Origin of the sequence: Curvibacter sp. APW13 (genome assembly GCF_032337135.1) — a bacterium.
Lineage (GTDB): Bacteria > Pseudomonadota > Gammaproteobacteria > Burkholderiales > Burkholderiaceae_C > Allorhodoferax.
In genome coordinates this window covers 456921-687009 of the sequence record NZ_JAVXZZ010000002.1, presented here as the reverse complement: position 1 = coordinate 687009, position 230089 = coordinate 456921, and the positions used below count along the sequence as shown (strand labels likewise).

The window sequence follows — 230089 nt, the reverse complement described above, 5'->3', positions numbered from 1 at the left end:
TGCTGGCCCTGCGACAGGAGGAAGCCAAACTGCTCGGTTACCCCGACTTTGGCACCGTTTCCCTGGTGCCCAAGATGGCCGACTCCACTGCCACGGTGGTGAGCTTCCTGCGTGACCTGGCCCGCAAGGCCCGCCCCTATGCCGAAAAAGACGTGGCCGACCTGCGCACGTTTGCCAAGGAGCAGTTGGACTTGGCCGACCCGCAGGCCTGGGACTGGCCGTACGTGTCCGAAAAGCTCAAGGAAGCGCGCTACGCCTTCAGCGAGCAGGAACTCAAGGAATACTTCACCGCCCCGCGCGTACTCGACGGCCTGTTTGCGCTGGCGCAAAACCTGTTTGGCATTGCCATCGTGCCCGACACGGCGCCGGTGTGGCATCAAGGCGTGCGTTTCTTCCGCATCGAACGCGTGCTGGACGACGGTGCCCGCCGCCTGGTCGGGCACTTCTACCTCGACCCCGCAGCCCGCAACGGCAAACGCGGTGGCGCCTGGATGGACGGCGTGCGCTCACGCTGGCTGCGCCCCGACACCCGTAGCCTGCAAACCCCGGTGGCGCACCTGGTGTGCAACTTTGCCGAAGGGCAGGACGGAAAACCTGCCTTGCTGACGCACGACGACGTCATCACCCTGTTCCACGAGTTCGGGCACGGTGTGCACCACCTGCTCACGCAAGTGGACGAGCAGGACGTGGCCGGCATCAACGGCGTGGAGTGGGACGCGGTGGAACTGCCCAGCCAGTTCATGGAGAACTTCTGCTGGGAATGGAGCGTGCTGCAAACGTTGACATCCCACGTGAACACGGGTGCCCCGCTGCCGCGTGCGCTGTTCGACAAGATGATCGCCGCAAAGAACTTCCAGAGCGGCATGCAGACCCTGCGCCAGGTGGAGTTCGCGCTGTTCGACATGCTGCTGCACACCGAGCACCAGCCCAGCGCGGACTTCATGGCGCTGCTGCAGTCGGTGCGGTCTGAAGTGGCCGTACTTCCTACACCCGCATTCAGCCGCACACCGCACACCTTCAGTCACATTTTTGCCGGGGGCTACGCGGCGGGCTACTACAGCTACAAGTGGGCCGAGGTGCTTTCGGCCGATGCCTACGCCGCCTTTGAGGAAAGTGTGCTGCCCGACGGTTCCCCGAATCCGCAGACTGGTAGAAAATACTGCCAGGAAATCCTGGAAGCGGGCGGCAGCCGCCCGGCGATGGAGTCGTTCAAGGCCTTCCGGGGCCGTGAACCCAGCATCGATGCGCTGCTGCGCCACCAGGGCATGGCCCCGTAAACCACACCGAACCGCAGCATATGAAACCAGCTTCGCACTTGTTGAGCGCCTTGGCCCTAACCGCCCTGGCCAGCCTGGGCACGCAGGCCCAAACGGTGTACCGCATCGTTGGTCCGGACGGCAAGGTCACCTTCTCGGACAAGCCCCCCGTGGCGGACCAGGGCAAAGTCACATCCACCGGCACCGGTGCCCGCGCCAGCGCAGCCAACGCAAACCTGCCCTTCGAGCTCAAGCAAGCGGTCAGCAAGTACCCAGTTAGTTTGTACACCTCGGCCAAGTGTGCCCCGTGCGATGCCGGACGCAACTTGCTCAATGGACGAGGCATCCCGTTCACCGAGCGAACCATCAGCACCGCCGAGGACACCGAATACCTGCAACGTCTGGCGGGTGAGGCCAACCTGCCGCTGCTCACCGTGGGCGGCCAGAAGGTCAAGGGCTTCAGCGACGCCGAATGGAACCGCTACCTGGACGCCGCCGGCTACCCCGCCACGTCGCTGTTGCCCAGTGGCTACAAGAATCCAGCCCCCGCGCCCGCGGTTGCGGTGAAGCCCAAGGAAGATCCCAAACCGGTCGAAAAGGCTCCGGTGGAACCGCCTCCGCCCCCTCTGGCACCCACAGGGCCTACGCCCACCAATCCCGCAGGCATCACGTTCTGAACCAGCCGTTGGGCTGCAGCCTGATCAGGCGGTGAACAGGTAGCCGCCCAGACCCAGTGCGCCCAACAAGCCCGCCAGCACCACCGCCCCCCACTGGTGCTGACGATGGTCTACGGCGGCAAAGCCGTCCCAATCGCCGGCCTCCGCCAACGCCAAGCGCGCCCAGACCAGGCGCACGCAGTACAGGTTCGCGCCAATGGCGATCAGTCCGAACACGATCTTCCACTGCAACACCGCAGTCATGGGGACTTGCGCAGCCATCAGGGCGCCCGTAAGCAAGACACCCAAGAAGGCCGGAATCTCCACCACCACGTCCACCTTCTTGTGCAGCCGCGCCAGCAGCAGCTCCTGCGCCCGACCCTGCCCCAGCAAGGCGCGCTCGAACAGCGCCTCGGTCAGCACACAGCCCAGCCAGACGCCCACCAGGCAAAGGTGAATGAAAAGTACAACGGATTTCACAAAAACACTCCTGAATTTCACTGAGCGCAACTGCGGCTCGGACACATTGTGCGTCGCGTGGATTCGCATCGATAGAACGATAGCGACACCCAACTGCGCGAGCACAAGCGTTGCACTTCCGAGAAGCACCATTTCGCTGTTCTCCGTAGCCTCAAGGCCAGGCATCGGAAGTAGGCCCGATGCAAAGGAATGGGTGCTTCAATGCACCGTGGCGGTGCCGTCAGTGCGTCGGCTGAAGCGATAACTGTGCGACTGGTAGCGCCTGCCTTTTACCTCGTACATCATGCGATCGGCAGCCGCCAGAACCGCATCCGGGCTGGAGTGGCCGGAAGCGATCGCCCAGCCGACGCTCGCACCCACCACCCCGGTTCCGACCGGAATTCCAGCCATCACCTCGCACACATGGCTCGCGCCGGCCTGCATCTGCTGGATATCCATTCCTGGACAGATGATTGCAAACTCGTCCCCACCCAGCCTCCCGCACGTCCAGCCCTTGGCGGCCAGTCCCTGCAATCGGCGCGCAGCTTCCCGCAACGCGTCGTCCCCCGCGGCATGGCCATAGGTATCGTTGATCCCCTTGAATCCATCGATATCCAGAAGCATCACACCCAGATTGGTGGAATCATCGCGCTGATCGAAGGCTTGCCGGAGGGCGGCATAGAAACCACCCCGGTTCAATAGCCCCGTTAATGAATCCGTGACGGCCTCGCGCTCGGCCCGCACGCGCCCCTGGTGCATTCCCCACAGGATGAACAGGAAATTCAGCAGGGACAAGGAAAAAACAACGGTCTGGGCAATCCGCAGGGATGACACCGCAGCGACGGACTGGCTTTCCAGAGACGTGGTCAATTGGTTCATGGCCTCCAGAATGGCGCCGTTGCGCTCCACCATGAACTGACTGAACTGCGCCATCTGCGGGGCAGTGCTGGGAACTTCTGACCAGGGCTCCAGCAAACCCCGCACCTCGCCCACCAACAAGGCTGCCGATCCCCTCACCGCCTGCAACTGCACCGTACGTCCGTCTCCACCAACGGTCTCGCCACCCTGAGCGAATGCCAACAGCGTTCGGCGAAACACCTTGTAGGCGGCATCGGCTTCCTTCGCCGACGCTTGGCGCAATGCGGCATCCTGGGTTGGCGAAATGGCGAGAAGGCTGGCCTTGGTGATTCGTTGGGACAGCATGCGCTGACGCCCCGCCAAATTGATCGCAACGGCATCCAGCTCCACCTGCCGAGCGATGCTGTAACTGAAAGCCAGTGCACCAAGGTCAAGTACAACGAAGGTGGCGATAGCCAAAGCCAGACGGAACTTCATGGTCGGGTGAGGAATACCGGTCAAGTGGACACCCTGGACATGGCGGTGTCAATCGTCCGTGTGATTTACTCGGAATAGTACGCCGAATGCGTGCCCTACCCTAAGGCTTGGGGTGCCACCCCAGCAATCCGAATTTTTTCGACAGCACCCGGTCCAGCATCCGCGTGGGCAGCGTGCGCACCAGCAGCGGCAGGGCAAAGCTGCCCTTTCCACCACGCACCCGCAGCGGTGGGATTTCCTGTAGCAGGGCATCCACCACGGGTCTGACAAATGCCTCTGCCGGTGTGGCTTTCACCTGCCCCGCCTGGGCACGGGCGCGGATGCCGGCCGCCACGCCTTGGAACGGTGAATCGTCCGGCAGGCGGATGGCCGCTTCGGCGTGGTTGCCGAAGGAGGACTGCACGCCGCCGGGCTGGATGGTGACCACGGCAATGCCGAAAGGCGCAATTTCCATGCGCATGGCGTCGGTCAGGGCATGGATGGCGGACTTGCTGGAGCAATAGGCCCCGGCAAACGGTGTGGTGAACAGGCCCACGATGCTGCCCACGTTGGCAATGGTGGCTGCCTGCCCCCGGGCCTTGGCGGCCCGCAGCAACGGCAAGGCTGCGCGCGCCACGGCAAAGGGCGAGATGACGTTGGTCTCGTACTGGCGGCGCAGGTCTTCGCGGGTTAGGTCCAGCACCGCGCCCACCTGGGAAAAGCCAGCGTTGTTCACCAACAGGTTCAGCTGCCCCTGCTCGGCCTGCACCGTGGCAAAGGCCTGGGCGATGCTGGCGTCGTCGTTCACGTCCAGCACCAGGGTCTTGAGGCCCTTGGCAGCCAGCGGCTGCAGCGCCTCCGCCTTGCGGGCCGTGGCGTAGACCACATGGCCCCGGGCATGCAGCTCCAGGGCCAGGGCCTGGCCGATGCCGCTGGAGCAGCCGGTAATGAGTACGGTCCACGCCATCACAACTCCTTCATGCAAGCAACTGGCCGGATGGCGGTGGAAAGCCGCCCCTGGGCGCTATCAGAATTCGAGCGTCTTCACGCCCTGCGCCGTGCCCAGCAGGCACACCTGGGCCTTCTGGTAGGCAAACACGCCCACGGTGACCACGCCCGGCCACTGGCTCACTTCGGCCTCAAAAGCGCGGGGGTCGGTGATCTGTAGACCCGTGACGTCCACGATGTGCTGGCCGTTGTCGGTGACCAGCGGGGCACCGTCCTTCATGCGTACCTTGCCGCTGCCACCCATGGCTGCGAACTGGGCGATGACACGGTTGGCCGCCATGGGGATCACCTCCACCGGCAAGGGGAACTTGCCCAGCACCTGTACCAGCTTGGACTCGTCGGCGATGCAGACGAACTTGTCGCTCTGGGCGGCAACGATCTTCTCGCGCGTCAGCGCGGCGCCACCACCCTTGACCATGTTGCCCGCGCCGTCGATCTCGTCGGCACCGTCGATATAGACCGACAGACGCGGCACGTCATTGGAGTCGAACACGGGAATGCCCAGGGCCTTCAGGCGGGCAGTGCTGGCTTCGGAGCTGGAGACCGCGCCCTTGATCTGGTCCTTCATGGAAGCCAGCGCGTCGATGAACTTGTTGACGGTGGAACCGGTACCCACGCCAACGATGTCGCCCGGCACCACGTAGCGCAGCGCAGCTTCGCCGACGAGGGTTTTGAGTTGGTCTTGGGTCAGTGCGGTAGCGGGGGCGGAAGCGGAGGTGTTCATCGGGGAAAATAGCGGGTTGGTCACACAAGAATTACTGCAGGAATTATCCAATGTCTCTCATCCCCTACGGTCTGGCACGCAAAGTTTTGTTCCAGATGGACGCCGAAGCCGCCCACGAGCTCACCATGGCGGGCCTGGCCATGACCCAGGGCACCCCATTGCAGAACGCCTACGGCGCCAATCGGGTGGACGACCCCATCACGCTGGCCGGTCTGCGCTTCCCCAACCGGGTGGGCATGGCGGCCGGGCTGGACAAGAACGCACGCTGCATCGACGCCTTGGGCGCCATGGGCTTTGGCTTCGTCGAAGTCGGCACGGTGACGCCGAAGGCGCAGCCGGGCAACCCCAAGCCGCGCATGTTCCGCATTCCCGAGAAGAATGCACTCATCAACCGCCTGGGCTTCAACAACGAAGGGCTGGACGCCTTCATTGCCAACGTGAAGCGTTCGCACCTGCGTTCCAGCGGCAGCAAGGAGCTGCTGCTGGGCCTGAACATCGGCAAGAACGCCGCCACCCCGATCGAGAACGCCACCGACGACTACCTGATCTGCCTGGACGGTGTCTTCCCGCATGCCGACTACGTGACGGTGAACATCTCCAGCCCGAACACCAAGAACCTGCGCGCCTTGCAAAGCGACGAGGCCCTGGACGGCTTGTTGGGTGCCATCGCCCAGCGCCGCGCCGAGTTGGCGGACCGATACGCCACTACGGGCGCCGACGGCAAGCGCACACCGCGCCACGTGCCCATCTTCCTGAAGATCGCCCCCGATCTGGACGAGACCCAGGTGGGTGTGATCGCCGCGACGCTGCGCAAACATGGCATGGATGGCGTGGTGGCCACCAACACCACCCTGTCGCGCGACGCGGTGAAGGGCCTGCGCCACGCCGAGGAAGCTGGCGGCCTGTCAGGGGCACCGGTACTGGAAGCCAGCAACCGCGTGATCCGCCAGCTGCGCGCGGCCCTGGGCAAGGACTTCCCGATCATTGGGGTGGGCGGCGTCATGAGTGCCTCGGACGCTGTGAGCAAGATCCAGGCGGGGGCGGACGTGGTGCAGATCTACACCGGGCTGATCTACCGCGGCCCGGAGTTGGTACGCGACGCCGCACTCGCCATCAAGGGTATGAAATAAGGCTATAGCCCGCAAAAATACTGCGTGGTTAGCTACTTTTTTCGTAGCAACCAAGAAGCCTCTCGGTCACAGCTATGGCTTGCCTGCAGCTTCCGCGGGCGGCAGCGGCTTGCCCATCGGGTCAGCCAGGGCGATCTGGTAGCGCCCCTCCTGCAAGTACAGGCGCCATTGCGCCGGCCACTTCAGCAGGGCCAGCACCTCGGGTGGCTCCAGCCCAAAGGCCAGTCCCACCGGTGTGTCGGCATCGGCGCCAAAGCCAAAGCCACGCAGCTCGGTACGCAGGCTCAAAGCCACCCGGGCCTGCACCCCGTTGTTGCAGCGCAAGTAGATGTCGCGCCCCATGAACCCGGCCACAGGCATGCTGCCGGAGCAGCGCAGTGCCCCCGCTTGGCGCACGTCGCCTTCCAGCGCGACGAAGCCGGTGGCGTCGTTGTAGACATGGAGGGTGCCGGTCAGTACCTGGTCACCCACGGTGGCCACCGCCGGCGTGACACTGACAAACATGTTTTGCGCAGCGTCTGACAGGCGCGCGCAGCCACCGAGCAGGACCACGCCCGCGGCGCACACGGCGCCCATGCGCAGGTGGCGAAGGTACTTGGGGGAATCCAGCATGGCAATACGGTGGGCGTACGGTACGATGCCTGCGAGCTTAACCACGGAGACCGTCTTTGAACGCGCCAAGTAGCACTGCTTCCCCCGCCAATTCGGCCATACCGCGCGCCAGCCGCTGGCGCACCGCATTGAAAGTTCTGGCCGGCATTGCCGTCCTCCTGCTTGTCGTGGTGCTGGCGGGCCCACGCAATCAGTTCGGGTCGGAAACACCCACACCGCGCACCGCGCCACCAGCCGACCCGGCGCAACTCGACGCCTGGCTGCAGCAAGGGGAGAAGGCATTCGCCGACATGAAGCCGAGCAACGCAAAGGGCATCACCTGGGCCACCAAACCTGGGGAGCGCACACCCTGGGCCATCGTTTACCTGCATGGCTTTTCTGCCAGCCGGCTCGAAACCGCACCGTTGGCCGACGTGCTGGCCCAGGCATTGGGGGCCAACGTATTCCATGCCCGGCTCACCGGCCACGGTCTGGCCTCGGTAGAGGCCATGGGTCAGGCCAGCGTGCAGGATTGGCTGGCTGACACGGTGGAGGCCATCCAGATCGGCAAGACCCTGGGCGACAAGGTGCTGGTTCTGGGCGTTTCTACTGGCGCCACCTTGGCCACCTGGGCGGCCACCACGCCACTAGCCAAGGACATTGCGGCCATGGCCTTTGTCTCGCCCAATTTTGGCCCGAAGGACAAGCGGGCCGACATGGTGAACGGCCCCTGGGGCATGCAGATCGCCTTGGCCATGGAGGGCCCGGTGCGTGGCTGGACGCCCGAGAACGCGGCCGAAGCCAATGCCTGGAGCACGAAGCACGCCACCCGCGCGGTGTTCCCCATGATGGCCTTGGTGAAGCACGTGCGCGAGAGCAAGCTCGAAACCGTGAAGACTCCCGTGCTGATGCTCTACAGCGAAAAAGACGAGGTGGTGGACCCGCAGGAAACCAAGACCGCCTTCGCGCGTATTGGCAGCCCGGTCAAGTCGCTGCAGGCCGTGGACTACAGCACCAGTGCCAGCCAGCATGTGCTGGCCAGTGGCATCAAGGCACCAACCGCCGTAGCGCCCATGGCCGACACCATGGCCCGGTGGGTGAAATCATTGCCCTGAAGTCCGGGCACGGAAGCGCTGCTCGAATCCGGCCAGCAGCACCTCCATGGCCGTAGCAGCGTTGGCCGACGGGTCGATGTGCGGTGCCCAGGGGTCCGTCGGCCCCATGACGATGTTCAGCGACACCAGCCCATGCAGGGACTGCCAGTACATCTGTGTCATCAGGTGCACGGTCTGCACCTGATGCGCCGTTAATTCGGCGCCCTGCCCCCCGAACCCGAGGCGTTTGCGTGCAAAGGCCTCGACCAGCCCGAAGGCAAAGGCATAAGGGTCCTGTTCGGCATTGCCATGCTCCACCTGGGCCGCATCCACGGGGGCATGCGGGCGCGGCTCCATGAAGACCAGCTGGTATTCGTCGGTATGGGCCAGGCCGTAGGCTACGTAGGCCAACCCGGCGCGCTGCAATCGCTCGGCGGTGTCATCCACCCCCTGGACCGCGGTCCGCATCGCAGCGACCAGGGCCAGCAGGTCGGCGTCAAGGGCACGGGTGATCAGCGTGGCCTTGTCCTTGAAATGGGCATAGACCACCGTGGTGGAAAAGCCGGCCTGCTCGGCCACGCGGCGGATGCTCACCTCCGCAGCCCCGCCCTGGCGGATCAGGGACTTGACCACGGCCAGGATGTGCTCCTCGCGCAAACGTGCCTCGCGCGCACGCCGCTCCACCACCGTTGCCGCCATGACCTTGGGCATTGAAACCTTTGCTGCTCAGGCCGTTGCGGCCATGGGTTGCCAAAAACCGGTGATTTTCCCATGGTCCAGCACGGCAATGTCACCGAACTGCTGCAGCACGGCCTCGCTCTGGCGCGGGCGGAAGAACACCCAGTCGTCCACCGCCAGGCCCTGCAGGCCCGAGCCGACCAGCATCTGCTGGTTCGACGAGGTACCGTACAGGCCGCTGCCCGCCAGACCTGCGGGCGACACGGGTTCGGCCAGCCAGTTGCCACCGTAGATGAAGTAGGCCTGTTGCTGGTTGCGGTCCCACAGGCGCACGATGTCGCCCAGGGGCTCCACCCCCTTGGGCATGCGGAAGTGTTCGGGCGTCTTGAGCACGGGCGTCGCGATGAACACCGCCGGGCTCAGGTCATCGAGCAGCGGCGTGTCGAAGTCGGTTCCCTTGACCATCGCCGAACCGACCGACAGTTCGTTCTCGATGCCCGAGCCGTCGTACAGCCGGTAGGTGGGCGAGCCGGCCGCGTTGAACAGCGCAGCGCGTGCACCCTCCCCCAAGGCCTCCTTGGCCTGCTGGGCATAGGCAGCATAGGTGCTGCGGGCGTGGTCGATGGCGCGTTGGCGGCTTCCCGCAATGTCGGGAATCTTGCTGACATGGGCGTCGTAGCCCATCAGGCCGCGCCACTGCAGCAGCGGCTCCTCACGCAACAGCGTCAGCATCTCGGCCATGGTCTGGGCGCTGTCGATGCCGCCCCGGTGCAGTCCAACGTCGATCTCGAAGCTGACCGCCATCGGGCGTTTGATCTGGCGCGCCAGATCACGGTACTGGGCCAGGCGCTGGGGCGTATCGACCAGCCACTGCAGCTTGTCGGGAGCGGGGGGGGTTCGCACCTCGCGGTAGTAGCGCGCGGCCGCGGCCACCGGCATGGGCTTGCCCAGCAGGAAGTCGGAATCCGCGCGACTGAGCTGCAACAGCTGCGGCAGGCTGAACACCATGAGACGGTCGGTACCGGCCCCACGGCGCACCTCGTCGAGCAAGGCCAGGCTGGGAAGCGACTTGGCGACAATGCGCAAGCCCATGCGCCCACCGATGTTCTTCGTCACCTGGGCCACATTGGCCTGCAGGCGCTGCCGGTCGATCACCAGGGTGGGAGTGCCCAGCCCGGCAGCGTTCAGGGCCTGGGAAAGATCGGCAAAGTACGGTGCATGCGGTGCGCCATGCACGCCGGGGCGCAGCAAGGCAGCCCCGGCCCCCACGGCCATCAGGCCCAGGGCACTGCGACGGTTCAGAAGTTTCATTCGTGGTACTCCAGTCAAACGGGGTGGGGATTCAGGCACCCACCCCGAACACCTGGCGCAGGTGCGGGTTGAGGAAGCGGCCTTTGGGGTCCAGTTCGGCACGTAGCGCCAGGAAGTCCTTCCAGCGCGGGTACAGGGCAGCAAAGTCCACTCCGGTGTGGGCATGGAGCTTGCCCCAATGCGGGCGCCCCTGGTACTTGCGGAACACCGGGCCGATCTCGCGCACCAGGTAGTCGTACGGCTCGCCCACGGCGGCGTGGACGGCGATGGAACAGCTGTCGCGCTGGTAAAAGGGGCTCAGCCAGGCATCGTCGCCCTTGACGAAGCGAAACTCCATGGGAAAGAACACATCATTGCGCTTTTCCAGCGTCGCAATCACCTCGCGCACACAGGCCACACCGGCTTCTCGTGGCACGTGGCATTCGCTCTCGTTGAACTTGGTCGGCCGTTGGGTGGAGAGCAGCTTGAACGAGCGGTCCTGCGCTTCTTCCGTCAGGCTCGGGTCGATCATCTTCTTCGCCACCCAGCGGCGCAGATCGGGGAAGCGGCCAAACCAGTCGCGCAGCTTGCGCAGGTCGGCCAGCATCTCTTCATCAGCCGCCGGGGGGTGTACGGCCTCCGTCGCCGTGGTCCGCTCGTGCGTGATGGCTGCCGCGTAGCCGGTGAACGGCAGGTAGTAGAACTCGAAATGCGCATGGCGCTGGGCCAGATCGTAGGCCTGGTCCAGCAAGTCGTTCACGGGCAGCAGCCACACCTTGCGGCGCAGGTTGAAGGCCGGTACCACGCGCGCCTGTACTTGCGTGAGCACCCCCAGCGCTCCCAGTGAAACGCGCGCCGCCGCCAGGTACTGCGCGTTCTTGCCCGGGCCGCATTCCAGCAGCGTACCGTCGGCCAGTGCCAGTTCAGCCGACAGCACATCGGCATGCAGGGCCGGCAGCTGCGCACCCGTGCCATGGGTGGCGGTGCTGATGGCACCGGCGTAGGACTGTGCGTCGATGTCGGGCAAATTGCGCAGGGCCAGGTTCTTGGCGTCCAGCGCCCGCGAAAGTGCAGCCAGCCGGGTACCGGCCCAGAAGCGCGCGCTGGACTGCGCAGCGTCGGTCTGAATGAGGCCCGAAAGACGGTCCAGCGACACGATCACCCCCTCGGTGGGCACCAGCGCGGTGAACGAATGCCCGGCGCCAACACAGCGCACTGGCGCCTTGCTGTCGCGCAGCAACTGTTGCAGGGCGCCGAGGTCGGCCGGCACCGCCAGTTGGCTCGCCTGCGCCGTGCTGGAACCTGACCAGTTGCTCCAGGCAACCCGCGTGGCTGTAGCTGCGGCTGGGCTGGTCTGCGCGCGCACGGCTTGTGGCGCCAGGCTAGCCGCCAAGGGCGCCAAGCCCAGGGCGGCCGTCTTGAGCGCCTCGCGTCGGTTGAGGTTGTGCATGGTGTGTCTCCTGTCGGTTTACTGGCCTGCCATGAAATGGATCAGGGCCTCATAGTCGGAATCGCTGCAGTCGTTGCAGTAGCCACGGGCAGGCATGCCCTGGAAGCCGTCACGCACATGCGCCAGCAAGACGGGCATGCCCTGCTGCAAGCGCGGTTTCCAGTGCGGCGCATAGCCCGCCAGCGGCGCCTTGGCCTCCACGTGCGAGTGGCAGGTACGGCACGAGCGCTCGTAGATCGCAGCCAGCGCCGGGTCGGACGGCTGCAGCTCGGATGCCTTGGCAATCGCAGTCGCATCGGGGGGCGGTGGAGCCTTGTCGCCGCAAGCAGGCAGCAGCCCCACCATCAGCAGGCACAGGGTGCTCACCACCCCAAGGCGTAAAGATTGGCGCATCGCATGACCATAAAAATAACAGTGTTTTTTATTACAACATTGTTATTTCAATTCAGGAAGTGCTAAAGGCCTGGGGTTTTCCCTGAAACCATGGCGTCGATCAAGCCACAAAAAAACAAGGCGCTAGCAAATTGCTAGCGCCTTGCGCAGATTTTTCGCGGGCTAGAGGCCTTTTTTGGCGTGCAGCCAGCAGTATCAGAAAGTCTCCCAGCCCTCGTCTTCCCCGGCAGCCGCCTTGTGTGTGGGCTTGGCTGCAGCGATCTGGGTCGGCTTCGCTGCCGGCTTGGGCACGGACTTCGGTGCTGGCTTCGGGGGCGGGGTGTGGGCACGGGCAGCAGCCCCCTTGGGGATGGCGCTTTCGCGTCGCTCGGGGCCGGCGAAGGGCTTGGCACTGGAGTTCGGTGCACGCACCTGCATCTTGCTCGGGGCCTGGTGGCCGTCAGCCAGCTTGAACACCGCCACGGTCTGCACCAGTTCCTGCGCCTGGGATTTGAGGCTCGACGCCGCAGCAGCCATCTCTTCGACCAAGGCCGCGTTCTGCTGCGTGGTCTGGTCCATGGAGCCAATGGCCTCGCTGATCTGGCTCACGCCCAGGCTCTGTTCGTTGCTCGCCGCGCTGATCTCGCCCATGATGTCGGTGACGCGCTGGATCGAGGCCACGACTTCGGTCATGGTGCTGCCGGCCTGGTCCACCAGGGTGGTGCCGTGTTCGACCTTTTCCACACTGGCAGTGATCAGGGCCTTGATTTCCTTGGCGGCTTCGGCCGAGCGTCCGGCCAGGGCACGTACTTCGGAGGCCACCACCGCAAAGCCACGGCCCTGTTCTCCGGCACGGGCGGCTTCGACCGCAGCGTTCAGCGCCAGGATGTTGGTCTGGAAGGCGATGCCGTCAATCACCGAGATGATGTCGGCGATCTTGCGGCTGGAGTCGTTGATGTCCTTCATGGTGTCGACGACCCGGCCGACGACTTCACCGCCCTGGACGGCGACGCTCGATGCGTTGGTGGCGAGCTGGTTGGCCTGGCGGGCGGCGTCGGCGTTCTGGTTGACGGTGCCGCCAAGTTCGCTCATGGAGGCGTTGGTTTCCTCAATAGCGGCGGCCTGCTGTTCGGTGCGGGCAGAGAGGTCGTTGTTGCCTTGGGCGATTTCGGCGGAGGCCGAAGCCACACTGTTGGCACTGCTCTTGATCGATTCAACGATGTGCGCAAAACTCGTCTGCATCCTGCCCATGGTTTCCAGCAGACGAACGGACTCCTGATTGCCCTGGACCTCGATCTGTGCCGTCAGATCACCCGATGCGATCTGGTCCGACACCCGCACGGCCAATTCGATTGGGCGGGAAACATGCCCGGCAAGCCACCATCCCGCCGCCAGGAGTGCTACCGCCCCCCCCAATATACCGATGGCTACCACGATCACCGCCCGCTCCACACGTGTGCGGGTGTCCTGCGACAGGGCCTCAACCTCCTTGCTGATCGTATCGCTCAGGACCTCCATCGCGTCCTCGAGCTCCTTGAACGCATTGTTGAACGCGCCCATCTTCATTTCGGCGGACGCCACATCGGTACGGGCGGTCTGCTGGACCTTGACTGCCGCCTCCATATAGGCTTGGATCAATGGTTTTGTCTTTACCAATGCAGCGCGAACCGCGTCGGAAATCGCCATGCTCTCGATCTCGGCAATGTTGCCCTGGAATTCCTTGGAGTGCTCAGCAAGCGCCTTCTCCGCCTCAGCCATCCCTGCGTCATAGCTTTTCTGGGCATGGAGGATAGAAAGCATCACATCACCACGGATCGCATCGTGCATCATGTCTGCGCTCTGGCTCTTGCTCAGAATGAGACTGGTGTTGACCGACTCCTCGAACGCACTGCCGATACGCTTGGCATTGATCAGCCCGACACCACCGACCAACAGGCTGACCAGCACGCCGACCAACCCCAACCCTAGAATCTGCGTTCTCAATTTCATCGTCGTCCCCTATTCCAAGCATCGAAAAGAAAGCATCAGCAGCTTTTCCCAGACAGGCATGGTAGCCATAATCGCGCAGTGCCAACCCCATTGTTTCCCTAATGTCTGACACTACCCATCCCTCAACCGCCCCACAGAACCTGCGCATCCCTCTCAAGCAGCTGGGCCTGCGCGCCGGCATGGCCTTGCAGACACGCCGCCTGGTGGAAGGCACCAGCAAGAAGGAATCGCAGTACATCGGCGCGATCGAAAGCAAGGGAGTCATGGTGGGGCCGATCGGGGCCGATGCCGAGCAGACTGGCCTGACCGAAGGCGAGGTCTGTGTGGTGCGCGGCTTTACCGGCCAGTACGAGTTCTCATTTGTGAGCAAGGTGCTGCAGACGTTCGAAAAGCCATTCGTCTATACCCTGCTCGCCTACCCGACCTCCGTCGACGCCCAGCTGGTACGCCAATCGATGCGGGTGAAGATGAATTGGCCAACCCAGGTGAAACTGGCCCAGGGTGCCGTGCTTGGCGCCATGCTGGTAGACCTGAGTACCGCCGGCGCCATGCTGAACACACCAGCCCCTATCGGTGCGGTAGGAGAAGACATCGGCATAGACATGCTGCTCGACGTCGAGGGCACGGAGGTCAGCGTGCACCTGAAAGGCAGGATCTGCCATACCAACCGCATCGCTGCAGACAACACCGTGTGCTCCGGTGTGGCTTTCGTCGGCGCCACTGCGCAGGACAAGATGGCGCTGGGCTACGTGACCCAGACCCAACGCGGCGCCAACGCATAAAACACAGTCGCCAAAAACAAAAAAGGACTTGCTGTTGCAAGTCCTTTTCAAGTCACCAAACTGATCGGTTCAATTTGGTGGGCGGTGCAGGCTTCGAACCTGCGACCCCCACAGTGTGAATGTGGTGCTCTACCCCTGAGCTAACCGCCCTGAATTCGTATCAGGTAAGCCTCGCATTATATACAGATTTCGGGCCACTTTTCCGTACGGATCAGCAATTTTATGGCGCAGCGGGCAAGGGTTCGTGCTTGCGCCACACGGTTTTGCCACCCGATCCCTTGTCGATCTGCGCCAGCACGTCGTCGTGCGCGGCCAGCTCCTGCGCGTTGGCCTGCAGCACCGGCAGGTCGAAAGCGGACAGGTCGATCGCCTGCCCTCCGCCGAGCCCCGCCTCGGTGCCGCTGGCACTGGAAGGTCCGGCATCCATGAGCAGCGCGTCCTGCCCACGGGTCATGTTCACATAGACATCGGCCAGCAGCTCGGCGTCGAGCAAGGCGCCGTGGAACTTGCGCCCGGAGTTGTCCACTTCCAGGCGGGAACACAAGGCGTCCAGGCTGTTGCGCTTGCCCGGGAACATCTCCTTGGCCATGGCCAAGGAGTCCACGATACCGCTCACATGGGTGGGAAACGGGGTGCGCCCCAGACGCTTCAGCTCCGCGTTGAGAAAGCCGACGTCGAAGTCGGCGTTGTGGATGATGATCTCGGCCCCGTCCACATAGTCGAGAAACTGGTCGACCACCTCGGCAAACTTGGGCTTGTCGGCCAGGAACTCGCTCGAGAGCCCGTGGATGCGCTCGGCCTCCTCGGGCATGTCGCGCTCGGGGTTGAGGTAGATGTGCAGGTTGTTGCCGGTGAGCTTGCGCTTGACCAGCTCCACGCAACCGATTTCGACGATGCGGTCACCCGTGTTCGGGTCCAGTCCGGTGGTTTCGGTGTCGAGAAATACCTGACGCATGGGAAACCCCTTTAGTGGTTCTCTTTGGCGTGGTTGATCGAGTACTTGGGAATCTCCACCACCAGGTCGGTATTGGCGATGATGGCCTGGCAGCTCAGGCGCGAATTCGGCTCCAGGCCCCAGGCGCGGTCCAGCAGGTCTTCCTCCACCTCTTCCTGCTCGGACAGGGAATTGAAGCCCTCGCGCACCACCACGTGGCAGGTGGTGCAGGCACAGCTCATGTCACAGGCGTGCTCGATCTTGATCCCGTTTTCCAACAGGGCTTCACAGATGGTGCTGCCCACCGGCGCGCTGATGCTCGCGCCTTGTGGGCAGTATTCGGGATGGGGGAGGACGCGGATGGTGGTCATGCCAATAGGTTCGTAAAGAGAGTATTACAACGCAGCCACGTTCTTGCCGGCCAGGGCCTGGGCAATGCCGCGGTTCATGCGCAAGGCGGCAAAACCCTCAGTGGCGGCAGCCAAGGCCTTGCTGGCAGCCTCAATGGCTGCGGCATCCGAGCCCGCTTCTTGTACCTGCAGTTGGGACATGGCGGCACGGATGCGCTCCAGATCGTCGGCGTCCAGCAGGTCGCCATCGGCCGCCAGGGCGCTGTCGGTGGCCATGCGCAGGCGCTCGGCATCCACCCGGGCCTCCACCAGTGCCCGTGCCTGCATGTCGGCCTGGGCCGTGGTGAAACTCTCCTGCAGCATGCGGGCAATCTGCTCGTCGCCTAGGCCGTAGCTGGGCTTGACCGCAATGCTGGCCTCCACACCACTGCCCTGCTCCTTCGCGCTCACCTGCAGCAGCCCATCGGCATCCACCGCGAATGTGACACGGATGCGCGCCGCACCGGCTGCCATGGGCGGAATGCCGCGCAACTCGAAGCGGGCCAGGCTGCGGCAGTCGGCCACCAGGTCGCGTTCGCCCTGCACCACGTGCAAGGCCAGCGCGGTCTGGCCGTCCTTGTAGGTGGTGAAGTCCTGCGCCATGGAAATCGGGATGGTCTGGTTGCGCGGCACGATGCGCTCCACCAGCCCGCCCATGGTCTCCACGCCCAGCGACAGCGGAATCACGTCCAGCAGCAGCAAGTCGCCCGCAGCGTTGTTGCCTGCGAGCTGGTTGGCCTGGATGGCTGCGCCCAGGGCCACCACCTCGTCGGGGTTGAGGTTGACCAACGGTGGCTTGCCAAAGAACGCGCCCACGGCGGACTGCACCTGCGGCATGCGGGTGGAGCCGCCCACCATGACCACGCCCTGCACTTCGTCCTTGGACAGCTTGGCGTCACGCAAGGCGCGGCGCACCGCGGTCATGGTGCGGTCCGTGAGCGCACGGGTGGCCTCTTCAAACTGGCTGCGTTGCACCTCAAAATGCACTTCAGCCCCCGTCAGTACTGCGTGAAACGCTACTTTTTCCGTAGCAGAAAGTGCTTCCTTGGCCGCGCGGGCGGCGCGCTTGAGCGCGGCCTTGTCGGCGGGCCCCTGTACCTGGGCACCGGTCTGCTGCACCACCCAGTCGGCCAGCGCTTCGTCATAGTCATCTCCACCGAGCGCGGAGTCCCCGCCGGTGGCCAGCACCTGGAACACGCCCTGGCTCAGGCGCAGGATGGAGATGTCGAAGGTGCCACCGCCGAGGTCGTAGACGGCGTAAACGCCCTCACTGGCGTTGTCCAGCCCGTAGGCGATGGCAGCCGCGGTGGGTTCGTTGATGAGGCGCAGCACCTTGAGCCCGGCCAGTTCGGCCGCGTCCTTGGTGGCCTGGCGCTGGGCGTCGTCGAAATAGGCTGGCACGGTGATCACCGCGCCGAACAGGTCGTCGTTGAAGGTGTCTTCGGCCTGGTAGCGCAGCGTGGCCAGGATGTCCGCACTGACCTCCACCGGCGACTTTTCGCCCGCCACGGTATCGATACCCAACATGCCCGGGTGGTCCACGAAACGGTAAGGCAGTTTGTCGGCGTGCGCGACGTCGCGCAGCGAGCGCCCCATGAAACGCTTGACCGAAGCAATGGTGTTCTGCGGGTCCAGTACCTGCTGCTCCTGCGCCTTGCGCCCAATCACCCTTCCACCGCCTTCAAGGTAGCGCACCACGGAAGGAACGATGACATGGCCTTCGGCATCGGGCAGGCATTCGGCCACGCCGTGGCGCACCGAAGCGACCAGCGAATGGGTGGTGCCCAGGTCAATGCCCACGGCAATGCGCCGCTGGTGCGGGTTGGGCGACTGGCCGGGTTCGGAAATCTGCAGTAGAGCCATGGAACTTGTTACTCGTAGCGCTCGAACACGGCATCCATGTCCAGCAAAAACTTCTCGACAAACATCAGACCACGCACGACTTGCGCAGCACTTGCATAGTCCTGGCGCTCATCGATCAGTGTCTGCAGCTGCGCGATTTGGGATTGGTGAAACGCCCGCACCTCGTCGTGCAACGCTTCCACCGCCTCCAGCGAATCCGCCTCTTCCAAGGCCTCGCGCCACTCCATCTGCTGCATCAGGAAGGCGGCCGGCATGGCCGTATTGGTATGGGCAGCGATGGGGTGCCCACCCAGTTCGCACAGCAAGGCGGCCCGCTTGACCGGGTCCTTCAGGCGCTGATGGGCCTCGTTGATGCGTACCGACCACTGCATGGCCAGGCGTTGGGCACTGGCACCTTCGGAAACAAAGCGGTCGGGGTGGGCCTGGCGCTGCAGGTCTTTCCAACTGGCGTCAATGCGCGCCGCATCCTGCTGGAAGCTGCGTTGCAGGCCAAACAGCGTGAAATCGTCAGACTGCAGGTTCACACGCGGAAAGACTCACCGCAACCGCACTTGTCGCGCTCGTTGGGGTTGTTGAAGCGAAAGCCTTCGTTGAGCCCTTCGCGCACGAAGTCGAGCTGGGTGCCATCCAGGTAGGCCAAGCTCTTCGGGTCCACCAGCACCTTGACGCCATGCCCCTCGAACACCAGGTCTTCGGCCGCAATCTCGTCCACGTATTCCAATTGGTAGGCCAAGCCCGAGCAGCCGGTGGTCTTGACGCCCAGGCGCACGCCCACGCCCTTGCCACGCTTGGTGAGGTAGCGGTTGACATGCCGTGCGGCAGCTTCGGTCAGGGTGATAGCCATAAGGGTTCAGGAATCCAGGGAAAGAGACGCGGCCCCGTGGGGCCGTGCTGGCGCAATCAGGCGGTGACGTGCTTCTTCTTGTAGTCGTCCACGGCGGCCTTGATGGCGTCTTCGGCCAGGATGGAGCAATGGATTTTGACAGGGGGCAGCGCCAATTCCTCGGCGATCTGGCTGTTTTTGAGAGCCGCCGCCTCATCGAGCGTCTTGCCCTTGACCCATTCGGTCACCAGCGAGCTCGACGCAATGGCGGAGCCGCAGCCATAGGTCTTGAAGCGTGCGTCTTCAATCACGCCGGTCTGCGGATTCACCTTGATCTGCAGCTTCATCACGTCGCCGCAGGCGGGTGCACCGACCATGCCGGTGCCTACCGACTCGTCGCCCTTGTCAAAGGAGCCGACGTTGCGGGGGTTTTCATAGTGGTCAACGACTTTTTCAGAATAGGCCATGGTGATTACCTCTTCAATGCAATTTCAAACCGGGTGCGTCAGTGCGCAGCCCACTGGATGGTCGACAGGTCGATACCTTCCTTGTACATGTCCCACAAGGGGCTCAGCTCACGCAGACGCGCCACGTTCTTGGTGATGGTCTCGATGGCGTAGTCGATATCAGCTTCGGTGGTCCAGCGGCCGATGGTGATGCGCAGGCTGCTGTGGGCAAGTTCGTCACTGCGACCCAGGGCGCGCAACACGTAGCTGGGTTCCAGGCTGGCGGAGGTACAGGCGGAGCCGCTCGACACCGCGAGGCCCTTAATGCCCATGATCAGCGACTCGCCTTCCACGTAGTTGAAGCTGATGTTCAGGTTGTGCGGCACGCGCTTTTCCAGGTGGCCGTTGATGAACACCTGCTCGATGCCCTGCAGGCCCTTGAGCAGGCGATCGTGCAGTTTCTGGATGCGGGCGTTCTCCACCGCCATCTCTTCCTTGGCGATGCGGTAGGCCTCGCCCATGCCCACGATCTGGTGCGTGGGCAGGGTGCCGCTGCGCATGCCGCGCTCGTGGCCACCGCCGTGCATCTGGGCTTCCAGGCGCACGCGCGGCTTGCGGCGCACAAACAGCGCGCCGATGCCCTTGGGGCCATAGGTCTTGTGCGAAGTCAGGCTCATCAGGTCCACGGGCAGTTTGCTCACGTCGAACGCGACCCGGCCCGTAGCCTGGGCAGCGTCCACATGGAACAGCACACCCTTTTCGCGGCAGATGGCACCAATGGCTGCGATGTCCTGGATGACACCGATCTCGTTGTTCACGAACATCACGCTGGCCAGGATGGTGTCGGGGCGAATGGCGGCCTTGAAGGCATCCAGGTTCACCAGACCGTCTTCCTGCACGTCCAGGTAGGTCACCTCGAAGCCCTGGCGCTCCAGTTCGCGGCAGGTGTCGAGCACCGCCTTGTGCTCGGTCTTGACGGTAATGAGGTGCTTGCCCTTGCTCTGGTAGAAGTGCGCCGCACCCTTGAGCGCGAGGTTGTTCGACTCCGTCGCACCCGAGGTCCAGACGATTTCGCGCGGGTCGGCACCAATGAGGGCTGCCACCTGCTCGCGCGCCTTCTCCACGGCCGCCTCGGCTTCCCAGCCCCAGGCATGGCTGCGGGACGCCGGGTTGCCGAAATGGTTGCGCAGCCACGGCACCATGGCGTCCACCACGCGCTCGTCGCACGGGTTGGTGGCGCTGTAGTCCATGTAGATGGGGAAATGTGGCGTTTCGCTCATAGAAAACCTGACTATCGAATCAATGAAACTGGAGCCGGTCGCTCAAGACTTGACCAACGTGCCGCCTAACGCAAACACCGAGTTGGGTGTGTTGGCACGCACAATCTTGTTGACCGGCATGGCGGTAATGGCGCGCTTGAGGCTGGGCTTGTCTTCCACTTCCAACCCCTTGGCCAGCTGGTCTTCCACCAGCTTCTGCAGGGTGACGGAGTCAAGGAACTCGACCATGCGGGCATTGAGCGAAGTCCACAGATCGTGCGTCATGCAGCGCTCGCCCACGCCCTGGCAGTTTTCCTTGCCGCCGCAGTGGGTAGCGTCCAGCGGCTCGTCGACCGAGGTGATGATCTGCGCAACTGTGATGTCCTTGGCAGCACGGGCCAGCGTATACCCGCCGCCGGGACCACGGGTGGACTCCACCAGTTCGTTGCGGCGCAGCTTGCCGAACAGCTGTTCCAGGTAGGACAGGGAGATTTGCTGGCGCTGGCTGATGGCCGCGAGCGTGACGGGGCCGCTCTCTTGGCGCAGCCCCAGATCGATCATGGCGGTAACGGCAAAACGGCCTTTGGTGGTGAGTCGCATACAATGTACTCCTTGACGGCAAGTCGTTAGTTGACTAACGCAGTCAAGTATAGCACAAACCCGAGGAATTTACTCGGGTTTATTTTTGCCCGCGTTTTTGGCCGCTAGCCCGCGCAGCCATTGCGCAAGCAGCTACCAATTCGCTAGCAAGCTCAGGGCTTTCCTGGCACCAGCGCCACCACGTTGTCGTGGCCCGGCCCACCAAAAGCCTGCTCCTTCAGGATCGCCAGCTGGTCGCGCACCCGAGCCGCCTGCTCGAATTCGAGGTTGCGGGCATGCTCCATCATGAGCTTTTCCAGGCGCTTGATCTCGCGTGCCACATCCTTCTCGCTGAGCTCCTGCGCTGCGGCCCGCTGCTGCGCCGCGCGCTCCAGCTTCTCGATCTCCTTGCCCGCGGCTTCGCTGTAGACGCCGTCAATCAGGTCACGCACCTGCTTCACCACGCCACGCGGGGTAATGCCATGGGCCAGGTTGTGCGCCACCTGCTTGGTGCGGCGGCGCTCGGTCTCCTTCATGGCGCGGTCCATGGAGTCGGTCACGCGGTCGGCATACAAGATGGCCTTGCCGTTCAGGTTGCGCGCAGCGCGGCCAATGGTCTGAATCAGTGAACGCTCGGAACGCAGGAAACCTTCCTTGTCCGCGTCCAGAATCGCCACCAGCGACACCTCAGGTATGTCCAGGCCTTCGCGCAGCAGGTTGATGCCCACCAGCACGTCAAAGGCGCCCAGGCGCAGGTCGCGGATGATTTCCACCCGTTCCACCGTATCCACGTCGCTGTGCAGGTAGCGCACCTTCACGCCGTTCTCGGTCAGGTACTCGGTCAGCTGCTCGGCCATCTTCTTGGTCAGCGTGGTGATGAGCACGCGCTCGCCCGCTTCCACCCGCAGGCGGATTTCCTGCAGCACATCGTCCACCTGACTCGATGCCGGGCGCACCTCCACCACCGGGTCCACCAGGCCGGTGGGGCGCACCACCTGCTCCACCACCTTGCCCGCATGGTCCAGCTCCCACTGGGCCGGTGTGGCCGAGACGAAGATGGCTTGACGCATCTTCTTCTCGAACTCCTCGAACTTGAGCGGGCGGTTGTCCAGCGCGCTGGGCAGGCGAAAGCCGTACTCCACCAGCGTGGTCTTGCGCGAGCGATCGCCGTTGTACATGCCGCCAAACTGGCCGATGAGCACGTGGCTCTCGTCCATGAACATGACCGAGTCCTTGGGCAGGTAGTCGGTCAGTGTGGCCGGTGGTTCACCCGGTGCCGCACCCGACAAATGGCGCGTGTAGTTCTCAATGCCCTTGCAGTGCCCCACTTCGCTGAGCATTTCCAGGTCAAACCGCGTACGCTGCTCCAGCCGCTGCGCCTCCACCAGCTTGCCATTCGCCACGAGCTCCTTGAGGCGATCCGCCAGCTCGACCTTGATGGTTTCCACCGCCGCCAGCACCTGCTCGCGCGGGGTCACGTAGTGGCTGCTGGGGTACACGGTAAAGCGCGGAATCTTCTGCCGCACCCGACCGGTGAGCGGGTCGAACAGCTGCAGGGTCTCGATCTCGTCGTCGAACAGCTCGATGCGCACCGCCATTTCGCTGTGCTCGGCCGGAAAGATGTCGATGGTGTCGCCGCGCACGCGGAAGGCGCCGCGCGAAAAGTCCATGTCGTTGCGCTGGTACTGCATGCGCACCAGCTGGGCGATCACGTCGCGCTGCCCCATCTTGTCCCCAACGCGCAGCGTCATCACCATCTGGTGGTAACTCTCGGGCTGGCCGATGCCGTAGATGGCCGACACCGTGGCCACGATGACCACGTCGCGCCGCTCCAGGATGCTCTTGGTGCAGCTCAAGCGCATCTGCTCGATGTGCTCGTTGATGGCGCTGTCCTTCTCGATGAACAGGTCGCGCTGCGGCACGTAGGCCTCGGGCTGGTAGTAGTCGTAGTAGCTCACAAAGTACTCGACTGCGTTCTTGGGGAAGAACTCGCGAAACTCGCTATAGAGCTGCGCAGCCAGCGTCTTGTTGGGCGCGTAGACGATGGCCGGTCGCCCCAGACGGGCGATCACGTTGGCCATGGTGAAGGTCTTGCCCGAGCCCGTCACTCCAAGCAATATCTGGTAGACCTCGCCATCATTCACCCCTTCCACCAATTGGTCGATGGCCTCCGGTTGGTCACCCGCCGGGGGATAGGGCTGGTACAGCTCGAAGGGGGAGCCTTCGAAGCGGACAAAGGTTCCACCCGCAGGTGCTGGAGACTCTTCAAGAACAGGCGCGGGAATGGACGACATGGATGGACGCGTGGGCAAAGGAGTGATTTTCATACAGTTCCCCGCCGCGCCTCGGCGAACACCTTGCCCGCGTGTCGGGTTTGGCCACCGGCACTATGCTGCGCCCTGCAACCACTGCCAGGAGCCCTGCCATGTCTGACCGCACCATCCGCCTGCACCGCGTGCTGCGCACCACCCCCGACAAGCTGTACCGCGCCTTTGTGGAACCCATGGCCATGGCCAAGTGGTTGCCGCCCCACGGGTTCACCTGCCGGGTCGAGCACATGGAAGCCAAGGTGGGCGGCACCTTCCGCATGTCCTTCCACAACTTCGGTACCGGCCACAGCCATTCGTTTGGCGGTGAGTACCACGAGCTGGTACCTGGCCAGCGCATCCGCTACACCGACCACTTTGACGACCCGGCCCTGCCCGGTGTCATGGAAGTCACGGTCGACCTGAAGGCGGTGGTCTGCGGCACCGAAATCAGCATCGCGCAAAGCGGCGTTCCCGACGCCATACCGCTTGAAAGCTGCTATCTGGGCTGGCAGGAATCGCTACAGCAATTGGCGGCACTGGTCGAGCCCGACATACCAGGCTAAACAATGCATGACCTGGATCAAGAACTGAATTTCAGTGCATTGAAATCCATTCGAATGCACCAAATGCGCACCAAACACCCTACAAGCACCCCATAACGCCCACCGCGTGCATGCCGCGGGCCGAATAATCGGCTGCATCCCCACCACACCGGATGCACCGCATGACCCCCACGCCCTACGAACAGAATTTCGGTACCGCCTACCAGCAATCCCTGGTGACCCTGGGCGAGGCCATGCGCGGCATCATCCGCCACTTCGGGGCCGACACGGTCTATGGCGTGGGCGGCGACTTTGCCGCCAACCTGATTGCTGCGCTGGACCAGGGTGGCCTGACCGTTTCCCCGTCCAGCAATGAAATGCACGCGGGCTTTTGCGCCTGTGCGCAGGCCGAAGTGCAAGGCATGGGCTTTTGCCTGACCACCTACACCGTGGGCTCGCTGCCCTGCTCCACCGCCGCCGCGCTGGCCAAGACCGAGGGCCTGCCGGTGGTGTTCATCTCGGGCGCACCGGGTGAAGACGAGGTGCACCAGACCAGCATCCACCACATGGTGCAACCCGGTGACAGCTGGCGCACCGAATACGACGCCGCGCTGCGCTCGTTTGCCGCCCTGGGGCTCCGCGCCGAGCGGCTGCAGGGGGACCGTTCCCGCGGCCAGCCCAACATCTCGGCCTACCGCTTCTTCGAACTGGTCAAGCACGCCTGGCTGCACCGTGAGCCGGTGTTCATCGAGGTGCCGCGCAACCTGGTCTTCGCCCTCACCCAGCCGCTGAGCCTGCCGCCCATGGACCAGCTGCAGAGCGACGAGATTCCCTTTGCCGGGCTGCAGGCCGTGCTCGACAACATCGTGGCCAAGTTCAAGGCAGCCAAGCACCCGCTGGTGTATTTCGGTGTGCAGGTGCGCCGCAACCCGCAGCTGACCCAGCTGATGGTGGATTTCTGCCGCCGCTTTCGCATCCCCTACGCCAGCCATTGGTTTGCCAAGGGCGCCGTGGACGAGACCGACCCGCTGTGCCTGGGCGGCTACAACGGTGCCTTCAGCGCGCCCGAGCTGCGCGCCTATATCGAAACCCGGGTGGACTACGTGCTGGACCTGGGCACCAGCATCATCCCGCAGGACACGGCCAGCGCGTTCCAGACCGGCACCCATTTCATTGCCGACTTCCCGAACAAGACCGTGCTCAAGTCCACCGTGCCGCGCGAGAAGGAGCTGGTGCGCATCCTGCAAGGCCTGCTCCAGGCCGACCTGCCGCAGTACGCCTACACCGCCCCGCAGCGCAGCACGCCCCCGCTGGCACCGGACGCCAAGATGGACTTCCATGTGCTCACCGATGTGATCAACCGGCTGCAGTCCGCACAGGACTTCGGCACCGTGTTCGTGCCCGAGGTGGGCAACTCCTTCTTCGCCAGCTTCGGCCTGGCACCGAAGGCCACGCAACTGGGCGTGAACTGGCTGGCCAACCCCTGGTACGCCGCCATGGGCACCGCCCTGCCCTACGCCCGCATTGCGACCGAGACCGTGCGTGACGCAGGCCACAGCGACCGCGTGGTGCTCATCACGGGCGACGGCGGCTTCCACTTCCAGCTCAACGAACTCATCCACGTGCAAAAGCAAGGCTTGCCACTGACCATCGTCTACATGCGCAACGACGTGTTCCACCTGGGCAAGAGCGGCAACGGCCCGATCTACCACTGCTCCACCAGCGGCTTCGACGTGCACAAGCTGGTGCAGGCCTACGGCGGCGAGGCGCGGCGCTGCGAGACCATTGGCGATTTCAGCACCTATTACCGCGAATGCCTGGCCGCGAACAGCGGCATCCGCCTCATCGAAGTGCCGTGCTCGCTGGAGCCCGAATACCAGTGCCGCGAGATCGCGCTGCTCAACCTCTACATCCAGTCCCGCAACGGCAATGCCGAGGCGCGGCAGCGCTGGGAAGCGGTCAAGCAGGGCCAAACCAAGGGTTAAATCAGGCTCAAGCCCTCGTAATTACTGCGTAGGTCGCTACTACATCAGTAGCAACCGATAACAGGCATTCTGACAGACTAGTGATCCTGGGACGCCCCAGTACTGCAGCTTCGGTTGTTGCTGCTCTTATCACTTGCCCATTGCACCCACAGTGAGTCGGCGATAGGAATACGCGGCTCAATCTCCCGAATTTTGTCCGAAAACGCTGTCACGAGAGCTTGAGGAATTCGCCTTTCCGGCACCGCATTTTCATCATGGCGCCACGCCGCTTCAGCCATTTCGGCAAAGGCAAAAATGGCCTTTGCCAGACAATCGACATTACTGTTTAGCATGCGGTAATCAGTTCCACTTTCGGAAAACAGATACACACCTGAATCATTCGGAATCAGTACGATGGCCTCCTCGTGTTGCGCCGCCCCCAGCACATATGCCTGCGGCGCACACAAAACGGAGGCTTGCCAGCCCTTCCAGTCGGCTGCCCAAGGCCACTCCGGTAGAGGTGGCAAATAGATGCCCCCAAAAGGACCGAAATACAAATGCGGTGCGCAAAAGTCCGGAAGCCCCTCTTGCTGCAGATAGTCGCGATTAACCTGAGTCAGCGCCTTTTGCCCGAGCGAGTCAACGGGAAACGCTTCCGCTACCAAGTCGAACCGACTCCAATTCAAGATGCGCCGCCTTTCAAAATCGATCAGGGAAACACCTGAACTGGTTTCTTGAAGTAGTACTTGCTATTGGGGTCGTCGTCAACACGCCAAACACCAAGCTGCTCAGCTTCAAAAACAAGATTCCATTTGGCCAGCCGTTCTCCGTCTGCCGTTTTTCCCACCAATGACACTTCCACGCTCTTGCGTACACCATGCACCGTCCAATGAACGGTCATGCTGTCGGGTATCCGCATCGGTGCATTCCACAAAGATCCACTTCCAACTGCTGTCTTATCAGCAAACTTGATTTCACGCTCACCATAGCTCACTGCTATGTCGTACACAGGTTCTGTGCCTTTGACTTCGATGTGAATGCCGTGCTCCACGACTGCAGTGCTTGCGCACCCCGCCAGTAACCCCAAAGCGCAAACGAACGCAACACCCCAGCGAAACCAGCGGTGTGAAAAATCGGTACTTAGCACTGCAAGCAGCATGGTGGGGGCGGCAAAGACAAAACGCGATGGTAGTGCCTTGCCCCACTGCGCGGGCGCGTTACTGCCACAGAGGCCGCACTACCCGTGCTTTTTTCTGCTTTTTTTGTGCCGCAGCCCTCGCAGTTAAAGCGCAGGCAGCTACTAATTCAGTAGCAACTGCAAACCCCTCACGGTCCGCTGGGCTCGGCGGCTTCGCAGCGCGCCAGGAAGTCGCCCACGCACAGCAGCTGCGAGGGCACGTTCAGGGCGGGGGCGTGGCCGCAGTCGGGCACTTCCACCACCGTCAGCCGCCCGGCGGTGCCGGGGCCGCGGGTGCGCATGTGGGCCACGGTTTCCGGCAGCACCAGGTCAGAGTCGGCACCGCGCAGGCACAGCACCGGCACCTGCACCTGGTCGTAGTGGTCCCAGATCAGGTAGTCGTTCGGGTGGGCGATGAACTGCTGCACCATGGCCGGGTCGTAGTGCGGGGTCACGCGGCCGTCGGGCAGGCGGCGCACCGAGGTTTCGGTCAGTCGACGCCACTGGGCGTCGCTCAACCAGCCGTACGGGGCGTAGACCTGGCGGAAGAATGCTTCCAGCTCGCGCACGGTGGCAAAGGCCGGCGGCTGGCCCGCATAGGCGCGGATGCGCGCGATGGCGGCATCCGCCAGCTGCGGCGCGTTGTCGTTGAGCACCAGGCTGCGGATGCGGCCCTTCAGGCTGGGCTCGAACAATCCGGCGGCCGCCACGGTACCGATGGCCCCGCCCATGGAGGTGCCGACCCAATGCGCCTGGGTGATGCCCAGCTGGTCGAACAGCTCGCGCGCCAGGCAGGCATAGAAACGCAGGCAGTATTCCTCCTGCGGGCTTACGCTCCACTGGCTCAGGCCCCGGCCCAGCGTGTCGGGGCAGATGACGCGGTAACCGCGCCCGGCCAGGTAATCGGCCAGCTCGTCCATGTCGCGCCCCGTGCGGGCCAGCCCGTGCCAGGCAATGACGACGGGGGCTTCCGGGTGCCCCCACTCGGTGTAGTGCAGCTCATAGCCCACACAAGTAGCGTAGGCCGAGCGGTACGGGGCCAGGTTGGTGGTGACAGCGATCATGCTCAAGCTCCCTTCGCCGCGGTACGCAGCCGCCCCACCACCCCGGTGGGAAAGTAATACACCGACAACACAAACAGCAGGCCCAGCCAGAGCAGCCAGCGGTCGGGCGACAGCAAGGCCGCCAGCCACGGCAGGCCCGCGGTGGCTTCGCTGGCAATGCGCAGCAGGTCCTGCAGGTAGCTCTGGGCAATGAGGAAGAGCACCGCGCCGACGATGGCGCCGTAGAGCGTGCCCATGCCGCCAATGACGACGATGAGCAGCACGTCCATCATGATCTCGAACGAGAGCGAGGTATCGGGCCCGTTGTAGCGCAGCCAGAGCGCCAGCATGGCCCCGGCCAGCGTGGCAAACAGGGCCGAGAGGATGCTGGACACGGTGCGGTACACCACTACGCGGTAGCCAATGGCCTCGGCGCGGAACTCGTTTTCGCGAATGGCCTGCAGCACCCGGCCGAAGGGCGAGTTCACGATGCGTAAGAGCGCCAGAAACAGCACCGTCGCCAGGACGAACAGCACGTAATACGACAGCAGACGGCCATCGAGCGTGACGCCAAGGAATGGCTCCTCGCTGAATTCGTAGCTGGGCGACAGGATGGCGGGCACCTTGAAGCTCAGGCCATCCTCCCCGCCCGTGAACTCGTGCAGCTGCGAGGCCAGCGTAAGGAAGGCCGAGGCCACCGCCAGCGTGATCATGGCGAAGAAGATGGCGCGCACCCGCAGTGAAAACAGGCCGATGAGCCAGGCCAGCAGCAGCGAGAGCACCAGCGACGCGCCTACCCCCACAGCCAGCGCCTCCCAGGTGGCGCCCAGGCGCGTGGTGGCAATGGCAATGCCATAGGCCCCGATGCCGAAGAACATGGTGTGCGCAAAGCTCACGATGCCGGTGTAGCCCAAGAGCAGGTCGAACGAGGCCACCAGCACGATAAACACCAGCACCTTGGCCGCCACGTTGAGCGCCTTGACGCCGGGGAACACAAAGGGCGTAAACGCCAGGCCCAGCACCAGCACGGCCAGCAAAATGGCGAGCCAGCGGCTGCGCGGCAGGTCATTGGAAAGAATGCGGTTCAGCATAACGTTTGATCCATCAAAATGCAGCGCCACACAGGCAGGCGCAACGGTCCGGAGTGCCGTGGAACCGGCTTTGCCGGGCCACTGGCATTGCCCCCTGCAAGGGGGGTGGCGCAGCACACGCAGTGCGCGAAGCCTGGGGGTGTTTCATCGGTTAGTCACCGGATAAACGCCCTGCGGCCGCCACAGCAGGATGGCGACCATGAGCGCAATGTTGGAAAAAAGCGCCACTTTGGGCACCAGAAAACCGGTGTAGTTGGCCATCAGCCCCACTAGCAGTGCGCCGATGAGCGCCCCGCCCGTGGAACCGAGCCCGCCGATGATGATGACAATGAAGATCAGCACATTGACCTGCGCGCCCATCTGCGGCGTCACGTTCTGCTGGTACAGGCCCCACATCACACCCCCCAGCCCGGCCAGGGCGCTGCCGGCCACGAACACGCCGACGAACAGGCGGTTGATGCGGTAACCAAGGCTTTCCACCATCTCGCGGTCCTGCACCCCGGCACGAATGAGCAGGCCGACCTTGGTGCGCGTCAGCACCCACACCAGCACGCCGAATACGGCCAGACCCACCACCACAGCCATCAGGCGGTACTTCTCCACGGCCGCGTCACCCAGGTAGAGCGCGCCACGCATGGCTTCGGGCAGCGGCAGCGGCACCTGCAGCGGGCCCCAGATGACCTTGATGAGCTCCTCGCCAATGATCATGCCGCCCATGGTGATGAGGATCTGCTTGAGGTGCTGGCCGTACACCGGCCGCACGATGAAGCGCTCGAACGCCAGCCCCAGCGCTCCGGCCACGGCCATGGCCACGAACATGGCCGGGAACACCGCCACCAGGTTGCGCCAGAGTTCGGCCGAGCCGGTCCAGTCGCCCATGGCGCCCATGACCGAGGTGGCGACAAAGGCGCCCAGCGCAATGAACACGCCGTGGCCGAAGTTCAGCACGTCCATCAGGCCGAACACCAGCGTCAGGCCCGAGGCGATGATGAACACGATCATGCCCATGGCCAGCCCGGCCACCGTGAGCGTGACCCAGGTGCTGCCCGAGCCGATGAGCGGCAGCGCCAGCAGGGCTAGCAGCGGCACCAACGCCAGCGGCTTCCAATCCAATGTCTTGCCGGTCATGGTTTTCCCCCAGGCAGTTCAGTCGCTATGCTTTTGCTAGCTGCTTGCGCAATAACTGTGCGGGCTGGAGCCCGATTTTTCATGTAATTTGTCATAGCGCCAGCCCCAGGAGTTGTTGCTGCAAGGCAGCGTCTTCGCTCAGTGCCTGCATGCTGCCCGCGTGCACCACGCGGCCGTTATCCATGACCGCCACCTGGTCGCCCAGGCGCTGGGCGAAGCTGATGTTCTGTTCCACCAGCAGGATGGTGGTGCCGGTCTTCTTGAGCTCGGCAAAGGCGTCGATCATGTTGTTGATGATGGCCGGGGCCAGTCCCTTGCTGGGCTCGTCCACGATCAGGAGCTTGCGCGGCTCCACGATGGCACGGGCCACCGCCAGCATCTGCTTTTGCCCGCCCGACAGCTTGCCGGCCGGGTGGTTCCAGAACTTCTCCACCGCGGGGAACAGGCGGTAAATCCATTGCAGCCGCTGGGCGTCCATCTGCGCGGCGGTGCTGGCCTGGCGGGCCGCCAGCAGCATGTTCTCGGCCACGGTCAGGTCGGCAAAGATGCCCATGTTCTCGGGCACGTAAGCAATGTCGCGCTGGGCAATGTCGGGGGTGGCGGCCGCAGTAATGTCCTGGCCGTCAAACACCACCGTGCCTTGGCTGGCCTTCCACAGGCCCATGATGGTGCGCAGCGTGGTCGTCTTGCCGGCACCATTGCGCCCCAGCAGCATGGTGAGCTGGCCCTTGGGTACCGCCAGGTCCACGCCGTGCAGGATGTGATACGCCCCGATGTGCGTGTGCACACCCTTCAGTTCGAGCAGCATGTCGCTCATGCGGCCTCCTTCTGCGGTGCCACGCCCAGGTAAGCCTCCTGCACCACGCTCGATGCGATCACCGTGGCCGGTTCGCCGTCGGCCACCAGGGTGCCGTTGTGCAGCACGATGATGCGGTCGGCCAGTTCGCGCACCACGTCCATCTTGTGCTCCACCAGCAGAATCGTCTTGGTCTTGTCGGCCTTCAGCCTGCGGATCAGGTTCAGGATGACTGGCGCCTCGTCGTGGCTCATGCCGGCCGTGGGTTCGTCAAACATGTAGACCTGCGCGTCCAGCGCCATGAGCAGCGCCACTTCGAGCTTGCGCTGGTCGCCATGCGGCAGGCTGGACACCACCACCTCCTGCTGGTGGCGCATGGCCACCACGTCCAGTATTTCGAGGGCGCGGTTGGTCAGCCCCACGTGGTCACTCCAGATGCTCCACAGGTTCAGGCCGCGCAGGTGCGCGCCGCTGTGCGCAGCCTGCACCGCCAGGCGCACGTTTTCCAGCACGCTCAGGGAAGGAAACAAGTTGGTAAGCTGGAACGCTCGCCCCAGGCCCGCGCGGGTGCGGGCCGAGGGGCTTGCGTGCGTAAGCTCTTCGCCATCCAGGAACACCCTGCCCTGCGTGGCCGGTATCTGGCCCGAGATCAGGTTGAAGTACGTGGTCTTGCCCGCCCCGTTGGGGCCAACGATGGCCGTGAGCGTGCCCGGTGCAAACGTGGTGGATACCGCGTTCACCGCCACATGCCCACCGAAGCGGACTGTCAGATCTTGTGTTTCCAGCATGGCTTTCGTTCAAAAAACCGGTGCACCCGCGTGCACCGGCGGTTCAGTGGCTCCTACGGGTTCGGATTCAAGCGTAGAGCAAGGCGCGAAGTCGAAGACAGTGCTGAGGCACGGCGAGACAAAGCAACACAGCTATACGCATGAAGGCGAATCCGCATCAGGGGCAGGTGCCCACCACATAGTAGTTCGGGCCGGTCTGCTTGAGCGTGGTCGTCGTGAAGGTATTCCACAGGCCCATGCTCTGGTTCGACCCGTTGGCGTAGGCAATGCCCAGCGACTGGTAGGCCCGACCTGCGGTGGTGTGTGCGTAGTTGCTGGCCGTGGTGCAGGTGGCAACCGTGCCCGTGGTAGTGGCAGACACGGCGCTGGACGCGGTGCCTTCAACCCCGCTGCTGTCTACCGCCTTCACCGTCCACGAATACGTGGTGGCCGCAGTGAGGCCGCTGTCGGTGTAGCTGGTGCCCGCGATGGCACTGGCGTTGGCCTTGGTGCCGTTGCGGTACACGTTGTAGCTGGCAGCACCGCTCACGCTGCCCCAGGCGATCACCATGCTGGTGTTGGTGGCACCGCTGGCAGTGACATTCGCCGGTGCGGGCAGCGTGGTACCGCCGCCGCCACCACCACCGCCACCACCGGTCGAGCCGCTGGAAACCTTGTCCACCATGGCCTTCACGGCCTTCATCTGCACGCCGGTGTTCTGGGCAAAGTTGGAGCCATACCAGCCAATCCAGTCCCAGCAGGCGTTGGGGTTGGCCAGCGAACCACTCGCCGCGGTTTGGCGGCTGGTGTTGTCGATCTTGGTCTGCGGGAACAGCACCACGATGTTGTTGGTGTCGGCCCAGCGCGTGTAGCCAGTGTTCTTCACGAACTTGTCACCGATCTTGTCGGTGCTCTGCTGGCAGCCATGGAAGGCCACGTGCAGCTTGCACTGGGTGCCACTGGCGCAGCTGGCCGGCACATACGCCCAGCCCGTGGAGGCCATGCCGGGGTTGGCGCTGGTGTAGGGCGTCTGGTCGAACTCGATGTAGTTGGCCGCAGCGGGAGCGTTGTTGCGGGCATTGAGCGTGCCGTAGAAATGCTCCAGCACCGCCTTGGCACCGTCGTAGCTGCAGTTGCTGATGAAGGGCGACGCTGCGCTGCTGCAGGAGTTGTTGCCGGTGCTGTCAAAGTCGGTGGGGAAAACGTGGGCCACGCCGCTCTGCACCACATACTTCTTGCTGGCGGCAGGCACGCCCAGGTTGTTGTACTGGGTGTTGAGGGCCGCCACGGGGTTGGGGCCCACGGTGGTATCGCTGCTGCCCACGAAGATGAACACCTTCTGGTTGGGGATGTTCGACTTGGCGTCGATGGTCGTGCCGCTCCAGGCGTCGATCTTGGCCTGGGCGTTGGTCAGGATCGACTGCGTGATGCTGGCGTTGTACATGCACGAGGTGTAGTTCACCCCACCCGCACACCAGTACGGCCCTGCAGCGAATACGCCCACCCCCGAAAAGGTGCTGGAATAGGCAATGCCCATCTGGTTGGCCATGAAGCCGCCGGACGAAAGACCTGAAGTCGTGATCTGCGTCTTGTCGATGTTCAGCGCGGGCAGCGTAACCGCCGCGTGTGCAAGCCCAACGCCCAGTGCCAGTACCGACACTGCTGCCTGCAGTTTGTTGAATTTCACCATGGGATGTGTCTCCGTAATGTTTTTGGAAAAAACCTGTCCGGCCCCCGTGTAATCCGGGGGTTCATCACCTGTCACGTTGAAAAAAAAGGGGCGGCCGCCCCGCGGGAAACGCCCGACGTCAGTGCTGACGCCGGGCAGCCCAAACCGGGCTCGAACTCAGCGGTTGTTGCGGATGGGGACGTTCATCTCGTCCGCCTTGATCTCACGCACCAACTCCGGCACGCCCCAGGCAAAGGCCGGGTCGACCTTGATCTTGAAGTGGTACATGCTCTGCATGGCCTGGTGGTCTTCCTTGCGGAAGGTCATCTTGCCCTTGGGCGTATCGAAGCTCATGCCTTCCATGGTCTTGATCAGGGTGTTGGCCGCGGTGTCACCCTTGCTGTTGTTCAGCGCCGTCACCAGCGCCATGGCGGCGGAAAAGCCACCGGCGGTGAAGAAGTCCGGCGGTGCCTTGAACTCCTTGTAGTGGCGGGCCACCAGGGCTTCGTTGACCGGATTCTTGGGCATGCCAAAGTAGTAGTACGAGGCACCCTCCATGCCGGGGAACTGCTTGTAGGCGGCCATGGCGGGCAGGATGTTGCCACCGGTGGCAATCTCGATACCGTGGCGCTTCAAGTCCAAATCAGCCACCTTGAACGGGCTGCCACCGGCCCAGATGATGAAGATCACCTTGCGGCCGGGCTGGTCCTTGAGCTTGTCGATCAGGCGCTGGCCACCGGCGGTGAAGTCGGAGGTAGCGGGCGGCAGGTACTCTTCGTGGACGATCTTGGCTTTCTTCAGTGCTTCCTTGAAGGCCTTCACGCCGTCACGCCCGAAGGCGCTGTCCTGCGCCATGGTGGCAATGGTGATGCCCTGCTTGTCCAGCGCCACGGCGTTGGCAATGGCGTCCTGGGAGCTGTTGCGGCCGGTGCGGAAGATGTACTTGTTCCATTTCTCGCCGGTAATGCTGTCCGCCACGGCAGGCTCCACCAGCAGAATCTTCTTGTATTCCTCAGCCACCGGCAGCATGGCCAGGGCCACGGGAGAAGCGGTGGGGCCCACCGCAATGTCGGCCTTGTCGTCGCCATAGGCGGTGGCCAGCAGACTCTTGCCCAGGTCAGGCTTGCCCTGGTCGTCCTTCTCGATCACCACCAGCTTCTTGCCGGCCACGGTCATCGTGCCGTTGGTGGCGTAGTCCAGGCCCATCATGAAACCGGTCTGCGTCTGCTTGCCGTAGGCTTCCAGCGGCCCTGTCTTGCTGTAGATGTGGGCAATCTTGATTTCCTTGGCCTGGCCAAAGGCGGCAGATGCGCCCAAAGCCGCCAGCGCCGTGGTGGCCAGCAGTTGCGTCAGTTTCATGGTGTCTCCTGTTGTAGGTTTGTGATCGCACCACCGCAGTGCAAGGGGCGTGCCAGGGTAAAAAGAGGCAAACTTCCCCTGTCTTTGCAGAGGCTGCGTTAAAGTTTGATCAATTTTTAGTCAAACTTGTGAATGTTTTTCGTTCATGTGTATTTTTTTTAAACATGTATAGGTTAACCAATTTAGGAGGGTGGCAACGCCATCGACATACCGTTGTTTAAGCATCGGCTCGCTGTTCAGCGTTCGCCGAATATGAACCATCCGTGGGTCTAACCGAGTAAACGGTTATTGGAGTTGGAATCGCGCACTCGACTTCAAAGTGCTCATGAGGCGTGGATACCAGATTGAGCCACTCTACCTGAGTGCACTTTGCAATGGCGCCAAAGAAGCTGATCAAGGAGGGGAGGGATTGCTATTTGAAAGTACCGTGCTTCATCAATAATTTATAACTGTGCTTTTATACAAAACCCGGAGCCCATGCCAATTTTTTACACGGGCCCTCATCGTTCTCACCTACAGTCAAACATTTCCGATAGCGTGCGTCGCTGCGACACAGCGCGCGGACAAAAGCGAACTTTTGACGACGAGAGGACAATTTTGAACAGAGTCCGAAAACGCACAAGGAAATCTCGATCCGCGACAGACCGCCGCCACCGTGCGGACTCCTGCTAAGCGTTCGCCGCGAATTTTCAACGTTAGACATTTTGATTATGGATTCTGCAACTCTTCAATCTTGGCTTAACGCTCTTTCAACTGTCGCTGCGGCAGTGTCCGCCATAGCAGCATGGCGCGCACTGAAATTAAGTCATGAAAGCAACGTGTTTCAGCGAGAACAAGGCCGACCGTATTTTTCGTTCGAAGAAACACGCATGGAACGGAAGCCTCTTCCAACCTCCACCAGCACAGGTGGCCCAGCAGAGTTAGACCCAAATGTGGCGTTGGCTAAGGGGCTGTTTAAGAACTATGGTGCGCGTCCAGCCACAGAAATCGCTTCATCTATTTTTATCATTCCCACCGACGACAGTTCCCCGCCCATGGAGTCTCCTTCGTCACTTGCAGATGACTTCCCGCCCGGTGCCGAATGGATGGCACAACTTGGTGAGCAGACGATAAATGCCCCCTCTCACCCCGGATATTTCTTTGTTCTCGGCGTTAGTTACAACGACCCTCTCACAAAACGAAACTATCGCCAACTATTCTTTATGCGGTGGCCGGGCGTGAAGAATGGCGTGGTTCATGGCGACATTATCGCTGCCACGAGAGAAGAGCGAGATCGGTTGATTCATAAGCACCGTCGGCTACTTAGCAACTATGTCTAACCTCGCACTCTGCCCAAACCATTTGGCCCAGCCACAATGCAAAAGACAGTAGGGCACGAAGCTTTCAGTCACCTTGGCGCAACCGTCAGCGCTGGTGATTCTGTCCAGCATGGTTTATTTGCAGCAGAACTTTTTGATGATTTTTCACACTTTGCAGCGCCGCTGATAAAGACTTTTCGTTTTCTATGAATACAGAAGACAGCCCACGCCTTAGACCTTTTTTGGGCGCCGTTGGATTGGCCTCTTGCGCCCAATTTTTGTCCAGTTTAAAAGTGCATAAATCTGAAATTCTTTTGCAGCACTTACTCGACCTTGACGTGATACCACCAGTCACATTGCTTTTTCTTGCCACGTTGGGAATATCTATTTATCGCGCCATACCTGGTGGTCACTTCAATTTTTTCGTACGCAACTGCGACAGCCATCACAAGGCATTCTCTGTCTATGGCCCAATCGGCGGGGCATTGGTCGGATGCGCTATCGTCCTTTCAGGGTTCGAACTCTGGTATCAAGGCAGCAGCGCAATACCGGCTGTGGCTCATATATGGTTCCTCTTGGCACTTGTAGTCGGGACACCAATCTGTGCATATATCGTGGCGTGCGTCGCCATCGCTCACTATCGATCGCAAGTACCTCTGCAGAAATCACGCCCGATGCTCATCAAAGCACTTGCAGCATTCTTTGTTTTCGCGTCTGTCATGGGCGTCCGAGACTGGTATACAAGCTAATCTGACGCCCGACCCGACGGCCGCTCTCTTCAGGCCGCCATTTCGTCTTGGTCCTTCCATTCCCTGTCGCCCCCCTCGGCCGAGCGCAAACCTTGAACGCTAGCTTTAAATCCATCCGTTTCTCTTTGAACTGATGGCTAGATTCGCAGCAAATCAACGCCCGCGCCGCCCCCCCACCAACCAGCCCGTAAACCCCAGCAGGCCCATCGGCCCCCACAAGAATGCCAGCGGCAGGAACAGCAGCAAGGGCCAGCGCGACAGGTTTCGCTCCACCACAGTCTGCACCATCCAGTGCCCTACCAGCAGGTCGAAGGCCAGGAAGTGGAGCCAGCCGCCCAGCATCTTGCCGGGCGCGGCAAACAGCAACAGCACCGACGCCAGGCTGGTAAACCCGCCACCGGGCGCCGTGCCCCAGTAGCCCACCAGCACCAGCACATAGACCAGGCACAAAGCCAGCGGAACGGCGCGCCCTGCCACGAACAGCAGGCGCTCGCGCCACGGCCCCGGGCCTAGCGCCGCCGCACAACCCAGGCCGAGCCATGCCGCAATAGCCGCGTTGCTGCACCAGGCAAACAGTTGCTCAGCCATGGTGCGCACCTCCGGCTTGCGGCAGGCTTGGCGCTGCTTCCAGCACCACCGCCTGGCTGCCCATGGCAATGGCCTGCCCGCCGTGGGTGCGGGTGTATTCCTGGGCCTGCGCCATGGACGAGAACCAGAGCTTGAGCACACCGGTACCGCGCAGGGCCTGCAGGCCTTGCCCCAAGGCCTGAAGGTCGGCATCACCCAGCGCTGCTACCAGCGCCTCCCACGAGGGGTAGCCCGCCTCCAGCGCCAGGGCACGCAGCACATGCTTGCGCTGCACCTGCGTGCGGGCCCGAAAGGCGGCGGGCAAGCTGGGGCCAGGAATTGCCTCGGCAGCCAGCAGGCGCCGCAGCACGGGTAGCGATTCGGCGGGCGAGTCCGACTGGGCCGCGCGGTGCAGGCGCTTGGCCTCGCGCAGCAGCAGGTCCTTGGAGCCCTGGGGCGAAATGTCAGAAGAAATTGAATGGTGCATACCATCTCCACAAGAAGTCGGCCGGTCTCGCAGGGGGCCAAGGAGGGTATGCAAGCAGTGCTTGCAGCTAACGAGGTGTCAGTGCTTTCGCGAGGTGGGCGTCCTTCCAGCCCGGCGCGATTCTAGCCCAACCCGCCGCCGCCCCCTGCCAGCCTGTCCAGCCTTTCGTAGAACGTGGCCCGCGACATGCCCAGCAGCCGCGCGGCGGCGGCCTTGTTGCCCTGGGTATGCGCCATGGCGGCGCGGATGGCCTGCAACTCCAGCTCGGCCACCTGCTCGGCCAGCGGGCGCAGGTGCGCCGTGGCGCTGGCGGGCGGGTGGGCGGTCTGCGGGGTGGCTGGTGCCAGCGGGGTTGCGATGGTGGTGAGCCCGCTGCTGCGCAGCAGGCGCTCCAGCTGCTCCGCGCCCAGCGCCCCGCCCTCCACTGCCATGGCGGCCTGTTCCAGCACGTTGCGCAGTTCGCGGATGTTGCCGCGCCAGCTCTGCGCGGCCAGCAGGTCCAGCGCAGCGGCGCTCACCTCGGGCACCTGCAGGCCGTTGCGGGCGGCAATGTCTTCCACCAGCACTTCTACCAGGGCCGGCAGGTCGGCCCGGCGTTCGCGCAGGGGCGGCACGGCAATGGGCAGCACGTTGAGTCGGTAGTACAGGTCTTCGCGGAACTTGCCTTCCTCCACCAGCTGGCGCAGGTTGCGCGAGGTGGCGGCGATGATGCGGGCATCGAAGGGGATGAGGCGGTTGGAGCCCAGGGGTTCGATCTCGCCTTCCTGCAGCGCGCGCAGCAGCTTGGCTTGCAGCGACAGGCCCATGTCGCCGATTTCGTCGAGGAACAGCGTGCCGCCATCGGCCAGCTTGAACTTGCCGTCGCGCCCCTTGCGGTCTGCCCCCGTGTACGCACCGGGTGCCACGCCGAAGAACTCGGCCTCCAGCAGGGTCTCGGGCACGGCGGCGATGTTGACGCCCACAAAGGGCCCGCTCGCGCGTGGCGAGGCAGCGTGGATGCCGTGGGCCAGCAGCTCCTTGCCAGTGCCGGTCTCACCCAGCAGCAGCACCGGGCTGGTGGACTGCGCCGCGCGGCGGGCCTGGCGCTTCACTTCCACCGCGGCCGGGCTGGAGCCCACGAACGAGGCCAGCGTGTATTTCGAATGCCGCCCCACGGTGCGTGCGGCATGGCGCTGCGCCGCCAGTTCCTTGCGGGCCTCGTCCAGGTCGCGCTGCAGCAGCGAAAACTTGGCAATGAGCGGCTGCAGGTTGGTTTCGGGCTGGTCGAACAGCACGATGCCCAGCGCGCCCATTACCTGGCCCTGTGCGTCCCGCAAGGGAATGCGGCTGACCACGAAGGTACCGGCGCGGTTGGTGAGCAGGTCAATGAGGATGGGCTTGCCGGTTTCCAGCACGCGGTGCATCAGCGTGTTGGGCACCACGCCCGACACCGGGTGGCCCACGAAGTCTTCCACGCGCTCGAAACCCAGGGCTGGCAGGAAGCGCTTGTACTGGTCGTTGATCCAGACCACGCGGGCGTTGCGGTCCACCAGCATCATGCCTTCGCTGGCGCTGCCGAACAGGTCGAACATGGAGCGCGCTGCCAGTTCCAGCACGCTGCGCACGTCGGTGGGGAGGGTCTCAAGGCCTTGCATGGACAGCGATGGTAGCGGCCTGCCCCCTACAATGTTTGCCAACCCCTGACACCGCTTGCTAGAGGAAACCCCTATGCCGATGGACAAACTCGCCGACGACCTGAGTGCCGTGCTGGCCCAGGCCGATGCCCTGCTGGCACGGGCCCAGACCGAAGGGCCCGAAGCAGCCCGGCAGATCCAGGCCCAGGTGGAAGAAAAGCTTGCCCAAGCGCGGGCCCAGCTCAGCAGCCTGGAAGGCGAAGCGGCCGAGAAGGCCCGCGCCATGAAGCAGGCCACCGAAGCCTATGTGCAAACCAACCCCTGGCAAGCGGTGGGCATCGCGGCCGCGGTGGGCTTTGTGCTGGGCGTGCTGGTGTCCCGCCGCTGACGCGCCATGACCACACCGGAAACACCACCATCCCTGAAGGCCACCGCCGCCCAGGTGGGTGACAGCGCCCTGGCCCTGCTGCGCGCCCGGCTGGACCTGGCCAGCGTGGAGCTGGCCGAGGAACGCGAGCGCCTGACCGTGCGCCTGGGCTGGCTCTTTGCCGGCATCTTGCTGCTGGTGTTTGCCTTGCTTGGGCTGGGCGTGTTCGCTGCTGCCCTGCTGTGGAACACCAACCGCCTGCTGGCCCTGCTGCTGCCCACCCTGGGCTTTGCGCTGGCGGGCTGGTGGATGATGCGCAAGTCGCACCAACTGGGGCGCGACGCCGCCCTGCCCTTTGCCGCCACCATTGCCGAGTTCGACAAGGACCGCGTGCTGCTGGGGCGGCAGATGGCGGCCGGGCCCGCCGACGACAACGGAGGGGGCATATGAGCAACGCGCAGGGCCACTCCCAAGCTAGCTCGCACCGCAGCCCGCAAGGCGGAGGTTTCCAATGAGCAACCAGAACGACTACGCCACCCGCAAGGCCTTGCTGGTGCAGCGCTGCGACCTGGAGCGCCTGCGCCTGCAGCGCGCCCTGGGCCAGGCCAAAACCCAGCTGCGCCAGCCCCTCACCCCTGAGCCCAGCGCACCCTGGACGGCCCCCTTCACCGCCACGCTGGTAAGCCTGGCCTTGCCGCACCTGGGTGTGCAGCGGCTGCAGAACCTGGTGGCGCTGCTGAAGGTGGCCCTCACCGGCTACCGCGCCTGGCGGCTGTGGCAGTCCAGTATCAGCCCCTCAACTGAGCCGCACAAGGATGCACTGCGGCCTTGATTTGCTATGCTTAGCATAGCTAACTATCTAATATTCATCCGGGGATCAGGCACTTTTTCCTCTGACGTTTTCAGGAACAGGGCCCATGCAGCAATGTGAATTCATCGTCGTTGGTGCCGGCATTGCCGGTGCGTCCATCGCTTACTGGCTCGCGCCGCATGGGCGCACCGTGGTGCTGGAGCGCGAGTCGCAGCCCGGCTACCACTCCACCGGGCGCTCGGCGGCCCAGTACATCGCCACCTACGGCACGCCCCAGGTGCGTGCCCTGACGCTGGCCAGCCGCGCGTTTCTGGACCAGCCCCCAGCAGGGTTCTGTGAAGCGCCGCTGCTCACCCAGCGGCCCACCATGACCATCGGTTTCACGGGCCAGGAAGCGCTGCTGGACGACGCCTGGGCCGTGCTGCAGAGCGTGACCGACACCGGCCGGCGCCTCACACCCGCCCAGGCCTGCGCCGTGGTACCGGTGCTGCGCAGCGAACGCCTGGCCGGCGCCATACTGGAGCCCGAGAGCTACGACATGGACGTACACGGCCTGCACCAGGGCTACCTGCGCGGCGTGCGCCAGCACGGCGGCCAGGTGGTGGTGGATGCCGAACTGCAAAGCGCCCGCCACAGCAACGGTCTGTGGCAGGTGGTGGCGGGTGGCGAAACCTATGCCGCACCGGTGCTGGTGAACGCGGCCGGAGCCTGGTGCGACGCGGTGGCGCAGATGGCCGGGGTAGCGCCCATTGGCCTGGTACCCAAGCGCCGCAGCGCCTTCACCTTTGCACCCCCCGCAGGTCTGGCCTGTGCCGACTGGCCGCTGGTGATTGCGGCCGACAACACGTTCTACTTCAAGCCCGACGCCGGCATGCTGTTCGGCTCGCCCGCCAACGCCGACCCGACGCATGCGCAGGACGTGCAGCCCGAAGAGCTGGACATTGCCACCGGCGCGTACCACATCGAGGAAGCCACCACACTGCAGGTGCGCCCGGCCCACACCTGGGCGGGGCTGCGCAGCTTCGTGGCCGATGGCGATCTGGTGGGCGGCTATGCCCCTGACGCGCCCGGTTTCTTCTGGGTGGCGGCGCAGGGTGGCTACGGCATCCAGACCAGTGCCGCCATGGGCGAAGCCTGCGCAGCGCTGGCGCGCGGCCTGCCGCTGCCAGAACACATCGCCCGCTTCGGCCTCACCGAGGCCATGCTCTCGCCCGCGCGCCTGGCACCTGCCCGCTGAGAAACTGCGTGCAATCGGCCAGCCCTTGGCGGATACTGGGGCAACCCGCGAAGGAGTCGACCATGACAAAGCTTTCCGCCCTGGCCAGCGTGCTGGCGTTCACCACCTCCTGGGCCCAGGCCCAGGACTACAGTCCCCACATGTGGGGCTATGGCTGGGGCATGCACGGCTTCATGCACATCCTGTGGTGGGCCCTGGCCGCCTGTGTGGTGGTGTGGCTGCTGCGGCGCCCGCACGGCGGGCACTGTGGCCACCGCCAGAGCGAAGACCGCGCCTTGGCCATCCTGCGCGAACGCTATGCGCGCGGCGAAATCGACAAGACCGAGTTCGAGGCCCGCAAGCGCGACCTCAGCAACTGAAGGTGCTCAACGCTCCACCGGGGCGCGGTAGAGCAGCACCTTGAGCGAGCGCTCCTCGTCCACGTCGGCAAACACCGGGGGGTTGGGTACACGGCCCAGAAACTGCAGCTGCGGCGCGAGTTCCTGCATCTGGTCGCGCAGGAAGGCGGTGCCCAGCTCGGGTGCGTTCAGGCACAGCAGCACATGGCCGCCGGGCATCAGCAGGTCCGGCAGGCGGCGCATGACCTTGGCGTAGTCCTTGGTGGCGATGAAGCTGCCCTTCTGGTAGCTCGGCGGGTCCACGATGATGAGGTCGTACGGCCCCGCGCGCGACACCTTGCCCCAGGTGGAAAACAGGTCGTGTGCGAGGTAGCTGGCACCCGTGCTGATGCCATTGAGCTGGTGGTTCTGCTGGCCGGTAGCCAGCGCGCCTTGGCTCATGTCCACATTGACCACCTGGCGTGCACCGGCCTGCAAGGCGGCCACCGAGAACGAGCAGGTGTAGGCGAACAGGTTCAGCACCCGTGCGCGCTGCACCGTGGGAATGGTCTGGCGCACCCAGCGCCGGCCTTCCGCCATGTCGGGAAAGAAGCCGTGGTTCTGCCCCTTGAGCAGGTGCACGCGGTAGCGCGCACCGTCTTCCTGCACCACGTGGGGCTCGGGCACGCTGCCGGCCATGAGCCGGGTCTCCGCTCCCCCTTTGCCACGGCACTGGTAGACCCAGTTCAGCGCCTGTTCCGGCGCCAGCTCGCGCTGGCGCTGCTCCAGGGCGGCATGCACCGCGTCGAGCTGTTCCTGCGGCACGGGCTCGAAGGCCGTGAGCAGCCACACCGGCGGGTAGGCGTCGAGCAGCAGGTGTTCACAGCCGGGGTAGCGGCCACCGCGGCCGTGGAAGATGCGGCGCACGTCGGTGCCCGGCTCCATGCGGGCAATGGCGTCCAGCAAGGCTTGCATGGCGCTCAGCCCTGGTACGCAGCCAACTGCAGACGCAGCGAAGCCACTTCGTTTTCAAGCTCCGCAATGCGGGCCTTCAGCATCGGCACGTCCTCGTTGTCGGATGGCGCATCCGCCGGGGCGTCCGACGCTTCGGGCTTGGTACGCCGCTTGGTTTCGCGCACGCGCTTGGCGGCCTCGCGCAGCTGCTCCTTGCCTCCCTGCGCGGCCGCCACCTGCTCTTCGGCGGGCAGCGTGGCCACCGCAGCGGCGGCGTTGATGGAAATGACCCCGCTCTTCACGGCAGCCACCACCTCGGGCGCCGCCTGCTTCTGGATCTTTTCGATCTGCACCACCTGCGCCGCACTCAGGCGCGCAGCGCGGGCCAGGTCTTCGCGGCTCCTGATGGGTGTGGTTTCGATCACGGGTGCGGGTGCGGGCAGGGCATCCGGCGCGGCAGGTGATTCGGCAGCCGGTTCGGCCGCTGCCGCAGGCTGGCGCCGGGCCAGGATCTCGCGCTTGCGCAGCGCCAGCACACCGCGCTGGAAGTCCGACACGCTACGCCGCCCCAGGTGCTGGTCAATCATCCACAGGTGCACGTCTTCCAGGCTCTGGAACAGGGTGCTCTGCACGGTCTGGAACGGTATGCCGTGCTTCTGGCAGATGCCATAGCGGTTGTGGCCGTCCACCAGCAGGTCGCCCCACAGCACCAGCGCATCGCGGCAGCCCTCCTTGAGCAGACTGCGCTCCAGCGCATCGTGTTCGTCAGGGGTCAGCGGATCAATATAGGCCTTGAGGCCTTCGTCAACAACGATGGGCATGGAAGGAAGAACGGGGAGAAACAGGATGGGCTGCCCGGGAGCAGGTCAGTATCCGCCCTTGGGCGGGGGTGCCGATGGTAACGGGTGTTCAACAGGCACCCACCTAATCGCGGCAAGCGAAGGTGATAAAGGCGTTTTCGTTTCGATTTTCCCTGAGCATGTGCACGATTTGCGCTGGAAGCGAATTCGCCACATCGTTCTTCAACTGCAGTGGACGCCAGCTTTCGAGGTCAGGATCACCAAATCCGACAATGCATCCGCATCGAACCAAGCCAGCAACCACTTGCTCCAGCGAGGCATCGTCTGGGCGTCTTCCTTGCCCACCAAAACTCCCTTGTTCGATGTTCCAGAGAAACACGAGGTCTCTTCTGGCTTCGTTCACCAAGGCGTGAATCCATTCCTCGATTTCAGAATCGGTGTGCGTCATCCTTGCGTTCCACGTCGTCCCATAGATGCATTGCGGTGCTTCGATTTCACATCATCACAAGTCAACCTAAGACTTGATAGCAAAGGCTTTGTAGGTTTCGACGAATTCGTACGCCTCTTCCAGCGACTTTGGATAGGTCACAACGTCATGGTGACCCTGACCTGTACGAATCTTCTGAAAGCGGAAACCGTGCGCAAACAGGAACTTCACTTTTTGCCATTGTTTTGCGTCGTTCTTTTTGGGTGCTTTGAAGTGACGCCCAAAGTTGTGAGCAACGCCACCACAATGGGGACAAATGAGCCTGGATGGACATTCCTTCGCGAGGTTGAACACGCGCTTGAAGGATTTGCAACAGCTCAAACAAGCAAAGGCCATGTTGTAGGGCGATGACACTTCTCCTACCTCCACCAAAACAAACGATCTGAAGCAGAAGGTACCGATTTTCACTGATCGGAAAACAGAGACGGACACACCTATCGCCATTACCGGCTTCAAAGGGAAAACCCTAGGCATTCCTGTCGCCTCAGGTACTGCACAAGCCCGCGCTCCCCTGCTACGCTGACCCGCACTACAACAGGAGACACGCCCATGGGCCAAGCGAAACTGATTCTGGACTACGTGTACGACCACGAGGCGCAGCGCGGCGATGCGGTGTACCTCACGCAGCCCACGGGCAATGGCCAGGCGGTGGACTACACCTGGGCCGAGGTGGTGGGCCAGGCCCGGCGCATAGCAGCACACCTGAAGGCGCAGAACTTCGAGCCCGGTGCACGCATTGCCATCCTGTCCAAGAACTGTGCGCACTTCATCATGGCCGAACTGGCGATCTGGATGGCCGGGGGCACCACGGTGGCGATCTTCCCCACCGAAACTGCCGACACCGTGAAGTTCGTGCTGGAGCACAGCGGTGCCAGCCTGCTGTTCGTGGGCAAGCTCGACACCTGGGCCCAGCAGCAAGCCGGCGTGCCGGCCACCCTGCCCTGCATCGCCTTCCCCCTGGCACCCAAGACCCCTTATGAGACCTGGGACGCAGTGGTACAGCGCACCAAGCCGCTGAGTGGCCGCGTGCAACGCAAGGGCGATGACATTGCCTTCCTGATGTACACCTCGGGCTCCACCGGCACGCCCAAGGGGGTGATGCACAACTTTGCGCGTGCCACGGTGGTGGGCGAGAACATCAATGCCAAGCTGAAGTCGGAATACGGCGACAACCTGGAAGTGCGCATGCTGTCCTACCTGCCGCTGGCACACATCTTCGAGCGTGCACACGTGGAATGCACGACGCTGGTGGACGGCCGGGCCCACCTGTACTTCGCCGAGTCGTTGGACACCTTTGTGGCCGACCTGAACCGGGCTCGCCCCACCATCTTCCTGTCGGTGCCGCGCCTGTGGCTCAAGTTCCAGCAAGGCGTGTTCGCCAAGATGCCTCCCAAGAAGCTCGACCGGCTCATGGGCATCCCGATTCTGGGCAGCCTGGTGCGCAAGAAGATTCTCAAGGGGCTGGGGCTGGACCAGGTGCAGCTCGCAGGCAGCGGCTCGGCGCCGATTCCGCCCGAGCTGATTGCCTGGTACCGCCGCCTGGGCCTGAACCTGATGGAAGGCTATGCCATGACGGAAGACCTGGCCTACTCCCACAGCTCGCTGATCGACGCCAATGCGCCAGGCTACGTGGGCATCCCCCTGCCCGGCGTGGAAGTGCGCATCAGCGACGACGGCGAAGTGCTCATCAAGTCCCCGGGGCAGATGGTGGGCTACTACAAGCGCCCGGACCTGGACGCCGAGGTGTTCACCGCCGACGGGTTCTTTCGCACGGGCGACAAGGGCGAACGCCTGCCGAATGGCCTGCTCAAGCTCACCGGGCGGGTGAAGGAGCAGTTCAAGACCTCCAAGGGCAAGTACGTGGCACCGGCCCCCATCGAGAACCACATCAATGCCAACCCGATGGTGGAGTCGTGCATGGTGTCGGGCGTGGGCCAGCCAGCCGCCTATGCGCTGGTGGTGCTCAACGAGACGCTACGTCCGCGCCAGAACGACCCGCAGGTGCGGGCGGAGGTGGAGGCCGAGCTGGCGGCGCTGCTGAAAGCGGTGAACGCACCGCTGCCCGACTACGAGAAGCTGCAGATGCTGGTGGTGGCCAACAACGCTTGGACGGTGGAGAACGGCTGCCTGACCCCCACCATGAAGATCAAGCGCAGCCGCATCGAGGCGGATGTGGCCAGCCGGGTGGAGGCCTGGTTTTCCAACCCGGCCAAGGTGCAGTGGGCCTGAGGCCGCACAAGCACTCCAAAGCGCTATCGTTCCAGTAGCTGCTTGCGCAGTATCCGTGCTGGCTACAGCCCGTTTTGACCAAAAAAAGAGGCCGGGAGGCCTCTTTTTCATTCCACGGTCTTGCCGCTGCGCATCCTGCGCGCCAACCAGGGGCCGCACAGGATCAGGGCTACCAGAGCCAACAAGGTGGCCGACATGGGCCGCTGCAGGAAGATGCCCCAGTGCCCCTCGCCAATGGACAGGGCATTGCGCATCTGGGCCTCGGCCAGCGGGCCCAGGATCATGCCGACGATGACCGGGGCGGTCGGGAAATCGTAGCGGCGCATCAGTACCCCCAGCACGCCGATGCCGTAGAGCAGCACGAGGTCGAACGCGCTTTGGCGCATGCCGTACACACCCACGGTAGCGAAGATGAGGATGCCGGCATAGAGCTGCGCCTTCGGGATCTTGAGCAGCTTCACCCACAGGCCCACCAGCGGCAGGTTCAGCACCAGCAGCATGACGTTGCCGATGTAGAGCGACGCGATCAGCGCCCACACCAGGTTGGCCGAGGTCTCGAACAGCTGCGGCCCGGGCTGGATGCCGTAGTTCTGGAACGCGCCGAGCATGATGGCAGCCGTGGTGGACGTCGGGATACCCAGCGTGAGCAGGGGCACCAGCGTGGCGGTGATAGCCGAGTTGTTGGCGGCCTCAGGCCCGGCCACGCCTTCAATGGCGCCGGTGGTGCCGAACTCTTCCTTGTGCTTGGAGAGCTTGCGCTCGGTGGCATAGCTCAGGAAGGTGGGAATCTCCGACCCGCCCGCCGGAATGGTTCCGAACGGGAAGCCGATGAAGGTGCCGCGGATCCAGGCCGGAATGGAACGCTTCCACTCGGCACCGGTCATGTGCACCTTGCTCATGGCGTTGCGCTCGTCGGGTGCGGTACCTTCGTACAGCACCACATACAGGGCTTCCGCCACCGCAAACAGGCCCACCGCCACGAGGACGATCTCGATGCCGTCCATCAGCTCCGGCACGCCACCGGTATAACGGATCTGGCCCGTGATCTGGTCCATGCCGATGAGGCCCGCGGCCAAGCCCAGGGTGAGCGAGGTCACCCCGCGCAGCGTGCTGTGACCCAGCACCGCACTCACCGTGGTGAGTGCCAGCAGCATCAGGCAGAAATATTCCGGTGGGCCCAGGCGCACCGCGAACGAAGCCATGGCAGGGGCGAACAGCGTCACCAGCACCGTGGCCACCGTGCCGGCCACGAAGGAGCCGATGGCCGAGGTCGCCAAAGCAGCGCCAGCACGCCCGTGCTTGGCCATGAGGTTGCCCTCCATGGCCGTCACCATGGAGCCGGTTTCACCCGGGGTGTTGAGCAGGATGGAGGTGGTCGAGCCACCGTACATCGCGCCGTAATAGATGCCGGCAAAGAAGATCATCGAGGCCGTCACGTCCACCTGGGTGGTGATGGGCAGCAGCATGGCCACCGCCACGGCGGGGCCAATACCCGGGAGCACGCCCACCGCGGTACCCACCGCGCAGCCGATGAAGGCCCACAACAGGTTGATGGGGGTGGATGCAGAGGCAAAGCCCTGCATCAGTTGATTCCACAATTCCATGTTTGTTCCTTTGGGCTCAGATCCAACCGGTGTTGGTCAGGCCCGGCAGGTTGATGGCCAGCAGCTTGGTGAACATCCAGTACACCGGTGCAGAGATGGCCATGCCAACCAAGGTATCCACTACCCAACCGCGCAGGCTGCGGCCCCCGCCCTGCGCGCCGCGCAGCCCCTGTACCGCCAGCACGAAGCACAGTGCACAGCTCAGGATGAAGCCGATGGTGGTCAGCAAGGCGGCGTTGAGCAGCAGCCCGGCAGAAATCCACGCAAAACCAGCCCAGTTGCCGCGCTCGTCACCCGAAGGCGGTATGAACACGCGAAAGCCGCCAAGCAGGGTCTGGCGCAGCAGCAAGCCGCCACAGACCATCAGGGCGATGGATACCAGCCAAGGCAGGAAATCGGGGCCGACACCGGCGTAGCCGGCGTCGGACGGAATGATCCAGGCTCCGACCGCCATCGCGGCGCCCAGGGCGATGAGCCCCAGGCTGATGCCTTTCTGGTTGCGCAAGAAGCCTGGGCTCAGCATCAGACCATTCCCGCCAGGTGCATGATGCCGCGCAGCTGCGAAAAGTCGCGGTCCACGAACTCGTCGAACTCCTTGCCGGTCAGCAAGGCCGGTGTCCAGGCGTTGGCCTTGAGGTCGGCTTCCCAGGACTTGGATTTGCTGGCCTTGACGATGATCTCGGTGAGCGCCTTGCGCTGCTCGGGGGTGATGCCGGGGGCACCGTACACGCCGCGCCAGTTGCCCAGCACCACGTCAAAGCCCTGCTCCTTGAGCGTGGGCACGTCAATGCCGGGCAGGCGCTTCTCGGATGTCACGCCAATGGGGCGCATCTTGCCGGCCTTGATGTACTCGGCAAACTCGCTCCAGCCGCTGCCGCCCACGGTCACGTTGTTGCCCAGGATGGCGGCGGTGGCTTCACCGCCCCCGCGGAACGCCACGTAGTTGACCTTCTTGGGGTCGACGTTGACCTTGGTGGCCAGCATGCTGGCGCAGATGTGCTCGGTGGAGCCGCGCGAGCCACCGCCCCACTTTACGCTGCCCGGGTCCTTCTGCATCATGGCCACGACGTCCTTCATGTTCTTGATGGGCGACTCGGCCGGCACCACGAACACGTTGTATTCACTGGTCAGGCGGGCAATCGGGGTGGCCGCTTCGAGCGACACCTGGGGCTTGCCGGTGATGATGCCGCCCAACATCACGGCGCCAGTCATCATCAGGGCGTTCGGGTCACCCTTGGCCGAGTTCACGAACTGGGCCAGGCCAATGACGCCCGCTGCGCCACCCTTGTTCTCGTATTGCACCGTATCGGCCGCCTTGGCATCCAGAATGGCCTTGCCCAGGGCACGGCCGGTGCCGTCCCAGCCACCACCTGGGTTGGCAGGAATCATCATCTTGAGGTTGGTGGCAGCAAATGCCGACAGCGGCAGGCCACCGGCAGCGGCCGTGGCCAACAGGGATTTGAGGAAGGTATCGCGACGCATGGCAGTCTCCTTGTAGTGATGAAACGGGCCTATGATGCCGAGCCTCGCTGTCAAAGCGCTGTCCAGAATTTCAGGGTAAACCCGTAGCATGCATCTCCTGCTGGTCGAAGACGACGATTCCCTGCGCGCCACGCTGGAGCGCAGCCTGGGGCGCGTGGGCATGCGGGTGACGCCGTGTGCCGATGGCGCCCTGGCACTGCCGCTGTGGCGCAGCGACCCACCCGACGTGGTGGTGCTCGACCTGAGCCTGCCGCACGTGGATGGGCTGCAGGTGCTGCAACAGGCCCGCAGCGCCGGCCTGCGCACCCCGGTGCTTCTGCTCACGGCGCGCGGTACCGTGGGCGACAAGGTAGCCGGCCTCAATGCCGGCGCCGATGACTACCTGCCCAAGCCCTTCGACCTGGACGAACTCGAGGCCCGCATCCGCGCGCTGCACCGACGCCACCAGGGTCCGGGCGCCGATGCGCCGGCCGACCTGCAGGTGGGCGCCCTGCGCTACGACCGCAGCAGCGGCGCCATGTACCTCGGCCACGCAGTGTTCGACCTGACCCAGCGCGAAATCGCCCTGCTGCGTGCGCTCATGGCCAGGTCCGGCAAGGCCGTCACCAAGGAGCAGCTGTTCGAACAGGTATTCCCTGGAGAGCTCGACGTGCAGTACGACGCGATCGAAGTCGTGGTCTACCGCCTGCGCAAGAAACTCGGCCCCACCGGGCTTTCACTGGTCACGCTGCGCGGACTGGGCTACCTGCTCAAGGTGGACGCCGCATGAGCTGGCCACGCCTGGGGCGATCGCTGCGCCAGCAGTTGCTCTGGGGCCTGCTGTTGCCGATTGCCCTGTTCGTGCTGGCCGACACCGTGAGCCTGTACCGGCAGGCACTGTCCGCCGTGAACACGGCCTACGACCGCACGCTGCTGGCGTCGGCCAAGGCCATCGGCGAGCTGCTCGACGTGCAACGCGAAGGCGAGCAGACCCGCATCCTGGCGCGCATCCCCTACTCTGCCCTGGAAGCCTTCGAAGCGGACAACCGCAGCCGCATGACCTACCGCGTGTCCGAGCTCAACGGCGCCTGGGTCGACGGCGCTCAGGACCTACCTGCATGGCAAGGCACCATTCCCCAGCAAGGGCCTTATGCCGCCCTGGTGGACTTCTACGACGCCCAGTGGCGGGGCGACGCAGTGCGGGTGGCCATCCTGCTGCAGCCCATCGCCACGCCCCAAGGGAAAACCATGGCCATGGTGCAGGTGGCCGAAACCCTGGAACTGCGCCGTGAACTGGCGCGCAGCATCCTGTGGGACACATTGCAACGCCAGGCGTTCCTGATTCTGGTCATCACCCTGATCGCGCTGGTGGTAGTGCTGCAGGTTACGCGCCCGATCGGCCGCCTGAGTCAGACGCTGGCCCAGCGCGCACCGGACGACCTGACCCCCCTGCCGGTGGACAGCCTGCCAGCCGAAGTGCGCCCGCTGGTGGATGCCACCAACGGCTTCATGGCCCGTCTGCACCAGGCCATGGACCACCAGAAACGTTTTGTGCGTGATGCCGCCCACCAGCTGCGCACGCCGCTGGCCGTGCTCAAGCTCCAGATCCAGTCCGCACGGCGTGGTGACACGCCACCCCATGCGGCACTGGCCGAATTGGAAACCACGGTTGACCGCGCCACCCTACTGGCCAACCAGATGCTGTCCCTGGCCAAGATCGAGCAGCTGCGCCAATCCCGCGACTTTACGGAAGTGGACTGGGCCGACATCGTGCGCGACCTGGCTCTGGAGATGGCACCGATGGTGGCCGACAAGGACATCGACTTCGGACTGGACTGCAGCCCGGCCACGGTGATGGGGCACCCCTGGATGCTGCGCGAGATTACCCGCAACCTGCTGCACAACGCCATCCGGCACACGCCACGCGCCGGCAGATTGGACGTTCTGTTGCGTCGACAGGCTCAGTTTGCGACGCTCGATGTGGTCGATAGCGGTGAGGGCATCTCCGACACCCTGCGCCAGCGCCTGTTCCAACCGTTTGCCACGACCGACGCCCGCAGCGGATCCGGCCTGGGTCTGACCATCGCGCGCGAAATGGTGCACACGCTGGGGGGGCAGATCACCCTCAGCAACCGGACTGCGCCGGACGGGAAGCTGCTGGGCCTCACCGCATCCGTGTCCCTGCCATGCACCACACCACCAGCCAAGGCACCACCTCCATGAGCACTTCAAGCCTGCGTATCGACCGCCACGGTGCGGTGATGGTTCTGGAAAACCAGGATCCGCCATTCAACCGCATGGGCTTTGATTTCATGGATGCGCTCGAAGACGCCGTCCTCGCCCTGCCTAGCGACACCACCACCCGCGCGGTGGTGATCACCGCAGCCGGAACCGATCATTTCAGTGTGGGCATGGACCTCAAGCAACTGCAGGCGCAAGCCCATCTGCGCGGTGGTTTCGAAGCCGTTCTGGACCAACGCCTGCGGGTCCTTTCCATGATCGAGAACCTTCACATTCCCGTCATAGCGACCCTGTTCGGCTATTGCCTGGGCGGTGGGCTGGAATTGCCACTGGCCTGCCATTTCCGGCTGGCAGCATCGGAGGGAGTCCAGATGGGGCTGCCCGAGCTGGACCTGGGAACGGTACCCGCCTGGGGCGGCACTGCGCGACTCACACGCACGGTGGGGCGGGCGCACGCCCTCGACATGATCCTGCGTGCGCGCAAGGTGGATGGCCCGACGGCCTTGGCCATGGGGCTGGTGCACGAGCTCCACCCGCTGGATGTGCTGAAGGAACGTGCGATCGCACTGGCACAGGAACTGGCGGCCCAAGCGCCCATCGCGGTATCCGGTGTGTTGCAAGCCGTGGTCGGCGCAGGCGAGCTCCCGTTGGAGCAGGCTTTGCTGGCGGAGCGGCAGGCAGTGCTTCGCTGCAGCAGCTCGCAAGACCAGGCAGAGGGCATGCGTGCATTCATGGAAAAACGCCGCCCGGTTTTCAAGGGGCAATGAAACGCCGCGCTGAGGGCGACAAAGAAAAAACCCCGTAAGTCAGAGACTTACGGGGTCTGTTCTGGCGGAAACGGAGGGATTCGAACCCTCGATGAGGCTCTACACCCCATACTCCCTTAGCAGGGGAGCACCTTCGGCCACTCGGTCACGTTTCCTGCGAAACCAGCATTATGACAGAAACCCCGATCGAATTTCCGGGTGCCCATTGCAAAAATCTGCAGTCTGCCAATGGGCGTCAATCCGGCTGCCAGGTCAGGCAAGGCCCTTGGCGCAGGGCAAATCCGTGCGCCACACGCAGGTGGATACGGTGGCCGCGCGTACTGCACCGCAGCAGCTGACGCTGCAACTCGGCCAACTGTGCGGTGCTGGGCGCAGCACCGAATCGCGACTTCAACCAGTAGCGCAGCAGATTGGCCTGTCGTTCGCCGTCCAGTTCGCGCAGTCCGGCCAAGGGCAGCGCATCCGCCAAGGCTTGCCCGCCAAGCAGGCGCTCCAGATCTTCCTGCGCCATGGCTTCGAGCAGGCGCTGCGCCTGCGCCAAGTGCCGCGCCGAGCGCGCCACCGCATCGTCCACATGCGGGAACGCCTGGCGCAACGCCGGCAACACGCTATGGCGAATGCGATTGCGGGTGAAGCGCTGGTCGGCATTGCTGGGATCCTCAACCCACCCCTGGCCCTGGTCACGGAGCCAGGCCCGAATGTCATTGGCCGCCACGCTCAGCAGGGGGCGGTAACAACGCAGCACACCACGCTGCCACTGCGCAGGCATGCCGCTGAGCCCGGGTACGCCACTGCCGCGACTCAATGCCAGCAAGAAGGTTTCGGTCTGGTCGTCGGCATTGTGCGCAAACGCTATGGTTTTGAAAGCATCATGCGCAGTGTTTTCCTGGGCCAGCGCCTCAATTGCACCGTAGCGCGCACGGCGCGCCGCGTCTTCCGGGCTCTCCCCGCTGGCGGCATGGGCATGCACTGCCAGCACCCGAAGTGGAACGCCCAAGCCATTGCAGAGCGCCACGCAATGGGCTTCAAAGCGTGAAGCGCTGGCTTGCAGGCCATGATTAACATGCACGGCATGCACCTGCCCTGGCCAGCGGCGTGCGCAGCCGAGCAGGAGGGCCGTGGAGTCGGCACCCCCGCTGAGCGCCACGGTCAGCGGCAGCGGCGGAGCGAATTCAGCAATGGCGGCTTCGAAAGGCTGTGTCACAGGCGAGCCGCCCAGGCCCAGGGCTTACTTGCCAGTGGCCTTGGTGTCGGTAAAGCGACCGTAGGACTGGAGCCGCTCGTACCGGCGGTCCAGCAGATCCTTCACCTTGAGATCGGCCACCTGGCGGTACGCATCAACCAAGGCACGCTTGAGGAACGCGGCCGCCTGCTTGTGGTCACGATGCGCGCCACCTACCGGCTCGTTGACGATCTTGTCCACCAAGCCCAGAGCCTTCAGGCGATGGGCCGTGATACCTAACGCGTCCGCTGCTTCCTGGGCCTTCTCGGCGGTCTTCCAGAGAATGGAGGCGCAACCTTCGGGGCTGATCACCGAGTACACGGCGTACTGCATCATGATGGTCTGGTCAGCCACCGAAATGGCCAGCGCACCACCCGAGCCGCCTTCACCGATGATGGTGGAGATGATGGGCACTTCGAGCTGCGCCATCTCAAAGATGTTGCGACCGATGGCTTCGGACTGACCACGCTCCTCGGCGTCAATGCCCGGGTAAGCACCGGGAGTGTCGACAAACGTGAACACCGGCAACTTGAACTTTTCGGCCAGCTTCATCAGGCGCAGGGCCTTGCGGTAGCCTTCGGGCTTGCACATGCCGAAGTTGCGCAATCCGCGCTCCTTGGTGTCGCGCCCCTTCTGGTGGCCGATGACCATGCAAGGCGTGCCGTTGAAGCGCGCCATGCCGCCGACGATGCTCATGTCGTCGGCGAAGTGGCGGTCACCATGCAGTTCGACAAAGTGCGTGAAGATTTCACTGACATAGTCGAGCGTGTAGGGACGCTCGGCGTGGCGGGCGATCTTGGTGATCTGCCACGGCGTCAGATCGCTGTAGATGTCCTTGGTGAGCTGCTGGCTCTTCTTGCTCAGCTGCTCGATCTCGGCGGAGATGTCCACCGCCGACTCGTTTTGCACGTAGCGCAATTCTTCGATCTTGTTTTCCAGTTCAGCCACAGGCTGCTCGAAATCCAGAAAGACACGTTTTGCCAAAGTCTTGCTCCTTTAACTTGTTTGTTCTGCCACCCCATAGGGCAACAGGCGTCAATAGGCTACCGGTAGCGGGTCCAACGACCGCCAAATATACCAAGTTGCCACACTGCAGTACGGCGCCCAGGCTGCCGCTACTTCGCGCACGTCGCTGCGGCTGACCGTTTCACCCGAAAAATAGTTCTGGCTGATCCCGTTGATCAGCCCCACATCGTCCAGCGGCAACACGTTGGGGCGCATGAAGTGGAAGATGAGAAACATTTCCGCCGTCCAGCGCCCGATACCGCGGATCGACACCAGTTCCTGGATGATGGCCTCATCGTCCATCGACTCCCAGGCACCGACGTGCAGGCTGCCGTTTTCGAAGTGCAGCGCCAGGTCCACGAGGTATTCCACCTTGCGTGCCGACAGTCCGGCCGCGCGCATGTCATCCACTTTCAGGCGCAAAACCTGGGCCGGGACCATGCGTTTGGGTAGTTCCGAAAAGCGCTCCCACACCGTCTGGGCTGCCTTGACGGAAATCTGCTGGCCCACAATGCTGCGGGCCAGCGTCACGAAAGCATCACCCCGGGTCTCCAGGCAGGCTTCGCCAAACTGGGGGATGAGGCGCTTCATCACCCGATCCTTCTTCATCAGGTGCTTGCAGGCTTCGGCCCAATACGGCGGCGTCACGGGAGTAGCCACCTGCTTGACGGCAGCATTCACTGCGCAGCCTCCCAGGTCGTACCGCCCGCACCATCCTTCAGCAAGATGCCCTGCTCCAGCAGGTCCTTGCGGATCTGGTCCGCCAATGCGAAGTTCTTGGCCGCCTTGGCTTCGGCACGCTGGGCGATGAGCACTTCGATGGCATCCGCGTCCAGGCTCGCACCGGCCTTCAGGAAGGCCTGGGCATCCCCTTGCAGAATACCGAGACAGCCGCCCAGGGACCGCAGCAATCCTGCCAACGCAGCAGAACGGGTACGGTTCACCTCCGCCGCCAATTCAAACAGAACGGCCACCGCTTCAGGCGTACCGAAGTCGTTGTCCATCGCAGCCTTGAATTTGGCGGCGAACGGGTCTGCCCAGTCGATCTGCGCCAATTCGGCCGGTGCCACCAGCGACAAGGCCGTGTAGAGGCGCTTCAGGCCAGCGCGCGCGTCATCCAGGTGCTTATCGCTCCACCCCAATTCACTGCGGTAGTGGCCTCGCACCAGGAAGAAGCGCACGGTCTGTGCGTCATAGTGCTGCAGCACATCAGGCACCGAGAAGAAATTGCCCAGCGACTTGGACATCTTGCTGCCGTCGATGTTCAGGAAGCCGTTGTGCATCCAATAGCGGGCCAGAGGCACACCAAAGGCACCTTCGCTCTGGGCAATCTCGTTTTCATGGTGCGGAAAAATGAGGTCGATGCCACCGCCATGGATGTCGATGGTTTCCCCCAGCAAGGCACACGCCATGGCCGAGCACTCGATGTGCCAGCCGGGGCGGCCGCGGCCCCAAGGGCTTTCCCATTTCGTTTCTTCGGGTTCTTCAGGCTTCGCCCCCTTCCAAAGCACAAAATCCAAAGGATCGTGCTTGCTGGTGCCCACTGCCACGCGCTCACCCGCGTTGAGGTCATCCAGGGACTTGCCGGAAAGCTTGCCGTAGCCGGGCATCTTGCGCACCGCAAAGTTCACGTCGCCGTCTTCGGCGGCGTAGGCCAGACCTTTCTCCTCCAGTTTGCGCACGATGTCCAGCATCTGTGGCACGTAATCGGTGGCACGCGGATCGTGGGTGGGACGCAGAACTCCCAGCGCATCGTAGTCGGCGTACATGAGGCTCGTCATGCGTTCGGCCAGGGACCGCACCGTCTCCCCGTTTTCCACCGCACGCTTGATCATCTTGTCGTCGATGTCGGTGATGTTGCGCACGAACTCCACCCGGTAGCCGCTGGCCTCCAGCCAACGACGCGCCACGTCAAACCCTACCGCCGAGCGCGCATTGCCGATATGCGGACGGTCATAGACCGTCACGCCGCACACATACATGCGGACGTGGTCAGGATTGGCGGGCTGGAATGGCTCGGTGGCACGCGAGAGCGTGTTGTAGATACGCAATGACATAAAAGGAAACAGGAACTGCGGTCTTCCCGCCGCGCACACACGGCGGCAGGGTGGAAAAACCCCGTGCAAATACTGAGGCATGGCGCTACGCGCGGGGCCGAAGAGCCCCCATCCCTCAGATACAATGACCGCAGTATAAGCCCCTGCCACGCAGGCACTTTTTCCCTCCCCCCGGTTTATGAAGCATTCAAGACTCTCCGCATTCAAGCGTATTGGCCTGGTTTCCGTACTCGCCGTGTGTTTCGCCACCACCGCATTTGCCGACGACTATGCAGATGTCATGCAACTCATGCGCCAGGGCAAGCACGCGGAAGCGCTGTCCAAGGCGGACCAATACCTCAGCGGCAAGCCCAAGGACGCTCAGATGCGATTCCTCAAGGGGGTGATCCAGCGCGATGCGGGCAAATCGGCCGATGCCATCGCCACCTTCACCAAGCTCACGGAAGACTACCCCGAGCTTCCTGAACCCTACAACAACCTGGCCGTGCTGTATGCAAGCCAGAGCCAGTTCGACAAGGCCCGTGCGGCGCTGGAAATGGCCATCCGCACCAACCCGAGCTACGCCACGGCACACGAGAACCTGGGTGACGTGTACGCCAAGCTGGCAAGCCAGGCCTACAACAAGGCACTCCAACTCGACAGCGCCAATACCGCTGTGGCGCCGAAGCTGGCATTGATCCGTGAGCTCTTCAACCCTGCTGGTCCCCGCACGGCACCGGCCGCCGCTACCGCAACAAAAGCTCCGCCCCCTGCTGCGGTGAAGGAACCGCAACCCGCCGCACCGGTTGCAACTCCTGCAACCCCCGCCAGCAAGGAGCCTGCGCCCGCCGTCGCCACTGCAGGCAAAGAACCTACTCCAGCACCTGCACTGGCCACCAATGCCACTTCGGGCTCCAAAGACGCACAAGCCGCCGTGCAGGCATGGGCTGCTGCCTGGGCCGCCAAGGACATGAAGGCCTACCTGGGCGCCTACGGCAAGGACTTCACGCCACCGAACAAGCTCAGCCGCGCGGCCTGGGAAGAGGAACGCCGCAACCGGATCACCACCAAGAACAATATCAGCGTGAAGCTGGAGCACCTGACGGTTACCGTCAACGGCAATACCGCGATTGCCAAGTTCAAGCAGGACTACCGCGCCAGCGGCCTGTCGGTTTCGAGCCGCAAGACGCTCGAACTGAACAAGGTGGGTGAGCGTTGGTTGATCGTGAAGGAATCCACTTCCTGAACCCCGGGGTGCGCGTGGCTGGCATGCGCGCCCTGATGGTGGACTCTTTTTTGCCATTTCTTCCTGCTGCACTTTCCATGTTTCGATTTCTGACTGCGGCCTTCGTGACCGTTGCCTGTCTGGCCGCGTTCACGCCTAGCGCCCAGGCTTCGACCCACAAGAAGACGGACAAGAAGTCCGCTTCCAAGGCGCCCCCCAAGAAAGCAGCGGAAAAGACTGCAGCAACCAGCCTGTCGGCTGAAGCCGCCGGCGTCGCAGAAGCCCGCCTGATCGAGGTCTACAAGCTCATCGGCAGTGGTCGGCACAAGGAAGCACTGGACCATGCCCTGCGCCTGGTGCGCGATTACCCGAACTTTCAACTCGCCCATTTGGTATACGGTGACTTGCTGGCTTCGCGCGTGCGCCCAGTGCAGGTTGTTGGCGACGTGCCGGATGTGCCTGCGGGAGCGGCTGCCAATACGCTGAGCGATCTGCGCCTGGAATCCGCACGGCGTATAGCTGCCCTGCGGGAACCGCCCCCTCCCGGACTGGTCCCGTCCCAGTTCATGGCGCTTTCGACCGCATCACGGCATGCCATCGCCGTGGACGCGTCCAAGTCACGCCTGTACCTGTTCGAGAACTCGTCGGCGGGACTGAAGCTGATCGGCAACTATTACATTTCGGTGGGCAAGGCAGGGACGTCCAAGCTGGTGGAGGGCGACCAGCGCACACCGCTGGGCGTGTACTACATCACCAGCAGCCTGGACCCCAAGAGTCTCAAGGAGTTCTATGGCTCGGGGGCATTGCCCATCAGCTACCCGAACGTGCTCGACAGCAAACGCGGCAAGACGGGCAGCGGGATCTGGCTGCATGGAACGCCACCCAGTCAGTTCTCTCGCGCCCCACAAGCTTCTGACGGTTGTGTGGTATTGGCCAACCCGGATCTTCTGCACATCGTCAATACGGTTGCGGTTCGCTCCACGCCAGTCGTCATCGCGGCCCAGTTGCAATGGGTGCAGCCGCAAAAAAACCGTGCGGAGGCCAAGCCGTTCGAAGATACCCTCAATGCCTGGCGTTTGGCCAAATCGAGTGGCCGAACCGAGCAGGTGCTGAGCTTCTACACCCAGGACTTCTCCAGCAATGGCAAAGGCCTGGCGCAATGGACCCCGACACTGCAGTCGGAAATGCAGAAGTTCCAGGGGCGCACCATCGAGTTGAAGGACATTTCCATGCTGCGCTGGACGGACAGTGCTGACACCATGGTTGTCACCTTCGGCGAGGTCGCCAAAGGCGTGAAATGGGGCCTGACAAAGCGCCAGTACTGGGTGCGTGAAAACAACCAATGGAAAATCTTCTTTGAAGGAACCATGTGATGCGTCGCAACAAATTCATCGTCGCCTTGGCCGCATTCGCCGCCAGCATCAGCTTCACCCTGAACACGCAGGCCGCAGACAAGGCTCCCAGCGTGTTGGTGAAAACCAATATGGGCGAGTTCACGGTAGCGCTGAATGCAGAGAAGGCCCCCATCACGGTCAAGAACTTCCTCCAATACGTGGCAGACAAGCAGTATGACGGGACGATTTTTCACCGCGTCATTGAGAACTTCATGGTGCAAGGCGGTGGATTCACCCCCGAAATGCAGGAAAAGGCGACCCGCCCGCCGATCCCCCTCGAAGCCAGTAACGGTCTGAAGAACAACCGCGGTACCATCGCCATGGCACGTACCGCCAATCCGAACTCCGCGACCGCGCAGTTCTATATCAATGTCGTGGACAATCCGGCGCTGAACGCGCCCTCCCCCGACGGTTATGGCTACACCGTCTTCGGTGCCGTGACCAAGGGAATGGAGACCATCGACAAAATCCGCAAGGTACCCACTGGCATGCGAAACGGCTACAGCGACGTGCCGCAAACGCCCGTTACCATCCTGTCCATTACCCTTCTGAAGTGAACGCTATGACCACTCCCCAAGTTGAACTCCACATCGCCGGCTACGGCACCATCACCCTCGAACTCGATGCCGAAAAGGCGCCCAAGACGGTGGAAAACTTCCTGGCCTATGTGAACAAGGGCCACTACAACAACACGATCTTCCACCGCGTCATTCCCGGATTCATGATTCAGGGCGGCGGCATGGAGCCCGGCATGGGACAGAAGCCCTGCGACGCGCCCATCACCAACGAAGCCAACAACGGGCTCAAGAACAACAACTACACCGTGGCCATGGCTCGTACCAGCGACCCCCATTCCGCCACGGCACAGTTCTTCATCAACGTGGCAGACAACGGCTTCCTGAACCACACCTCCCCCACCGCCCAGGGCTGGGGCTATGCCGTGTTCGGCAAGGTGATCTCGGGTCAGGACGTGGTGGACCGCATCAAGGCTGTGAAGACCGGCCGCCGCGGCTTCCACGATGACGTGCCGAAGGACGACGTGGTCATCGAAAAGGCCGTGGCACTTTGATATTTGCCGCGGATTGAGGGATGGACCTGCTCGCCCCTTCCCACTGGCGCACGCTGGACATCATCTCCGACGTACACCTGTACGAGCAGGACCGGCCAACCTATGCCGCATGGCGTGACTACCTGCGGCAGTGTCCAGCCGACGCCTTGTTCATACTCGGCGACCTGTTTGAGGTATGGGTAGGAGACGACGCCATGCCCGGTGTCGGTTCTCTCGAGCACGATTGCGTTGCAGAACTGCGTCGGTGCGCCAGCCAGCGTACGGTATTCTTTCAACCCGGCAACCGGGACTTTCTGGTTGGTGATGCCCTGCTCCAGTGGGCAGGGATGCAGCGCCTTCCAGACCCCACGACCCTGGTGTTTGCTGGAACGCGGATCGTGCTGTCGCACGGAGATAGCCTGTGCACCGATGACCTTCCGTATCAGCGCTTTCGCAGCGAAGTGCGCAGCCACCACTGGCGACGGGAATTCCTGGGCAAATCGGTACCCGAGCGCAGGGACATTGCGCGTGCGATCCGTCAGGCCAGCGAAGACGGCAAACGGACACGTGAAAACTACGTCGACGTCAATGCCGAAGCGGTCGATGCACTCCTGGACACGGAACAAGCGTCAACCCTGGTGCACGGGCACACCCATGAAGGGGCAACCCACAGGACGGTGAGCGGCAAGCTGCGTGTCGTCTTGAGCGACTGGAGTGCGAGCAGTGCACCGCCGCGACTGGAAGTGTTGCGCATCTGTTCAGCGGCCGGCAACGCCGGCCCATCAATTCGCCGCCTCCCTTTGGCCTGACTGCACGCACGGCAATCATGCTACGGCATGCCGCCCGGCATCCACCTACCATCCGGCCAAGCAGCCTAGGACACGGAAACGTCGTCGATCTGCCACGGGTCCAGGAACTCCTCGGCATACCGGCGGTACACACCACTGGAGGCAAACACGTCAAAGAGGTCGGGGTCGATGTGGCCATTGGCCTTGAATCGCCGCATGATGTCCATCGCCTGAGACAGTTTCATTCCCTGCTTGTAGGGTCGGTCCTTGGCGGTCAGCGCCTCGAAAATGTCGGCAATCCCCATGATGCGAGCCTGGACCGACATCTGATCGCGCTTGAGACCCTTGGGGTAGCCCTTGCCATCCATGCGCTCATGGTGGCCGCCCGCATATTCCGGCACGTTCTTCAGATGCTTCGGCCATGGCAACTGTTCGAGCATCTTGATGGTGGCCACGATGTGGTAGTTGATGATGTCCCGCTCTTTCGCAGTGAGCGTGCCAGCACGAATGCTGAGGTTTTCCGCTTCGTCGGCCGACAGGAAGGCTTGAGAGGTAGATCCGTGGGGTGTCCAGTGGTAGCGCTCCCGCAGTGACTGCACCCGTTCGATGTCTGCCTCGCTCATGGCCTCGCCACCGCGATTGACCTCCCGTACGAAATCGCTGTCCTCGGCAATACGCTGCAGTGTCCCCGCCAATGCATCATCGATCGCCTGCATCTTGGCGATGCGATCGGGCTCGGTCCCCGTGGCCAGTTCGAGCTTGGCCTCCAGCGCAGCAATCTGCGCATCCCGGCGAACCACCTCGAAGCGGGTCTGAAGCAACTCCACCCGATCGAAAAGCGTCTGCAGCTTGGTGGCCTTGTCCACCACATGCACAGGGGTCGTGACCTTTCCGCAGTCATGCAGGAGCGCTGCGATCTTGAGCTCGTAGCGATCACGCTCACTCATGTGGAAGCTGGCAAGGGGCCCCTGGGTCGCTGCGTTCGCCGCGTCTGCAAGCATCAGGGTCAGTTCGGGGACCCGCTGGCAGTGACCACCGGTATGCTGGGATTTTTCGTCCACGGCCAAGTTGATCAGTCCGATGAAGGCCTCGAACAGGCTTTCGAGTTGAATCACCAGATCACGATTGGTGATGGCAATGGCCGCCTGCGAAGCCAGGGACTCCGCCAGACTCTGGTCGGCCATGTGGAACGAAACGACTTGCCCCGTTACGGGGTGCTTTGCATTGATGAGCTGGAGCACGCCAATGATCTCGCCCTCATGGTTCTTCATCGGAACCGCCAGGAACGACTGCGATCGGTAGCCTGTGCGCAAATCGAACTGCTTCGTGCCTGAAAAATCAAAATTGGGCTCGGTATAGGCGTCAGCAATGTTCACAGTCTCATGGTGGATCGCTGCATAGGCTGCTACCAAGGAGTCATTGGGACGCCCATCGGGCAAATGCAAAGGCAAGGTCGGTAGGTTGATGCCTTCTTTAGCCGTTCCTCCGCGCGCGATGCCCAAGGAGTCGGTCCGCATGATCTCGAATCGAAGCGACTGGCCGTCTTCGGTGACCCGATAGAGTGTGCCCCCGTCCGCGTGCGTGATTTCCTTCGCGGCAATCAGGATGCTCTCGAGCAAGCGGTTGATGTCCCGCTCGCGCGACAGCGACACCCCGATCTCATTGAGTTGATCCAGTCGCTTGAGCAGGCTGTCGATGGATTCCATGGTTTCCCCCTGGGCGTGGTGCCCTGCCAACTACCGAGAGTTGCATTGTTCCACAGTCGGCGCAAGACAGCACGCCCTGGAGGGGAGCCAGCGTCAGCGTCGCAGCAGCACCTTGAGGGCGGCCTGCAGACGTCGGCTGCTCGACGCCCCATAGGGCGAGCGCAAGACGGCCGCAACATCCTGCTCCCAGGTCTGGGCCGGCGTCGGGGCGTTTCGACGTGTCAGCATTTGCAGTTGCAGCTGGCGCCGCTGCGGCAGTTGCTCAGCAGGGGTAGGAACCTCGGCCGCCATTTCGAGGCGCAGCAAGGCCTCTGCGTCCTCGCTGGCCGCCGCAGGGCCTTCCAGCGCCTTGCTCCAGCTGACCCGCACTGCATTCTGCACCTTGGAACCCAAGGCCTGTGCACCAGGCAGCTTGGCGGCATCACGCCCCTCCCAGGCCGACAGCAACTGGGTCAATGCTTCACCGTGGGCCTGCGCGGCCAAGGACCGCAAAGCCGCCTGCGCCTTCTCCATCGCATCGCGCTGGGCTCGGAACGCCGCGTCCCCCAGCCGTGGCGCGGCGGGGCGCGCCATGCGTGTGTCGCGCTGACCAGGGCGCGCCGCAGCGGCTCCGGGCCGCGAATCACGCCCCAGCGGACGTGCATCCCTGCCGGTGGGGGCATCGCGGCGCTGTCCAGGTCGGTCATCCCCGCGGACCGCCACCACAGGTTTTGCAACAACAGCTGCCTTCGGTGTTTCTGTCGCTATGTTTTCGCTAGCTGCCTGCGCAGTATTTTCGGGGGCTACAGCCTGATTTGACCCCAAATTCTCGGGGGGAGCTGCCTGTTCACGCAGGGCAGCCTCCAGTGCAGCCATGGCACTGCGGATGGCACTGGCGTCGCCGCTGCCGCTGGCCTGTTCCACGGCACGGGCGGCCTGCAACACCTGTTGGTCATGCGCGCTGAGCGCTGCCTGCTGCTGTTCGCGCTGCGCGCTCTTGCGGTTGAAAGCCTCGTCGATAGGCTGTCGGAATGCGTCCCACAGCTTCTGTTCCTGGCGCCGGTCGAGCGGGACCGCATGGGCTTCCGCCTGCCAGCGTTGCTGCAAGGCCTTGACGGCATCGACACGCAAACTCGCCGCTGCCCCCAGCACCCGCGCCTCCTCGATCATGGCCTGGCGGCGCAGCAGGCTCTGGGCCTGCGCAGCCTCCAGCGGGGCTGCAGCCTGGGCATAGGCCGCTTTCCACACCGATTGCAGCTCCGCAAACACCTTATCGCCCACATGTCCGGCATCACGCCAGCGGTCAGCGAACTGGTGCAGGGCGCGCGCATGGGACTTCCAGTCGACCAGTTCGGAGGCCAGCTTTTCAGCCTGCGCCTGGGTCCAGGCCTTGACTTCCTCGACCAGATCCAGCCGCTGCTTCCTGTGCTCGGCGGCCTCGGCCTTGGTCTTTTCGAGCCAAGCCTCCACGTGCTTATAGGCTTCGTTGCAAGCGGCATCAAACCGTTTCCACAAGCCATGGTTGGGCTGCCCGCCCTGGTCGGTCTGCTTCCATTGCTCCCGCAGCGACCGCACCGACTCCTGCAGCTTGCGCCCACCCAGGGCCTGTCCGGCCGGGCGCTGCAACAGGCCTTCGGCTTTGGCCACAAGCTCCGCACGCAGCTGGTCGGCGCGCCAGCGCTGCCAACCTTCCAGCTCGCCAGCGGCCGCCAGCGCGGCGTGGGCACGGCTGTCGAGCTTGGCATCAATCCATTTCCCATGCTCCTTGAGCGCCGCGCGCAAGGCCCCGGCCGCCCCCGCACTGGCCTTGCCATGTCCCTGCGCCAGTTCCGTCTCCAGCACCTGCACCACTTGCTCCACCGCTGCCTTGGCGGCTGCCAACACAGCCGGATCGGCCTTCGGTTTGGGCGCTGGCGCCACGACTTCTCCCCGGGCAGTGCGCAATTCATCAGCCCAGACAGGCACGGGCGGCAACGGCAGGCTGGCATCCTGCGCGGCGGCCACCGTCTGCGTCAAGGCCGCATCAAACGCGTCCCACACCAGCTGCAGTTGGGCGCGGGCATTGTCCAGCAATGTCGGGAATCGGGCTTCGACACTGCTCCAGGCAGCGTCCGCCGTGAGCGCCTGTGCCTGCTCCTGCCAGCGCAACACGTCGGCGCGCAGGCCTTCGCTGGCGGCCTGGGACTCGGCCCACGGCTTGGTGGACAGCACTTCAATGCGCTGCGCCAACAATACCGCCGCTTCGCGCTGTACCTGCACCCGGTGCTGCAGGTCTTCAATCGCCCGCACGCGGTCGGCCAGGGAAGTCTTCAATAGAGAGAGGGGCTCCCGGCTGAGGGGCGCTCCGGCCTTGGCAGCGTCTCGCTGCCATGCCATGGCGTCGGCGATATTGAGCTTGTCCAAAGCGAGCAAACCCTGGGCCTTGTGCACCCACTCGGCGACCAGGGCCTCCTGGCCCTTCTGGCGCCGTGCTTCATCGATGCGCTCGCGAACCAGCTTGGCAGCGCCCTTGTCCTTGACACTGAGCTCCTTGAACACGGCCGCCAGCTGGTCCGGCGCAGGCTCGGACGCCAGCCATTGGCGTATCCGCGCCGCGCGTTCACCCGCGGTTTGCGCCGAAAAAGCCCCGCCAGTTAGGGAATCCAGTTCAAAAGAGTCGGCTTTTTGGGAGGAGCTTGCAGAGGTCACGGTACGCACACCAGAGGTTGTATTGAGGAAAAACAGGCTATTTTCGCAGCGATTTGCCCCCCAAACCCGCAATTTCTACGGCCAAGACGCGTAAAACACGCCAAAAACATGCCCCAACCATATTCCAAATAAAATATACACAATCAATTCGATATGGTTGACCATGTATATTGAGGCCCATAGAATCCGCCCCGTCCCTGATCGACTAGGGATAACCCGAACCGCTGCCGACCCCGGCATTTCTTTTCCGCTGCACATGCCGTGTCGGCGCCGCAGGGAAAAGATAGCGTACCAACCCAAACGGTGCCACACCGTGCAGGCCAAATCTCTGGCTCGCAAGGCGCACCGCGCAAGAAGGAGGAGCTATGACAGCGACCGCGAAGTTGACCAAAGGCCTGCGCACTGTAGCCAGTGACATTGCCCAAGGTTTTTTTGAAATCACACACAATGGTTTTGCCCTGCTGGGCCTGGCCGTGATGTTTGCAGCCATTGCGCTGACGACCCAACCCGAGATCCGCCAAGCTGGCGAGGTCAAATTGTTTGGATTCCTGCAAAGCCGCCTCGGTGGCAACGCCGCTGAAGGCGTGGACGTGGAAGGGGTGGACCGCGCTACCGCAAGCAACCCGCAAGACCTGCCCAAGCGCCAGGCGGCCGTCGCCTTCTGGCTGAGCAAGAAGTATGGCATTGCGCCGGAACCCCTCAGCACCTTGGTGGCAGAGGCCTACACCGTGGGAGCCCGTACCAAGCTCGACCCGAACCTGATCCTTGCCGTGATGGCGATCGAATCGGGCTTCAACCCGTTTGCCCAGAGCGCCATGGGCGCCCAGGGTCTGATGCAGGTCATGACCAAGGTACATGGCGACAAGTACGACAATTTCGGTGGCAAGTTCGCCGCCTTCGATCCCATCAGCAACCTGCATGTGGGCGTCAAGGTGCTGCAGGAATGCATCAGCCGCGCGGGATCCATCGAAGGGGGCCTGAAGTTCTACGTCGGCGCTGCCAACCTGGACTCGGACAACGGCTACGCTGCCAAGGTACTGGCTGAACACCAGCGGCTCACGCAGGTGGCCAACGGCGCCAAGGTTCCGTTTGCCGCCCCCCAGGTGATTCCGGCTTCGGTTGGCGCCGAGCCAACTCCCCGCGAGAGCGCCACCAGATCCTGATCCGGTCGGAGCAGCCCCTTCCTCGGGTAAACTCGACCCTGCACGCAACTGGCGATAGGTACGGGTGGCACTGCCACCCCAGTCCGAGGTGGGCCACCACCGGGAAGCGTGCCGCAGACTGGCCGAAGGCCGTTTCGCGTTCAGCCGTGCGCCTGGGCAGCCCTGTGATTCCTTTTCCACAGGCCCAATGTCTTGAAGGACTGCCATGTACAACCGCAATATTCTTGTCGAACAAACCGATCCCGAGCTGTGGGCCGCCATCCAGGCCGAAAACGCACGCCAGGAACACCACATCGAGCTGATCGCCAGCGAAAACTACGCTTCCCCCGCCGTGATGGCAGCCCAGGGCAGCCAGCTGACCAACAAGTATGCTGAAGGCTACCCGGGCAAGCGCTACTACGGTGGCTGCGAGCACGTGGACGTGGCCGAACAGCTGGCCATCGACCGCATCAAGCAGATCTTTGGTGCCGAAGCCGCCAACGTTCAACCGCATTGCGGCGCATCCGCCAATGAGGCCGTGTTCCTGGCCTTCCTGAAGCCCGGTGACACCATCATGGGCATGAGCCTGGCCGAAGGCGGCCACCTGACCCACGGCATGCCCCTGAACATGTCGGGCAAGTGGTTCAACGTCATCTCCTATGGCCTCGACAAGAACGAAGCCATTGACTACGACGCCATGGAAGCCAAGGCGCGTGAACACAAGCCCAAGCTCATCATCGCTGGCGCATCGGCCTATAGCCTGCACATCGACTTCGAGCGTTTTGCCAAGATCGCCAAGGAAATCGGTGCCATCTTCATGGTGGACATGGCCCACTACGCCGGCCTGATCGCCGCGGGCCAATACCCCAACCCCGTACCCCATGCCGACGTGGTGACCTCCACCACCCACAAGAGCCTGCGCGGCCCGCGCGGCGGCATCATCCTGATGAAGGCCCAGCACGAAAAGGCCATCAACAGCGCCATCTTCCCCGGCCTGCAAGGCGGCCCGCTGATGCACGTGATTGCCGCCAAGGCCGTCGCCTTCAAGGAAGCCCTGAGCCCCGAGTTCAAGGCCTACCAGGCCCAGGTGGTGCGCAATGCGCAGATCGTGGCCGAAACGCTGACGGCTCGCGGCCTGCGCATCGTCTCCGGCGGCACCCAAAGCCACGTCATGCTGGTGGATCTGCGTGCCAAGGGCATCACCGGCAAGGAAGCGGAAGCCGTGCTGGGTGCTGCCCACATGACGATCAACAAGAACGCCATCCCCAACGACCCGGAAAAGCCCATGGTGACCAGCGGTGTGCGCATTGGCACCCCCGCCATGACCACCCGCGGTTTCAAGGATGAGGAAGCCCGCATCACGGCCAACCTGATCGCTGATGTGCTGGACAACCCACGCGACGAAGCGAACATCGCCGCAGTGCGTGAAAAGGTCAACGCCCTGACCGCCCGCTTCCCGGTATATCGCTAACCCGGAAGCCCCAAGAGGCGCTATCATTGTGGTAGCGCCTCACGCACATTCCGTGCGGGCCAGAGGCATATTTTCACAATATTTAGCCGGTACCCGCCATGAAATGCCCCTTTTGCAGCCACTCGGACACCCAGGTCGTCGAAACGCGCGTGTCGGAAGACGGCGGCTTCATCCGCCGCCGCCGCCAGTGCGCTGCCTGCGAAAAGCGCTTCACGACCTACGAGCGGCCGGAAGTCAGCTTTCCTGTAGTCGTCAAGAAGGACGGACGCCGCATCGAGTACGACGCATCCAAACTTCGTGCCTCGTTCGCCCTGGCCTTGCGCAAGCGCCCGGTGAGCACCGAGCAGGTGGGTGCCGCCATTGAGCGGATTGAGGAAAAGCTGCTAAACCTCGGCCAGCGTGAAATCCCATCCCAGCGCGTGGGCGAACTGGTCATGCGCGAGCTGAAAAAGCTCGACAAGGTGGCCTACATCCGCTTTGCCAGCGTGTACCGTAGCTTTGAAGACATCGATGAGTTCAAGACACTGGTGGATGAGGTAAGGAAGTAATTGAGCTCTCAGCCCCCCATAAGTTCACCGCTTGTCCTGATAGAACAACCATCTATCCAATCAGTCCTGGCTGTCGCTGTCTCGCCAACTATATTCAAACTATGAAATCCTTCTGCGGGAACAATCAACTGATGACACGGCATGGTGGCTTCTCGCTTGTGGAGCTGCTGGTAACCATTGCGATCCTCGTCATTTTGTCGGCGGTTGCTGTACCCGGATTCCAGGGAATGATGGCATCTTCCTCCCTTCGGGCCGCAACCAACGATGTCGTCGCTGCGCTGGCCCAAACGAGATCCTTGGCGATCAAGGAAGGCGGGAGAGTGACGATGTGCAAGAGTGCGAACGGGACGGCTTGCGCTACCACTGGCGACTGGGAGCAAGGCTGGATTATCTTTGTCGACTCCGTCAGGAACTCCCCTTGGACGAATGCATCCGTAGACACTGGTGAAACCGTATCGTTCTACACCCAAGCACTGCAGGGTAACGTCGTAGTAAGAGGCAATAGTGGGGCTAGTCAGTATGTTTCTTATTCCGCAGATGGTCTGTCCAGACAACTCAATGGCAGTTCTCTCGCCGCAGCAACCATCCGAGTTTGTAGTACTTCCAGTGCCATTGCGGACAATCAACGTGCGAGAGATATTGCCATTAACAGCACCGGCCGTGTGACGGTTACCACGGCCGCATCCGTCACTAGCGCATGCGCGGCACCATCATGATTCCAAGGAAAATTATTTCAAAAAGAATAGTCGGCTCCCGACGCGGATCCAAGGGCGTCACTTTGATCGAAATTCTGATTGCAGTGTTGCTCCTGAGTCTTGGACTTCTGGGTATGGCGGGGCTGCAGATTCGCGCCTTGCAAGGTAATCACAGTGCGGCACAACGCTCGCAAGCGGTCATGCTCAGCTATTTCATCATTGAAGCCATGCGAGTCGACTCGGCTTCGGCAAAAGCATTGAACTACAACACGGGCTCACTGGATGCCAATGGAAATGTTGATAACAGCATTTGCAATGTTGACGCGATTACTGGTACAGCGCTGAGCGACAACAATCAAAAGGCATGGATTTCCGCAATAAAAGGTAGCCTGGGGGACGCTACGGACACGTCCACCTGCGGCGCCATCAACTGTGACGCCGACGGAATTTGCACCGTGCAAGTTCGTTGGGATGACTCATTGGCTGGGGGCTTGGGCTCGCAGGCCGTAACGACCAGTACCCGCCTATGACCGCCCCCAGACTGTCTCCACCTGACCTGGACAAGCCTTCCACAATGCATCGTCCCTGTCGCAAAAATGCCATCGGTGTAACTTTGGTCGAGTTAATGGTGGCCATGGTTTTGGGGTTGATCATCGTCGGCGCTGTGTTGAACGTCTTTGTCTCTAGTCGGCAGACGTTTCGCGTGAATGAGAACCTCGGACAGCTTCAAGAAAATGCACGAATCGGCTTTGAATTGCTCGCGCGAGACATCCGCGAAGCTGGATCAACACCATGCGGAATTTTTCCGAGTCAGGTCGCCAATGTGATTCGAGTGGGTGGTGCTGTGCCTTGGTGGGCATCCTGGTGGGCAGAGGGTGCCCCACTGCGCGGTTTTGAAGGTTCTGAAAGCGCGGCAAACACAGATGAAATAGCGCTTCCAGCTTCGATTGTGGCCATAGGTACTGGTACGAACCAGCGCATCACGGGCACCGATTCTCTGTGGGCCATTCAAGCGGCGGAGACCCCTACGGCCGCAACTGCACATACACCAGCAGATAGGCAGTTCACATTGAACAGTATCACCGGGTTTGACGAAGCCGATGTCGTAGTTACCTGTGACCTTCGCGGCGCTGCGATTTTTCAGATCGGAGCCGTCAGCACCGGAACGAAGGTCATTGACTACAACACAACGTTGGCCTCAAATAACTGTACGAATAATCTGGGCGCTCCAATCAACGCCGCCTGCACTACAACGACCAGCCGTACTTTTTCGCCCGCCGAAGGCATACAGGTAGCAAAACTGGTTAGCAATTACTGGTATGTAGGGAATAACTCCCGAGGGTCGCGGTCACTATTCAGAGTCACGATGATCAACAAAACGGTTGCTGGCGCCAAGACCTGGACGGCTGACACTCAAGAAGTGATCCCCGGAGTGAGAGATATGCAGATTCAGTATCTGACTGCAGACACATCGGCATCCAACGCATTGGCGACCGATTGGGTGAACGGAAACAACGATACGGTTTTTCCTTTCCCCCCGTCCGGAACCACACAAGTTCGCCGTTGGGACGAGACCAACAACGCCAATCAAGTCGTGGCGGTAAAAATACAACTGACCCTACAGACAGAGGAATCCATCAGTACCAGCAACGCGCCGGTAACACGAACTCTTCATTTTGTCGTCGGTGTTCGGTCCCGTAGTCACATTTTCTCGTGAAGTAGATCATGACTAAACACGGTCAGCAAAAGGGCGTGGCATTGATTGTTGGCCTGATCATTTTGGCGGTCATGATGCTTCTCGGTGTCAGCGTCATCCGCAATGTCACCACCGAAGAACGTATGGCTGGAAATAGCTATAGCCGCTCTATTTCCTTTCAGGCTGCAGATGCGGCACTGCGCGAAATAGAACTCAAGGTTGAAGCCAACAAACCAACGATCAGCGCCAGTTGCAACACCGTTTCCACTGTAATGGTGTGCGCTGCGCCGGCTGCTACGGACACGCCGCGTTGGTTGGACAGTTCATTTGCCTCTTGGGCAAACGCAACGGCCGTGACTTCGGGGTCCATTTCTGTGACCCCACAGTACTTTGTTGAGTATCTAGGGAACACATTCACTTGCGACCCCAGTGACTCATCTGCCACCAACGAATGCAAGCGCTATCGAATTACAACGCGCGTACAAAGCTCGAACGGGCAGTCGCCCGTTATGTTGCAGTCGTTGTACGCCACTGATTAAGTGAAGCGAGGTACATCATGAATAAGTATCTTTCCATTTTCCGCAACGTTTTCGCAATGGGAATCGCAATTCCTTGTGGAATTGCATTTTCTCAAGTCACCATTCCCAATGTACCCTTGGTGACCCAGATTACCGCGAAACCAATGGTGATGCTCACGGTGGGCAAAGACCATCGCATGTTCTATGAAGCATACAACGATGCTTCAGACATTGATGGCGATGGCGCCATTGATATTCGATTCAAACCGAAAATTACCTATCTAGGCAATTTCGATTCCACGATTTGTTATGAACATAACGGCAAAAGTGACAAGGATGGGCTGTTCACGCCGAGCGCTGCTGCGGGAGAACTCAATACATGCAGTAGCGGGAAGTGGTCTGGAAACTGGTTGAACTATGTGACAACCAGTCGCATAGATGCCTTACGCAAGGTCTTGTACGGCGGCTACCGCGAGATCGACAGCACCTCAGAAACTATTTTGCGACGAGCCTATATCCCGCAAGATGCACACTCATGGGGCAAGGAATACACTAGTGAGGCGGTAGATGGTTACAAAATATCGGACTACACGCCACTCAGTCAGCCGAGCACTGGAAAGCGGCATTTTTTCGGAAGCCTGACACCCAATGCAGGCAAAGACTGCACAACACTCAGCGATTGCAGTGAAAAGCTGCAACCTTGGTTATCGGTCGTCACCAACTCAAGCAAACGAATCTGGGAATGGGCATCGACGGAACGCCCCGTATTAGCAGACGGAACCCATGGTGGTACCCGTACGAACTACACGGTTCGGGTAAAGGTGTGCACGTCTTCATTCAATAACGGATGCAAACAGTACGGGACGGTCTACAAGCCGATCGGACTACTACATGACTATGGCGAGAATAACGCCATGCTTTTTGGCCTCCTTACTGGAAGTTATGACAAGAATATGTCTGGTGGGGTTTTGCGCAAGGTTGTTTCGTCATTTGCTGACGAAGTCAACCCATCGACCGGCCAGTTTACGAGCAGTGCAAAGATCATCAAGACCTTTGACGCCTTACGCATTCGTGATTTCAATAACGGCCGAACGGATAACGCCTACAAAGGTGGTTGGCAGACAACCTCAGCCATGACTGAAGGCACGTTCCCAGACTGGGGTAATCCTATTGGCGAAATGATGTACGAAGGCCTGCGTTACTTCGCCGGAAAAGGAACGCCTACGACGGACTTCTACGCAACCACTGCGACCAAAGATTCGGAAGTAGGGTTGTCTCGTGCCTCGTGGGATGACCCATACTCGTCGAGCAGTTCCGCAAAGGCACCGCGATGCGCCAAATCGAGCTTCCTCACTATATCGGACATCAACCCCTCCTACGACTCCAATCAATTGCCTGGCAGCGAGTTTGCGTCCTTCACCGGTGATGTGACGGGCTTGAATGTACTCACCGAAGCAACAACCATCACAGCCACTGAAGATGGTACCGCGACCGGGAAAGTCACCGGAAAGCGCTTTATTGGTCGGTCAGGCTCCACGGACGACTCTGCACCCACCGCCAAAGACGTGACATCTTTAGGTAAGGTTAGAGGCTTGGCACCCGAAGAACCCACCAAGCAGGGCAGCTATTACTCTGGTTCAGTGGCCTATTTTTCCAAACGCTCTGATATACGCAGCGACCTGACGGGAACACAGAGCATCGACACTTTTTCCGTTGTACTTGCATCGCCTCTCCCACAATTGGCAGTCAAATTGCCCAATGGCAAGGTGATCACCGTGGTTCCATTCGCCAAATCGACGGGGGGATCGTCAATTGACGCAGCAAAGGGCAAGTTCCAGCCGACAAACCAGATCGTTGACTTCTATATTGAGCAAATTGTCAATTCAGGCACAGGTGACAAAGACACCTCCGTCAATGGAGGACGTTTCTATTCCAAGTTTCGTATCAATTTTGAAGACGTAGAACAGGGCGCTGACCATGACATGGACGCCATTGTTGAGTATGTCGTGAAGGCCAATGCCGACAGCACGTTAACCGTCACGGTCACACCAACGTATCAAGCTGGTGGTATCCAACATGCGATGGGGTACGTGATTTCGGGAACAACCAATGATGGTGTCTACCTAGTAGTGCAGGACGAAAACCTCGACCGCCCCTATTTCCTGAATGTTCCACCTGGCAGGTCGCCGGGCTACTGCGATAACTCCACCAACTTGGCGACAGCCGCCTGCAAGAAACTGCCCTACGTCGGCGGAACCGCTCCATTGGACAAGAGCGAGATTACATTCAGCCCCAGTTCAACAGCATCGGCGACTTTTCTTCGCGATCCGCTTTGGTATGCCGCGAAATGGGGAGGATTCAAGGACAAGAACGGAAACAATAAGCCCGACTTGACTTCTGAGTGGGACTCAGACGGTGATGGCGTGCCCGACACGTATTTCCTGGTGCAAAACCCCGTCAAACTGAAAGAAGCTCTACAAAAGGCGTTCGACCAGATTTCGGTGATCAACTCTAGTGCGGCCAACGTGATTGCCAATAGCTCGAGCATCTCGACGGATACTCGGGTGTATCAAGCGCGATTTGACTCTAACTATTGGTCCGGCGACCTGGTGGCCTACCCGGTGACTTCCAACGGCGTGAGTGGAAGCACAGAGTGGGAAGCGTCTTCCAAGATGCCGTCAGCTGCGAATCGAAAGATTTTTATTCGAAACTCCGATGGAACAACGCGCGAGTTCAACGGAACGTCATTCACCAGCATGCCAAGCGCCGATCAAGGATCGATTGTCGACCTCAATCGGCTGAACTATTTGCGCGGAGACCGAACGCTGGAGATCAGCAATGGTGTCGGTACACTCCGGAACCGGGCCCACGCACTTGGTGATTTGGTTCATTCATCACCGTACTTCATCAAAGACTCCAATACCGTTTTCGTCGGGGGTAACGACGGAATGTTGCACGCATTCAACGGCAGCACAGGGGTCGAGACGTTTGCATACATTCCCACCCAAAGCATCAGCAAGTTGGGAGCGCTGGCATCCACGTCGTACACCCACGATTTTTATGTCGATGGTGACATCGTAGTAGGGCCCAAATCGACAGAGACAGGCAATAAAAACTGGCTTTTTGGTGCTCTTGGTAGAGGCGGTAAAGGACTCTTTGCACTGGATGTGACGGACCCCACCACCTTCTCCACATCCAACTCCTTATGGGAATACACACCGGCTGCGAGCAGCACAGCTGCGAGTGATGTGGACCTCGGATACATCCTGGGGCGCCCGATCTTCGCAAAACTGAACAACGGCTCTGTCGCAATCATTTTCGGAAACGGCGTAAACAGCACCAACGGTAAGGCGGTTCTGTACATTTTGGTGTTGAACTCTTCCGGTCAAATTGCCAGCACTGTCAAACTGGACACCGGCGCTGGGTCCGATAACGGACTTTTCGGACCGGCAGTATTCGACACCAACAACGATGGCAATGTGGATGTCGTCTATGCAGGCGATCTGAAGGGCAATGTTTGGAAGTTCAACTTATCCGCAGCAAGCACCGCTTCCTGGGGGGTTTCCCATAGCGGAAAGCCCTTGTTTGTCGCAACCAGCGCAGCTGGCATTCGTCAGCCCATAACCGCGCCCCTCACGGTTGTGGTGAACAACAAGTCAGGGGATGAAAAATTTGGCAAACGATTTGTTTTCTTTGGCACGGGTGCGTACTTCCGGTCCACAGACCCCGCCGACACCGCAACGCAGTCTTGGTACGGCATCATCGATGATGAATCGGCCTTTGAAGACTACTTGCCCTCCGCGGGCAAGACATACCAACGGGACTTCCTGAAAACACGCACGGTGTCCAGTGCAACGACCTACGGAGGTAAGCCAAGCCGCTACTTCAGCGCAGTCACTGCTGGCGACATGGCATCCGCGAAGGGGTGGGTCATTGACTGGAGCGTCGAGGCGGGCGAACGCATCATTACCGAGTCAATTCAGTACAAGCTTAAGCAATATGCGCTCATCGCCAGTTCGATGGTTCCCTCGGCGACCGACCCTTGCGTTCCAGGTGGTACCGGCTATGTCAATGCAGTCGATCCTTGGTCTGGTTCCGAAATTCCGGGGGACAGCATTTTCGACGTCAATGCTGACAACAGTTTCTCGGACGATAAAGTTGCTGGCCGCTCCATTGGGTCCGTGAATCTTGGCGTAGGATTGCCCAGCCGTCCTACCTTGATCGGATCGCGTCTGGTTGTCGGTGGCACGGACTCCGTCAATCGCGTAAAAGACGTCAAGGTGAACCCCGGCGCGGCCGCCAAGAAGGGGCGCATATCCTGGCGAGAAATCATTAAGGACTAAGTTATGAAGCAGCATTTGCGATCCGGTCAAGCTGGATTCACGTTGATCGAATTGATGATTACTGTGGCGATCATCGGCATATTGCTGTCTGTCGCTTTGCCTTCCTATCAAAGTCACGTAATGAAAACTCGCCGGTCTGTCGCCGCGTCTTGCTTGCTGGAACACTCCCAATACATGGAGCGGTTCCGTACAACCAACCTCACTTTCACTGGCGCCGATCTGGCGAATTTCACTTCTCCTTGCCTTGCAGACTCGCAAGCAAGCTATACCTACGCATTCGCAGCCGGGGAACCGACTGGAACAACTTTTGCCATTGAGGCTACTCCAGTCGCAGGGAGTGCGCAGGCAGGCGACACTGCGTGTGCAACCTTGAGGATTCGGCAATCGGGGGCCAAAGAGATTTCAGGCACCGGCAGTGCAGCGACCTGTTGGCGGTGAATGAACGAATTAATTAGTCAGGCACTTGACCTAGCATCTAAAGGACTCTCACTCACCTCCCCCAACCCTCGGGTAGGTTGCGTCCTGATCGACCCTTCAGGGAGAGTCATTGGTCAAGGCCACACCCAGCGCGCAGGTGGCCCCCACGCTGAAGTCATGGCGCTGCGGGACGCAGCCCAAAAAGGCCTCAGCACGCAAGGGTCGACGGCCTACGTCACGCTGGAGCCCTGCTCCCACCACGGCCGCACCGGCCCTTGCTGCGAAGCGCTGATTGCCGCCGGCATACGAAAGGTCGTTGCAACCAACCTTGACCCCAATCCCCTGGTGGCCGGACAAGGCTTCGAACGCTTAAAAAAAGCGGGGGTGGAAGTGGAGTTACTGCCAGCCGACCATCCAGCGGCGATCGCCTCCCGCGAACTGAACATTGGTTTCTTCAGCCGCATGGTGCGCAAGACGCCTTGGGTACGCCTCAAGATTGCCACATCACTGGACGGAAAGACGGCTTTACCTGATGGCTCCAGCCAATGGATCACCGGACAGGATGCGCGCGCCGACGGCCACGCCTGGCGAGCTCGGGCTTGCGCCGTGCTTACCGGGGTGGGCACGGTGCTGAAGGACAACCCCACACTCAACGTACGGGCCGTCGAAACGCCACGCCAGCCGCACCTGATCATTGTCGACAGCCAACTGCGTACTCCACCTAACGCTGCACTGTTACAGCAAAGCATCCAGCGCCAGGTCTGGATCTATGCGGTGGAGACCACCGACTCCGCAGTACAAGCGCGCGCCCAGACCTTGCGGGAAGCGGGTGCCCATGTGTGCTTTTTACCGCCGACTTCCGGCAGTTTGCAGGTCGATCTGCCCGCGCTGCTGCAAGACCTGGGGCTCCGGGAAATCAATGAACTGCATGTGGAAGCAGGCCAGACACTCAATGGTGCGCTGATTGAATCGGGACTGGTGGATGAATTCCTCTGGTACCTGGCGCCGAAACTGGTGGGCGAAGGTCTGGGTGCGGCCCACTTCGGCCCGCTCCAGTCGCTTGACCAGGCCCTGGCGCTCGATTTCCTCGACCAAGCCCTGGTGGGCAATGACCTGCGCATTCGCGCGCGGGTTCGCGGACGCGATCGGTTCTGATCGGCACCTGACCGCCGCGGGCAGTCCCCCGCCGCAGTGTTTTTCCGCGGGTGACACGCCGGGGCTCCCAAAGCCTGCGAAAATAGCGCGATGTTTACCGGAATCATCACCGCGGTAGGGCGTATCGACGCCGTTGAAGCGCTAGGCGCCACACCGCAACACGGCAAGCGCCTACGCCTGTCCTGCCCTCCCCCTTACCTTGACGACGTAACTCTCGGCGACAGCATCGCACTCAACGGCGCCTGCATGACCGTCACCAGTTTCGACGCCGCAGCGGGCACCTTCACCATCGACATCTCGGCCGAATCGCTCGACAAGACGGCGGGCCTGGACCAGCCCGGAGCCGTCAATCTGGAAAAAGCCCTGCGCGCCCATGACCGTCTGGGTGGCCACATCGTTTCAGGCCATGTGGACGGCATTGGTCTGGTGGACCGTTTCGAGCAAGTGGGCGAAAGCTGGGAACTGCGCATTGCCGCACCGCGCGCCCTGGCCAAGTTTCTGGCCTACAAGGGCTCCATCACCATCAATGGCGTCAGCCTCACGGTGAACCGCGTGGAAGACCGTGAACAGGACTGCGTGGTCAGCATCAACCTCATTCCCCATACCATCGAGAACACTGCCCTGGGCAGCCTGAAGGCGGGCTCGCGCGTGAACCTCGAAATCGACCTCATTGCCCGTTACGTCGAGCGCATGCTCAGCCCCGCTGCAGCATGAACCCGGACCATTCCATGACTACTCTGACCCCTGTTGAAATCTCCCCTGTCGAAGACATCGTGGCCGACATGCGCGCCGGGCGCATCGTCATCCTTGTGGACGAAGAAGACCGCGAAAACGAAGGCGACCTGGTGCTGGCCTCGGACCATGTCACGGCCGATGGCATCAACTTCATGGCCCGCTTTGGCCGTGGACTGATCTGCCTGACCCTGACACGCGAGCGCTGCGAGCGCCTGCAGCTGCCGCCCATGACGGCCCGCAACGGCGACAAGAAAGGCACGGCCTTCACAGTCTCCATCGAAGCGGCAGAAGGCGTCACCACCGGCATTTCTGCCGCCGACCGCGCCCAGACCGTGCGCGCTGCGGTGGCCAAGGACGCCAAGCCCGATGACCTGGTGCAACCCGGCCACATCTTCCCGCTGCAGGCCGTGGACGGCGGCGTGCTCATGCGCGCCGGACACACCGAAGCCGGGTGCGACCTGGCTGCCATGGCCGGTTGCACGCCCTCCTCCGTGATCTGCGAGATCATGAAGGACGACGGCACCATGGCCCGCCTGCCCGACCTGCAGCTGTTTGCCGCAGAGCACGGCCTGAAGATCGGCACAATCGCCGACCTGATCGAATACCGATCCAAGTCCGAGTCGCTGATCCAGATGCTGGGCCAGCGCCCGCTGCAGACCGCCTTTGGCGAGTTCACCGCCCATGCCTTCAAGGACTCCACAGGCCAAGGTATCCACCTGGCCCTCGTCAAAGGTGCCTGGGACGCTACAGATTCCGTAGCAGTTCGCGTGCATGAGCCGCTGTCGGTGCTGGACGCACTGGAAACCGGGCGTGCCATGCACAGCTGGAGCCTGGAGGCCACCCTGCAGCACATGCAACAGGAAGGCGCAGGCGTGGTGGTACTGCTCAATTGCGGCGAGAGCGGCGAGCAGTTGCTGGCCCAGTTCAGCGGCACCGCGCGCTCTGCGCAAGCGCCCGAACGCGGCAAGATGGACCTTCGCACCTATGGTGTCGGTGCCCAGATCCTGCGCCACTGTGGTGTACACAAGATGCGCCTCATGGGCAGCCCGCGCCGCATGCCCAGCATGGCCGGCTACGGGCTCGAAATCACCGGCTACATCAGCAAATAAACAGACCAATACAAAGGGAAACTGCCATGTTTGGAGCAGACAAAGGACACGCCACGACGCCGCAGGAGCGGCTCAACGGCAAGAAACTCAGCATCGGCATCGTGCAGGCACGTTTCAACGCCGGCATCACCGATGCACTGATGAACGCCTGCAAGAGCGAACTGCTGAGCCTGGGGGTCTCTGAAAAGGACATCGAACACGTCACCGTACCCGGTGCACTGGAGGTTGCCGTGGCACTGCAGGCCATGGCCGAGAAGGGCAAGCATGACGCACTGATTGCATTGGGCTGCATCATTCGTGGCGAAACCTACCACTTCGAGCTGGTGGCCAATGAATCCGGCGCAGCAGTCACGCGCGTAGGCCTGGACTACCAGCTGCCCATCGCCAACGCCATCCTCACCACGGAAAACCTGGAGCAGGCCGTGGCCCGCCAGGAAGAGAAAGGCCGTGACGCTGCCCGCGTTGCGGTGGAAATGGCCAACTTGCTGGAGGAACTGTCGTGAGCGATCAGCAACCCACCAGCCCTTCCAAGCGCCCTCCCCGCCAGAGCCGCACCGGTCTCACCAGCACCGGCGTCAAGAAAGCCGCCAGCAAGTCCGACCGCAGCCGCGCCCGCGGCTTTGCACTGCAGGGCCTGTACCAGCACCTGGTGGGCCGCAACCCGGCCGATGACATCGACACCTTCACGCGCGACCTGCTTGGCTTCAACAAGGCCGACGCGGCGCACTTCGACGCCCTTCTGCATGGCTGCATCGAACACGCCACCGAACTCAATGCGCTGATCGAGCCGCACCTGGACCGGCCTTGGCTGGAAATCTCGCCCATCGAACACGGGGTGATGTGGATCGGTGCCTACGAGTTCAAGTTCTGCCCCGACGTGCCCTGGCGCGTGGTGCTCAACGAATGCATTGAGCTGGCCAAGGAATTTGGCGGCACCGACGGCCACAAGTACGTCAACGGCGTGCTCAACGGCCTGGCACCGCAGTTGCGCAGCGCCGAAGTGCAGGCGGATCGCGCCAAGAAGGCCTAGGGCAGCGCACGGCATGCAGTTTTCCAGCCGCGCGCAGGCCATCGAGCCGTTCTACGTGATGGAAGTAGCCAAGGCGGCCTCTGCCCTGGCCCGCGAAGTCGCCCACAGCGACGACCCCATGGTGTTCCTCAACATCGGCGAACCCGATTTCACGGCGCCGCCACTGGTACAGGAGGCGGCCCAGAAAGCCATTGCCGACGGCCACACCCAGTACACCCAGGCCATGGGCCTGCCGCTGCTGCGTGAGCGCATCAGCCACTGGTACGACCAGCGCTTTGGCGTGCAGGTGCCCGCAAGCCGCATCGTGGTGACGGCCGGCGCCTCTGCGGCCCTGCACCTGGCCTGCATGGCGCTCATCGAAGCGGGCGACGAGGTACTGATGCCCGACCCCAGCTACCCCTGCAACCGCCACTTCGTCAGCGCAGCCGAAGGGCGCGCCGTGCTGGTTCCCACCACGGCGCAGGAGCGCTTCCAGTTGAGCGCCGACAAGGTGCAGGCAGCGTGGGGCGAACGCACGCGCGGCGTGCTGCTGGCCTCGCCGTCCAACCCCACCGGCACGTCCATCCACCCGGACGAGCTGCGACGCATCCACCAAGTGGTGCAGTCACGTGGTGGCGTCACCTTGGTGGACGAAATCTACCTGCCGCTGAGCTACGAGGAGCAGTTCGGCCAGACTGCGCTGGCGATCGATGAGCACATCATCAGCATCAACAGCTTCTCCAAGTACTTCAACATGACCGGCTGGCGCCTGGGCTGGATGGTGGTGCCGGAAAAGCTGGCCCCGGTCATCGAGCGCTTGGCCCAGAACCTCTTCATCTGCCCCAGCACCATTGCACAGCATGCGGCACTGGCCTGCTTCGAGGACGAGAGCGTTGCCCTGTACGAGCAGCGCCGCAGCGAGTTCAAGGCCCGACGCGACTACTTCATCCCGGCCCTCAACGAGCTGGGGCTTACCGTACCGGTCATGCCTGACGGCGCGTTCTACGCCTGGGCCGACTGCTCGGCGGCCTGTGCGAAGCTCGGTGTGAAAGACAGTTGGGATTTCGCCTTTGCTGTCATGAACCAGGCCCATGTCGCAGTGACCCCTGGCCGTGACTTCGGTACGGCGCAGACCGCCCAGTTCGTTCGCTTTTCCACGGCCAGCTCGATGGAGCAGCTGCAGTTGGCCGTGAACCGATTGAAAAAACTCCTTGCCTGACTCCTTGATGACCCCATGAACCAGGACCTGAACATTCTCCATCTGGTGCTCAACGCCAGTGCCGTGGTGCAAGCCGTCATGCTGTTGCTGGTGCTGATCTCGGTCGGCAGCTGGGCGGCCATCTTCCGCAAGCTCTTTGCGCTGAAGAAGGTCAAGAAGCAAAACGATGACTTCGAGCGCAACTTCTGGTCCGGCTCCAGCCTCAATGACCTGTTTGGCGCCGCCAGCAAGAATGCCGCCCAGGGTGGCCCCATGGAACGCATCTTTGCCAGCGGCATGCGCGAATTCCAGAAACTGCGCGAACGCCGCATCACCGACGTCGGCGCGCTGATGGACGGTGCACGCCGCGCCATGCGGGCCAGCTTCCAGCGTGAAATGGATGCGGTGGAAACCAACCTTTCGTTCCTGGCCACCGTGGGCTCGGTTTCTCCCTATGTCGGCCTGTTCGGCACGGTGTGGGGCATCATGCATGCCTTCACGGGCCTGGCATCGCTGCAGCAGGTCACCCTGGCCACGGTGGCACCCGGCATCGCCGAGGCGCTGGTGGCCACCGCCATCGGCCTGTTTGCCGCCATTCCGGCCGTGGTGGCCTACAACCGTTTCGCGCGCGACATCGACCGCATTGCCAACCAGCAGGAAACCTTCATCGAAGAGTTTTCGAACATCCTGCAGCGCAATGTCAGCGCCCAGAGCGCTGCTCCCACTGCACGTTAAGCCATGCCCGGCGTAGCACACCGCGGCCGTGGCCGCCGCACCATCAACGAGATCAACATGGTGCCCTTCATCGACGTGATGCTGGTGCTGCTGATCATCTTCATGGTGACGGCCCCGCTCATCACCCCGAGCATGGTGGACCTGCCCAGCATGGGCAAGGCCGCGAAGCAGCCCGATCAGGTGATCGAAGTCGTGGTCACCAAGACCGACAGCTTCGAGCTCAAGCTGCAGGACAAGACCACTCCCGTCACCCTCAAGGACCTCGCTGCGTCGGTCAAGCGTGCCCAGGCCGGAAAAGATGGTGCCCCGGTCGCGAACTCGGCGGTGGTGATCAGCGCCGACAAGAGCGTGAAGTACGAAACCGTGGTCAAGGTCATGGACACACTGCAGCGCGCGGGTATCCAGCGCGTCGGTCTGTCGGTGCAACTGGTCAACTGACAGGTCTGCCATGGCACAGGCGGTTCAGCACGAATTCGCTCCCCCCGCACCGCGTGGCCTGGGGCTCGCATTGCTTCTGGCCTTGCTGGCCCATGGACTGCTGGCACTGATCCTGACGGCTGGTGTTCAGTGGAAGCGCTCTGCCCCCCAGGTGCTGGCGGTGGAAGCTGAGCTGTGGGCAGCAGTCCCCACCCAGGCGGCTCCGGCTGCGCCCTTGGAAGTACCCGAGGAAACCGCACCGACAACACCTCCCCTGCCCCCGGCGCCGGTGGAACCTGCGCCCGCCCCCACACCGGTGACCAAAACCCCGGCCCCGGACATCACGCTGGCCAAGGAAAAGGAACGCCTGAAGAAGGAAGAGCAGCAGCGACAGGAACTGGAAAAGCAGAAGCAGGAAAAGCTCAAGCTCGAGAAGGAAAAACAGGCCAAGGACAAGGCCGAGAAAGAGCGCCTGGAGAAGGAAAAGCTCGCCAAGGAGAAGGATCGTCAGAAGGACAGCCAGCAGGCCAAGCTGGAAGCCGCGAAGCGCGAGAAGGAAGAAGCACGGCGCCTGGAAGAGATCCGTCAGCAGAACCTCAAGCGCATGGCGGGGCTGGCCGCCAGTGGCGGTGGCACGGGGGATGCCAAGTCCACAGGCACGGCCGCGCAGAGTGCCGGGCCTTCCGCGGGCTACGCCGGACGTATTCGTGCAAAGGTCTACCCAAATATCGTGTTTATGGGTTCAGTTCCCATCAATGCGGCCACCGAGGTGGAAGTGCGCACATCGCCCGATGGCACCATCCTCAGCCAACGGGTGGTTCAGAGCAGTGGCGTGAAGGCATGGGACGAAGCCGTACTACGTGGCTTGGAAAAAACCGAGGTACTCCCAAAAGACACCGACGGTCGCGTCCCCAGCCCCATGATCATCAGCTTCCGGCATCAGGGAAACTGACAGGGCGACAATTGTCGCTACACATTTGGAAGCTACTCACGCAGTACCGAAGCGGGCCACAGCCCAAAATGGCACCTAGTCCTGGCGCCTGGGCTGCCAATGCACCGGGCGACTTTCCTGCACGACGGCAGGAGCACTGCCGCAGGATGCCATCTGAGACTGCTTGCAGCTCTTGGCCGAACCGCATCCACCACAGCCACCTCCGCCCTGCGCCGAGAATTGCTTCCACAGCCCGCGCAACACCGCCGCCGCACAGGCCAGAACCACCACGGTCACGATCAGCGTTTGCATATCAGCCTCCCAGTGCCAAGGTCACGCGGTACACCACAAAGGCGGCGGCATAGGCCAGCGAGAACAGGTAGACCACCATGAGGAGCGGGTAGCGCCAGCTGTTGGTCTCGCGGCGCACCACGGCCAGCGTGGGCAGGCACTGGGGTGCAAACACGTACCAGGCCAGCATGGCGTAGGCGGTGGCCAGCGACCAGCCCTGGGCGATGACAGGCGACAAGGCATCGGCTACCGAATCACCGGCGGCCGAGAGCGAATACACCGTGCCCAGGGCACCCACCGCTACCTCGCGGGCTGCGAGGCCGGGCACCAGGGCAATGGAAATCTGCCAATTGAACCCGAGGGGTGCAAACACCGTCTGCAGCAGTTGGCCCAGCTGACCGGCAAAACTGAACAAGATCGCCGGGCCCTGCGACTCGTCCCAGCCTGCGGGCGGCGCGGGATAGGTGGACAGGAACCACAGCAGCACCATCAACGTAAAGATCAGCGTGCCGGCACGGCGCAGGAAGGTGCGGGCCCGCTCCCACAGCCCCAGCACCAGATTGCGCAGGCTAGGCATGCGGTAGGGGGGCAGTTCCAGCATCAGCGGCTGGTACTCGGATTTCATCCAGGTCCGCTTGAGCACCCAAGCCACGGCCATGGCCGACACCACGCCCGAAACGTACAGTCCGAACAGCGTGAGGCCACGCAGGCTCATGCCCGCCACATCACGTTCCGGCACAAAGGCGCCGATCAACAACGCATAGACCGGCAGCCGCGCCGAGCAGGTCATCAGCGGCGCCACCATGATGGTGGCCAGGCGGTCGCGCCAATTGGTGATGGTACGCGTGGCCATGATGCCCGGAATGGCGCAGGCAAAGCTCGACAGCAGCGGAATGAAGGCGCGCCCCGACAGGCCCACGTTGCCCATGAGCCGGTCCAGCAGGAAGGCGGCGCGCGGCAGGTAGCCCGAATCTTCCAGCACCAGGATGAAGAAGAACAGGATCAGGATCTGCGGCAGGAACACCAGCACACTGCCTACACCGGCAATGATGCCGTCGACCAGCAGGCTGCGCAGCGGGCCATCCTCCATGCTGGCCTGCACCCACTCGCCCAGGGCGGCGACCGCTTCCTTGATGCCGTCCATGGGCACGCTCGCCCAGGAAAACACGGCCTGGAAGATGAGGAACAACACCACCGCGAGCAGCACCAGGCCCCACACCGGGTGCATGGCCACGGCGTCGACGCCATGCTGGAAGCGCGCAGCGCGCGGTGCCTTGGGGGCTGCCAGCGCAATGATGCGGCGCACCTCCTGTTGCAACTGGGCCGGCGCGCGCTCGGTGTGGTGAACCACGGCAGCGTCTGCGTGTTCGGCTCCGAGGCGGCTGGCCAGCAATTCGATCAAGCCCTTGTGTCCGTTGTGCTGCACGCCCACGGTTTCCACCACCGGGCAGCCCAGTTCGCGCGCCAGGGCCGCGGTGTCAATGTCCAGGCCATGGGCACGCGCCACATCGGCCATGTTCAGGGCCACCACCATGGGCTTGTGCAGGGTCTGCAGTTCCAGCACCAGGCGCAGGTTCATGCGCAGGTTGGTGGCATCCACCACGGCCACGATCATGTCTGGCGCATCCTCGCCAGAGCGGCGGCCTTCCAGCACATCGAGCGTCACCTGCTCGTCGGGCGTGGCAGGCGTGAGGCTGTAGGCACCGGGCAGGTCCACCACAGTGACGCTGCGGCCATCGCTCAGGCGGGCCAGTCCGGCCTTGCGCTCCACCGTGACCCCGGCGTAGTTGGCCACCTTCTGGCGCGCACCGGTGAGCAGGTTGAACAGCGCGGTCTTGCCGCAGTTGGGGTTGCCGACCAGGGCGATGCTGAGTGCGCTCATGTCAGAGGGCCCCCTGGGTCTGGATCTGGATGCAGCGCGCTTCTACCAAGCGCAGCGCGAACAGGGTGTCGCCCACCTGCACAGCCAGAGGCTCGCGCCCGCCCGGACCACGGCGCAGCACTTGCACCGGTTCGCCCTCGATGAAGCCCAATTCCGCCAGGCGGCGCAGGGTGGCATCGCCCACTTCCGCGCTGGCACGGGTCACGTTGGTCACCAAGGCATGGGCCCCATTGGGCAGATCAGAGAGATTCATGGTCGCAAACATCCAGAACAATGCCCGGATTAGACCATGATTTCATGCAAATGCGAACTAGTCGCATTTGCAATGAATTGATTTAAATCAAAGACCTCAGTCGAACAGCAGCTCTGCCTGTCCCTGGGCGGCGATGCCGCGCCATTGGGCCAGGGCAGCGTCGCTGGGGTAAAAGCGGGCCCGTTCGCCCAGTTGCAATTCGGCCCGGGCGGATTGGCAATGCTGCCCTGCCTCGGCATCGGCGACCTGAGTTTCCAGCACGATGCGGATGCCCACTCCCTGCTCCACGTCCCCATACTCGGTCTGCACCCGACGCGCCGGAAAGTCGCGCAGCAGGCGGCCGATGTGCGCCACCACGTCGGCACTGCGCAGGGTCGGCGACTGCAGCGGCAGACGCAGGTATTTGCCGAAACGGCAGCGTGCCGTCTCCAGGTCAAACACTTCCTTCACGGTCAGCAGCATGCCGCCCGAGAAGCGGTCATCGCGCACCTGGCCCATCACGACGATGAAGGCATCGTCCTTGAACAAGTCCTTGTGGGCATTCATCAGCCCTTCGTCCACACGGGCGTCGATGGCCGCCGACTTGTCGTCGAGCTTGAAGAAGCACATCTTGCCGCGCGCGCCGTTGATGACGCGGAAGTCGGTGACGATGCCCGCCACCAGTTGGGGCTCACGCGTGTCCAGCAGGTCGTTGATCGGCCGTTTGGCAAAGCGCCGCACCTCGGATGCCACCTCATCGAACAGGTGGCCAGAGAGGTAGAAGCCAATGGCCGTCTTCTCGTGGGTCAAACGCTCCTTCACACCCCAGGGCAGCACGTTGGCCAACTCGGGCTCCTTGGTGCTGGAGCCGTGGTCGTCGTCGCACATGTCAAAGAGGCCGCCCTGGTTGGCATTGGCCGCGACCGAGGCACCAAACTCGAAGGCCGTATCCACAGAAGCCAGCAAGGCGGCGCGGTTGAGGTTCAGGGTATCGAAGGCACCGGCCTTGATGAGCGCTTCCACCGTACGCTTGTTGATGCGCGAGCGGTCCACCCGCACGCAGAAGTCGAACAGGCTGGTAAAGGGGCCCTTCACATCGCCCGACGGCCCCACGCCCCGCCCCTCGCGCGCGGCAACGATGGCGTCGATAGCCTGCTGGCCCGTGCCCTTGATGGCCCCCAGCCCGTAGCGGATCTGGGTGTTGGAGATGGGTTCGAAACGGTACACGCCGTGGTTGATGTGCGGCGGCTCGAAGCTGATGCCCATCTTCTGCGCGTCCTCGAACAGCACCTTGAGCTTGTCGGTGTCGTCCATTTCCACCGTCATGTTGGCGCAGAAGAACTCGGCCGTGTAGTGCACCTTGATCCAGGCCGTGTGGTAGGCCAAGAGCGAATAGGCGGCCGCGTGCGACTTATTGAAGCCGTAGCCGGCGAACTTCTCCATCAGGTCGAAGATCTCGTCCGCCTTTTCCTGCGGAATGCCGTGGGTCTTGAGGGCACCGGCGCGGAAGATGTCGCGGTGCTGGTCCATCTCCTCCTTCTTCTTCTTACCCATGGCGCGGCGCAGCAGGTCGGCGCCACCGAGGCTGTAGCCGCCCAGGATCTGCGCGGTCTGCATCACCTGCTCCTGGTAGACCATGATGCCGTAGGTCTCGCTCAGCATCTCGCTCACGGCGGGGTGCGGATAAACCACCTCTTCGCGACCGTGCTTGCGCGCCACGAAGCTGGGAATCAGGTCCATGGGGCCCGGGCGGTACAGGGCGTTCAGGGCAATCAGGTCTTCGAGGCGGCTGGGCTTGGCGTCCTTGAGCATGCGCTGCATGCCGGTACTTTCAAACTGGAACACGGCCTCGGTCTTGCCCTCGGTGAACAGCTGGTAGACCTTGGGGTCGTCCAACGGCAGGTTCTCGTAGGCGAAGTTTTCCTGGCCCTTGTGCCGCTTCATGATGAATTCGCGCGCAATCTCCAGGATGGTCAACGTGGCCAGGCCCAGGAAGTCGAACTTCACCAGGCCGATGGCCTCCACGTCGTCCTTGTCGTACTGGCTCACGGCCGAGTCCGAGCCAGGCTGCTGGTACAGCGGACAGAAGTCGGTGAGCTTGCCCGGCGCGATGAGCACGCCCCCGGCGTGCATGCCGATGTTGCGCGTCATGCCCTCCAGCTTGCGCGCCAGGTCCAGCAGTGTGCGCACATCCTCTTCATTGGCCTCGCGCTCAGCCAGCAGGGGCTCCGCTTCCGTGGCATAGACGTACTTGTCGCTCTTCGTGCCGTCCGTGGGCGGCAGTTGCAGCGTGACGTTGGTGCCCGGCTTGTTGGGAATGAGTTTGGAGATGCCGTCACAGAAACCGTAGCTCATGTCCAGTACCCGCCCCACGTCGCGCACCACGCCGCGCGCGGCCATGGTGCCGAAGGTGGCGATCTGGCTCACGGCGTCCTTGCCGTACTTTTCCTTCACGTAGTCGATCACCCGGTCGCGGTTACCCTGGCAGAAGTCGATGTCGAAGTCGGGCATGGACACGCGCTCGGGGTTCAGGAAGCGCTCGAACAGCAGCTTGTAGCGAATCGGATCCAGGTCGGTGATCTTGAGCGCATAAGCCACCAGGGATCCTGCGCCTGAGCCGCGCCCGGGCCCTACCGGGCAGCCATTGTTCTTGGCCCAGTTGATGAAGTCGCCCACGATGAGGAAGTAGCCGGGGAAGCCCATCTTGAGGATGGTGCCGAGCTCGAACTCGAGTCGCTCCACGTATTCGGGCATGCGCTTTTCACGCTCCACCGGGTCGGGGTAGAGATGCGCCATGCGCTCTTTCAGACCTTCGTGCGAGGCGTAGCGGAAATACTCCTCCGGACTGAGCTTCTTGCCATCCACCAGCGGTGTCGGGAAGTCCGGCAACTGCGGCTTGCCCAGCACCAGGGTCAGGCTGCAGCGCCGGGCGATCTCCACGGTATTGGCCAAGGCTGAGGGCACATCGGCAAACAGCGCCTGCATCTGTTCGGTGGTCTTGAAATACTGCTCGCGCGTGAACTTGCGCACCCGTCGGGGATTGGCCAGCAGTTCGCCATCGGCAATGCACACCCGGGCCTCGTGGGCCTCGAAGTCGTCGGCCTCGGTGAACTGGATCGGGTGCGTGGCCACCACCGGCAGCTTCATGCGTGCAGCCAACTGCACCGCGGCGGCCACATGGGCCTCGTCGTCGGCACGACCACAGCGCTGCAACTCAATGTAGAAGCGGTGCACGAAGATGCCCGAGAGCGTGAAGGCCACCTCGCGTGCACGCTCGGAGTCGCCCATGAGCAGCGCCTGGCCCACCGGGCCGGCCTGGGCGCCGGACAGGGCGATCAGGCCTTCATGGAGCTCCTGCAACCAAGCCAGCGATACGCTGGCGTGCTGCTTGTTGCCGTTCTGGGTCCAGGCCCGCGCCAGCAGCTCCGACAGGTTCAGGTAGCCCTGCTTGTTCTGTACCAGCAGCAGCATGCGGCTGAACTGTCCATCGTCCTGGCCTAGCCCTTCCACCCAGACTTCGGCGCCAATGATGGGCTTGACTCCGAGCTTGCGCCCTTCCTTGTAGAACTTGACGGCACCGAACAGGTTGTTGAGGTCGGTGATCGCCATGGCCGGTTGGCCGTCCTTGGCAGCGGCTTTGACGATGTCGTCGATGCGGGTGGTGCCGTCGACGACGGAAAACTCAGTGTGCAGGCGCAGGTGGGCAAACATCGTGCCATTGTAGGTTTTCGGGCACCATGGCCTGGCAGCCGGGAACCATGAGATTGGTGTAGTTTTCGGAGGAAATGCTTGGTTTTGTTTCTTCCTAACGCCCCCACTCACCCCCCGCCACGCAATCGCTTGCGATTGCGTTTCACATCCATGCCCATGGCATGCGCAATGGCGCAGCCATTGTGCGTGCCCCGCCGGGCGAGAGGGAGCCTGAACAGCCACATTTGGCTGTCACGGTAAACAAAGGCAGTGCACGCGCGGCGGCCGCGTGAGCGCTTCGTTTCGCGGAGCTGCCTTGCAGGCGCTACACCATTGATAGCTTCATGCGCAATATATATGCGGGCTAGAGGCCAATTTGTCACATTACTCGGCCACACCCTCCCTGCCCCACAACGCCAAGCGGCGCGTGCACTCCCCTTGTTTGAATACGCGGCCAAATATGGCTGTTAGCTCCCTCTCGCCCGGCGGGGCGAGAGAGGGCGGGGGGAGTGAGGGGGGTGTGAGGAAAAAACAAAACCAAGCAATTCCTCCAAGCAGCCACCAGCGCCCCATGGCTCCCCATCAGAAAGTCCAAACTACGCGACCCTTCAAGGCCATCCCACCCAGGGATTGGGAAAATGTCCGCTCGCCCCCTATGATGGCGCCACGTCACCAAACCGCCCACAGGGTCAGACGCCACCCAAGGCATGGGCCGAGGGCAGCCAAGCAGGAGAGTCGCATGGATCCGTCATTGCACATTCTGGTCGCCGACGACATGGAGGGCATGCGTCGGATCCTGACCAACAGCCTGCACCAGATGGGTGTCAAGTCGGTGCTGACCGCCAGCCATGGAGCCGAAGCCTGGCGCCTGGTGCAGAACCACCGCTTCAATCTGGTCATTACCGACTGGAACATGCCGCACATGAATGGGCTGGAATTGCTCAAGGCGATCCGTTCCCACCCCGAGCGGGGAGACTTGCCGGTGCTGATGATGACCGCCGAGGCGGAGCGCCACCAGGTGCAACTGGCCGTGCAGGCCGGGGTATCCGGCTACATGCTCAAACCGTTCACCACCGGCGCACTGGAAGCCAAGATCCGCAAGATCATGGCACAACCCTCGGCGCGCATGTCCGAAACCAAGGTACCGCCTGTCCTGACGCCACAGCGCGAACAGGGCCCGATCAGCAAGCCTTCTGCCACCCAAGACGCCCCGGCGGCGCAAGCCACCCTGCTGGCTGTGGACGACATTCCCGACAACCTCGATGTGCTGGTGGCTGCCCTGGGTGAGCACTACACGATCAAGGTGGCCGGAAGCGGTGAGCGGGCATTGAAGATATTGGCCGCTGGCAAGATGCCCGACCTGATCCTGCTGGACGTGATGATGCCGGAGATGGATGGTTATGAGGTCTGCCGCCGCATCAAGGCCGACCCCGCCACGCGCGACATTCCGGTGATCTTCCTCACCGCAATGCACGAAACGGTGGACGTCACCCGCGGTTTTGCCGCCGGGGCGGTCGACTTCGTGACCAAGCCGGTCGATCAGGCCATCCTGCAGGCCCGCATCGAAACCCACCTGCGCCTGCGCCGCATGGTGGCGGAACTGCAGCGCAGCCGCGTTGCCCTGATCGAGCAGAACGCCGTGCTGGAAGAAAACGTGCGGCTGCGCGACGAGTTCGAGCGCATCGCGCAGCATGACCTCAAGAATCCGGTGGCTGGCATCGTCAGCTTTGCCGCTTCGCTGCTGGACGATGCCAGCCTGGCCGAACAGCACAAGGACGTCCTGCGCTATGTCGAGCAAAGCGGTCGCCGGACCCTGAACATGATCAACATGTCGCTGGATCTGTACAAGATGGAGCGTGGCACCTACCAGTACGAACCCTCTTCGGTTGACGTGGTCCAGATACTGCGCAGCATAGTCGGCGAGATGGCCTCCGAACTGGCCTCGCGCAGCATCAGCGTGGCGTACACCGTGGCAGGCCAGGCGGTATCGCAACCTGAACCGATCCAGGTGCTGGCCGACGAGACCCTGTGCTTTTCCATGTTTTCCAACCTGCTGCGCAACAGCCTCGAAGCCGCACGCGAAGGTACCCGCATCGCCATCGACTTCCATCGGGGTGAATCCGAGGTACGCACCACCATCACCAACGATGGCACCGTCCCGCACGACGTGCGCGAGCGTTTCTTCGACAAGTTTGCAACGTCGGGAAAGCCCCATGGCAATGGCCTGGGCACCTTCTCGGCCCGACTCATTGCCCGCACCCAGGGCGGCGACATCGCGATGCAGACTTCCGACGAGGCGTCCACGACAACAATCACGGTGAAGCTGCCCTATGGGCTGCAGGCCGAACTGCCGCACCCGGCTAGCCCCCCCGAGGCCTAAGGAATCCCGATGTCCCTTCCGATGACAGAACCCGAAGTACTCAACCGTGCCATGACCCTGGTTGCCGGCCTGGGCGGCTTGGGCTGGTTGTTCTACGGCTGGAAATTCAGCTTCTCAAAGAAGGCAGCGCTGCAGTTTGGCGTTGCCAACATCGTGCTGGTGCTCAGCGACATGCTCGCGGTTCTGCTCTCGGGCTCGCAGATGTCCCTGCTGGCCTACTACCGGGAATTCAACCTCTCCGACGTCATGACCATGGGGTGCGTCATGCTGTTCCGCTCAGGCATGCTCGACCTGTACGACCAGCCGTGCCCCAGTACCCGGATCATGGGGTTCGTGGCGGGCATCTCGGTGGCGGTAATGCTGGCCGCACACTGGGCGGGATTGCAGAATGCCATGCTGATCCTGGTGCTCCTGGCCTCCGGTGCCATTGCCTGGCTGGCCTGCTGGGAAAGTTTCCGATTCCTGTGCAAGACCTACAACCCGGCCATGGCCGCCGCACTGGTCTGGCCGATCGGGTGTGCGGGCCTGCTGTTCCTGTTGCGCGGTTTCGACGACATCCATGCCATGCTGGTCTACCAGGGCAACATGGAGATGACGGTGAAGGAGCGCAACTTTGCCGTCTACCTCTGGTTGCAGTTGCTGGCCCTCGTATTGGTCAATGCCTCGCTCATCGGGCAAGCCCTCAATGCCTTGATCAAGCGCCTCAACGACCAGACCGCACGTCTGCAGAACATACTCGACACGGCCCCGGTGGGCGTCTCCGTCATCGCCAATGGCGTCATCCAGTTCGCCAACCCGCGCCTGGGTGAACTGGTGCACGCCAAGGTAGGCGACAAGGCCACGGCGGCCCTGGTGCACCCTGAAGCCGAGGGGCAGATCGAGGCCCAGATCGCCAGCCGTGAAACGGTGCGCGACCTGGAAGTGCAGATGTACTGTCCGAACCACACGGTGCGCGACGTGCTGGTCACCTACATACCGACCCAGCACAACGGCGCCCCCGGCACGCTGAGTTGGATGGTGGACATCACCGACCGCAAGAAGAATGAACTGGCCGTGCAGCAGGTGAGCGACGAGCTCAACGCCATCTTCGAAGCCGCCACCATGGGCATCGTGCTGATCAAGCGCTGGAAAATCATTCGCGCCAACCACCGCATGGAGGCCCTGTTCGGCTGGTCCCCGGAGGAACTGATCGGCGCGTCGCCACGCATCTGGTTCATGGACCCCCGGGAAGACGGCAATGGCCCCTACGAAGACATTCTGCGCGGGGAGGTTCACTACAGCACCCAGGAACTGCGGCGCAAGGACGGCAGCAGCTTCTGGAGCCGGATCAGCGGTGCGGCCATCGACCCCAAAGATCTGGAACGCGGCACGGTGTGGATGTTCGATGACGTGACCGAAGAGCGCAAGGCCGCCGAGCTGATGCGCCAGGCCAAGGAATTGGCCGAAGACGCCACGCAGATGAAGTCCAATTTCCTGGCCAACATGAGCCACGAGATCCGCACCCCCATGAACGCGATCATCGGCATGTCGCAGCTGGCGCTCAAGAGCGACTTGGCCCCGAAGCAGCGCAACTACATCGAAAAGGTGGACTCTGCCGCACGCAACCTGCTGGGCATCATCAACGACATCCTCGACTTCTCGAAGATCGAGGCCGGCAAGATGCAGTTCGAGCGCAGCGCCTTCTTCCTCGAAGACGTGCTGGAAAACCTGTCGGACCTGTGCGCCATCAAGGCCCAGGACAAGGGCCTGGAGCTGCTGTTCGACATTGCCCCCGATGTGCCAACCGCCCTGGTGGGCGACCCGCTGCGCCTGGGCCAGGTGCTGCTCAACCTGGTGGGCAACGCCATCAAGTTCACCGAACGCGGCGAGGTGACGCTGTCAATCCGCGTGCACACCCCTCCCATTGCCGACAAGCCGGACGAACTGGTACTGGGCTTTGCCGTTGCCGACTCCGGTGTCGGGCTCAGCGAGGAGCAGCGCCAAAAGCTGTTCAATGCCTTCAGCCAGGCCGACGCCTCCACGACACGCCGCTTTGGCGGCACCGGCCTGGGTTTGAGCATCAGCAAGCGCCTGGTGGAGCTCATGGACGGCAGCATCGACGTGCACAGCGTGCTCGGCAGTGGCAGCACCTTCCGCTTCACCGCTCGCCTGGGGCTGCAGGCAACCCAGCGCGAACGCCCCGTGCTGGAGCCGGAGGTGCGCGGCCTGCGCATCCTGGTCGTGGACGACAACGCCCGGGCACGGGAAATCCTGCTCGCCATGCTGCAGACGCAGCGCTTCGAAGCCAGCGCCGTCTCCAGCGGCGCCGAGGCACTGGGTGCACTGGAGCAGGCGCAGCAGGAGCGCAACCCCTACGGCCTCGTGCTCATGGACTGGCAGATGCCGCAGGAAGACGGTCTGCAGGCGATCCAGCGCATTCGCCTGACGGCCCAGCTCCATCCCGGGCCGGCCTTTGTCATGGTCACGGCCCACAGCCGCGACGAATTGCTCGAGCAGGCAGGCGCGACACGCATCGATGGCGTGCTGCTCAAGCCGGTAGGACCATCCGCCTTGCTCGACAGCATCCTGTGCGCCTTGGGCAAGGAAGTCGTGCACCAGGGTCGCAGGCACCAACGCCAGGAAGCCAACCAGGAGGCGCTGGCAAAAGTGCGGGGCAGCTACCTGCTGCTGGTGGAAGACAACCCCGTCAACCAGGAACTCGCACTGGAGGTACTGCAGGAAGCCAGCATCCGTGTCGACGTGGCACAGCACGGGGCCCAGGCAGTCGAGATGGTCAACCAGCACCGCTACGACGGCGTGCTCATGGACTGCCAGATGCCCGTGATGGATGGCTTCGAGGCCACGCGCATCATCCGCAGCCATCCTGAACACGCCACCCTGCCCATCCTGGCCATGACGGCCAATGCCATGAGCGGCGACCGCGAACTGTGCCTGCAGGCCGGCATGAATGACCACATCGGCAAACCCATCGACGTTGCACAACTGTTCAGCACGCTGGCACGCTGGGTAACGCCCTCTGGCCAGGGGCCGCAACTGGAACCTGCAGCATCCCCGGCGGCGAGCCGTGCAGCCTTGCCTCGCATTGAAGGGCTCGATCTGGACCTGGCGCAGCGCCGCATGGGCGGCAACTCGGCGCTCATCGCCAAGCTGTTGGCGCGTTTTGCGCATACGCAGGCCGATGCCGCCCAGCGCATTGCCACCGCGCTCGAAGCCCAGGACCTGGAAACCGCTACCCGAGATGCCCACACGCTCAAGGGGTTGGCAGGCAATATCGGCGCCATGGCCCTGTCCGAACAGGCCCAGGCACTGGAGTCGATGCTCCGTACAGGCGACACCGACCAAGCACGTGCGGCTTTGCCAGCGCTTGCGGCACAGCTGCAGGCCATGACCGGCGCCATCACTGCGGCTCCAGTCCCCACGCTCGCGCAACCCGAAGCCCCATCACTGCCTGCAGACGAACTGGCTACCGGGTTGAAGGAACTGGCGGCCTTGCTCGCCGACGACGACGCGCGCGCGGGCAAGCTCATCGAAAAGCTCGCTGGCGGCCTGCAGGGCCTGGGCCAGTCGGCACTGGTCGGGCAACTGCAGAAGCAGATTGCACGCTACGAGTTCGAAGAAGGTCTGCAGACGCTGCAGCAACTGGCCCAGGCACTGAATCTGCCTTTGGGCACCCATTGAAAGGCTTGGCCATGAACGCGCCCTCCAAGACCACGGCACCCACCATCTTGCTGGTGGACGACACACCCGAAAACCTCGATGTGCTGTCGGATGTACTGTCACCCCATTACCAGATCAAGGTTGCCACCAACGGCGAAAAGGCGCTGCGCATCATGGCTGGCGAGCACAAGCCCGATCTGGTGCTGCTGGACATCATGATGCCCGGCATCAGTGGCTACGAGGTCTGCCAGCGGCTCAAGCGCAATACCGACACGCGGGGCGTTCCGGTGATCTTTGTCACGGCCATGGGCGAAATGGAGGATGAAAAGAAAGGGCTTGAATTGGGTGCCGTGGACTACATCACCAAGCCCATCAGCCCGGCCATCGTACTGGCGCGGGTGCGCACGCACCTGGCCCTGTACGACCAGACCCGCGAACTGGAGCGCCTGGTGGACCAGCGCACCGCCGAACTGCAGACCACCCGTCTGCAGATCATCCGCCGCCTGGGTCGCGCCGCCGAATTCAAGGACAACGAAACCGGCAACCACGTCATCCGCATGAGCCACTATGCGCGGCTCACCGCCCTGGCCATGGGCATGAGCGAGGCACGTGCCGACCTGCTGTTCCATGCCGCACCGATGCATGACGTGGGCAAGATCGGCATTCCCGACCACATCCTGCTCAAGCCCGGCAAGCTCGACGCCGCCGAATGGGAGGTGATGCGCCAACACCCGCAGATGGGGGCCGACATCATCGGCCAACACCGCGACGAACTGCTGCAGGCCGCCCACAGCGTGGCGCTCACCCACCACGAGAAGTGGGACGGTTCGGGCTACCCGCACGGACTGCGCGGGGAAGAGATTCCGGTGTTCGGCCGCATCGTCGCCATTGCCGACGTGTTCGATGCGCTCACCACCGCCCGGCCCTACAAGACCGCATGGTCGGTCGACGACGCCGTGGCCCATATCGCGGCCAGCGCCGGGCAGCATTTCGACCCGGCGCTGTTGGCCCCCTTTCAGGCGGCGCTACCGCAGATGCTGGACATCCGCGCCCGCTACGCCGAAGAGAACGGCGCCCTCACGGACCTGGATCTGGCGGACTGATCAGCCTGCCAGCTTGGCCGCCAGGGCCTGGATACGCTCGCCGAACAGGCGACCGGTTTCCAGATCACCGGCGTTCATGCCGTCTGCACCCACGTCGCCCGGAGTCTGGGCAATGGGGCCGCCGCTGGACGCCAGGTAGTTCACGTCATCGCGCTGCGAGGCCTTGGTGTTGTTGTAGTTCAGGCCCGTGCCTGCCCAGATGCCACCGTGCTGCATGGCCAGGGTCATGAAGTAGTGCAAGGTGGAGAACTTGTCACCGTTGACGTTGGCGCTCACGGTGAATCCGCCCATGAGCTTGTCCTTCCAGGCCTGCACGTACCAGGCCTTGCTGGAGGCATCGGCAAACTTCTTGAACTGCCAGCTCACGCTGCCCATGTAGGTGGGGGAGCCGAAGATGATGGCGTCCGCTGCAGCGAGCTTGTCCCAGCCGCCTTCGGGCAGGTTGCCCTCGGCGTCGATGGGCAGCAGCTCTGCCTGCGCACCCGCAGCCACACTTTGCGCCATGCGCTGGGTGTGACCGTACCCGGAATGGAAAACAACTACTACTTTGGCCATGGTTTGCTCCTTGGTTGAAAAAGATGTGGGGAACCGCTGCCGTCAAGGCTGCAGGTCGAATACCAAAACTTCAGCGTCCTTGCCGTCGCTGATGCGCAGGTCGGACTCGTCCGCCAGCATGGCGGCGTCTCCGGTCTGCAGACCGGTGCCGTTGACGCTCACGGCACCACGCACCACGTGCACATAGGCCTTGCGGCCCGCAGCGAGAGTCAGCTGCGCCTGCTCAGCGCCATCGAAGTGCCCGGCGTAGAGACTCGCATCGGCATGGATGGTGACCGAGCCCTGCGCTCCGTCGGGGGAAGCCACCAGGCGCAGCGCACCGCGCTTCTCGGCATCGGCAAAGGTCTTTTGCTCGTAGCCCGGCGCAATGCCTGCGACCGAAGGCTCGATCCAGATCTGGAAGAAGTGGGTCTGCTGGCCCTGGGCATGGTTGAACTCACTGTGCCGCACGCCGCTGCCGGCACTCATGCGCTGCACGTCGCCGGGCGGGATGGCGCTGGCATTGCCCATGCTGTCCTTGTGGGCCAGTTCACCCGAAACCACGTAGCTCACGATTTCCATGTCGCGGTGTCCATGGGTGCCAAACCCGGTCCCCGGGGCTACGCGGTCTTCATTGATGACGCGCAGGTTGCCCCAGCCCATGAACTGGGGGTCAAAGTACTCGGCAAACGAGAAGCTGTGGTACGACTTGAGCCAGCCGTGGTCGGCATAGCCGCGGTCCTGCGATTTGCGAACGGTGAGCATCTGTGGCACCTCCTAATGTTGGGCAATTGTGGATCGGCGAAGGCGATATGCATTGCATGGCCATTGATGGCATCATTCAATCCATTCGAATTGAAATGAAATAACCATGCAATCCGCACGCGATCTTCTGACCCCCGATGCCCTCTCCATGCTGCAGACCATTGCAGCCACCGGCAGCTTTGCTGCAGCGGCCCGGGAGTTGGGGCTGGTGCCCAGCACCCTCACCTACCGCGTGCGGCAGATCGAGGACGCGCTCGACGTGCTGCTGTACGACCGCAGCTCGCGCCAGGCCAAGCTCACACCGGCCGGCGCCGAATTGCTGCGCGAGGGTACGCGACTGCTGCAGGAGATCGATGCCGTGGCCAACCGCGTCAAACGCGTGGCTACGGGCTGGGAGTCGCAGCTCACGCTGGCCGTGGACACGATCATCTCCAAAGCCACCATCATGGAACTGTGCGATGCGTTCTTTTCCCAGAAGCCTCCCACCCGCATCCGCATCCGCGAGGAAACCCTGTCCGGCACCCTGGAAGCCCTGACCAGCGGGCAGGCCGACATGGCCATCGGCGTCACGCCGGACGGCTCGCACACCGCCACCATCCAGACCAAGGTCCTGGGACAGGTGCAGTTCGTCTATGCGGTCGCGCCGCACCACCCCTTGGCTGCCGCCGAGGAGCCGATCAGCGACGAGGTGCTGCAGCAGTACCGCGCGGTCGCCGTGGCCGACTCGGTACAGCGCGGCAGTGGTCTGACGTTCGGGCTGCTCACCGGGCAGGACGTATTCACCGTGCCAACCATGGCCGCCAAGATCGATGCCCAGTTGCGCGGTCTCGGTGGCGGCAATGTGCCCCAGTGCATGGCCTCGCCCTACATCGACTCGGGTCGCCTGGTAGTGAAGAAAACCGTGCGCGGGCAGCGCCAGGTCGACATTGCCTACGCCTGGCGCGCCGGCAAGGGGCAGGCACTGGGGCGGGCCTTGCAGTGGTGGCTGGACCAGCTGGAGTCACCCGCCACACGCAATGCCCTGCTGCACCACCACCGCAGCCTCTGACCACCCCATAGACACGCCACGCCGGGTATATAGTGTGCACAGGGACCCGCCACCGTGACGGGCCACCAACCCCAACCTCAGGAGATTCGCAGGCATGAAAGCAGCCCAACACATTGCAGTCATCGGCGCGGGAATGGCCGGCATTGCGTGCGCACGCACCCTGGCACAGGCGGGCCATCGCGTCACGGTGCTGGACAAGGGGCGGCGCCCCGGCGGGCGCATGGCCACGCGCAGCAGTGCCTTTGGCAGCTTTGACCATGGGGCGCAGTACTTCACCGTGCGCGACCCGCGCTTCAGCACGGCACTGCAATCGACGCCCGGCATCTGCCGGCCCTGGAGCGCCAACGCCGTGCGCGTGCTCGACGCGCGTGGACACGTGGTGGAAGCCCCGCGCCCCAGCAAGGAAGCGCATTTCGTCGGCACGCCCGACATGAACAGCGTGGTGGGCACCTGGGCGCAACCGCTGGTGGCCGCAGGCCAGTTGCACAGCGGCGTGTGTGTGACCGCCATCGAGCGCGACCCGATCCACAAGGGTCAGTGGCAGCTGCGCACCAGTGCCGCTGACGACAGCATGCACGTCTACGACGGATTCGATGCTGTGGTGCTGGCCATTCCCGCAGCCCAGGCCCAGGTTCTGCTCGGCGCCACGGCTGGGGCCAAGGAAATGGCAGGCCAGCTCGACAAGGTGAGTGTGGCCCCCTGTTGGACCCTGATGCTGGCCTTTGCCCAGGCGTCTCAGCCGGGCCTGACCACCCTGGGCCCGCAGTGGAACGCCGCGCGCAGCACCCACCACCGCCTGGCTTGGCTGGCCCGCGAATCGAGCAAGCCCCAGCGCGGCATGGTGGAGCGCTGGACCGTGCAGGCCAGCGCCGAATGGTCCAACGAACACCTGCAGGACGACCCCAGCCGCATCGAAGCCAAGCTGCTCAAGGCCTTTGCCGAGATCACCGGCATCCGCGCCCAGCCCAACCACACCGAAGTGCACCGCTGGCTCTACGCCAAGACCCTCAACCCGCTGGGCAAGAGCTTCCTGTGGGACAGCAAGGCCGGCATCGGAGTCTGTGGCGACTGGTGCCTGGGCCACCGCGTGGAAGACGCATTTGTCTCGGGTCTGGAAATGGCCTTGAAGCTCTGCTAATCCATCTGGGTTGATGCCGTACGCCGGCCGCTTCGCACCCTCCCCCACCGGCACCCTGCATGCCGGGTCCCTCGTGGCCGCGCTGGCCAGCTGGCTCGACGCGCGTGCACACGGCGGCCGCTGGCTGGTGCGCATCGAAGACGTGGACACGCCGCGCTGCTTGCCCGGTGCGGACACGACCATATTGCAGCAGTTGGCCACCTGTGGCCTCGTGCCCGACGAGCCACCGGTGTGGCAGAGCCAGCGCGGTGCGCTGTACGAACAGGCCCTGCAACGCCTGGTGGAGCAAGGCCTGGCCTACCCCTGCGCCTGCTCACGCAAGGACATCGAGCAGGCACTGCAGCAGGCGGGCCAGCACAAGCCGCGCCACGGTGAGCTGGTCTACCCCGGCACCTGCCGCAGCGGCCTGTACGGGCGCAGCGCGCGCGCCTGGCGCTTGTACACGGGGCGCTGCATGGAACGGACTCACCCACAAAAACAGCCTCCAGCCCGCATGGAAATTGCGCAGACAGCTACTGAATTCATAGCAACCAAGGATGCCACCCTGCACTGGAGTGACCGCCGCCTGGGCCCACAGACGCAGGACGTGGAGCACGAGGTGGGCGACTTTGTGCTGCGCCGCGCCGACGGCCTGTGGGCCTACCAGCTGGCGGTGGTGGTCGACGATGCCGCCCAAGGCATCACCGACGTGGTGCGCGGCCAGGACCTGGCGGACAACACGGCCCGCCAGATCCTGCTGCAACGGGCTTTGCAACTACCCACGCCACGCTACCTGCACACCCCGCTGGTGCTCGGTGCGAACGGCGAAAAGCTCAGCAAGCAAAATGGCGCCCAGCCGCTGGACCTGCACGACCCGCTGGCCGCACTGCAGGCCGCCGCCACGAAACTGGGCCTGCCCGCGGGCAGCGCCAGCACCATTCCCGAAGCATTGCACCACTGGGTGACCGCTTGGTCCGCCCACTACTTGAAGGGCACCGCATGACGACCACCGACCTCCCCCGCAGCGTGTTCCACCTGGCCTTTCATGTGCGCGACCTCCACGAAGCGCGGCGCTTCTACGGCGGCGTGCTGGGATGCACCGAGGGCCGCAGCACCGACACCTGGGTGGACTTCAGCCTGTACGGCCACCAGCTATCCCTGCACCTGGGTGAACCCTTTGCCACCACCAACACCGGCAAGGTGGGCGAGCACATGGTGCCCATGCCCCACTTCGGCCTGGTGCTGGAACTGCCGGCATGGAAAGTCCTGGCCGAGCGGTTGACGCAGGCCGGTGTGGACTTCGTGCTGCCGCCGCAATGCCGCTTTGCCGGCCAGTCTGGCGAGCAATGGACCCTGTTTTTCCGCGACCCGTTTGGCAACCCGATTGAAGTGAAAGGCTTCGCGCGCTGGGAGCAGGTGTTTGAACACTGAGAGGGTGCGGACTGGGGGGGAGCAGGTGGTACGCGCAAATCTGGCTATTCCTACTGCGGCAGTGAGAAGTCTGCAAACTCCGTCAACCTCTCCAATACATCCGCCCCAGGCCGACTGCGTCGGTCGAGATATTTCACACATTAGGCCGCGCGGAACATGCCCAACCACACTCCCACCTTGATTTTTCTCGCCTTGGCCGTGCTTGCTGCTTGCAGTAGCGAGTTTCCGAAACCAGACCCCGACGACCCACTGATTGGCTGTTGGTCGGGCGAAGACTTCCAACCAGTCTTGCAACGCAAGACCAAGTGGTTCATGAACCGGCGGCCTGATGGCACGTTCTCCATTGAATTCGGACTCAATGAACGCGGAGCGGATCAACCTGTAAACACCGAAGAAGGTAAGTGGAATCACAAGGACGGTGTCTACACAACGCTGACGCTACGAGTCGCTGGTACATCAGTGGATACCACCGATCCGCAGTACACCGATTCATACGAAGTTAAATCAGTAAACGATAACCAGCTCACGTATTACCACCCGAAGATGAATCTGACTTTCACATCAATCAAGATCGCGTGTGAGCGCAATGCAACCTTGCGCCAACGTTAAACATCCCTATTCACCAGTGCACCGTTCAAGCGTCCTCAACGCTTGAACGCCCGCACTCACCGAAAGCTCCGATCCCTTCCCCCCTTTCGTGCGGATCCGCCCGCATAGCGCTGGGCGCGGGTTGCGGGAACACTGGCGGGCATCGCACAGGAGACAGACGATGCTTACCAAGAACCCCTTCTACGAACTCCCCCAAGTCCATACCGCGCTACCCGGCCCGGCGTCCAGCGCGCTGTTTGCGCGGCACGACGCACAGCTCACCGGGGCCAATGCCGACCACGAGATCTACCCGCTGCTCGAAGTGGGCAAGCGCGGCTACCTGATTGAAGACGCCGACGGCAATACCTTTGCCGACCACATGTCGGCCTGGGGCGCGTCGCCTTTCGGACCCACGCCACCCACGGTGAAGGCGGCCATGGATGCGGCCTGGGCGCGCCACGGCATGCAGATCAGCGGCTGGCTGCCCAACCAGGCGGCCTTCAGCCTGGTGGACAAGCTCACCCGCATCGCACCCGGGCGCCTGAGCCGCGTCGAGTACTCCGTGTCCGGCACGCTGGCGGTGGAAGCGGCGGTGAAGTTCATGCGCGAGGCCACCAAGCGCCCGCTCATCATCACCTTTGGCGGGCAGTACCACGGCGAATCGACCTACATGACCGCTGGTGCCTCCAGCGACCTGTCCAACGTGTCGTCAGGGCGCACGCAGTACGTGTCGGGGGTGGTCATGGTGCCCTACCCCAACCGCTTCCGCTCGCCCTTTCGCCGTGGCCCCGGCCCAGTGGACGAATGCGAGGTGCTGGACTACCTGGACTACCTGCTCATCCAGCAGGTGCATCCGTGCCAGGTGGCGGGGGTGATGATCGAACCCGTGCTGGGTGAAGGCGGCATCCACGCACCCTCGCAGCGCTTCTGGGACCGGCTGGGCGCGCTGTGCAAGCGCTGGGGCTGGCTCTTGTGCCTGGACGAGGTGCAGACCTGCATGGGCCGCACCGGCACCATGTTCGCCATGCAGCGCTGGGAGGGCATTGACCCCGACCTGCTGCTGCTGGGCAAGGCCTTTGCCGCGGGCGGCCAGCCTATTGCCGCCGTGCTGGGCACCGATGCGGTCATGGCCCACACCGAGCTGCACCTGGGCAGCACCTACGGCTTTGCCCCGGCAGCCTGTGCCGGGGCACTGGCGGGCATTGAGCTCATCGAAGCCGGGGGCGTACTGGAAAACGCACTGGCGTTGGAGCGCATCTTCAAGGAGGTGCTGGAGCCGCTGAAAGCCGAGGTGGAGCAGCTGGGCGACGTGCGCGCCGTGGGTGCCATGGCCGCGCTGGAATTTGTGGTGGACAAGGCCAGCAACCGCCCGGCCCCGGCCTTCCAATACGCGGTGCACCATGCGGTGCTGCGCCGCGGTGTTGTGGGCATTTCGCAGCGCGGCAAGTGGCACTACCGGCTGCAACCCGCACTGACCATGACCCCCGAGGTGTTTCGCCACAGCTGCGAGCAGATTGCCCTGGCCGTGCGCGAGGTGGCTGCCAACCCGCCCAAGGAGCGCATCGACGTGCAGGATGCGGTGGCCACGGCACAGCGCTAGCCCCCGGCGGTAGTACAGTGCCGCCATGCCAGACGCACTGCACATCGTGACCGAACACAACACCCGCTGGGCCCTGGCCGACCTGGCGGGCTTGTGTGCGCTGTACCACCCTGACATCGTGTTCACCGACCACTACGCGGGCCAGCGTTACGCCGGCACGGCGGTGCACACCCATGTAGCCGGCATCCTGAAGCGCTCGCAGCTCGATTCGCTGCACTACACCGACCGCCCCCGCGTGGACGACGACACCGTAACGCTGCGCTACCGCGAAACCATACGCTCCAGCGCGGGTGATGAGTTGCTGGCCGTGACGGCCTGCGACATCGTGCGCGTGCAGGACGCTCGCATCATCGCCATCGACGAATACGCCATTCCAGAAGCGCGCACGGCACTGCCCAGCACGCGCAAGGGTAAACCCAGCTCAGGCGGTACCGGCGGCGGCATGGGCATTGGCAAGATAGGCCTGTCAGCACGCGAAATCGGCTTTCTGCTGGCCGACCTGGACGGCTGGATGCGCAGCGCGCTTCCCTTTCTGGACCCCGCCTTGTCCTTGCCCCAAGTGGCAGCGGCCACGGGCTACACCCGCAACCAGATTTCGTTTGCCCTGAACCAGGTGCGCGGCGTGGGCTTCTTCGATTACGTGAACGGCATGCGCGTGGAGCACCTGCTGCGCCGCGTGCCGCCCCCGGCTACCGGCGGCGCGCTGGGCTGGGCCGAAGCGGCAGGCTTTCGCTCGGCCAGCACCTTCTATGCCGCGTTTCGCACCGCCACCGGCATGTCGCCCGCCGCCTGGTTGCGCAGCGAAACGCCCCCTACACCACCCCTATAGGTCGTGGCTCAGCCCCCTGCGGCCGCATCGCGGGCCAGACAGGTCTGGTAGCGCTTGAGCACGCGCTGGGCAAACCATTCGGTGGTGAGCTTGCGCGTGATCTTGGGACTGCTCAGGTCGATCTTCGGCATGGCCTGGCGCGGCAGCGGCTGGCTGGTGCTGGTTTGCGCCAGTGCAAACACCCGCTCGTACAAGCGGCTGGAGCCAAACGATGCGGTCTTTTCCAGCAGCAGGTCGCTGCGTATCTGCGCCGGGCTCAGCCCCAGCGGGGATGCCAGGGCCTGCAGGGCGCGCTCCTCCTGGCTGGGGGCCTCGCTGGGCAGGCCTTCGGTGTCGTAGCGCAGCAAATCGCCATCGGGGGCAATGTCGGTACGGGCCAGCCGCGCCAGTGCCCGCTGGAAGGCCGCATTGCGGCTGCTGAACTGCCCGGCATTGAAGTCGGCAAAGCGGTACAGCACATCGTCATACGGCGCGGCATAGTCCAGCAGAATGGCCGCACCGAAGTACAACCCGCCACGGCGGGTGAACACGTCGTCGCGCACGCGCTTGCCCAGGGTGTAGGGGTACGGCGTGCGCGCCGTGTGCTGCTCGGCAAAGCGGATGCTCACCTGCATGGGCCCGGCGGTGTGCACCGGGTTCCTGTCGGCCAGCCAGTCCTTGCCGAAGGGCAATTCGGCCAGCATGTCGTCAAACAGGTCGCTAAGCTCCTTTTCGGTCTTGAGCGCGTCAATGCGCTCGCGGTAGCTGCGCCCGTTGGGCGAACGCACCAGCAAGGCGGTGTTGACGAGCAGCATGGGAATGCTGTACTTGTCCGCACGGCGCTCCAGTTCACGCTGCACGATGGCGGGCAGACCCGCCACCACCGGGTCGGTCTGGAAGCACGACTCCTGCTCCACCACGGCGATGACCGCGCAGTAGCTCGGTGCCGCCGGCACGATCTTCAGGGCGCTGAAGGCCAGCTGCAGGTCCACCGCCCACCCGATGCGGTCTTTCACGCTGCCTGGAATGAGGCGCACGACCCGTTCCCGGTGTGCGGCATCGTCCAGATCGGTCCAGAGCACATCGCGCTGGGCGCTGTGCAAATCGGGGGGCAAAACGGGGCCCGGCGCTGGCGGCTGCACCGAGGCGCAGGATGCGAGCAGCACCAGACCCAGCAGCGCCAGGGCTCGCGCCCCAGCGCTGCTGCCACGGGCTGCATCAGGGGGCATGTCGCCAACGGCTTGGGTGGACTTGCGGTGCATCCAGGCGGCTTCATCGCGATCGGTAGGGTTGGACATTTACGGTGCCGGTGGGCGCTCGCGCAGCGCACGCAGCTTCGCGCAGGCCAGCGTCAACGCGATGGAGGCCAGCACGCTGGTCACCAGCCCCGCCCACGTACCCCCGGCCCACAGCAGCACCAGCGCCGCCCAGGCCCAGGGCTCGCTGTCCCGGCGCAAGAATCCCACCAGCAAGCAGATGTTCAGCACCAGCACTACCGCTCCCGTCAGCCCCATGCCCGTCTCCTTGTTGGTTGATGCATTATCCCGCTCGCGGCGGGCGGAAATCGGCCTGCTCAGACTCCCGGGCCGAACGAACCACCCGCAACACGGATGCAAAGGGCTTGGGGAAGGAATGGGTGAACTTGGGGCGGGCGTGGGCCAATAGCCGTCTTCCATGAGTGTCGGCTTTGGAGTTCAGTGGTGTCTGGTGATGCCGGGGCGAATCAACTTAGGTAGCGATGCAGGTTGGGGGCATGCACGGGTGTCGCGGTTCCAGCGGGCCTTTGTGGTGGACGTGCTGCACGAACTCATGGTTCGGAGCGCACGTTGCCCGCCATCCGGGCCGGCACTACCCAGCGGTCGAAATCCTCCGCGGACACCTCGCCCAGTGCCAGTGCCGCGTCGCGCAGCGCGCTGCCCTCCTGGTGCGCCCGGTTCGCAATTGCAGCGGCGCGGTCGTAGCCGATGTGCGGCGCCAGCGCCGTCACCAGCATCAGTGAGCGCTCCAGCAGTTCGCGAATGCGTGCCGGGTGGGGTTCGATGCCGCGCGCGCAATGTGCATCGAAGCTTGCCATGCCGTCAGCCAGCAGCCGAATGCTCTGCAGCAGGTTGTGGGCGATCAGCGGCTTGTAGACATTCAGTTCGAAATTGCCCGAGGCCCCGCCCACGCTGATGGCCACGTCGTTGCCCATGATCTGGCAGCAGACCATCGTCAGCGCCTCACACTGGGTCGGGTTCACCTTGCCCGGCATGATCGAGCTGCCCGGCTCGTTTTCGGGGATGCTGATCTCGCCCAGCCCCGAACGCGGCCCCGAGGCCAGCCAGCGCACATCGTTGGTGATCTTCATCAGCGCCACAGCCAAGGTTTTCAGGGCGCCATGCATGGCAACCAGACCGTCATGCGCAGCCAGCGCAGCGAACTTGTTATGCGCGCTGGTGAAAGGCAGCTGCGTGCCCTGAGCCAACTCGGCGGCCACCCGCGGCCCGAACTCGGGATGGGTGTTCAGGCCCGTGCCCACGGCGGTGCCGCCGATGGCCAGCGGATAGAGCGAGGCCAGTGTGGCCTGGATGTGTGTGTGGGCGTGCTCCAGCTGCGCCACATAGCCAGAGAACTCATCCCCCAGGGTCAGCGGCGTGGCGTCCTGCAGGTGGGTGCGGCCGATCTTGACGATGCTGGAAAAGGCCGCGCTCTTGGCCGCCAGCGTCGAGCGCAACCCGGCCAGTGCCGGCAGAAGCGCGGTGCCTATGCCCAGCGCGGCCGCCAGGTGCATGGCCGTGGGTATCACGTCGTTTGACGACTGACCCAGGTTGACCTCGTCGTTGGGGTGCACCAGCCGGCCCGGCCCGCGCGGGCCACCCAGCAGCTCTGAAGCGCGGTTGGCCAGCACCTCATTCATGTTCATATTGCTTTGTGTGCCCGAGCCGGTCTGCCAGACTGCGAGTGGAAATTCCCGGGCGTGCTGGCCGGAGGCAACCTCTTCGGCGGCGGTGGTAATCGCCACGGCCTTGTCGGCGGGCAATAGCTTGAGGCTTAGGTTCGCCTGGGCGCTGGCCCGCTTGACGAGCGCCAGTGCGCTGATGAACTCTGGAGGCATCCGCTCCGTGGAAATATCGAAGAAGCCCAAGGACCGCTGGGTCTGCGCGCCCCACAGGCAGTCTGCCGGAACCTCAATGGATCCGAAGCTATCGTGTTCAGTGCGGGTGACGGGCAGCGGGGACGGCACTGTGCCAGTAAGGGTGGCGGCCGTGTGTGGCGACGTGGACATGGCAACGCTCCTGATCTGCGGCGCCCGAATGCCGACACATGCCGACTTGCCCCCCACCGCACCGGGGTCTCTGGCAGCCATTAGACACCCAACCCGCAACAAGTCCAAGATGCGGGAACGGCGTATGCCGCAAGAACGTACAGAAAGGACGCCCACCATGTCTCCCCACTTTCATCGCTTCTGCGAACTGTTCGAGCAGCTGGGGCTGCCGGCTGATGTGCCCGGCATCGCGGCCTTCATCCAGAGCCACTCGCCGCTCGGTGCCGAAACCCGGGTGGAGGACGCCGCATTCTGGTCGCCCGCCCAGGCTGCGCTGCTGCGCGAACAGCTGCAGGACGATGCAGATTGGACCGGTGTGGTGGACCAGCTCAATCTCGCCCTGCGCGAAATCCAGCATTGATGCGTGTAGCGCGTCGCCAAGGCGCGTCGGGCGATTCGAGTTCCAGCACTGCCAGCGTCTGTATGTGGTGCGCCTTTCCTCTCCATGCAACTGTGTTCTCGCAGCGTGGAGAAGTGGATTCAATGATGGCAACCACTGCATAGGCTACTTCGGCAGGTGCGCCTAGTTTGCAATTGATCGGATGTCTGCTATCGGGCAGGCAATCCATAAATGCGGAGAACCGCATTCAGTCGTATCCCGTCACTCGGCCCAGTAGCCCGCCACATGGCAGTGGCAGCGGTGATGCTCGCGCCCGCACTAGACCATGTGTAAGCCAGCCGCCCTGGCCAATGCGTGCCTTCGTTCGGGTTTGGTCGGCCAATCATTTCAATAATCGTTGTATTATTCACCCATGCAAGAAGTCGACGTCATTCGTGCCCTGGCCGCGCTGGCCCAAGAGGTTCGCCTGCGGGCCTTTCGGGCCCTGGTGCAGGCGGGCTCTGGCGGGCTGAACCCGGGGCAGCTGGCCGAGCAGCTGGCCATTGCCCCGAATGCGCTGTCCTTCCACCTGAAGGAGCTGATGCATGCCGGACTCATTACCCAGGAGCGCCAGGGGCGCAATCTGGTGTACCGCGCCGCCATCGAATCCATGAACGCCGTGCTGGCCTACCTGACCGAGAACTGCTGCCAGGGCGCGCCCTGCACGCCCACCCCCACCCTGCAATGCGATTGCTGAACTACTGAGAGAACCATGACCACCCACGTCCTGATCCTGTGCACCCACAACTCGGCCCGCAGCGTGCTGGCCGAGGGCATGCTCAACCACCTGGCACAACAGCGCGGGCTGGACGTGCGCGCCCACAGCGCGGGCAGCGCGCCCAGTGGCCGCCTCAACCCCTTTGCGCTCGAAGCACTGCAGCGCGCCGGGGTGGACACCAGCGCCTACCGCAGCAAGAGCTGGGACGAGTTCACCACCCCCGATGCGCCGCAGATGCGCATCGTGATTACCGTGTGCGACAGCGCCGCTGCCGAGACCTGCCCGTTCTGGCCAGGCAGCCCCGTGAAGGTGCATTGGGGCTATCCCGACCCGTCAAACGCCCTGGGTGGCGACGAGGGCAAGCGCCAGGCATTCGAGCTGACGCGCCAGGCCATCGGTTTTCGCATGCTGCAGCTGCTGGAGTTGCCGCTGGAGCAGATGGGCAACGCCGAGCTGCAAAAGGCCCTGAGCGACATCTATTCCCATTGACCCCGACAAGGAAGAAGCAAGAACCATGAGCGCACAGTGCGAAGTGACCGCCAAGGCAGCGGCCAAGGCCCCCATGAACACCTTTGAGCGGTACCTGACCGTGTGGGTGTTTCTCTGCATCGTGGCCGGCATTGGCCTGGGGCAGATGCTTCCCGACATTTTCCAGGCCATTGGCCGCATGGAAGTCGCCAAGGTCAATCTGCCCGTGGGGCTGCTGATCTGGGTAATGATCATTCCGATGCTCGTGAAGGTGGACTTCGGCGCCCTGCACGAAGTGCGCCAGCACGTGCGCGGCATTGGCGTGACGCTGTTCGTGAACTGGCTGGTCAAGCCGTTTTCGATGGCGTTTCTGGGCTGGGTGTTCGTGCGGCACGTGTTTGTGGGCTGGCTGCCCGCGGAGCAGATCGACAGCTACATCGCGGGCCTGATCCTGCTGGCCGCTGCCCCCTGCACGGCCATGGTGTTCGTCTGGAGCAAGCTCACCCAGGGCGACCCGCTGTTCACGCTGTCGCAGGTGGCGCTCAACGACACCATCATGGTGTTTGCCTTTGCGCCGCTGGTGGGTTTTCTGCTGGGCATTTCGGCCATCACCGTGCCCTGGGACACCCTGCTGACCTCGGTGCTCATCTACATCGTGATCCCGGTGGTGCTGGCGCAGCTGTGGCGCAAGCTTCTGCTCGGGCGCGGGCAGGCCGCGTTCGAGCGCGCCATGGAGCAAATCGGCCCCTGGTCCATTTCGGCGCTGTTGGCAACGCTGGTGCTGCTGTTCGCGTTCCAGGGCAAGGCGATTCTGGAGCAACCCCTGGTGATCGCCATCCTGGCCGTACCCATCCTGATCCAGGTGTTCTTCAATTCGGCGCTGGCCTACGGGCTCAACCGGGCGCTGGGCGAAAAGCACAGCGTGGCCTGCCCCTCGGCACTCATCGGTGCATCCAATTTCTTCGAGCTGGCCGTGGCGGCCGCCATCAGCATCTTCGGCTTCGAGTCGGGCGCTGCACTGGCCACGGTGGTGGGTGTACTCATCGAAGTGCCGGTGATGCTGGTGGTGGTGCGCGTCGTCAACGCATCGAAGCCCTGGTACGAAAGGCAGTCCGCATAGGAGCAAAGGCCCCTGCGGGGTGCTCTCATGCGCCCTGATCAGCGCAGGTAGTTACCCAACAACAGCTTGTAGCGCGCCTGGTTGGCGCTGATCAGCGCATCGAGCTTGGCATAGGTCTTCTCGTCCAGCGTCTTGCTGAAGACCACATATAGAGCCAGCGGCTCCACCGGCAGTGGCTGCACCGTCAGCGCGTCGGCGTTCTCGTATTTGCGCATCTGGTACTGGGCATTGGACAGGGTGGGTGCGAAGTAGGCGTCGATGCGCTTGCTCTCCAGCATCTTGAGGCCACGGAAAAAGTAGTCGTCGCCACTGATGGGATGCACCACCACGTTCAGAGCCCGCAGGTATTCGGGAATGATGGATGCGTTGGCATGACCGATCTGCAGGCCACGCACCTGTTCGAGGGAAGTGAGGTTGGCGAGGCTGCTTCCTTTCGGCACCACAAGGGCAGATCGGGTTTCGAACAAGGGTAGGCTGCCATAGCGAAACACCTTGCTGCGCTGCTCGTTGCGCGCCACCATGAACACCATGTCGACCTCGCCGGTTTCCAGTTCGCGCAGGCTGCGCGCAAAGCTGGTCGGGCGCCAGGTCAAGGGGCCACAATCAGGTGCCTTGGCCACCAGCTCACGGGCAAAGTCGACCACGGCACCAGCGGGCTCCTTCTGCCCGTCGACCACCATATGCGGTGAGAGCTCGTACACGCCAATCACCAGCGCAAGCGCTTGCTGCGCACCCAACAGCAGCCCAAACGACACCAGGAAACGGAACATTGCCATACCAACGACTTTGACGGGATGTGCGCAGCGGGCAACTCAGTGGCGGCCCGCCTTCGCTTTGCTTGATCACGGGACTGTAACACTGCCGTCATGCGGCTCGGACGCCGCGGCCATCGCCGAAAGGTCTGGGCACAACCGGCCAAAGCGTGCGAAGATGCCAATCAGCGTTCCTGCCACTCTGGGAGACTGTCACCATGCAACGCCGTACGATCTGCCTTGCCGCCCTGACCACCGGTATCGCGGCAACCAGCCGAGCGCAGGAGATGGAGGTGGTGTTTGCCACCGGAGAATATCCGCCGTTCACATCGCAAGGCTTGCCTGAACAGGGAGCTACCACGGCCCTGGTCACCGCCATCTGCCAGGCAGCCGGCCTGCGCCCGGTCTACCGCTTCTACCCCTGGCGCAGGGCCGAAAGCATGGTGGAGACGGGTGAGGCGTTTGCGGCCTTCCCCTACGGCATCAACAAGGAACGCAAGGAACGTTTCGATTTTTCCGATGTACTCTACATGGTGCGCAATGCCGTGGTCTACCATGCGAAAGACAACGACAAGAACCTACCTCCGCGGTTCGAGAAACTGCAGGACCTGCGTGCCTACCGCGTAGGTGTCATCCAGGGCTCCTTTGCCGAAGGCCCCCTGCGCGAAAGCGGTGTGCGTTATGAAACCGCCTCGACCGTCGAACAATCCATCAAGAAGCTGCAAGCCGGCCGCATTGACCTCTACATTGACGACCAGGCGGTGATCTTCGATGCCGTGTCCCGCCTGTACCCCGACCAGGTGGACCGGTTTCGCGCCCTGCCGAAGGCCTTCAACGAACAAGCCGCCAACCACCTGATGGTTTCTCGCAGCTATCCCAACGCAGCGACGCTGCTGCTCAAGTTCAATGCCGGCTTGGCCGCCATCAAGGCCAGCGGGGAATACCAACGCATCGTCAGGAAGTACCGCCTCAGCCCAGCCAACTGAGTCACGGTGAGCACCACCGTGCGCTTGGGCGGCAGTGCCTACAATGCTCCCCTTCGCGCACGCCCGCGTGCCGCGCCACAGGATTTCCCCGATGACCGAACAAACCACCCCCGAGACCCCTGACACCGCGCCTGACGGTACCCCCAACAAACCCTTCATGCGCACCATCAAGAGCTTTGTGAAGCGGGCCGGGCGGACCACGACCGGCCAGGCCAAGGCGTTCGAGGAAATAGGCCCCAAGATTTTGCTGCCCTACCAGGCTTCCGCTATGGATTTCGAAGCGGCCTACGCAGATTCCGCGCGGGCCAGGGGCCAAAATGGCACTCCAGCCGCTGGCCGCGCACCGCTGGTGCTGGAAATCGGCTTCGGCATGGGCGAGGCCACGGCCCACATTGCCAAGGTGCTGCCCGACACCGATTTTCTGTGCTGCGAGGTGCACGAACCCGGCGTGGGGGCGCTGCTCAAGCGCATTGGCGAGCAGGGCATCACCAACATTCGCATCTGCGCGCACGACGCAGTGGAGGTCATCGACCACATGCTGCCGCTGGAGAGCCTGGACGGCGTGCACATCTTCTTCCCCGACCCCTGGCACAAGACGCGCCACAACAAGCGCCGCCTGATCCAGAGCCCGCTGGTGGCCAAGCTGGCCGCGCGCCTGAAGGTAGGCGGCTACATCCACTGCGCCACCGACTGGGAACCCTACGCGGTGCAGATCCTCGAAGTGCTCACGGCCGAGCCGCGCCTGAAGAACCGCGCGCTGGCCACCCACCCCGAGCTGAACGGCTACGCGCCCAAGCCCCACTACCGGCCGCTTACCAAGTTCGAGAACCGCGGCATCAAGCTCGGCCACGGCGTGTGGGACGTGGTGTTCGAGCGGGTCTGATTTCGCTCCCAAACCGCCCGTGTCGTTGTTGCTTCGCCTTGCCGTACTAGTGCACTGTCTGCGGCTTCGCGCCTAGACACAAGCGCTTTGGAACCGAAATACGGCCCGATGTCCCGCAAGCACCCGCGCCAGCTACTCGTGCGCCCCCCGGCGCGTGATGGCGTGGCCCCCAGCAGCCTCACCACGCCACCGGGCCACTGGCCCAGCCTGCTGGCCTTCTTGAGCGAGCGCTTTGCCCATGTGGGCATGGAGGCGTGGCGGGAGCGCCTTCGGGCGGGTGACGTGCTGGATGCCGCTGGCCAGCCGCTGTCGCTGGATGCACTGTTCACCCCAAACCAGCGCCTGTTCTACTACCGCGAGGTGGCCGCCGAGCCGGAGCCGCGCGAGCGCGAGGTGGTGCTGTTCCAGGACGCGCACCTCGTGGTGGCCGACAAACCCCACAGCATGCCGGTCACCCCCAGCGGCAAGTATGTGCGCCAGACCCTGCTGGCCCGTCTGCGTGCACGCCTGAACCTGCCCGAGCTCTCGCCCCTGCACCGCATCGACCTCGACACCGCTGGGCTGGTGCTGTTCAGCGTGAACCCGGCCGAGCGCAATGCCTACCAGGCCCTGTTCCGTGACCGCACCGTGCACAAGACCTACGAGGCCATCGCCCGCTGGGATCCGACCCTGCCCTGGCCGCTGCGCCGCGAAAGCCGTCTGGAAGTCGGCGCGCATTTCATGCAGCAGGCCGAGGTAGCGGGTGAAGTGAACGCCATCACCACCATCACGCCCATCGAGCATGCCCACGGCTGGGCCCGCTACCGCCTCGAACCCCTGAGCGGCCAGCGCCACCAGCTGCGCGCCCACATGGCCGCGCTCGGCCTGCCGCTGCTGGGCGACGGCATCTACCCGGTGCTCACCCCCGAAGGCCACAGCGACCCGGACAAGCCGCTGCAGTTGCTGGCCCGGGAGATTGCGATTGACGACCCGGTGACGGGCGAGGCCCGCCACTTCACCAGCCAGCGCCGCTTGCTCGATCTGGCCGACATTGCAGGCATTTTCGGCCGCTAGCCCTCGCAGATACTGCGCAGACAGCTATCAATACAGAAGCGACTCGGTGAGCCCGCAGAACCTGCCCTGGCACGGCTGCTATAAGGAACCAGTCGCCCCCCAATACGCTTCTGCACACCATGGACATCCCATGACCGCCCACACCACCAATACCCACCATCTGGACCTGCGCGTGCAGGAGCTGCCGCAGCTGTTCAATTCGATGGACCCCACGCCGTTTCACAGCAAGGCACTCGACCGCGAGGCCGAGGCCTTCATCGAAACCTGGGCGCGCGGCTTTTCGCCCAAGAGCGCCTTGCACCTAACGATTCACCTGCGCACCCTGCCGCCCGAGGGCAGCCCCAATGCCTTGCTCACCGAGGCCATCCACCACCACTTTGCCGACAAAGCCAAGCTGACCCGCCAGGAGCTGCGCGACCTGTTCTGGCAAGGACGCATCAGCCTGCTCATCGGCTTGGCTTTCCTTGCGCTGTGTTTGCTGGGTGCAGAAACCATCGCGCAGGCTGGCACGAGCAACGCCCACGCCATCGCCCGCGAAAGCCTCACCATCGCAGGCTGGGTCGCCATGTGGCGGCCCATGCAGCTGTTCCTTTACGACTGGTGGCCCCTGGCCCGACGCATCGCCACCTACCGCGCACTGTCACGGGCCCATGTGCGGGTATTGCACGCAGGCTGAGCATTGCCTGCAGCCACCGCAGCGGGGGCATTGCCCGCGCCAGCTGCCGGACAGGGTCAACAGCACACGCTTTTTTGGCATCCAGCCCTCGTACATATTGCATAGTAAGCTACTGTATCGATAGCAGAAGAATTGAAAGGCGGCGTCGTCCGGCTCAGGCCCGTCACCGCGCGTTCTTTGCAACCGACGCGAGTTGGCGCACCCGCTGATCGACTTCCTTCAATTCCCTTTCGATTTCAGCGCTGCGTACCGGGTCGATCGGCTGGGGTTTGCTGCCGTCGGCCGGGAACACAGATTCCATCGCAGCCGCTTCCAGCATCAGGGCCGTCAAGCGCCGCATGTCGACCAGCAATGGTTGGCGGGGATCGCCCTTGGGCAATGACGCGCGCTCCAGCGCTATCCCGGCCTGGCGAAGCATTGGGGCATACACCGCTCGGCTGCGTTCATCGACTTCGCGCTCGGTTCGCTTTCCGGACTCGACGTCCTTCACGTCCTGCTGTATCAGCGAAACAGCCTCCTGAAGCTGTCGCATTCCGTCCTGAAACGAAATCACACCACGCATGTCCAGGGCAGCCACAGGGGCGGTCCATGCCAGGGAGACAGCCGCCATGCCAGCCAGTGAGACCGCAAAAGCCGCCCGCGAAGCGAACTTGCGTGCAAAGGCTTCCATGTCGAAGCGCTCCGGCAACACCCAGGCCAGCACCATGCCCGCCAGTAGCCCACCCACATGGGCCGCGTTGTCAATGTCGGGCCGCGAAAACCCCTGCGCCAGTGAATAGAGAATGAAGAACGCCGAGCTTCCCAAAGCCTGCTTACCGATGGTTTTGGGCAGGTGCTTTCCGTTTTCCAGCATCGCCACCAGCAAGGCGCCCAGCACCCCGAACACGGCACCAGAAGCACCCACCGAAACCGACTTCTGGGCCGCGAAATGCAGGCTCAAGGCCGCGCCCACGAGGCCCGAACCCGCATATATCAGGGCAAACAGCCGATGACCGTAGATGCGTTCCACCGTCACCCCGGCCGAGTACAAGCCCAGCATGTTCAAGGCCACATGCATCAGCGAGCAATGCAGGAAGACCGACGTGGCCAGGCGCCACCATTCGCCACGCTGCACTTCCGAAGCGGCATTGCCACCCCACGCCAACAGCAGTTCAGGCGCAACGCCCTGGACACCTGCCCCCTGCCTCAGGGTCCACAACCACACCGCGAGGTTGGCCCCCAAGAGAAGGTAGGTGAGCCATGGCACAGGTGCCATAGCCTTGAGGCGCTGCTGAAACGCCCGCTCGTCGGCAAGATGGTCCTGCACCACGGTTGCCGGTACGCCATCCTCCGCTCCGCGCATGATCAGGGTTTGCTGGATGCGGTCCACCAGTCGCGCCTGGGTTGCGTCGTTCAAGACCCCCAGCGGCAGAAGTGGGCGTGCAGGATTGCTGCCAGTCCAGAAACCTTTCTTGTCGGGGCGACCCGGGGTGGGATGCAGTACCAGTTGCAGCATGGGGTGGCCCTGCACGCGCGTCAGCACCACCTGCGCGATTTCGGGCCACCGATACCGTTTGGTCTTGCCTTGGAAGGCCGGAGCCTCGATTCCAGCCGAATCGACCGTGGCATACACCTTTCCGGCGCGCACGCGACTGCGCAACAACCAGTCCACTGCCAATGCAAAAACGACCGGTACCAGAACACCTACCCAACCGATCCCGCTCTTGCTGGTTGCCGCTGCAACCAGCAGCCCAATGCCAACGCCGAACCAGACCCACAGCCGCGCCTTGGCCATTGAACTATTGCTGGATCCTAGAAACTGCTCCTCCCACGCGGGCAACGTCGGTTGTGTCGTCATCGGCTCCCTGCCTACATCCGAAAAAGTGCCGAGTCTACAAGCACGCAAGCCATCGGTAGGACGGCGGCTCATGGGGGCACGCTTCCCCTGTCCGGGAAGAAATCCCGACGCATCTGCGCAAGGCCCGATTCCGGCGCAGCGTCAATCCCGGACAGTGGCTTGTGCAGGACTTGCGCAAGCGGTAGGCGCGCTACACACCGAAGCAAAGTGCCGATACCTGAACGGCATAATCCATTCCGCGATGTCAGTTCAATAACTTCAGGGAGATTTCGTCGATGCATCGGTACCGTTATGCGGCCACGCTGGCCGCGGTCCTTCTGGCCGCCTGTGGCGGTGGTGGCGGTGGTGGTGGCGGAGGCAGTACCACCAGCCCGGACAACGGCAATGGAGTCACGTACAGCGCCACGCAAATCAGTGCCGCGACGTCCAGCTCCACCGTCACGACCGGTGTCACGGTGTCGGGCAAGGCGCAGGCCCAGATCGTCCCGAACAACCTCACGTCCGGGCGGCTCAATTACGCCGGTCAGTACTACACCGCCATTCGCGGCGCCACCGTGGAACTGCTCGATGCCGGTAGCTCCGCGGTTCTGGCCACGGCGACCACCGACGGATCGGGCAACTACAGCTTCCTGGCCCCCACGAATACCAGCGTCAAGGTCCGGGTGAAGGCCGAAGCGGTCAGTACCTCGACCTCCTACGCCCAGTACAACGTCAGCGTGCGTGACAACACCAACAGCAACGCCCTGTATGTGTTGGACTCCGCCACCTTCAACACCGGCACTTCCGACGTGACCAAGAACCTGAATGCCGATTCCGGCTGGGACACCAACACCGCCACCTACACCGGCACCCGTGCGTCGGGGCCATTTGCCCTGCTGGATACGGCCTACAAGGGCATGCTCAAGATCGCCAAGGCCAAGTCGCTTGTCGTCATCCCCAAACTCAACATGTTCTGGAGCGTCAACAACCGCCCATCATCGGGTACTCTCTCGGCAGGCGACATAGGCACCAGCTTCTTTGGCGGCTACGACAGCGGCAGCGGCGCCTACCAACTCTACATCCTGGGCAAGGAAGGCGTGGATACCGACGAGTTCGATGAAACGGTTGTCGCACACGAATTCGGCCACTACATGCAGGCCGCCTTTTCGCGCGACAACTCCATCGGGGGCAGCCACGCCTTCAACCACAAGCTCGACATGCGCGTCGCCTTCTCCGAGGGGTGGGGCAATGCGTGGGGCGGCATCGCCACAGAAAGGACGGTGTACTCGGATTCCAGCGGTACTGCGCAGGCTTCCGGTTTCACCGTCAACCTCGCCAGCAGCGGCGGATCGTCCAAGGGGTGGTTCAACGAAACCAGCGTAGCCTACGTGCTGACCACGATCAACCAGAACAGTGGTTTCACGCCCATCTGGGATGCCCTGACCTCCAGCGACTTCAAGACCAACGCCCGGGTCTCTTCTCTGTACAGCTTCTTGGCCAACCTGTCTTCATCGGCTCTCACGGCCGTGAGTTCGACACTGACGGCGGAATCCATCGGTTCCACCGACGGCTGGGGTACGGGTGAAACCAACGATGGCTCCGTCCCGGGCGCCTTGGCGGTCTACAAGACGCACTCCAATTTTTCCGGCACCAACGCGCAATACTGCGTGGACTACACCTACTACAACTCGGTCAGCGGCGCCAACAAGTTGGGCGTTTCCCAATTCATACGCATGACCTTGCCGTCTTCCAGAACCTATACCTTCACGGCTGGCGGCGGCACCGGAACCGATCCGGACTTCCGCATCTACCAGGGTGGAAACGTGTACTACGGCGAAACTACCGGAACCTCCGAAACGAAAAACGTTGCACTCACCGCAGGCGACGCCGTGATGGTACTGACCGACTACAACAAGTTGACGAGCGCCAATTGCTTCAACCTGTCGGTGAACTAGCGGCTGACACGCAAGCTCCAACATCCCCTTAGCCACAATGAGGAATACACCCATGAAACCATTCCAGTACCTCGGCATCTGCGGGCTCCTGTGGAGCGTGCTCCAACTGGGCGCGGCCCCCGCACATGGTGCTGAAACCGCCCCCGCCAGCACCGCCACGACCAGCGGCCACCCCGCCCCGGTAGCGAAGAAGAGCAAGGCACGCAAGGCCCGGAAATTCACGAAACTGGTCCAGAAGGCGAATGGGATTGACGCCCAGACGAGCTATCGGCTCGAAAGCACGCCCTCTGCTTACCACCCAGTGACGATCACGGTCCAGATCGATGCCGGCGCCGAAACGGTACGCTATTCCTTCCAGCCTGAGGCCCCCTTGCAGCTGCAATCCACCACAGGCAACGGAGTGGCCCCCGCCAACCGCACCACGACAGCCAGCGTGGTCGTGGTGCCACAGGGCGATGGCATGTACTACCTGAGCCTGCACATGGAACAAGGCGGCCGCACCAGCGTCCAATCCATCGGCATTGCAGTCGGCAAGGTCAGCACCGCCCCATCGAGCAACCTGAAGACCGAACCCAGCGGCGAACGCGTCATCATCATGCCAGCCCACTGAGCCTTGGGCAGCCACCATACTCAGGTGTATTTCTCGCCGCCAGACCGCATATCCACTGCGTAGCACGCTATCAATTAAATAGCATTTTCAGGAGGCATGCCTGCTTGCTACACTGGCGCGCATCCGACGGAACAACACAGGGAGCACATACATGGTGTGGTTGCTGACACTGGCTGGGTTTCTCACCGGCGTGGCTGCCGAGGGTGCGGGCGGCGCGCTCATCGGCGCGCTGGTCGGTTGGATCATCGGCCGCAGCCTGATGGGGCACATCGAACAGATGGTCCGCAAGGAAGTGGCCCTGCGCATGCGCGAACACGCGGCCGCCACCGCCGCAGCGACTGCCGCTGCCCGTGCCACACCGGTCACCCAAGCAGCGCAAGCCGAAAGCGCAGCGCCACCCACGGCAAGCACCCGTGTTACGGTGGACACCGAAGTGGCGCAGCCAACGCCCGCAAAGCCTGCGGCGCCACGGCCCCCGGCTGACGCAGAACCCGAAGACGCGTTCGACCGCTGGGTGCAGCACGCCCCGGCAGCGGCTGCTTCGCCGGTTAACACGCCGACCCCCGCTGCCGCCCCGGCCCGTTCTACCGCGCCCCCCGCGACCGGCCCAGACCTCAGCGACAACTTCGATCGCCTGGCCTCGCAGGTACAGCAGTGGATCTTTGGCGGCAACACCGTGCTGCGCCTGGGCCTGCTCATGCTGTTCGTGGGCCTGGCCTTCCTGGCCAAGTACTCCATCGACCACGCCCTGCTGCCGCCCGAAGTGCGCCTGGCCGGCATCGGCCTCGTGGCCCTGGTGCTGTTTGGCCTGGGCTGGCGCCAGCGCAACGACGAAACACGCACAAGCTACGCACTGAGCCTGCAGGGCGCTGGCGTAGGCGTGCTCTACCTCACCATCTTTGCCGCCTTCCGGCTCTACCAGCTGCTGCCTGCCGGGCCCACGTTTGCGCTGCTGGCGCTGGTGTGCGTGTTATCCACCGCCATTGCGCTGCTGCAGAACGCGCAGACCATGGCCTTCATCGGCTTTGCCGGTGCCTTTGCCGCGCCGGTGCTGGCGTCCACCGGCCAGGGTGACCATGTGGGCCTGTTCAGCTACTACGCGCTGCTCAACTGCGGCATCGTGGCCGTGGCCGCGCTGCGTGCCTGGCGGCCACTGAACCTGCTGGGCTTCTTTGCCACCTTTGGCGTGGCCACGGCCTGGGGCGTGCTGCAGTACCGCGCCGAGCATCTGGGCACCACCCTGCCCTTTCTGGCTCTCTTCTTTGGGCAATACCTGCTGGCAGCCTGGTGGTACGCGCTGCGCCACGGCCTGCCGCAGCAGCGCGCGGTGGACGCCACGCTGGTCTTCGGCAATCCCATCGTCAGCATGGGCCTGCTGGCGCACATGGTCTGGGACATTCCCTACGCCAGCGCAGCGGGAGCGCTGGGGCTGGCGGCGTGGTACCTGGTGGTGGGCTTCTGGACCCTCAAACGCCACCCCGGCCCCACGGCAAGCTGGCTGGTGGAGTGCTGTGTGGCACTGGCCTTGGGCTTTGCCACACTGGCGGTGCCGCTGGCGCTGGACGGGCGCTGGGTCAGCGCCGCCTGGGCGGCCGAGGGCGCTGCCGTGTTCTGGATAGGCCTGCGCCAGCAGCGCTGGCTGGCCCGCCTGGCCGGTTCGGCCTTGCAGGGCTTTGCCGCCTTCAGCTACCTGCAGTCCCTGGATTTCTCGCCCGAACCCGCCCTGCATTTCGCCAATCCCACCTTCGTTGGCGCCGTGCTGCTGGCCGCTTCAGGCGCTGCCATCGCATGGCTGAGCCATTGCTACAACGGCCCGGCCACCACCCGAACCAGCTGGAACACCCCCTACCTGGACCTGGAAGCGCATTGGCCGCGCGTGTTCGGTGCCTGGGGCTTCCTGTGGTGGCAGGCTGCGCTGTGGAGCGAGATCGAGCGCGTACCCCACGACGGCACCTCGGGCTGGATGGCTGTGCCACCCGATTACTACCTGGGCCTGCTGGCTTGGGTACTCAGCGCCTGGGCCGTGCACTTCCTGGCGCGGCCGGGTCGGGCCAATCCCTGGGTGGACGCCGCCTGGCCCGCACTGCTGAGCATGCCCTACATGCTGCTGTCGGCCATCGACGCCCTGGAGTCCCAAGGCTACGCCCTGCAATCCGGCGGCTGGTGGCTGTGGCCCCTGGTGCTGGCTGCCCACCTGCACACCCTGCGCCACGCCGACGCCCTGCCGCCCACCACTGCCTGGTCGTGGGTGCACAGCGCGGGCGTGTGGCTACTGATGCTCTTGGGCGGCAACCTGCTGTACTGGGGCGTGGACCAGGCCGGCCTGTGGCACACCGCCTGGGCCACCGTGGTCATGCTCGCAGCCGGCAGTGCCGTGGTGCTGGCACTGGCCAGCGAAGGCCTGCACACCCCACTCGGCCCCTGGCGCCAGCGCTGGCCGCTGCAGACCCAGGCCTATGCCTACCTGTGGCGCGGTGCCGCCCCGGTGGCCCTGCTGGTGCTGCTAGGCGCGCTGGCCGTGGCGCTCACCTCGCGCGGCAACACCGCGCCGCTGCCCTATGTGCCATTACTGAACCCTACCGACCTGAGCGTGGCCTTGGGGCTGGCCGTGACTGCGCTGTGGATGCGGCGGGTGCGCGCCAGCAGCCTGCCCCTGCCGGCCCTGGCGTTTGAGCCGGCCTGGAAGATGGCGTGGCTGGCCGTGGCCTTCGTCGCCATCAACACCGTGTGGTTGCGCATTGCCCACCACTTCGGTGGCGTGGCCTGGGAGGCCGACACGCTGTTTGCCTCCTTTCTGGTGCAGGCAGGCTACTCGCTGCTGTGGACCCTGCTGGCCCTGGCCCTCATGCTCACCGCCCACCGCCGCCAACAGCGCACGCTGTGGATGGGCGGCGCCGCCCTGCTGGGCCTGACCGTGCTCAAGCTGCTGCTCATTGACCTGTCCAACCGGGGCGGGGGCGAACGCATCGTCACCTTCATTGGCGTGGGCGTCATCATGCTGGTCATCGGCTACTTCGCGCCACTGCCCCCTGCCCAGCAGCCTTCCAAGGAATCCCGCGCATGACGCAACGCTCTTTTCCCTATGCCCTGCTGCTGGCCGCGCCGCTATGGGCCCAAGCCGACACCGCGCCGCTGAAGTACACCGAATTCAGTTGGCGCGCCGCGCTGATCACGCCACCCGACGCGGCCCTGGTGCGCGTGGCCTTGCCCGCGCCCGCCTTGGGTGCGCTGCAAAGCCGCAGCGGCAATGACATCCGCGTCTTTGACGCCCAAGGCCAGGCGCTGCCCCACGCCCTGCTCAGCACCCCCAGCGCTGCGCCTATTGACGCCGCCGGAGCGCGCGTGCCGGCCCTGCCGCTGCAAGCACAGGCTGCGAGCGGCTCTGCGCAACTCAGCGCCCGGGTGGACGTGCGCAGCCATGGCAACGGGGGCGTGCAGCACCTGCAACTGCAGTGGAGCGGCACCGGCGCCGACCCCACCGCGCTGCAGGCCGCCGTGTTTGACCTGCGCGCCGTCAAGGGCCTGGTCAGTAGCGTGGACCTGGGCATCACGCTGCCCGACAACACCCCGGTGCACCTGCAGGCCAGCCTGAGCAAGACGCTGCAGCAATGGCAAAGCGTGCCCACCACCGGTCCCGTTTACCGCTTTGCCGGCAGTGGTGCACCCAGCAACCTGCGCCTGCAGTTCAGCAGCCCACAGCAGGTGCAGGACCAGTTTCTGCTGCTGCAATGGCCCGCCAGCGCCCAGGTGAAAGTGCAAGCCCTGCAGCTGCGCACTGTGTCTGCCGCGCCCACCCCTGCCATGGTGGAGGTGGGCCTGCCGCCGGGCGACCCGGCACGCTCCGGCAAGGGCCTGGAATGGACGCTGCCGCCCGGTGCCCACGTGGCCTCGGTGCAATGGAGCCTGACCCAGCCCAACCAGCTGCGCACCTACCAGCTGCAAGGCCGCCGCGCCACCAGCCCCGGCAGCAACAGCACTGCCGCCTGGGAGAGCCTGGGCAGCGTGGTGGTGTACCACCTGCAGCAGGGCGCTAACATCCGCCACAATGCCCCCCACCCCCTGCCGGCAGGCGACTGGCGCACCCTGCGCCTGACCGACTGGCCCAGTGGCGACACCCCGGTGGCGGACGGCCTGCAAGCCAAGCTGCAACTGCAGCCCGTCACGCTGGCGTTTCTGGCCAACGGCCAGGCACCCTACACCCTGGCCGTGGGCCGCTCCGACACGCCCGCAGCAGCGCTGCCCGCCGCCACACTCACCACGGCCGCCGCCACGCCACCGGACACCTGGCCCCTGGCCGGCATCGGCGCAGCCGTGTCCGCACCCAATGCCCAGGCCAAGCGCTTTGCCGACCGCTGGCGCTACTTCCTGGAAGACTCCAATGCCCGCGCCGGCTTCCTGTGGCTGGTGCTAGGCGCAGCCGTGCTGGCGCTGGGCGCCGTGGCCCTGAAGCTGCTGCGCAGCAACCGCGCCGCCGCAGACAGCGCGGCACCGCCTTCCGCATAGGTTTTATGGGCCTTTTTGGCCCCTAGCCCGCAACAAAATTGCGTGAGCAGCTACGTTTTCCATAGCAGCTGGCAGACACCTGCTGCCACTGCCATGCACGCACTGGCCCCGCCGCAGGCCGCCGCCTGTGCTACCCTGCCCGTTTTCGTACCCTGCCTGTAACCGCCGTGTCTCCCGTCCGCATTGCCATCAATGGTTTTGGCCGCATTGGCCGCTGCATCCTCCGTGCCCTGGTCGAGTCCGGCCGCACTTCCGAATTCGAACTCGTCGCCATCAACGAACTGGCCCCGGCCGAATCCATCGAACACCTGCTGCGCTTTGACAGCAGCCACGGCCGCTTTCCCGGCACGCTGGAGCGCGTGGGCGAATACCTGGTCGTCAACGGCCATGCCGTGCGCCTGCTGAGCCAGCGCGACCCGGCCCAGCTGCCCTGGCGCGAACTGGCGGTGGACGTGGTGCTGGAGTGCACCGGCACCATGCAAAGCGCTGCCCAGCTCGACCGCCACCTCGCCGCCGGTGCCAAAAAAGTGCTGCTGAGCCAACCCGGTGGCCATGACCTGGACTACACCTGCGTCTTCGGCACCAACCATGCGGGATTGCTACCCAGCCACACCCGCGTGTCCAACGGCTCGTGCACCAGCAACTGCGTGGTGCCCGTCATCGACGTGCTGGACCGCACCTTTGGCGTGGAAAGCGGTGCTGTCACCACCATGCACGCGTCCATGAACGACCAGTCCGTCATCGACGCCTACCACCCCGACCTGCGCCGCGCCCGCGCTGCCAACGTCTCCATCATCCCCGTGGACACCAAGCTTGCCGCCGGCATCCAGCGCGTGCTGCCGCAGCTGGAAGGCCGCTTCGAAGCCATTGCCGTGCGCGTGCCCACCATCAACGTCACCGCCATGGACCTGGCGCTGACCCTGCGCGCCGACGTGACCGCGCAGGACATCAACCGCGTGCTCAGCGAAGCGGCCAATGCTGACCTGCAAGGCATCCTGGGCTACACCGAAGCCCCGCTGGTCTCCATCGACTTCAACCACGACCCACGCTCGGTGGTGGTGGACGGTTCCCTCACCCGCGTAGCCCACAAACGCCTGCTCAAGGCGCTGCTGTGGTGCGACAACGAATGGGGCTTTGCGAACCGGATGCTGGATACGGCGGGGAGGATGGGATGTGGTGGTTGAATAGGTGCTCAGGATTGTGATCAACCGTTGCTAAATGAAGACCTTGGTTGATTCGGGTCAAATGACCAATAAGAAGCTTATATGCCAAGAATAATAAGGAAGACAGGGAAAACATATGCCGATAGATAGCAATAAGCCACTCGAAACAAATCAAAAACAAAAAAATATAACCAAAAACATTGGTGCAAGACGAGTTAAAAGCCTTGCAGGACTATCGCTCGCTCTTTGGCTTGCTTCATTGGCTTTGCCTGGATTTACATTAAATGGAGATCCATCAAAAATCTACTATGGCCTTCACATTCTGATTGAAGGTGTACTACTGGGATGGTTAACAGGAAAAATCGCTGCTTATGCAAATATCGCCTACATCTATGCAGTAGCAACGATTTACGCAGACAAGACTCCGATCAAATCCACAATTTTAATGATCGGCGTAGCTAGCACCACATTCTTTGTTCACGACATCCTTGTTGACGAAGGAGGTCATCACGAACAGATTACATCCTGGGGCTGGGGAGTAGTAATTTGGGGAGTTTCACTTCTATTGCTTGGTATAGCAACTCTCACAAAACTCTATCAACTATCAATTCGCAGCATTGGAATTTTTTTAACTATTCCTTTATTAATTGTTTTATCCATCTTTGCAGTAAATATTCATCAATGGAATAATGCAAACTCTCAGGATCGCCATTTATACTTAACACGAGGTACCGCGTTTACAGTTGCGAAATTATGCGAAGTACCAATCAGTCGAGTCTCCGCACCGATCGTACAAGAAGGTGACCACGTAATCGTTGACCACTCCATGAATGAGTTCATGAGTGCATATTTGCATTGGTCTGGCCCAATACTGAAAACCTACGAGCAAGATGGATTCGAATGGACGTATCGCGACAATAGACCAGACTATGTCATTGGACGGAAGATTGACAACAACGCCAAACCAGCCAAATATGTACTTCGAGTAGTATCACGTGACTCAACTCAACTCATTCAGTTGATTGACAATTATTCTCACACTATCGCATATGAACAAAAGATACAATTTGGCTCCTTTCATGGGCGCAACCACTGTCCAGCAGCATATGGCTACCAAGGATATATTCAGTCTATTCTTACAGCTATAGGCCAGAACAAAAATTCAAAATATTACACCGGAATACGAACCACCGAAGAAGCGCGGATTGATTGCAGCGATGAATATATAACACCGCTAATCAATGGTCGAAGGACACCTCAAAAATTTTGCTCAAATAAGTATATTGTAATTTGGTATCCCAATCGATCTCCAACAGAGGGGACAAACTCCATATACCTTAGCGCAATGGCCCTTGACAGGGAGAGCATGGCTCTTGTAGACAACTATAGTGATCATATTACATGCCCAGGCAGAGACTGTGACTTGGTTTATTCACAGGAACACATCGGCTTTCGAGTTACAGAATCATCAATTTACCTATTAACCCCCGCGGGAGATATAGAAATAAAGAAGGAATACAGAAATCAGTAGAGACTAGCTATGCATTTTTTGTTTGGTGGCAGAGTGGTTGTAAAACGATATTCGATCGCTTGCGGTCTTTCTGTTTGCCCTCCACCACAAAAGACATAGCGCCTGCAGCTTTCACTGCAGGCGCTTTTGTTTTGAAGCTGCAAAAACCTACTGCACGCAGACCGCGTCTTGCAGTCCTCGTCCCTCTCCCCCTGCAGCCAGTGGACGCCCCACTCGAAGCCCCGGCACGGGGCGCTGAACTTGTGGGAACACCTGCGGCAACCAGACTAAAGAGCTGAGCGCTGGCGACCAGCCCAAGCACACCGCTGTGGCGTGTGCGCCAGCGCGCTGCCCCTGCTGGGCAAACTCAGTGCAGCTTCAGGCGCCCGGAAACACGCTGCTGGAGCAGACGTGCCAAGGCCAGGACCATGGTTTTTCCCAGCCCCAGGATGGCCCGATGGTGGTTCAGATGCAGTGAGATGTACATCCACTTCGCGATCAGCCCTTCGACGAAGAAATTCCGTCCGGCCAAGCCGCCCATCAGGTTTCCCACACCTCTGTTCTCACCCAAGGACACCAGGGAACCGAAGTCGCGGTAGACAAAGGCCTGGCTGTACTCGCGTTCCCGCAGCATCGCCACAAGGACGCGAGACAGGTAATCGGCCTGCTGGTGGGCGGCTTGAGCACGCGCTGGCACCAGCCGGTCCTCAGTCCACACACAGGCTGCGCAGTCGCCCATGGCAAAAACGTCGGGCGCAGTGGTACGCAGGTGGCTGTCAACCACAAACTGGTTGATGCGGTTGGTTTCCAGGCCGTACTCGGCATTGGTGTCTGCCGCCTTGATTCCCGCAGCCCAAACAATGAGGTCGGCCGCTATTTCGCCGCCTGGAACCAGCAATGCACCGCGCCGTATGCCGACGACCCGCGTATTCGTCAGCACCCGCACTTGCTTGCGCCGAAGCGCCACTTCGGCCTGGGCCGAGATCTTTTCCGGCAGTCCCCCCAAAATGCGCCCACTGCCTTCCACCAAGGTGATGTCCAGCCGGAAGCGTTGCGCACTGCCCAGGCTTTCCGAAAGAACGGCGTGGGCCTCCAGCAATTCGGCGGACAGTTCGACACCCGTAGCCCCCGCGCCAACGATGGCAACAGACAATGCCCTGGTGGTGGAGAAGGAGGCCTTGGCGCAGGCGCTCAACCAGTCGGAGTGAAACTGCTGTGCATCCCGCACGTTTTCCAACAAGTGCGCATGTTCTACCCCAGGGGTGCTGAATGAATTGGAGCCGCTCCCGATGGCCAATACCAGCCACCGATAGCTCAGGGTGCGGTTCGGCACCAGAACCTCGTCTTTCGCGTCCCGAATCTCATTCAGCGTAATGCATTTTTTCTGGGCATCCACTGACTTCAGCTCGCCGATGGCAAAGCTGAAATGGTTGCGCCGCGCCAGCACCGTATAGGACAAACCCTCCTGGTGGGCGTCCAAGGTGCCCGCAGCCACTTCGTGCAAAGTCGGCTTCCAGATATGGAATAGCGAGCGGTCGACCAGCAACACCCGTTCGCGACCATATCGGGCCCCTAGACTCCGGCCCAATCTGGCGGCAAGCTCCAAGCCCCCGGCCCCGCCTCCCACGATAACAATGTCGGAATGCAATGTCACTTCCCCCACAACTGGTGATACTGGCAACGTCTGATCAGCAGGAATTATGCTGAATCACCCTGGTGGGCATGGAGCCACCACAACGCGACAACACAGCACCTGATAGGGACTGCACACTGCCAGCGGGGTGCAGTGAGGGTGGCCCAGCGGCGATGTGCCGCACAGGCCAGCGCCATCAGGATTTCACAGCGTTCGCCAGAACCTCCAATACCAATTCCTGGAACTTGCGGGCGGCCTCATGCGCGGTGGCGCATGAGTTTGCATTGCGGCAACGGCAAAATACAAAGCGCCTGCAGCATCCACTGCAGGCGCCTCTTTTTGAAGCTGCGACGACTTACTTCACGCAGTCCGCGTAGTAGCGCACCTTGCCTTCCGCGTCCTTCTCCGCCACCAGCCCGTGGATGTCGCTCTCGAAGCCCGGGCACTGGGCGTTGAATTCGCGCGAGAACTTGAGGTAGTCCACGATCTTCTTGTTGAACACTTCGCCGGGGATCAGCAGCGGAATGCCCGGGGGGTACGGGGTAACCAGGCCCACAGTGATGCGGCCTTCCAGGTGGTCGATCTCCACGCGCTCGGTCTTGCGCTGGGCAATGTGGGCGTAGGCGTCGGTGGGTGTCATGGCCGGGGTCAGGTCGCTGAGGTACATGTCCGTGGTGAGGCGGGCAATGTCGTACTTGGCGTACATCTCGTGCACGAACTGGCACAGGTCGCGCAGGCCCATGCGCTCGTAGCGCGGGTGCTTGGCGCAGAACTCCGGCATGATGCGCCACATGGGCTGGTTCTTGTCGTAGTCGTCCTTGAACTGCTGCAGCGCAGTCAGCAGCGTGTTCCAGCGGCCCTTGGTGATGCCGATGGTGAACATGATGAAGAAGCTGTACAGGCCGGTCTTCTCCACCACCACGCCGTGCTCGGCCAGGAACTTGCTCACGATGGCCGCCGGAATGCCGGACTTGGCAAACTTGCCGTTCAGGTCCAGCCCCGGCGTGACGATGGTGCTCTTGATGGGGTCGAGCATGTTGAAGCCGGCCGCCAAGGGGCCAAAGCCGTGCCAGTTGGCCTTGGCGTTGGCCTTGGCGCTCTTGCTCTCGGCCTTGATGATCCAGTCGCTGGCCTCGCCAATGCCCTCTTCGGCCGTGACCTCGGGGCCCCACACCTTGAACCACCAGTCGGCACCGTACTCCTCGTCCACCTTGCGCATGGCGCGGCGGAAGTTGAGCGATTCCACAATGCTTTCTTCCACCAGCGCGGTACCGCCGGGGGGCTCCATCATGGCGGCGGCCACGTCGCAGCTGGCAATGATGCTGTACTGCGGGCTCGTCGACGTGTGCATCAGGTAGGCCTCGTTGAAGAGGTGCTTGTCCAGCTTCACGTTTTGCGAGTCCTGCACCAGCACGTGGCTGGCCTGGCTGATGCCGGCCAGCAGCTTGTGGATGGACTGGGTGCTGTACACCACCGCCTCCTTGGGGCGCTTGCGGTTCTTGCCCATGGCGTGGTACATGCCGTAGAACGGGTGGAACGCGGCGTGCGGCAACCAGGCTTCGTCGAAGTGCAGGTTCTCCACATAGCCGTCCAGCATCTTCTTGATGGTCTCGGTGTTGTAGAGCACGCCGTCGTAGGTGGATTGCGTAAGCGTGAGGATGCGCGGCTTCACCGTCTTGGCGTCCACGCCCTTGAGCAGCGGGTTGGCCTTGATCTTGGCGCGGATGGCCGCGGGCTCGAATTCGCTCTTGGGGATGGGGCCGATGATGCCGAAGTGGTTGCGCGTGGGCTTCAGGAACACGGGGATGGCGCCGGTCATGATGATGGCGTGCAGGTTGCTCTTGTGGCAGTTGCGATCCACCACCACGATGTCCCCGGGGGCCACGGTGTGGTGCCACACCATCTTGTTCGAGGTGGAAGTGCCATTGGTGACGAAGAAGCAGTGGTCGGCGTTGAAGATGCGCGCGGCGTTGCGCTCGCTCTCGCCAATGGCACCGTTGTGGTCCAGCAGCTGGCCCAGCTCTTCCACCGCGTTGCACACGTCGGCACGCAGCATGTTCTCGCCATAGAACTGGTGGTACATCTGGCCCACCGGGCTCTTCAGGAAGGCCACGCCACCGGAGTGGCCGGGGCAGTGCCAGCTGTAGGAGCCGTCTTCGGCGTAGTCGAGCAGCGCCTTGAAGAACGGCGGTTGCACGCTTTCCAGGTAGCTCTTGGCCTCGCGGATGATGTGGCGTGCCACGAACTCGGGCGTATCCTCGAACATGTGGATGAAGCCGTGCAGCTCGCGCAGGATGTCGTTGGGCAGGTGGCGGCTGGTCTTGGTTTCGCCGTAGATGTAGATCGGCACGTCGGCGTTCTTCCAGCGCACTTCCTCGATGAAGTTGCGCAGGTTCAGTACCGCGGGGTCCAGGTCGGGCCCGGGGGTGAACTCTTCGTCGTCGATGGACAGGATGAAGGCGCTGGCGCGGCTTTGCTGCTGGGCAAACTGGGAAAGGTCGCCATAGCTGGTGACGCCCACCACCTCGAAGCCCTCTTTCTCGATGGCCTCGGCCAAGGCGCGGATACCCAGACCCGAGGTGTTTTCCGAGCGGAAATCCTCGTCGATGATGATGATGGGAAAGCGGAATTTCATCGGGCGCTCCAACAGTTAAGCCGGTTCAATACAAAGTGGCGCGAAGTGTAAGGACTACACTGGCGTTATTGGGGTTTTTCCTAGGGGTGGCCCGTTATTTCGCCCACAATGTGGGCTCAATCAGACAACGCAAAGGCGTGTACATGGCGGAATCGACCTTCTGGTGGGTATTGGCTGGCGCAGCAGTGGCTTTGGAGCTGTTTGTTGGGGCCATTTACCTGCTCATGTTTGCCATCGGACTGGCCTGCGCCGCCTTGGCGGCCCATGCCGGCGCCAGCGTGGTGGTGCAGATCGTGACCGCGGCCGTGGTAGGCGGGGGCTGTGCGCTGGTGTGGCACTTCAAACGCCCGGGGCAAGACCGCGAGCCCCCCGCGAACGCCAACCCGAACATCAACATGGACATCGGTGAAACCGTCATGATCGATGCCTGGAAGCCCGATGGCAGCGCCGACGTGCACTACCGCGGAGCCCGCTGGACCGCCATCCACCGCCCCGGGGTGAACCCCACACCCGGAGCACACCGCGTAGCCGAACTGGTGGGCAACCGCCTGCTGGTCGACAAGGCTTGAGCCCTACCCGACAGATCCATTCAACCCCAAGGAAAAACCATGGAAATCGCCATCATTGTTCTGGTCATTGCCGCCCTGTTCGTCACCAAGGGGGTCAAGGTGGTTCCGCAGCAGCACGCCTGGGTGGTGGAGCGGCTGGGCAAGTACCACTCCACCCTGGCACCGGGGCTCAATGTGCTGGTGCCCTTCATCGACCGCGTGGCCTACAAGCACCTGCTCAAGGAAGTGCCGCTGGACATTGCCAGCCAGGTCTGCATCACCCGCGACAACACGCAGCTGCAGGTGGACGGCATCCTGTACTTCCAGGTGACCGACCCCATGCGCGCCAGCTACGGTTCCAGCAACTACATCGTGGCCATCTCGCAGCTGGCCCAGACCTCGCTGCGCTCGGTCATCGGCAAGCTGGAACTGGACAAGACCTTCGAGGAGCGCGACCTCATCAACGCCCAGGTGGTGGCCGCCATTGACGAAGCCGCCCTGAACTGGGGCGTGAAGGTGCTGCGCTACGAAATCAAGGACCTGACCCCGCCGAAGGAAATCCTGCACGCCATGCAGCAGCAGATCACCGCCGAGCGTGAGAAGCGCGCGCTCATTGCCGCGTCCGAAGGCCGCCGCCAGGAGCAGATCAATATCGCCACCGGCGAGCGTGAGGCATTCATCGCCCGCTCCGAGGGTGAAAAGCAGGCCGCCATCAACCAGGCGCAAGGCGAAGCCGCTTCCATCATGGCTGTGGCCGACGCCACGGCGCAGGCCATCGAGCGCATTGCCTCCGCCATTCGCCAGCCCGGCGGCGAACAGGCGGTGCAGCTCAAGGTGGCCGAGAAGGCCGTGGACGCCTACGGCAAGGTCGCGTCCGACGCCACCACCACCCTCATCGTGCCCGGCAACATGACCGAGGTGTCGGCCCTGATCACCTCGGCCATGAAGATGGTGCAGACCGGCCAAAAATAGGTCTGCAACGCGTGCTGACGCTGCGCGTCGACACTTCACTGGCGGCCCTGCCCGCCGCCGACTGGGATGGCCTGCTGGCCACGCAAGCCACGCCCACGCCCTTCATGCAGCACGCCTACCTGCTGGCGCTGGAGGCCACCGGCTGCGCTGCACCGGACACCGGCTGGGAGCCGCACTACTTCAGCCTGTGGGATGGCAATGCCCTGCAGGCAGCCTGCGTCCTGTACGTCAAAAGCCATTCCTATGGCGAGTACGTGTTCGACTGGGCCTGGGCCAATGCCTACCACCAGCACGGCCTGCGCTACTACCCCAAGGCCGTGTTGGCCGTGCCCTTTACCCCGGTGCCCGGCAGCCGATTGCTGGCTGCAGACGCCGATCTGCGGCGAACCCTGCTGGCCCACGTGCGCCAGTGGTGCCAAGCGCATGCGGTGTCTTCGCTGCACCTGCTGTTTGGCGATGCTGCCGACCAGCAGGCTGCACAGGCCGAAGGGCTGATGGAGCGCCACACCGTGCAGTTCCATTGGCACAACCGCCCCGGCGGCTACCGCGACCTGGACGACTTCCTGGGCACCCTGACGCAGGAGAAGCGCAAGAAGGTGCGCCAGGAGCGGCGCAAGGTGCGCGACGCGGGCATCACGTTCACCGTGCAGGTGGGCCATGGCATTGCCGAGGCGGATTGGGATTTCTTCTACCGCTGTTACGAACGCACCTACCTGGAGCACGGCAATCCGCCCTACCTCAGTCGCGCCTTCTTTGCACACTTGGCGCAGAGCCAGAGCGAGCATTGGATACTGTTCATTGCACACCGCAACGGACAGCGAGTCGCTAGCAGTTTGATAGCTATCCACGCACATTCCACCCGGGCTTCAGGCCAAAATGGCATCCAAGAACCGACGCTGGCGGGCGCCGTGGCCTATGGCCGCTACTGGGGTGCGCTGGAGCCGGTGGACTGCCTGCACTTCGAAGCCTGCTACTACCAGCCATTGGAATGGTGCATCGCTAACGGCGTAGCGCGCTTCGAAGGTGGTGCCCAAGGGGAACACAAGATGGCCCGCGGCCTGCTGCCGGTGACCACCCACAGCGCCCACTGGCTGGCCCACCCCCAGTTCGCCCGCGCGGTGGACGACTTCCTGGAACGCGAACGCGACGGGGTGCAACGCTATGTGCAGGAGCTCGAAGCACATTCGCCGCTGCGCCGCACCAGCAGCAGCGCTGCCTGAACGGCTCACTCCATTCCACGGCATTTCGCGCCAACGCCAGCACATTTCGTCGCAAACCGCTCGCGGCATCCGCTCGTCATGGGCACAGTACGGCCCATTGTTTCCCACCCAAGGAGTGCACCATGCTGAACCAAGTTGTCTCCCACACCCCCTTGTGGGTCTGGCCCCTGCTGCTGGGCCTGCTCTGGCTGGGCCTGAACCAGACCGTCACCCGCAGCGTGCCGCTGCGCCGCGTCAGCTTGGTCGCGCTGGGCATGGCGCTCTGGTCGCTGTATGGCACGCTCAGTGCCTTTGGTAGCCAGGGTTGGGTGCTGCCGGCCTGGTTGGTGGGGGCGGGCCTGCTGGCCACACTGGTGCTGCGTACCCCGCTGCCCACGGGCACCCATTACGACGACTGGACAGGCCGCTTCACCCTGCCCGGCAGCTGGGTACCGCTGGGCCTGATCCTGGGCATCTTCCTCACCAAATACGCCGTCGGTGCCAGCCTGAGACTGCAACCGGCCCTGGCCGCCAGTACCGCCTTCACCGTGGGCTTCAGTGTGCTCTACGGTGCCTTCAGCGGCGCCTTCCTGGCCCGCGCGGTACGCTTGCTGCGCTTGGCGACTGGCTGGTCTGCCACACCGCGCCGCGTGGTGACCGAGTAAAGGGCCTCGTCCGTATCCTGGCAAGGCTCAGGGCGCCACGACCACGCAATTGCGGCCGGTTGACTTGGCCCGGTAGAGCGCAGCATCTGCCCGGTGGTACAGGGATTCGAAGTCCCGCGAGTCTGCCCCACCAGCGATGCCAGCCCGAGCGAGATCGTGACAACCTGCCCCGAACCCAAGCCCGGATGCGGCAACTGCAGTTCGGCCACGGCGCGGCGCAATTCTTCGGCGTGCGCGCGGGCCCCTTGTGCATCACCCGTGATGAACAGGGCCACGAACTCTTCGCCCCCCACGCGGAACAGCCGGTCTCCCGCACGGGCCAGGGCCAGGCGCAAGGCATTGGCCACCCGGCGCAGGGCATCGTCGCCACTGTCATGCCCGCAACTGTCGTTGTAGGCCTTGAAATGGTCGATGTCGATCAGGGCCAGGTTCAGGGTTTCGCTATGCCGCAGTGCGCGCTGGGCTTCCTCCGGATAGGTGTGGTTCAGGGCCCGGCGATTCGGAATTCCCGTCAGCTCGTCGGTCAGGCTGTCGCGCACTGCGCGCTTGGTGTCGGTAATGTCCACCGACAGCGCACAGCTGGCGCTGATGTTGCCTTGGGCATCGCGCACCGGAAACTTGACCGTGAGGTAGGTGTGCTGGCTGCCATCCTTGTGGGCCACCACCTCCTCAGCCTCAATGCAGCGCTCTTCGCGAACTGCCTGCATATCGTTCGCCCACAGTGCCTGCGCGACCTCCGGGGGAAACAGCTCAAACACGCTGCGCCCTACAAACCGGTCCAGTGGAGGTATGTCAAGCACCGTGAAACGCTGGTTGGCGAGCGTCACGACACCCGTGAGGTCCTTGGTCGATATCAGGAATGGGGAGTTTTCGAGGATGGACGTCAGCAGCGCATCGGCCCGGCGCAGCCGCTCCAGTTCCTCGACCGACAGATCAACCCCTTGCGACGATGACTCTGGCATGGCGGCCCCCACGATGGCGATTCACTGCGTTCAGTCTAGCGCAACTGCACCAGCGCCAGTGCCGTCATTCAGATCGTCGCCCCGTTTCCAATGGGCGCGATCAGGGGAAACCAGAGCGTGATGGAAGTCCTGTCGTCGGCATCCGAGGTTTCCATTGAAATGGTTCCGCCCTGCGCAGCAGTGAGCAATTTGGCGGAATAGGTGCCCATGCCCGTTCCGTTGGGCTTACCCGCGGTTGAATACTTGTCAAAGAACGTCGCCCGCACACTGTCTGGAACCGCGCCCGCGTTCTCGATACGAATCACGACACCATCCTGCAATTCCAATGTAACCCGCACCAGCCCTCCTTGCGGAGTGGCCTCACACGCATTCTTCATCAGGTTCTGCAGAATCGAGTAGCAAAACACCGGATCACCGGCAATCTGCGGGGCCCCCTTCGAAAGGTCCTCCAGCGCATAGTGCCACTGCACCGCCTTGACGCTGTAACTGGCCCGTGTGATGTTGATCACGCGCATCAGAATGTCGCCTATCGGCACGGCCTGTGGCCGCAACTGGAAGCGACCTGTCTCGATCTTGTAGATCTCGGTCGTCAGGTTGACCACCTCCAACGCCTGCAACGCAAGCTCTTCCACCAAGCGCAGGCGCTCCACCTGGTCGTCCCGCAGACCTTCCTCCATGAGGGGCTGCACCAGGGCCATGATGCCCGCCAGGGGGGCCTTGACGTCATGGCGGGTGATGTGCTCCACGTCTTCACGCAACCGCGTGAGCTGTTGCATCGCGTCGAATTCCGCCTGCAACTCCTTGTGCAAGGCCACATAGCGCATGAAATTCCGAACCCTGGGCTTGAGCAGATCAGGTTCGATCGGCTTGGAGACATAGTCCACCGCGCCCAGTGCAGCACCTTGCATCTGGGCATCTACCGAGTTCAGGGAAGTGATGAAGATCACCGGAATGGTCTCGGCACTGGGGTGTTCACGCATGCGGCGCGCCACCTCGAAACCATCCATGCCTGGCATGACCACATCTAGCAATACCAGGTCTGGTGGCGTGTCGGAGCAGCAGATTTCCAATGCACGCTGACCGTTGTCGCACACCCGCACCTTGTAGTCGTTCTTGAACAGATCGGTCAGGAGGCGCAGGTAGTCCGGCGTATCGTCCACCACCAGGATGGTTGGCAATTGCCCCGCCGACGGGGCTGGCGAGGCCACCCGAGGTTCCGGCATCGCACTCTCGGTAGCCATCGGCCTGCCTGGCGACCTTTGGCTTTCCCATTGGCGTGCTCGTTCGATCCGATCGGCCAGACTGCGGGTGGTATACGGTTTTACCAGCAGGTTGCTCACGCCATTGGCAATGGCCTCCTGCACCCGCGCGCGCTCCGCTTCTGCCGTGATCATCACGAACGGAATGCGTTGCAACTCAGGATCCGCCCGCAAGGCCTTGAGCAATTCCAGGCCCGACATGACCGGCATGTTCCAGTCCGACAGGATCACGTCGACATGCTGTCGCCTGAGGACTGCCAATGCCTCTGCCCCATTGTTGGCGGAAACGACCTTGCCTATCCCCAGCGTGCGCAGCTGGTGCGTAATGACCTTGCGCATGGCCTCGATGTCGTCAACCACAAGAAAAACAGACTGGTCCAGAGACACGTCAAGCTCCCACTCGATAATGCGCTGATGATTTTTTTGGGCAGTGTGCCAGAAATGCGCACTGATGACGGGCAAGCGCCGCAGGAAATAGAAAAGCCCCACGCGCTGATGCACGTGGGGCTTGTATCTTGGCGGAGCAGGCGGGATTCGAACCCGCGGTAGGTTTTACCCTACACACGCTTTCCAGGCGTGCGACTTAAACCACTCATCCACCGCTCCGAAGCCCATGATTCTAACCTGACTTCAAGCCGAATTGAGCCTTTTCTGGTTGAAAGCGCGAAAAATGCCTAGTCTTTCGTCACCGGACTTGCGCTCCTGCCCATGCCCGACGCTTCCCGTACCGCGGCCCGCAACCGTTGGCGCAATTCGTCTTCCATGGAGCGCAGTTGCTCTTCCGCCAATGCGTAGGCGGCCGTGTGCAGGCTTTCCCGCAACCGCTCGCGGGCACGTGGCATCAGGTCGTCCACGGCCGCTTCCAGCATGCTGCGACTGGGGTTTGCGCCGACCAACTCCGCTGCAGCCATGGCTGCAGGTTCTGGCGTCGGCGTTGCATCACCCGGAACGCGAACCACTTCCGTGAGCGTGGGAACGAATCGGGTGCGCGGGCGGGAGCCAGTCATGCAGCACCCTCCTTGAGTTTCAGATCATGTCGCGCGATGGAATGGCCCGCCGCGGTGTACTGGCGCCACTTGGCCCGGGCGCTGTCGCGATCCGCCCCTTCGGCACTCACCACCTCGATCACCCGAGCGTAACTGGTGTAATGCGCCGGCATCTGCGCCAGCAGGTTCACCAGCACCGTGTCAGAGGCTGCCGGCACGGGATCGGACACGAGCACAATGGGGCTGCGCCGAACTTGGCTGCCCACAGCGCCCTCCATGGCATGCGGGACAAAATCGGTAGGCGCCACTGCCCACAACCCGGAATCCACCGCCGCCAGGGTCTCGGGCTCGCCACACACCACCGCACGCGCACCCGATGCAGCGATCTTGCGCAGCAAGCGGCAGGTATAGCGCATGCGGTCCGGGGCGCCGAAGTGAAACGCGACCTGGGTCACTTGACCTGCACCCTCCCCAGCAAAAACTCCACCAGCATGCCGACCGGCCGCCCAGTCGCCCCCTTGGCGGCACCACCCTTCCAGGCCGTTCCGGCAATGTCGATGTGGGCCCAAGGGTACTTAGCAGCAAATCGGTGCAGGAATTTGGCTGCCGTGATGGCACCGCCCGGGCGCCCCGCCACGTTCGCCACATCGGCAAAATTGGACTTGAGACCGTCGGCGTACTCGTCGTCCAAGGGCATACGCCAGCCCAGATCCTGTGCCTGGGTCCCTGCAGCCAGCAATTCGTTGGCGAGTCCATCGTCCGAACTGAACACACCACTGCGCACGGCGCCCAACGCGATGACGCACGCCCCCGTGAGGGTAGCGATGTCGACCACCGCGCTCGGATTGAATCGCTCGGCATAGGTAAGCGCATCGCACAGCACCAGGCGTCCTTCGGCATCGGTGTTGAGTATCTCGATGGTGGTGCCGTTCATGCTGGTCACCACGTCACCGGGCTTGACGGCCGTGCTGCTGGGCAGGTTCTCGCAGGCTGGAATGAGACCAACCACGTTGATGGCGGGCTTCAGCACCGACAGGGCCTTGAAGGTGCCCAGCACACTGGCCGCCCCACTCATGTCGAACTTCATTTCATCCATCTCAGGCGCTGGCTTGATGGAAATGCCGCCACTGTCGAAGGTGATCCCCTTGCCCACCAGCACGGTAGGTGCCTGCGTCTTGGCTGCACCCTGGTAGCGCAGCACGATGAACTGCAGGGGCTCAGCCGACCCTTGTGCCACAGCCATGAACGAGCCCATGCCCAGTTTGGCTACCTCCTTCGGGCCGAGCACCTCGCAATGCATGCGCGTGCCCTTGGCCAGGTGTTGGGCCGCTTTGCCCAGCAAGGTGGGAGTGGCATGGTTCGCCGGGCGATTGGCCCATTCCCTGGCTACCAAGGCACCTTCGCCAATAGCCACGGCGCGGTCGAATGCGGTCTGGCACGCCGAAGCGTTGGGCACCAGCAGTGTCACCTTCTGCAGGTGCTGTTTCTCGGCCTTGGATTTGGTAGTGGTGTAGGCGTAGAAGGCGTCATACAAGGCTGCGACCGCGGCACGGACGCTGGCCTCGTCGGCATCACCGGCAAATGCGACAGTGAGCTTTTTTAGTGCCGACGACTTGAGTGGGGTCAGGGCCGCTGTCAGGGCCGAGCGCACATCTTTGGCAGAAGCAACACCGACACCCGCAAACGCCGCCCTGGGGGCTGCAAGGCCCGGCAGTTCGTAGACCGAGAGCACTTTGCCCGTTGCCGTATCCAGGGCTTTTGCCTGGATGGCCTTGGTCATCCAGGCCCCCAGAACGCCCTTGGGAGCCTGGAAACCGTTGGCCACCAGCACGATGGCGGCATCACTTTTTTCCTGGGCCAACCCAGCCAGCGTCGATGTCTTGAGTTCAAAGTTCATAATGGCGTTTTCCTTCTGGCCCGATGTTATTCCAATCCTCTGTCCGCAAAGAACTGGCCCGCAGCTTCGGGGCAACCCTGGTCGTGCTGGTAACGGTCGTGGTGACCATGACGCTCATCCGCACACTGGGCGACGCCTCCCGCGGCACCTTCGACCCCGCCGACGTGATGGTCATTATGGGCTACACCGTGCTGTCGGACCTGCCCACCATACTGACCCTGAGCCTGTTCATCGCCATCTTGAGTGTGCTCACGCGCATGTACAAGGACAGCGAAATGGTCATCTGGCACGCCAGCGGGCGCGGCTTAGCGGCACTCATCAAGCCGCTCATGCGTTTCTCGTGGCCGATTCTGGTAGCCATCTTCGCCCTGGCCATCCTGATCCTGCCCTGGGCATTCGGCCGCATCGAAGACTTGCGCGACCGGTTTGAGAAACGCAGCGATCTTGCGCGCATCGAACCCGGTCAGTTCCAGGAATCAGCCAATGGTGACCGGGTGTTCTTCATCGAGAAAGACAAGCAGGACAACCCCGTCGGTCGCAACGTGTTCATCGTCTCGCGCGAGCCCGACAAGGAAATCATTACCTCGGCCAAGAGCGGACAGGTGCAATGGCTCGATGGTGGCAAGTTTCTGGTACTGGAGAACGGCCAACGGGTAGAAAAGCATGCCCAGAGCCAGGAGGTCACGATCAGCACCTTCAGCCGCTACTCGGCACGCATCGGTACCGATGACCATTCGCAGCGCAGCTATGTGCCAGCCGCCTCCATCAATACGCTCGACCTCCTGCGCAACCCGACCCCGCTGCACCTGTCCGAACTGTCGTGGCGGGTTGGCGTCACGCTGGCAGCGTTCAACCTCGTGATCGTTGGTCTGGCGATGGCCGGGGTGAATCCGCGGGTGGGCCGGTCGGGCAACCTCGGTCTGGCGTTCCTGGGCTTTGTGGTTTACCTGAATATGCTGCTGATGGGGAAGAACTGGATCGCCAATGGCCAGATCGGATTCCTGCAGTACATGGGCCTGCTGCATGGTGGCGTTTTCCTGGCCGCCTTGGGCTGGCTCTCCTTGCGCCACAACGCCTGGAGTTGGAGGCACCTGCTGCGATGAAAACCCTGCGCAAGTTCCTGTACGGTGAAATTGTGGGCGCCGTCATTCTGGTGACGCTGGCCTTCATCGCCCTGTTCTTCTTTTTTGATTTCGTGGAGGAACTGCAAAACGTCGGGCGCAATGCCAAACTGGGCTACCAGATTCCACAGGCACTGCTGTACGTGGGCCTGATGGCACCAGCCCATGTCTACGAACTGTTGCCCATCACGGTACTGATCGGCACCATCTTCGTGATGTCCCGCTTTGCCCAAAGCTCGGAGTTCACCATTCTGCGTACCAGCGGCTTGGGGCCGTGGCGGGCGTTGGGGGCGTTGGGCCTGCTGGGCCTGGCATTCACATTCTTTACCTTTGCCGTCGGCGACTACATAGCGCCACTGGCCGACAAGACCGCGCAACGCCTGCGTGCCCAGTTTCTCGGCAACCTGACGGTGGGCAAGACCGGAGCTTGGCTCAAGGACCGCCAGCTGTACGGGCACTATGCCGTCAACGTGGGGGCACTCAGTGCCGATACCCAACTGCGCGATGTGCAGATCTTTGAATACGACAACCAGGGCTTCATGGTTTCGATCACACGTGCGCAGAGCGGTACCTTCGGTGAAGGAGACTATTGGCAACTCCGCGAGGTAGCGCGCGCAGACTTTCCCGCGCTCGACAGCACCCGGGCAACCATTGCACGCACGCAACAGGAGGAACTCCGCTGGCCGACCAAGCTGACGGCAGACATGGTGGCCGCCGCCGTGCTCAAGCCCGAACGCATGGGAACGGTGGCCCTGTTTCAGTACATGCATCATCTCAAGTCCAACGGGCAGTCGGCACAGAAGTACGAGATCCAGTTCTGGAAGAAAGTGTTCTACCCACTCAGCTGTCTGGTCATGGTGGTTCTGGCCTTGCCGTTTGCCTACTTCCACTTCCGCTCCGGCTCGATTGCCACCTATGTTTTCGGTGGGGTGATGGCCGGCATCAGCTTCGTGCTGCTCAACAACGTGCTCAATGACCTCGGCAACCTGCATGGCTGGCAGCCATGGTTCACGGCAGCACTGCCGGGGATGATCTACTCCGTGCTGTCGCTGAGCGCATTTTCCTGGCTCGTCCTACGCAGATGACTACTTCCCACGACGGCATCATCCTCTTTGCCCACGGCTCCCGTGATCCCCTGTGGCACCGCCCCATCGAAGCCGTCGCACAGCGCATCCGTGCACGCGCGCCGCAGGCTCTGGTGCAATGTGCCTACCTGGAACTGAGTACGCCCGATCTCTCAACGGCCGCACAAACCCTGATCACGCAGGGCGCCCAACGGCTGCGCATCGTGCCCTTGTTCCTGGGCATGGGAAAGCATGCTCGCGAAGACCTGCCACAACTGGTGCAGGCGCTTCGGGAGCAATACCCTGCCATCGAGTGGGAGCTGACGCCGGCGGCTGGTGAGAACGAACAACTGCTGGACACGCTCTGCGCCATTGCCCTGGCCCCCGCGTCAATCACGGCGAAGCCATGAACCTGCACCAATTCAAGTTCATCCAGGAAGCGGTGCGCCGCAACCTCAACCTGACCGAGGCTGCCAAGGCCTTGCATACCTCACAACCGGGCGTCTCGAAAGCCATCATCGAGCTTGAAGAGGAGCTCGGCGTCGACATCTTTGCCCGCCACGGCAAACGCCTCAAGCGCATCACCGAGCCTGGCGTGCAGGTGGTCCAGAGCATCGATATCATCATGCGCGAAGTGGGCAACCTCAAGCGCATCGGCGAACAGTACAGCGCGCAGGACAACGGCACCTTGTCCATTGCCACCACCCATACCCAGGCGCGCTATGTGCTGCCGGAAAAGGTAGCCGCCCTGCGCAATGCCTACCCCAAGGTCAGCATCAGCCTGCACCAGGGATCGCCCGACCAGGTGGCACGCATGCTCATCGAAGAGGTGGCCGAGATCGGTATTGCCACCGAGTCGCTGAGCAACTACACCGAGCTCGTCACGCTACCCTGCTATGAATGGCAGCATGTGCTGGTACTGCCCTCACAGCACCCGCTGGCCCAGAAGGAACGCATCAGCCTGGAAGACATCGCGGGCGAGCCATTGGTGACCTACCACCCCTCCTACACCGGCCGCACGCGCATTGACCAGGCGTTTGCCCAACGCCGCCTGACGCCCCAGATCGCCCTGGAAGCCATCGACTCGGACGTGATCAAGACCTATGTACGCCTCGGTCTGGGCCTGGGCATTGCCGCAGAAATGTCGGTGCAGGACATCCGTGAGGACTGCCTGCACAACGGCGGCGCTGGCGGATTGGTGGTGCGTGAGGCCGCCCACCTGTTCGGTCGCAATGTCACCCGGGTGGCCTTCAAGCGCGGGGTGTACCTGCGCAACTTTGTCTACAAGTTTGCCGAACTTCTGAGCGACCGCCTGGATCGCCACCTGATTGCCAAGTCCATGGAAGGACATGCCAACGACTATGACCTCTAGCATCGCTGCACCGCAAAGCCGCCTGCCACAGGTAGGCACCACCATCTTTTCCGTCATGTCGGCCTTGGCCACGCAACACCAGGCCATCAACCTCGGGCAAGGCTTCCCCGATTTCGGATGTGACCCGGCCTTGATCGACGCCGTCCACCAGGCCATGCTCGCGGGACACAACCAATATCCGCCGATGCCGGGGGTGCCGCTTCTGCGCGAAGCCATAGCGACCAAGATCGAAAACCTTTACGGGCGCCGCTACGACCCAGCGACAGAAATCACGGTAACGGCCGGGGCCACACAGGCCATTCTCACCACGCTCCTGGCGCTGGTGCACCCCGGCGATGAAGTCATCGTTTTGGAGCCCTGCTACGACAGCTATGTCCCGTCGATCACCCTGGCGGGCGCCGTTCCGGTGCCCGTTCCACTGACCCCGGGCAGGTTCCGCCCGGACTTTGACCGACTGCGTGACGCCCTCACCCCCCGCACCCGCGCCATCATCGTCAATACGCCGCACAACCCGAGCGGAACGGTCTGGTCGGCGCAAGACATGCACAACCTGACCAATGTCGTCGCGGATTCACAGGCGATGATCATCAGTGATGAAGTCTACGAACACATGGTCTACGACGGCGCCCAGCATGCCAGTGTGGCGCGTTTTCCTGAGTTGGCAGAGCGGTCTGTGGTGATATCCAGCTTCGGCAAGACCTACCACGTCACCGGGTGGAAGGTGGGCTATGTGGCAGCGCCGGCGGCCCTGATGGCAGAGTTCAGAAAGGTGCACCAGTTCAATGTATTCACGGTAAACACCCCGATGCAATACGGATTGGCTGCCTACATGGCCAACGCCACGCACCACACGGGTCTGCCTGCGTTTTACCAACGCAAGCGCGACCTGTTCCGCCAGGGCCTGTCCAACGCCGGTATGCACCTGCTGCCCTGTGAAGGCACCTATTTCCAGTGTGTCGATGTGTCCGCAATCAGTGACAAGTCCGAAGTCGATTTCTGCAACTGGCTCACCCGCGAGATCGGCGTCGCAGCGATTCCCTTAAGCGCCTTCTACGGCAACGGGTTCGACCAGAAGATCGTCCGATTCTGCTTCGCTAAGCAAGACCAGACACTTCAGGCCGCACTGGAGCGGCTGGCGAGTCTCCCCCAGCGGTAAGCCCCAAAAAAGCCCGCAACAGCGGGCTTTCGTTTCGGGATTACTCCCACTCAATCGTTGCCGGTGGCTTGGAGCTCACGTCGTAGGTGACGCGGTTGATGCCACGCACCTCGTTGATGATGCGGCCCGACACCTTCTTGAGCAGCGCATAAGGTAGCTCAGCCCAGTCGGCGGTCATGAAGTCGCTGGTCTGCACGGCGCGCAGAGCCACCACGTAGTCGTAGGTGCGGCCATCACCCATCACGCCCACACTCTTGACCGGCAAGAAAACAGTAAACGCTTGGCTGGTTAGGTCGTACCAGGTCTTGCCGGTAGCTTCATCCTTGAAGTTGCGCAGCTCCTCGATAAAGATGGCGTCAGCACGGCGCAGCAGGTCGGCATACTCTTTTTTCACTTCGCCCAGAATCCGCACGCCCAGGCCTGGACCGGGGAAGGGATGACGGTAGACCATCTCGTGCGGCAGCCCCAAGGCCACGCCCAGTTCGCGCACTTCATCCTTGAACAGGTCACGCAAGGGCTCCAGCAGCTTCAGGCCCAGTTGCTCGGGCAGTCCACCCACGTTGTGGTGGCTCTTGATGGTGACGGCCTTCTTGCTCTTGGCACCACCCGACTCAATCACGTCAGGGTAGATGGTGCCTTGGGCCAGGAAGGTTGCGCCCTTGTGGCCGCCGGTACCGGCCTTGAGCTTGGCCGCTTCGGCCTTGAACACGTCCACAAACAGACCGCCGATGATCTTGCGCTTCTGCTCCGGATCGCTCACTCCGGCCAGTTTGCCCAGGAAAAGCTCGGAGGCATCGACGCGAATGACCTTGGCATGCAGCTTGCCTTCGAACATGTCCATCACCATGTCGCCTTCGTTCAGGCGCAGCAGTCCATGGTCCACGAACACGCAGGTCAACTGGTCACCGATGGCTCGGTGGATGAGTGCTGCGGCCACCGACGAATCGACCCCGCCGGACAAACCGAGAATCACCTCTTCGTCACCCACCTGCTTGCGAATGGCCTCCACCGCCTCGGTGATATGGTCATTCATGATCCAGTCCGGCTTGGTACCGCAGATACCCAGCACGAAGCGCTCCAGGATTGCGCGGCCCTGCTTGGTATGGGTCACTTCGGGATGGAATTGCACGGCATAGAAGCGGCGCTCCTCATCCGCCATGGCGGCAATGGGACAGCTGTCGGTGCTGGCCATGAGCTTGAATCCTGGCGGTAGCTCGGTGACCTTGTCGCCGTGGCTCATCCACACGGTGAGCATGCCGTGGCCTTCGCTCGTTGCGTAGTCCTGGATACCGTCGAACAACTTCGTGTGACCGCGGGCCCGCACGTCGGCGTGGCCGAATTCGCGCTTGTGGCCACCTTCAACCTTGCCGCCGAGCTGCCACGCCATGGTCTGCATGCCGTAGCAAATGCCCAGCACCGGGACACCCAGTTCAAACACGGCCTGCGGAGCCTTGTCGGTAGTTTCCTCATACACGCTGGCGTGGCTACCGGACAGGATCACGCCCTTGAGGCTACCGTCCTTGGCATATTCGCGCACCCACTCGTCACTCACGTCACAGGGGTGCACCTCGCAATAGACATGGGCCTCACGCACACGGCGGGCAATGAGTTGGGTAACCTGGGAACCGAAATCGAGGATGAGGATCTTCTGGTGTTGCATGCGGAGCTCCATAAATGGAAAAAGCTGCCTGGGAGGATCTCCGACAGGCAGCTTGGGTAGTCAGGTTCAGTCAGCCCGGTAGTTGGGCGCTTCCTTGGTGATCTGCACGTCGTGCACGTGGCTTTCGCGGATGCCGGCAGCGGTAATTTCCACGAACTCGGCCTTGTCCTGCATTTCGGCAATGGTGGCACAGCCACAGTAACCCATGCTGGCACGGATGCCGCCGGCCATCTGGAACACGATGGCCACCATGGAACCCTTGTACGGCACGCGGCCTTCAATGCCTTCGGGCACCAGCTTGTCGGCGTTGGGGTTGCCGGTGCTACTTTCCTGGAAGTAACGGTCGGCGCTGCCCTGTTGCATGGCCCCGATGGAGCCCATGCCACGGTAACTCTTGTAGCTGCGGCCTTGGTACAGGATAACTTCACCAGGGGCCTCTTCGGTTCCGGCAAACATGCCGCCCATCATCACGCTGGACGCACCAGCAGCGATGGCCTTGGCAATGTCACCGCTGTAGCGGATGCCGCCGTCGGCAATGAGCGGAACACCCGTGCCGCGCAGCGCCGTAGCGACACTGTCGACGGCCATGATCTGCGGCACGCCCACACCGGCCACGATGCGGGTGGTACAGATGGAGCCCGGGCCGATACCGACCTTGACGGCATCCGCACCGGCTTCAACCAACGCCAGCGCGGCAGCGCCAGTGGCGATGTTGCCGCCCACCACGTCGATGTGCGGGAAGTTCTGCTTGACCCAGCGCACGCGGTCGATCACGCCCTTGCTGTGGCCATGTGCCGTGTCGACGATGATGGCGTCCACACCCGCGTTGGACAGTGCTTCCACGCGTTCTTCGGTGCCCTCACCCACGCCCACGGCAGCCCCTACGCGCAGCTTGCCTTGGGCATCGCGGGCGGCATTGGGGAAACTGGTTTGCTTGGTGATGTCCTTGACGGTGATCAGGCCCTTGAGTTCAAAGGCATCGTTCACGACCAGCAGACGCTCGATCTTGTGCTGGTTCAGCAGCACCTTGGCCTGGGCAATCGTGGTGCCCTCGGGCACGGTCACCAGTTTCGCCTTGGGGGTCATGATCTGGCTGACGGGCAGGTCCAGGCGACTCTCGAAGCGCAGGTCACGGCCCGTAACCAAACCCACTACCTGCTTGCCTTCACACACGGGAAAACCGGAAACGCCCAATTGATCGGACAGTTCCATGACCTGGCGTACCGTATGGCTGGGGGTGATGGTGACGGGGTCACGCAGTACACCGGATTCATAGCGCTTGACCTTGGCCACCTGAGCCGCCTGCTCCTTGGCGCTCATGTTCTTGTGGACGATGCCGATTCCGCCTTCCTGGGCGATGGCAATCGCCAAGCGAGCTTCCGTCACCGTGTCCATGGCGGCAGACACGAGGGGCAGGTTCAGGTTGATATTGCGGGAGAAACGGGTGGCGAGGGAGGTGTCCTTGGGGAGGACTTGGGAGTACGCTGGCACCAACAGAACGTCGTCGAAGGTGAGCGCTTTACCAATCAGGCGCATGGTTCAAAGCTCCAAATACCGGATTGTACCCTTGTCCCTGCCAGGCGATCGTATACAAGCCCGTGATTGGCGTTGCGCAACCAAGCCGCTACACTGCGGGGCATGAGATATGCCCGACTTTTTCCCGCCTTGCTTGTTGCACTGTTCTGCGTGGCGGCACAAGCCCAATGGCAATGGTTGGACCGTGACGGTCGCAAGGTATTCAGTGACCGAGCCCCTCCACCCGACGTGCCGGAAAAGAATATCCTGAAGCGCCCGGGTAAGTCTCCCGCCCCTGCACCTGATGCGGAGGCTTCATCGGCCACTGTTTCCGCACCTAGCCTCCCGGCACCTGCCCCCAAGAAGTCAGAGCTCGATCTCAAGCTGGAGGAAAAGAAGAAGCAGGCAGAACAGGCGGAAGCTGCCAAGAAAAAGGCCGAGGAGGAAAGGATCGCCAAGGCCCGTGCGGAAAGCTGCGACCGCGCACGTCGAGCAAAGGCAACTTTTGACACTGGCGTACGTATTTCGACCCAGAACGCCAATGGCGAGCGAGAGTTCATGGACGAAGCGAGCCGCGCTGCCGAGGAAAAACGCATCCAGTCAGTGATTGCTGCCGATTGCCGCTGACGACGTCAGGTCACATCAATAACCAGGCTTTGCGCCGGGCCGGCGACGGCGGAACAAGCCTGCAGCCCGGGTTCCCTGGCCTGCAAAGCGCAGACGCCTCGCCTCCTTGGGATCGACTTTGAGTGAGCGGTACAGCTCGACCCGATCTCCATCGCGCAAGCCGTGCCCCAGGCTTACCTTGCGGCCCCAGACTCCACATTCCAGCATTGCGAGCTCAGCCTCTGACAACCCAGCCAGCAATCCGCTGGCAAGGATGGCCTGACGTACCGCACTGCCATCCGGCAAGCTTAGGGCAACCTCATGCACTACCCGTGGCGACGGCGAATACACCACCGACACGGTGATGCTGCTCTCATTCACCATACACCTGCTGGGCCCGTTTCACGAACGCATCCACGAGGCTGGCCGCTATCTTGTCGAACACCGGCCCGACCACCTTGGCCAGCGCCGGATTGTCAAAGCCGTAGTTCAGGGCCAATTCAACCTTGCAGGCACGCTGCGAGCCATCACCAAGCACATGGAAGTTCCATTGCCCATGGAGCTGCGAGAATGGGCCTTTCACCAAAGTCATGTCCACTTGGCGCCCTGACTGATGGGTGTTGCGTGTCACAAATGACTGACGCACGCCGCTGAACAGGATCCCGATTTCGGCCTCCATTCCGTGGTCCAGATGCTCCAGTACACGGGCATGGTCGCACCAGGGAAGGAAGGCCGGATAGTGCTCCACATCGGTCACCAGCGCATACATTTCTTCGGGGCTGTACCAGATGAGGACGGACTTGTGTACGGTTTTCATAGAATGGGGGTTTGCGCGGGATTGTAGTCACCCCCGTCGACCCTGCCGCGCCCGTTGGCCCGCTGCCGACGCTTTGATTTCGGCGCTAACGCCCCAACCTTCTTTCCATGGCCAAGAAACCCCAAACGCCGGCACTGATCGCCGAGAACAAAAAAGCTTCGTTCAACTACTTCTTCGAGGAGCGGTTCGAGGCTGGCATCGTGCTGGAGGGCTGGGAAGTCAAATCCTTGCGCGAAGGCAAGGTCCAATTGACCGACGGGTACATCGTCATACGCAATGGTGAGCTGTTCATCATCGGGCTGCAGATCAACCCGCTGCACACCGCGTCCACCCATGTGAGTCCCGACAAATTGCGTACGCGCAAGCTGCTCATGCACCGCGCCGAAATAGAGCGACTGATCGGCAAGGTGGAGCAGAAAGGCTACACGCTGGTACCCATCAACCTGCACTGGAAGACAGGTCGCGTCAAGGTCGACATGGCCTTGGCCAAGGGCAAGGCAGAGCACGACAAGCGCGACACCATCAAGGACCGCGAAGGCAAGCGCGAGGTGGAACGCGCCATGAAGGTGCACCACCGTTGAAGCCAGGCCAGGCCTGGCGACCAACGGATTGAGGTGTCAGCGCAACGCGGCCAGCGGATGTGCGTAGGCAGGCCAAGGGCTGGCGAAAAACGGAGTAACCATCTCGGGCGTGACATCCTCGATGCGCGCTGGGTTCCACTGCGGTGCATGGTCCTTGTCTACTGCCAGTGCACGCACCCCTTCCACGGTTTCACTGCTGGCGCCACTGCGCTGCAGGTGGTCGGTGTAGAAGCAGTGACGCACCAGATCGCGTTCCATGCGCAGGTCGTCTGCCAACTCCATAGCGCGGGCCCGGCGCACCTGTTCCAGCACCACATGCAGCATCAGCGGAGAGCGCTTGCGCAACAGCGCAGCCGTGTGCTGCGCCCATTCACCAGAATCGGCTTCCAGCGCATGGACAATCTCAACCACGCCATCGAGGCCGAAATAGTGGTCAATTTGGCCTGAAGCCCTTGTATTCACTGCGGCTGACGCTCCCACAAATGTAGCAACAAGGGCATCAACCTCGTCACCGCATGCGCGCGGCAACTGGCCCAATGCGGTCCAGATTTCCGGCAGGCTAACGGATGGAACCCACGCATCAGCCAGGCGGAATTCGACGGCACTGCCGCCGTCGATCACCTCGCCGGTCAGCGCCAACCACTCGCCGTGGCGGCCCGGGCAACGACTCAGGAAGTAGCCGCCCCCGACATCAGGAAACAGTCCGATGTTGGTCTCGGGCATGGCCATCTTGGTGCGCTCGGTGACGATGCGGTGTGAGCCCCCTTGGCTGATGCCCATCCCTCCCCCCATGACGATGCCGTCCATGAAGGCGATGTAGGGCTTGCCATAGGTGTGGATGAGGTAATTGAGCGCGTACTCCTCGGTGAAGAAATCTTCCAGCGCCGGATTGCCGGCAAGCGCTGCCTGGTGGAAGAAGCGGATGTCCCCCCCCGCGCAGAAACCACCGAACGGACCTTGCTTGTTGGCTCCACGGATGGCCACCGCGTCAACGGCCTCGTCATCACGCCATTGCAGCAGGTATTGGGTGATGGTTCGGATCATTCCCAGACTCAGGGCATTGAGGGCCTGGGGCCGATTCAATGTCAGGAATCCGACCCTACCGACCACCTCTGCCAACACATGTTCGCTCATCGCTCTCTCCATCCCAACCACTCATTGACCAACAGCGCGCCGATCACGACCGCGCCCCCCAAAAGCACCGAGTGCGTTGGCGTTTCACCCGCACCCAGCCACGCCAGAAGGATACCGAAGATCACCTCCAGCAAGGCCAGCAAGGATACCTCCGGCGCCTTCAGAACGCGGGCACACACCACGCTGAGGGCACAGGGAATGGCTAGCTGGAATACGCCCAGGCCACCGAGCAAGAGAACATCATGTCCGCTGGCCTGGAATGGATAAGCCAAAGGAAGTGTCACCAGGCTCGACAGCGCACCGCCGACCCATACCGCCGGGACCAGGTCCACATCATGTCCCTGCTCGTGGGCATGTTGCGTCACGGTCCAGTTGGTGGCCCCGGCAATAGGCACACACAGTGCCACCAGGGTTCCAGCCCAGCTCAGGGTATCCAACTGCGTGGCATACATGTAGGCAATGCCCGCTCCCGCTGCTGCGATGGCAAACCAGGTGCGCGTTGCCACGTGGTGACCGATGAACACGCGGGCGACCAGCGCGGTCAGCAATGGGCCGATCGCCATGGTGATCAGCACGTTGCCGACGCTGGTGAGCGTGAGCGCCACCATGAAGGCCGTGAACATCACACTCCAGCAGACGCCCGAAACCCAGAACGCCCGCCCGGCTGTGCGCAAGCCAGACCAGAACCGCGGCCCCTGCAGAAGTGGTAGCAGCAGTGACAGGCACAGAAAGGTGAACAGCGAGCGCCAGAACGTGACTTCAAAGCTACGTGCGTATTCCAGCTGGCGCGCCACCACACCGGCGGTGGACCACAGCATCGTGACAAGCACCATCAGGCCGACTGCCTGCGCATGCGTGAGCCGAATTCTCAATGGGTTCTCCAAGAAAAAAGCGCGAGGGCCGTTTCCGGATCCTCGCGCTTGGAGCCTTTACAGACCTTCACGGCTGGCGCGCTTGCGCTCATGCTCTTTCAGGAAGCGCTTGCGCAGACGCACCGACTTCGGCGTGATCTCAACCAGTTCATCGTCCTCGATGAACTCGACGCCGTATTCCAGCGTGAGTTCGATCGGGGGCGTGATCTTGATCGCGTCTTCCTTGCCGGAGACGCGGAAGTTGGTGAGCTGCTTGGTACGGGTGGCGTTCACCACCAGGTCATTGTCGCGGTTGTGGATGCCGACGATCATGCCTTCGTACACCGGATCATTGGCCTTCACGAACATGCGGCCGCGGTCATCAAGCTTGCCCAGGGCGTAGGTGAAGATCTCACCGTCGTCCATGGAGATCAGCACGCCGTTCTTGCGGCTGGCGATGTCGCCCTTGTGCGGCTCGTAGCTGTCGAAGATGTTGGAGATCAGGCCCGAACCGCGGGTGAGATTCAGGAACTCGTTGGAAAAACCGATCAGACCACGGGCCGGGATGCGGTACTCCAGGCGCACGCGGCCACGGCCGTCCGGCTCCATGTTCACGAGTTCACCCTTGCGCTCGCCCAGAGCCTGCATGACACCACCCTGGTGCTGCTCTTCGATGTCGGCCGTCACCATTTCGATCGGCTCACAACGCTCACCGTTGATTTCCTTGAACAGCACGCGCGGCTTGGAAACGGCCAGCTCGTAGCCTTCACGGCGCATGTTTTCCAGCAGGATGGTCAGGTGCAGTTCTCCGCGACCGGACACTTCGAAGATGCCGTCTTCGTCGGTTTCCTTCACGCGCAGGGCCACGTTGTGCTGCAGTTCCTTCTGCAGGCGGTCCCAGATCTGGCGGCTGGTCACGAACTTGCCTTCGCGGCCGGCCAAGGGGCTGGTGTTGACGCAGAAGTTCATGGTCAGCGTGGGCTCGTCTACCTTGAGCATGGGCAGCGGAGCCGGGTTGGCAGGGTCCGTTACGGTCACACCAATACCGATCTCTTCGATACCGTTGATCAGCACGATGTCGCCAGGGCCGGCTTCCGGTGTCTGCATGCGGTCCAGACCCTGGAAGGTCAGCACCTGGTTGACGCGGCCCTTGATGGACTTGCCATCCGGCCCTTCCATGACGAGCACGTCCTGCATGGGCTTCAAGGTGCCCTGGCTGATGCGGCCCACGCCGATGCGCCCCACGAAGGTGGAGAAGTCCAGCGCCGAGATCTGCAGCTGCAGAGGCGCCTTGGGATCACCCGAGTTCGCTGGCACGTGCTTCAGGATGGTATTGAACAGGGCCGACATATCGGGACCCCATTGCTCGCCGGGTGCGCCTTCTTCCAGCGAAGACCAGCCATTGATACCGGAGGCATACACCACGGGGAAGTCGAGCTGCTCGTCGGTGGCGCCGAGCTTATCGAACAGGTCGAACGCAGCATTGATCACCTTGTCGGGGTTCGCACCGGGCTTGTCCACCTTGTTCACCACCACGATGGGGCGCAGGCCCAGGGCCAGCGCCTTCTTGGTGACGAAGCGGGTTTGGGGCATGGGGCCTTCCTGGGCGTCGATCAGCAGCAGCACGCTGTCCACCATCGACAGGGCGCGTTCCACTTCGCCACCAAAGTCCGCGTGTCCGGGCGTGTCGACGATGTTGATGTGGGTACCTTCCCAGCTCACGGCGCAGTTCTTGGCCAGAATCGTGATGCCGCGTTCCTTTTCGATCGCGTTGTTGTCCATCACGGTGTCGACCACCTTCTCGTGTTCCGCGAAGGTACCGGACTGGCGCAGCAGCTGGTCCACCATGGTGGTCTTGCCATGGTCCACGTGGGCGATGATGGCGATGTTGCGAATTTGTCGGCTCATAAAGTCCTCTTTCAGTCGATTTCTGTCAATTCCTGTTGGGTGAGGGTCTCACCAATCTCTGCGGGGCTCAAAAGGCGCACCGGAATCAGTTCTCCGGCCTTGGTATGCGCCGTGCCCAGTAGCGCATGGGGTTTGTCCGCGAACACCATCACGTGTTCAGCATCTTTAAAGTCTCCGCGGCGGCGCATCCCACTGAGGAACTTGGCCGCGTTGTCGTTATCCAGTACCAGTTTCTGGTATCCCTGCAGCAGGGTTTCCACCGGCTGCAGCATGGCCAATCGCTGCTCCTCCGCCATGGCTTCCAGCGCCTCCACGGTCACCGTTCCGGCTTCGGAAAACGGCCCGGTAGCCACGCGACGCAGGTAGGTCAAATGGCCACCGCAGCCCAGCGCTTCACCGATATCCTCGCCCAGGGTACGGATGTACGTTCCCTTGCTGCACGTCACCCGCAAACGCAGGCTCGGCGCATCGCCCTGCAGCTGCATCTCCAGCAACTCAAGGTCATGAATGGTCACGTTGCGGGGCTCGCGCTCCACTTCCACGCCATCGCGCGCATACTCATACAAGGCCTTGCCGTCCTTCTTCAAGGCACTGTGCATGGGTGGCACCTGGGCGATCGGCCCGGTGAACCGATCCAGTACCTCGACCACTTGGCCTGCCGAGCACGTCACGGGCCGGGTAGCGAGCACCTCACCTTCCGCGTCTGCGGTACTGGTCTTCACACCCAGACGCACGACGGTTTCATAGGTCTTGTCCGCATCCAGATGGATTTGACTGAATTTGGTGGCGGCACCAAAACACAATGGCAGTACACCACTGGCTAGCGGGTCCAGCGTCCCGGTATGGCCCGCCTTCTCCGCGCGCAACAACCATTTGACCTTCTGCAAGGCCTGGTTGCTGGAAAAACCCAGTGGCTTGTCGAGCAACAGCACCCCATGCACGGGGCGCCTTGCAACCCGGGTACGTTGACCCCCACGCTCCTTCACTGCGTGCAATTCGCTGCCCCCCAAGGGGGCCTTCGCACCTTGGGGCGGCCCTGCGGTGCTCATGGCTAGCCTTCGCTGTCCTTGGCGCGGGAAGCGACGGCGCGCGCAATCAGCGCGTTCATGTCGGCCGCACGCTCGGGCGTCTGGTCGAAGAGGAAATGCAGCGTCGGCACGGTGTGGATGTGCAGACGCTTGAACAGGCCGTTGCGCAGGAAGCCAGCGGCCTGGTTCAGGGCCTCGGCCGTCTCCACCGGGTCCCCCACCAGCAGGCTGAAGTAGACCTTGGCGTGGGCGTAATCCGGCGTGACTTCCACGCCCTGCAGCGTAACCATACCCACGCGGGGGTCCTTCAGCTCGCGGGCGATCAAGTCCGTCAGATCGCGTTGGATCTGGTCGGCGATGCGGAAACCGCGATTGGGGGTACTGGACTTCTTGCGCACGAAAAGGACCTATGGATTACAGCGTACGAGCCACTTCCTTGATTTCGAAGAACTCCAACTGATCGTTTTCCTTGATCTCGTTGTAGTTCTTTAGCTTGATACCGCACTCGAAGCCTTCCTTGACTTCGCGCACGTCGTCTTTCATCCGCTTCAGGGAATCGAGTTCGCCGGTGTAGATGACGACATTGTCGCGCAGCAGGCGGAAATGCGCGCTGCGTGTGACGAAGCCACTGGTGACCATACAGCCAGCCACGGTACCGATCTTCGAGGCGACGAACACGGTACGGATTTCCGCAGTACCGATGACTTCTTCCTTCTTGTCCGGAGTCAGCATGCCCGACATGGCGGCCTTCAGGTCGTCCACGGCGTCATAGATGATGTCGTAGTAGCGGATATCCACACCATTGGTTTCGGCCAGCTTGCGTGCACCGGCATCGGCGCGGGTGTTGAAGCCGATGATGACAGCCTTGGAGGCGATCGCCAGGTTGATGTCGGATTCGCTGATGCCACCGACTGCGGCGTACACCATCTGCACCTTGACTTCGTCGGTCGACAGCTTGAGCAAGGAGGAAGCAAGCGCTTCCTGCGAACCCTGCACGTCGGCCTTGATGATGATGGGCAGCGTCTTGACGTCGCCCGAGGACATTTCGGAGAACATGTTCTCCAGCTTGGCTGCCTGTTGCTTGGCCAGCTTGGTGTTGCGGAACTTGCCAGCACGGTAGGTCGCGATCTCGCGGGCGCGGCGCTCATCGGCCAGCACCATGAACTCGTCACCGGCCTGGGGTACTTCCGTGAGACCCTGGATCTCGACCGGAATGGACGGACCAGCCGACTCGATACGGCGGCCGTTCTCGTCCAGCATGGCGCGCACACGGCCATAGGTCTGACCAGCCAGCACCACATCACCGGCCTTGAGCGTACCGGACTGCACCAGTACCGTGGCGACCGGGCCACGGCCCTTGTCGAGCTTGGCTTCAATCACCAGACCCTTGGCCATGGCATCGACCGGTGCCTTGAGTTCCAGCACTTCGGCCTGCAACAGCACCTGCTCCAGCAGTTCGTCGATGCCCATGCCCGTCTTGGACGAAACCGCCACGAAGGGCGACTCACCACCGTATTCTTCGGGCACCACTTCCTCTCCCACCAGCTCCTGCTTCACGCGCTCGGGGTTGGCATCGGGCTTGTCGGCCTTGGTGATCGCCACCACGATGGGAACGCCAGCTGCCTTGGCATGCTTTACGGCTTCCTTGGTCTGGGGCATCACGCCGTCGTCGGCGGCACACACCAGAATCACGATGTCGGTCGCCTGGGCACCACGCGCACGCATGGCGGTGAAGGCCTCGTGACCAGGGGTGTCGAGGAAGGACACCATGCCGCGCGGGGTTTCCACGTGGTAGGCACCGATGTGCTGGGTAATGCCACCGGCTTCCCCGGCAGCCACCTTGGCGCGGCGGATGTAGTCCAGCAGCGAGGTCTTGCCGTGGTCAACGTGACCCATCACGGTCACCACCGGTGCACGCGGCAGAGCCTCCGCCTGCTGGCCGGACACCTCTTCGTCGGTAAACGCTTCGGGGTCGTCCAGCGCGGCAATCACGGCCTTGTGACCCAATTCCTCGACCACGATCATGGCCGTATCCTGGTCCAATGGCTGGTTGATGGTGACCATCTGGCCGAGCTTCATCAGCTCCTTGATGACCTCGGATGCCTTGATCGCCATCTTGTGGGCCAGCTCGGCCACCGTAATGGTTTCCGGCACGTGCACTTCAATGACACGCGCCTCGACCGGCGCTGCCTGGTTGCGGTTGTCATCACGCTCGCCATGGCGCTTGCCCTTGGGGCCTGCGCGCCAGCTGCCACGGGCATTGGCTGAACCGGCGTCACCGCCACGGGTGGGAATGCCTTTCTTCTTGCCAGGCTCACCAGCCCAGCTGCTGGACAGCTTGGAGGCCTTGACTTCCTTGCCAGCACCACCCGCGGGAGCGGCGTCATTGCCGAAGGATTTCGCAGGCTTCGCTGCGGTAGTGCCTGCTGCAGGCTTGTGCAGCGTGCCCTTCTTGGCCTCGACCTTGGGCTCTTCCTTCTTGGCCGGAGCAGCCACTTTCTTGGCCGGGCCCGACATCATCTGGCGAATGGCCGCTGCTTCTTCCTCGGCCTTGCGGCGTCGTTCGCTGAGCTCGGCGGCGCGCGCCTGCTCTTCGGCGGCACGGGCCTTGGACTCGGCAAGGGCCTTTTCGGCGGCAGCTTTTTCGGCCGCAACTTTGCTGGCTTTGGCGTCCGCCTGTGCCTGCTCCTGGGCCTTGGCACTGGCTTCTTCGGCCTCCGAGGCCGGCTGCTGCTCGGCCTTGGCTTTCTGCTGAGCCGCCTTCTCGGCGCGCTCGGCCTCTTCCTTGGCCGCGGCTCGCTGGGCTTCCTCGGCCTCGGCTGCACGTGCCTTGGCTTCCTGCTCCTCGCGCTCTCGGCGACGTTGCGCCAGTTCTTCTTCCTGGCGACGGATCAACTCAGCCTGGCGACGTGCCTCTTCCTCACGACGCTGCAATTCGGCCTGGTCGATGACCGGAGCCGCAGCAGTGGTCGAAGCCGCTGCGGGGGCCTCTGCACCCTGCTCGGCGTCGTCGCGGCGAACGAACGTGCGCTTCTTGCGCACTTCCACCTGGATAGTACGGGCCTTTCCAGTGGCATCGGCCTGCTTGATCTCGGTCGTCTGGCGCTTGACCAGCGTGATCTTCTTGCGCTCCGGGCTTTCGGTTCCGTGGCTGGTCTTCAGATAGTTCAGCAGGCTGTGCTTGTCGCCATCGGTCAGGACATCACTCGCAGCAGATTTCTGCACCCCGGCGGCGCGCAACTGCTCCAACAGGGTATCGGTGGATTTTTTGAGTTCAACAGCAAACTCGGCAACGGTCGTACTAGACATATCTTTTAGAAACCTTTGATGAGAATCCGCCCCGTCAATCGGTCAGCGGATCCACGAAAAACCTAGGAAGCCATGGGTGTGCCCTGCGTATTAAGCGGCATCGCCCGTGAACCAGTGTTCACGCGCCTTCAGAATCATGGCCTTGGCCTCGTCGGCGCTCTGACCGGTGATATCGGTCAGCTCGTCGACGGCCAGGTCGGCCAGATCGTCGCGGTTGTGGATACCAGCATCGGCCAGCTTGGCCACGATGTCGGGCGTCATGCCTTCGAGGTCACGCAGTTCCAGCGACAGCTCTTCGACATCTTCCTCGCGGGCGATTTCCATCGTCAGCAGGGCATTCTTGGCGCGCGAACGCAGTTCCTGCACAGTTTCCTCGTCCAGGGCTTCGATTTCGAGCATTTCTTCCAGCGGCACGTAGGCCACCTGCTCCAGGCTGGTGAAGCCTTCTTCGATCAGCAGGTCGGCGATTTCTTCGTCCACATCGAGCTTTTCCATGAACAGCGAACGCACCTCGCCCGCTTCGGAGTCTGCCTTGGCGGCCGATTCCGCGGCATCCATGATGTTGATCTTCCAGCCGGTCAGGTCAGACGCCAGACGCACGTTCTGGCCACCGCGACCGATGGCGATCGCCAGGTTTTCCTCGTCCACCACCACGTCCATGGCGTGCTTTTCTTCATCCACCACGATGGACTGCACGTTGGCAGGGGCCAAGGCACCGATCACGAACTGGGCTGGGTCTTCGCTCCACAGCACGATATCGACACGCTCACCAGCCAACTCGGTGGTCACGGCGTTCACGCGGCTGCCACGCACACCCACGCAGGTGCCGATGGGGTCGACGCGCTTGTCGTGCGACAGCACGGCGATCTTGGCACGCGAACCGGGGTCACGGGCGCAGGACTTGATCTCCAGCAGGCCTTGCTCGATTTCAGGCACTTCCTGGCGGAACAGCTCAATCATGAATTCAGGCGCCGAACGCGACAGCAGGATGGGCGCGCCACGCAGGGTCAGGTCCACTTCCATGATCATGGCGCGCACGCGGTCGCCAGAACGCAGGTTTTCCTTCGGGATCATTTCCGAACGGCGCAGACGGCCTTCGACACGACCGCTTTCGACGATCACGTCACCCTTGTCCATGCGCTTGACGGTACCGACGAAAATTTTCTCGCCACGCGACATGAAGTCATTGAGCAGCATCTCGCGCTCGGCGTCGCGGATCTTCTGCAGGATCACCTGCTTGGCAGCCATCGCTCCGATACGACCGATCGGCACCGACTCCACCGGCTCCTCGATGTACTCATCCACCTCGATATCGGGAATCTGTTCCTTGGCTTCGAACAGCAGGATCTCCTGGTCAGGCAGCTGCAGCCCAGCCTCGTCGGGCACCACGTGCCAGCGGCGGAAGGTGTCATATTGGCCGGTGTCACGATTGAGCGCAACGCGGATATCCACATCACCGGCGTACAGCTTCTTGGTCGCCTGGGCCAACGCCGCTTCCACGGCACCCATCACCACATCCAGCTCCACGTTCTTCTCACGTGAAATAGCCTCGACCAGCATCAACAATTCGCGATTCATGCCATCAATCTCCTGAACACACTATTCGAAAATACGCTTAAAACCATTCGCCACATCACGCGGCGCGTCCCTTGAAATTCACCACCGGCGCCAGACGCGCCTCCTTCAATTCATCCAACGCAAACCCCAAGGCCTGCAAAACTGGCGCCGCGCGCTTCTTGCTCACCCGCACACCGGGCTTGGGTGCCGGCTCGTCACTCCAGACGATCTGCCAAGCCACCGCACCATCAGCACCTTCCAGGCGCTCCAACGTGCCGCGAAACTTCTTGCGGTTGGCACTGACCTGACCACCGGCAGCCGCACCCATGGGGGCTTTGAGGGTGATGTCGATCTCATGACCGACAAAACGCTCGAAGTCCGCCACATGACGCAGGGGCCGATCGATGCCGGGCGAGGAAATTTCCAGCCGCTTGTAATCGACGCCATCCACTTCCAGCGCAAACTGCAACTGGCGATTGACCTTCTCGCAGTCTTCCACCGTCACAAACTGTTCCGGCAGTGCAGGTACGCCTTCCTGAGGCTTTTCCCACGGGATGTCGATGGTGATGCGCAGCAAGCCGCCCGCCGACCGATTGACCTCTACCAGGTCGTACCCCAATCCGCGTACTGTCTGTTCAACAATGTCCTGCAACGCCACGTTTGCCACCCCAGCTAAAACCGTTTGACCAAAAAAAACGGGCGGTAATTACCCGCCCGTTTGGTCGTGAAGGCTCGGATTGTACCCAAAAATCAGCGAAAGGTGTTGATTTTCAAGGCTTTTACGCAGTGGAATTGAGCAATTCGCGGGTGTATTCGTGTGCCGGCGTGCCAAAAACCTGCTCCAGCGGCCCCGATTCAAGGATTTTGCCGTCCCGCATCACGGCCACCTCGTGCGCCATGGCCCGCACCACACCCACATCATGGGTGATGAGCAGATAGCTCAAGCCTTCTTCGCGCTGGAGCTGTTGCAGCAACTCCAGTACCTGGCGTGCCATGGTGGCATCGAGCGCGCTGGTGGGCTCGTCCAGCACCAGTACCTGCGGTTGCACCACCAGCGCCCGGGCCACGGCAATGCGCTGGCGCTGCCCGCCGGAGAATTCGTGCGGGTAGCGCTCCAACAAGGCCGGGAACCGCTCTTCGGTCAGCCCGACCCGCTCAAGCACGGCCACCACCTGGGAACGCCGCTGTGCGGGGCTCAGGCCCAGGAAGTGCACTTCCAGCCCTTCGCCCACGATCTCCCCCACCGTCAGGCGCGGCGAGAGCGAGGAAAACGGGTCCTGAAACACCACCTGCATCTGCCGGCGCAGCGCCAGCGCATTGTCCCGGCCCCAGGCTTGCCCCCCCACCGCCACGTCTCCCGCAAACGGCAACAGGTTCAACAAGGCCAGGGCCAGTGTGGACTTGCCCGAGCCGGATTCGCCCACAATGCCCAGCGTCTGCCCCTGACGAACCACCAATTCAGCCCCCTGCACGGCCACGAACTCGCCTTTGGAAAACCAGCCACGCCAACCGGGGCGTGGCACCGGGTAGGCCACGCGCAAGCCCTGTGCCTGCAGGCGCACTGAGGCGGAATCCGAAACCGGCGCCACGTCGCGGCGGGGGGCGGCATCGAGCAGGCGGCGCGTCACATCATGCGCAGGCTGCTGCAGCACCTGCGCCACCAGCCCCTGTTCCACAATGTGGCCGCCGTCCATGACCGCCACCTGGTGGGCGAAGCGGCGCACCAGCGGCAGGTCGTGCGAAATCAGCAGTACGGCCATGCCGTGGTCCTGCTGCAGCCTAGCCAACAGGTCCAGTATCTGCACCCGAAGCGTCACGTCCAGCGCCGTAGTGGGCTCGTCGGCCAACAGCAATTTGGGCTTGCAGGCCAGGGCCATGGCGATCATGGCGCGCTGGCGCTGCCCGCCCGAGAGCTGGTGCGGGTAGGCATTCAGGCTACGGGCGGGTTCCGGGATGCCGACTTCCGCTAGCAATTCCGTAGCGCGTTGCGCACATTCTGCGGGGGCCAGGCCCATTTTCTGCTGCAAGACCTCGGTAATCTGGCGGCCAATGGTGAACAGGGGGTTCAGGGCCGTCATGGGCTCCTGAAACACCATGGCAATGTCGCTGCCACGCACCGCCTGCCACTGCCGGTCGGTGTTCTGCAGCAGGTCGGTTCCCTGCACCCCGCCCCAGCGGGCCTGGCCCGACACGCGGGCGCCCTGGGCCAGCCCCAGCAGGCTCAAGGCCGTGAGCGATTTGCCCGAACCGGACTCCCCCACCAGCGCCAGGCGCTGACCGGCATGCAGGTCGAAGTCGATGCCGTGCACCACTTCGTGCGCGCCGAAGGCAATGCGCAGGCCGCGGACCTGCAGCAAGGGCTCGGCGGTGTTGATCTGTGTGTCTGCCATGTCAGTCCACCGCCTTGCGCGGGTCCAGCGCGTCGCGCAGCGCGTCACCCATCAGCGTCAGCAGCAACAGCGTGAAGGCCAGCACGAAAAAGGTGGCGAGCGAAATCCACCAGGCGTCGATGCTGCCCTTGCCCTGCGACAGCAACTCGCCCAGCGAGGGTGTTCCCGGCGGTACGCCCAAGCCCAGAAAGTCCAACGAGGTGAGCGCCAGGATGGCCCCGCTCATGCGAAATGGCAGGAAGGTCACCACCGGGGTGAGGCTGTTGGGCAACACATGGCGGGTGATGATGCGCCAGTGCGACACGCCCAGGGCCCGGGCCGCCCGCACGTAGTCCAACTGGCGGTTGCGCAGGAACTCGGCGCGCACGTAGTCACCCAGCCCCATCCAGCCAAACAGGCTCAGCAGCACCAGCAGCAGGCCCACGCTGGGCGAGAGCACGGCGCTGAAAATGATGAGCAGGTAGAGCTCCGGCATGGAGCTCCAGATTTCGATGAAGCGCTGGAACAGCAGATCGGTACGCCCGCCGAAATAGCCCTGGATGGCCCCCGTGATGACACCCAGAACCACACCCGTGAAAGTGAGCGCAAAGGCAAACAGCACGCTGACCCGAAAGCCGTAGATCAGCTGCGCCAGCAGGTCGCGCCCACGGTCGTCGGTGCCCAACCAGTTCTCGCTGGACGGTGGTGCCGGGTTGGGACTGGGCGCGAAGTAGTTGAGCGTCTTGGCGCCGTAGCGGTTGGGGGCAAACAGGGCCCAGTTGCCCTCCTGGCGCAGCTGCTGCTGAATGAAGGGGTCGAGGTAGTCGGTGGGCGTGGCAAAGTCGCCGCCGAAGGTGGTTTCCGGGTAGTCGTGGGTGAGCGGCCAGTACCACTGCCCCTGGTATCGCACCACCAGCGGGCGGTCGTTGGAGATGAGCTCAGCCCCCAGGCTCAGCAGCACCATGGCGCAGAAGATCCACAGGCTCCACAGACCGAGACGGTTCTTGCGGAAACGCGCCCAGGCCCGCCGCGCGGGGCTGGCTCCCAGGGGGCGCACGGGTTCAGTCGAATTTGACACGCGGGTCCACCCAGGCGTAGCAGAGGTCGGACACCAGCTTGGTGACCAGACCGATCAAGGTAAACAGGTAGAGCGTGCCCATGACCACCGGGTAGTCGCGCCGGATCACGCTCTCGAAGCCCAGCAGGCCCATGCCGTCGAGCGAGAACAGGGTCTCGATCAGCAGCGAGCCGGTAAAGAAGGCGCCGATGAAGGCCGCCGGAAAGCCGGTGACGATGGGAATGAGCGCATTGCGCATCACATGCGTCCACAGCACTCTCGTCTCGCTGAGGCCCTTGGCGCGGGCCGTCAGCACGTATTGCTTGCGGATCTCTTCCAGAAACGCGTTCTTGGTAAGCATGCTGGTCACGGCAAAGCTGCCCAGCACCATGCTGGTGACCGGCAGCGTGATGTGCCACAGGTAGTCCACCACACGCGCACCCCAGGACAGTTCATCCCAGTTCGCCGAGGTCAGGCCGCGCAGTGGGAACCACTGCAGTTGACCGCCAAAGATGACCAACAGTGCTACCCCCAGCACGAAGCCCGGAATGGCATAGCCCAGCATCACCAGCCCGGTGGTCACCAGATCGAACCGGCTGCCCGCGCGCACCGCCTTGGCCACCCCCAACGGCACCGCCACGAGGTAGCTGATGAAGAAGGTCCACAGCCCCAGGCTCATGGACACCGGCAGCTTTTCCCAGATCAGCCCGGCCACGTCGCGGTTGTGGAAGAAGCTCTTGCCCAGATCAAAGCGTGCGAACTGGCCCAGCATCTGCCAGAAACGCTCGGCAGGCGGCTTGTCAAAGCCGTACAGCGCCTTGGCTTGCTCCAGGCGCTTGGGGTCTACCCCCTGCGCGCCGCGGTAGGCCAGCGCCCCCGTATCGCCGCCGCCGGTGCCAGCGCGCGCCTCGGCCAGGTACTGCTCCACCGGCCCGCCGGGCACGAACTGGATGACGACAAAGGTGAGCAGCAGCACGCCGAACAGCGTGGGCACCATGAGCAGGAGGCGTTTGAGGATGTACCAGAACATGGCTTACGGTCTTTTCATTTCCGGCTTGGCCCACCAGGTTTCCATGGCCCAGCCTTCGGCCTGCGCATAGGGCGGCATGGCCTGCGGGCGCTCCAGCCGCCAGGCGTTGTAGGCCACGCGGTGCGTGGGGGCCGACCACTGTGGAACCAGAATGTGGCTGTGGGTGATGACGCGATCCAGCGCCCGGCAGGCGGGCAGCAACTCGGCCTTGGTCTTCGCGCCCACGATGCGGGCCACCAGCGCGTCCACCGCCGGGCTTTGGATACCGCTGTGGTTGCCCGAATCTTCCTGGTTGGCGGCCTTGGAGCCGAACAGGTCGGCCAGCTCGGCACCGGGGTTGTGTGAGCCCTGGTAGGCCAGGCTGGTGATGTCGAATTCGAACTTCTGCAGCCGCTGCTGGTACAGCGCAAAGTCGACCGGGCGGAACACCAGCTCCACCCCGATCTTTTCGAGGTTGCGTACCCAGGGCGTGACCACGCGGGCACCGGCCTCGTTGCTGTCCAGGTATTCCAGCCGCAGGGGCTCCCCTTTGGCATTGCGCAGCGCGCCGTCGCGGTATTCCCAACCGGCCTCTTTCAGCAGCGCCTGGGCCTGGCGCAGGTTGGCGCGCAGGCTGCTATCGCCATCGGTGCGCGGTGGCGTGGCCATGGCTCCGAACACGGCCTGCGGCAGCTGCGCCTTGTACGGTGCCAGCAAGGCCTGCTCCGCGGCATCCGGGGTGCCGCTGGCCTGGCAATCGGTATTGCCGAAGATGCCCTGCACACGCGCGTAGGCGTTGTAGAACAGCTGGCGGTTCATCCACTCAAAATCCAGCGCCAGCCCCAGGGCCTGGCGCACGCGCAGGTCCTGCAGCAGCGGGCGGCGGGTATTGAGCACATAGCTCTGGAAACCGCTGGGCAGGCGGTGCTGGAACTCGGCCTTGACCAGCTCGCCGGTGTTGAACTTGCGCCCCGTCACGCGCCGGGCCCAGTCACCGGCCGAGAAGAAACGCATCAGGTCGAACTCACCCGCTTTCAGGGCCTCCAGCCGCGCCGTGTTGTCCTTGTAGATCTTGACCGTGATGCGGTCAAAGTTGAACTGCCCCTTGCGCACGGGAAGGTCTTTGGCCCAGTAGTTCACATCACGCACATAGGTGATGTCCTTGCCGAAGCGCGTGGGACCAATGCGGTAGGGGCCGCTGCCGATGGGGATGTCCATCACCACTTCATTGAAAGGCTTGGCCTTACCCCCTTCCTCACCCCAGCGGTGGCTGAACACCGGCAGGCCGCCCACCGTGAGCGGCAGCTCGCGGTTGGGCTTCTTGAAGCGGTAGCGCACGGTACGCTCGTTCACCACGTCCACACCCGCCACATCCTCCAGCGCCGTGCGGTAGCCCGGTGACACATGCGGGCCGTTGAGGGTATCGAAGCTGTGCTTCACGTCTTTCGCCAGCACCGGGTCGCCATTGTGGAAACGAGCTTGCGTGCGCAAGGTGAACTCGGCGCTGAGGCCGTCAGGAGCCACGCGCACGTCCTGCGCCAGCAGCCCGTAGGCCGACGCGGTTTCGTCCGCAGCGCCGGCCAGCAGGGTGTCGAACATCAGGCCGGACAGGTAGGCCGGCGCCGAGCCCTTGATGGTGAAGGGGTTGAACTTGTCGTACGTGGACACGCGCAGGTTGCTCACCATGCGCAGCTCGCCGCCCTTGGGCGCGGCTGCGTTCACGTAGTCGAATTGGGCAAACTGCGGCGGGTACTTGAGCTCGCCCCACAAGGCATACCCATGCGAGCCCCAAGCCGGCCCGGCGGAAATGGCCGACAGGATGGTGAAGGAATGCAGCAATCGACGCATGCGACAATTCTGCCTTACGTCAAGTATTTGAATGAGGACAACATGGGTTTTTTGACAGGCAAGAAGTTTCTGATCACCGGCGTACTTTCCAACCGCTCCATCGCCTACGGCATTGCCAAAGCCTGCCACGAGCAAGGCGCTGAACTGGCCTTCAGCTACGTGGGCGAGCGCTTCAAGGACCGCATCAGCGAATTTGCTGCCGACTTCAACTCCAAGCTGGTGTTCGACTGCGACGTTTCCAGCGACGAGCAGATCGACAAGATGTTTGCCGACCTGGCCGTCCACTGGCCCAAGTTTGACGGCTTCGTGCACAGCATCGGCTTTGCCCCGCGTGAAGCCATTGCCGGCAACTTCCTCGACGGCCTGACCCGCGAGAACTACCGCATTGCCCACGACATCAGCGCCTACAGCTTCCCCGGCATGGCCAAGGCCGCCCTGCCCATGCTCAACGAGAACGCCTCCCTGCTGACCCTGAGTTACCTGGGTGCCGTGCGCGTGGTGCCCAGCTACAACACCATGGGCCTGGCCAAGGCCTCGCTCGAAGCCTCGGTGCGTTACCTGGCCGAAGCCGTGGGTGAAAAAGGCATCCGCGCCAACGGCATCAGCGCCGGCGCCATCAAGACCCTGGCCGCCAGCGGCATCAAGGACTTCGGCAAGCTGCTGGCCATCTCGGCCGGTGCCTCGCCCTTGCGCCGCAACGTCACCATCGAAGAAGTGGGCAACGTCGCCGCCTTCCTGCTCAGCGACCTGTCCTCCGGCATGACCGGCCAGATCGCCTACGTGGATTGCGGCGTGTCCAACTCCGCCGTATCGGTGGTGGAGGGCTGATTACCTTTCAAAACTGACGCCAGCCCGCATGGAATATGCGTTACTAGCTAGAAATTTGATAGCGAAAGCCTGCTGAACCGGGAACGGTGGCAGGCTTTTTCATTGGCCTCTTCCAGAATCAGACAGCACCAGTTCAGCCCAAAGCAGCGTGCCCTTCAAACAGCGCAACCTGGGGTCGCATGCCCTCCACCACGGCCTCAAACAGTTGCTTGATGCGGGGCACGTGGCGCAGGTCCACGCGGGTGAGTAGCCACAGGTCGCTGCGCCACGCCTTGGGCGGAGTCGGAATCACGCGGCAGATGCTGGGCTCCAGATCACCGAGGTAGCAGGGCAGCACGGCCAGCCCCGCGCCAGCCTTGACCAGGTTCAACACGTTGACGTGGCTGTTGGTGCGCAGCACAGCGTTGGCGTCCAGACCTTGCTGGTGCAGCCACTTGGAGGAATCCAGGTGGGCAAACGTGTCGTCACCAGCCACCCAGGGGAAATCGGCCAGGTTGCCGGGGGTGGCACCACTGATCTTGCGTGAGCGGTACACCGTGGACTCGATGCGGCACAGTCGCCGTGCCACCAGCGGGTCTGCGGGACGGCCTCCGGCTCGGATGGCCACGTCGACCTCGCCTTTCAGAATGTCTTGCTGCACCGTGGAAGTGTTGATCAACAGCTGCACGCCGGCCTGGCGCTGGTAGGCACTCAGCACGGGTGCGAGGGCTGCATGCATGAGGGTGTCGGTGGTGGTCAGCCGCACCACCCCACCCGGCCAGGCCGCACGCTTGCCGAGTTGCCGTGTTGCGCAGGCCAACTCGATTTCCATGTCGGCAGCAACCTGAAACAGCTCCTGCCCGGCATCCGTGAGCGCGTAGCCGGCCCGGCTGCGCGCAAACAAGCGCACCCCAAGCTCGGCCTCCAGCGCGCCCAGGCGACGAAACACGGTGGCATGGCTGACCCCCAGCTTGTCGGCGGCTGCGGTCAGCGACCTGGCACGACCAATGTGCAAGAAGAAACGCAAGTCGTCCCACGAGTTGGGGCTTTGGGTCATGGTGGTCTAACACGGAATGGGATGTCGATGGCTTGCAATTCTGACATGCCAGTTTGCACAGTTGCAGATACGAGAAGCCATCCTGCGACCTAGACTGCGCGGCTCATTTCACACGCTTCGAGCGCAACCTGCCATGACCAAGCCAACGACCACCCCTGCCCGCTCCAGCACCGGCGCCGCTTCCGACTTCGACTTCTTTGTCGGGTCGTGGAAGGTACAGCACCGCCGCCTCAAGGAACGTCTGACTGGCTGCCAGGAATGGGAGGCGTTTGGGGGCAGCTCCACCATGCAAAAGCTGCTCGCTGGCCATGCCAATGTAGACGACAACCTGATCCACCTGCCCGACGGTGACTACCGGGCATTGACCATCCGCAGCTTTGACGCAGCCAGCGGCTGGTGGTCGATCTGGTGGCTGGATGGACGCCATCCCGGGCGGCTCGACGTTCCCGTGGTGGGCGGCTTCCAGGACGGCAAGGGGTATTTCTACGCCGACGACACGCTCAACGGCCAGCCCATTCGTGTGCGCTTCCTGTGGACGCAGTGCTCCGAGCGGGGGCAGCCCCGCTGGGAGCAGGCGTTTTCCACCGATGGAGGCATCAGCTGGGAAGTCAACTGGGTGATGGACTTCCACCGCACCAATGGCACTGCAGGCGCAACGACATGCCCGTAGTCGAAATACGTAGCTACCGGCTCAATCTGGGCAGCCGGGATCGCTTCCACGAACTGGTCTGCCAACAAAGCCTGCCCCTGATGCTCGAATGGGGCATGGACGTCGTGGATTTGGGCCCCTCGCTGCACGACGCGGACAGCTATTTCCTGATGCGTGCTTACCATGATCTGACCCACCTGCAAGCCACCCAGGCTGCGTTCTATGCCAGCTCCGCCTGGCGCAACGGGCCACGGGAAGCCATCGTGGCGATGATCGCAGCGGACAGCAACGTGGTGTTGGCGTTGAGCCCAGACCGCATCGAGGCCTTGCGCAACCGATCCATCGTCAGCCGGGGAGCGCACCCCGAATGACAGAGACGCTAGACCTTCTGGGCACTATTGCCAAGGAAATATGCCCCTATCCATTACAAAATATGAACACGAAGCTATATATTCGATAGCAAAAGCAAATGACTTGGCGAGTGCCGCTGGCCTTGCAGGCCTCTACGCCGACTCTAAATCCACCAGGGTCAGTGCATGGCCTGCGCGGCAATTTCCAGCGAGCGCAACCGCAGTGCAGGGTCGAAGATGTCGCAGACCAGCATGAGCTCGTCGGCCTCGGTGGTGTCGGCAATCTTGCGCAGTTGCTGCGCCACGGTTTGCGGCCCGCCAATCACGGCCATGGCCAGGAAGTCGGCGATGGCCGCGCGCTCCTGCGGCTCGCGCGACTCCAGGTAGCCGGCTACGGGCGGCTGCAGCGCGCGACGCTCACCACGTACGATGCCCGAGACCCGCTGGTAGATGCTGGTAGCCAGGAACTGGGCCTCGTCGTCGGTCGTCGCGGCGATCAGCGGCACACCCACCACCACGCGCGGCTTGGACAGCACGGCGGAGGGCTGGAAGGTGCTGCGGTAGATGTGCAGTGCCTGCATGAGCATGCGCGGGGCGAAATGCGAGGCAAAGGCATAGGGCAAGCCGCGCAGCGCTGCCAACTGGGCCGAGAACAGGCTGGAGCCCAGCAGCCAGATGGGCACGTGCGAGCCCGCCCCCGGCGAGGCCACCACGCGCTGCCCCGGCTGGGGCTCACCGAGCAGTTGCTGCAGTTCGGCCACCTCGCGGGGAAAGTCTTCTTCCGTTTCCACCCGGTTGCGGCGCAATGCGCGCATGGTCAGCGGGTCGGTACCCGGCGCCCGCCCCAGCCCCAGGTCGATGCGGCCAGGGTACAGGGCTTCCAGCGTGCCAAAGGCTTCCGCCACCACCAGGGGCGCGTGGTTGGGCAGCATGATGCCGCCCGCCCCCACGCGAATGCGCTCGGTGCCACCCGCAATGTGCCCGATGAGCACGGCGGTGGACGAACACGCCAGCCCCGGCATGTTGTGGTGCTCGGCCAGCCAGTAGCGGGTGAATCCGAGGCGCTCGGCGTGTTGTGCTGCCTGCAAGGCGGTGGCAATGGCTTGGGACACGGTGCTGCCCTCGCGCACGGCGACGAGGTCCAGCATGGAGAGTTGGGGTTGGGGCATGGGGGGATTATCGAAGCGCACCCCATTCAGGGCACGCCACGGGGCTATCGCGGACGGGACACAATCGGGGCATGAGCGCCTACCACCCCTACCTGAGCGAGACCGAAGCCCCCACGCGCGCCGAAGTAGATGCCCTGCCCGGCCTGACCGTGCTGGAATTCGGCACCAACTGGTGCGGACACTGCCGCGCCGCCGAGCCGGCAGTGCGGCAAGCGCTGGCCCAACACACCGTATGGAACCACCTCAAGGTGGAAGACGGCCCGGGCCGGGCATTGGGACGCAGCTATCGCGTCAAGCTCTGGCCCACGCTGGTGCTGCTGCGCGATGGCCAGGAAGTTGCGCGCCTGGTGCGCCCTACCCAGGCTGCCGAGGTTGCCGCAGCTTTGGCTGGCGCCTGAGGCAGCACCTGCCTTCGCCATATGGGCAAGCGCCCTACTTCTTGCGTTTCTTCGCGCTTTTCTCGCCAGAGCCCTTTTTCTCAGTGGGCTTGGAAAGGTCGGCGTTCAGTTCGGCCTCCAGCCGCTCACACACGGTGCGCAGGATCTTCACCCGGGCATAGTTCTTGTCGTTGGCTTCCACCAGCGTCCACGGGGCGTTGCCGGTGCTGGTGCGCTCCACCATGTCGCAGATGGCCTGCTGGTAGGCGTTCCACTTTTCGCGGTTGCGCCAGTCTTCCTCGGTGATCTTGAAGCGCTTGAACTCCACCTGCTCGCGCTCCTGGAAGCGGCGCAGCTGTTCGTCCTGGCTGATCTGCAACCAGAACTTCACCACCACCACACCCGCGTCGATGAGCTCGTGCTCGAAGTCATTGATCTCGGTATAGCCCCGCAGCCAGTCGGCTTGCTTGCAGAAACCCTCCACGCGCTCCACCAGCACCCGGCCGTACCAGGTGCGGTCGAAGATGGCGACATGGCCCTTGCGCGGCAGGTGGCGCCAGAAGCGCCACAGGTGGGGCTGGGCACGTTCTTCTTCGGTGGGGGCGGCAATGGGAATGATCTGGAACTGGCGCGCGTCCATGGCTGCAGCCATGCGCCGGATGGCTCCGCCCTTGCCGGCCGCGTCGGCCCCTTCGAACGCACACACCAGCGAGCGGCCCTTGAAACGCGGGTCGCGCAGTAGCTCGGACAGGCGGCCCTGCCACTTGGCCAGCTGCGCCTTGTAGGTCTTGTCGTCCAAGGCCAGGCCCATGTCCAGCTCAGACAGCACGTTGCGCCCGTCCGGGTCCACGCGCACCAGCGGGGCCACCGGGCTGTCCTGGTTGTCTCCCGTGGCCAGCTTGGCCTGGAGGGCGGCCAGCAGGGTCTGCCCCACGGTGAGGCTACGGTAACGGTCGTCGGTGCCCTCCACCACAATCCATGGCGCCCACGGCGTGTTGGTGACGCGCAGCAGGTGCTGCGACACGTCCATGAGCTTGTCGTAGGTCTTGAGCCGGTCCCAGTTCCACTGGGTGACGCGCCAGGCGGTCTTCGGGTCGCTCTGCAGTTCGCGCAGGCGCTTTTCCTGGGCGTCCTTGGTCAGGTGGAACCAGAACTTGAGCACCAGTGCGCCTTCATTGACCAGCATGGCCTCGAAGCGGTTGATCTGCTCGGCCGTGGCGTCCAGCTCCTTCTGGCTGATGAGCCCTTCGATGCGCTTGCGGATGGGGTCGGAATACCAGGAACCCGCGAAGATGCCCACCCGACCCTTGGGCGGCAGGCTGCGCCAGTAGCGCCACATCACCGGGCGTTCGCGCTCCTCGTCGGTAGGCTCGGAAAAGGCCAGCGTCTGCAGGAAGCGCGGGTCCATCCACTCGTAGAGCACATTGATGGTCTCGCCCTTGCCAGCGCCGTCCTGGCCGCTGATGAGCACCACCACGGGAATCTTCTTGCCTTCCAGCAGCTTCACCTGGGCCTGCAGCAGGCCCGCGCGCAAGGCGGGAATGGCAGCGTTGAAGGTTTTCTTGTCGATGCGATGGCCGATTTCGGCAGACTGGAACACGGTAGCCTCCTGTGCCCGCGCGGGGTTGTGGGTTCTGGGATGTGGTGCTTAGACCGGCAGGGTGCCGCTGGAAACCATGCGCCGCGCCGTGGCGACCGCAATGAAGCAATCCTGCGAGCTCATGTCGGGGAAGTGTTCCTTGAGCGCCCGGTAGGCAAAATGCTCCTGCGACTGCCCCGCCCATTGCTGGCTGGCGTCGAAATAGGGGCGCAGCACCTCAAAAACCAGCACAAAACGCTGGCGTAATACCGGATTGCTGCGGCGCTCGGTCTGCTCGCTGTCATACATCATGGTTTTCGCCTTACGATGCCGGCTTTTTTGGGGCTACCAGCCGGCACGATGCCGCCTCCGGATAACCCGTCCGGTTTCCCCACAGCTTACGCTCCCTGCCATGGAAAAACTTGACGCAACTCAAACTCGGCTCACAGACCTCGAAATCAAGCTGAGCTATACCGAGCACCAGCTGGAGCAGCTCGACGCCGTGGTGATCCGCCAGCAACAGCAGATCGACGCGCTGATTGCCGAGCTCAAACGCCTGCGCGAGGCCGGCACGGCCGAGACCCAGCCCGGCCAGCGTTCGCTGCGCGACGAGCTGCCACCGCATTACTGAGCGGGGTTAGCGCTGCAGACAACACATCGTTGATCATCGGCACCATGGCAATCACGCTGTTTCACGCCCCAAGATCCACCGGCCAATGGGCTTGGATCCATGCTGTCCGCTGGCTGTGCATTGCTGTCAACTGTGCATTCGTGGTCGCCATGGCCGGATGCAGTCCGGCTGCTCCACGCCCAACCCCACAAACTGGGCAAAAAGCCGTCAGCGCAAAAAAGGATGTCGTTCCGCCAGGTGTCTTCGAGACCACGTCGAACCAGGCTCCTTCGGACAGGGTCGATGTGGTGGATGCCAATTCAGCCACACTGAAAAGACGGGCGCAACCCACCGCCTCGCTACTCGATGATGCCGACGCCTGGATCTACAGTTCCGCTGCATCGCAAGCACAACTCATGCGCTTGGGCATTGATCCAAGCAGCGGGACCCGTCTTTGGTCCAACCTGCTTCGGGCCAAAGGTCTGCTGGTTGGGCGCATCAGCCAAGCGGATGAAATCGATCGAATCAACCACTTCGGACTGATCGTCCTTCCTCAGGCTATCGTCCTTTCGGAGGCCGAAAAGAGTGCGCTACGTCGCTGGCGTCAACGCGGCGGATCGCTGCTTACGACCTGGGAAGTCGCAACCTATGCAGAAAACGGAGCGCGTGTCGGTGACAGGTTCATGCAGCAGGACCTGGGCATCCATCCCGCGCGCCGCAGTGTCATCCCCGACACAAATAACTACCTAACCCCGCGCACCGATTTCAGCGTTCTGCAGTCGCTGGATACGGGAACCCGGATTTGGCTGGAAAAATCCCCGAAGCAGCCCTACTTGCCTTTGCGCGGCGGCAAGACCCTGGCGAAGCTGACCGATTGGACGCGTTCGGTCGCTTCGGACGGCGAGGAGAGCGCGTTGATCCAAGTGCTGGAAACACGGGTATCGAAAACCGTCTCTGCCCGCATAGCCAGCCTCGGATATGCCGAACAAAGCTGGCAACGCATGAATCCAGACCATTTCAATGCACTCCATGGTGACATCGTGGACTGGCTCATGCGAAAGCCTCGCGCAGCGCTTGCCTATTGGCCTGGACTCCACACGGCCGCTATCCTGCCAGCGCTGCGCCAAGACGCTACCTCGACGGCACAGTCAGCAGACTGGATCAACCGATTCAGCCGAAATGGGTTTCCTCTGAGCGTTTATCAGCGCGAAGGGCAAGGGGAGCCGACCATGCCCGCCAGCGCAGAGCCGTTGATTGCGAATCCATGGCTGGAGCAGGCTCGTATGCTGGACGCCAGCGAGAGCGCCAATCCGCAAGCTTCCTGGCCACGTGCACTGCGCGAGCGGCTTGCGGATGGCCCTGTGGTGGTAAAGCCGGGTTATCTCCGCGGTTTTGGCGGACCGTCGCTGATGCGCGGTGAAATCGCCAATCCGGGCACCGCTACCGATCACATTCTTGTCGCCATGGAGGCCGGCGAAGCGGCGCTGCCCTACATGCTGACACCACAACGCCCCACTGTGGTCGTCCTTCCGCTGACCCTGGCTTCGATGGACCACCGCATCAGGCAGGCCAATCCAGCGCGCGGCTTCGACAGCTACCTGGCCGACATCACCCGATCGCTCGAATGGGGAGGACTCACAACGGTAAGCATCAGTTCGCAGGATGCGGTCAGCCCGGCACAGAAGGATCGCTTGCTCAGCCACATACGCGGGGGGCAATCCGGCGCCTGGGTGGCGAATGCAGGGCAAATTGCGCAATGGTGGACTGCCCGTGCGGGTGTGCGCCTTGAGCTCAGGGAGCAGGGAAAGGCGTGGCACCTCCACGTGAACTCCGCCAACCATTGGGAACATTCTGCGGGCATTGCCGTTTGGGTATCCATGCCGGCTGCACATGTGTCCGTGGATGTGACGAGCACCGCTGGCGCTGCAGCGCCGGCAGTCATTCGCGTCGACGAACAGCGCTCCGTGCTGCTGTTCGACCGTCTACCCCAAGGACGCAGTATCTGGCAACTGGCGTTCCGGGACGCAGCGGCACAGTAGCCCTGCATGACTGTCACCATGCGCATCGACGTTAGGATCAGGCCGTGATATCCATTCGCCCACTTGTTCTTCTGGCCCTGCTGCTCCTTTCGATGACAGGCAGTTGGGGGAGCACCAAGGCACCGGCCATTTACCTTTATGTCAGCCCGACGACGGTAGACGCTTGGCCCGACAAGGCAGCAGGCTATGCCGATGTTCTCAATCCATGGCGCCGCTATCTCAAGAAGTTCGGCAGCGATGCCAAGGAAATCGGTCGCAGTGAGCTTCTGGCCCTGAATGAACACAGGGGTGTGGTCATTCTTCCTAGCAGTACGGCACTGGACCCCTCGGAGCGATCGGCACTGCTGCGTCTGTCGCAACACGGGACGAGTCTCTTCGGAACTGGACTGATCGGTAGCCAAAACGAACGCCAAGCATCGACTGGACTGGATTTCCTGCACGGGCTCTTTCGCATCCAGACCCATGGTGAATTCACGTCCGATGACGGCTTGTTCCTGATGCCATTTGGGGATGGACCGATCACCTGGCCCGTCCCGGCTGGACGGCGGATCGATATCGGTGGTGACGGCGGATCGCGGGCCATCCGGGTGGAGTCTCGCCAGTTGGCTGCAGTCATGCTGGGGTGGGATCGCCTGCTGGACACCAAGCCGCATGGTGCCCTGGCCTTTGACGAGTCCGATCGCAATCGCGTGGTCTACCTCGGTTTGCCTGAAACAGCGTGGCCCTCGAAGAAAGCGGGAGCAACGGCGCTGGGCGCTATCCTGGACGCGAGTCTGGCCTGGCTGCGTCGCAAACCGCAGGTCTTCAAGGCTGCCTGGCCGCACGCCCGGCAGGCAGCACACCTCATCGAGATGGATACCGAAGACCGCTACTACTCTGCAGTCAATCTCGCGCGGGATCTGGAGAAGTACGGGTATCGTGGCACGTTCTACAGCCTGACGAGCGAAGCCATCAAATACCCGGCGATCGTCAAGGAACTCATGCAGCGAGGGCATGAAATCGCGTACCACGCAGATGTGCATTACGGGTTCGGCAGGCTACCAGCCCAGGAGCAGGAACTGCGCATTCAATTCATGGTCCAGCAAATGCGCGGCATCCTAGGTGAGGACACCCGCTATGCCACCGGCTTTCGCGCACCAACGGAATCCTACGACCATACGACGGAGCGGCTATTGCGCAAGCACGGACTGCGCCATCATGCCGCCGATCCTGCAGCCAGCGAGGACCGCTTACCCTTCTTCTCGATCGCAGAAAGTGGTTTGTCCGCAGAAGAGGCTTTGGTGGTTCTGCCGCGAACCCAGTGGGATGATGTGAACTTCACATCACTGCGGCTTACACCGGACGCTGTCTCGCGTGTGCTGGAATTCGACTTGGATCTGAATTTCCGCAGCGCCGCGTTCAGCTTGCTCTCGGTGCATTCCCAGTACTACACCGATGGAGCGCTGATGGACCGCGTAATGGCAGACTACGTGCGCAAGGTCGCCAGATACGGCGACAAGTTGTGGGTTGCCCGGGGAGACGCCATTGCACAGTGGTGGCGTGACCGTGCTCAAGTGAGTATCCAGCAGGCACCTCAGGACGATGGCATCCTGCTGACCCTTTCGACCCCCAAGAAGGTCGAAGGGATCACTGTCATGGTGACACTGCCGAAAGCCAATGCAGCCGTTCGCTGGGTCGACACAGGGCAGCCTTCAAGCGGCCCCGTGCGCGTCGTTGCACTGGACCCCCAGCGCACCGCCCTGGTCTTTGACCGACTGGAACCAGGGCAGGTGAAAGGGCTTATCAGCGTGCACTAGCCCCGCAGGGTGCCCAGAACGGGACGGCTGGTACCGTCAGACCACTTCGCGCGCGCTGATCTGGTACTTGAAGTCGTCCGGCGCGTAGGAGTCCACGCGACCTGCAGCGGTTTCGGCCACGGGGTACATGAAGAAGCCCAGCTTGGGGCCGGTAGAGCCGGGCAGTACCAGGTCGTGCGCATTGTTGTAGGCCATCCAGTTGCCTTCCCAGCCGCCGAACAGGCCTTGCTTCACCGGGGCGATGAGCGGGTGCTCGGTGGTCTTGATCCACTCGGTCGTTTCCTGACGCATCACCTTGGCCACGTCGGCCGGGTCCATGGCCACCCAGCCGTAGCCAGCCAGGTAGACCTCGGCGCGGCAGTGCTGCGCGCCTTTCAGGCTAGCCGAGTTGCCACCCAGCTCGCGGTAGCCGAAGGCACTGGGAGCCAGCCGGATGCCGTACACGTCGCGCGCGGGCAGACCCACGGCACGGCACAGACCCACGAACAGGGCGTTGAGGTCGGCACACTTGCCGCCCAGGTTGTGGGTTTCCAGCATGGTCTTGATGTCGCCTTCGCCGCAACCGCGCACCTTGGGTTCGCGGTAGGTATTGGTGACCACCCAGTTGAAGATGGCGCGGGCCTTCTCGACATCGGTCTTGGCACCCTTGGTGGCCTCCAGCGCGGTCTCACGCACGATGCCGTCGGTGGGCAACAGCTGGGTGGCACGGCGCCAGAACTGCAGGTCGGAGGCGTCGGCCGCTGCGGCGGTGCCTTTGGCGCTGAGGTCCTGGGCACGGCTCTGGGTCTGGATGCGGCTGGTCAGTTCCACAAAAGGCTTGGCTTCGCTGGCGGCGAATTCCACCTGCAACATGCGGGCGCCGTACTTGCCGTCCACCGCCGCTCTAGCCTGGCCGTTGCTGCTGTAGCTGCTTTCCAGCGAACGCTGCCATTCGCTGTTGATGCTGGGAATGGGCAGCCACACCTTGGTTGCGCCCTGGGGCTTGGCAATGTCCACGCGGGTGGTCACCTCGAAGGTGCGCCAGGTGCCGGGCGTGGGGGTAAAGGTGCGGCTGGCGGGGGCGGCAGGTGCTGCGGACTGGGCCAGGGCCGACAGGGGGAATGCGCTGGCCGACACTGCGGCAGCGGAAGTTTGCAGAAAAGCGCGGCGCGCGACAGCGCCCTTGCGGTCGAAAACGGTGGTCATGAAAGGATCTCCGGCAATAGGCTCCCAAAGGCTTTGGGAGCGAAAAACGCGTACGGCGCAACTGAGGTGCCCCGAATGGCGAGAACAGCGATTATCCTTGGCCGGCCGCCTGTTTTCTGGAGCTTCCCCTCTTGCCATGCAGCCGCTACGCTTTTGGTAGCTGCCTACGCAATATCCACGAGGGCTAGCACCTGTTTTTGCACTCAACTTCCCGTGACTGACGCCACCCAGCCGCCCAGCCCCTTCACCGTGGACGACCTCTCTGCCCAGGCCCTGCAGGCCTTCGAGCAGGTGGTCAGCACCACGGCGGGCTTTCGCCCGCGCCTGGGGCAGCACGAAATGGCCGAGCTGGTGGCACAGACGCTGTCCAGCGGCGACCTGGGCGAGCACCCGAACCCGCTCAAGTCCATCGCCGTCATCCAGGCCGGCACCGGCGTGGGAAAGTCGGCCGCCTACGCCAGCACCGCCATCACGCTGGCGCTGCTGCGCAAGACCCGCGTCATCATCTCCACGGCCACGGTCGCGTTGCAGGAACAGCTGATGCAAAAGGACCTGCCGGCCCTGTCGCGTGCCATGCCCCTGCCCTTCAGCTTTGCCTTGGCCAAGGGACGCGGGCGCTTTGTCTGCAAGATCAAGCTCGAGCGCCTGGCCGGCAATGGCAGCGCCATCGAAGAACTGTTTGACGACGCGCCAGCCATGGTCAAGCCCAAGGCCTTCGCCGGGCAGGAAGACCCGCTGGAGCGCCGCTTCAAGCTCTACGACACGCTGGCCGGCCTGCTGGCCGCCAACGCCTGGGACGGCGACCGCGACAACCTGGCCCTGCCGCCGGACCCCAGCGACTGGGCCACCGTGGCGGCCGAACGCCACAGCTGTACGGTGCGCCACTGCCCGCGCTTTCGCGATTGCAGCTACTACAACGCCCGCACCAAACTGGCCGAAGCCAACGTCATCGTCGCCAACCACGACCTGGTGCTGGCCAGCTTGGGCATGAAGACCCTGCCCGAGTTGGACAACTGCCTCGTGGTGTTCGACGAAGGCCACCACCTGCCCGCCGTGGCGCTGGACCAGTTTTCCAGCAGCATGGACCTGAGCAACTTGCGCTGGCTCGACAAGCTGCCCAAAACCATGCAGGAGGTCGCCACCCGCATGCACCTGCACCTGGGCGACGACGTGAACACCGTCACCACCCAGCTCAAGGGTGTGCTCACGCAAGTGGCGCGCATGGCCATGGACCTGGTGTGGGCCCAGACCGGGCGCGAAGCCAGCGGCGAAGGCATCGACGGCACGCTGCGCTTTGCCAACGGGGTGCTGCCCGAAGAACTGAAGGAGCCCGTGGGCCAGATCCTGGCGCAGGCCACGGGCCTGAGCAAGGCGCTCGAAACCCTCGGCACCAACGTGAAAGCCCTGGCCAAGGAAGACCCTTCGCTGGCCGTGCTGGCCTCGCAGATGTACGCGCGCTTGGGCGGCCTGGCGCCCAAGCTTGGCAGCCTGGTCTCCACCAGCACACTGCTGCTGGAGCACGGCGAGCAACCGCTGGCCAAGTGGCTGCAGGCCAGCAGCGGTGGTGGCTACCTGACCATGACGGCCCATGCCTGCCCCATCGTCCCCGGCGACCTGCTGCGCCAGTTCCTCTGGAGCAAGGTGCGCGCCGCCGTGGTGACCAGCGCATCACTCACCAGCTGCGGCAGCTTCGACTACTTTTTGCATGAGGCCGGGCTCTACGGTGCGCCCCACGTGCAGGCGCGCGAGGTGGCCAGTCCCTTCAACTATGCCGCGCAGGGCCAGCTCACGGTGGTGCACACCAAGGCCGAGCCCAAGGACGCCAACGCCTACACCTCCGAGATGGTGGCACTGCTGCTCAAGGACATTGCCGCCGTGAAACGCGGTGCACTGGTGCTGTTCACCTCCAAGGCGCAGATGCGTGCCGCCACCGACGCACTGCCCCCGCAGCTGATGGACCGCGTGCTGGTGCAGGGCACCCAGTCACGCGCCAAGCTGCTCGCGGCCCATACGGCGCGGGTGGAAGCGGGCAACCCCTCGGTGCTGTTCGGCCTGCAGTCCTTTGGGGAAGGGCTGGATTTGCCAGGCATGCTGTGCGAAACCGTGTTCATCGCCAAGCTGCCCTTTGCGCCCCCCACCGAGCCGGTGGACGAAGCCCGCGCCGAGTGGCTGCGCAGCACCGGCGTGGACCCGTTCAACGCCCTGGTCATCCCCGCCACCGGCATCAAGCTGCTGCAATGGACCGGCCGCGCCATCCGCACCGAAGACGACCAGGCCCAGGTCATCTGCTATGACAAGCGCCTCACGCAAACGGCCTACGGGCGGCGCATGCTCGCCGGGCTGCCACCGTACCAGCTGGGGAAGCGCGAAACCACGTACCTGCGCTAGAAGGACAAAAGCCTGCGACCCTTGCGGATCGCAGGCTTTACTGAAAAAAGAGCCCGAATCAACCCTTGGCGTTCGCGTCCTCGAAGTCCTTGCGCAGTTGCTGCAGTTCTTCCGGCTTCAGGCGGTTGCCGTACTGGGCGACAACACGGCCGGCACAGTCGTTGGCCAGCCGGGCGGCCTGGGCGTGGCTATAGCCTTGGGTCACTGCGAAGAGGAAGGCGCCGGCAAACATGTCGCCCGCACCGTTGGTGTCAACGGCCCTCACCTTGGCGGCTTCCACCGCCGTACGCTTGCTGCCTTCGATGACGATGCAGCCCTTGGCACCACGGGTCAGGCACACGGTGGCCGCGCGTGGCGCGAGGCGGTCGCACACGGTGTCAATGTCCTTGGAGTCGCACCACACCAAGGCTTCTTCCTCGTTGCAGAACAGGTAGTCAAGCTTGCCGGTGTCTTCACCGCCGACCATGGCTTCCAGTCCGGCACGGCAGAAATTGATCATGCTCATGTCGGACAGGGTGGTAGCCAGCTTCACACCCGCGGCGCGAGCGATGGCACGGCCCTTGAGCGCAGCGGCCAGGCCGCCGGTCTGGGCGGCCAGGTAGCCTTCCATGTAGTAGACCTTGGCATTGCGGATGGCATCTTCGCGCAGGGCACTCTCTTCCAGCTCGCTGGTAGCCCCCAAAAAGGTGCTCATGCTGCGTTCGGCGTCGGGCGTGACCATGACCATGCAGGTGCCAGTCTGACCACTGCTGGCGAGACCGTCCACCAGGTTGCTCTGCACGCCGTTGGCGGCCAGGTCGTCGCGGTAGAAACGGCCCAAGGCATCGTCCGCCACGCGGCAGGCGTAGAAGGCCTTGCCACCGAGCTGCGACAGTGCCACCACGGTGTTGCCGGCGGAGCCGCCACCGGTGTGCCGCGAATGCTGGCCCTGCACCCCGTGTTCCAGGGTGGTGCGGCGCTCCGCGTCGATGAGCGTCATGTGGCGCTTTTCCACGCCCAGGGCCTGCAATTGCGCGTCGGAGACTTCGTATTCCGAGTCCACCAGCGCGTTGCCAATGGCGTAGAGGTCGATTTGCGCCATGCTCATTGCTCCACGAAGGCGCGTTCGACGACGTAGTCGCCGGGCGTGGTGGTGCTGCCTTCCTGGAAGCCACGGGCGTTAAGGAGTTCGCGCATGTCCTTGTTCAACGCCGGGCTGCCGCAGATCATGATGCGGTCGTTGGCCGGGTCGAGCTTGGGCAGACCCAGGTCCTGCTGCAGCTTGCCGCTGGCCAGCAGGTCGGTGGCACGGCCGCGGTTCTTGAAAGGTTCGCGGGTGACGCTGGGGTAGTACAGCAGCTGCTCCTTCACGTACTCGCCCAGGTACTCGTGGTTGGGCAGGTCGATGGTGATGTAGTCCGCGTAAGCCAGTTCCTTGACTTCGCGCACGCCATGGAACAGCACGACCTTTTCGTACTTCTCGTAGGTGGCCGGGTCGCGGATCAGGCACAGGAATGGGGCCAGGCCGGTGCCGGTACCAATGAGGTACAGGATCTTGCCGGGCAGCAGGTAGTCGATGAGCAGAGTGCCGGTGGGCTTCTTGCCCACCACCAGCTTGTCACCGACCTGGATGTGCTGCAGGCGCGAGGTCAGCGGGCCATCGGGCACCTTGATGCTGAAGAACTCCAGGTGCTCCTCGTAGTTCGCGCTCACGATGCTGTAGGCACGCAGCAGGGGCTTGCCGTCCACGCGCAGGCCGATCATGGTGAAGTGGCCATTGGAAAACCGCAGCGCGGGGTCGCGTGTGGTCTTGAAGCTGAACAGGCGGTCGGTCCAGTGGTGAACGTGGGTAACCGTTTCTTCGAGGAATGCACTCATGGGAAGCCCTGCAATAATTGCCGTGAGGGAAAACCCGATAGTGTAAAACCCCGGCGCTGCATTCTTTGAGACATATGTCGCATATGGATAGCACGCACACGCATAAAGAACTTTGTCCATGCCGCCTGCCACCGCCCCCACACCTGCCCTGGTCGCCTGCCTGTGCGCCCAGTGGTGCCTCACCTGTGGCGCTTACCGCAGCGTGTTCGATGCCCTGGCGGCCGAGATGCCGGACGTGCGCTTTGTGTGGGTGGACATCGAGGACGAGGCCGACCTGGTGGACCCGATCGAGGTGGAAAACTTCCCTACCCTGCTGATCGGAGCCGGCGATGACGTGCGCTTCTTCGGCACCGTGATGCCGCACGCTGACACACTCAAGCGCATGGTGCAAACCCAGCTCGAGCCCGGTGTGCGGGCCGCCGCAGCCGACCCGGACGTGCAGGCGCTGCTGACGCGGCTGCAGGCACAATAGGCCTTCACGCGAGCCGGTAGCCGGCCACGAAAACCACCAAAGGTCGTTGGAGCCTTGGCACACAAATGAGAAATGATCGTTGGTACCGTGTCCTCACGCGGACACTGGTTTGGATCGGCCTGACTGCAGGGGCCACGAATGCAGCCTACGCACAACCCAGTCCGGTGCTGGTGCTGGGCACGCCCCGCCCCGACGGCAATTACGCAGGCACGCTGCTGCGACGCATCCACACCGAGCTCTTCAACCGCCTGGGCGTGCCCATCGAAATACGCACGCTGCCAACGGCGCGGCTTGCGCTGGAGTTGGGGAATGGCGGCGTTGACGGCGACCTGTCACGACCACTGGCGTTTGGCGACAGCCAACCCAACCTGGTTCGCATTGAGGAACCCGTGCTGGAAATCACCTACGCGCTGTGGGCCACCAACCCCGGCTACCGGCTCACCAAGCTGGAGCAACTGCGCACCAGCCACTACACCGTCACCTACACCCGCGGCGTGGTCTTTTGCGAAGACCTGCTCAAGGCCCAATTGGCACCGGATCAGGTGGTGGATGTCACCACCACCGCCAATGCGCTGCACATGCTGCACTACGGACGCAACGAGCTCCACTGCGGCGTCGACGCAGCGGTACTGTCCGAGGCAGGCAATGCCGAATTTGCAGGCAAGCCTGCGCCCATCAGGGTACTCACCCTGTCCAAGCCCGACCTCCTGTACCCCTACCTGCAGCGCAAGCACGCTGCCCTGGCAGTGCAGGCAGCGGTCACCCTGCGCAAGATGAAAGCCGACGGTACCCTGGAGCGCCTGCGCCGGGAAACGCTGCGGGAGTTCAATCTGGCTGTGGGACAGTAATCCAACGATCAGCTATTGCGCCAGCACAGTCCAGGGCGCGAGCACACCGTCGAACGCGTTGGTGGGTTTGCCGTGGCTGGCCGCGCTGACCACGGCGTCCAGCATCGTCCCCATCCATGCCCTCATTGCCACATGGGGTTTGGACTGGCTGTCCGCCAGGAGGTCCAGGGTTGGCACGCCCCTCGCCATCAGGTTGACCAGGAAATGCAGTTCATAGCGACGTCCGCCAACATTCGACTCGACAAAAACCAGCTGTAGCACCGTCTGTTGCTGACCGCCGATGTCCAGGGGTTTGAAGCGGGCTACAGCACATCGGTCCAGGCGCCCCCGAACGCGATTGATCTTCACAATCGACTCCCCTTCACATGGATCCCCAAGCCAGGCATTGGTTTCATCCGCGCCAACCGAGACGACCATGGTCTGAATCGCATCCCAATGGTGGTCATCCGCATACACAAGCACAGCCCATGGCATGGGCTTATCGAACATGCCACCAGTGGCTTTCGCAATGCCCGACTTCGACAGCAGGGCCGCAGCAGGACGGTAGATGGTGGAACCAGCCAAGGTATCCCCAGGCGCCACCGCATACCCAGGCTGCGCCTGTGCAACGAACTTGCCATCCTCGAACAACTCCATCGCACCGGCGTGCGCAGACACCAGCATCCAGGCCAGTACAGACAACCATCTTTTCATATTTTCTCCCTTCACAAACCCATTCAGCAAAGGGCTCAAGGCCCCAGCCACTGTTTGTACCATGGCATGGACAGGCCCATCGCCTGCCAGTCCACCTCGCCGCGCACCACGCTCATCGGTTGCCCCTTGGCACTAATGAGCACACTGGTCGGAAAGATGCCGATGCCCCAGCGCTTGGCCAGCGCTCCTTGCGGATCCGTGAGCACGGAAAGAGTCCAGCCTTGGCGTTGGACAAAGCGCTGCACCGCCTCGGGCGACTCCTTGTAGTTCACGGCCAGCACGACCAGCTTGTCGCCGTACCGGGCCTGCAAGGCCTGCAGCGAGGGCATCTCGGCGCGGCAGGGCTCGCACCAGCTGGCCCAGAAGTTCAGCAGCACTACCTTGCCCCGCAAATCGCGTACTGTCCACTCGCGGCCTGCAAGGTCGGTTCCCAGGGTTGAAGGCAGCGCCATGCCCCGCGGGGCTGGAAGCACCTCGTAGCCGTCCGAGGCCCAGGCCTGGCCCGGTCCACCGAGTAGGAGGCAGAAAAAAAGCGCCCACAGTCGGGCTGTGAGCGCTTTTCTAGGCGTCATACCGATCTCTAGCCCGCTTAAGTACTGCGTCAGCAGCTAGAAATTCGATAGCGGCTGCAGCGGAATCAGAGCTTGGCTTCCACCCAGGCCTGCACGCTGGCCAGGGCTGCGCCCAGCTTGGCGGGCTCGGTACCTCCGGCCATGGCCATGTCGGCCTTGCCGCCGCCCTTTCCGCCCATCTGGCCGGCTACGAAGTTGACCAGTTCACCGGCCTTGACCTTGTCCGTGGTGTCGTTGGTCACACCCACGGCCACCTGCACCTTGTCGCCCTGGACGACACCAAGCACGATGACCGCGGTCTTGAGCTTGTCCTTGAGCTTGTCCATGGTGTCGCGCAGGGTCTTCACGTCGGCGCCGTCGAGCTTGGCAGCCAGCAGCTTCACGCCCTTGATGTCGAGCGCCTGGGTGACCAGCTCGTCGCCCTGGGCAGATGCCAGCTTGCCCTTGAGTGCGCTGACTTCCTTTTCCAGCGCCTTCATCTGCTCCAGCACCTGGGCCAAACGATCGCCGAGTTCAGCCACCGGGGCCTTGAGCGCAGCGGCTGCGCCTTCCACCTGGGCTTCCAGGCTTTGCAGGTAGGCCAGTGCGTTGGCACCGGTCACGGCTTCGATGCGGCGCACGCCAGCGGCTACGCCGCCTTCGGCAACGACCTTGAACAGACCGATGTCACCCGTGGCCTTGACGTGGGTGCCGCCGCAGAGTTCGCGGCTGGAGCCGATGTCGAGCACGCGCACGGTCTCACCGTACTTCTCGCCGAACAGCATCATGGCGCCCGTCTTCTGGGCCGACTCGATGTCCATCACACGGGCCTGCGCCGTGGCGTTGGCCAGAATTTCGGCATTGACTCGGGCTTCGATCTCCCGGATCTGGGCATCGGTCACGGGCGCGTTGTGGGCAAAGTCGAAGCGGGTGCGCTCGGCATTCACCAGCGAACCCTTCTGCTGCACATGCTCGCCCAGCACTTCGCGCAAGGCCTTGTGCATCAAATGAGTGGCCGAGTGGTTGCGCACGGTGGCAGCACGCAACGTGGCGTCCACATGGGCGGTGACGGCGTCACCCACGGCCAGGATGCCGCTTTGCACCACGCCGTGGTGGCCAAACACGTCAGCCTTGATCTTCTGGGTGTCTTCCACCTGGAACAGGCCGCCATCACAGAAGATGGCGCCCTGGTCACCCACCTGGCCGCCGGACTCGGAGTAAAACGGCGTGCTGTCCAGCACCATGACACCGGCTTGACCTGCTTTCAGGGTGGCGACCGGCGTACCGTCTGCGTAGAGCGCTACGATTTTCGTAGCTTGCGTAAGGTGTTCGTAGCCCACAAAGGTGTTGCCAGCGCCGGTGTATTCCAGCGCCTTGTCCATCTTGAACTTGCCCGCAGCACGGCCCTTGGCCTTCTGGGCTTCCATGGCCGCGGCAAAACCGGCGCTGTCCACTTCGACACCGCTTTCGCGGCAGACGTCGTTGGTCAGGTCGAGTGGGAAGCCGTAGGTGTCGTGCAGCTTGAAGGCCACCTCGCCGGGCAGGGTCTTCACCCCACCGGCCAAGGCTTCGTCCAGGATCTGCATGCCCGTGGCCAGGGTCTCAAAAAAGCGCTCTTCTTCCACGCGCAGCACCTCGGTGATGCGGGCTTCCTGGTTGGCCAGGTTCGGGTAAGCGGCCCCCATGACCTGCACCAAGTCCTTCACGAGCTTGTGGAAGAACGGGGTCTTCTGGCCGAGCTTGTAGCCGTGGCGGATGGCGCGCCGCACGATGCGGCGCTGCACATAGCCGCGACCTTCGTTGCTGGGGATGACCCCGTCGCTCACCAGGAACGCCGTGGCACGGATGTGGTCCGCAATCACCCGCAGGCTCTTGTTGTCGAGGTCAGTGCGGCCGGTTTCACGGGCTGCAGCCTTGATGAGCGTGTCGAACAGGTCGATCTCGTAGTTGCTGTGCACGTGCTGCAGGATGGCGGCCAGACGCTCCAGGCCCATGCCGGTGTCCACGCAGGGGGCAGGGAGCGGGGTGACGGAGCCGTCTTCATGCATGTTGAACTGCATGAACACGTTGTTCCAGATTTCGATGAAGCGGTCACCGTCTTCTTCGGGGCTGCCCGGAGGGCCGCCAGGGATGTGGGGGCCGTGGTCGTAGAAGATTTCCGAGCAGGGACCGCAGGGACCGGTGTCGGCCATCATCCAGAAGTTGTCGCTCTTGTAGCGGCCGCCCTTGTTGTCGCCGATGCGGATCACGCGGTCTGCGGGCAGGCCGATTTCCTTGGTCCAGATGTCGAAGGCCTCGTCGTCTTCGGCGTACACCGTGGCCAGCAGGCGCTCGGGCGGCAGCTTGTAGACGGTGGTGAGCAGCTCCCAGGCCCACTTGAGCGATTCACGCTTGAAGTAGTCACCGAAGGACCAGTTGCCCAGCATCTCGAAGAATGTGTGGTGGCGGGCGGTGTAGCCCACGTTTTCCAGGTCGTTGTGCTTGCCACCGGCACGCAGGCAGGCCTGCACGGAGGCTGCGCGCACGTAGGAGCGCTTGTCGGTGCCGAGGAACACATCCTTGAACTGCACCATGCCCGAATTGGTGAACATCAGGGTCGGGTCGTTGCCGGGCACCAGGGGGCTGCTCGCCACCACGGTGTGGCCCTTGGAGGCAAAGAAGTCGAGGAAAGTCTTGCGGATGTCGGCAACACTCATCACGGGTGTGGTCATGGCGTTCAGTCTTTGGGCAAAAGGTTCAGTCAAGCCTTGTATTATCGCCCGTTGCCACCCGATGGACGCCCAAAGAAATAAATTAGGAGCACCCTTGATGAAAAAGCCCAACACCCTCACCCACGCCCTGTCCCGCCGCATCGTCGTGGGGGCCGCTGCTGCCCTGGCCCTGGGCGCCCTGCCCGCCGCCCCGGCACTGGCACAGAGCAAGACCGTGTTGCGCATCTCGTCCCCCGCCGTGCCGGATGACTGGCACGCCAAGATGTGGACCGTGTTCAAGGACGCGCTGGAAAAGAGTGCGCCGGGCGAATTCGACGTGCAGATCAACCTCAACGCCAGCCTGTTCAAGCAAGGTGCCGAGCCCGCCGCGATGGCGCGCGGCAACCTGGAGCTGACTACGGTGTCGGCCGCCGACATTGCCAAGATCGTGCCCGAGTTCTCCATCTTCACCGCGGGCTACGTGGTGCGCGACCCGGCCCAGCAGCAGAAGATCTTCAACGGCCCGATCGGTGCCGAGATGTTCAAGACCGTCTCGGACAAGATGGACATCACGGTGCTGTCCACCTGCTACCTGGGCACCCGCCAGGTCAACCTGCGCGAAGTGCGCAATGTGAAGACGCCCGCCGACCTCAAGGGCGTGAAGCTGCGCATGCCCGGCTCCAAGGATTGGCTGTTCCTGGGTGAGTCCCTGGGTGCCACAGCGACCCCGCTGGCCTTCGGTGAGGTCTATCTGGGCCTCAAGGCCGGCACCATCGACGGCCAGGACAACCCACTGCCGACCGTGAAGGCCGCCAAGTTCTATGAAGTGACCAAGCAGATCGTGCTGACCAACCACCTGGTCGACGGCCTGTTCATTGCCATTTCCAACAAGAGCCTCGCTGGCATGACCCCGGCGCAGAAGCAGAAGGTGCAGGCCGCGGCCCAGGCTGCCGCCCAATACAACAACGACAACCGCCGCAAGGAAGAAGCCGAGCTGGTCGAATTCTTCAAGAAGGAAGGCCTGCAGGTCACCACGCCCGACCTCGACGCCTTCCACAAGACCGTGCAGGCTGCCTACCAGAACGCCGACTACGCCAAGGTCTGGCCCAAGGGCCTGCTCGAACGCATCAACGCGACGAAATGAAGCCCCCACGCTTGCCACTGCTGTGTGCTGCGCTGCCCCCCAATGGGGCGCAGCCTAGCTTGGGGCGGCCCGGCGCGTCGGCTATCCACTTCTCACGATGACACGCTGGCTTCAGGCCGCCGCCAATCTGGTGGGCGGCACCCTCTTCCTTGCCCTGTTCCTGGTCTTCCTGGTCCAGATCGGGGCGCGCTTCGGGCTGAACAAACCCTTGCCGTGGACGGACGAGGCCGCCGTCATCCTGTATGTGTGGATCATCCTGTGGGCGGCGGCCACCATGGTGCCTCGCCGGGAGCATGTGGTGTTTGACCTGCTGTGGAATAGGGCTGGCCTCCGCACCCGCATGGCCATGGCCATTGTTGGCAACCTGCTGATCGGTGGCTTGTCACTGGTGGCCCTGCCTGCCAGCTGGGACTATGTGCGCTTCATGGCGCGCGAAGGCACACCGGTGCTGAACGTGCCCTTCATGGCGGTGTACCTGCCCTTTGTGCTGCTGCTGGTCGCTCTGGTGGTCCGCAGCGGGTGGGCCATCGTGCAGGCCGTGCGTGGACAAGGGCTGGATGTGGAGCTGCAAGCATGAGCACATCCCTGTGGACCCTAGTGGGTGTGATGGTGGCCGGCATGCTGCTGCGCATGCCGATCGGCTTTTCCATGCTGGCCTCGGGCGTTGGCTACCTGCTGGTCACCAAGCAGGACCTGGGCCTGGTGGCTGAGCAGGTGTGCAACGGCTTGTACAACAACTATGTGCTGCTGGCGGTGCCGCTGTTCGTGTTTGCCGCCAACATCATGAACGCCGGCACGGTCAGCGAACGCATCTTCGACTTCTGCCGCATCCTGGTGGGGCGCATGCGCGGCGGACTGGCGCAGGTGGACATTCTGGTGAGCGTCATCTTTTCGGGCATGAGCGGCAGCGCCATTGCCGACGCCGCCGGGCCAGGCCTGGTAACGATCCGCCAGATGCTCAAGAAGCCCGAATACACCCGTGGCTTCGCCGGTGCCGTGGTGGTCGCCAGCGCCACGCTGGGGCCCATCATTCCACCCAGCATTCCGATGGTGATCTACGCACTGGTGTCGGGGGCTTCAGTGGGCGCGCTGTTCCTCGGTGGTGTGGTGCCCGGGGCGCTGATGGCCATTCTGATGATGGTGGTGGTGCACATCATTGCTACCAAGCGCAACATGCCGCGCGACGAGCCGGTACCGCGCTCCGAATGGGCCGGGCTCATCTTCCGCGGGGCCCTGCCGCTGTCCATGCCCATCGTGCTGCTGGGCGGCATCTACAGTGGGGCCTTCACGCCCACCGAGGCCGCCGCCGTAGCGGCATTGCATTCACTGATCCTGGCCGCCGTCATCTTCCGCGCCCTGAGCTGGCGTAGCTTCTGGGGGGTGGTGCTCGAATCCACCCGTGGCAGCGCGGTCATCACGCTCATCCTGGCGGGCTCGTACATCCTGAACTACGCCTTTACCTCCGAAGGTGTGCCGCAGGCCATGGCGCAGTGGGTGGACGGCATGCACCTGAGCCAGCTGCAGTTCCTGCTGCTGGTGAACCTGCTGTTCCTGGTGCTGGGCTGTTTCCTGGACGTGTCGGTGCTGCTGCTGGTGTTTGTGCCCATGCTGCTGCCCGCGGCCAAGCTGCTGGGCGTGGATCTGGTGCACTTTGGCGTGCTGGTGGTGCTGAACATGATGATCGGGCTGATTCACCCGCCCTTTGGCATGCTGCTGTTCGTGACCAAAGCGCTCACCGGCATTCCGATTGGAGAGATGATGAAGGAGGGCTGGCCCTTCCTGCTCATGCTGCTCGCCCTGCTGCTGGCCATGACGGTGTTCCCGCAGATCGTTCTGTGGCTGCCGCAGACCATGGGCTACGTCACGCGCTAGCCCGCCTTAGCGTGTGGGCGTTCAGCGCATGTGCGCGCCACCGGTGGCCGGCAGGTGGCCCGATAGTGTGGGCCGCACGGCGGTCAGGAAATTGCTCAGCACTTCCGGCAGCACGGCCCCCTTTCGCCAGGCCAAGCCAACCTCCAGCTCCGGCAGCGGTTGCGTCAATGGCCGTGCTTCGATGCGGTCGCCTTCCAATGACCAGGGGCGGTAGAGCATGTCGGGTAGCACAGACACTCCCGAGCCCGTAGCCACCAGGCTACGCACCGCTTCCACCGAAGAAGTGCGGATCAGTACCTTGGGGTCCACCTGCGTGTGACGCCACAGGCCCGTGGTTGCGTCGCCGAGTTCATCGGCCTGCAGCAGTATGAGCGACTCGCGAGCCAAGGCTTCCGGGTCGATCTTCTCGTTGTCGGTCAGGCGGTGGTTCACCGGGCACCACACGCGCCAGCCAGAACGCAGGATCACCTCCCGGTCCAACGCCCGGTAGTTCTGCAACTGCGAGGTAGCGATCAGCGCCACATCGAGTTCGCCGCTGACCAGCAGGTGCTCCAGGTAGTCACGGCGGTCTTCCGTGATCTGCACCTGGATGCGCGGGAACACGCGCCGGAAGCGGTCCAGCAGGAATGGCAGGTAGTAGCCCACCATCAGGCTGGTCACGCCGATGTTCAAGCTTCCGGTCACGGTGTGGGGGCGCGAGGCCAACGCGTCGCGGGCGTTGCGCATGGCCACCTCGATCTGGTGCGCATGGCGCAAGAACTGGTGGCCGGCATGGGTCAGGGTCATGCCTCGCGCCTTGCGCTCGAACAGCAGGGTTCCCAGGTCCGCTTCGATCTGGGCGATGGCAGCCGAAACCACCGATTGCGACACGCCCAGTTCCTGAATCGCGGCCGAAATCGAGCCGGATTCGGCGACTGCAATGAAATACCGAATGCTCTTGAAAGAGGTACTCATGACATCGTTTCGTGAAATCAGATAGCAAATGGCCGCAGCACAGGGGGAAAACCCGCATCCATGCACCACAAAAAACTAGGGTAAACCACTAGAAGACACCAAATTGGGGCTAGGTTTCTGTTTTTTCGATAGATTGTATTGGAGCGATCGGGTAGATGGCAAAAATCTCGCTCACTACCATTGCGCCAAGCCCATGAATCCCTATTCCTGAGCCCAACCCCTGGGTACCTGCAGGTGCCCGAACAACCCGAGACAGGAGACTTCTGATGAAAAAAACACGTGCATTCCTTACCGGACTGCTGGCAGTCGCCGCAGCGGCCTCGTCCCTGGCAGCGCCACCCTCCGCCATCGGCAAAGGCGAAGGCCAACTCAATATCGTGGCCTGGCCCGGCTACATCGAGCGCGGTGAGACCGACAAGGCCTACGACTGGGTCACCATGTTCGAAAAGGAATCCGGTTGCAAGGTCAACGTCAAGACCGCGGCCACTTCCGATGAAATGGTGTCTTTGATGAAGCTCGGCGGCTACGACATCGTGACCGCCTCGGGTGATGCTTCGGGCCGCCTGATCGCCTCCAAGCTGGTGCAGGAAGTCAACATCAACCTGGTGCCGAGCTACAAGAACATTGACAAGCGCCTGCAGAACGCAGCCTGGCACACGGTCAATGGCGTCCACTACGGCGTGCCCTACCAGTCGGGCCCCAACGTGCTGATGTACAACACCGACGTCTTCAAGAAAGCACCCGACTCCTGGTCCGTGGTCTTCGAAGAGCAGAAGTTGGGTGACGGCAAGTCCAACAAGGGCCGCGTACAGGCCTACGACGGCGCGATCTACATTGCCGACGCTGCCCTGTACCTGATGCACAAGAACCCCGCTCTGGGCATCAAGGATCCCTACGAACTGAATGAAAAGCAGTATGCCGCCGTACTGGACCTGCTGCGCAAGCAAAAGCAGCTGACCCACCGCTACTGGCACGACGCCACGGTGCAGATGAACGACTTCAAGAATGAAGGCGTGGTGGCTTCCAGCTCCTGGGGCTTCATGGTCAACAGCCTGCAAGGCGAGAAGAAGCCCATTGCTTCCGTCATCCCCAAGGAAGGCGCTACCGGTTGGGCTGACACCACCATGCTGCACGCCAATGCCAAGAACGTGAACTGCGCCTACAAGTGGATGGAGCACCAGCTGTCCGACAAGCTGCAGACGCCATTGGCCGAGTGGTTCGGTACCGTCCCCGTGACCGCCAGCGCCTGCAAGGTGAAGTCGCCCGGTGGCAGCACCGAAGTCTGCAAGACCAATGGCTGGGACGACCTGGACAAGATCAAGTTCTGGAAGACCCCCACCGCCAAGTGCGCCACCCAGGGTGACAAGTGCGTTCCCTACGCCAAGTGGACGATGGACTACATCGCCATCATGGGTGGCCGCTGATCTCGGTCTGAAGATCGTTCACGAACATTTCCTCGCATAAGGGTTTTCATGTCTGCAGCAATTGAGTTCAACGGCGTGTCGCGCCATTACGGCGCCGTCAAGGCCTTGGACAACGTAACTTTCACCGTCAAGGAAGGCGAATTCTTCTCCATGCTCGGGCCCTCAGGCTCGGGCAAGACGACTTCGCTGCGCCTGATGGCGGGTTTCGAGCAACCCACGAACGGAAGCATCCGCCTCATGGGACAAGAAGCTGCAGGCACACCCCCTTATGCGCGGGACGTGAACACCGTGTTCCAGGACTACGCCCTGTTCCCGCACATGAACGTGCTGGACAACGTGGCCTACGGACTCATGGTCCGCAAGGTCTCGCAGCAGGAGCGCCATGCCCGGGCACGTGAGGCCCTGGAGATGGTGGCCCTGCCGGACCATGCGCTGCGCATGCCGACCCAGCTCTCCGGCGGACAGCGCCAGCGCGTAGCCCTGGCACGTGCCCTGGTGAACCGCCCCCGCGTCCTGCTGCTGGACGAGCCGCTGGGCGCGCTCGACCTCAAGCTGCGCGAGCAGATGCAGGTGGAGCTCAAGGTCCTGCACCGCAAGCTCGGCATCACTTTTGTGTACGTCACGCATGACCAGGGCGAGGCCCTGTCCATGTCGGACCGCATCGCCGTATTCAACAAGGGGCATATCGAACAGATCGCCACGCCCCGTGACCTGTACCACAAGCCCCGTACGCGCTTCGTCGCCGGCTTCGTGGGCAGTTCCAACATTCTGGAAGGCAAACTCGCCCACATCCTCTCGGGCAGTGACAAGCCCTTCTCCATCCGCCAGGAACACGTTTCCGTGGCCTCCTCCGAATTCCGCGCCCACCCCGAACGCATGCAGGTCGAAGGCGAAGTGCTGGCAATCCAGTTCCTGGGTGCGGGCCAGCGCATTGAAGTCCGCGTCGGTGACTCTGTGCTGACTGCCATGCAACCGGACAACGCCGAAGCGGCAGACTTGGCCGAACGCACCCAACCCGGACAGCGCGTTACTCTGCACTGGTCCAAGCAACAGGTGGTGGCCCTCGATGCATGACCTCGCCCTGCCCCCTTTGAGCGCGCAAGAGAGCACGCTGGGCCGGCGCATCAGCAATGTGCTGTACCAGCGCCGCACCCTCACCCTCTTCCTGGTACTGGTTCCGCCCCTGCTGTGGTTCGGTGTGGTCTACGTCGGCTCGCTACTGATGCTGCTGAGCCAGAGTGTGCTCACGTTCGACGACATGACCATGAGCGTCACGCGGGACTTCACGCTGCAGAACTTCGTTCAGTTGCTCGACCCGGCGAATTACGACATCGCCATCCGCACCACCACCATGGCCATTGCCGTGACCCTGGGTTGCGTGCTGATCGGCTTTCCCATCGCCTACTACATGGCGCACTACGCCACCCCACGCGAGAAGGGTTTCTTCTACGTGGGCGTCATGCTGCCCATGTGGGCCAGCTACATCGTCAAGGCCTATGCCTGGACCGTGCTGCTGGCCAAGGGCGGGGTCATCTACTGGGTACTGGACAAGCTCTCACTTGTGGGCGTACTGGAAGCCGTGCTGGCCGTTCCCCACATCGGCGGTGACACCCTGGCGACGTCCAACCTCGGCCGCTTTCTGGTGTTCACCTACATCTGGCTGCCCTTCATGATTCTGCCCATCCAGGCCGCCATTGAGCGTGTGCCGGCCAATCTGCTACTGGCCTCTGCCGACCTCGGCGCGCACCCTTGGCAAACCTTCCGCAACGTGCTGTGGCCGCTGGCCTTCCCTGGCGTGGTTGCCGGTTCGATCTTCACCTTCTCGCTCACGCTGGGCGACTACATCATCCCCAAGCTGGTGGGGCCTTCGGGCGAATACATCGGCTCCATGGTCTACACCCTGCAAGGCACCATCGGCAACATGCCCATGGCCGCTGCATTCACCTGCGTGCCCATCGTGCTCATTACCCTGTACCTGAGCATGGCGCGCCGCCTGGGAGCTTTCGATGCGCTCTGAGAAAAAACTCCCCGTCTTGCAGCGCGGCGCTGTGCGCCTGCCCAGCGGCACGTCCGTGCTGCGGCTCTTCGCCTACCTGGGCCTGGCTTTCCTGCACCTGCCTTTGGTATTCATCGCGGTCTACGCCTTCAACACCGAGTCCAGTGGCTATGCCTTTCCGCTACCGGGCTTCACCACCGACTGGTTCGCCCAGGCCTTCGTGCGGGATGACATCCGCCAGGCCGTGCTGCTGTCCCTGGGCGTGGCCGGCATGGCCACGCTGATCGCCATGCTGCTGGGCACGCTAACGGCTGTGGCGCTGAACCGGGACCATTTCTTCGGCAAGAACGCGATGACCACCATGCTCATCATGCCCATCGCGCTACCTGGCATCGTCACCGGTATTGCCCTGCTGGCAGCTTTCAAGATGCTGGACGTGAACCCCGGTTTCTGGACCATCGTCATCGGCCACGCCACCTTCTGCGTGATCATGGTGCACAACAACGTGGTGGCCCGCCTGCGCCGCCTGCCCGGCCGTCTGATGGAGGCATCCATGGACCTGGGCGCGGACACACTGACCAGCATCCGCCACGTGATCCTGCCGCAGTTGGGCACGGCCCTGCTGGCGGGTGGCATTCTGGCCTTTGCCCTGTCGGTGGACGAGCTCATCGTCACCACCTTCACGGCTGGCAGTGACAAGACCCTGCCGATCTGGCTCATGGGGCAGCTTGGCCGCCCGCGTGACGTCCCCATTACCAATGTCGTTGCCCTCCTGATGATGGTGGTGACTGCGCCGCTGATCGTGCTGGCGTGGCACCTGACCAAGGATGGTGACGCCAGCCCCAACACCCGCTGAGGTGATGCCCACAAGGCAGACAAGAAGACCCGAGGACACTTTTTTCAACCCCACACACAAGAAGACATCATGGCGAACCTGCGTTTTTCTACCCAATTGCTGATCAACGGAAAAACCGTTTCCGGTGAAGGCCGCGCCGAGAGCGTGCTCAATCCGTCCACCGGCGAGGTGCTGTGCGAAGTGCGCGAAGCCAGCGCCGAACAGTTGCAGCAGGCGGTGGACTCGGCCAGCGCCGCGTTCGCCGGTTGGGCAGGCCTGACACCGAAGGACCGCAGTGGCTACCTGCTCAAGATTGCCGATGCCATCGAGGCCAACGGCGACGAGCTGGCCATGCTGGAGTCGCTGAACTGCGGCAAGCCCCTGGCCGCTGCCCGCAACGACGAGATTCCCGCCATTGCCGACGTGTACCGCTTTTTTGCCGGTGCCATCCGCAACCTGTCAGGCTCGCTGGCTGGCGAATACCTGCCGGGCCACACCAGCATGATCCGCCGCGACCCGCTGGGCGTCGTCGCATCCATCGCTCCCTGGAACTACCCGCTGATGATGGCAGCCTGGAAACTGGGCCCGGCCATCGCCATGGGCAACACCGTGGTGCTCAAGCCCTCGGAAATGACGCCGCTGACCACCCTGCGCATGGGCGAACTGCTGGCCGACATCCTGCCCCCTGGCGTGGTCAACATTGTCTGCGGTCGCGGCGACACCGTGGGCGCTCCACTGGTGCGCCACCCGCAGGTACGCATGGCCTCGCTGACCGGTGATGTGTCGACCGGCAGCAAGATCATGGAATCGGCCGCACGCGGCATCAAGCGCACCCACCTGGAATTGGGCGGCAAGGCCCCGGTCATCGTGCTGGACGACGCCGACCTCGGCGCGGTGGTGGACGGCCTGCGCACCTTCGGCTACTACAACGCCGGCCAGGACTGCACCGCGGCTTGCCGCGTGTACGCCACCCCCAAGGTCTACGACAAGCTGGTGGCCGACCTTTCCAGCGCCGTATCCACCATCAAGACCGGCACGCAACAGGAAAACGGCGTGGAGATGGGCCCGCTCATTTCCGCCCGCCAGCGCGACCGCGTGGCAAGCTTCGTGGACCGCGCGCGCCAGCTGTCGCATGTGGAAATCACCGCCGGCGGTTCAGTTACCGGCACCCAGGGCTTCTTCTACAAGCCCACGGTGGTCGCCGGAGCCCACCAGGATGACGAGATCGTGCGCAGCGAAGTGTTCGGTCCGGTGGTGTCGGTCACCCGTGTGGCTGACGCCGAGGAGGCCGTGGCCTGGGCCAACGACTCCGACTACGGGCTGGCCAGTTCGGTATGGACGCAGAACGTGGGGCAGGCCATGGCCATCGCTTCGCGCCTGCAGTACGGCTGCACCTGGGTCAACACCCACTTCATGCTGGTATCCGAAATGCCCCATGGCGGCATGAAGCATTCGGGCTACGGCAAGGACATGTCCATGTACGCGCTGGAAGACTACAGCTGCCCGCGCCACATCATGGTCAAGCACGGTTGAACGGGGCGCCAGACCCTGCCTGACAAACCAACTGGCAATTTCTACAACGAGGAGACCCCATGAAACTTTCCACCATCCAACGCGTTGCCAAGGCAGCGCTGCTTCCTGCCTTGCTGGCGGCTTCCGGTTTGGCGCAGGCCAATCCGGTGCAGATCGTCCACAAGTACATGGCGGCCTGGAATGCCCACAACTACAACCAGGCCGCCCTGAGCCTGGACTATGACGTGGAGTACTTCGATGCGTCCGTGGGCACATCGCAGTTCGGCATCATGACGGCGCGTGACAACGTCATCAAGTTCTTCATGCAGGCCCTGCCGGACCTGAAGTGGAAGATGGAGGGCAAGCCCATCGTCCAGGGAGACAACATCGCCTTCCGCTGGGTCTTCACGGGCACCAACACCGGCATACCCTTCGAGTGCGAAAAACCCACCGGCAAGGCCATCGAACTGCACGGCGTGTCGATGATCAACACCAAGGGCGGGCGCATCGTCTACCAGGGTGACTTCTACGACGCCAAGACGCTGCGTGACCAGCTCGGCTTGGCACCCACCTGCCCGGCTCCTGCCGCGGCGCCAGCCGCGCAGTAAGCCGAGTTGCTGTCACGGGAAAGGGAATGGAGAAGGGGAACTAGGGAGTTCCCCTTCTTTTTTGGTGAAGGCTTGGCCTACACTTGTGGGGTTACAAAATCACACATTTTCAAACGTGCCCTACCCGGGCCACCGTTGGAGAAAAGACCCATGGCCCTCTTCATCTGGACCCATACCCTGAGTACCGGTAACAGCCACATCGACGATGACCACCGCCTGCTGGTCGAAAAAGTCAATACCGTGCTCGAATGCATTGCCAACCGGGCGGACAACGCCACCCTGGCGGCGGCCATGGACACCCTGGGTCAGTTCACGCGCGAGCATTTCGGCTACGAGGACTCCGCGATGCGCAAGCTGGGATATGCCAAGGCGCAGGAACACACGGCCCAGCACACCGCCCTGCTGCAGCAGCTGGACCAGACACTGGCGCAGCTGCGGGCCAACGAGCCCATCGACCAGATGGCGCTGTACAACCGCCTGACGCGCTGGGTCATCGACCACATCCAGACCTTCGACCGGGATTTCGTCCTGGCCGAATCAGCCCTCGCCACGCAGGACTGAAGCACACTGCCGCGCCTTGGGGCGCCCCCGTTTCTTTCAGTCGCAGGAAGCCCGGCAAGCGCTGCCCTCCGGTCCGCAGTCCTTGACCTCGACGCTGCACTGCGCCCGGGTGCGGTGCGTGAGTGTCTGGTTGTTGGAATAGCTGCACACCAGTTTGGTGAGCTTGCCCTGGCGCACCAGTTCCATGGTCTGGGCCTTAGCCTTCTGGCGCTCGCGCGGGGAGGCACTGCATGACAGGTAGCCGTCGAAGTTGCCGTCACCCGACTCCCACAGCGCGACGTTCTTCAGGGCGCGGTATTGCTGGTAATCGGTGCAGACATCGGTCTCACCACGATAGGCCTTGTTGTCGTCGCTGCAGTAGCCGGTGAAGGTATAGCGCAGCTCTTCCTCGCTGGGGCACGCACCCACGGGGCGAGCCTGTGCCAACGCGGGACAGGCCAGCGTCGCGGCAGATGCGCCTGTGCTGGCCAACATGCACCAGACACTGGCAGCGAGAACGATCCATCGATGTTTCATGGGGGGCTCCTCTGGGCAGTGGCACAGCCACGGCTAGAAGCGCACTGTAGGGTGGTCCCACCGAGCCTGCCTTGACCCAGTTCACGAAACGGAAATCGGTGCCCAGTCGGCCGTCTGCACACCGAAATAGCGTGCCAGCTGCGCATACAGGGCCGGGTGCTGCCATTGCAGCGCCGAACCGCGTTCGAAGAAGAGCTCGCAGGCGCAGGCGAAGAACTCGGCCGGGGCCGTCAGGGCATAGTCGTCGAACAGGGGCTCCTGGCCATCGGCCAGATCGTAGAAACCACGGCGGATGCGCTCGTACGACTCGCTCCATACGGCGCTCCACTGGTGCTGGCGCAGCGCATCGGGCGGCGCCCCATTGGCTGCACCGTCCACCTGGTCGAGCTGGTGGGCAAACTCGTGGATCACCACGTTGACGCCATCTACCGGGTCTGCCGCGCCCTCAATGCAGTCGGGCCAGCTCAGGATGACCTTGCCCTGCTCCCAGGACTCGCCACTGAGTACCTGGGACTCTTCACTGTGCACACCGGCCGCGTCGACACCCGCGCGCCGCACGCGAAACGGCCCGGGGTACAACAGCACTTCGCGCACACGGTCAAACCCCTGGGGCCGGTTCAGCACCAGCAGACAGGCCTGCGCCGCCACCACGACCCGCATCTCTTCGGTGATGGTGAGGCCCTGGCAGCCGATGAATGGCACCTCGGCAATGAATACCTGCATGCGCTGACGCAGTCCCTGCTGCACATCGGCCGCAAGGCGCGCCACCAAGGGGACGCGTTGCCGTACGATCTGACGCCACGCGGCCGGAAAAGGCTGCGCCCCCAGGCGTGCACGCCGCCACGCCAACCAGCGCGGGCCCCAAGCCCAATAGGCCACCAGCGCAGCCCCCACAACGACCAATAGCACCAATTCCAAGCGGACTTCCTCGCCTTCTTGTTCCGGAGGGTCAGCAGTTCAAGCCAATATGGCCATTTTCAAGCACCGCGTGGCGATACAGCGTCTGTCGCAGCCCCTTGCGCACGGGCGCGGCTCCAGCTTTCAAACGCATCGGCAGGCACGGCCTTGGAAAACAGGTAACCCTGGTAACGGTAACACCCCATGCTGGCCAGACTGGCCAATTGGGCCGGTGTTTCCACCCCTTCGGCGATCACGTCCAGGCCCAGCGTGCGCCCCAAGGCGATGACGGTAGAGGCGATCGCTGCGTCATTGGGGTCGTCCAGGATGTCGCGCACGAACGAATGATCAATCTTGAGCTGGCTCAGCGGCAGGCGCTTGAGGTAGCTCAGGGACGAATAGCCAGTGCCAAAGTCGTCGAGCGAAAAGCCAATGCCCTCGTCACCAAGCTGGCGCATCTTTTCCACCACTTCTTCCATGTCCTGCACCAGGGTGCTTTCGGTCAGCTCGATCTTCAGCCGCTGCGCGTCGACACCCTGCCGACGCAGCGCTGACATCACCCGGCCCGCAAAATCCGGCTGCATGAATTGCCGCGCGCTGACGTTAACGGACAGTGTCAATGGCGCCAGAACAGGATCGTGCGCCCATGCCGCCAGGCGCTCGCAGGCCTGCTCCAGCACCCACCACCCCAAAGGGATGATCAGTTCGCTCTCCTCCAGCAGGGCGATAAATTCCGAGGGTGGCACCAGACCGCGGACCGGGTGCTGCCAGCGCACCAGGGCTTCGGCCCCCAGCAGGGGCCCGGGTTGCTGCACCTGCGGCTGGTAATGCAGCACGAATTGCTCGGCGGCAATGGCAGTGCGCAATTCGGCCTCCATGGCTGCGCGCGAGCGCACAGCCAGTTCGAGCTCCGGCGAAAAGAACCGCACCGCAGCACGGCCCGCGGATTTGGCCCGGTACATGGCCATGTCGGCGTGCTTCATGAGGTCGTCGGCGCTGGTAGCCGTACCATGAAACAGCGAAACGCCGACGCTGACGGAGCTGTGGTGACTCAGGTCGTCGATCTGGTAATCCGTGCCCAGAGCCTGAAGCAACTTGCTGGCCACGGCTTCGGCGGTACGGGCTGCGTCGGTTTCCTGCGTGCCCAGCTCCCCCAGCAGCACCACGAACTCGTCCCCCCCCAACCGGGCCACGGTGTCCTCGCCCCGGGTGTTGTCCAGCAAGCGCTGCGCCACCGCGCGCAACAGCTTGTCGCCCACCTCGTGTCCGCGGGTGTCGTTGATGACCTTGAAATGGTCTAGATCCATGAACAGCAGGGCGCCGTAGGTGCCGCTGCGTTCCGACGCCGCCATGGCCTGCGACAAGCGGTCGAGCAACATGCGGCGGTTGGGCAGTTCGGTCAGCGGGTCGAAATAGGCCAGGGTACGGATGCGCTCCTCCGCCTGGACACTGGTCGTGATGTCTTCCTGCACGGCAATCACGCGTTCAACCTGCCCGCGGGCGCCGAGCAAGGGATAGGCCCAGGCGCGCAACCACAGCTTGCCACTTGCCTGCAGCCCGGGTATGCGCGACTTGTCGTACTCCATGAGTGGCAGCTCCACGGCCTGGCCGGCGAAAGCCAGACGCAGCTTGTCCAGCACACCGCTCTGGCGCAACTGCACGTCGTCGAACACGCGGTAGCCCCGCAGGTCTTCGAAGCGCGCTTGCCACATCGCCATCCAGGCCTCGTTGACCTGCACTGCCGTGCCATCGGGCGCAAAGATCTGCACCGACAGCGGCAGGTGATCGATCATGCTGCGAAAGTGCTGCGCACTGTTTTGCAGTTGTTCACGGTCCTGGAGGATATGGTTCTGCATGGCATTGAGCACCCTTCCGAGCTCCGCCAATTCGCCCGTTCCGGTCAGCGCACTGCGCTGTTGCCAATCACCCTGCGCAAAACGTTGCCCCACGTCCTGCAGATGGCGCAGCGGCCGGATGATCTGGTGGTGCACGAACCAGCCCATCAGCACCATCGCAATGGCCAGCGTCCCGCCCCAACGCAGCACCGTCTCCATGCTGTAGATCGAGCGCCAGCTTTCGGCCAGCAAGGGACCGAGATCGAGTTCCATGAACAGCACCCCACGCTCCAGGGAGCGCAACTCGCCCGCATTCCCGGGCAAGGACAGGGGGCTATAGCTGGACACCGTGTGCAGGCTCCGGTTGGTGCGCAGTACGGTGAGGTTGCCGGCTTGCGCCTCGCGCAGCGCCTCCAGGTCGATACGCTCGACCTCGGATGCCTGCTGCACGGTACCGGCAAGACCGCTGGATGCCAGGATCCGCCCCTGCGCATCGAACACCACCATCTGGCGCTGCAGCCGGTCGGTGGCCCGGGCCGCAACGTTGAATCGAAGCTCTTGCATCTGGCGAGCCAGCAGGAGCTGGGAATAGTCCCGACTGAGGTTGTAGCTGCGCTGGCGCAGTTCGTGGATGTACTGGGCCTCAATGGCCTGGGGCCGCACCAGAACGAACTCGTACAACCGATCCAGCACCAGGGCCAGGGCCAGAATGCTGCCCAAGGCCAGCAAGAGATTGCGGCGCAGGGGCCAGGTGTGCAAGGGTTGCTTCATGCGCTTGCCGTTGCGTGATCAAGGGGGTAGCAGGCTGGGATCGAACATGCCGTCCAGTACGCTGGGCTTGGCAAGCATTTTGTGTGCCAACATCACGTCCTGCAACTGCTGTGCGCTGCGCTGCAGTGGTGACGGTGCCCCCGTGAGCATCTCGCGGCTGTCCTGTACCGACGGAATGCGCACCCCCTGAAACGATGCGACCACCTGCTCGGCACGCAGGCCCTGGCGCGCCGTCATGTGGACCGCGGCCTTCAGCGGGTCGGCCTGCAAGCGCTCCAGCGCTTGGAAATGCCCAAGCAGCAATTGCCGCAGGGTATCGGCGTAACGGCTGCTGTTGGCGCCGGTGGTCACCAGCACATCGACAATGCGTCCCGGGATGCGGCTGCTGTCAAACAACACATGCGCACCCTGGGCCAGCAGCTGGGTACGCACCGGCTCGAACGTGACCAAGGCATCAATGCGCCCTTCGCGGAACGCAGCTTCGTGCTGGTCCACGGTGAGGTACACCATGTCAATGTCCTTTACCCCCAGCTTCACCGCGGCCAGCGCCTCGTGCAGCATGAGCACCCCGGTAGCCGTGCTCTCCACACCAACCCGCTTGCCCTTGAGCTGCTCCAGCGAGCGCAGCGTGGGCTTGGCCAGCAGTACATCGGCGCCGTGGGAAGTGTCCATGACCGCGATGACACGCAGGTCCAGGCCGTCCTGCTTCATGGTCAGGGCTTCGTCAAGCGTGAGCGCGGCTGCCTCCACCACGCCCGCCCGCAAGGCCTGTTGCGCCTCGGTGGCATTGGGCAAGGTGACCATCCGCACGGGTGCGTTGCCATACAGGCCCAGGTCCTGGGCCAGATAGAGTGGCTCGTAGCCGATCCAGACATTGGTCCCGACGCGAAACGGTTCTGTCGGCCTGTCGCAGCCCGTAAGGGAGAAGGTCAGCAACAGTGCCACGCCCACACATAGCAAGCGCACCAGGGCTTTCATCGGCATCACCTTGGGTGAGTTGGTTTGGTCCGAGTGTATTGCGGTCTGCAGCGAAATCCAGCGCTGCGTTGACAAGTGCGTGCAGCGCATTCCACAATGGGTCGGACCGCCTCGTCACCCTTCTCATCGCTGTCAATGCCACTGACCCTCGCACACTGGCTGCGTACCGTTCTGCTGTTGTTGGCATGCTACGGGGCATCGCTGGCCCATGCACAGGTCAACGTGCGCTACTGGGTGGATTCCTCGGGTCAAACGTCATTCGCAGCAGTACAGAACCTGCCCGGCGAGCAACTCCAGCACTACGACCCGCAACAGCAACCTCCATTCGCCCAGCACGCCATCGTGTGGCTGCGGTTCGACATGCGCAACGAGACCACGCACGACCAACGCTGGGTCTTCGAGTTCCGCAACCTGCGCATCGCCGAACTGCAGGTATTCGAGCCCGGCGCCGATGCGCCGCGCGAACGCTTCGGCTTGCGCCACCCCACCCAGCTGCAGCCCCTGCCGCACCGTTTCTACGCCGTCGGGCAGCACTTGGGACCGCACAGCGACATGGCACTGTGGATACGCGTTGCGCACACCACCCGCACGGACCTTTCGCTCTGGGTATGGACACAGGAAGACTTTGCCCGCTACCAGCTCGACGATCAGTCGATCCAGTTCGCGTACTTCGGTCTGGGATTGGGCATCCTGGTGTTCAACGCGTTGCTGGGGATTGCCCTGCGCGACCGGCTCTACGCGCTGTACATCGGGTTTGTCGTCTTCATCGTGCTCAATGTGGCCGCGACCAGCGGCTTGGGGCGCATCTACCTCTGGCCCGACGCGCTCTGGTGGCTGCGGTTCGGCAACCTGATCTGCGGGCTCGCGGCCACCGTGTTTCTCAGCGCCTTTCTGGTGCGTCTCATGAACCTGCGAACGGACGCTCCTGCAATGGCCCGGCTCATGGACCTCAATCAGGCCCTGCAGTTCGCCGGATTGCTGACGCTGCTCGTCGTCGGAGAGCCTGCCTACCGCTGGGTGCTGCTGCTGCCCATCGCGTCGGTGGTCCTGGCATTGGTGGTGACGTTGACCACCGTATGGCTACGGCTGCCGGGCTCGCATTTTGTCCTGCTGGCCTTCGGTGCCCTGATCATGGGCACGGTGTGGAACATCCTGTGGTCGTTCGGACTCTTGCCCGATTCGGTCATGGCACGCTACGGCGTGCAGATCGGCTCTGCAGCCGAAATGTTGCTGCTCTCGCTGTCGCTGGCCGACCGCTTCGTGCGCCTGCACCGGGCCAAGCTGGCGGCCGAAAGCGAAGCCCGGCGCGCCCATGAAGACGCCCTGCAAGCCGAGCGGCGCCGCGTGGAAGCCCTGCTGGAGTCCGAGCGCCAGCTTGAGTCGCGCGTGGCCGACCGCACCACCGAACTGCAGACCGCCCTGTCCACCCTCAAGAGCACGCAGGAAGACCTGGTGCAGGCAGAAAAGCTCTCGGCGCTGGGAGCCATGGTGGCTGGTGTTTCCCACGAACTCAATACCCCACTGGGCGTCATCGTGACCGCATCCTCCACCCTGAGTGAAATGACGGCTTCCCTGGAAGCCGATTTTTCCACCGGCCAACTCACCCGCTCGCGGGCACAGGCGGCCTTGCACGAGGTGCGGGATGGCTCGGAGCTGATCCACCGTTCGGCAGAAAAGGCCGCCGAACTGGTGCGCAGCTTCAAGCAGGTGGCGGTGGATCAGGTGTCTGAGCGCAAACGCAGCTTCGACCTGCGGCAGGTGGTCGACGAAAACCTGGTCGCGCTGCGGGCCAGCCTCAAGTGCGAGCCGTGGCCCGTGACCAATGGCGTCCCCGACGGCCTGGACTGCGACAGTTTCCCGGGGCCCTTGGGCCAGATACTGACCAACCTGGTGATGAATGCGATCCACCACGGGCTTTCGGATCGGCCCCTGGGCCAGATCGAGATTGGCGCGCGCAGCGAAGGCAGCATGCTGGTCCTGTGGGTGCGCGACAACGGGCGCGGCATGGACGAGCGTACCCTGGCACGCGTGTTCGAGCCGTTTTTCACCACCCGGCTGGGCAAGGGCGGCTCAGGACTGGGCCTGTCGGTGAGTCACCGCATCGCCACCACGCTGTTGCAGGGTGATCTGCGGGCAGAGTCCGAGCCCGGACAGGGCAGCACATTCACGCTGCGCTTTGCCCGCCACTCCACGCTGGCCGGCTAGGAGCCTGGGCACCGCTTCAATAGGCAAGCAAGCGCTGCAGCGCGTCGTCGAGCTCACGCCAGTCCCACGCCCCGTTGCTTACCACCACCCGGCCGGAGCGGGCATTGATGCCGATGCGCTGGCCACCATGCCCCATGATCCAGGTGTTGCCGTCTGCCCCCACATGCAGGCCCAGACCGAACTGCGGCGCCGCTTTCCAGTACGCCTTGCGGGCGACCGGCGTGGCAGCCTCTTTCACGAAAGCGTTCATGCAGGTATCGGCAGACTGACCGGTGAGTCGCTCCAGCACATAGAGCCCGACGCGGGCGTAGTCGCGGGTAGTGGCCAGAAATGCCACCTCGGCCAGGCTGTTGCCATCGCGGTCGGCAAACCAGCCTGCGCTGAGCTCTGCGCCCGCCTTGCGCCATACGGTCTGGCCGAACCAGGAAGCCAAGGGCATGTCGGTGGCGCCACGCACCACGAGGCTGAGAGCTTCCGAGTTCAGGCCGTTGTAGACAAAGCGCTCACCGGGTTTGGCGCGGATCTCACCGTATTTCTTCATGAGATCCACCAGGGAGAGCTGCCAGCGCAAGACCGCGCCAAAGTCGCGCCCGTCGTGGATACCGGCGTAACCGTCACCGCCCGGGTCCTGGGCACCACTGGTGTAGGCCAGCAGCTGGCGCACTGTCGCCTCACCGTAGGCGGTACCGGCCAGCACCGGCGCGTAGGTCTTGGCCGCGTCGTCCAGGCTGTGGATCTTGCCAGCGCACAAGGCCTCGCCCACCGCGAGTGCCGTCATGCTCTTGGTCATGGAATAGGCGTTGAGCCGCGAAGCCGCCGTGGCGCCCTGGCTGTAGGTCTCGAAGACCACCGTGCCCTTGTCGAGCACCATCAACGCCATCACCCCCGATGCTGCGCTTTGGGCGGCCGTGATCAAGGCCGGTGGCGCGGAAGCGGCAGACTCCAGGGGGCGCGGCTGGGGCGCGGGCTCCACCTGCTGGCGGCGCGAGGCCCACTTGTCCCACTGGCCGAGGATGGTCTCGGCATTCTCATGGCTGGCCCAGACCGGTGCTGCCAGCACCCAGCACACTGCTGCCAGTGCCCACCGGGCACGCCCACGCTCCTTGGCCATCCGCATCTCCCGCTTGTTGCGCCAGCCAGTGTGGCACGGCGCAACCGCTTTGCCTAGCCAGGCAGACCGGGGCTACACCACCCCCTGGCTGCGCAGCCGCACGATCGAATAGACGTCCAGTCCGAGTTCGGCAAGCACCTCGTCGGTGTGCTCGCCCAGTGCCGGCGGCGCCCGGCGCTGCACCGGCGGGTTGTCTGCCAGGCGCAACGGGCTGGCCACCGTCGCTATGGTTTTGGAAGCGCCTCGCGCAATTCCTTCCTGGGCTACCGGCTGATTCAGCACCAGGCCGCGATGCTGTACCTGGGCATCGGCAAAGGCCTGGCCCATGTCGTTGATGGGCCCGCAGGGCACGGCCTTGTCTTCCAGCAGAGCAATCCACTCGGCCGTGGTGCGCGTGCGCGTCACGGCCTCCATGAGCGGAATCAGCGCCGTACGGTTGTGCACCCGCAGCGTGTTGGTCACAAAGCGTGCATCCTGCGCCCACTGCGGCTGGCCTGCGGCTTCGCAGAAGCGGGCGAACTGCCCGTCGTTGCCGACCGCCAGCAGCATCGAGCCGTCCTGGGTGGGAAAGTCCTGGTAGGGCACCAGGCTCGGGTGGCTGTTGCCCTGGCGCTGGGGCACCTTGCCCGTGTTGAGAAAGCCCGCCGCCTGGTTGGCCAGGATAGCCATGCTGACGTCAAGCAGAGCCATGTCGATGTGCTGCCCCATGCCTGTGCGGTGCCGCGCCTCGATGGCGGCAAGGATGGCGCTGCAGGCGTACACACCTGTGAACACGTCGATCACCGCGACGCCCACGCGCTGCGGCCCGCCGCCAGGCACATCGTCACCGCGGCCGGTGATGCTCATGAGCCCGCTCATGGCCTGGATCATCAGGTCGTAGCCGGCGCGTTCGGCATAGGGGCCGGTCTGGCCGAAACCGGTGACCGAACAGTAGATCAGGCGCGGATTGAGTTCCTTGAGGCTGGCGTAGTCCAGCCCGTACTGCTGCAGGCCACCGACCTTGAAGTTTTCCACCAGCACGTCGGCCTGCGCGGCCATCTGGCGGATGAGCTCCTGCCCTTCGGACTTGGACATGTCGATGGTCACCGAGCGCTTGTTGCGGTTGCAGGCGGTGAAGTAGGTGGCGGCATCGGTGTCCTGGCCCTGTTCGTCCTTCACGAAGGGCGGACCCCAGTGGCGGGTGTCGTCACCGGCACCGGGGCGCTCGACCTTGACCACGTCGGCGCCGAGGTCGGCGAGCATCTGGGTACACCAGGGGCCGGCCAGGACTCGGGAGAGGTCCAGGACCTTGATATGGGACAGGGCGCCTTCGGTTTTTGGATTCTTTTCGGTCATTCTTGAACTCTTGCTGGGTTGGGCGCTTCGCGCGGGAACCATGGGGTGTTTCTTTGATTCGGAGAAATTGCCTTGCAGGCGGCTTCCTCAATTTCCCCACTCACCCCCCGCCCTCTCGCCCCGCCGGGCGAGAGGGAGCCCAACAGCCACATTTGGCTGTCGCGGTAAACAAGGGAAGTGCACGCGCGGCGGGCGCGTGGGGGCTGTGCAAGGTGGGGGGATAGTGTCGCTACAACTTTGGTAGCTGCTTGCGCAATGTTTACGAGGGCTAGAGGCCAATTTGACAAGCAAACCTGCCGCCCCCCCTGCCCCAACGCCAAGCTGCGCGTGCACTTCCTTCGTTCGAAGACGCGGCCAAATGTGGCTGTTAAGGCACCCTCTCGCCCGGCGGGGCGAGAGGGCGGGGGGTGAGTGGGGGCGTGAGGAAACAACAAAACCAAGCATTCCCTCCGAACCAACGCAGCGCCGCATGGTTCCCCCAAAAGGTAAAACTCAGAACGCCGCAATACCCGTCTGCGCGCGACCCAAGATGAGCGCATGGATGTCATGCGTCCCCTCATAGGTGTTCACCACTTCGAGGTTGACCAGATGCCGCGCCACCCCGAACTCGTCGGAGATGCCATTGCCACCCATCATGTCGCGCGCCATGCGGGCAATGTCCAGCGACTTGCCGCAGCTGTTGCGCTTGAGGATGGAGGTGATTTCGACAGCAGCGGTGCCTTCGTCCTTCATGCGTCCCAGGCGCAGGCAGCCCTGCAGGCCCAGTGCGATTTCGGTCTGCATGTCGGCCAGCTTCTTTTGGATCAGCTGGTTGGCCGCCAGGGGCTTGCCGAACTGCTTGCGGTCCAGGGTGTACTGGCGGGCACGGTGCCAGCAGTCTTCGGCGGCACCCAGGGCACCCCAGGCAATGCCGTAGCGGGCGCTGTTGAGGCAGGTGAAGGGGCCCTTCAGGCCACGCACTTCGGGGAAGGCGTTCTCCTCGGGAACGAACACGTCGTCCATGACGATCTCACCGGTGATCGACGCACGCAGGCCCACCTTGGAGTGGATGGCGGGAGCGGACAGGCCCTTCATGCCCTTTTCCAGCACGAAGCCGCGGATCTGGCCCACGGTGCCGTCGGTTTCCACTTCCTTGGCCCAGACCACGAACACGTCGGCGATGGGGCTGTTGGTGATCCACATCTTGCTGCCCTTGAGGCGGAAACCACCGTCGACCTTGTAGGCACGGGTGGCCATGGAGCCGGGGTCCGAGCCGTGGTCGGGTTCAGTCAGGCCAAAGCAGCCGATCCACTCACCGGTGGCCAACTTGGGCAGGTACTTCTGGCGCTGCGCTTCGGTGCCGAATTCGTAGATGGGCACCATCACCAGCGAGCTCTGCACGCTCATCATGGAGCGGTAGCCACTGTCCACACGCTCCACCTCGCGGGCGATCAGGCCGTAGGCCACGTAGTTCAGGCCGGGGCCGCCGTACTGCTCGGGAATGGTGGGGCCCAGCAGCCCCAGTTCGCCCATCTCGCGGAAGATGGACACGTCGGTGGTGGCGTCACGGAAGGCCTGGGTCACGCGGGGCAGCAGCTTGTCCTGGCAGTAGGCGGCGGCGGCGTCCTTGATCTGGCGCTCGTCGTCGGTGAGCTGGGATTCCAGCAGGAAGGGGTCTTGCCAATTGAAAGCTGCGTGGGCCATGGGGTGTCTCCAGGAAAAGTGTTCAATGCCCCGATGCTAGCCCAGACTGCATGGCGGGCCAAACGATTGTTTCGCATCCAGACATTCCATTCATGAATATCTTAAAAAATCGTTTTCACAACCACTTTATGACCTTACCCGACGTATTCATTGCGCAATAAGCTTCTGTTTTTGTAGCAAACGGAGTGGCGAAAAGCCATGCTGACGTGTACATTACGCACACGATGCGCCGAAAAATACCCTCCCTGCAGGCCCTGGCCTGCTTTGAAGCCGCCGCCCGGCACGAGAGCTATACCCGTGCCGCCCAAGAACTCGCCCTCACCCAAGGGGCGGTCTCGCGCCAGATTACGGCGCTGGAGGAATTCCTGGGCCAGACCCTGTTCCGCCGCACCCGCCACGGCGTGGCCTTGACCGAGCGCGGCCGCGACTACTGCGCCCAGGTGGCGCCGCGCCTGCAAGGGCTGGAGCAGGACACGCTCGACGCCATGTCGCCCCAAGGCAGTGGCGGCACCCTGCACCTGGCGGCAGTGCCCACCTTCGCCACGCGCTGGCTCATTCCGCGCCTGCCGCAGTTCCACGCCGCCCACCCCGACATCACGGTGCACATCGACACGCGCACGCGGCCCTTCCTGTTTGCCGACAGCGGCTTCGACTGCGCCCTGTTTGCCGGCACGCCCGAGCAGATCAGCGCCTGGGCCGGAACCCGCGCCACGCGATTGCTGCCCGAAGTGGTGGTACCGGTGTGCAGCCCCGCCCTGCTGGGCGGTACCGCCGAGCGCACGCCTGCCGAGCTGGCCACCCTGCCCTTGCTGCAGCAAAGCACCCGCCCCAACGCCTGGCGCGCCTGGTTCGAAGCCTGCGGCATCTCCGTCGAAACGGCCCTGTCCGGCCCGCGCTTCGAGCAGTTCTCCATGACGGCGGCCGCAGCCGTCTGCGGCATGGGCGTGGCCCTGGTGCCGCGCTTGCTGGTGCAGGGTGAACTGCAACGCGGTGAACTGGTGGTGGCCTGCGACATCGCCCTGCCTGAAGACCGCGCCGTGTACCTGATGCAGCCCGAACGTGGCGACGCCCGCCCGGCGCTGGGCGTTTTCACGCAGTGGCTGGTGGCCGTCAGTCAATAATTTGAATCAATCACTACGATATATGTAGACTTTTCTACATTTTTTGTCACAATGGGCTCAATGGACACATGGATCACCCTCGTTACCAGCCTGCCGACGGAGAACGCAACGCTGCGCCAGCGCGTCTGGCGCACCCTCAAGGCCAGCGGCGCGGCGGTACTGCGCGACGGCGTCTACCTGCTGCCCCAGCGCCCGGCGCAGCAGCAGTTGTTTGATTCGTTGGCGGCAGACATTCAGAGTGCCGCCGGAACCGCCCTGGTGCTGCCGGTACAGGAACCCGCCGACGCCGCCTTTGTGCAGCGCTTCGACCGCAGCGCCGACTACGCGGTGGTGCAGGAAGACGCCACCGCTGCGCTGGCCAGCCTGGGCAGCGCCGACCTGGCCCAGGCGCTCAAGACCACCCGGCGCCTGCGCAAGGCCTGGGCAGCCTTGGGCGAGACCGACTTTTTCCCCGGCCCGGCGCAGACACGCTGCGACACGGCGCTCAAGGCCCTGGAGCAGGCCTGCGCCCAACGCCAGTCCGGCAGCGAACCACTGCCCGGCACCACCGAGTTGACGCCATTGCAACCCGCCCACTACCAGAACCGCCTGTGGGCCACACGCGCGCGCCCCTGGGTGGACCGGCTGGCCTGCGCCTGGCTGATCCAGCGCCACATCGACCCCGGCGCACGCTTCGTGTGGCTGCGCGATGTGCGCGACTGCCCGGCAGACGCCCTGGGGTTCGACTTTGACGGCGCCACCTTCAGCCACGTCGACACCTGGGTGAGCTTCGAGGTGCTGTGCGAGCGCTTTGGCCTGCGCCACCCAGGCCTCGGGCCTTTGCGCGCCCTGGTGCACAGCCTGGACGTGGGCGGCGCCAGCGTGGCCGATGCCGAGGGTGTGGAACGCCTGCTGCACGGCCTGCACCGCCTGCACCCGCACGACGACGACCTGCTGCTGCAGGCCAGCAACCAGGTCTTCGACGCCCTGTTCAGCGCCTACACCCCCACACCATAAACACCGCATGACAACACCCGACCTCCCTTCCGACAACAGACCGGCTCCCGTGTCGCTGGCCCAAGCCCTGCCGTTCTGGCTCAAGCTGGGTTTCATCAGCTTTGGCGGCCCGGCTGGCCAGATTGCCATCCTGCACCGCGAGTTGGTGGAGCAACGCCGCTGGATCAGCGAGCGGCGCTTCCTGCATGCGCTGAACTACTGCATGCTGCTGCCAGGCCCCGAGGCGCAGCAGCTGGCCACCTACATCGGCTGGCTCATGCACCGCACCCCGGGCGCCCTGGTGGCGGGCGGGTTGTTCGTGCTGCCGTCACTCTTCATCCTCATCGCGCTGTCCTGGGTGTACATGGCCTTCGGGCATGTCAGCTGGGTAGCGGCGCTGCTGTACGGCATCAAACCGGCCGTGATGGCACTGGTGCTGCACGCGGCCTGGCGCATAGGCAAGCGCACGCTGCACAACGCCTGGCTCTGGGGCATTGCCTTGGCCGCCTTTGTGGCCCTGTTTGCACTGCAACTCCCCTTCCCCGCCATCATTGCGGGTGCGGCCGCGCTGGGGTGGTTGGGGGCGCATGTGGCGCCGCAGTACTTTGCCGGTGGCGGCCATGCCAAGGGCAAGCAAGCCGCGAACATCGGTGCAGCGCTGATTGACGACGACACCCCCACCCCTGCCCATGCGCGCTGGAGCCCGGCGCAGCTGGCACGCGTCGTAGCCCCAGGGCTGGCGCTGTGGGCCATTCCCCTGGCGCTGCTCACCCTGGCCTGGGGCTGGGACCACACCTTCACCCAGATGGGTTGGTTCTTCACCAAGGCCGCGCTGCTAACCTTTGGCGGTGCCTACGCCGTGTTGCCCTACGTGTACCAGGGCGCAGTGCAGCACTTCGGCTGGCTCACGGCGGGCCAGATGATGGACGGCCTGGCACTGGGCGAAACCACGCCCGGGCCGCTGATCATGGTGGTGGCGTTCGTGGGCTTCGTGGGCGGCTGGAGTCAGCAGCTGCTGGGCGCAGACGCGCCCTTCCTGGCCGGTGCACTCGCGGCCACGCTGGTCACCTGGTTCACCTTCCTGCCCTCGTTCGTCTTCATCCTGGCCGGTGGCCCGCTGGTGGAGGCAACCCACGGGCAGTGGAAGCTCACCGCGCCACTCACCGCCATCACCGCAGCGGTGGTCGGCGTGATCGTGAACCTGGCGCTGTTCTTCGGCCTGCACGTGCTGTGGCCCCAGGGCCTGCAGCACGCCCCCGACCTGGCCGCCTGCGCCATCGCACTGGCGGCCACCGTGGCCCTGGTGCGCTTCGAGCGCAATGCCATCCACGTCATCGCCGCCTGCGCCCTCGCAGGCCTGGCATTCAAAACCTTCTTCTGAGGAGACATTCCATGCTGCCTTCCATCAGCCCCCAAGCCCTGGCCGCCCAAATCGCCAGCGCCAATCCACCCACCGTGATCGACGTACGCCGCGACATTGCGCGCGCCAACAACCCGCACCGCATCGCCCAAGCGCCTTGGTACAACCCGGCGCTGTGGCTGGACTGGAAAGACCAGATTGGCACTGAACGCCCCGTGGTGGTGTACTGCGCCCACGGCCACGAAATCGGCCAGGGCCTGTGTGCCACCCTGCGCGCGCTGGGGGTGGAGGCGAGCTACCTCGAAGGCGGCATCACGGCCTGGCAGGCCGCAGGACTGCCGACGACCGCCCTGCCGGCCGCCGCCTAATTCCCCTTCTTCTTCGCCAATTCGCGCATGAAAAATGCCCAGATGTCGGCATCGTCGCAGAACGACACATTGAAGCGCATCCAGCCGCCGGGCTGCATGTGGGCGCTGAACAAGGCGCCGGGGCCCAGCAGCATGTCGTGCTCGCCGGCCCGGTAGGCCAGCTCGGTGGCATCGGGCAGGTCAGGGTGGCGAGCCCACAGGAACACACCGGCCTTGGGCTCCGCGAACAGCTCAAAACCCAGGTGCACCAGCTGGTTGGCCGTGGTCTCATGGGCACGGGCCAGCCGCTCGCGCAGACCCTTCAGATGGCGCCGCCAGCGGGTATCGAGCAGCGCGCCATAGGCCAGCCGCTCGGTGAACTCCGACGAGGTCAGGCCCGAGACCATTTTGAGTTGCGCCAGGTCTTCCAGCAGGTCGGGGTTGGCGGCCACGTAGCCAACGCGGATGTTGGGTGAGATGGTCTTGGAAAAACTGCTGATGTAGATCACCCGGCGCAGCTGGTCCAGGCTCGCCAGCGAGGGGCGCGTCTGCGGGTCCAGGTCGGCGTAGATGTCATTCTCCACCACGGTGAAGTCATACTTCTCGGCCAACTGCATCACCCGGTGCAGGTGGGACAGCTGGGCCACGGAACCGGTGGGGCTGTGCAGCCGCGGCTGGGTGAAGAACACCTTGGGCCGGTGCTCGGCAACCAAGTCTTCCAGCGCAGTCAAATCGTAGCCCGCTGGCGTGCGCGGCACACCCAGGAGCTTGGCCTGCAGAAAGCGCAGCGAGAACAGCATGTTCGGGTAGCCGGGGTCATCCACCAGCACCGCGTCGCCTGGCTGCACCAGTCGGCGCGCCGCCAGGTCCATGGCCTGGCTGGACCCGTGGGTGAGCAGCACCCGGTCCGAGGTGACCGCAATCTCCTGTTCGGCCAGCAGGTCGCGCACCAGCTGGCGCAGCGGCAGATAGCCTTTCGGCTCGCCATAACCACCCAAATCCACGTTATCTGTCGCCAACGTGCGCAAACTCTTGCGAACACCATCGCCAAACAACCAGTCGCCGGGCATCCAGCCGCAGCCAGGCTTCAAACGCAGGCCACGGTTCTCGAAGATGCGGCGCAGGTACCACATCGAGTCGAAACTGTACTGGCGCCCTTCGTCCTGCGGGGGCTTGACCTGCACCGGGCGGTGGCGCACGAAGAAACCCTGGTTGGGACGGGAAACGAAGTAGCCCTGGGCCACCAGCCGGTCGTAGGCGTCCACCACCGTGTGCACGCTCACCGCGTGCATGTTGGCGAAATGCCGGATGGATGGCGCCTTGGAGCCGGCGCGCAGTCCGCCCTCGTCGACGAGTTGGCGAAAGCCATCGACGATCTGCTGCACCAGCGGTACGGCACTGTGAAGGTTCAGGGCAAACATGCGGGAGTCTTCGCTTTCTGTCGGGTCTCATTGTGGCACTGCAGCTTTCGCAGGGCTTTCCTCACGCGTGCTCGCGCGACTCTTCGTGCACACAAGCACGTTTCGGGCCAGTCTAGGTATTTTCCCTTAATGGTTTTCCTGTACTGCTCACACTCTGGATACAGCCCCCCTGTGTTTTGCACGGTGTGTGTACCGGTGTACCGGGTCAAGTGGCACCTACAGTCCACCCATCAATGGCACCAGTGCCAGTTTCTCCAACCCAACCGAGACCACCACCATGCAACGCGATAACAACCTCCACAACGCCGCCCTGATGGCCCGCCGCCGTGCCGCCCTGCCTGCCGGTCTGGGACAGGCTTTCGAAATCTTCGTGGACCGCGCCGAGAACGCCGAGGTGTGGGACGTGGAAGGCCGCCGCTACATCGACTTCGCCGGCGGCATTGCCGTGCTCAACACCGGCCACCGCCACCCCGCCCTGGTCCAGGCCATCGAAGAACAACTGGGCCGCTTCACCCACACCTGCTTCCAGGTACTGGCCTATGAGCCCTACGTGGAACTGGCCGAAAAGCTCAATGCGCGCGCCCCCGGCAACTTTGCCAAGAAGAGCTTCTTCATGACCACCGGCGCCGAAGCGGTGGAAAACGCCGTGAAGGTTGCCCGTGCCTACACCAAGCGCTCGGGCATCATCGCCTTCGGTGGTGGCTTCCATGGCCGCACCATGATGGGCATGGCCCTGACCGGCAAGGTCGCGCCCTACAAGGTCGGCTTCGGCCCCTTCCCGGCCGAAGTGTTCCACGCCAAGTACCCCTGCGCGCTGCACGGCGTGAGCGTGATTGATGCCATCGCCTCCATCGAGGCCCTGTTCAAGTACGACATCGAGGCCAGCCGCGTCGCGGCCATCATCCTGGAGCCGGTGCAAGGCGAAGGCGGTTTCTACACCGCACCGCCCGAGTTTGCGAAAGCGCTGCGCGCCCTGTGCGACCAGCACGGCATCCTGCTCATTGCCGACGAAGTGCAGACCGGTGCGGGCCGCACCGGCACCTTCCTGGCCTGCGAGCAGTGGGGTGTGGCACCCGACATCATCACCATGGCCAAGTCGCTGGCCGGTGGCATGCCGCTGTCGGCCATCATCGGCCGCGCCGAAGTCATGGACGCACCGGCCCTGGGCGGCCTGGGCGGCACCTATGCCGGCAACCCCCTGGCCTGCGCTTCGGCCCTGGCCGTGCTGGAAACCTTCGACAAGGAAAACCTGCTGCAGCGCAGCCGCGACCTCGGCGCGCTCATGGTCACCCGCCTGCAGGCCCTGGCCCAGCGCAACCCGGCCATCGCCGAAGTGCGCGGTGCCGGTGCCATGGTCGCCATCGAACTGTGCAAAGGCGGTGATGCCCACCAGCCCGACGCCGACCTGACCAAGCGCCTGGTGGCGGAAGCCATCAAGCGCGGGCTGATCCTGCTCTCGTGCGGCACCTATGCCAACGTGATCCGTGTGCTGGTGCCGCTGACCGCCAGCGATGCCCTGGTCAACGAAGGCCTGGACGTACTCGAAGCCGCCCTGGCTGCAGCGCAGGCCGCCTGAAGGAAGCCCGACGTGAACAACAACACCATGACCGCTACGCCTTTGGTGACCTTCGAGAAGGTACAGAAGACCTACGACGGCCACTCGCTGGTGGTGCGCGACCTGAACCTGGAGATCCAGCAAGGTGAATTCCTCACCCTGCTCGGCCCCTCGGGTTCAGGCAAGACCACCACGCTGATGATGCTGGCCGGATTCGAGTCCCCCACCTCTGGCGAGATCAAGCTCGCCGGGCGCCCCATCACCCGCACACCGCCACACAAGCGCAACTTCGGCATGGTGTTCCAGAACTACGCCCTGTTCCCCCACATGACGGTGGCGCAGAACGTGGCCTACCCGCTGCAGGTGCGCAAGATGCTGGCCGACGAATGCGACCTGAAGGTCAAGCGTGCGCTGGAGATGGTACAGATGGGCGGCATGGGAGCACGCTACCCCGCGCAGCTCTCCGGTGGCCAGCAGCAGCGCGTGGCCCTGGCGCGCGCGCTGGTGTTCGACCCCCAGCTGGTGCTCATGGACGAGCCGCTGGGCGCGCTGGACAAGCAGCTGCGCGAACACATGCAGATCGAACTCAAGCAACTGCACCGCGAACTGGGCCTGACCTTCGTCTACGTGACGCACGACCAGTCCGAGGCACTGACCATGTCGGACCGCGTGGCCGTGTTCAACGACGGCGAGATCCAGCAGATCGATGTGGTGACCAACCTCTATGAGACGCCATCGAACCGCTTCGTCGCCAACTTCGTCGGTGACAACACCGTGTTCAACGCCACGGTTACCACGACCACGGCCCAGCACTGCGAGGTGCGCCTGCCCTGCGGCACGCTCATGACCGGGCTGAACGTGAACGGCGTGCACACCGGAGCCAAGGTGCAGGCCTGCGCCCGCCCGGAGCGCATCGTCATCCACACCGGGCAGAACAAACCCTGCGACAACAGCATCCGTGCGGTACTCAACGACGTGATGTATTTCGGCGACCACCTGCGCCTGCGCTGCACCGTGCAGGAGCAGGAGGAAGCCACGGTCAAGATTCCCCTTTCCAGCATGACAGTCCCCACGCCCGGCCAGGCGCTGTGGCTGCACCTGCCCCCCGAGCACATGCGTGTCTACCGCTGACACGACTGCACTTTCCCTTCCTTCCTTTTCCCAACCCTTCCTTTTCAGGAGACAGCCCATGAAATTGAAACCCATCGTTGCCGCAGCCGCCGTGCTGGTGTCCGCAGCCGCCTTTGCCCAGTCGCAGATCACCGTGGTGAACTTCGGCGGTGCCAACGGCAATGCCCAGAAGAAAGCCTACTTCGAGCCCTTCGAGAAGGCCACCGGCACCAAGGTTGTCGGCGTGGAATACAACGGCGAGCAGGCCAAGATCAAGGCCATGGTGGAAGCCAAGAACATCACCTGGGACGTGGTGGAAGTGGAAAGCCCTGACGTGACCCGCGGTTGCGACGAAGGCCTGTTCGAGAAGCTGGACTACAGCAAGATCGGCAACAAGGCCGACTTCACCCCCGCCGCTGTGCACGAGTGCGGTATCGGCGTGTTCGTGTGGTCCACCGTGATGGCCTACAACGCCGACAAAATCAAGAACGCCCCCACCACCTGGGCCGACTTCTGGGACGTGAAGAAGTACCCCGGCAAGCGCGGCATGCGCAAGGGCGCCCGCTACAACCTCGAGTTCGCCCTGATGGCCGACGGCGTGGCACCTGCCGACGTCTACAAGGTGCTGGCCACCAAGGACGGTGCCGAGCGCGCATTCAAGAAGATGACCGAGCTCAAGCCCAACATCCAGTGGTGGGAAGCCGGTGCACAGCCGCCCCAGTTCCTGGTGGCTGGTGACGTGGCCCTGACCACCGTGTACAACGGCCGCATCGACGCAGCACAGCGCGAGGGCAAGAACCTGGGCATCACCTGGACCGGCGGCATCTATGACCTGGACTACTGGGTCATGCCCAAGGGTGGCAAGAACCGCGACGCGGCTCTGAAGTTCATCGCCATGGCTTCCAGCGCCAACGAGCAGTCCGAATACGCCAAGCTGATCTCCTACGGCCCGACCAACACCAAGGCACTGGCCAAGCTGGACAAGGCCGTGCTGGACAAGCTGCCCACCTCGGCCGCCAACAGCAAGACCGCGCTGCAGTTCAACGTGGGCTTCTGGGCTGACCAGGGCGAGGCTCTGGAAAAGCGCTTCGCTGCCTGGGCTGCACAGTAAACCTTGAGTGATTGACGGGATCGAAATGACATCCACCACGACTGCTTCCACCGCCCCCACGGTCTTGCCTGCCGATCTGGCCGGGCAACTCAAGCGGGCCGAGCGCCGCAAGCGGCTGCTTTCGATCTCGTTGACCCTGCCGCTTCTGGGCTTCCTCGTCGTCATCTTCCTGGTGCCCATTGCGGCGCTGCTGATGCGCGCCGTGGAAAACCCGGAAGTCGCCGACACGCTGAGCCGCACCGGCACAGCGCTGTCCCAGTGGGACCGCAAGTCGATTCCACCGGATGCGGCCTATGCGGCTGTCATTGCCGACCTGTCCGGCATCACCGAACAGGCCGACGCGGGTGCCCTGGCACGCCGCCTCAACAGTGAAGTCAGCGGCGCCCGCTCGCTGATCATGACCACCTACCGCGCGCTGCCCCTGGCCGAAGGCCTGTCGCCCGCGCAAGTCCACCAGCGCATGCTCGAAATCGACCCGCGCTGGGACGAGCTGCCCTACTGGCAAGCCATCGCCAAGAACAGCAACCGCTGGACGCCGGACTACCTGCTGGCCTCCATTGACCTGCAGCGCAACGCCCAGGGCGATATCGAGCGCGTCCCCGAGGAAGCGGCTGCATTCGGCAAGATCCTGCTGCGCACCTTCCAGATCAGTGCCGTCGTTACCCTGGTATGCCTGCTGCTGGGCTACCCACTGGCCTACTGGCTCTCCACCCTGACTGCACGCCAGGCCAACCTGTGCATGATTCTGGTGCTGGTGCCGTTCTGGACCTCCATCCTGGTGCGTGTGGCGGCCTGGATCGTGCTGCTGCAGAGCAACGGTCTGGTGAACCGTGGCCTCATGGGGCTGGGTTTCATCGACGAACCCCTGGCCCTGCTGTTCAACCGCCTGGGCGTCATCATCGCCATGGTGCACATCCTGCTGCCCTTCATGATCCTGCCGCTGTACAGCGTCATGAAGTCCGTGCCCCCGAGCTACCTGCGTGCCGCCGTATCGCTGGGCTCCTCGCCGCTGGCTGCCTTCTTCAAGGTCTACGTGCCGCAGACCTACCCCGGCATCGGTGCCGGTGGTCTGCTGGTGTTCATCCTCTCCATCGGCTACTACGTGACCCCGGCCCTGCTGGGCGGTGCCGATGACCAGATGCTGAGCTACTACATCGCCCAGTACACCAACGTCAACGTGAACTGGGGCATGGCCTGCGCGCTGGGCGCCGTACTGCTCTTCACCACCCTGGCCCTGTACGGTGTGTACCGCAAGGTGGGCAAGGCCGAACTTAGCCTGGGATAAACCGAAATGCTCAAGATACTCTTTCCCGACTTTCCGGCCTACGCCACCGTCTTCGACAAGCTGGGCTGGTACGCCTTGCGCCTGGGCTGCATCAGCATCCTGCTGTTCCTGCTGCTGCCCATCCTGGTCATCATCCCGCTGTCGTTCTCGAACAGCTCGTTTCTGGCCTACCCCATTCCGGGCTGGTCGCTACAGTGGTACGACAACCTGTTCAATTCCGACGACTGGGCCCGCGCCACGCGCAACAGCTTCATCGTGGCACCGCTGGCGACGCTGCTGGCCACGGTGCTGGGCACCATGGCCGCGGTGGGGCTGTCGCGCGTGAACTTCCTGGGTAAAAGCACGCTCATGAGTCTGCTGATCTCGCCCATGGTGGTTCCCATCGTCGTGGTGGGCGTGAGCACCTACCTGTTCTTTGCCAAGATCGGCCTGTCCGACACCTATACCGGCCTGATCCTGGTGCACGCCGCACTGGGGGCGCCCTTCGTGGTAACCACCGTGCTGGCCACGCTGCAGGGCTTCAACCACAACCTGGTGCGCGCATCCCTGAGCCTGGGAGCCGGGCCGCTGGAAACCTTCTTCCGCGTCACCTTGCCCATCATCGCCCCGGGCGTGATCTCTGGCGCGCTGTTTGCCTTTGCCACCTCGTTCGACGAAGTGGTGGTGACACTCTTTATTGCCGGCCCCACGCAGGTCACGCTGCCGCGCCAGATGTTCACCGGCATCCGCGAAAACATCTCGCCCACCATTGCCGCCGTGGCCACACTGCTCATCATCTTCACCACCGCGCTGATGCTGGGTCTGGAGTGGCTGCGCGGACGCCGCCGCTGATAGCGGCCCACCACAGGAACTTCCACCATGCCAGTGTCAGTCCGATATCTTGTCCACACACTGCTGCTGTACACCGCAGTGGCGCTCGGCGCCGCCCAGGCCCAGTTGCCATTGACCGTGGTGAACTTTGGCGGTGCCAACGGCAAAGCACAAAACCAGGCCTTCATCCAGCCATTTGCACGCGAACAAGGGGTCGCCACCACCAGTGCCGAATACAACGGCGATCTGGCTGCCATCCGTGCCCAGGTGCAAACAGCTGAGGTCCGCTGGGATGTTGTGGAAGTCGAGTCGGTCGACCTGCAAAACGGTTGCGACGAGGGTCTGTTTGAGCTTTTCGACCGCAACAACCTGCCGCACGCAGGCATGCTGCTACCAGGCACCATCAAGGACTGTGGCGTGGGCGCCTTTGTCTGGTCCACCGTACTGGCGTACAACAGCAAACGCCTGCGCGATGCACCTCGCAGTTGGGCCGACTTCTGGGACGTGCAACGCTTTCCAGGCAAACGCGGACTGCGCAAGGGCGCCCGCTACAACTTGGAAATAGCCCTCATGTCCGATGGCGTGCGTCGGCGCGACGTGTACCATCTGCTGACCACTGAGGCCGGGGTGGAACGTGCCTTTAAGCGACTCGAACAACTCAAACCCCACATCGTCTGGTGGGAGTCGGGAGCACAGCCTGTGCAGCGATTGGCCAGCGGCGACGTCAGCCTGTCCAGTGCCTACAACGGACGCATCGCCGCAGCCCAGAGCGAAGGCCAGGACGGCTTGCAGATCGGCTGGAACGATGCCATTTACGAGCTCGACTACTGGGCCGTGGTCAAGGGCTCCGCTCGTGCCCGGCAGGCGCGTGATTTCATCCGCTACGCCACCTCGGAAGAACCGCAACTGGCCTTCTCCCGCGCTATTCCCTACGGCCCGACCCACATCAACGCCATCCTGCGTTACGACAGCGGGCGTGCACGCGCCAGTGCCGACAGTTCGCACCTGGTGGATCTGTCGCTGGTACCCAGCGAGCTGCCTTCGGCGCCTGGCAACCTGCGCCGCTCGCTGGCACTGGATGCCAAGTTCTGGATACAGCGGGGGGCAACTCTGGAGCGGATGTTCCAGCAGCGCATGCTATGAAAACACCCGCAAACACCCTACCGCAGACAGCCCCCACCACGCCCCAGGCCGCAGCGCAAGGCACACGGCGCTGGACGCGGCTCAAGCCCACGCGCCTGCGTACCCGGCTCTGGCTGGGCTTTGGCCTGTTGCTGGCACTGCTGCTGGCGGTGTCCACCATGTCGGCAGTGCGCATGCGCTCCATGAATTCGGCGCTGGACTACTACGCCAGCACCACCACCCCGTCTCTGGAGGCTGTGCGCCAGTGGCAATCGTTGGCCTCCTCCATCCGCATGCTGCAAGCCCAACACCTGATGACGGTGTCGCTGGAAGAGATGGCACCGCTGGAAAGCAGCATTGCCCAGTCTTTCACCGAATTGCAAAACTCCATCAAGGCGCAAGAATCCCATCTGCTGGATGCTCAGGACCGGGAATCATGGCAAACACTGCTGGAAAGCACCACTTTGGCCGCAACCAATTGGGAAAAGGTCAAGGAGGTGTCCCGCGAATCGGTGCAGGCACCTGAACGCGTCGAAGAAGCACGGCGCCTGTTTACCGGCAAGTCCGAGCGGCTGTTCCGAGCCACCCTCAAAGCCCTGGACGAGCAGTGGCAAAACAAAACCCGCTCTGCCGTGCTATTGGCCGAAGAGGGAAACAGCACCTACCAGCGCTCGGTGGCATTGCTGGCCATGGCAGGTGTACTGGCACTGGTGCTGGGCACTGGCGCTGCCTACTTGGTGATGCGCTCGGTCACACGCCAGATCGGTGGCGAGCCGCGCGAGGTGGCCCAGCAGGCCTTGCACATCGCTGCCGGCGACCTGCGCTCCCCTGCAGACAATGTGGTTCACAGCGGAAGCGCTGCCGACAGCATTGCCGCCGCCATGGACACCATGCGCACGCGCCTGGCCCAGGTGGTGGGCGACGTACGCGACAGCAGCGACGGCGTGGCCAGCGGCTCCGCTGAGATTGCGGCAGGCAATGCCGACCTGAGCCAACGCACCGAAAACCAGGCCCGTGACCTGCAGGAAACCGTGGGCTCCATGGAACAGCTCACCCACACCGTCAAACGCAATACCGAGCACGCCAACGAAGCCAGCGCGCTGGCTGCCACCGCCAGCCAGGTGGCCAGCAAGGGCGGTGCCAGCGTGGCCCAGGTGGTGCAGACCATGCAGGAACTGGCCAACTCTTCCGCCACCATCAGCGAGATCACAGGGGTGATCGACGGCATAGCCTTCCAAACCAACATCCTGGCCCTCAACGCCGCAGTGGAAGCGGCCCGCGCAGGCGAACAAGGACGCGGCTTTGCCGTGGTGGCCGGCGAGGTGCGTGCCCTGGCCCAGCGGTCGGCGCAAGCCGCGAAGGAAATCCGCAAGCTTATCGGCGACAACGTGAACAAGGTGCACGAGGCCTCCCGCCAAGTGCACGGAACCGGAAGCGCCATTGAGGACATCGTGGCCCATGTGCAGCGTGTGGACGCCCTGGTGCAAGAAATTCGCACCGCCACCACACAGCAGTACGACGACATCAGCCACGTCGGCAGTGCCATCACCCGTATCGACCAAGCTACCCAGCAAAACGCCGCACTGGTGGAAGAGATCAGCGCTGCTGCCGAAAGCCTGCGCGCCCAGGCCGCCCACTTGGCCCAAGCCATGGCCGTGTTCCAACTGGAGAACACACGCCACAACCAGCTAATCACATTGAACTGAAACTGCCGCCCATGCCTACATCGCCCAATCAACCGCTTTCCGGTAACGCCATGCCGCGCTTTGGCGGCATCGCAAGCATGATGCGCCTGCCCGTGGCGACCTCGGCCCAGGGATTGAACGCCGCCTTCATCGGCGTACCGCTGGACACCGGCACCAGCCACCGCCCCGGTGCCCGCTTCGGGCCGCGCCAGATTCGCGCCGAGTCCTGCCTGCTGCGCCCTTACAACATGGCCACCGGGGCCGCCCCGTTCGACGCGCTGCAGGTGGCCGACCTGGGCGACGTGCCCATCAACACCTACTCGCTGCAGAAGTCGCTGCCCATCATCACCGACTTCTATGCCGAGGTCCTGAAGCACGGCTGCATTCCATTGACGCTGGGCGGAGACCACACCATTGCGCTGCCCATCCTGCGCGCCATCGCCGCCAAGCACGGCCCGGTGGCATTGGTGCATGTGGATGCCCACGCCGACATCAACGACGACATGTTCGGCGAACGCATCGCCCACGGCACACCATTCCGCCGTGCGGTGGAAGAAGGCCTGTTGGCCTGCGACAAGGTGTACCAGATCGGCTTGCGCGGTACCGGCTATGCAGCCGACGACTTTGACTGGCCGCGCAGCCAGGGATTTACCGTGGTGCCCGCGCACGAGGTCTGGTACCAGTCGCTCGCCCCGCTGATGGCCCAGGTGCGGCAACGCATCGGCTCCACGCCGTGCTACCTGAGCTTCGACATCGACGGCATTGACCCGGCCTACGCCGGCGGGACCGGTACCCCCGAGGTTGGCGGGCTGACCGTGCCGCAGGCGCTGGAAATCGTGCGCGGCTGCCGCGGCCTGAATCTGGTGGGTGCCGACCTCGTGGAAGTTTCGCCCCCGTACGACCCCTCGGGTAACACCGCCCTGCTGGGCGCCAACCTGCTGTACGAGATGCTGTGCGCATTGCCCGGCGTGCCTCTGCGCTGACCCCAACACACCCTAACTGGATCTACCTGACCCATCTTTAGCGGCACCCAGCGTAGAGCCAATTTCAACTATCTTCGCACTGTTCACCTTTTGTATCTTCCATAAGCAGAGACAACCATGACCTCTCCGTTAAGCCAACTCAAAGACCCCAGCCTCTTGAAGACCGACGCCCTGATCAACGGGCAGTGGGTTGCTGGCGCCAGCCGCTTTGACGTCTGCAACCCCGCCACCGGCGAGAAGCTGGCCGATGTGGCCAACCTCGGCGCTGCCGATGCGAAGCTTGCCATCGACGCCGCCAACGCCGCCTGGCCTGCCTGGCGCAACAAGACCGGCAAGGAGCGCTCCATCATCCTGCGCAAGTGGTTTGACCTGCTCACCGCCAACACCGACGACCTGGCCCGCATCCTGACCGCCGAGCAAGGCAAGCCCTTTGCTGAAGCCAAGGGCGAGATCGCCTACGGTGCCTCCTTCGTGGAGTGGTTTGCCGAAGAAGCCAAGCGCGTCAACGGCGAGACCCTGCCCCAGTTCGACAACAACCGCCGCCTGATGGTCCTGAAGCAGCCCATCGGCGTGTGCGCGGCGATTACGCCCTGGAACTTCCCCCTGGCCATGATCACCCGCAAGGTGGCCCCTGCCCTGGCTGCCGGTTGCCCCGTGGTCATCAAGCCGGCTGAATTGACTCCGCTGACCGCCCTGGCTGCCGCCGAGCTGGCCATCCGTGCCGGTATCCCGGCCGGTGTCATCAACATCCTGAGCGCTGACGCTTCCAACTCCATTGCCGTGGGCAAGGAGATCTGCGCCAACGACGTGGTGCGCCACCTGAGCTTTACCGGCTCCACCGAAGTGGGCCGCATCCTCATGGCCCAGTGTGCTCCCACCATCAAGAAGCTGGCGCTCGAATTGGGTGGCAATGCCCCCTTCATCGTGTTCGACGATGCCGACATCGACTCCGCCGTGGAAGGTGCCTTTGCCAGCAAGTACCGCAACGCCGGCCAGACCTGCGTGTGCTCGAACCGCCTGTATGTGCAAGAAGGCGTGTACGACGAGTTCGTCACCAAGTTCGCTGCCAAGGTGAAGACCGCCAAGGTGGGCAATGGCTTTGACGAGGGTGTGAACCAGGGTCCGCTGATCGAGGAAGCCGCCGTGGCCAAGGTGCAGCGCCATGTGGACGATGCCGTGGCCAAGGGTGGCCGCGTGGTCGCCGGGGGCAAGGCGCTGGGTGGTCTGTTCTTCGAGCCCACGGTGGTGGCCGACGCCACGGCCGACATGCTGTGTGCCAAGGAAGAGACCTTCGGCCCCTTCGCGCCGGTGTTCAAGTTCAAGACCGAGCAGGAAGCCATTGATGCGGCCAACAACACCGAGTTTGGCTTGGCCAGCTACTTCTACAGCCGCGACATCGGGCGCATCTACCGCGTCGGTGAAGCGCTGGAGTACGGCATGGTGGGTTGCAACGTGGGCATCCTGGCCACCGAGCACGTGCCCTTCGGCGGCGTGAAGCAGTCCGGCCTGGGCCGCGAAGGCAGCCACTTCGGCATGGACGACTATGTCGAGATCAAGTACCTGTGCATCGGCGACATCCTGAAGTAATGCAAGCCCTGCAGCCGCTACGTTTCCAGTAGCGGCCTACGCAATAACGGCGCCGGGTGGCGCCGTTTTTTATTGCATGTCTAGTCCTGCAAGCGCAGGCAGGAGCATGGTTGCCTCCTCCCGCCTTTCGTGTCCCGCAGTGCCAGATCGAGGGTTTTCCCTTAGAATATTTTTTACATATCTTGTAAATATATTTGTAAGATACGTACATCAACCACTGAACTCCCTGCAAGGCACACCCCATGACACTCCCGAAATGGCAAGGCATCTTCCCCGCCATCACCACCAAGTTCCACGCCGATGAATCCCTGGACCTGCAAGGCACGGCCAAGCACATCGACTACCTGATCCGCAACGGCGTGCACGGCCTCGTCACCTGCGGCTCGCTGGGCGAAGCCAGCACCCTCACCCTGGAAGAAAAGCTGCTGGTGGCGGACTGCGCCCTCAAGGCCAGCGCCGGGCGCGTACCCGTGCTGGCCAACGTGTCCGAAACCTCCACCCGCGAGGCCCTGCGCTACATCCGTGGCGCCAACGCCCTGGGCGTGGACGGCTACATGGTCATGCCCTCGGTGATCTATGCCGCCGATGCCCGTGAAGCCATGGCCAACGTGCGCGCCATGGCCGAAGAGGCCCAGAAGCCCATCATGGTCTACAACAACCCGGTGGCCTACAAGGTCGACCTCAAGCCCGAGCACATGGCCGAGCTGGCCGACTGCAAGTGGATCGTCGCCATCAAGGAAAGCACCGACAACATCCGCCGCATCACCGACCTGCGCAACCTGCTGGGCAACCGCTACCAGCTGTTCATGGGCGTGGACGACCTGGCCTACGAAGGTCTGGCCCTGGGCTGCGACGGCCTGCTGGCAGGCGTGGGCTGCACCTTCCCGCGTGAAAACGTGGCCCTGTACAACCTGATGAAGGAAGGGCGCTTCGCCGAAGCGCTCAAGATCTACCAGTGGATGACCCCCATGCTGCACCTGGATGTTTCCACCAAGCTGGTCCAGAACCTCAAACTCATCGACGTCGTGGCCGGCGTCAGCACCGAGCACATGCGTCGCCCCCGTCTGCCCTTGGTAGGATCGGAGCGCGACGCGGTGATTGCCATTGTCCAAAAGGCACTGGAAACCCGCCCGCAGGAATACAGGTCACAGGCCTGATACGGATTAGCGTTCCCGTACACCTCCCCCGTTGCCAACTCCCCGTCCGTGCGCGAGCACGGCAGGGTGAAGCAACGCGGTGGTGCGCTGGAGGGCCGGTCCGTTGGAGTTCCGACTTTCTGTCAAACCAATCTCCCAAAAGGAAATGAAGATGCAACGTACGCGTTCGACGACCCCCTTGTTTGCAGCGCTGGCGCTTACCCTGGCCGGCCATGCGGTGGCACAGGAGCAAGTCGTCAAGATCGGCCAGACCGGCCCGCTCTCCGGCCCCAACGCCTTTGCTGGCAAGGACAACGAAAACGGCACCCGCCTGGCCATTGAGGAACTCAATGCCAAGAAGCTGCAGGTGGCCGGCAAGACCCTCAAGTTCGAGCTGCAGTCCGAAGACGACCAGTGCGACCCCAAGTCGGGCGTGGCCGTGGCACAGAAGCTGGTCGACAGTGGCGTGAAATACGTCATGGGCCCCTACTGCTCGGGCGTTGCCATTCCGGCCTCCCGCGTCTATGACGACGGTGGCGCCCTGGTATCCACCGTGGGCACCAACCCCAAGGTTACCGAGGGCGGCTACAAGCACCTGTTCCGCATCATCGCCGGGGACAACCAGATCGGCTCCAGCATGGCCATGTATGCCGCCAAGGTCATGAAGGCCAAGACTGCCGCCGTGGTGGACGACCGCACGGCCTTCGGACAAGGCGTGGCAGCGGAATTCATCAAGGAAGCCAAGGCCCAGGGCCTGACCATCGTCGGCCAGGAATACACCACCGACAAGGCGACGGACTTCTCCTCCATCCTCACCAACATCAAGGCCAAGAAGCCCGACGTGATGTTCTACGGTGGCTATGCCCCGCAGGCCGCCCCCATGGCGCGCCAGATGAAGCAGCTCGCCGTCAACACCAAGATGCTTGGTGGCGACACGCTGTGCAGCCCCGAAATGGGCAAGCTCGGTGGCGACGCGGTCAACGAAGTGGTGTACTGCGCCCAAGGCGGCTCCATGCTGGACAAGACCAACGACGGCCCGGCCTTCAAGGCCAAGTACAAGAAGCAGTTCAACCTGGACGCCGACGCCTACGCGGCCTCGTTCTATGACCAGATGATGCTCATCGGCCTGTCCATGGCCAAGGCCGGCTCCACCGACCCCGCCAAGGTGGCGGCCGAACTGCGCAAGGGCAGCTACAAGGGCGTAGCCGGCACCTATGCCTACGACGACAAGGGCAACATGAAGCAGGCACCGATCACGGTGTACACCTTCAAAAACGCCCAGGCCACCCCGCTGGCCAGCTATTGACGCACGCACCCGTGCACACCACGCAGCCTGCCAGCCACTGCACCCGGCGGTTGGTAAGCTGCACCCTGCGGGCAGTCCCTACCGGGGCTGCCCTTTTTTCCCGCCCCGGACTGACAACCCTTTTCCACCACGAAGCGCGCCATGACCCTGCAATCGATCCACGTCATCGACTCCCATACCGGCGGTGAGCCCACCCGCGTGGTCACCGGTGGTTTTCCCGACCTGGGCAGCGGCAGCATGCGCGAACGCCTGGAGCGCCTGCGCGCCCACCATGACGACTGGCGTGCCGCCTCCATGCTCGAACCGCGCGGCAACGACGTACTGGTGGGCGCCTTGCTGTGCACGCCGGTCAACCCGGCCGCGGCCGCAGGCGTGATCTTCTTCAACAACACCGGCTACCTGGGCATGTGCGGCCACGGCACCATCGGCCTGGTGGCCACGCTGGCCTACATGGGCCGCATCGGTGCCGGCGAACACCTGATCGAAACCCCGGTGGGCGACGTGCGCGCCACCCTGCACGACGACCGCACGGTGAGCGTGCGCAACGTACCCGCCTACCGCCACGCCCGCGCCGTGCCGCTGCGCCTGGACGACGGCAGCACCATCACCGGTGACATCGCCTGGGGCGGCAACTGGTTCTTCCTGGTGGCCGAGCACGGCCAGCGGGTTGCGCCGGACAACATCGCCGCCCTGACCCACTACACCACCCGCATCCGCCAGGCCCTGGCGGCCCAGGGCATCACCGGCGCCAACGGCGCAGAGATCGACCACATCGAACTGTTCGCGGAGGATGAAAGCGGGTTCGCCGCCGGGCCGCCCCAAGGCGAACGCGCCCCCTTGGGGGGCAGCGCAGCCGACGCAGCGGCAAGCGTGGGGGCCAGATGCCACAGCCGCAACTTCGTGCTGTGCCCCGGCATGGCCTACGACCGCTCGCCCTGCGGCACCGGCACCAGCGCCAAGCTGGCCTGCCTGGCGGCCGATGCCACCCTCGCCCCCGGCGCCGTGTGGCGCCAGGCCAGCGTGATCGGCAGCGTGTTCGAAGGCAGCTACACCCTGGCCGACACACCGGGCCACATCATCCCGACCATCCGCGGCCAGGCCTGGATCAGTGCCGAAGCCACGCTGCTGCTCGACCCCACCGACCCCTACCGCTGGGGCATCCGCGCGTGACCCAACGGCAAGTCGATGTTCTGGTCGTCGGCGGCGGCATCGTCGGTGCGGCCTGTGCGCAGGCGCTCGCGGCGGCTGGCCGCCAGGTGCTGGTGCTGGACGACCAGCGCCGCAGCGCCACCGCCGCCGGCATGGGCCACCTGGTGTTCATGGACGACAACCCGGCAGAGATGGCCCTGTGCGCCCACTCGCTGGCTGCCTGGCGCAGCTGGGCGCCCGCATTGCCGACGCAGGCCGCCTACCACCGCTGCGGCACCCTGTGGGTCGCCGCAGACCAGGCCGAGCAGGACGAAGCTGAACGCAAGCAGCGCCGCCTGCAGGACCAGGGCGTGGCCAGCCACTGGCTCGATGCGCGTGCCCTGGCCCATACCGAGCCCCTGCTGCGCCCCGGCCTCACGGGCGCACTGCAGGTGCCCGACGACGCCATCGTCTATGCCCCCGTGGCGGCACGCTGGCTGCTGCAGGGCGCACCCGGCCATGCGCGCATCACGCTGCACCAGGCCAGCGTGAAAAGCCTGGAGCCCCATGGCGTGGAACTGGTGGGCGGGGAACGCATCCGCGCCCAGGCCGTGGTGGTGGCCGCGGGCTGGAGCGCTGCGGCCCTGTGCCCGACCCTGCCACTGCGCGCCAAGAAAGGCCAGTTGCTCATCACCGACCGCTACCCCGGCGCCCTGCACCACCAGCTGGTGGAGCTGGGCTATGTCACCAGCGCCCACCACGCCCAGGGGCCCAGCGTGGCCTTCAATGCCCAGCCGCGCCCGACCGGGCAGCTGCTGATTGG

Annotated in this window: 211 protein-coding genes, 3 tRNA genes and 1 riboswitch (2 of these 215 only partly in view); of the genes, 116 read left to right on the top strand and 98 right to left on the bottom strand. The window is 63.2% G+C overall.

The genetic code is table 11. The features are described 5' to 3' along the window. Both RQP54_RS11490 and RQP54_RS11485 read left to right on the top strand, forming a co-directional pair. Positions 1–1277 carry the 3' portion of a M3 family metallopeptidase gene (locus RQP54_RS11490; RefSeq protein WP_315678825.1) on the top strand. The gene continues 772 nt to the left of window position 1, outside the view, so 1277 of the gene's 2049 nt are visible here — the last part of the coding sequence; its start codon lies off the left edge, out of view; it ends in the stop codon at positions 1275–1277. 20 nt (positions 1278–1297) lie between these two features. After that, the gene (locus RQP54_RS11485) at positions 1298–1933 is read left to right on the top strand and encodes a glutaredoxin family protein (RefSeq protein ID WP_315678435.1); all 636 of its coding nucleotides are present in this window, start codon (positions 1298–1300) and stop codon (positions 1931–1933) included. Between the two features lie 24 nt (positions 1934–1957). Here the strand turns inward: RQP54_RS11485 and RQP54_RS11480 are convergent, their stop codons facing one another. The 4 genes from RQP54_RS11480 to rpiA all read right to left on the bottom strand — a co-directional run bounded on the left by RQP54_RS11480 (position 1958) and on the right by rpiA (position 5417). Next, positions 1958–2392, bottom strand: a complete 435-nt coding sequence (locus tag RQP54_RS11480; protein WP_315678433.1) for a hypothetical protein — start codon at positions 2390–2392, stop codon at positions 1958–1960. 198 nt (positions 2393–2590) lie between these two features. Next, the gene (locus RQP54_RS11475; protein WP_315678432.1) at positions 2591–3706 is read right to left on the bottom strand and encodes a sensor domain-containing diguanylate cyclase; all 1116 of its coding nucleotides are present in this window, start codon (positions 3704–3706) and stop codon (positions 2591–2593) included. A gap of 100 nt (positions 3707–3806) precedes the next feature. Continuing rightward, entirely contained in the window at positions 3807–4652 is an 846-nt protein-coding gene (locus RQP54_RS11470) for an SDR family NAD(P)-dependent oxidoreductase (protein ID WP_315678431.1), read from the bottom strand. A gap of 60 nt (positions 4653–4712) precedes the next feature. Then, the gene (rpiA, locus tag RQP54_RS11465; protein ID WP_315678430.1) at positions 4713–5417 is read right to left on the bottom strand and encodes a ribose-5-phosphate isomerase RpiA; all 705 of its coding nucleotides are present in this window, start codon (positions 5415–5417) and stop codon (positions 4713–4715) included. A gap of 50 nt (positions 5418–5467) precedes the next feature. Between rpiA and RQP54_RS11460 the strand changes: the two genes are divergently transcribed. Continuing rightward, positions 5468–6547: a quinone-dependent dihydroorotate dehydrogenase gene (locus RQP54_RS11460; RefSeq protein WP_315678429.1), complete on the top strand. Its 1080-nt coding sequence runs from the start codon at positions 5468–5470 to the stop codon at positions 6545–6547. A gap of 72 nt (positions 6548–6619) precedes the next feature. On the opposite strand, the gene RQP54_RS11455 is transcribed toward RQP54_RS11460, so the two are convergent. After that, entirely contained in the window at positions 6620–7204 is a 585-nt protein-coding gene (locus RQP54_RS11455) for a hypothetical protein (RefSeq protein ID WP_315678428.1), read from the bottom strand. Between the two features lie 11 nt (positions 7205–7215). Between RQP54_RS11455 and RQP54_RS11450 the strand changes: the two genes are divergently transcribed. After that, complete coding sequence (locus tag RQP54_RS11450; protein WP_315678427.1) at positions 7216–8253, top strand: alpha/beta hydrolase; 1038 nt, start codon at positions 7216–7218, stop codon at positions 8251–8253. Here the strand turns inward: RQP54_RS11450 and RQP54_RS11445 are convergent. From RQP54_RS11445 to RQP54_RS11425, 5 genes are all read right to left on the bottom strand, one after another. After that, positions 8242–8943: a TetR/AcrR family transcriptional regulator gene (locus RQP54_RS11445; RefSeq protein WP_315678426.1), complete on the bottom strand. Its 702-nt coding sequence runs from the start codon at positions 8941–8943 to the stop codon at positions 8242–8244. The genes RQP54_RS11450 and RQP54_RS11445 overlap by 12 nt on opposite strands. Positions 8944–8958: 15 nt before the next feature. Further along, positions 8959–10221 carry an alanine racemase gene (locus RQP54_RS11440; protein ID WP_315678425.1) on the bottom strand — a complete coding sequence of 421 codons (1263 nt, stop codon included), beginning with the start codon at positions 10219–10221 and terminating at the stop codon, positions 8959–8961. Positions 10222–10252: 31 nt separating this feature from the next. Continuing rightward, the gene (locus RQP54_RS11435; RefSeq protein WP_315678423.1) at positions 10253–11650 is read right to left on the bottom strand and encodes a D-arabinono-1,4-lactone oxidase; all 1398 of its coding nucleotides are present in this window, start codon (positions 11648–11650) and stop codon (positions 10253–10255) included. An 18-nt stretch (positions 11651–11668) separates the two neighbouring features. Beyond that, positions 11669–12043 (bottom strand): c-type cytochrome, encoded by a 375-nt coding sequence (locus tag RQP54_RS11430; RefSeq protein WP_315678422.1) that lies wholly within the window; start codon positions 12041–12043, stop codon positions 11669–11671. Between the two features lie 195 nt (positions 12044–12238). Further along, complete coding sequence (locus RQP54_RS11425) at positions 12239–14011, bottom strand: methyl-accepting chemotaxis protein (RefSeq protein ID WP_315678421.1); 1773 nt, start codon at positions 14009–14011, stop codon at positions 12239–12241. A gap of 101 nt (positions 14012–14112) precedes the next feature. On the opposite strand from RQP54_RS11425, the gene RQP54_RS11420 reads away from it, so the two are divergent. Further along, complete coding sequence (locus tag RQP54_RS11420) at positions 14113–14793, top strand: PilZ domain-containing protein (RefSeq protein WP_315678419.1); 681 nt, start codon at positions 14113–14115, stop codon at positions 14791–14793. 75 nt (positions 14794–14868) lie between these two features. Here the strand turns inward: RQP54_RS11420 and RQP54_RS11415 are convergent. The 10 genes from RQP54_RS11415 to uvrB all read right to left on the bottom strand — a co-directional run bounded on the left by RQP54_RS11415 (position 14869) and on the right by uvrB (position 23380). Further along, positions 14869–14943, bottom strand: a tRNA-Val gene (locus tag RQP54_RS11415). 70 nt (positions 14944–15013) lie between these two features. Beyond that, positions 15014–15748, bottom strand: coding sequence for a DNA polymerase III subunit epsilon (dnaQ, locus tag RQP54_RS11410; RefSeq protein ID WP_315678418.1), 735 nt, complete (start codon positions 15746–15748; stop codon positions 15014–15016). 11 nt (positions 15749–15759) lie between these two features. Beyond that, positions 15760–16098: an ISC system 2Fe-2S type ferredoxin gene (fdx, locus tag RQP54_RS11405; protein ID WP_315678416.1), complete on the bottom strand. Its 339-nt coding sequence runs from the start codon at positions 16096–16098 to the stop codon at positions 15760–15762. A 24-nt stretch (positions 16099–16122) separates the two neighbouring features. Continuing rightward, positions 16123–17979 carry a Fe-S protein assembly chaperone HscA gene (gene hscA, locus RQP54_RS11400; protein WP_315678415.1) on the bottom strand — a complete coding sequence of 619 codons (1857 nt, stop codon included), beginning with the start codon at positions 17977–17979 and terminating at the stop codon, positions 16123–16125. 8 nt (positions 17980–17987) lie between these two features. Further along, positions 17988–18503: a Fe-S protein assembly co-chaperone HscB gene (hscB, locus tag RQP54_RS11395; protein ID WP_315678413.1), complete on the bottom strand. Its 516-nt coding sequence runs from the start codon at positions 18501–18503 to the stop codon at positions 17988–17990. Continuing rightward, positions 18500–18823: an iron-sulfur cluster assembly protein IscA gene (iscA, locus tag RQP54_RS11390; RefSeq protein WP_315678411.1), complete on the bottom strand. Its 324-nt coding sequence runs from the start codon at positions 18821–18823 to the stop codon at positions 18500–18502. Before iscA ends, hscB begins: the two co-directional genes overlap by 4 nt. Positions 18824–18879: 56 nt before the next feature. After that, positions 18880–19269 (bottom strand): Fe-S cluster assembly scaffold IscU, encoded by a 390-nt coding sequence (gene iscU / locus RQP54_RS11385; protein WP_315678410.1) that lies wholly within the window; start codon positions 19267–19269, stop codon positions 18880–18882. A gap of 38 nt (positions 19270–19307) precedes the next feature. After that, entirely contained in the window at positions 19308–20528 is a 1221-nt protein-coding gene (locus tag RQP54_RS11380; protein WP_315678409.1) for an IscS subfamily cysteine desulfurase, read from the bottom strand. 42 nt (positions 20529–20570) lie between these two features. Further along, positions 20571–21107 (bottom strand): Fe-S cluster assembly transcriptional regulator IscR, encoded by a 537-nt coding sequence (gene iscR, locus RQP54_RS11375; RefSeq protein ID WP_315678408.1) that lies wholly within the window; start codon positions 21105–21107, stop codon positions 20571–20573. 152 nt (positions 21108–21259) lie between these two features. Further along, positions 21260–23380, bottom strand: a complete 2121-nt coding sequence (gene uvrB, locus RQP54_RS11370) for an excinuclease ABC subunit UvrB (protein WP_315678824.1) — start codon at positions 23378–23380, stop codon at positions 21260–21262. Between the two features lie 131 nt (positions 23381–23511). On the opposite strand from uvrB, the gene RQP54_RS11365 reads away from it, so the two are divergent. Next, positions 23512–23958 carry an SRPBCC family protein gene (locus tag RQP54_RS11365; RefSeq protein ID WP_315678407.1) on the top strand — a complete coding sequence of 149 codons (447 nt, stop codon included), beginning with the start codon at positions 23512–23514 and terminating at the stop codon, positions 23956–23958. 161 nt (positions 23959–24119) lie between these two features. Then, positions 24120–25922 carry a thiamine pyrophosphate-dependent enzyme gene (locus RQP54_RS11360; protein ID WP_315678406.1) on the top strand — a complete coding sequence of 601 codons (1803 nt, stop codon included), beginning with the start codon at positions 24120–24122 and terminating at the stop codon, positions 25920–25922. Between the two features lie 77 nt (positions 25923–25999). On the opposite strand, the gene RQP54_RS11355 is transcribed toward RQP54_RS11360, so the two are convergent. The 9 genes from RQP54_RS11355 to RQP54_RS11315 all read right to left on the bottom strand — a co-directional run bounded on the left by RQP54_RS11355 (position 26000) and on the right by RQP54_RS11315 (position 34931). Then, positions 26000–26566, bottom strand: a complete 567-nt coding sequence (locus RQP54_RS11355) for an SUKH-4 family immunity protein (RefSeq protein WP_315678405.1) — start codon at positions 26564–26566, stop codon at positions 26000–26002. Between the two features lie 44 nt (positions 26567–26610). Continuing rightward, positions 26611–27060, bottom strand: a complete 450-nt coding sequence (locus RQP54_RS11350) for a hypothetical protein (protein WP_315678404.1) — start codon at positions 27058–27060, stop codon at positions 26611–26613. A 167-nt stretch (positions 27061–27227) separates the two neighbouring features. Further along, positions 27228–28142, bottom strand: a complete 915-nt coding sequence (locus RQP54_RS11345; protein WP_315678403.1) for an alpha/beta hydrolase — start codon at positions 28140–28142, stop codon at positions 27228–27230. A 2-nt stretch (positions 28143–28144) separates the two neighbouring features. Beyond that, positions 28145–29212: a branched-chain amino acid ABC transporter permease gene (locus RQP54_RS11340; protein WP_315678402.1), complete on the bottom strand. Its 1068-nt coding sequence runs from the start codon at positions 29210–29212 to the stop codon at positions 28145–28147. A 144-nt stretch (positions 29213–29356) separates the two neighbouring features. After that, on the bottom strand, positions 29357–30340 hold the full coding sequence (locus RQP54_RS11335) for a branched-chain amino acid ABC transporter permease (protein WP_315678401.1): 984 nt from the start codon (positions 30338–30340) through the stop codon (positions 29357–29359). 91 nt (positions 30341–30431) lie between these two features. Continuing rightward, entirely contained in the window at positions 30432–31157 is a 726-nt protein-coding gene (locus RQP54_RS11330) for an ABC transporter ATP-binding protein (RefSeq protein ID WP_315678400.1), read from the bottom strand. Further along, the gene (locus RQP54_RS11325; protein WP_315678399.1) at positions 31154–31924 is read right to left on the bottom strand and encodes an ABC transporter ATP-binding protein; all 771 of its coding nucleotides are present in this window, start codon (positions 31922–31924) and stop codon (positions 31154–31156) included. Before RQP54_RS11325 ends, RQP54_RS11330 begins: the two co-directional genes overlap by 4 nt. Positions 31925–32081: 157 nt before the next feature. After that, positions 32082–33593 carry a fibronectin type III domain-containing protein gene (locus RQP54_RS11320; protein ID WP_315678398.1) on the bottom strand — a complete coding sequence of 504 codons (1512 nt, stop codon included), beginning with the start codon at positions 33591–33593 and terminating at the stop codon, positions 32082–32084. A 156-nt stretch (positions 33594–33749) separates the two neighbouring features. Next, positions 33750–34931 (bottom strand): substrate-binding domain-containing protein, encoded by a 1182-nt coding sequence (locus RQP54_RS11315; protein WP_315678397.1) that lies wholly within the window; start codon positions 34929–34931, stop codon positions 33750–33752. Positions 34932–35641: 710 nt separating this feature from the next. Here RQP54_RS11315 and RQP54_RS11310 point away from each other — a divergent pair. Genes RQP54_RS11310 through RQP54_RS11300 form a run of 3 tightly spaced genes read left to right on the top strand, consistent with a single transcriptional unit; the run spans position 35642 to position 36978 of the window. After that, entirely contained in the window at positions 35642–36250 is a 609-nt protein-coding gene (locus RQP54_RS11310) for a hypothetical protein (protein ID WP_315678396.1), read from the top strand. A 36-nt stretch (positions 36251–36286) separates the two neighbouring features. Continuing rightward, positions 36287–36439: a hypothetical protein gene (locus RQP54_RS11305; RefSeq protein WP_315678395.1), complete on the top strand. Its 153-nt coding sequence runs from the start codon at positions 36287–36289 to the stop codon at positions 36437–36439. Next, positions 36436–36978 (top strand): hypothetical protein, encoded by a 543-nt coding sequence (locus tag RQP54_RS11300; protein ID WP_315678394.1) that lies wholly within the window; start codon positions 36436–36438, stop codon positions 36976–36978. The genes RQP54_RS11305 and RQP54_RS11300 overlap by 4 nt, the downstream gene beginning before the upstream one ends. Positions 36979–37131: 153 nt before the next feature. On the opposite strand, the gene RQP54_RS11295 is transcribed toward RQP54_RS11300, so the two are convergent. The 3 genes from RQP54_RS11295 to RQP54_RS11285 form a co-directional block, all read right to left on the bottom strand. Beyond that, a complete protein-coding gene (locus RQP54_RS11295; protein ID WP_315678393.1) occupies positions 37132–37566 on the bottom strand; it encodes an abscisic acid-deficient protein Aba4 family protein in 435 nt (144 codons plus the stop codon). Beyond that, positions 37559–38032: a hypothetical protein gene (locus RQP54_RS11290; protein WP_315678392.1), complete on the bottom strand. Its 474-nt coding sequence runs from the start codon at positions 38030–38032 to the stop codon at positions 37559–37561. Before RQP54_RS11290 ends, RQP54_RS11295 begins: the two co-directional genes overlap by 8 nt. Positions 38033–38154: 122 nt before the next feature. Then, positions 38155–39666 (bottom strand): sigma-54 interaction domain-containing protein, encoded by a 1512-nt coding sequence (locus RQP54_RS11285; protein WP_315678391.1) that lies wholly within the window; start codon positions 39664–39666, stop codon positions 38155–38157. 73 nt (positions 39667–39739) lie between these two features. On the opposite strand from RQP54_RS11285, the gene RQP54_RS11280 reads away from it, so the two are divergent. The 5 genes from RQP54_RS11280 (at position 39740) to RQP54_RS11260 (ending at position 42419) form a co-directional block, all read left to right on the top strand. Further along, complete coding sequence (locus tag RQP54_RS11280) at positions 39740–40033, top strand: glycine zipper domain-containing protein (RefSeq protein ID WP_315678390.1); 294 nt, start codon at positions 39740–39742, stop codon at positions 40031–40033. A gap of 6 nt (positions 40034–40039) precedes the next feature. Continuing rightward, complete coding sequence (locus RQP54_RS11275) at positions 40040–40462, top strand: phage holin family protein (RefSeq protein WP_315678388.1); 423 nt, start codon at positions 40040–40042, stop codon at positions 40460–40462. A gap of 61 nt (positions 40463–40523) precedes the next feature. Next, a complete protein-coding gene (locus tag RQP54_RS11270) occupies positions 40524–40844 on the top strand; it encodes a hypothetical protein (protein ID WP_315678387.1) in 321 nt (106 codons plus the stop codon). An 85-nt stretch (positions 40845–40929) separates the two neighbouring features. Next, a complete protein-coding gene (locus tag RQP54_RS11265; RefSeq protein WP_315678386.1) occupies positions 40930–42060 on the top strand; it encodes an FAD-binding oxidoreductase in 1131 nt (376 codons plus the stop codon). 62 nt (positions 42061–42122) lie between these two features. After that, a complete protein-coding gene (locus tag RQP54_RS11260; protein WP_315678385.1) occupies positions 42123–42419 on the top strand; it encodes an SHOCT domain-containing protein in 297 nt (98 codons plus the stop codon). Between the two features lie 6 nt (positions 42420–42425). Here the strand turns inward: RQP54_RS11260 and RQP54_RS11255 are convergent, their stop codons facing one another. Together RQP54_RS11255 and RQP54_RS11250 are read right to left on the bottom strand one after the other, a co-directional pair. After that, a complete protein-coding gene (locus tag RQP54_RS11255) occupies positions 42426–43352 on the bottom strand; it encodes a class I SAM-dependent methyltransferase (protein WP_315678384.1) in 927 nt (308 codons plus the stop codon). Positions 43353–43357: 5 nt separating this feature from the next. After that, positions 43358–44152 carry a plasmid replication/partition related protein gene (locus tag RQP54_RS11250; RefSeq protein ID WP_315678382.1) on the bottom strand — a complete coding sequence of 265 codons (795 nt, stop codon included), beginning with the start codon at positions 44150–44152 and terminating at the stop codon, positions 43358–43360. On the opposite strand from RQP54_RS11250, the gene RQP54_RS11245 reads away from it, so the two are divergent. Both RQP54_RS11245 and RQP54_RS11240 read left to right on the top strand, forming a co-directional pair. Then, entirely contained in the window at positions 44151–44969 is an 819-nt protein-coding gene (locus RQP54_RS11245; protein ID WP_315678381.1) for a hypothetical protein, read from the top strand. The two genes, RQP54_RS11250 and RQP54_RS11245, sit on opposite strands and share 2 nt — an antisense overlap. A 198-nt stretch (positions 44970–45167) precedes the next feature. Beyond that, positions 45168–46847: an AMP-binding protein gene (locus RQP54_RS11240; protein ID WP_315678380.1), complete on the top strand. Its 1680-nt coding sequence runs from the start codon at positions 45168–45170 to the stop codon at positions 46845–46847. Positions 46848–46954: 107 nt separating this feature from the next. On the opposite strand, the gene RQP54_RS11235 is transcribed toward RQP54_RS11240, so the two are convergent. The 3 genes from RQP54_RS11235 to RQP54_RS11225 are packed head-to-tail and all read right to left on the bottom strand — an operon-like array spanning position 46955 to position 49933. After that, a complete protein-coding gene (locus tag RQP54_RS11235) occupies positions 46955–48451 on the bottom strand; it encodes a tripartite tricarboxylate transporter permease (protein ID WP_315678379.1) in 1497 nt (498 codons plus the stop codon). Positions 48452–48467: 16 nt separating this feature from the next. After that, positions 48468–48974 (bottom strand): tripartite tricarboxylate transporter TctB family protein, encoded by a 507-nt coding sequence (locus RQP54_RS11230; protein ID WP_315678378.1) that lies wholly within the window; start codon positions 48972–48974, stop codon positions 48468–48470. Then, positions 48974–49933 (bottom strand): Bug family tripartite tricarboxylate transporter substrate binding protein, encoded by a 960-nt coding sequence (locus tag RQP54_RS11225; RefSeq protein WP_315678377.1) that lies wholly within the window; start codon positions 49931–49933, stop codon positions 48974–48976. The genes RQP54_RS11230 and RQP54_RS11225 overlap by 1 nt, the downstream gene beginning before the upstream one ends. Before the next feature lie 88 nt (positions 49934–50021). Here RQP54_RS11225 and RQP54_RS11220 point away from each other — a divergent pair, with 88 nt between their 5' ends. From RQP54_RS11220 to RQP54_RS11210, 3 genes are read left to right on the top strand one after another with little or no spacing between them, the layout of a single operon-like run. After that, positions 50022–50702, top strand: coding sequence for a response regulator transcription factor (locus RQP54_RS11220; protein ID WP_315678375.1), 681 nt, complete (start codon positions 50022–50024; stop codon positions 50700–50702). Next, positions 50699–52135 carry a sensor histidine kinase gene (locus RQP54_RS11215; RefSeq protein WP_315678373.1) on the top strand — a complete coding sequence of 479 codons (1437 nt, stop codon included), beginning with the start codon at positions 50699–50701 and terminating at the stop codon, positions 52133–52135. Before RQP54_RS11220 ends, RQP54_RS11215 begins: the two co-directional genes overlap by 4 nt. Then, complete coding sequence (locus RQP54_RS11210) at positions 52132–52920, top strand: enoyl-CoA hydratase/isomerase family protein (protein ID WP_315678372.1); 789 nt, start codon at positions 52132–52134, stop codon at positions 52918–52920. The genes RQP54_RS11215 and RQP54_RS11210 overlap by 4 nt, the downstream gene beginning before the upstream one ends. Before the next feature lie 62 nt (positions 52921–52982). Here RQP54_RS11210 and RQP54_RS11205 read toward each other — a convergent pair. The 5 genes from RQP54_RS11205 to cysS all read right to left on the bottom strand — a co-directional run bounded on the left by RQP54_RS11205 (position 52983) and on the right by cysS (position 57204). Beyond that, positions 52983–53075, bottom strand: a tRNA-Ser gene (locus tag RQP54_RS11205). Between the two features lie 80 nt (positions 53076–53155). Continuing rightward, the gene (gene tilS / locus RQP54_RS11200) at positions 53156–54124 is read right to left on the bottom strand and encodes a tRNA lysidine(34) synthetase TilS (protein ID WP_315678371.1); all 969 of its coding nucleotides are present in this window, start codon (positions 54122–54124) and stop codon (positions 53156–53158) included. Between the two features lie 24 nt (positions 54125–54148). Next, complete coding sequence (locus RQP54_RS11195) at positions 54149–55126, bottom strand: acetyl-CoA carboxylase carboxyltransferase subunit alpha (protein ID WP_315678370.1); 978 nt, start codon at positions 55124–55126, stop codon at positions 54149–54151. A gap of 51 nt (positions 55127–55177) precedes the next feature. Next, complete coding sequence (locus tag RQP54_RS11190; protein WP_409997570.1) at positions 55178–55843, bottom strand: DNA-3-methyladenine glycosylase family protein; 666 nt, start codon at positions 55841–55843, stop codon at positions 55178–55180. Further along, on the bottom strand, positions 55825–57204 hold the full coding sequence (gene cysS, locus RQP54_RS11185) for a cysteine--tRNA ligase (protein ID WP_315678368.1): 1380 nt from the start codon (positions 57202–57204) through the stop codon (positions 55825–55827). The genes RQP54_RS11190 and cysS overlap by 19 nt, the downstream gene beginning before the upstream one ends. Positions 57205–57382: 178 nt before the next feature. Between cysS and RQP54_RS11180 the strand changes: the two genes are divergently transcribed. From RQP54_RS11180 to RQP54_RS11160, 5 genes are all read left to right on the top strand, one after another. After that, positions 57383–58429: a tetratricopeptide repeat protein gene (locus tag RQP54_RS11180; protein WP_315678367.1), complete on the top strand. Its 1047-nt coding sequence runs from the start codon at positions 57383–57385 to the stop codon at positions 58427–58429. A 77-nt stretch (positions 58430–58506) separates the two neighbouring features. After that, the gene (locus RQP54_RS11175) at positions 58507–59781 is read left to right on the top strand and encodes a L,D-transpeptidase (RefSeq protein WP_315678366.1); all 1275 of its coding nucleotides are present in this window, start codon (positions 58507–58509) and stop codon (positions 59779–59781) included. Next, the gene (locus RQP54_RS11170) at positions 59781–60359 is read left to right on the top strand and encodes a peptidylprolyl isomerase (protein ID WP_315678365.1); all 579 of its coding nucleotides are present in this window, start codon (positions 59781–59783) and stop codon (positions 60357–60359) included. The genes RQP54_RS11175 and RQP54_RS11170 overlap by 1 nt, the downstream gene beginning before the upstream one ends. Positions 60360–60364: 5 nt before the next feature. After that, positions 60365–60871, top strand: coding sequence for a peptidylprolyl isomerase (locus tag RQP54_RS11165; protein ID WP_315678364.1), 507 nt, complete (start codon positions 60365–60367; stop codon positions 60869–60871). Between the two features lie 20 nt (positions 60872–60891). Next, a complete protein-coding gene (locus RQP54_RS11160; protein WP_315678363.1) occupies positions 60892–61659 on the top strand; it encodes a UDP-2,3-diacylglucosamine diphosphatase in 768 nt (255 codons plus the stop codon). Between the two features lie 65 nt (positions 61660–61724). Here the strand turns inward: RQP54_RS11160 and RQP54_RS11155 are convergent, their stop codons facing one another. Together RQP54_RS11155 and RQP54_RS11150 are read right to left on the bottom strand one after the other, a co-directional pair. After that, positions 61725–63344 (bottom strand): GAF and HD-GYP domain-containing protein, encoded by a 1620-nt coding sequence (locus RQP54_RS11155; RefSeq protein WP_315678362.1) that lies wholly within the window; start codon positions 63342–63344, stop codon positions 61725–61727. Between the two features lie 93 nt (positions 63345–63437). Beyond that, the gene (locus RQP54_RS11150; RefSeq protein WP_315678360.1) at positions 63438–66011 is read right to left on the bottom strand and encodes a DUF349 domain-containing protein; all 2574 of its coding nucleotides are present in this window, start codon (positions 66009–66011) and stop codon (positions 63438–63440) included. A gap of 365 nt (positions 66012–66376) precedes the next feature. Here RQP54_RS11150 and RQP54_RS11145 point away from each other — a divergent pair, with 365 nt between their 5' ends. The 18 genes from RQP54_RS11145 (at position 66377) to RQP54_RS11060 (ending at position 84151) form a co-directional block, all read left to right on the top strand. Beyond that, complete coding sequence (locus RQP54_RS11145; RefSeq protein ID WP_315678359.1) at positions 66377–67174, top strand: lytic transglycosylase domain-containing protein; 798 nt, start codon at positions 66377–66379, stop codon at positions 67172–67174. Between the two features lie 34 nt (positions 67175–67208). Continuing rightward, positions 67209–67339: riboswitch (ZMP/ZTP riboswitch) on the top strand. A gap of 40 nt (positions 67340–67379) precedes the next feature. Next, the gene (gene glyA / locus RQP54_RS11140; RefSeq protein ID WP_315678358.1) at positions 67380–68624 is read left to right on the top strand and encodes a serine hydroxymethyltransferase; all 1245 of its coding nucleotides are present in this window, start codon (positions 67380–67382) and stop codon (positions 68622–68624) included. Positions 68625–68722: 98 nt separating this feature from the next. Beyond that, complete coding sequence (gene nrdR, locus RQP54_RS11135; RefSeq protein ID WP_315678357.1) at positions 68723–69172, top strand: transcriptional regulator NrdR; 450 nt, start codon at positions 68723–68725, stop codon at positions 69170–69172. Positions 69173–69273: 101 nt separating this feature from the next. Further along, positions 69274–69888 carry a GspH/FimT family pseudopilin gene (locus RQP54_RS11130; RefSeq protein ID WP_315678356.1) on the top strand — a complete coding sequence of 205 codons (615 nt, stop codon included), beginning with the start codon at positions 69274–69276 and terminating at the stop codon, positions 69886–69888. Continuing rightward, positions 69870–70397, top strand: a complete 528-nt coding sequence (pilV, locus tag RQP54_RS11125) for a type IV pilus modification protein PilV (RefSeq protein WP_315678354.1) — start codon at positions 69870–69872, stop codon at positions 70395–70397. The genes RQP54_RS11130 and pilV overlap by 19 nt, the downstream gene beginning before the upstream one ends. A 44-nt stretch (positions 70398–70441) precedes the next feature. Continuing rightward, on the top strand, positions 70442–71584 hold the full coding sequence (locus tag RQP54_RS11120) for a PilW family protein (RefSeq protein ID WP_315678352.1): 1143 nt from the start codon (positions 70442–70444) through the stop codon (positions 71582–71584). Positions 71585–71592: 8 nt separating this feature from the next. Further along, positions 71593–72102: a PilX N-terminal domain-containing pilus assembly protein gene (locus tag RQP54_RS11115; RefSeq protein WP_315678351.1), complete on the top strand. Its 510-nt coding sequence runs from the start codon at positions 71593–71595 to the stop codon at positions 72100–72102. A 17-nt stretch (positions 72103–72119) separates the two neighbouring features. Continuing rightward, the gene (locus RQP54_RS11110) at positions 72120–76424 is read left to right on the top strand and encodes a pilus assembly protein (protein WP_315678349.1); all 4305 of its coding nucleotides are present in this window, start codon (positions 72120–72122) and stop codon (positions 76422–76424) included. 3 nt (positions 76425–76427) lie between these two features. Next, positions 76428–76862 (top strand): type IV pilin protein, encoded by a 435-nt coding sequence (locus RQP54_RS11105; RefSeq protein WP_315678348.1) that lies wholly within the window; start codon positions 76428–76430, stop codon positions 76860–76862. Continuing rightward, the gene (gene ribD / locus RQP54_RS11100; RefSeq protein ID WP_315678347.1) at positions 76863–77996 is read left to right on the top strand and encodes a bifunctional diaminohydroxyphosphoribosylaminopyrimidine deaminase/5-amino-6-(5-phosphoribosylamino)uracil reductase RibD; all 1134 of its coding nucleotides are present in this window, start codon (positions 76863–76865) and stop codon (positions 77994–77996) included. 90 nt (positions 77997–78086) lie between these two features. Beyond that, on the top strand, positions 78087–78710 hold the full coding sequence (locus RQP54_RS11095) for a riboflavin synthase (RefSeq protein WP_315678346.1): 624 nt from the start codon (positions 78087–78089) through the stop codon (positions 78708–78710). Between the two features lie 14 nt (positions 78711–78724). After that, positions 78725–79840: a bifunctional 3,4-dihydroxy-2-butanone-4-phosphate synthase/GTP cyclohydrolase II gene (gene ribBA, locus RQP54_RS11090; RefSeq protein WP_315678345.1), complete on the top strand. Its 1116-nt coding sequence runs from the start codon at positions 78725–78727 to the stop codon at positions 79838–79840. A 26-nt stretch (positions 79841–79866) separates the two neighbouring features. Beyond that, positions 79867–80343, top strand: a complete 477-nt coding sequence (gene ribH / locus RQP54_RS11085; RefSeq protein WP_315678343.1) for a 6,7-dimethyl-8-ribityllumazine synthase — start codon at positions 79867–79869, stop codon at positions 80341–80343. After that, the gene (gene nusB / locus RQP54_RS11080) at positions 80340–80870 is read left to right on the top strand and encodes a transcription antitermination factor NusB (RefSeq protein ID WP_315678342.1); all 531 of its coding nucleotides are present in this window, start codon (positions 80340–80342) and stop codon (positions 80868–80870) included. Before ribH ends, nusB begins: the two co-directional genes overlap by 4 nt. Positions 80871–80883: 13 nt before the next feature. Beyond that, complete coding sequence (locus RQP54_RS11075; RefSeq protein WP_315678341.1) at positions 80884–82068, top strand: pyridoxal phosphate-dependent aminotransferase; 1185 nt, start codon at positions 80884–80886, stop codon at positions 82066–82068. Between the two features lie 15 nt (positions 82069–82083). Further along, the gene (gene tolQ, locus RQP54_RS11070; protein ID WP_315678340.1) at positions 82084–82782 is read left to right on the top strand and encodes a protein TolQ; all 699 of its coding nucleotides are present in this window, start codon (positions 82084–82086) and stop codon (positions 82780–82782) included. A gap of 3 nt (positions 82783–82785) precedes the next feature. Next, a complete protein-coding gene (locus RQP54_RS11065; RefSeq protein WP_315678338.1) occupies positions 82786–83220 on the top strand; it encodes a biopolymer transporter ExbD in 435 nt (144 codons plus the stop codon). 10 nt (positions 83221–83230) lie between these two features. Then, positions 83231–84151, top strand: coding sequence for a cell envelope integrity protein TolA (locus tag RQP54_RS11060; protein ID WP_315678337.1), 921 nt, complete (start codon positions 83231–83233; stop codon positions 84149–84151). Between the two features lie 75 nt (positions 84152–84226). On the opposite strand, the gene RQP54_RS11055 is transcribed toward RQP54_RS11060, so the two are convergent. The 4 genes from RQP54_RS11055 to dnaE form a co-directional block, all read right to left on the bottom strand. Further along, the gene (locus RQP54_RS11055; protein ID WP_315678335.1) at positions 84227–84442 is read right to left on the bottom strand and encodes a FeoB-associated Cys-rich membrane protein; all 216 of its coding nucleotides are present in this window, start codon (positions 84440–84442) and stop codon (positions 84227–84229) included. 1 nt (position 84443) lies between these two features. Beyond that, positions 84444–86303, bottom strand: a complete 1860-nt coding sequence (gene feoB, locus RQP54_RS11050) for a ferrous iron transport protein B (RefSeq protein ID WP_315678334.1) — start codon at positions 86301–86303, stop codon at positions 84444–84446. Between the two features lies 1 nt (position 86304). After that, complete coding sequence (locus RQP54_RS11045) at positions 86305–86556, bottom strand: FeoA family protein (RefSeq protein ID WP_315678333.1); 252 nt, start codon at positions 86554–86556, stop codon at positions 86305–86307. A gap of 96 nt (positions 86557–86652) precedes the next feature. After that, the gene (gene dnaE, locus RQP54_RS11040; RefSeq protein WP_315678332.1) at positions 86653–90246 is read right to left on the bottom strand and encodes a DNA polymerase III subunit alpha; all 3594 of its coding nucleotides are present in this window, start codon (positions 90244–90246) and stop codon (positions 86653–86655) included. 718 nt (positions 90247–90964) lie between these two features. On the opposite strand from dnaE, the gene RQP54_RS11035 reads away from it, so the two are divergent. From RQP54_RS11035 to RQP54_RS11025, 3 genes are read left to right on the top strand one after another with little or no spacing between them, the layout of a single operon-like run. Further along, positions 90965–92605, top strand: coding sequence for a response regulator (locus RQP54_RS11035; protein ID WP_315678331.1), 1641 nt, complete (start codon positions 90965–90967; stop codon positions 92603–92605). 9 nt (positions 92606–92614) lie between these two features. Beyond that, positions 92615–96283 (top strand): response regulator, encoded by a 3669-nt coding sequence (locus tag RQP54_RS11030; protein ID WP_315678330.1) that lies wholly within the window; start codon positions 92615–92617, stop codon positions 96281–96283. An 11-nt stretch (positions 96284–96294) separates the two neighbouring features. After that, positions 96295–97365 (top strand): two-component system response regulator, encoded by a 1071-nt coding sequence (locus RQP54_RS11025; protein WP_315678329.1) that lies wholly within the window; start codon positions 96295–96297, stop codon positions 97363–97365. On the opposite strand, the gene RQP54_RS11020 is transcribed toward RQP54_RS11025, so the two are convergent. Both RQP54_RS11020 and RQP54_RS11015 read right to left on the bottom strand, forming a co-directional pair. Next, on the bottom strand, positions 97366–97920 hold the full coding sequence (locus tag RQP54_RS11020) for a flavodoxin family protein (RefSeq protein ID WP_315678328.1): 555 nt from the start codon (positions 97918–97920) through the stop codon (positions 97366–97368). Between the two features lie 42 nt (positions 97921–97962). Beyond that, complete coding sequence (locus RQP54_RS11015) at positions 97963–98664, bottom strand: pirin family protein (RefSeq protein WP_315678327.1); 702 nt, start codon at positions 98662–98664, stop codon at positions 97963–97965. A 106-nt stretch (positions 98665–98770) separates the two neighbouring features. Between RQP54_RS11015 and RQP54_RS11010 the strand changes: the two genes are divergently transcribed. From RQP54_RS11010 to RQP54_RS10980, 7 genes are all read left to right on the top strand, one after another. Next, complete coding sequence (locus RQP54_RS11010; RefSeq protein WP_315678326.1) at positions 98771–99712, top strand: LysR family transcriptional regulator; 942 nt, start codon at positions 98771–98773, stop codon at positions 99710–99712. 94 nt (positions 99713–99806) lie between these two features. Next, positions 99807–100850, top strand: a complete 1044-nt coding sequence (locus RQP54_RS11005) for an NAD(P)/FAD-dependent oxidoreductase (protein ID WP_315678325.1) — start codon at positions 99807–99809, stop codon at positions 100848–100850. A 13-nt stretch (positions 100851–100863) separates the two neighbouring features. Beyond that, positions 100864–101832, top strand: a complete 969-nt coding sequence (gene gluQRS, locus RQP54_RS11000) for a tRNA glutamyl-Q(34) synthetase GluQRS (protein WP_315678323.1) — start codon at positions 100864–100866, stop codon at positions 101830–101832. Next, a complete protein-coding gene (locus tag RQP54_RS10995) occupies positions 101829–102260 on the top strand; it encodes a VOC family protein (RefSeq protein ID WP_315678322.1) in 432 nt (143 codons plus the stop codon). Before gluQRS ends, RQP54_RS10995 begins: the two co-directional genes overlap by 4 nt. 177 nt (positions 102261–102437) lie before the next feature. Further along, positions 102438–102869 carry a hypothetical protein gene (locus RQP54_RS10990; RefSeq protein ID WP_315678321.1) on the top strand — a complete coding sequence of 144 codons (432 nt, stop codon included), beginning with the start codon at positions 102438–102440 and terminating at the stop codon, positions 102867–102869. A gap of 160 nt (positions 102870–103029) precedes the next feature. Further along, positions 103030–104448, top strand: a complete 1419-nt coding sequence (locus tag RQP54_RS10985; RefSeq protein ID WP_315678320.1) for an aminotransferase class III-fold pyridoxal phosphate-dependent enzyme — start codon at positions 103030–103032, stop codon at positions 104446–104448. Positions 104449–104473: 25 nt separating this feature from the next. Next, positions 104474–105277, top strand: coding sequence for a nuclear transport factor 2 family protein (locus RQP54_RS10980; RefSeq protein WP_315678319.1), 804 nt, complete (start codon positions 104474–104476; stop codon positions 105275–105277). 8 nt (positions 105278–105285) lie between these two features. Here the strand turns inward: RQP54_RS10980 and RQP54_RS10975 are convergent, their stop codons facing one another. The 3 genes from RQP54_RS10975 to fumC form a co-directional block, all read right to left on the bottom strand. Beyond that, a complete protein-coding gene (locus RQP54_RS10975) occupies positions 105286–106554 on the bottom strand; it encodes a DUF1615 domain-containing protein (RefSeq protein WP_315678318.1) in 1269 nt (422 codons plus the stop codon). Next, entirely contained in the window at positions 106555–106770 is a 216-nt protein-coding gene (locus RQP54_RS10970; protein ID WP_315678316.1) for a hypothetical protein, read from the bottom strand. A 293-nt stretch (positions 106771–107063) separates the two neighbouring features. Beyond that, positions 107064–108521 (bottom strand): class II fumarate hydratase, encoded by a 1458-nt coding sequence (fumC, locus tag RQP54_RS10965; RefSeq protein ID WP_315678315.1) that lies wholly within the window; start codon positions 108519–108521, stop codon positions 107064–107066. A gap of 157 nt (positions 108522–108678) precedes the next feature. Between fumC and RQP54_RS10960 the strand changes: the two genes are divergently transcribed. The 4 genes from RQP54_RS10960 (at position 108679) to arsB (ending at position 111245) form a co-directional block, all read left to right on the top strand. Further along, entirely contained in the window at positions 108679–108921 is a 243-nt protein-coding gene (locus RQP54_RS10960) for a DUF2789 family protein (RefSeq protein ID WP_315678313.1), read from the top strand. 391 nt (positions 108922–109312) lie between these two features. Beyond that, positions 109313–109636: a metalloregulator ArsR/SmtB family transcription factor gene (locus tag RQP54_RS10955; RefSeq protein ID WP_315678312.1), complete on the top strand. Its 324-nt coding sequence runs from the start codon at positions 109313–109315 to the stop codon at positions 109634–109636. A gap of 15 nt (positions 109637–109651) precedes the next feature. After that, entirely contained in the window at positions 109652–110146 is a 495-nt protein-coding gene (locus RQP54_RS10950) for an arsenate reductase ArsC (protein ID WP_315678311.1), read from the top strand. A 25-nt stretch (positions 110147–110171) separates the two neighbouring features. Further along, positions 110172–111245 (top strand): ACR3 family arsenite efflux transporter, encoded by a 1074-nt coding sequence (gene arsB, locus RQP54_RS10945; protein WP_315678309.1) that lies wholly within the window; start codon positions 110172–110174, stop codon positions 111243–111245. Positions 111246–111283: 38 nt separating this feature from the next. Here arsB and RQP54_RS10940 read toward each other — a convergent pair whose 3' ends face one another. After that, positions 111284–112021, bottom strand: a complete 738-nt coding sequence (locus tag RQP54_RS10940; RefSeq protein ID WP_315678308.1) for a substrate-binding periplasmic protein — start codon at positions 112019–112021, stop codon at positions 111284–111286. 194 nt (positions 112022–112215) lie between these two features. Between RQP54_RS10940 and RQP54_RS10935 the strand changes: the two genes are divergently transcribed. From RQP54_RS10935 to RQP54_RS10920, 4 genes are all read left to right on the top strand, one after another. Next, on the top strand, positions 112216–112983 hold the full coding sequence (locus RQP54_RS10935) for a transporter substrate-binding domain-containing protein (protein ID WP_315678307.1): 768 nt from the start codon (positions 112216–112218) through the stop codon (positions 112981–112983). A 91-nt stretch (positions 112984–113074) separates the two neighbouring features. Continuing rightward, positions 113075–113866, top strand: coding sequence for a tRNA (guanosine(46)-N7)-methyltransferase TrmB (gene trmB / locus RQP54_RS10930; RefSeq protein ID WP_409997559.1), 792 nt, complete (start codon positions 113075–113077; stop codon positions 113864–113866). Between the two features lie 108 nt (positions 113867–113974). Then, positions 113975–114919, top strand: a complete 945-nt coding sequence (locus RQP54_RS10925) for a pseudouridine synthase (protein ID WP_315678306.1) — start codon at positions 113975–113977, stop codon at positions 114917–114919. Positions 114920–115049: 130 nt separating this feature from the next. Next, complete coding sequence (locus RQP54_RS10920) at positions 115050–115595, top strand: hypothetical protein (RefSeq protein ID WP_315678305.1); 546 nt, start codon at positions 115050–115052, stop codon at positions 115593–115595. 163 nt (positions 115596–115758) lie between these two features. Here the strand turns inward: RQP54_RS10920 and RQP54_RS10915 are convergent, their stop codons facing one another. Next, positions 115759–117432, bottom strand: a complete 1674-nt coding sequence (locus tag RQP54_RS10915; RefSeq protein ID WP_315678304.1) for a rhomboid family intramembrane serine protease — start codon at positions 117430–117432, stop codon at positions 115759–115761. Positions 117433–117707: 275 nt separating this feature from the next. Between RQP54_RS10915 and RQP54_RS10910 the strand changes: the two genes are divergently transcribed. The 6 genes from RQP54_RS10910 to RQP54_RS10885 all read left to right on the top strand — a co-directional run bounded on the left by RQP54_RS10910 (position 117708) and on the right by RQP54_RS10885 (position 127173). Beyond that, a complete protein-coding gene (locus RQP54_RS10910; RefSeq protein ID WP_315678303.1) occupies positions 117708–119366 on the top strand; it encodes a hypothetical protein in 1659 nt (552 codons plus the stop codon). Between the two features lie 52 nt (positions 119367–119418). After that, positions 119419–119976, top strand: a complete 558-nt coding sequence (locus RQP54_RS10905; protein WP_315678302.1) for a hypothetical protein — start codon at positions 119419–119421, stop codon at positions 119974–119976. Between the two features lie 151 nt (positions 119977–120127). Beyond that, positions 120128–123040 (top strand): DUF2339 domain-containing protein, encoded by a 2913-nt coding sequence (locus tag RQP54_RS10900; RefSeq protein ID WP_315678301.1) that lies wholly within the window; start codon positions 120128–120130, stop codon positions 123038–123040. After that, entirely contained in the window at positions 123037–124479 is a 1443-nt protein-coding gene (locus tag RQP54_RS10895) for a DUF3999 family protein (protein ID WP_315678300.1), read from the top strand. The genes RQP54_RS10900 and RQP54_RS10895 overlap by 4 nt, the downstream gene beginning before the upstream one ends. A 167-nt stretch (positions 124480–124646) precedes the next feature. Further along, complete coding sequence (locus RQP54_RS10890) at positions 124647–125663, top strand: glyceraldehyde 3-phosphate dehydrogenase NAD-binding domain-containing protein (protein ID WP_315678299.1); 1017 nt, start codon at positions 124647–124649, stop codon at positions 125661–125663. 115 nt (positions 125664–125778) lie between these two features. Next, positions 125779–127173, top strand: a complete 1395-nt coding sequence (locus RQP54_RS10885; RefSeq protein ID WP_315678298.1) for a hypothetical protein — start codon at positions 125779–125781, stop codon at positions 127171–127173. A gap of 346 nt (positions 127174–127519) precedes the next feature. Here the strand turns inward: RQP54_RS10885 and RQP54_RS10880 are convergent, their stop codons facing one another. Both RQP54_RS10880 and RQP54_RS10875 read right to left on the bottom strand, forming a co-directional pair. Then, positions 127520–128800: an NAD(P)/FAD-dependent oxidoreductase gene (locus RQP54_RS10880; protein ID WP_315678822.1), complete on the bottom strand. Its 1281-nt coding sequence runs from the start codon at positions 128798–128800 to the stop codon at positions 127520–127522. A 340-nt stretch (positions 128801–129140) separates the two neighbouring features. Then, positions 129141–131420: an arginine/lysine/ornithine decarboxylase gene (locus RQP54_RS10875; RefSeq protein ID WP_315678297.1), complete on the bottom strand. Its 2280-nt coding sequence runs from the start codon at positions 131418–131420 to the stop codon at positions 129141–129143. 35 nt (positions 131421–131455) lie between these two features. Between RQP54_RS10875 and RQP54_RS10870 the strand changes: the two genes are divergently transcribed. From RQP54_RS10870 to RQP54_RS10855, 4 genes are all read left to right on the top strand, one after another. After that, positions 131456–131989 (top strand): NfeD family protein, encoded by a 534-nt coding sequence (locus tag RQP54_RS10870; protein ID WP_409997558.1) that lies wholly within the window; start codon positions 131456–131458, stop codon positions 131987–131989. Positions 131990–132028: 39 nt separating this feature from the next. Continuing rightward, positions 132029–132940, top strand: coding sequence for a stomatin-like protein (locus RQP54_RS10865; protein WP_315678294.1), 912 nt, complete (start codon positions 132029–132031; stop codon positions 132938–132940). A gap of 11 nt (positions 132941–132951) precedes the next feature. Continuing rightward, positions 132952–134160 (top strand): GNAT family N-acetyltransferase, encoded by a 1209-nt coding sequence (locus tag RQP54_RS10860; RefSeq protein WP_315678293.1) that lies wholly within the window; start codon positions 132952–132954, stop codon positions 134158–134160. 122 nt (positions 134161–134282) lie between these two features. Continuing rightward, a complete protein-coding gene (locus RQP54_RS10855) occupies positions 134283–134804 on the top strand; it encodes a DUF6622 family protein (protein WP_315678292.1) in 522 nt (173 codons plus the stop codon). Here RQP54_RS10855 and RQP54_RS10850 read toward each other — a convergent pair. From RQP54_RS10850 to RQP54_RS10825, 6 genes are all read right to left on the bottom strand, one after another. Further along, positions 134705–135766, bottom strand: coding sequence for a GGDEF domain-containing protein (locus RQP54_RS10850; RefSeq protein ID WP_315678291.1), 1062 nt, complete (start codon positions 135764–135766; stop codon positions 134705–134707). The genes RQP54_RS10855 and RQP54_RS10850 overlap by 100 nt on opposite strands. A gap of 68 nt (positions 135767–135834) precedes the next feature. Further along, entirely contained in the window at positions 135835–137412 is a 1578-nt protein-coding gene (locus RQP54_RS10845) for a response regulator (protein WP_315678290.1), read from the bottom strand. Between the two features lie 129 nt (positions 137413–137541). Beyond that, positions 137542–137631, bottom strand: a tRNA-Ser gene (locus RQP54_RS10840). 68 nt (positions 137632–137699) lie between these two features. Next, the gene (locus tag RQP54_RS10835; RefSeq protein WP_315678289.1) at positions 137700–138032 is read right to left on the bottom strand and encodes a hypothetical protein; all 333 of its coding nucleotides are present in this window, start codon (positions 138030–138032) and stop codon (positions 137700–137702) included. After that, the gene (locus RQP54_RS10830; RefSeq protein ID WP_315678288.1) at positions 138029–138466 is read right to left on the bottom strand and encodes a DNA polymerase III subunit chi; all 438 of its coding nucleotides are present in this window, start codon (positions 138464–138466) and stop codon (positions 138029–138031) included. Before RQP54_RS10830 ends, RQP54_RS10835 begins: the two co-directional genes overlap by 4 nt. Beyond that, complete coding sequence (locus RQP54_RS10825) at positions 138463–139908, bottom strand: leucyl aminopeptidase (protein WP_315678287.1); 1446 nt, start codon at positions 139906–139908, stop codon at positions 138463–138465. The genes RQP54_RS10830 and RQP54_RS10825 overlap by 4 nt, the downstream gene beginning before the upstream one ends. Before the next feature lie 23 nt (positions 139909–139931). Here RQP54_RS10825 and lptF point away from each other — a divergent pair, with 23 nt between their 5' ends. From lptF to RQP54_RS10800, 5 genes are read left to right on the top strand one after another with little or no spacing between them, the layout of a single operon-like run. Beyond that, positions 139932–141011, top strand: coding sequence for an LPS export ABC transporter permease LptF (gene lptF / locus RQP54_RS10820; protein WP_315678286.1), 1080 nt, complete (start codon positions 139932–139934; stop codon positions 141009–141011). Further along, a complete protein-coding gene (gene lptG, locus RQP54_RS10815; protein WP_315678285.1) occupies positions 141008–142114 on the top strand; it encodes an LPS export ABC transporter permease LptG in 1107 nt (368 codons plus the stop codon). Before lptF ends, lptG begins: the two co-directional genes overlap by 4 nt. After that, entirely contained in the window at positions 142111–142503 is a 393-nt protein-coding gene (locus RQP54_RS10810) for a CbiX/SirB N-terminal domain-containing protein (RefSeq protein WP_315678284.1), read from the top strand. The genes lptG and RQP54_RS10810 overlap by 4 nt, the downstream gene beginning before the upstream one ends. Further along, positions 142500–143465: a CysB family HTH-type transcriptional regulator gene (locus tag RQP54_RS10805; protein ID WP_315678283.1), complete on the top strand. Its 966-nt coding sequence runs from the start codon at positions 142500–142502 to the stop codon at positions 143463–143465. The genes RQP54_RS10810 and RQP54_RS10805 overlap by 4 nt, the downstream gene beginning before the upstream one ends. Then, positions 143443–144621, top strand: a complete 1179-nt coding sequence (locus tag RQP54_RS10800; RefSeq protein ID WP_409997557.1) for a pyridoxal phosphate-dependent aminotransferase — start codon at positions 143443–143445, stop codon at positions 144619–144621. The genes RQP54_RS10805 and RQP54_RS10800 overlap by 23 nt, the downstream gene beginning before the upstream one ends. Positions 144622–144661: 40 nt before the next feature. Here the strand turns inward: RQP54_RS10800 and guaA are convergent, their stop codons facing one another. Then, a complete protein-coding gene (gene guaA / locus RQP54_RS10795; protein WP_315678281.1) occupies positions 144662–146281 on the bottom strand; it encodes a glutamine-hydrolyzing GMP synthase in 1620 nt (539 codons plus the stop codon). Between the two features lie 66 nt (positions 146282–146347). Further along, positions 146348–147817: an IMP dehydrogenase gene (gene guaB, locus RQP54_RS10790; protein WP_315678280.1), complete on the bottom strand. Its 1470-nt coding sequence runs from the start codon at positions 147815–147817 to the stop codon at positions 146348–146350. Positions 147818–147919: 102 nt separating this feature from the next. Here guaB and RQP54_RS10785 point away from each other — a divergent pair, with 102 nt between their 5' ends. Continuing rightward, a complete protein-coding gene (locus RQP54_RS10785) occupies positions 147920–148423 on the top strand; it encodes a DUF4124 domain-containing protein (RefSeq protein ID WP_315678821.1) in 504 nt (167 codons plus the stop codon). Between the two features lie 15 nt (positions 148424–148438). Here the strand turns inward: RQP54_RS10785 and RQP54_RS10780 are convergent, their stop codons facing one another. Both RQP54_RS10780 and RQP54_RS10775 read right to left on the bottom strand, forming a co-directional pair. Continuing rightward, the gene (locus RQP54_RS10780) at positions 148439–148783 is read right to left on the bottom strand and encodes an RnfH family protein (RefSeq protein WP_409997556.1); all 345 of its coding nucleotides are present in this window, start codon (positions 148781–148783) and stop codon (positions 148439–148441) included. Beyond that, on the bottom strand, positions 148776–149219 hold the full coding sequence (locus RQP54_RS10775; RefSeq protein WP_315678278.1) for a type II toxin-antitoxin system RatA family toxin: 444 nt from the start codon (positions 149217–149219) through the stop codon (positions 148776–148778). Before RQP54_RS10775 ends, RQP54_RS10780 begins: the two co-directional genes overlap by 8 nt. A 107-nt stretch (positions 149220–149326) precedes the next feature. Between RQP54_RS10775 and smpB the strand changes: the two genes are divergently transcribed. Beyond that, positions 149327–149800, top strand: coding sequence for an SsrA-binding protein SmpB (smpB, locus tag RQP54_RS10770; protein ID WP_315678277.1), 474 nt, complete (start codon positions 149327–149329; stop codon positions 149798–149800). Between the two features lie 36 nt (positions 149801–149836). Here the strand turns inward: smpB and RQP54_RS10765 are convergent, their stop codons facing one another. The 12 genes from RQP54_RS10765 to RQP54_RS10710 all read right to left on the bottom strand — a co-directional run bounded on the left by RQP54_RS10765 (position 149837) and on the right by RQP54_RS10710 (position 165870). Then, positions 149837–150946 carry an enoyl-CoA hydratase/isomerase family protein gene (locus RQP54_RS10765; protein ID WP_409997555.1) on the bottom strand — a complete coding sequence of 370 codons (1110 nt, stop codon included), beginning with the start codon at positions 150944–150946 and terminating at the stop codon, positions 149837–149839. Next, the gene (locus RQP54_RS10760; RefSeq protein ID WP_315678820.1) at positions 150931–151767 is read right to left on the bottom strand and encodes a DMT family transporter; all 837 of its coding nucleotides are present in this window, start codon (positions 151765–151767) and stop codon (positions 150931–150933) included. The genes RQP54_RS10765 and RQP54_RS10760 overlap by 16 nt, the downstream gene beginning before the upstream one ends. A 96-nt stretch (positions 151768–151863) precedes the next feature. Further along, positions 151864–153693: a translational GTPase TypA gene (typA, locus tag RQP54_RS10755; RefSeq protein WP_315678274.1), complete on the bottom strand. Its 1830-nt coding sequence runs from the start codon at positions 153691–153693 to the stop codon at positions 151864–151866. An 11-nt stretch (positions 153694–153704) separates the two neighbouring features. Beyond that, positions 153705–154742, bottom strand: a complete 1038-nt coding sequence (gene truB / locus RQP54_RS10750) for a tRNA pseudouridine(55) synthase TruB (protein WP_315678273.1) — start codon at positions 154740–154742, stop codon at positions 153705–153707. A gap of 2 nt (positions 154743–154744) precedes the next feature. Further along, on the bottom strand, positions 154745–155119 hold the full coding sequence (gene rbfA, locus RQP54_RS10745; protein ID WP_315678272.1) for a 30S ribosome-binding factor RbfA: 375 nt from the start codon (positions 155117–155119) through the stop codon (positions 154745–154747). Between the two features lie 16 nt (positions 155120–155135). Beyond that, complete coding sequence (gene infB, locus RQP54_RS10740) at positions 155136–158030, bottom strand: translation initiation factor IF-2 (RefSeq protein ID WP_315678271.1); 2895 nt, start codon at positions 158028–158030, stop codon at positions 155136–155138. 90 nt (positions 158031–158120) lie between these two features. Next, on the bottom strand, positions 158121–159608 hold the full coding sequence (gene nusA, locus RQP54_RS10735; protein ID WP_315678270.1) for a transcription termination factor NusA: 1488 nt from the start codon (positions 159606–159608) through the stop codon (positions 158121–158123). A gap of 55 nt (positions 159609–159663) precedes the next feature. Then, positions 159664–160245, bottom strand: a complete 582-nt coding sequence (gene rimP / locus RQP54_RS10730) for a ribosome maturation factor RimP (RefSeq protein WP_315678268.1) — start codon at positions 160243–160245, stop codon at positions 159664–159666. 121 nt (positions 160246–160366) lie between these two features. Then, positions 160367–161977 (bottom strand): dipeptide ABC transporter ATP-binding protein, encoded by a 1611-nt coding sequence (locus RQP54_RS10725; RefSeq protein WP_315678267.1) that lies wholly within the window; start codon positions 161975–161977, stop codon positions 160367–160369. Position 161978: 1 nt separating this feature from the next. After that, on the bottom strand, positions 161979–163034 hold the full coding sequence (locus RQP54_RS10720) for an ABC transporter permease (RefSeq protein ID WP_409997554.1): 1056 nt from the start codon (positions 163032–163034) through the stop codon (positions 161979–161981). Further along, complete coding sequence (locus RQP54_RS10715; RefSeq protein WP_315678265.1) at positions 163018–164043, bottom strand: microcin C ABC transporter permease YejB; 1026 nt, start codon at positions 164041–164043, stop codon at positions 163018–163020. Before RQP54_RS10715 ends, RQP54_RS10720 begins: the two co-directional genes overlap by 17 nt. Positions 164044–164046: 3 nt before the next feature. After that, on the bottom strand, positions 164047–165870 hold the full coding sequence (locus RQP54_RS10710; protein WP_315678264.1) for an extracellular solute-binding protein: 1824 nt from the start codon (positions 165868–165870) through the stop codon (positions 164047–164049). A 42-nt stretch (positions 165871–165912) separates the two neighbouring features. Between RQP54_RS10710 and fabI the strand changes: the two genes are divergently transcribed. Next, the gene (fabI, locus tag RQP54_RS10705; RefSeq protein WP_315678262.1) at positions 165913–166698 is read left to right on the top strand and encodes an enoyl-ACP reductase FabI; all 786 of its coding nucleotides are present in this window, start codon (positions 165913–165915) and stop codon (positions 166696–166698) included. Positions 166699–166831: 133 nt separating this feature from the next. On the opposite strand, the gene RQP54_RS10700 is transcribed toward fabI, so the two are convergent. After that, positions 166832–167734 carry a LysR family transcriptional regulator gene (locus tag RQP54_RS10700; protein WP_315678260.1) on the bottom strand — a complete coding sequence of 301 codons (903 nt, stop codon included), beginning with the start codon at positions 167732–167734 and terminating at the stop codon, positions 166832–166834. 133 nt (positions 167735–167867) lie between these two features. Here RQP54_RS10700 and RQP54_RS10695 point away from each other — a divergent pair, with 133 nt between their 5' ends. Beyond that, positions 167868–168404 carry a DUF1579 domain-containing protein gene (locus tag RQP54_RS10695; protein ID WP_315678259.1) on the top strand — a complete coding sequence of 179 codons (537 nt, stop codon included), beginning with the start codon at positions 167868–167870 and terminating at the stop codon, positions 168402–168404. Next, positions 168395–168754 carry an NIPSNAP family protein gene (locus tag RQP54_RS10690; RefSeq protein WP_315678257.1) on the top strand — a complete coding sequence of 120 codons (360 nt, stop codon included), beginning with the start codon at positions 168395–168397 and terminating at the stop codon, positions 168752–168754. Before RQP54_RS10695 ends, RQP54_RS10690 begins: the two co-directional genes overlap by 10 nt. 158 nt (positions 168755–168912) lie before the next feature. Here RQP54_RS10690 and RQP54_RS10685 read toward each other — a convergent pair whose 3' ends face one another. After that, positions 168913–169902: an LLM class flavin-dependent oxidoreductase gene (locus RQP54_RS10685; RefSeq protein WP_315678256.1), complete on the bottom strand. Its 990-nt coding sequence runs from the start codon at positions 169900–169902 to the stop codon at positions 168913–168915. A gap of 71 nt (positions 169903–169973) precedes the next feature. On the opposite strand from RQP54_RS10685, the gene RQP54_RS10680 reads away from it, so the two are divergent. Further along, on the top strand, positions 169974–170300 hold the full coding sequence (locus tag RQP54_RS10680; RefSeq protein WP_315678254.1) for a thioredoxin family protein: 327 nt from the start codon (positions 169974–169976) through the stop codon (positions 170298–170300). 34 nt (positions 170301–170334) lie between these two features. On the opposite strand, the gene pap is transcribed toward RQP54_RS10680, so the two are convergent. After that, a complete protein-coding gene (pap, locus tag RQP54_RS10675) occupies positions 170335–171879 on the bottom strand; it encodes a polyphosphate:AMP phosphotransferase (protein ID WP_315678253.1) in 1545 nt (514 codons plus the stop codon). A 48-nt stretch (positions 171880–171927) separates the two neighbouring features. Beyond that, the gene (locus RQP54_RS10670; RefSeq protein WP_315678252.1) at positions 171928–172170 is read right to left on the bottom strand and encodes a hypothetical protein; all 243 of its coding nucleotides are present in this window, start codon (positions 172168–172170) and stop codon (positions 171928–171930) included. A 100-nt stretch (positions 172171–172270) separates the two neighbouring features. Between RQP54_RS10670 and RQP54_RS10665 the strand changes: the two genes are divergently transcribed. Genes RQP54_RS10665 through RQP54_RS10655 form a run of 3 tightly spaced genes read left to right on the top strand, consistent with a single transcriptional unit; the run spans position 172271 to position 176303 of the window. After that, the gene (locus RQP54_RS10665) at positions 172271–172489 is read left to right on the top strand and encodes a SlyX family protein (protein WP_315678251.1); all 219 of its coding nucleotides are present in this window, start codon (positions 172271–172273) and stop codon (positions 172487–172489) included. Positions 172490–172533: 44 nt separating this feature from the next. Beyond that, positions 172534–174507: a hypothetical protein gene (locus RQP54_RS10660; RefSeq protein WP_315678250.1), complete on the top strand. Its 1974-nt coding sequence runs from the start codon at positions 172534–172536 to the stop codon at positions 174505–174507. A 44-nt stretch (positions 174508–174551) separates the two neighbouring features. Next, complete coding sequence (locus tag RQP54_RS10655) at positions 174552–176303, top strand: polysaccharide deacetylase family protein (RefSeq protein ID WP_315678249.1); 1752 nt, start codon at positions 174552–174554, stop codon at positions 176301–176303. 36 nt (positions 176304–176339) lie between these two features. Here the strand turns inward: RQP54_RS10655 and RQP54_RS10650 are convergent, their stop codons facing one another. Continuing rightward, positions 176340–177488 (bottom strand): transglutaminase domain-containing protein, encoded by a 1149-nt coding sequence (locus RQP54_RS10650; RefSeq protein WP_315678248.1) that lies wholly within the window; start codon positions 177486–177488, stop codon positions 176340–176342. A 213-nt stretch (positions 177489–177701) separates the two neighbouring features. Here RQP54_RS10650 and dinG point away from each other — a divergent pair, with 213 nt between their 5' ends. Beyond that, a complete protein-coding gene (dinG, locus tag RQP54_RS10645; RefSeq protein ID WP_315678247.1) occupies positions 177702–179876 on the top strand; it encodes an ATP-dependent DNA helicase DinG in 2175 nt (724 codons plus the stop codon). A 58-nt stretch (positions 179877–179934) separates the two neighbouring features. On the opposite strand, the gene RQP54_RS10640 is transcribed toward dinG, so the two are convergent. Both RQP54_RS10640 and RQP54_RS10635 read right to left on the bottom strand, forming a co-directional pair. Next, positions 179935–180957: an adenosine kinase gene (locus tag RQP54_RS10640; protein ID WP_315678246.1), complete on the bottom strand. Its 1023-nt coding sequence runs from the start codon at positions 180955–180957 to the stop codon at positions 179935–179937. 2 nt (positions 180958–180959) lie between these two features. Continuing rightward, entirely contained in the window at positions 180960–181733 is a 774-nt protein-coding gene (locus tag RQP54_RS10635) for a ferredoxin--NADP reductase (RefSeq protein WP_315678245.1), read from the bottom strand. Between the two features lie 118 nt (positions 181734–181851). On the opposite strand from RQP54_RS10635, the gene RQP54_RS10630 reads away from it, so the two are divergent. Both RQP54_RS10630 and RQP54_RS10625 read left to right on the top strand, forming a co-directional pair. Then, positions 181852–182205 (top strand): thioredoxin family protein, encoded by a 354-nt coding sequence (locus tag RQP54_RS10630; protein ID WP_315678244.1) that lies wholly within the window; start codon positions 181852–181854, stop codon positions 182203–182205. Positions 182206–182270: 65 nt separating this feature from the next. Then, positions 182271–183053: a hypothetical protein gene (locus RQP54_RS10625; RefSeq protein WP_315678243.1), complete on the top strand. Its 783-nt coding sequence runs from the start codon at positions 182271–182273 to the stop codon at positions 183051–183053. A gap of 12 nt (positions 183054–183065) precedes the next feature. Here the strand turns inward: RQP54_RS10625 and RQP54_RS10620 are convergent, their stop codons facing one another. The 3 genes from RQP54_RS10620 to alaS form a co-directional block, all read right to left on the bottom strand. Next, positions 183066–183746, bottom strand: a complete 681-nt coding sequence (locus RQP54_RS10620; protein WP_315678242.1) for a hypothetical protein — start codon at positions 183744–183746, stop codon at positions 183066–183068. 35 nt (positions 183747–183781) lie between these two features. Next, the gene (locus RQP54_RS10615; protein WP_315678241.1) at positions 183782–184318 is read right to left on the bottom strand and encodes a TlpA disulfide reductase family protein; all 537 of its coding nucleotides are present in this window, start codon (positions 184316–184318) and stop codon (positions 183782–183784) included. A gap of 65 nt (positions 184319–184383) precedes the next feature. Then, positions 184384–187008 carry an alanine--tRNA ligase gene (alaS, locus tag RQP54_RS10610; protein ID WP_315678240.1) on the bottom strand — a complete coding sequence of 875 codons (2625 nt, stop codon included), beginning with the start codon at positions 187006–187008 and terminating at the stop codon, positions 184384–184386. Positions 187009–187105: 97 nt separating this feature from the next. Between alaS and RQP54_RS10605 the strand changes: the two genes are divergently transcribed. The 3 genes from RQP54_RS10605 (at position 187106) to RQP54_RS10595 (ending at position 190003) form a co-directional block, all read left to right on the top strand. Further along, the gene (locus RQP54_RS10605) at positions 187106–188131 is read left to right on the top strand and encodes a sialic acid TRAP transporter substrate-binding protein SiaP (RefSeq protein ID WP_315678239.1); all 1026 of its coding nucleotides are present in this window, start codon (positions 187106–187108) and stop codon (positions 188129–188131) included. 97 nt (positions 188132–188228) lie between these two features. Further along, entirely contained in the window at positions 188229–188708 is a 480-nt protein-coding gene (locus RQP54_RS10600) for a TRAP transporter small permease (RefSeq protein ID WP_315678238.1), read from the top strand. Further along, the gene (locus RQP54_RS10595; protein ID WP_315678237.1) at positions 188705–190003 is read left to right on the top strand and encodes a TRAP transporter large permease; all 1299 of its coding nucleotides are present in this window, start codon (positions 188705–188707) and stop codon (positions 190001–190003) included. Before RQP54_RS10600 ends, RQP54_RS10595 begins: the two co-directional genes overlap by 4 nt. A 21-nt stretch (positions 190004–190024) precedes the next feature. Here the strand turns inward: RQP54_RS10595 and RQP54_RS10590 are convergent, their stop codons facing one another. Next, a complete protein-coding gene (locus RQP54_RS10590) occupies positions 190025–190957 on the bottom strand; it encodes a LysR family transcriptional regulator (protein WP_315678236.1) in 933 nt (310 codons plus the stop codon). A gap of 266 nt (positions 190958–191223) precedes the next feature. Between RQP54_RS10590 and RQP54_RS10585 the strand changes: the two genes are divergently transcribed. The 7 genes from RQP54_RS10585 to RQP54_RS10555 all read left to right on the top strand — a co-directional run bounded on the left by RQP54_RS10585 (position 191224) and on the right by RQP54_RS10555 (position 197893). Further along, positions 191224–192381, top strand: coding sequence for an ABC transporter substrate-binding protein (locus RQP54_RS10585; RefSeq protein WP_315678235.1), 1158 nt, complete (start codon positions 191224–191226; stop codon positions 192379–192381). Between the two features lie 48 nt (positions 192382–192429). Further along, on the top strand, positions 192430–193455 hold the full coding sequence (locus RQP54_RS10580) for an ABC transporter ATP-binding protein (protein WP_315678234.1): 1026 nt from the start codon (positions 192430–192432) through the stop codon (positions 193453–193455). Then, a complete protein-coding gene (locus tag RQP54_RS10575; RefSeq protein WP_315678233.1) occupies positions 193448–194398 on the top strand; it encodes an ABC transporter permease in 951 nt (316 codons plus the stop codon). Before RQP54_RS10580 ends, RQP54_RS10575 begins: the two co-directional genes overlap by 8 nt. Then, positions 194388–195233, top strand: coding sequence for an ABC transporter permease (locus RQP54_RS10570; RefSeq protein ID WP_315678232.1), 846 nt, complete (start codon positions 194388–194390; stop codon positions 195231–195233). Before RQP54_RS10575 ends, RQP54_RS10570 begins: the two co-directional genes overlap by 11 nt. Positions 195234–195302: 69 nt before the next feature. Further along, a complete protein-coding gene (locus RQP54_RS10565) occupies positions 195303–196745 on the top strand; it encodes a gamma-aminobutyraldehyde dehydrogenase (protein ID WP_409997553.1) in 1443 nt (480 codons plus the stop codon). Between the two features lie 59 nt (positions 196746–196804). Continuing rightward, positions 196805–197332 (top strand): ester cyclase, encoded by a 528-nt coding sequence (locus tag RQP54_RS10560; RefSeq protein ID WP_315678231.1) that lies wholly within the window; start codon positions 196805–196807, stop codon positions 197330–197332. A 150-nt stretch (positions 197333–197482) separates the two neighbouring features. Beyond that, positions 197483–197893, top strand: a complete 411-nt coding sequence (locus tag RQP54_RS10555; RefSeq protein ID WP_315678230.1) for a hemerythrin family protein — start codon at positions 197483–197485, stop codon at positions 197891–197893. A gap of 36 nt (positions 197894–197929) precedes the next feature. Here RQP54_RS10555 and RQP54_RS10550 read toward each other — a convergent pair whose 3' ends face one another. From RQP54_RS10550 to RQP54_RS10535, 4 genes are all read right to left on the bottom strand, one after another. Next, positions 197930–198409, bottom strand: a complete 480-nt coding sequence (locus RQP54_RS10550; protein ID WP_315678229.1) for a hypothetical protein — start codon at positions 198407–198409, stop codon at positions 197930–197932. Positions 198410–198490: 81 nt separating this feature from the next. Next, positions 198491–199318, bottom strand: a complete 828-nt coding sequence (locus RQP54_RS10545; protein WP_315678818.1) for a zinc-dependent peptidase — start codon at positions 199316–199318, stop codon at positions 198491–198493. 68 nt (positions 199319–199386) lie between these two features. Next, the gene (locus RQP54_RS10540; RefSeq protein ID WP_315678228.1) at positions 199387–201912 is read right to left on the bottom strand and encodes an EAL domain-containing protein; all 2526 of its coding nucleotides are present in this window, start codon (positions 201910–201912) and stop codon (positions 199387–199389) included. A gap of 18 nt (positions 201913–201930) precedes the next feature. Further along, positions 201931–202890, bottom strand: a complete 960-nt coding sequence (locus RQP54_RS10535) for an ABC transporter substrate-binding protein (protein WP_315678227.1) — start codon at positions 202888–202890, stop codon at positions 201931–201933. 135 nt (positions 202891–203025) lie between these two features. On the opposite strand from RQP54_RS10535, the gene RQP54_RS10530 reads away from it, so the two are divergent. Next, positions 203026–205095 (top strand): 7TM diverse intracellular signaling domain-containing protein, encoded by a 2070-nt coding sequence (locus RQP54_RS10530; RefSeq protein WP_315678226.1) that lies wholly within the window; start codon positions 203026–203028, stop codon positions 205093–205095. A 16-nt stretch (positions 205096–205111) separates the two neighbouring features. Here RQP54_RS10530 and RQP54_RS10525 read toward each other — a convergent pair whose 3' ends face one another. The 3 genes from RQP54_RS10525 to RQP54_RS10515 all read right to left on the bottom strand — a co-directional run bounded on the left by RQP54_RS10525 (position 205112) and on the right by RQP54_RS10515 (position 209224). Then, positions 205112–206206 carry a serine hydrolase domain-containing protein gene (locus tag RQP54_RS10525; protein WP_315678225.1) on the bottom strand — a complete coding sequence of 365 codons (1095 nt, stop codon included), beginning with the start codon at positions 206204–206206 and terminating at the stop codon, positions 205112–205114. Positions 206207–206278: 72 nt separating this feature from the next. After that, complete coding sequence (locus RQP54_RS10520; protein WP_315678224.1) at positions 206279–207541, bottom strand: CaiB/BaiF CoA-transferase family protein; 1263 nt, start codon at positions 207539–207541, stop codon at positions 206279–206281. A 492-nt stretch (positions 207542–208033) separates the two neighbouring features. Beyond that, positions 208034–209224, bottom strand: a complete 1191-nt coding sequence (locus RQP54_RS10515; protein ID WP_315678223.1) for an acyl-CoA dehydrogenase — start codon at positions 209222–209224, stop codon at positions 208034–208036. Positions 209225–209448: 224 nt separating this feature from the next. Between RQP54_RS10515 and RQP54_RS10510 the strand changes: the two genes are divergently transcribed. Genes RQP54_RS10510 through RQP54_RS10495 form a run of 4 tightly spaced genes read left to right on the top strand, consistent with a single transcriptional unit; the run spans position 209449 to position 213048 of the window. After that, positions 209449–210345, top strand: coding sequence for a LysR substrate-binding domain-containing protein (locus tag RQP54_RS10510; protein ID WP_315678222.1), 897 nt, complete (start codon positions 209449–209451; stop codon positions 210343–210345). Positions 210346–210405: 60 nt separating this feature from the next. Further along, entirely contained in the window at positions 210406–211341 is a 936-nt protein-coding gene (locus RQP54_RS10505) for a chromate resistance protein ChrB domain-containing protein (protein WP_315678221.1), read from the top strand. Positions 211342–211348: 7 nt separating this feature from the next. Continuing rightward, positions 211349–212701, top strand: coding sequence for a chromate efflux transporter (gene chrA / locus RQP54_RS10500; protein WP_315678219.1), 1353 nt, complete (start codon positions 211349–211351; stop codon positions 212699–212701). Between the two features lie 11 nt (positions 212702–212712). Then, complete coding sequence (locus RQP54_RS10495; RefSeq protein WP_315678217.1) at positions 212713–213048, top strand: rhodanese-like domain-containing protein; 336 nt, start codon at positions 212713–212715, stop codon at positions 213046–213048. On the opposite strand, the gene RQP54_RS10490 is transcribed toward RQP54_RS10495, so the two are convergent. Continuing rightward, the gene (locus tag RQP54_RS10490; RefSeq protein WP_315678216.1) at positions 213045–214448 is read right to left on the bottom strand and encodes a PLP-dependent aminotransferase family protein; all 1404 of its coding nucleotides are present in this window, start codon (positions 214446–214448) and stop codon (positions 213045–213047) included. The two genes, RQP54_RS10495 and RQP54_RS10490, sit on opposite strands and share 4 nt — an antisense overlap. Before the next feature lie 277 nt (positions 214449–214725). On the opposite strand from RQP54_RS10490, the gene gabT reads away from it, so the two are divergent. From gabT to RQP54_RS10425, 13 genes are all read left to right on the top strand, one after another. Further along, the gene (gabT, locus tag RQP54_RS10485; RefSeq protein WP_315678214.1) at positions 214726–216024 is read left to right on the top strand and encodes a 4-aminobutyrate--2-oxoglutarate transaminase; all 1299 of its coding nucleotides are present in this window, start codon (positions 214726–214728) and stop codon (positions 216022–216024) included. Positions 216025–216051: 27 nt separating this feature from the next. Continuing rightward, complete coding sequence (locus RQP54_RS10480; protein ID WP_315678817.1) at positions 216052–217134, top strand: ABC transporter ATP-binding protein; 1083 nt, start codon at positions 216052–216054, stop codon at positions 217132–217134. Positions 217135–217192: 58 nt separating this feature from the next. Then, the gene (locus RQP54_RS10475; protein WP_315678213.1) at positions 217193–218224 is read left to right on the top strand and encodes an ABC transporter substrate-binding protein; all 1032 of its coding nucleotides are present in this window, start codon (positions 217193–217195) and stop codon (positions 218222–218224) included. 25 nt (positions 218225–218249) lie between these two features. Beyond that, positions 218250–219509 (top strand): ABC transporter permease, encoded by a 1260-nt coding sequence (locus RQP54_RS10470; protein WP_315678212.1) that lies wholly within the window; start codon positions 218250–218252, stop codon positions 219507–219509. A 6-nt stretch (positions 219510–219515) separates the two neighbouring features. Next, a complete protein-coding gene (locus RQP54_RS10465) occupies positions 219516–220340 on the top strand; it encodes an ABC transporter permease (protein ID WP_315678211.1) in 825 nt (274 codons plus the stop codon). Between the two features lie 27 nt (positions 220341–220367). Further along, positions 220368–221462 (top strand): ABC transporter substrate-binding protein, encoded by a 1095-nt coding sequence (locus RQP54_RS10460; protein WP_315678210.1) that lies wholly within the window; start codon positions 220368–220370, stop codon positions 221460–221462. Continuing rightward, positions 221459–223147 carry a methyl-accepting chemotaxis protein gene (locus RQP54_RS10455; protein ID WP_315678209.1) on the top strand — a complete coding sequence of 563 codons (1689 nt, stop codon included), beginning with the start codon at positions 221459–221461 and terminating at the stop codon, positions 223145–223147. Before RQP54_RS10460 ends, RQP54_RS10455 begins: the two co-directional genes overlap by 4 nt. A gap of 11 nt (positions 223148–223158) precedes the next feature. Next, complete coding sequence (speB, locus tag RQP54_RS10450; RefSeq protein ID WP_315678208.1) at positions 223159–224109, top strand: agmatinase; 951 nt, start codon at positions 223159–223161, stop codon at positions 224107–224109. Positions 224110–224226: 117 nt separating this feature from the next. Continuing rightward, on the top strand, positions 224227–225696 hold the full coding sequence (locus tag RQP54_RS10445) for an NAD-dependent succinate-semialdehyde dehydrogenase (protein ID WP_315678200.1): 1470 nt from the start codon (positions 224227–224229) through the stop codon (positions 225694–225696). Positions 225697–225938: 242 nt separating this feature from the next. Then, the gene (locus tag RQP54_RS10440; RefSeq protein ID WP_315678207.1) at positions 225939–226853 is read left to right on the top strand and encodes a dihydrodipicolinate synthase family protein; all 915 of its coding nucleotides are present in this window, start codon (positions 225939–225941) and stop codon (positions 226851–226853) included. A 151-nt stretch (positions 226854–227004) separates the two neighbouring features. Beyond that, the gene (locus tag RQP54_RS10435; protein ID WP_409997552.1) at positions 227005–228138 is read left to right on the top strand and encodes a branched-chain amino acid ABC transporter substrate-binding protein; all 1134 of its coding nucleotides are present in this window, start codon (positions 227005–227007) and stop codon (positions 228136–228138) included. A 147-nt stretch (positions 228139–228285) separates the two neighbouring features. After that, positions 228286–229308, top strand: a complete 1023-nt coding sequence (locus RQP54_RS10430) for a proline racemase family protein (RefSeq protein WP_315678816.1) — start codon at positions 228286–228288, stop codon at positions 229306–229308. Next, positions 229305–230089, top strand: the 5' portion of a protein-coding gene (locus tag RQP54_RS10425) for an FAD-dependent oxidoreductase (protein ID WP_315678203.1). The gene runs 349 nt beyond the window's last position; 785 of the gene's 1134 nt are visible here — the first part of the coding sequence; its start codon is at positions 229305–229307; the stop codon falls past the right edge of the window. Before RQP54_RS10430 ends, RQP54_RS10425 begins: the two co-directional genes overlap by 4 nt.

Bases quoted from the DNA above. Each gene is read 5' to 3' on its own strand.
- RQP54_RS11485 (WP_315678435.1), top strand. From the start codon at position 1,298: ATGAAACCAGCTTCGCACTTGTTGAGCGCCTTGGCCCTAACCGCCCTG.
- RQP54_RS11475 (WP_315678432.1), bottom strand. From the start codon at position 3,706: ATGAAGTTCCGTCTGGCTTTGGCTATCGCCACCTTCGTTGTACTTGAC.
- RQP54_RS11470 (WP_315678431.1), bottom strand. From the start codon at position 4,652: ATGGCGTGGACCGTACTCATTACCGGCTGCTCCAGCGGCATCGGCCAG.
- rpiA (WP_315678430.1), bottom strand. From the start codon at position 5,417: ATGAACACCTCCGCTTCCGCCCCCGCTACCGCACTGACCCAAGACCAA.
- RQP54_RS11460 (WP_315678429.1), top strand. From the start codon at position 5,468: ATGTCTCTCATCCCCTACGGTCTGGCACGCAAAGTTTTGTTCCAGATG.
- RQP54_RS11445 (WP_315678426.1), bottom strand. From the start codon at position 8,943: ATGCCCAAGGTCATGGCGGCAACGGTGGTGGAGCGGCGTGCGCGCGAG.
- RQP54_RS11440 (WP_315678425.1), bottom strand. From the start codon at position 10,221: ATGAAACTTCTGAACCGTCGCAGTGCCCTGGGCCTGATGGCCGTGGGG.
- RQP54_RS11435 (WP_315678423.1), bottom strand. From the start codon at position 11,650: ATGCACAACCTCAACCGACGCGAGGCGCTCAAGACGGCCGCCCTGGGC.
- RQP54_RS11430 (WP_315678422.1), bottom strand. From the start codon at position 12,043: ATGCGCCAATCTTTACGCCTTGGGGTGGTGAGCACCCTGTGCCTGCTG.
- RQP54_RS11425 (WP_315678421.1), bottom strand. From the start codon at position 14,011: ATGAAATTGAGAACGCAGATTCTAGGGTTGGGGTTGGTCGGCGTGCTG.
- RQP54_RS11420 (WP_315678419.1), top strand. From the start codon at position 14,113: ATGTCTGACACTACCCATCCCTCAACCGCCCCACAGAACCTGCGCATC.
- dnaQ (WP_315678418.1), bottom strand. From the start codon at position 15,748: ATGCGTCAGGTATTTCTCGACACCGAAACCACCGGACTGGACCCGAAC.
- fdx (WP_315678416.1), bottom strand. From the start codon at position 16,098: ATGACCACCATCCGCGTCCTCCCCCATCCCGAATACTGCCCACAAGGC.
- hscA (WP_315678415.1), bottom strand. From the start codon at position 17,979: ATGGCTCTACTGCAGATTTCCGAACCCGGCCAGTCGCCCAACCCGCAC.
- iscA (WP_315678411.1), bottom strand. From the start codon at position 18,823: ATGGCTATCACCCTGACCGAAGCTGCCGCACGGCATGTCAACCGCTAC.
- iscU (WP_315678410.1), bottom strand. From the start codon at position 19,269: ATGGCCTATTCTGAAAAAGTCGTTGACCACTATGAAAACCCCCGCAAC.
- RQP54_RS11380 (WP_315678409.1), bottom strand. From the start codon at position 20,528: ATGAGCGAAACGCCACATTTCCCCATCTACATGGACTACAGCGCCACC.
- iscR (WP_315678408.1), bottom strand. From the start codon at position 21,107: ATGCGACTCACCACCAAAGGCCGTTTTGCCGTTACCGCCATGATCGAT.
- uvrB (WP_315678824.1), bottom strand. From the start codon at position 23,380: ATGTCGTCCATTCCCGCGCCTGTTCTTGAAGAGTCTCCAGCACCTGCG.
- RQP54_RS11365 (WP_315678407.1), top strand. From the start codon at position 23,512: ATGTCTGACCGCACCATCCGCCTGCACCGCGTGCTGCGCACCACCCCC.
- RQP54_RS11360 (WP_315678406.1), top strand. From the start codon at position 24,120: ATGACCCCCACGCCCTACGAACAGAATTTCGGTACCGCCTACCAGCAA.
- RQP54_RS11350 (WP_315678404.1), bottom strand. From the start codon at position 27,060: ATGCTGCTTGCAGTGCTAAGTACCGATTTTTCACACCGCTGGTTTCGC.
- RQP54_RS11345 (WP_315678403.1), bottom strand. From the start codon at position 28,142: ATGATCGCTGTCACCACCAACCTGGCCCCGTACCGCTCGGCCTACGCT.
- RQP54_RS11340 (WP_315678402.1), bottom strand. From the start codon at position 29,212: ATGCTGAACCGCATTCTTTCCAATGACCTGCCGCGCAGCCGCTGGCTC.
- RQP54_RS11335 (WP_315678401.1), bottom strand. From the start codon at position 30,340: ATGACCGGCAAGACATTGGATTGGAAGCCGCTGGCGTTGGTGCCGCTG.
- RQP54_RS11330 (WP_315678400.1), bottom strand. From the start codon at position 31,157: ATGAGCGACATGCTGCTCGAACTGAAGGGTGTGCACACGCACATCGGG.
- RQP54_RS11325 (WP_315678399.1), bottom strand. From the start codon at position 31,924: ATGCTGGAAACACAAGATCTGACAGTCCGCTTCGGTGGGCATGTGGCG.
- RQP54_RS11320 (WP_315678398.1), bottom strand. From the start codon at position 33,593: ATGGTGAAATTCAACAAACTGCAGGCAGCAGTGTCGGTACTGGCACTG.
- RQP54_RS11315 (WP_315678397.1), bottom strand. From the start codon at position 34,931: ATGAAACTGACGCAACTGCTGGCCACCACGGCGCTGGCGGCTTTGGGC.
- RQP54_RS11310 (WP_315678396.1), top strand. From the start codon at position 35,642: ATGGATTCTGCAACTCTTCAATCTTGGCTTAACGCTCTTTCAACTGTC.
- RQP54_RS11305 (WP_315678395.1), top strand. From the start codon at position 36,287: ATGCAAAAGACAGTAGGGCACGAAGCTTTCAGTCACCTTGGCGCAACC.
- RQP54_RS11300 (WP_315678394.1), top strand. From the start codon at position 36,436: ATGAATACAGAAGACAGCCCACGCCTTAGACCTTTTTTGGGCGCCGTT.
- RQP54_RS11295 (WP_315678393.1), bottom strand. From the start codon at position 37,566: ATGGCTGAGCAACTGTTTGCCTGGTGCAGCAACGCGGCTATTGCGGCA.
- RQP54_RS11290 (WP_315678392.1), bottom strand. From the start codon at position 38,032: ATGCACCATTCAATTTCTTCTGACATTTCGCCCCAGGGCTCCAAGGAC.
- RQP54_RS11285 (WP_315678391.1), bottom strand. From the start codon at position 39,666: ATGCAAGGCCTTGAGACCCTCCCCACCGACGTGCGCAGCGTGCTGGAA.
- RQP54_RS11280 (WP_315678390.1), top strand. From the start codon at position 39,740: ATGCCGATGGACAAACTCGCCGACGACCTGAGTGCCGTGCTGGCCCAG.
- RQP54_RS11275 (WP_315678388.1), top strand. From the start codon at position 40,040: ATGACCACACCGGAAACACCACCATCCCTGAAGGCCACCGCCGCCCAG.
- RQP54_RS11270 (WP_315678387.1), top strand. From the start codon at position 40,524: ATGAGCAACCAGAACGACTACGCCACCCGCAAGGCCTTGCTGGTGCAG.
- RQP54_RS11265 (WP_315678386.1), top strand. From the start codon at position 40,930: ATGCAGCAATGTGAATTCATCGTCGTTGGTGCCGGCATTGCCGGTGCG.
- RQP54_RS11260 (WP_315678385.1), top strand. From the start codon at position 42,123: ATGACAAAGCTTTCCGCCCTGGCCAGCGTGCTGGCGTTCACCACCTCC.
- RQP54_RS11255 (WP_315678384.1), bottom strand. From the start codon at position 43,352: ATGCAAGCCTTGCTGGACGCCATTGCCCGCATGGAGCCGGGCACCGAC.
- RQP54_RS11245 (WP_315678381.1), top strand. From the start codon at position 44,151: ATGGAAGGAAGAACGGGGAGAAACAGGATGGGCTGCCCGGGAGCAGGT.
- RQP54_RS11250 (WP_315678382.1), bottom strand. From the start codon at position 44,152: ATGCCCATCGTTGTTGACGAAGGCCTCAAGGCCTATATTGATCCGCTG.
- RQP54_RS11240 (WP_315678380.1), top strand. From the start codon at position 45,168: ATGGGCCAAGCGAAACTGATTCTGGACTACGTGTACGACCACGAGGCG.
- RQP54_RS11235 (WP_315678379.1), bottom strand. From the start codon at position 48,451: ATGGAATTGTGGAATCAACTGATGCAGGGCTTTGCCTCTGCATCCACC.
- RQP54_RS11230 (WP_315678378.1), bottom strand. From the start codon at position 48,974: ATGCTGAGCCCAGGCTTCTTGCGCAACCAGAAAGGCATCAGCCTGGGG.
- RQP54_RS11225 (WP_315678377.1), bottom strand. From the start codon at position 49,933: ATGCGTCGCGATACCTTCCTCAAATCCCTGTTGGCCACGGCCGCTGCC.
- RQP54_RS11220 (WP_315678375.1), top strand. From the start codon at position 50,022: ATGCATCTCCTGCTGGTCGAAGACGACGATTCCCTGCGCGCCACGCTG.
- RQP54_RS11215 (WP_315678373.1), top strand. From the start codon at position 50,699: ATGAGCTGGCCACGCCTGGGGCGATCGCTGCGCCAGCAGTTGCTCTGG.
- RQP54_RS11210 (WP_315678372.1), top strand. From the start codon at position 52,132: ATGAGCACTTCAAGCCTGCGTATCGACCGCCACGGTGCGGTGATGGTT.
- cysS (WP_315678368.1), bottom strand. From the start codon at position 57,204: ATGTCATTGCGTATCTACAACACGCTCTCGCGTGCCACCGAGCCATTC.
- RQP54_RS11180 (WP_315678367.1), top strand. From the start codon at position 57,383: ATGAAGCATTCAAGACTCTCCGCATTCAAGCGTATTGGCCTGGTTTCC.
- RQP54_RS11175 (WP_315678366.1), top strand. From the start codon at position 58,507: ATGTTTCGATTTCTGACTGCGGCCTTCGTGACCGTTGCCTGTCTGGCC.
- RQP54_RS11170 (WP_315678365.1), top strand. From the start codon at position 59,781: ATGCGTCGCAACAAATTCATCGTCGCCTTGGCCGCATTCGCCGCCAGC.
- RQP54_RS11165 (WP_315678364.1), top strand. From the start codon at position 60,365: ATGACCACTCCCCAAGTTGAACTCCACATCGCCGGCTACGGCACCATC.
- RQP54_RS11160 (WP_315678363.1), top strand. From the start codon at position 60,892: ATGGACCTGCTCGCCCCTTCCCACTGGCGCACGCTGGACATCATCTCC.
- RQP54_RS11155 (WP_315678362.1), bottom strand. From the start codon at position 63,344: ATGGAATCCATCGACAGCCTGCTCAAGCGACTGGATCAACTCAATGAG.
- RQP54_RS11145 (WP_315678359.1), top strand. From the start codon at position 66,377: ATGACAGCGACCGCGAAGTTGACCAAAGGCCTGCGCACTGTAGCCAGT.
- glyA (WP_315678358.1), top strand. From the start codon at position 67,380: ATGTACAACCGCAATATTCTTGTCGAACAAACCGATCCCGAGCTGTGG.
- nrdR (WP_315678357.1), top strand. From the start codon at position 68,723: ATGAAATGCCCCTTTTGCAGCCACTCGGACACCCAGGTCGTCGAAACG.
- RQP54_RS11130 (WP_315678356.1), top strand. From the start codon at position 69,274: ATGAAATCCTTCTGCGGGAACAATCAACTGATGACACGGCATGGTGGC.
- pilV (WP_315678354.1), top strand. From the start codon at position 69,870: ATGCGCGGCACCATCATGATTCCAAGGAAAATTATTTCAAAAAGAATA.
- RQP54_RS11120 (WP_315678352.1), top strand. From the start codon at position 70,442: ATGCATCGTCCCTGTCGCAAAAATGCCATCGGTGTAACTTTGGTCGAG.
- RQP54_RS11115 (WP_315678351.1), top strand. From the start codon at position 71,593: ATGACTAAACACGGTCAGCAAAAGGGCGTGGCATTGATTGTTGGCCTG.
- RQP54_RS11110 (WP_315678349.1), top strand. From the start codon at position 72,120: ATGAATAAGTATCTTTCCATTTTCCGCAACGTTTTCGCAATGGGAATC.
- RQP54_RS11105 (WP_315678348.1), top strand. From the start codon at position 76,428: ATGAAGCAGCATTTGCGATCCGGTCAAGCTGGATTCACGTTGATCGAA.
- ribD (WP_315678347.1), top strand. From the start codon at position 76,863: ATGAACGAATTAATTAGTCAGGCACTTGACCTAGCATCTAAAGGACTC.
- RQP54_RS11095 (WP_315678346.1), top strand. From the start codon at position 78,087: ATGTTTACCGGAATCATCACCGCGGTAGGGCGTATCGACGCCGTTGAA.
- ribBA (WP_315678345.1), top strand. From the start codon at position 78,725: ATGACTACTCTGACCCCTGTTGAAATCTCCCCTGTCGAAGACATCGTG.
- ribH (WP_315678343.1), top strand. From the start codon at position 79,867: ATGTTTGGAGCAGACAAAGGACACGCCACGACGCCGCAGGAGCGGCTC.
- RQP54_RS11075 (WP_315678341.1), top strand. From the start codon at position 80,884: ATGCAGTTTTCCAGCCGCGCGCAGGCCATCGAGCCGTTCTACGTGATG.
- tolQ (WP_315678340.1), top strand. From the start codon at position 82,084: ATGAACCAGGACCTGAACATTCTCCATCTGGTGCTCAACGCCAGTGCC.
- RQP54_RS11065 (WP_315678338.1), top strand. From the start codon at position 82,786: ATGCCCGGCGTAGCACACCGCGGCCGTGGCCGCCGCACCATCAACGAG.
- RQP54_RS11060 (WP_315678337.1), top strand. From the start codon at position 83,231: ATGGCACAGGCGGTTCAGCACGAATTCGCTCCCCCCGCACCGCGTGGC.
- RQP54_RS11055 (WP_315678335.1), bottom strand. From the start codon at position 84,442: ATGCAAACGCTGATCGTGACCGTGGTGGTTCTGGCCTGTGCGGCGGCG.
- feoB (WP_315678334.1), bottom strand. From the start codon at position 86,303: ATGAGCGCACTCAGCATCGCCCTGGTCGGCAACCCCAACTGCGGCAAG.
- RQP54_RS11045 (WP_315678333.1), bottom strand. From the start codon at position 86,556: ATGAATCTCTCTGATCTGCCCAATGGGGCCCATGCCTTGGTGACCAAC.
- dnaE (WP_315678332.1), bottom strand. From the start codon at position 90,246: ATGTTTGCCCACCTGCGCCTGCACACTGAGTTTTCCGTCGTCGACGGC.
- RQP54_RS11035 (WP_315678331.1), top strand. From the start codon at position 90,965: ATGGATCCGTCATTGCACATTCTGGTCGCCGACGACATGGAGGGCATG.
- RQP54_RS11030 (WP_315678330.1), top strand. From the start codon at position 92,615: ATGTCCCTTCCGATGACAGAACCCGAAGTACTCAACCGTGCCATGACC.
- RQP54_RS11025 (WP_315678329.1), top strand. From the start codon at position 96,295: ATGAACGCGCCCTCCAAGACCACGGCACCCACCATCTTGCTGGTGGAC.
- RQP54_RS11020 (WP_315678328.1), bottom strand. From the start codon at position 97,920: ATGGCCAAAGTAGTAGTTGTTTTCCATTCCGGGTACGGTCACACCCAG.
- RQP54_RS11015 (WP_315678327.1), bottom strand. From the start codon at position 98,664: ATGCTCACCGTTCGCAAATCGCAGGACCGCGGCTATGCCGACCACGGC.
- RQP54_RS11010 (WP_315678326.1), top strand. From the start codon at position 98,771: ATGCAATCCGCACGCGATCTTCTGACCCCCGATGCCCTCTCCATGCTG.
- RQP54_RS11005 (WP_315678325.1), top strand. From the start codon at position 99,807: ATGAAAGCAGCCCAACACATTGCAGTCATCGGCGCGGGAATGGCCGGC.
- gluQRS (WP_315678323.1), top strand. From the start codon at position 100,864: ATGCCGTACGCCGGCCGCTTCGCACCCTCCCCCACCGGCACCCTGCAT.
- RQP54_RS10995 (WP_315678322.1), top strand. From the start codon at position 101,829: ATGACGACCACCGACCTCCCCCGCAGCGTGTTCCACCTGGCCTTTCAT.
- RQP54_RS10985 (WP_315678320.1), top strand. From the start codon at position 103,030: ATGCTTACCAAGAACCCCTTCTACGAACTCCCCCAAGTCCATACCGCG.
- RQP54_RS10980 (WP_315678319.1), top strand. From the start codon at position 104,474: ATGCCAGACGCACTGCACATCGTGACCGAACACAACACCCGCTGGGCC.
- RQP54_RS10975 (WP_315678318.1), bottom strand. From the start codon at position 106,554: ATGTCCAACCCTACCGATCGCGATGAAGCCGCCTGGATGCACCGCAAG.
- RQP54_RS10970 (WP_315678316.1), bottom strand. From the start codon at position 106,770: ATGGGGCTGACGGGAGCGGTAGTGCTGGTGCTGAACATCTGCTTGCTG.
- fumC (WP_315678315.1), bottom strand. From the start codon at position 108,521: ATGTCCACGTCGCCACACACGGCCGCCACCCTTACTGGCACAGTGCCG.
- RQP54_RS10960 (WP_315678313.1), top strand. From the start codon at position 108,679: ATGTCTCCCCACTTTCATCGCTTCTGCGAACTGTTCGAGCAGCTGGGG.
- RQP54_RS10955 (WP_315678312.1), top strand. From the start codon at position 109,313: ATGCAAGAAGTCGACGTCATTCGTGCCCTGGCCGCGCTGGCCCAAGAG.
- RQP54_RS10950 (WP_315678311.1), top strand. From the start codon at position 109,652: ATGACCACCCACGTCCTGATCCTGTGCACCCACAACTCGGCCCGCAGC.
- arsB (WP_315678309.1), top strand. From the start codon at position 110,172: ATGAGCGCACAGTGCGAAGTGACCGCCAAGGCAGCGGCCAAGGCCCCC.
- RQP54_RS10940 (WP_315678308.1), bottom strand. From the start codon at position 112,021: ATGGCAATGTTCCGTTTCCTGGTGTCGTTTGGGCTGCTGTTGGGTGCG.
- RQP54_RS10935 (WP_315678307.1), top strand. From the start codon at position 112,216: ATGCAACGCCGTACGATCTGCCTTGCCGCCCTGACCACCGGTATCGCG.
- trmB (WP_409997559.1), top strand. From the start codon at position 113,075: ATGACCGAACAAACCACCCCCGAGACCCCTGACACCGCGCCTGACGGT.
- RQP54_RS10925 (WP_315678306.1), top strand. From the start codon at position 113,975: ATGTCCCGCAAGCACCCGCGCCAGCTACTCGTGCGCCCCCCGGCGCGT.
- RQP54_RS10920 (WP_315678305.1), top strand. From the start codon at position 115,050: ATGACCGCCCACACCACCAATACCCACCATCTGGACCTGCGCGTGCAG.
- RQP54_RS10915 (WP_315678304.1), bottom strand. From the start codon at position 117,432: ATGACGACACAACCGACGTTGCCCGCGTGGGAGGAGCAGTTTCTAGGA.
- RQP54_RS10910 (WP_315678303.1), top strand. From the start codon at position 117,708: ATGCATCGGTACCGTTATGCGGCCACGCTGGCCGCGGTCCTTCTGGCC.
- RQP54_RS10905 (WP_315678302.1), top strand. From the start codon at position 119,419: ATGAAACCATTCCAGTACCTCGGCATCTGCGGGCTCCTGTGGAGCGTG.
- RQP54_RS10900 (WP_315678301.1), top strand. From the start codon at position 120,128: ATGGTGTGGTTGCTGACACTGGCTGGGTTTCTCACCGGCGTGGCTGCC.
- RQP54_RS10895 (WP_315678300.1), top strand. From the start codon at position 123,037: ATGACGCAACGCTCTTTTCCCTATGCCCTGCTGCTGGCCGCGCCGCTA.
- RQP54_RS10885 (WP_315678298.1), top strand. From the start codon at position 125,779: ATGCCGATAGATAGCAATAAGCCACTCGAAACAAATCAAAAACAAAAA.
- RQP54_RS10875 (WP_315678297.1), bottom strand. From the start codon at position 131,420: ATGAAATTCCGCTTTCCCATCATCATCATCGACGAGGATTTCCGCTCG.
- RQP54_RS10865 (WP_315678294.1), top strand. From the start codon at position 132,029: ATGGAAATCGCCATCATTGTTCTGGTCATTGCCGCCCTGTTCGTCACC.
- RQP54_RS10855 (WP_315678292.1), top strand. From the start codon at position 134,283: ATGCTGAACCAAGTTGTCTCCCACACCCCCTTGTGGGTCTGGCCCCTG.
- RQP54_RS10850 (WP_315678291.1), bottom strand. From the start codon at position 135,766: ATGCCAGAGTCATCGTCGCAAGGGGTTGATCTGTCGGTCGAGGAACTG.
- RQP54_RS10835 (WP_315678289.1), bottom strand. From the start codon at position 138,032: ATGACTGGCTCCCGCCCGCGCACCCGATTCGTTCCCACGCTCACGGAA.
- RQP54_RS10825 (WP_315678287.1), bottom strand. From the start codon at position 139,908: ATGAACTTTGAACTCAAGACATCGACGCTGGCTGGGTTGGCCCAGGAA.
- lptF (WP_315678286.1), top strand. From the start codon at position 139,932: ATGTTATTCCAATCCTCTGTCCGCAAAGAACTGGCCCGCAGCTTCGGG.
- lptG (WP_315678285.1), top strand. From the start codon at position 141,008: ATGAAAACCCTGCGCAAGTTCCTGTACGGTGAAATTGTGGGCGCCGTC.
- RQP54_RS10810 (WP_315678284.1), top strand. From the start codon at position 142,111: ATGACTACTTCCCACGACGGCATCATCCTCTTTGCCCACGGCTCCCGT.
- RQP54_RS10805 (WP_315678283.1), top strand. From the start codon at position 142,500: ATGAACCTGCACCAATTCAAGTTCATCCAGGAAGCGGTGCGCCGCAAC.
- RQP54_RS10800 (WP_409997557.1), top strand. From the start codon at position 143,443: ATGCCAACGACTATGACCTCTAGCATCGCTGCACCGCAAAGCCGCCTG.
- guaA (WP_315678281.1), bottom strand. From the start codon at position 146,281: ATGCAACACCAGAAGATCCTCATCCTCGATTTCGGTTCCCAGGTTACC.
- guaB (WP_315678280.1), bottom strand. From the start codon at position 147,817: ATGCGCCTGATTGGTAAAGCGCTCACCTTCGACGACGTTCTGTTGGTG.
- RQP54_RS10785 (WP_315678821.1), top strand. From the start codon at position 147,920: ATGAGATATGCCCGACTTTTTCCCGCCTTGCTTGTTGCACTGTTCTGC.
- RQP54_RS10775 (WP_315678278.1), bottom strand. From the start codon at position 149,219: ATGAAAACCGTACACAAGTCCGTCCTCATCTGGTACAGCCCCGAAGAA.
- smpB (WP_315678277.1), top strand. From the start codon at position 149,327: ATGGCCAAGAAACCCCAAACGCCGGCACTGATCGCCGAGAACAAAAAA.
- RQP54_RS10765 (WP_409997555.1), bottom strand. From the start codon at position 150,946: ATGGAGAGAGCGATGAGCGAACATGTGTTGGCAGAGGTGGTCGGTAGG.
- RQP54_RS10760 (WP_315678820.1), bottom strand. From the start codon at position 151,767: ATGGTGCTTGTCACGATGCTGTGGTCCACCGCCGGTGTGGTGGCGCGC.
- typA (WP_315678274.1), bottom strand. From the start codon at position 153,693: ATGAGCCGACAAATTCGCAACATCGCCATCATCGCCCACGTGGACCAT.
- truB (WP_315678273.1), bottom strand. From the start codon at position 154,742: ATGAGCACCGCAGGGCCGCCCCAAGGTGCGAAGGCCCCCTTGGGGGGC.
- infB (WP_315678271.1), bottom strand. From the start codon at position 158,030: ATGTCTAGTACGACCGTTGCCGAGTTTGCTGTTGAACTCAAAAAATCC.
- nusA (WP_315678270.1), bottom strand. From the start codon at position 159,608: ATGAATCGCGAATTGTTGATGCTGGTCGAGGCTATTTCACGTGAGAAG.
- RQP54_RS10725 (WP_315678267.1), bottom strand. From the start codon at position 161,977: ATGGCAGACACACAGATCAACACCGCCGAGCCCTTGCTGCAGGTCCGC.
- RQP54_RS10715 (WP_315678265.1), bottom strand. From the start codon at position 164,043: ATGTTCTGGTACATCCTCAAACGCCTCCTGCTCATGGTGCCCACGCTG.
- RQP54_RS10710 (WP_315678264.1), bottom strand. From the start codon at position 165,870: ATGCGTCGATTGCTGCATTCCTTCACCATCCTGTCGGCCATTTCCGCC.
- fabI (WP_315678262.1), top strand. From the start codon at position 165,913: ATGGGTTTTTTGACAGGCAAGAAGTTTCTGATCACCGGCGTACTTTCC.
- RQP54_RS10700 (WP_315678260.1), bottom strand. From the start codon at position 167,734: ATGACCCAAAGCCCCAACTCGTGGGACGACTTGCGTTTCTTCTTGCAC.
- RQP54_RS10695 (WP_315678259.1), top strand. From the start codon at position 167,868: ATGACCAAGCCAACGACCACCCCTGCCCGCTCCAGCACCGGCGCCGCT.
- RQP54_RS10690 (WP_315678257.1), top strand. From the start codon at position 168,395: ATGCCCGTAGTCGAAATACGTAGCTACCGGCTCAATCTGGGCAGCCGG.
- RQP54_RS10685 (WP_315678256.1), bottom strand. From the start codon at position 169,902: ATGCCCCAACCCCAACTCTCCATGCTGGACCTCGTCGCCGTGCGCGAG.
- RQP54_RS10680 (WP_315678254.1), top strand. From the start codon at position 169,974: ATGAGCGCCTACCACCCCTACCTGAGCGAGACCGAAGCCCCCACGCGC.
- RQP54_RS10670 (WP_315678252.1), bottom strand. From the start codon at position 172,170: ATGATGTATGACAGCGAGCAGACCGAGCGCCGCAGCAATCCGGTATTA.
- RQP54_RS10665 (WP_315678251.1), top strand. From the start codon at position 172,271: ATGGAAAAACTTGACGCAACTCAAACTCGGCTCACAGACCTCGAAATC.
- RQP54_RS10660 (WP_315678250.1), top strand. From the start codon at position 172,534: ATGGCAATCACGCTGTTTCACGCCCCAAGATCCACCGGCCAATGGGCT.
- RQP54_RS10650 (WP_315678248.1), bottom strand. From the start codon at position 177,488: ATGACCACCGTTTTCGACCGCAAGGGCGCTGTCGCGCGCCGCGCTTTT.
- RQP54_RS10640 (WP_315678246.1), bottom strand. From the start codon at position 180,957: ATGGCGCAAATCGACCTCTACGCCATTGGCAACGCGCTGGTGGACTCG.
- RQP54_RS10635 (WP_315678245.1), bottom strand. From the start codon at position 181,733: ATGAGTGCATTCCTCGAAGAAACGGTTACCCACGTTCACCACTGGACC.
- RQP54_RS10630 (WP_315678244.1), top strand. From the start codon at position 181,852: ATGCCGCCTGCCACCGCCCCCACACCTGCCCTGGTCGCCTGCCTGTGC.
- RQP54_RS10625 (WP_315678243.1), top strand. From the start codon at position 182,271: ATGAGAAATGATCGTTGGTACCGTGTCCTCACGCGGACACTGGTTTGG.
- RQP54_RS10620 (WP_315678242.1), bottom strand. From the start codon at position 183,746: ATGAAAAGATGGTTGTCTGTACTGGCCTGGATGCTGGTGTCTGCGCAC.
- RQP54_RS10615 (WP_315678241.1), bottom strand. From the start codon at position 184,318: ATGACGCCTAGAAAAGCGCTCACAGCCCGACTGTGGGCGCTTTTTTTC.
- alaS (WP_315678240.1), bottom strand. From the start codon at position 187,008: ATGACCACACCCGTGATGAGTGTTGCCGACATCCGCAAGACTTTCCTC.
- RQP54_RS10605 (WP_315678239.1), top strand. From the start codon at position 187,106: ATGAAAAAGCCCAACACCCTCACCCACGCCCTGTCCCGCCGCATCGTC.
- RQP54_RS10600 (WP_315678238.1), top strand. From the start codon at position 188,229: ATGACACGCTGGCTTCAGGCCGCCGCCAATCTGGTGGGCGGCACCCTC.
- RQP54_RS10595 (WP_315678237.1), top strand. From the start codon at position 188,705: ATGAGCACATCCCTGTGGACCCTAGTGGGTGTGATGGTGGCCGGCATG.
- RQP54_RS10590 (WP_315678236.1), bottom strand. From the start codon at position 190,957: ATGAGTACCTCTTTCAAGAGCATTCGGTATTTCATTGCAGTCGCCGAA.
- RQP54_RS10585 (WP_315678235.1), top strand. From the start codon at position 191,224: ATGAAAAAAACACGTGCATTCCTTACCGGACTGCTGGCAGTCGCCGCA.
- RQP54_RS10580 (WP_315678234.1), top strand. From the start codon at position 192,430: ATGTCTGCAGCAATTGAGTTCAACGGCGTGTCGCGCCATTACGGCGCC.
- RQP54_RS10575 (WP_315678233.1), top strand. From the start codon at position 193,448: ATGCATGACCTCGCCCTGCCCCCTTTGAGCGCGCAAGAGAGCACGCTG.
- RQP54_RS10570 (WP_315678232.1), top strand. From the start codon at position 194,388: ATGCGCTCTGAGAAAAAACTCCCCGTCTTGCAGCGCGGCGCTGTGCGC.
- RQP54_RS10565 (WP_409997553.1), top strand. From the start codon at position 195,303: ATGGCGAACCTGCGTTTTTCTACCCAATTGCTGATCAACGGAAAAACC.
- RQP54_RS10560 (WP_315678231.1), top strand. From the start codon at position 196,805: ATGAAACTTTCCACCATCCAACGCGTTGCCAAGGCAGCGCTGCTTCCT.
- RQP54_RS10555 (WP_315678230.1), top strand. From the start codon at position 197,483: ATGGCCCTCTTCATCTGGACCCATACCCTGAGTACCGGTAACAGCCAC.
- RQP54_RS10550 (WP_315678229.1), bottom strand. From the start codon at position 198,409: ATGAAACATCGATGGATCGTTCTCGCTGCCAGTGTCTGGTGCATGTTG.
- RQP54_RS10540 (WP_315678228.1), bottom strand. From the start codon at position 201,912: ATGAAGCAACCCTTGCACACCTGGCCCCTGCGCCGCAATCTCTTGCTG.
- RQP54_RS10535 (WP_315678227.1), bottom strand. From the start codon at position 202,890: ATGAAAGCCCTGGTGCGCTTGCTATGTGTGGGCGTGGCACTGTTGCTG.
- RQP54_RS10530 (WP_315678226.1), top strand. From the start codon at position 203,026: ATGCCACTGACCCTCGCACACTGGCTGCGTACCGTTCTGCTGTTGTTG.
- RQP54_RS10525 (WP_315678225.1), bottom strand. From the start codon at position 206,206: ATGGCCAAGGAGCGTGGGCGTGCCCGGTGGGCACTGGCAGCAGTGTGC.
- RQP54_RS10520 (WP_315678224.1), bottom strand. From the start codon at position 207,541: ATGACCGAAAAGAATCCAAAAACCGAAGGCGCCCTGTCCCATATCAAG.
- RQP54_RS10515 (WP_315678223.1), bottom strand. From the start codon at position 209,224: ATGGCCCACGCAGCTTTCAATTGGCAAGACCCCTTCCTGCTGGAATCC.
- RQP54_RS10510 (WP_315678222.1), top strand. From the start codon at position 209,449: ATGCGCCGAAAAATACCCTCCCTGCAGGCCCTGGCCTGCTTTGAAGCC.
- RQP54_RS10505 (WP_315678221.1), top strand. From the start codon at position 210,406: ATGGACACATGGATCACCCTCGTTACCAGCCTGCCGACGGAGAACGCA.
- chrA (WP_315678219.1), top strand. From the start codon at position 211,349: ATGACAACACCCGACCTCCCTTCCGACAACAGACCGGCTCCCGTGTCG.
- RQP54_RS10495 (WP_315678217.1), top strand. From the start codon at position 212,713: ATGCTGCCTTCCATCAGCCCCCAAGCCCTGGCCGCCCAAATCGCCAGC.
- RQP54_RS10490 (WP_315678216.1), bottom strand. From the start codon at position 214,448: ATGTTTGCCCTGAACCTTCACAGTGCCGTACCGCTGGTGCAGCAGATC.
- gabT (WP_315678214.1), top strand. From the start codon at position 214,726: ATGCAACGCGATAACAACCTCCACAACGCCGCCCTGATGGCCCGCCGC.
- RQP54_RS10480 (WP_315678817.1), top strand. From the start codon at position 216,052: ATGACCGCTACGCCTTTGGTGACCTTCGAGAAGGTACAGAAGACCTAC.
- RQP54_RS10475 (WP_315678213.1), top strand. From the start codon at position 217,193: ATGAAATTGAAACCCATCGTTGCCGCAGCCGCCGTGCTGGTGTCCGCA.
- RQP54_RS10470 (WP_315678212.1), top strand. From the start codon at position 218,250: ATGACATCCACCACGACTGCTTCCACCGCCCCCACGGTCTTGCCTGCC.
- RQP54_RS10465 (WP_315678211.1), top strand. From the start codon at position 219,516: ATGCTCAAGATACTCTTTCCCGACTTTCCGGCCTACGCCACCGTCTTC.
- RQP54_RS10460 (WP_315678210.1), top strand. From the start codon at position 220,368: ATGCCAGTGTCAGTCCGATATCTTGTCCACACACTGCTGCTGTACACC.
- RQP54_RS10455 (WP_315678209.1), top strand. From the start codon at position 221,459: ATGAAAACACCCGCAAACACCCTACCGCAGACAGCCCCCACCACGCCC.
- speB (WP_315678208.1), top strand. From the start codon at position 223,159: ATGCCTACATCGCCCAATCAACCGCTTTCCGGTAACGCCATGCCGCGC.
- RQP54_RS10445 (WP_315678200.1), top strand. From the start codon at position 224,227: ATGACCTCTCCGTTAAGCCAACTCAAAGACCCCAGCCTCTTGAAGACC.
- RQP54_RS10440 (WP_315678207.1), top strand. From the start codon at position 225,939: ATGACACTCCCGAAATGGCAAGGCATCTTCCCCGCCATCACCACCAAG.
- RQP54_RS10435 (WP_409997552.1), top strand. From the start codon at position 227,005: ATGCAACGTACGCGTTCGACGACCCCCTTGTTTGCAGCGCTGGCGCTT.